Source organism: Streptomyces sp. NPDC002574, assembly GCF_042889545.1.
Lineage (GTDB): Bacteria > Actinomycetota > Actinomycetes > Streptomycetales > Streptomycetaceae > Actinacidiphila.
This window is the reverse complement of record NZ_JBIARB010000010.1, coordinates 57,260-269,017: the sequence shown is the minus strand read 5'-3', so window position 1 is coordinate 269,017 and position 211,758 is coordinate 57,260. Positions and strand designations below refer to the sequence as shown.

The window sequence follows — 211,758 nt, the reverse complement described above, 5'->3', positions numbered from 1 at the left end:
CCCCGCGGGCGGCGGGCCCGCCCGCTCAACGGGGGGTGGCCGCGGGCGGGGGGGGGCCCCCGGGGGCGGGGGGGGGGGGGGGGGGGGCCCCCCCCCCCCACCGCCGGAGAGGAGACTGCGGACTGACGAACCGTCAGTGGTCGAGCTCGGGGCGGCCGTCCTTCTTCTTGACCCGCTTGCCGCGTCGCGGCTTGGCCTCCACGCCGCCCCAGAACGCCAGGCCCTGCACCTTGATGACCGGGGCGCCGGGGTCGGGGGCCTCGTACGCCTCGACGTCGGATCCGCCCATGATGCCCACGACGCCGCCGCCGCGCAGGGTCACGTTCTCCGGCACCTTGATCTCGACGCCGCCCATGATGGCGGTGCAGTTGATGACGACCTCCGGCGCGGTGAAGGTCGCCTCCGTGAGGTCGATCACCACGCCGCCCAGGATCGCGACCGCGTTGATCTTCGAACCCACGCGCCAGCGGCCCTTGCGCTCGGCGCCGCCGAGGATGCCGACGAGGTTGGGGTTCTCCCCGGAGTGGTCCGGGACCCAGTGCCGGGCCTGGGCGGGGGCGGCCGCCGGGGCGGGGACCGGCAGGTCGCGCACGAAGGGCTCCAGCTCGCCCACGGTCTTCGCCGCGTACACGCCGTCCAGCCGCTCCGAGTGCTCCTCGGTGGTCAGACGCCCCTCCGCCAGGGCATCGCGAAGAATGTCGGCCACCCGGTCGCGGTCCGCGTCGGACGCGCGGATGTCGGCTTCGGCGACGGGGGGACTCAGGGGCTGCTGCTCACGCTTCCGGAGCGAGGACTCATCCACGGGCCTACGGTACACAAACGCGATAGATCGCGACTAGGCCCCTGCCCCCGGCAGTGAGGGTCACCTCACACACCCGGCGACCCGCTCTCGTTCTACGCTGGTCGGGCTTCGATGACGCAGCGCAGTGCAGCGCAGTGAGGATGTCCCCAAATGCCCCCCTCGTCCCCCTCGGCCCGCCCGGAGTTCTCCTACACGGACCTCCTCCCCCTCGGCGAGGACACCACCCCGTACCGCCTGGTCACCTCCGAGGGCGTCAGCACCTTCGAGGCCGATGGCCGGACCTTCCTCAAGGTGGAGCCGGAGGCGCTGCGCACGCTCGCCGCCGAGGCCATGCACGACATCTCGCACTACCTGCGCCCGGCGCACCTCGCGCAGCTGCGCCGCATCCTGGACGACCCCGAGGCGTCCCCCAACGACCGCTTCGTCGCCCTGGACCTGCTGAAGAACGCCAACATCGCCGCGGCCGGCGTGCTGCCGATGTGCCAGGACACCGGCACCGCGATCGTCATGGGCAAGCGCGGCCAGAACGTCCTGACCTCCGGCGGTGACGAGGCGGCCCTGTCGCACGGCATCTTCGACGCGTACACCAGGCTCAACCTGCGCTACTCCCAGATGGCCCCGGTGACCATGTGGGAGGAGAAGAACACCGGCTCCAACCTGCCGGCCCAGATCGAGCTGTACGCGACCGACGGCGGCGCCTACAAGTTCCTCTTCATGGCCAAGGGCGGCGGCTCGGCCAACAAGTCCTTCCTCTACCAGGAGACCAAGGCGGTCCTGAACGAGGCCTCCATGATGAAGTTCCTGGAGGAGAAGATCCGTTCGCTCGGCACGGCCGCCTGCCCGCCGTACCACCTGGCGATCGTCGTCGGCGGCACGTCCGCCGAGTTCGCGCTGAAGACCGCGAAGTACGCCTCCGCGCACTACCTGGACGAGCTGCCGGCCGAGGGCTCGCCGGCCGGCCACGGCTTCCGGGACAAGGAGCTGGAGGAGAAGGTCTTCGAGCTCACCCAGAAGATCGGCATCGGCGCGCAGTTCGGCGGCAAGTACTTCTGCCACGACGTCCGCGTGGTGCGGCTGCCCCGGCACGGCGCCTCGCTGCCGGTCGCCATCGCCGTCTCCTGCTCCGCCGACCGCCAGGCCGTCGCGAAGATCACCGCCGAGGGCGTCTTCCTGGAGCAGCTGGAGACCGACCCGGCGAAGTACCTCCCGGAGACCACCGACGACCACCTGTCGGACGAGGACGTCGTGCGCGTCGACCTCAACCGGCCGATGGACGAGGTCCTGGCGGAGCTGTCCAAGTACCCGGTCAAGACCCGGCTGTCGCTGACCGGCCCGCTGGTCGTCGCCCGCGACATCGCGCACGCGAAGATCAAGGAGCGGCTGGACGCGGGCGAGGAGATGCCGCAGTACCTGCGCGACCACCCGGTCTACTACGCGGGCCCGGCCAAGACCCCCGAGGGCTACGCCTCCGGCTCCTTCGGCCCGACCACGGCCGGCCGCATGGACTCCTACGTCGAGCAGTTCCAGGCCGCGGGCGGCTCCAAGGTCATGCTCGCCAAGGGCAACCGCTCCAAGCAGGTCACCGACGCGTGCGCCGCGCACGGCGGCTTCTACCTCGGCTCGATCGGCGGCCCGGCGGCGCGCCTGGCCCAGGACTGCATCAAGAAGGTCGAGGTCGTGGAGTACGCGGAGCTCGGCATGGAGGCGGTCTGGCGGATCGAGGTCGAGGACTTCCCGGCGTTCGTCGTCGTGGACGACAAGGGCAACGACTTCTTCACCGACCCCGCGCCGGCGCCCACCTTCACCAGCATCCCGCTGCGCCCGGGCGCCTGAGCCCGCACGCGGGCCCGTTCCGCCGTTCTCCGCCCCTCTCCGCCCCCGGTGCCCGCGCGCCGGGGGGCGGCGGTGTTCCCGGGCCGGCGCGGGAAGGCGTTCCCGAGGGCGGCGAGAGGAATGAAAACCGCCGCGCCGCTGTCCTACTGACCAGTACTTTCCCGGCGGCGGTGGGACGCTGGGAACTGTCCCGAGGGAAGGATTCCAGCGATGTCCGAGCAGGGTGCGGCCGACTACCGGATCGAGCACGACTCCATGGGCGAGGTGCGGGTTCCCGCACACGCCAAGTGGCGCGCCCAGACGCAGCGGGCGGTGGAGAACTTCCCGATAAGCGGGCAGCGGCTGGAGCGCGCCCACATCGCGGCGCTCGCCCGGATCAAGGCCGCCGCGGCGAAGGTCAACGCGGAGCTCGGCGTGCTGGACAAGGACGTCGCCGAGGCGGTCCAGGAGGCGGCCGCGGAGGTCGCCGCCGGGCGCTGGGACGAGCACTTCCCGATCGACGTGTTCCAGACCGGCTCGGGCACCTCGTCCAACATGAACACCAACGAGGTGATCGCGACCCTGGCGAGCGAGCGCCTCGGCCGGGACGTGCACCCCAACGACCACGTCAACGCCAGCCAGTCGTCCAACGACGTCTTCCCCTCCTCCATCCACATCGCCGCGACCGCCGCCGTGAACGGCGACCTGATCCCGGCGCTGGAGCACCTGGCGGCGGCGCTGGAGCGCAAGTCGGCCGAGTTCGCGGACGTGGTCAAGTCCGGCCGTACGCACCTGATGGACGCGACGCCGGTCACCCTCGGCCAGGAATTCGGCGGCTACGCCGCCCAGGTCCGCTACGGCGTCGAGCGGCTGCGCGCCTCGCTGCCGCGACTGGCGGAGCTGCCACTCGGCGGGACGGCCGTCGGCACCGGGATCAACACCCCGGCCGGCTTCTCGGCGGCGGTGATCGCGGAGGTGGCACGGGCCACCGGCCTGCCGCTCACCGAGGCCCGCGACCACTTCGAGGCGCAGGGCGCGCGCGACGGCATCGTGGAGACCTCCGGTCAGCTGCGCACGATCGCGGTCGGGTTGACCAAGATCTCCAACGACCTGCGCTGGATGGCCTCCGGGCCGCGCACCGGCCTCGCCGAGATCGCCCTGCCCGACCTCCAGCCCGGCTCGTCGATCATGCCGGGCAAGGTCAACCCGGTCATCCCGGAGGCGGTGCTGATGGTGGCCGCCCAGGTCACCGGCAACGACGCGACCATCGCGACGGCCGGCGCGGCGGGGAACTTCGAGCTCAACGTGATGCTCCCGGTGATCGCCAAGAACGTCCTGGAGTCGGTGCGGCTGCTCGCCAACGTCTCCCGGCTGCTCGCCGACCGCACCGTCGACGGCATCACCGCCAACGTCGAGCGCGCCCGCGAGTACGCCGAGTCCTCGCCCTCCGTCGTCACGCCGCTCAACCGGTACATCGGCTACGAGGAGGCCGCCAAGGTCGCCAAGCGGGCGCTGGCCGAGCGCCGCACGATCCGTCAGGTGGTGCTGGACTCCGGGTACGTCGAGCGGGGCCTGCTCACCCTGGAGCAGCTGGACGAGGCACTGGACGTGCTGCGCATGACCCGTCCGTGACGGGCAGCGTCCCCCGCGGTGACGTGGTGCGACGGCCCGTGACGAAGGCTCGGCGCAAGGGTGACGCCGTCGTGACACGTCGTCCGTAAGATCTCTTCATGACGGCGGACATCCTTCTTCATCCGGGTACCGGGCAGGACGGCGGCGAGGACCACTGGTCGCCGGGCGACCAGGTGCTGTGGCGCTACCGCGGCAACGCGACGGACCGGGTGCACATCTGCCGTCCGGTGACGGTGGTGCGCGACGACGCGGAGCTGCTGGCCGTCTGGATGGCGCCGGGCACCGAGTGCGTCCGCCCGGTGCTCGCCGACGGCACGCCGATCCACGAGGAGCCGCTGGAGACGCGCTACCTCAAGCCGCGCACCACGAGTGTCGACCGCTGGTGGGGCACCGGTGTCCTGAAGCTGGCCCGCCCCGGGGAGCCGTGGTCGGTATGGCTGTTCTGGGAGCGGGGCTGGCTCTTCAAGAACTGGTACGTGAACCTGGAGGAGCCGCGCCGCCGCTGGTCGGGCGGCGTGGACTCCGAGGACCACTTCCTGGACATCCATGTCTCCCCGGACCGCGGCTGGCACTGGCGGGACGAGGACGAGTTCGAGCAGGCGCAGGCCGCGGGGCTGATGTCCGCCGCGACGGCGGAGCGGGTGCGCGAGGCCGGGCGGCGGGCGGTGGGTGTCATCGGGGAGTGGGGCCACCCCTTCGACGAGGGCTGGCAGCACTGGCGTCCGAATCCGGCGTGGCCGGTACCGGCTCTTCCGGTTGACTGGGACCGTCCGGCAAGGTGACCGCGTGAGTCTTGCCGGGCCCCCCAGCCCCAACCGTAAGATCGTGCCTCATAGTGCTGCACAAATCACAGGCTCACACTAGAGTTTGACGCTACGTCACGCAGGTCATCACGGGAGGCCCAGGCTGTGGGAGTCGGCGGCTACGAGGACATACAGCTGGACCGCACCGGCCAGGCGGAGGCCTTCGACGCCATAGGCGACCGCTACGACGAGGCCTTCCCGCACAAGGAGGGACAGGTCGCGGCCGGCGAGTGGCTGCTGACGCGGCTGCCGGCCGGTTCCCGCGTGCTGGACCTGGGATGCGGCACCGGGCTGCCGACCTGCCGTCAGCTCTCCGACGCCGGGCACCAGGTGACCGGAATCGACCTCTCCCCGGTGATGCTGTCGCTGGCCCGCCAGTACGTGCCGCCGGCCACCTTCCACCGGGCCGACATCGCCGATCTGCGGCCCGGCGGCCCCTACGCCGCGCACGGCAGGCACGACCTGGGACGCTTCGAGGCCGTCACCGCCTTCTTCTCGCTGCTGATGCTCTCCCGCGCCGAGATTCCGCTGGCCCTGCGGGCCGTGCGCGATCTACTCGTCCCCGGGGGGCTGTTCACTCTTTCGATGGTAGAAGCCGATGTGGATGACTTTCCGATTCCGTTCCTTGGTAACACCATCCGGGTATCGGGTTATCTACGGGACGATTTGCGCCAGGTGGTGGCCGACGCAGGATTCGAGGTCCTGAGGGAGGAGTCGTACGCCTACGCGCCGCACAGCACAGAAGTGCCGCCGGAGGAGCAACTCTTCCTGCACTGCCGCCGACCCGCCTGACGCGGCCGCCCCGCCACGTGCCCCGCACGTGACGCACCCGACCGGATGGAACGACCAGCGTGAGCACGGAGCGCATTTCTGAGCAGGCCGCCGCCCAGGCGACAGCGGCCGGCCCGGCACGTCCGGGCGACCCCGAGCCGGTCCCCGATCCGCGGACCGGTTTCCGGCTGACCCCGGACGCCGCGACGGCGGCCGGCGAGGCCGCCACGGCCGCGCCCGGTGCGGAGCAGCCCGTACAGAGCCAGGCCCCTGCCCCTTCCTCCACCCCGGCCGAACCGTCCTCCGGGCGCCCCCGGCGGTCCCGGCGCGGCGGTGGCGGAGGCGCGGCCAAGCGTGCCGCCGGCACTGCCGGGAGCGATCCCGGCGCCCCGTCCCTGCAGCCCGTTCCGCCCGCCCAGCGGCCGTCGGGCGGCGAGGCCGGCGCTCCCGCCAAGGCCGGTCGGACCGGCCGCCGAGGCACCCGCGACACCCGGCCCGACCGCAGATCCGCCGAGGTGAGAGACCGTCAGGCCGCCCGCGTGGTGGCCGCGGAGAGCGCCACCGGCGTCCAGCACGCGATCGCGAGCACCACCGCCGACGCCGCCCGGGGCCGGCAGTCCGCACATCTGCGCTCCCCCGGTTCGCCCGGCGACGAGTCCGCCGGCCGGCCGTGGGACCACGCCTCCCCGCACGACCTGCGGGCGGCCACCGCCATGGCCGCGCCGGTCGAGCAGCCCGGCCGCCGGGCCTCCGCCGCCGGCGGCACCCCGGGCACGCCCGGCACCCCCGGTCCGGCGCAGCCCGAGGGCGGCGAACCGCGCACCCGTGCGCGGATGCCGGACACCGGGGTTCCCGCCGCGCGCTCGGCGGGCCGGCACGGCGGCCCCGGCGGCCACCCGGTCGACGACGACTCCACCGCCGGCCGCCCGCTGAAGAAGATCGGCCCGCAGAACCGCGGCCGTGCCGGGCAGGCCGAGGCCGAGCGACTGCGCTACGTCGGCGCGGCGACCCGCCGCATCGCCCGCGGCCTGGACCTGGACGAGATCGTGCTGGGCCTGTGCCGCTCGACGGTGCCGGCCTTCGCCGACGCGATCCTGGTCTATCTGCGCGACCCGCTGCCGGTCGGCGACGAGCGTCCTTCGGGCCCGCTCGTCCTGCGGCTGCGCCGCACCGACCGCGTGCCGGACGACACCGAGCAGCCCGTCGAGGGCCTGCTGATGCCGGTCGTGCCGTCCACCGAGGGCCAGTACGGCGCGGCCGCGGAGGTCGTGAACGTGACGCTGGACGGGGCGCTGGCGGAGGTGCTGCGCGGTGTCCGCCCGGTCTTCTCGGACAGCCCGCAGGCCACGGCCGCGCTCCACGAGCTGGTGGGCGGCTGCCCGGAGGCGGCGTCCGGCGACACGTTAGAGCTCCCGACGGGGCGCCGGGCGATCCTGGCCCCGCTGCGCGGCCGCCGCCGGGTGATCGGCGCGACGGTGCTGCTGCGCCGCCCCGAGCGGGCCGCCTTCGACCCCGACGACCTGTTGGTGGCCGCGCAGCTGGCCACCCACACCGCGCTCGGCGTGGACAAGGCGGTGCTCTACGACCGCGAGGCGTCGATCGCCGACTCCCTGCAGCGCGAGATGCTGCCGGACTCCCTGCCCGAGCCCACCGGCGTGCGGCTCGCCAGCCGCTATCTGCCGGCCGCCGAGTCCGCCCGGGTGGGCGGCGACTGGTACGACGCGATCCCGCTGCCCGGCAGCCGGGTGGCGCTGGTCGTCGGTGACGTCATGGGCCACTCCATGACGTCGGCGGCGATCATGGGCCAGCTGCGGACCACCGTGCAGACCCTGGCGGGTCTGGACCTGTCGCCGCAGGAGGTCCTCTACCACCTGGACGAGCAGGCCCAGCGGCTCGGCCAGGACCGCATGGCCACCTGCATCTACGCCGTCTACGACCCGATCGCGCACCGGGTGACCATCGCCAACGCCGGTCATCCGCCGCCGGTGCTGCTGCACGCCGACGGGCTGGCCGAGGTGCTGCGGGTGCCGCCGGGCGCGCCGATCGGCGTGGGCGGGGTGCCCTTCGAGGCGGTCGAGCTGCCGGCCCCGGCCGGGGCGACGCTGCTGCTGTACACCGACGGCCTGGTGGAGTCCCGTGCGCGCGACGTGTGGGGCGGCATCGAGATGCTGCGCGAGCGGCTGCACACGGCCTCGGCGGTGATGTGCCCGCCGCCGCTGGAGCCGCTGTGCGACGAGGTGCTGGAGATCGTCGGCCCGGGCGACCGGGACGACGACATCGCGCTGCTCGCCGCCCGTTTCGACGGCATCGCGCCGCGCGACGTGGCGTACTGGTTCCTCGAGCCGCGCGCCCAGACGGCGGGCCGGGCCCGGCGCCTGGTGCGCCAGGCGCTCAGCCGCTGGGACCTGGAGTCGCTGGCCGAGGCGACCGAGCTGCTGGTCAGCGAGGTGGTCACCAATGCGGTGCGGTACGCCGAACGGCCCATCACGCTGCGGCTGCTCCGCACCGACGTACTGCGCTGCGAAGTGGGCGACGACGCCCCGACGCTGCCGCGGATGCGCCATGCCCAGCCGCAGGACGAGGGCGGCCGCGGGCTGTACCTGGTCAACCGGATGGCCCAGCGGTGGGGAGCGACCCGGCTCAGCGCCGGAAAGGTGGTCTGGTTCGAAATGGGCATTCCGGGCGGTGTGCAGCGCTAGACGCTCCGTGTCCGTACAGGATTCATCTTTGGACATTGTCCAGAACGGTGGCCTGAAGGCATTGCCCGGCGTGCCGAGCCGGTGATTCAGTGTTTGTGTGGTCGTTAGCGACCAGGAGCCCCCGACGGACTCTTCCGAAGATCGACGGGAGGACACATTCACATGAGCACCCCCTACACCACCAACAACGCCGGGATTCCGGTGGAGAGCGATGCGCATTCGCTCACGGTGGGCTCGGACGGCCCCATCCTCCTCCATGATCACTACCTGATCGAGAAGATGGCGCAGTTCAACCGCGAGCGGGTTCCCGAGCGCGTGGTGCACGCCAAGGGTTCGGGCGCATACGGCGTCTTCGAGGTGACGAACGACGTCAGTCAGTTCACCAAGGCCGACCTCTTCCAGCCGGGACGGCGGACGGAGATGCTGGCCCGCTTCTCGACGGTGGCCGGCGAGCTGGGCAGCCCCGACACCTGGCGCGACCCGCGCGGCTTCGCGCTGAAGTTCTACACCGAGTACGGCAACTACGACATGGTCGGCAACAACACGCCGGTCTTCTTCGTGCGCGACTCGATGAAGTTCCAGGACTTCATCCGCAGCCAGAAGCGCCGCCGTGACAGCTCACTGCGCGACAACAACATGCAGTGGGACTTCTGGACGCTGTCCCCCGAGTCGGCGCACCAGGTCACGTGGCTGATGGGCGACCGCGGCGTGCCGAAGTCGTACCGCCACATGAACGGCTACAGCTCCCACACCTACATGTGGGTCAACGCCGGCGGTGAGCGGTTCTGGGTCAAGTACCACTTCAAGACCGACCAGGGGATCGACTTCCTCACCCAGGAGGAGGCCGACCACTACGCGGGCGCCGACGGCGATCTGCACCGCCGTGACCTGTACCAGGCCATCGAGCGAGGCGACCACCCCTCGTGGACGCTGTACATGCAGATCATGCCGTTCGACGACGCGGCGGACTACCGGTTCAACCCCTTCGACCTCACCAAGGTGTGGCCGCACGGCGACTACCCGCTGATCGAGGTCGGGCGGATGACCCTCAACAAGAACCCCGAGGACTACTTCATCCACATCGAGCAGGCCGCGTTCGAGCCCAGCAACATGGTGCCCGGCATCGGCCCCTCGCCGGACAAGATGCTCCTCGGCCGGCTGTTCTCGTACGCGGACACCCACCGCTACCGGATCGGCCCGAACTACGCGCAGCTGCCGCCGAACCGCCCGCACACCGAGGTGCGCTCGTACGCCAAGGACGGGCCGATGCGCTACGAGCCGTCGCGCACGGCCGCGCCGTACGCGCCGAACTCCTTCGGCGGACCCGAGGCCGACATCCAGCGGTTCGGCGAGCCGGCCGGCTGGGAGGTGGCGGGCAACATGGTGCACGAGCCCTACAAGCTGCACCGCGAGGACGACGACTTCGGGCAGGCCGGGACGATGGTCCGGCAGGTCCTGGACGACGCCGCCCGCGACCGGCTGGTCTCCAATGTCTCCGGGCATCTGAAGAACGGGGTCAGCGCCCCCGTCCTGGAGCGCGCCGTGCAGTACTGGCGCAACATCGACAAGGAGGTCGGCGACCGCATCGCCGCCGACGTCAACGGCTTGTGACCTCCTCCTGATCGCAGCCCCGGCGCACGTGATGTCCGTCCGTGCCCCGGGGCTGCATCGTGTCCGCGGCCGCGCCGGACGAGAAACTGCCTGGTCGGATGGGGTTCTGTCACACCCTCGTCACTATGAACAAGATCTATACACTGCAGGTATACGCGTCATGTAGAGTCCTCCGCATGAGCATCGGCCACACCCTGCTCGGGCTCCTGGAGTCCGGCCCCCGCCACGGCTACGACCTGAAGCGGGCCTTCGACGACAAGTTCGGTCACGACCGCCCGCTGCACTACGGCCAGGTCTACTCGACCATGGCGCGGCTGCTGAAGAACGGGCTCGTCGAGGTCGACGGCATCGAGGCCGGCGGCGGCCCCGAGCGCAAGCGGTACGCGATCACGGACGCCGGGATCACCGACGTCGCCACGTGGCTCTCGGAGCCGGAGAAGCCCGAGCCCTACCTGCAGAGCACCCTCTACACCAAGGTCGTCCTCGCGCTGCTGACCGGTCGCAGCGCCGCCGACCTGCTCGACACCCAGCGCTCGGAGCACCTGCGCCTGATGCGCGAACTGACCGCGCGCAAGCGCGACGGCGACTTCGCGGACCAGCTCGTCTGCGACCACGCCCTCTTCCACCTCGAGGCGGACCTGCGGTGGCTGGAACTCACGACTTCACGACTGGACCGACTCGCGGCGGAGGTAACCGCATGACCAGCACGGACCGTTTGCTGGAGGCCGTCGACCTGCACAAGGCGTACGGCCCCACCCCGGCCCTGGACGGCGCCGACTTCGCGATACGCGCCGGTGAGGTCGTCGCGGTGATGGGGCCGTCGGGCTCCGGCAAGTCGACGCTGCTGCACTGCCTGGCGGGCATCGTGCGGCCGGACTCCGGCCAGGTGCTGTACCGGGGGCGGGAGCTGACCGCGATGAGCGACGCCGAGCGCAGCGCGCTGCGGCGCGGCGAGTTCGGGTTCGTCTTCCAGTTCGGCCAGCTCGTGCCCGAACTGACCTGTGTGGAGAACGTGGCGCTGCCGCTGCGGCTCAACGGCGTCAAGCGCAAGGAGGCCGAGACCCGCGCCAAGGAGTGGATGGGCCGGCTGGAGGTCGACGACCTGGCCGGCAAGCGGCCCGGCGAGATCTCCGGCGGCCAGGGCCAGCGGGTCGCGGTGGCCCGTGCGCTGGTCACCGGCCCGCGCGTGGTCTTCGCCGACGAGCCGACCGGCGCCCTGGACTCGCTCAACGGCGAGCGGGTGATGCGCCTGCTGACCGACGCGGCCCGGGACACCGACGCGGCCGTCGTCCTGGTCACCCACGAGGCGCGGGTGGCCGCCTACTCCGACCGCGAGGTCGTCGTGCGGGACGGCAAGTCGCGGGACATGGAGCGGGTGGCATGAGCTCCGAGTCAACCGCGCGGGGCGGCACCCTGTCCGGCTGGTTCCGCGACGTGGGCCTGGGATTCCGCTTCGCCACCACCGGCGGCCGCGAGGGCTGGACCCGTACGCTGCTCACCGCCGTCGGCGTCGGCCTCGGCGTGGCCCTGCTGCTGGTGGCCGCCTCCGTCCCGGCCATGCTGGGCGCCCGCAGCGACCGCGGCTACGACCGCGACTACTCCTGGTTCAAGGAGCCGCCCAAGGTCACCGCGAGCACGGTGCTGTACGCCGAGGCGAACACCACCTTCCACGACGACGACATCCGGGGCCTGCTCCTCAAGGCCGACGGCGACCGCCCGGTCCTGCCGCCCGGCGTCACGTCGATGCCCGCCAATGGCGAGATGGTGATCTCCCCCGCACTGAAGCGGCTGCTCGACCGGCCCGGCAGCAAGCTGCTGCGCGACCGCCTCGACTACCGGGTCTCGGGCGTCATCGGCGACAAGGGCCTGGTCGGCCCGGCCGAACTGGCCTACTACGCGGGCAGCGACAAGCTCGTCGCCCGGGGAACCGGCCAGAACGCGAACACCGGCAACGCCACCCGTATCGCGTACTTCGGCGGCGGCTCCGTCAAGTCCGAACCGCTCGGCGGGATCCTCTCCCTGCTGGTGGTCATCATCTTCGTGGTCCTGCTGCTCCCGGTGGCGGTCTTCATCGGCAGCGCCGTCCGCTTCGGCGGCGAGCGCCGCGACCGCCGGCTGGCCGCGCTGCGGCTGGTGGGCGCGGACAGCAGGATGACCCGGCGGGTCGCGGCGGGCGAGGCCCTGTTCGGCTCACTGCTCGGACTGGCCGTCGGCGCCGCGCTGTTCCTCGGGACCCGGCAGTTCGCGAACGACGTGACGCTGTACGACATCAGCGTCTACCCCTCCGACATCACCCCGGGCGCCGGGCTCGCCCTGCTCGTGGCCCTGGCGGTGCCGGGGGCCGCGGTCGCCGTGACCCTGCTGGCCATGCGCGGCATCGCGGTCGAGCCGCTTGGCGTCGTGCGCAACGCGACGACACGCCGCCGCCGGCTGTGGTGGCGGCTGCTGATCCCGCTGGCCGGTGTCGGGCTGCTGGCCCCGCTCTTCGGCGCGATCAACAACGACAGCCACGTCAACTCGTTCCAGGTGGCCACCGGCACGATCCTGCTCCTCGTGGGGCTCACCGCCCTGCTGCCCTGGATGGTCGAGGCGGTCGTCGGCCGGCTGCGCGGCGGCCCGGTGCCCTGGCAGCTGGCCACCCGCCGGATCCAGCTCAACAGCAGCGCCTCCGCCCGCATGGTCAGCGGTGTGACCGCCGCGGTGGCCGGGGCGATCGCCCTGCAGACCCTGTTCACCGGAGTGCAGAGCGACTTCGTCACCGACAGCGGCAAGGACCCGCACCGGGCCCAGCTGGTCGCCACCACCCAGGTGCGGACCGGGGCCGAGGCCCACCGGGCCGAGCAGGCCTTCGCCGCCACGCCGGGAGTGCGCGCCGCGCTCGGCATGGTCTCCTCGTACGCCGTGCCCGCCGACGCCTCCACCCGCAAGTCCACGACCGACCTGCCCACGGCGCCGGTGCTGGTGGCCGACTGCGCCACGCTGCGCGAACTCATCACGGTCGGCGACGGCTGTGCGGACGGCGACGTGTTCCTCGCCGACGACCCGTACGACTACGGCGACGTCGACGCGGTCGCGCGGCCGGGCCGCGCGATCGACTTCAACATGCCGATGGAGGACCACTACGCCGGCACCCCGCGGCTGTGGACCGTCCCGGCGAACGCCCGCCGCGTGACGTCGCGCGTCTCCCCGGACGGCGGCCAGGAGTGGGGCGTCCTGGCCACTCCCGGCGCCCTGGACGTGGCGCTGCTGCGAGATCCGGACGTCAAGGTCCTGCTGCGGACCGACCCGCAGGCGCCGGACGCCGTGGAACAGGCCCGCAACACCGCGGTGCGCCTCGATGCCTTCGGTGACATCTACCAGCTCCAGGGCACCAACGAGGACCGGAAGTTCGCCACGATCCGGCGCGGTCTGCTCGTCGGCGCCGCCGCCACCCTGGCCCTGATCGGCGCGAGCCTGCTCGTCTCGATGCTGGAGCAACTGCGCGAGCGACGGAAGCTGCTGGCGGTCCTGGTCGCCTTCGGCACCCGGCGCTCGGTGCTCGGGCTGTCCGTGCTGTGGCAGACCGCGCTCCCGGTCGCACTGGGTCTCGTCCTGGCCGTCGCCGGCGGTGTCGGCCTCGGCTCGGCCCTGCTGAAGATGGTCGGCGCGCCACTGCACTTCGCCTGGGGCAGCGTCGCCACCATGAGCGGCATCGCCGCCGGGGTCGTCCTGCTGGTGACCCTGCTCAGCCTGCCGCCGCTGTGGCGCATGATGCGCCCGGACGGACTCCGCACGGAGTGACTCAGCAGGCGAACCGCACCGGCAACGGTGCCAGGGCATCGCGCAGCGCGGAGGCGAACGCCTCGAACTCCTCCGCGCGCGCGGTGCCCGCGCGCATCGCCAGGGCGATCCGCCGCGACGGCGCCGGGTGCGCGAAGTAGCCCGTCGCGAGGTCCGCGCTGCGTCCCGTCTCCACCGTGACCGCCGTGCGCGGCAGCAGCGTCACCCCGAGCCCGCCGGCCACCAGCTGCACCAGCGTGGACAGTCCGGCCGCGCTGGTCGTCGCGACCGCGCCCTGCGTGCGGCCGGCCTCGCGGCACACGTCGAGCGCCTGGTCGCGCAGGCAGTGACCCTCGTCCAGGAGCAGCAGATCCAGCTCGCGCAGCGTCTCGCGGGGCAGGTCCGCGCGTCCGGCCAGCCAGTGGTCGCCGGGTGTCACCAGGACGAAGTCCTCGTCGAAGAGCGGCAGTTCGACCACGCCCGGCGCGGCCAGCGGAACCGCGAGCAGCAGCAGGTCCAGCCGTCCTGCCGCCAGGCCCTCCAGCAGCGACGCGGTCTGCTCCTCGTGCACCTGCAGCTCCAGGTCCGGGTACGTGCCGTGCACCAGCCGCAGCACGTTCGGCAGGAGGTAGGGGGCGACCGTCGGGATCACCCCGAGCCGCAGCACGCCCGTGAACGGCGCCCGCGCCGCCTCCGCCTCGTCCTGCAGATCGCCCATCGCCTCCAGCACCGCCCGCGCCCGCACCGCGATCCGCTCCCCCGCCGAGGTCAGCAGCACCTTGCGGGTGGTGCGCTCGACGAGCACCACGCCGAGCACCTCCTCCAGCGCCGCCAGCGCACCCGACAGGGCGGGCTGGCTCGTGCCGATCGCGGCGGCCGCGTCCCGGAAGTGCAGGTGCTCGGCGACAGCCGCGAAAGCCCGCAACTGGGACAGACTGGGCCGGCGCCGGGTCGCGCGCTGACTACTGATAACCGCCTCCGATCAACGGCCGCACAGTCTAGCCGTGCAAACGGAGGCGGATCGTCCACCTCCTCCGCCGCGGGCGTCCGGCGCCTTCCGGACGTGGTCACTCTGCGCAGCCGCACTCCTGAACTTCAGCAGCCGATAACCAGGGCCGATCAATGCCACCCGCCGGGACGATTTCACTGATCAATGGGCTCATGACAGGCTGATCGCGACCAACCCATGGGACCGGTGCGGCCACCCCGCCGCCGGGCTCAACCCTCACAAGGAGTGCGCGTGCTCACCGTCGGTGACAAGTTCCCCGCGTTCGAACTGACCGCCTGTGTCGACCTCGACCCCGAGAAGGCCTTCGCCCAGATCGACCACAAGTCGTACGAGGGCAAGTGGAAGGTCTACTTCGCGTGGCCGAAGGACTTCACCTTCGTCTGCCCGACGGAGATCGCGGCGTTCGGCAAGCTGAACGACGAGTTCGCCGACCGCGACGCGCAGATCCTCGGCTTCTCCGTGGACTCCGAGTTCGTGCACCACGCCTGGCGCAAGGACCACGACGACCTGCGCGACCTGCCCTTCCCGATGATGTCGGACATCAAGCGCGAGCTCTGCGCCGACCTCGGCATCCTGGGCGAGGACGGTGTCGCCCAGCGCGCGACCTTCGTCGTCGACCCGAACAACGAGATCCAGTTCGTCATGGTGACCGCCGGCTCCGTCGGCCGTAACCCCAAGGAGGTCCTGCGGGTCCTCGACGCGCTGCAGACCGACGAGCTGTGCCCCTGCAACTGGAAGAAGGGCGACGAGACCCTCGACGTCGTCAAGCTGCTGGCCGGTGAGTGAGCATGGCGCTCGCTGAGCTGAAGTCCGCGCTGCCGGACTACGCCAAGGACCTCAAGCTCAACCTGGGCTCCGTGATCGGCAACGCCGAGGACACGGGTCTGCTCACGCGGCAGCAGGTCTGGGGCACGGTGCTGGCCACCGCCATCGCCTCGCGTTCGGCCATCGTGCTGCGCGCGCTGGAGCCGGAGGCCCGCGAGAACCTCACGCCCGAGGCGTACCGGGCCGCGAAGGCCGCCGCCGCCGTCATGGCCATGAACAACGTCTACTACCGGACCCGGCACCTGCTGTCGGACCCGGAGTACGGCAACCTGCGGGCCGGTCTGCGGATGAACGTCATCGGCAACCCGGGCGTCGAGAAGACCGACTTCGAGCTGTGGTCGCTGGCGGTCTCGGCGATCAACGGCTGCGGGATGTGCCTGGACTCGCACGAGCAGGTGCTCCGCTCGGCGGGCGTCGAGCGCGAGTCGGTCCAGGAGGTGTTCAAGATCGCCGCCGTCGTGCAGGCGGTCGCCACGACGCTGGACGCCGAGGCAGTTCTCGCAGACGCGTGACACGTGCCGCGCACGGCGACGGGCCCGGCCTCCCCCACGGGGAGGCCGGGCCCGTCCGCTGTCCGCCGCGGGCGGCTCAGGTGCCCTGTTCCGGTGCGGGCTCGGCGAGTCCGGGTGCGGCCGCTGGGGCGGTCCCGGCGGCGTCCTGCGGGCCGGCCTCGGCCTCGGCGGACCGCAGCGCCGCCTCACGGGAGTTGGCCCGCAGATAGACCACGACGGTGTTGGTGACCGCGACCAGGGGCACGGCCACGACCGCGCCGCCGATCCCCGCGATGAGCGATCCGGCGGCGACCGAGAGGATCACGCCCAGCGGGTGCACCCGCACGGCCCGGCCGAGGATGAACGGCTGCAGGATGTGGCCCTCGATCTGCTGCACCGCCAGCACGACGACCAGCACCATCAGCGCGGTGAACGGCCCCTGCGTCACCAGCGCGACGACCATCGCGATCGTGCCCGAGGCCACCGCGCCCACCAGCGGCACGAACGCGGCCAGGAAGATGATGACGGCGAGCGGCACCGCCATCGGCACCCTGAGGAAGTAGATGCCGATGCCGATGAATATGGCGTCGATCAGCGCCACGATCACCGTGCCGCGCACGTAGAGGGTCAGGGTGCGCCAGGCCCGCGGGCCGGCCCCGCCCAGTCCGTCGCGGGCGGCGACGGGGAAGAGCTTGAGGCACCAGTTCCAGATGTTGCGGCCGTCGTAGAGCAGGAAGAGCGTGCTGAACATCGCCAGCAGGATGCCGGTGAGCAGTTCCACGACGACGGTGACGCCCTGGAGTCCGGCGTCGGTGAGCGCCTTGGAGTTGGTACCGATCGCGTCCTGGAGATTCGCCGCGATCTGGTTGATCTGGTCCTCGGTCACATGGAACGGGCTGTTGAGCAGCCAGCGCTTCAGCTCGTTGATGCCGTCCTGGAGGCTGTTGGAGAGGTTGTCGACGTTCTCCATGACCTGCCAGACCACGAACCAGCCGACCAGGCCCATCACCACGAAGCCGCCGATGAAGACGATGGCGGTGGCCACTCCGCGCGGCACCCCCAGCCGCTTCAGCCGGCCCACGAAGGGCTGCAGCAGCGCGGTGATCAGCAGCGCGGCCACGAAGGCCAGCACCACCAGCTGGATGGTGCCGATCACCCGCATCAGCACCCAGACGGTGCCGGCCAGCACCAGCAGCCGCCAGCCGACCTCGGCGGCGACCCGCATGCTCCACGGCACCTGGGCGACCGGGTTCCCGGGGCCCGCACCACGGGGCACGTACCGGCGCGCGGCGGCGGCCTGTTCCTCCTGGCGGCGGGTCTCGGCGCGCGCCTCCGCGCGCGCCTTCTCGGCCGCGGCCCGGCGCTGTTCCTCGAGGCGGCCGGCCAGCCTGGCCAGTTCGGCCGCCAGACCGGCGCCCCACTGGCGCTTCTCCGACATCGATCTACCCCTGTCCCCCGCCCCCCGCGGCCTTTCCGACCGCACTACCGTACGCGCACAAAGCCCCTGACCCAGCACAGGGGTCAGGGGCTCGGCGTCGCTTTGCGGCAGTACGAGGGGGTACCAGGCGAATTGTCTAGTACCAGTGGTTGTTCTGCCAGAAGGACCAGGCGCCGCACGGGCTGCCGTAGCGGCTGTTCATGTAGTTGAGGCCCCACTTGATCTGGGTGCCCGGGTTGGTCTGCCAGTCGGCGCCCGCGGAGGCCATCTTCGAGCCGGGCAGGGCCTGGACGAGCCCGTACGCGCCGGACGAGGAGTTCGTCGCGGTGTAGTTCCAGCCGCTCTCGCGCGTGACGATGTTGGAGAAGCACTGGTACTGGCTGGAGTCGCCTATGATCCCCTGCGCCATCGCCTGGACCTCGGCGGTGGTGTAAGAGGCCTTCACGACGAGGGCGGCGCGCTCCGCGGCACGGGAGGCGGCTTCCTGCTTCTTCCGCTCCTCGGCCTTCTTCTCGGCCTCCTTGCGGGCGGCGGCGTCCTTGGCAGCCTGCTTGCGGGCAGTCTCCTCGGCGGCCTTCCTCGCGCTCGCGTCGGCCAAGTCCGTCTGCGCCTGCACCTGCTGCGTCAGCGAGGCCTGCTGAACCTGCTGTCCCGCGGGTATGTCCGCGAGAACGGTGGTCGCGTCGGTGGCGGCGACGGGCTGCAGGCCCGGCTGCTCGCTACCAGAGGCGACACCGACGACAGCGCCCACGGTGGTGACCGCAGTGGCCGAAGCCACCGCGAATCCCCGGACCGAGATCCGGCTCACACGGTTTCCTTCCAGCGACGCCCGCTTGGTGACCTCACGGACGCGATCGTGCCCTTCGCGCTGGCTTCTTCATGCACCGGTCACAGAAGCTACTGGCCCGGTGGGTCTCCCCCCTGGAGGCGGGAGTCCGCTGATTCAGCTCGGGCGGCCCACGGCGAACGCTGTTCAATTCTGGGGTTCCGTACGCCTGTAGGTACGGGTGTGCCATGGGCAGGGCCTGACAGAACCGACAGCCTGCCCTAGCCGCACCGTCAACGCAATTCCCTGCCGGGTGTCAAACCTCACACGGCACGTGGGTCACGGAATTTTCTCGTACCACCCGGTAGCGGCCGCAAACGCCGCTAGGCTGCTGCGCCCTCGCGGCGCAGCAGCCTAGCAGTGTTGCCCAACTGCCCTTACGGCAGGCTCGGGTCGGGTCGGGTCAGGTGCGTCCGTCCTCCAGCATCTCCGTGACGAGCGCGGCGATCGGCGAGCGCTCGGAGCGGGTCAGGGTGATGTGCGCGAAGAGCGGGTGCCCCTTGAGCTTCTCCACGACGGCCACCACGCCGTCGTACCGACCCACCCTCAAGTTGTCGCGCTGGGCGACGTCATGGGTGAGAACAACCCGGGAATTCTGCCCGATACGCGACAGAACGGTCAGAAGCACATTGCGCTCGAGGGACTGCGCCTCGTCCACGATCACGAAGGCGTCGTGCAGCGACCGTCCGCGGATGTGGGTGAGGGGCAGGACCTCCAGCATGCCGCGGGCCACGACCTCCTCGATGACGTCCTTGGACGTCACCGCGCCGAGGGTGTCGAAGACCGCCTGAGCCCAGGGGCTCATCTTCTCGGCCTCGCTGCCCGGCAGGTAGCCGAGCTCCTGCCCGCCCACGGCGTACAGCGGCCGGAAGACCATGACCTTCTGGTGCTGCTGACGCTCCAGAACCGCCTCGAGCCCCGCGCACAGCGCGAGCGCCGACTTGCCGGTGCCGGCCCGGCCGCCCATCGACACGATGCCGACGTCCGGGTCGAGCAGCAGGTCGAGCGCGATCCGCTGCTCGGCGCTGCGGCCGTGGATGCCGAACGCCTCCCGGTCGCCGCGCACCAGCCGTACGCGTCCGTCCGCCGTGACCCGGCCGAGCGCCTTGCCGCGCTCGGACTGGAGGACCAGACCCGTGTGCACGGGCAGTCCGTCCGCCTCGGGCAGGTCGACGACCTCGCTCTGGAAGAGCTCGTCCACCTGCTCGGCAGGGACCACCACCTCCTCCATACCGGTCCAGCCCGAGGTGATCGCCAGCTCGGCCCGGTACTCCTCGGCCAGCAGGCCGACGGAGGACGCCTTGACCCGCAGCGGCAGGTCCTTGGACACGACGGTCACGTCGTAGCCCTCGGCCTGCAGGTTGCGGGCCACCGCGAGGATGCGCGAGTCGTTGTCGCCGAGCCGGAAGCCGGCCGGCAGCACCCCCGGGTCCGAGTGGTTCAGTTCGACGCGCAGGGTGCCGCCCAGCTCGCCGATCGGGATGGGCGCGTCCAGCCGCCCGTACCGGACCCGGTACTCGTCGAGCAGCCGCAACGCCTGGCGGGCGAAGTAGCCGAGCTCCGGGTGGTGGCGCTTGGCCTCCAACTCGGTCACCACCACGACCGGAAGTACCACCTCGTGCTCGTCGAAGCGGAGGAGGGCATGCGGGTCGGCAAGCAGCACGCTGGTGTCGAGTACATATGTGCGCCGGTCGTGCTCACGGCGATTCTTGCTGGTCACCACGTGTGGACGAACCCCCTCGGAAGAGGTCGGGGTGCGACGGCGTCGCGCGGGACAGGGCCGGGAGCGACCACCAGGGCCGAACCACGGCCCTTCGAGTCGACGCGGTCAGTGCCGTCTGAGTCAAGTGTTGACAACGGCACGTCCGTGAGCAAAGGGCCTCCCGGGCGGACAGCCAGGTGCCGTCCGCTGCTGTCCGACATCCATGGGCCGGATGTCGGTCTGACGGATCTATTCCCTCGAAAGTGGAGGCCTATGCGACTGCATATGACAGCCGTTGGCCCAAGCCCGCACGTCTCCGCTGCTTCTCCGGCCGTTCTCCCACCCGCCCCCGCAGCGCAATCCGGCCACGTGCGCCACGGCATTCGGCCCTGCCCCGGTGTGGCGCATGTCTCACCCCGGACGGCCCTCCAGGCCCCCGACCTGCGGCCCCGGCGCCGCGCGGTGGCTTCCCGCCGGCACGCGAAGGGCGCCACGGGGGCGGTGACGAGCCTCCGGCGAGCGGCGCGCGGGGACGGGTCCGGCCTGCGGAACGCGAGCCGGCAGACCCCGCGGAGGCCCTGCGGGGCAGCACGGCAATACTCCGAACGGGTGCTCCACCACGGCGTGTCGTTTCACCGCGGGAGAACCGGCCCCCCGGGGCCGGCCGCCGTCAGGTGCCGTAGCGGCGGTGCCGGGCCGTGTAGTCGCGCAGCGCCCGCAGGAAGTCGACCTTGCGGAACGCGGGCCAGAAGACCTCGCAGAAGTAGTACTCCGAGTGGGCGCTCTGCCAGAGCATGAAGCCCGACAGCCGCTGCTCGCCGGAGGTCCGGATGACGAGGTCGGGGTCGGGCTGACCGCGGGTGTAGAGGTGCTCCGCGATGTGGTCGATGTCGAGGATCTCGGCGAGGTCCTCGATGGAGGTGCCGCGCCCGGCGTGCTCGTGGAGGAGGGAGCGAACCGCGTCGGCGATCTCCTGGCGGCCGCCGTACCCCACGGCGACGTTCACGAGTATGCCCTCGACGCCCTCGGTGGCCTGTTCGGCCTCCTTGAGGACGGACTGCGTGCGCGCGGGCAGGAGGTCCTTCGCCCCGACGTGGTGGACGCGCCAGCGGCCGGTCGCCGCGAGCCCGCGGACCGCGTCCTCGATGATCCCGAGCAGCGGGACGAGTTCCTCCGCCGGGCGGTCGAGGTTGTCGGTGGACAGCATCCAGAGCGTCACGACCTGGACGCCGGTCTCCTCGGACCAGCCGAGCATTTCGGTGATCTTGTCCGCGCCGGCCCGGTGGCCCTGCTCGGTCGTCCGCGCGGCCGCCTTGGCCCAGCGGCGGTTGCCGTCCAGGATGACGCCGATGTGCTTGGGGCTCTGGGCCGGGTCCAGGCGCCGCTCCACCCGGTGGGCGTACAGGTCGGTCAACCTGAGGCGTACCAGGTCGCGCAGATTCATTGCCGGGCCCCTCCTGCGGTCGTCCCCCGACGGCAACCCTAACGCGCCGTCCCGCGGGGCGCCGAACCGGGTGCGGGGGCCGCCGGGGGCCCTCGTGATAGGACGACTCCCGTGGACATTCGCACTCTCTACCGCGCCGCCGACGAGCGCTACGACGCCATGGAGTACCGCCGGTCCGGCCGCAGCGGCCTGAAGCTCCCGGCGATCTCGCTCGGCCTCTGGCACAACTTCGGCGACGACCGCACCCTCGACTCGCAGCGCGCCATCCTGCGCCGCGCGTTCGACCTCGGCGTCACGCACTTCGACCTCGCCAACAACTACGGCCCGCCCTACGGCTCCGCCGAGTCCAACTTCGGCACGATCTTCGCGCAGGACTTCCGTCCCTACCGCGACGAGCTGGTGATCTCGACCAAGGCCGGATACGACATGTGGCCGGGCCCGTACGGCGAGTGGGGCAGCCGCAAGTACCTGCTGGCCTCCCTCGACCAGTCGCTCGGCCGCATGGGCCTGGACCACGTCGACATCTTCTACTCGCACCGCTACGACCCCGAGACCCCGCTGGAGGAGACGATGGGCGCCCTCGCGTCCGCCGTCCGGCAGGGCAAGGCGCTCTACGTGGGCATCTCCTCGTACGGCCCGCAACGCACCCGCGAGGCGGCCCGGCTGCTGCGCGAGATGGGCGTGCCGGCGCTGATCCACCAGCCCTCCTACTCCATGATCAACCGCTGGGTCGAGGACGAGGGCCTGCTGGACGTCCTGGACGACGAGGGCATGGGCTGCATCCCCTTCGTCCCGCTGGCCCAGGGCCTGCTGACGGACAAGTACCTGAACGGCATCCCGGAGGGCTCGCGCGCCGCCCAGGGCAAGTCGCTGGACCCGACGCTGATCACCGACGAGGTCGTCCGGCGGCTGCGCGGTCTGAACGAGATCGCCGCCGGTCGCGGCCAGTCGCTGGCGCAGCTCGCGCTCAGCTGGGTGCTGCGCGACCCGCGGATCACCTCGGCGCTGATCGGCGCGAGCAGCGTCGCCCAGCTGGAGGCCAACGTGGGTGCGGTGGGCGCCCCGGCCCTCACCGATGACGAGCTCGCGCGGATCGACACACTCGCCCTGGAGTCGGGCGTCAACCTCTGGTCGCGCAGCAGCGAGGCGTAACCCGCGACCCGCACCGTCCCGGCGTCCTGGTCAGGGGAGCAGCAGCACCCCGGCCAGGGCGCCGGCCAGCATGAACGGCCCGAAGGGCAGCGGTGTCCCACGCTCCGCGCGACGGGCCGCCAGCAGCGCCAGCCCGGTCACGGCGCCCAGCAGGAAGGCCGTGAAGGTCCCGGCCAGCAGCGTGTCCCAGCCGTACCAGCCGAGCACCAGCCCCGCGGTGGGGGCGAGTTTGACGTCCCCGAAGCCCATGCCGCCCGGGTTGACCAGGTGCAGGACGAGATAGAGCAGCCCGAGCGCCAGTCCCCCGAGCAGGGCGCGCGGCCACGACCCGGCGTGGCCGGGAGCCAGCGCGGCGGCCCCGAGCAGCGCCGCCGTCCCCGCCGCGGCGGGCAGCGTCAGTACGTCCGGCAGCCTCAGCACGGCCAGGTCGACCCGGGCGAGCAGCACCGCGAGCGGTACGAGCAGCAGCCAGACCGCGAGCTCGGGCCGCGCCCCCAGCCGGCCCGCCAGCGCCGCGCACAACGCCGCCGTCAGCAGGGCGTACCAGCGGCCGGCCGCCCATTGCGTGCTCCGCACCGGACCCAGCCAGCCCGGCACCCCCGCCGGGTACGGCTCCCCCTCGGGGCCCCCGATCCGCCACGCCTCCTCCGGGCCGACCGCCAGGCGGTGGGCCGCGCGCGGCAGGACGAGCCCCGCGGCCGTTCCCCAGACGGCCGCCACGGCGATCGGATAGACATGCACCGGGCGACCGTACACGGGCCCGTGACCCGGAGGGGGACGACCGCATTGCGCATCCGCCTGCGCGACGGCGCCGCACAACTGCGCCTGCCCGGTGGCGCGGTGCCGCTGGAGGTCGCCGCCTCCTACCGGGCCCGCACCCGCGGTCTGCTCGGGCGCGACGGCGTCACCGGCGCCCTGCTGCTGACGCCCGCCGCGAGCGTCCACACCCTCGGCATGCGGTTCGCCATCGACGTCGCCTACCTCGACCGGCGGTTGCGCGTGCTGGCCGTGCGCACCATGGCCCCGGGCCGGATCGGCCGGCCGCGGCTGCGGGCCCGGCACGTGCTGGAGGCGCAGGCGGGCGCCATGGCCGGCTGGGGGCTGGTGCGCGGGGTGACGGTCGGCGTGGAGCCCGCGGACCCCGCGGAGCCCGTCAGAAGGACCCGCCCATGAACGCGTCGGCCGTGGCGGAGAAGGCGAATCCGCCCAGCACCAGGGCAAGGCCGGCCACGACGAAGACCGCCAGGATCCCCAGCAGCAGGAGTCGTCCGTACGGGACGCGGTAGCCCGGGTACAGCGCCACCGCGTGCTCGGGGCGCTCGCGCACGTACGCCACCTGGAGGTGGTCGCCCTCGATCGTCGTCGACGGCACGTCCGGGTCCTCGAAGCGCACCTCGCGCCCCTCCGCGGTCGTGAACCCGAAGACGAACCGCCGCCGCGTGTGCGGCAGTCCGTCGGTCGTACCGCTGACGATGGTGTAGGCCCGCACGCAGCGGCCCTCGGCCCGCACCCCGTCGCGGACGGCACGTCGTATCCACGGGACCCGGTGACCGGCGCGCACGGCGAGGTCCGGCGGTACCGTGAGGCACCCTGTGATCACGGTGCGTGTTCGGAATCTCCCGCCCGATCCGGAAAAGGAGACGGGCCGGTCCGCAGGGGGGAGAGCGGACCGGCCCGAGGGGGGGGTTTCCAAGGTACCGCGTATCCGCCGCAGTGCAGGACCAAGGTCATGAGGGAGATGTGAAGGTTCCCTTCAGAAAGGACCTCAGCCGGAATCCGATTCACCCTTTTGGCCCCATAAGCGGTGTCCTTCTCCCCAAAACATACCGATGGCGTGCCCATTTCGTCACTCCGCGTCACGGGCCGGGCGCCCGGCGAATTTAACGGCCCATGGGTTCCGCGTACCCCACGCGGGTGAGTCGCGCCGTTGACCCGGCACCCCGCCCCGCCCTAGGAGGGGCGGAACGTGATCTCCACGCGCCGGTTCTGCTTGCGGCCCGCCTCGGTGGAGTTGTCGGCGATCGGGTAGTCCTCGCTGTAGCCGCGGACCTGGAAGGCGTGGCTGTCGTTGCCGAGCGAGGCCAACTGACCGGAGAGGATCTTGTAGACCGCGTCGGCGCGCTTCTTGGAGAGCACCTGACCGTGTTCGTAGGAGCCGAGGTTGTCCGTGAAACCGAAGACCCGGATCGGCTGCGTCACGTTCTTGGCATCGATGTCGGACGCGATCGCCCTGATCCGCGCCGCCGCGGCGGGGTTGAGCTTCGCGCTGTCCCTCGGGAACAGCACGTCGGCCTGGAGGGCATACGTCACCGAGGAGTTGGACTCCTCGTGCCGCTCCTCACCGTCGTCGGCGGAGGCGTCCTCGGACGAGGACCCGTCCGTCACCGACACGATGTCCAGCACCTTCGGCGGCGCCAGCTTCGCGCCCTCCGGGAGTTCCAGGTCGGGGTCGTTCGCGTCGATCGCCGTCGGCGCGGACGGGGTCGGCTGCGCCGTCGGGGCGTCGTCCGCGTGCGCCGCCGGCGTCACGAGCGTCAGCGCGAGGCCCAACGCGGCCGCGGCCACGGGTCGGGGACGGGGCATGACTCACCCCTCCGACAGTGTGATCTTGGCCGGGGGCATCGTCGGCAGCTGGAACTCCACCTCGGTGGTGGCGGCCGGCGGGGCCGGGAACTGGGCGAAGATCGGCCGGGTCTCGCCCGGCTTGATCAGGGTCAAGCCCATGGTGCACAGGCACTTGCCCTCGGTGTCGCGCAGCACGTAGTAGCGCTTCTTGCCCGCCTCGTCGACCAGTACCGCTCCTGCGACGGACGGCCCGGACCGCTGAACTGCGGTCTCCTGCCCCATCCAGTAGGTCGCGCTGAAGGCCGAGGTGCCGTTGTTGGTGAGCGACCCCTTGACGGTGACGAATCCCCCGGAGTCCCGTACGGCCTCGTTCAGGGTGACGGTGATGTCCTTCTCGCCCTTCATCTGGGCCAGGATCTGTGTGGGCTCCGCAGACGGCGACGAGCCGTCCATGCCCGGACTGCTTGGTGCGGCACCTGACGTCGAGGGCGCCTTGCCCTCGGGCTTCTCCTCGCCGCCACCGCCTCCGCAACTCGTCAGGACAAGGGCCAAGCCCATGACCGCCAGTGCGGCCATGCCCCTGCGGCCCCTTACCCGCTGCCGGAATCGCATCGGTCCCCCGTTCCTCACTCGCTGAGATGGACGGAGTAGAACTCCGCCAGGTTCAGATCGAAGTCGTCGGCTGTGGGGTCCACGCTGAGGTCTCCCTCGTCGCAGGTGAACTTCACCGTGTCGCCGTCCTTTTCGTCCACCGCGCACCGGGCCTCGACCACGCCGGTGGCGGTCGCACGCGCGTGCATGTTCTCGGTGCCGTGCACGACCGACTTGCCCACAGTCCCCTCCGTGTGGAGGGAGACCTTCGCGCCGCTCGGGCCGCTGACGAGGTCACAGGTGTCGATGACCGCGCGGTTCTCGGCAGCGAAGGTGCCCGCCGCGCCGCACGCACCCGTGCCGTCCATGCCGTTCCCGGCAAGCAGGTCGGTCAGTTTGTCGAGGTCGCCTGCGTTGAGTGCGTCCAAGAAGTCGTCGCGAATGCCGTCGCGTGTCTCGCGCGCGGCCGCCAGCGCCGCCGCATCAGCCGCCGTCTGCGCGCTGTTGCGCACGGACGACGCCTGCCCGACGGCGAAGAAGGCGAAAGCGAGGAAGAACAGGGCTGCGACCGCCACGATGTAGAGGCCGACTGTCTGCCCCTGGTCGCCGCCGGCTCGTCCACTCAGCCCGCGCCGACGATGTCCCCGATCTTCGCGAGAATGCCATCGAGCACGGCTTGGCCAATGCTCGTCGTTCCGGCGAGCACCCCGATGATCACCGCGATCACGACCGCGATCCCCAGGTACTCGAAGGACGTCTGCCCCGCGTCGCCACCGGCGCGGATACGCGTTCGCAGCGCCGTCAGTCGATTCACAACCCACCTGCTCATGTTCCGTGCCCCAAACCGTAGTCACGTGTCGTACGCCGGCCGCGCCCCTTGCGTCGGCCGGGCTCTGGCTGTCGCGGCGGGACAGGGCGGCGGCGAGGTTCACGGTGCGCCGCCTCCCCTCGGGCCAACCCGCTGCGATCCGTGCTCGATTGCAGGTGCAAATGTGGTTGCGACTGCAAAGGTACACCGCAACCGCGGACTTCCGCACCCGATAAGGCGGGCTTCGGTCCATACCCACCACGGCCCCCGGCCATTCGCTCATGTCCCCCTCACCCCAGCAGATCGCCGAAGTTGATCCGGGAGCCGAGGATCGTCCCGGTCATGAGGAGGATCATCGTCGCGGGGACGAGCAGTGTCGTGATGACGCCCGTCGCGCGCGGCACCGTGCGGGCCGCGCGGCGGCGGGCGTTCTGGGCCTCGGTGCGCCGCATGTCCGTGGCGATCTGGAGCAGCGTGCGGGCGATGGGCGCGCCCAGTTCCTCGCCCTGCTGGAGCGCGGAGACGAACTGTCCGACCTGCTCGCTGCTGTTGCGCCTGCGCAACTGGTCGAAGGCGTCGCGGCGGCTGACGCCGACGTCCATCTGGCGCAGGGCGATGCGGATCTCGTCGCTCCAGGGCCCCTTGTAGACGGAGGCGACGCGTTCGAGCGCCTGGCGGAAGCCGAGTCCCGCGCTGACCACGACCGCGAGGACGTCGAGGAAGTCCGGGAGGGTGCGCTCGATCTCGTCGCGGCGTTTGCGGACGGCGAGCCAGATGCCGAGGTCGGTCCAGCCGAGGCCGTACGCGACCATGAGCAGCGCGGCGAACCAGTGGCCTGCCTGGAGGAGGACGAGGGCGGCCAGCGCGCCCAGGGCGCCGTAGACCGCGCGGCGGGCGGCGTAGCGGTCGACGGTCAGGCCGTAGGGGTGGCCCGCGTGGTCGATGCGGGCGCGGACGCGGCTGACGCGGGTGGGACCCATCAGGCGCAGCACGAGCGGCGCCCAGCGCATGCCGAGGCGGTCCACGGCGTTGCCGACCCGCGTGGTGCGGGTCCGGCCGACCTCCAGGGCGAGTTGGAGGTCGCTGGGCAGCTTGACCTCGGAGCGGTAGAGGCCGATGCCGTAGCAGAGGCCGAGGACGGCCAGCCCGGCGACGGCGGCCAGGGCGAGGGAGATCACCGGTGTCCCACCCTCCTCAGACGTCGATCCGCGACATGCGGCGGATGAGGGCGAATCCGACGACGTACAGGCCGAGGGCGATGACGACGGCGATCCGCCCGGCCCCCGAGCCGGTCATCGCGCCGAGCGAGCCCGGCATGATCCGGTCCAGGAGCAGCAGGGAGCCGATGCCGATGAACGGCACCGCGTACGCGGTGACGGTGACCTGCGACATCTGGGTGCGGATCTCACGCCGGGTCTCCTTGCGCTCCTCCAGGGTCACCGTGAGGTTCCGCAGCGACTCCACGACCGAGCCGCCGGCCCGCGAGGACAGGACGAGGGTCGACACCAGGACCACCAGTTCCCGGCTCGGGAGGCGTTCGCGCAGTTCCTCCAGGGCGTCCTCGATGGAGTGGCCGAGCGCCATCGCGTCGGCCACCTTGCGCAGTTCCTCTCCGGCCGGCGCGTCGAGTTCGTCGGCGGCCATGGAGACGGCCGTGCGCAGGGCCAGCCCCGCCTGGGTGGCGTTGGCCAGGACGCGGGCGAGGTCGGGCAGCTGGGCGATGAAGCGCTCGGTGCGCACCCGCCGCCGCCAGCCGAGGAAGGAGCTGACCGCCCAGGCCGCGAGCAGCGCGGCGATCGGGCCGAAGAAGGGGGCCAGCACCACGTCGGCCACCAGCCACGCCCCGCCGACCACGCCCACCGCGGCGGCGGTGAACTGGCCCGGGGTCAGATTGGTGCCGGTCGCGGCGAGCCGGGCCGCGAGCCGCCCGCCCCACCGGGTGGTGCGCACGCGGCGGTCCAGTCCGGAGAAGGCGACCGCGCTGCGCCGGCCGGCCGGGACCTCGGCCAGCCGGTCGACGAGGGCGGCCCGGTCGGCGCGGCCGCCGGCCCAGGCGTGCAGCCCCCACACACCGATCACCAGGGCGAGCCCGGTCACCCCCAGTACGGACAGGGCCATCGTCGCGGAACTCACTTCGCCTCCCTGGTCGACAGCTCCAGCTCGGTCTCCCCGACCCCGAACGCCGCGGGGACCGACTCCCCCGCCAGGTAAAGCCGTTCGGCCATCTCCCGGGGCACCGGCTGGTGCTGGAACCAGCCCCGTACGATCCGGTCGGCGCCCATCGGCTCGGCGCGGAAGCGGGTGGCGCTGGTGAGCCGGAAGACGTCCCGGCCGCGGGAGGAGAGCAGCGCGATCTCGGCGATCCTGCGGGTGCCGTCCACCTCGCGGCGGAGCTGGACGATCACGTCCACCGCGCTGTTGATCTGGTCCCGCAGGGCCTCGAAGGGGATCTTCACCTCGGACATCGAGGCCAGCGTCTGGAGCCGCAGCACCGCGTCCTCGGCCGAGTTGGCGTGCACGGTGGCCAGCGAGCCGTCGTGGCCGGTCGACATCGCCTGGAGCATGTCCAGGGTCTCGCCGCCGCGCACCTCACCGACGATGACCCGGTCCGGCCGCATGCGCAGCGAGTTGCGCACCAGGTCGCGGATGGTGATCCGGCCGTGGCCCTCGACGTTGGGCGGCCGGCTCTCCAGGCGGACGACGTGCTCCTGCTGGAGCTGGAGTTCCGCCGCGTCCTCGACGGTGATGATGCGCTCGCCGTCGGGGATCAGGCCCGACAGGGAGTTGAGCAGGGTGGTCTTGCCCGAGCCGGTGCCGCCGCTGACGATGATGTTGAACTTCGCCCGCACCAGCGCGGAGAGCAGCATCAGCATGTGCTCGTCGAGCGTGCCGAGGCCGATCAGTTCGTGCAGGGTGTAGGCGCGGGGGAAGCGGCGGATGGTCAGGATCGGGCCGGTCAGCGAGAGCGGCGGGATGATGACGTTGACGCGCTCGCCGGACGGCAGACGCGCGTCGACCATCGGGTTCGACTCGTCCACGCGGCGGTTGACGGTGGACACGATCCGCTCGATGGTCTGCAGCAGTTGCTCGGCGCTGCTGAACCGGGCGGCGACGGCCTCGACCCGGCCGCCGCGTTCGATGTAGATCCGGTCCGGGCCGTTGACCATGATCTCGGTGATCGACGCGTCCTCCAGCAGCGGTTCGAGGATGCCGAGGCCGAGGGCCTCGTCGACGACCCGGCGGATGATGCCCGTGCGCTCCTTCGTGGACAGCACGGGGCCCTCGCGGCTGATGATGTGGCCCAGTACGCGCTCCAGGCGCACGCGGCGCTCGGCGGCGGCGAGCGCCGACATCTCGGCGAGGTCGATCTCCTGGAGCAGCTTGGCGCGGTAGACGGCCACGAGGTGGCCCTCCTGCGTCTGCGGTGCGGTGTCGTCGTTGGCCGCGATGCGGTCGCGCAGGCTCATCCGTCCGCTCCTTCCCCGAAGTCCCCCAGGTCTCCGGAGTCCCCGGGGTCCCCGTCGTCGTCCTCCCTGGGCATGGTGGCGCTGCGGGTGACGGAGCCGGGGCTCAGGCCCGGGATCACCGAGGGGATCTCGATGGTGGCCGTGGCGTGCGTGGCGTCGCCGCCGTCGTCGGTGGTCACGTCCGTGCCGTCCCGCAGCCAGGAGCTGACGGCCTGGGTGCCGGCCGCCGAGCCGCTGAGGGGGTGGTCGTGGCGGGCCTCCATGCGGGCGGCGGCGCGGGCGGCGGTGCCGGCCTGGGCGGCGGTGTAGGCCGCGAGGCCCAACTGGACACCGGCCAGGGCGATGAGCAGCAGGATCGGCAGCATCCCCAGGAACTCCAGCGAGGCGCTGCCCCGGTCCCGCCGCCGGGTGCGGCCGCTCACGGGGCGTCCACCTCCTCGTCGACCGCCGAGGCGTGGCCGTGCACCCAGAGCGGGAAGTCGACGGCGCCGGGGAAGAGCACCGGCACCCTCAGCCCCACGGTCACGTCCACCATGCCGTCGGCCCTGCCGGAGTCCACGGTGACCTGGTCCCAGGCGCCCGGCAGGTCGTCGACCGCCGCCGCGCGCGCGTCCTTGCCGACCGCGGCGGCACGGGCGGCCTGGTCGGCGGCGTGCCCGGCGAGGGTGAAGGTGTAGCCGGCGAGCACGGCCTGCCAGACCAGGATCAGCACGACGAGGATCAACGGGGTCATGCCGAGCGTCTCCAGCACGACCTGGCCCTGGTCACCGCGCGTGCGCCGGCCCCGCCGCGGGACGAGGGCGCCGCCGGCCGCGGACAGGCCCACCTCGGCGGCGAGGGCCCACACGCCCTGCTTGACGGTGGAGCGGTTGTCGAGGTCCTGCAGCCGTCCGGCGTCGACGACGGCCTGCAGTTCCCTGAACGCCGCCGGAACCACGGCGGTGGAGACCCTGGTCCCGGTGATGCGGGCGACCAGCGAGGGCTGGATCTCGCTGCCGCGGGTGTGCCGGTTGACCGTGACGAGGACGTCCTGCGGCTTGCGGATCTGCAGCCGGTCCCACATACGCACCATGCGCTTGGCGGCGCGCACCGCGACGACGTCCGGGGTGGTCACGAGCAGCGCGGTGTCGGCCGTCTCGACGGCGACCGCGTTGGCACCGGTCATCTGGGTGCCGCAGTCCACGACGACGACCTCGTAGCGCTGCCGCAGCGCGTGCAGGACGTGCCGCGCCGAGCGGTCGGTGACCTCCTCGCCGCGCTCGCCGTCGCCGGGGGCGAGCAGCAGCGCGGGCCCGGACTCATGGACGTACATGGCGTCCTGGAGCACCCGGCTGGTCACGTCGGGGATGTCGGCGAGGTCGGCGACCGAGCGGCGGAACTGGACGTCGAGGTAGGAGGCGATGTCGCCGCCCTGGAGGTCGAGGTCGACCAGCGCGGTGGACTTGCCCGCTGCCTGCGCGGCCAGGGCCAGCTGCACGGCGATCACGGTGGTGCCGACCCCGCCCTTCGCCCCGGCGACCGCGACCATGGTTCCGCCGGGCACGGCGGGCAGCGCGGCCTGCTGCGGGCTGAGATGGCGCCGCACGCCCGCGGCCCAGCCGGCGGCCGCCTCGATGCGGGCGCCGAGTTCGTCGTACGACAGGGGCAGGGCGACGACGCCGCGCGCCCCGGCGTCCATGGCGCCGGACAGGACGGCGGGGCTGGGGTCGGCGGTGAGCAGGACGACGCCGACGGCCGGGAAGCGCAGCGCGATCTCCCGGATGACCTCCAGGGCGGGCATCGGGCTGATCCGGTCGTGGACGACGACGGCCTCGGGCAGTTCGTCGATCCCGGTGTCGGCGGCCCGCGCGAGGACGTCGAGCAGCGTGGTCGAGTCCGGGAGCGCGGGACCGGGTTCGGCGCCGGGCAGCTGGTGGAGCAGTCCGGTGAGGGCGCGGGCGGTGTCGGGGTCCGGGGTGCCGGACAGGATGCGGACGCCGTTCACGAGGCGGCCCCGTCGCGGGCGAGGGTGTAGGTGCGGTCCCGCGCCGAGGGCGCGGTGTCGTCGCCGGGGGCGACCAGGGCGAGGCGCACGTGCCGCGCGAAGGACTCGGCGAAGGCGACCCGCTGGGCGTCCTCGGCGCCGAGGGCGAAGGTGATGGGGACGCCCTTGCCGCCGGCCCGCTGACTGTCGCTGCCGGTGTCGAACGCCCTGATCTGGCCGACGTCGATGACCCGGGCGTTCGCCACGATGATCTTCGAGACCTCGGGGTCGGTGTCCTTGCGGGGCGCGAAGGTCGCGAAGATGTTGACCCGGGCCCCCGGTGTGATCTTGCCGGCGACGCCGGTCTCCGCGTCGATCATGATCGCGATCTCCATCTGCCCGGCCTGCAGGGCGGGCCGTTCGGCGACCATGTCGGTCTGCAGCAGCGATCCGCGCTCCAGCGGTACGGCGGCGATCTTGCCGTTGAGCTGTCCGACGTCGCGGACGGCCGTGGCGGGCAGCCAGCGCTTGGGTATGCGGACCGCCTCCAACTGGCCGCGGCCGATGGACTCGTACGCGGGGACGTCCTTGGCCAGCCGGTACGCGGTCACCTTGGGTCCGACCTGGGAGCGCGCGTCGCCGATGACGGTGACGACTCCCGCGAACGCGGCGAGCGCGCAGAGCGCGGAGACCACGAGAAGGACGACGCCGCGACGCTGACGTGAGTTCATAGAGGTGGGGCCCTATCGCTCAAGTGCCGAGTGCTGGTGGGGAGAGCCTTCGGGGGGAGGGGACGGGAGGGAGGGTGCGGTGCGGGACGCCAGGGTGTGCGGGCGCCGTTGCGCGTGCACGACCTGACGCGGCCGCTCGGGCGGCCGGATGCGCTGGAGTCCGTCCACCGCGGCCGAGCAGAACAGGCAGCGGTCGCCGATGACCGCGAGGCCGCACCAGCCGCAGCTGTCCCGGCGCACGGAGGTGACCAGTTGGTAGAGCACGCCGACGTCGGAGATGTACGCGGTGAACTCGACCAGCTTGCCGGTCCCCCACCAGCGCGCGGAGTCCGTGGGCAGCGGCACCTCGCGCACGTGCTGGGCGCGCCAGGCGCGGGCGAGCGGGCCGGTGACCCAGCCGGGGTCGACGCCGTGGCCCTGGGCGAGCGCGAGCTGGGTGAGGAAGGCGGGGCCGGCGGGCACCGCGGAGGGGTCGGCCTCGACGAGGTGCGGCTCGGGGTGGGCGAGGACGGCGAAGTGGCGGCCCGGCACCAGCGATTTCAGGTGCGCGCCGACGGGGACCTCCACGCGGTCGAGCTTGGCGACGGAGCCCAGCAGGGCGCCGGAGTAGAGGTAGTGCGACAGCAGGCGGGCGGCCCCCGCCAGCACCCCCGGCCCGAGGTCGGTCGCGGCGAGCTGCCGCAACTGCTCGGCGAGCAGCACGGTGGCCAGCGGCGGCAGGTCGACGGGCACGATCGCCACCCGGTCCGCCTCCAGGGCGGCCCGCACGGTGTGCGTCCGGCGGCGCACCGGGTCGGCGGGGTCGGGGGGCACGAGGAGGACGAGGTGGCCGTGGGCCTCCAGAGCGGCGACGGTGCGGCTCACGTGCTCCTCCAGGGGGAGCGCGAGGTCGTCCGTCGTGACCGCTATGACACTCGACACCCGTTGCCTCCCGGAACTCCCGCCCAGTCCCATCGCGGTGAGCCTATCGGTGTGTAGTGGGAGCAGTGCGCTAAGTCGCCGAACACTTGATGAAGTCGGTACCCAAGTGACGGGGCGAATACGCGTGCGGGCGCAGATGCTCGGCGCATATGCGCGACCGCGGCGGTGGGGCGGTGAGGTGCGCCGCGGGTATTGACCGGAGGATTGGTCTGGACCAAACTTCGACCTCACAAGAGTGGCCACTCGCGTACCCGTTGCCCAACTCCTCGCCCCCAGGAGGCAGTAGTGGAACTCGCACGCCCGCGGAGCACCGCCCTCAGAGCCGCGGCGGCCGTCGGCGCCGCCGCTCTCGCGGTGGCGGGACTCGTCGCCAACTCCGGCAGCGCGAACGCGGCCGACACCAATCTCGTGACCAACGGCGGATTCGAGAGCGGCCTGTCCGGCTGGTCGTGCACCGCCTCCAGCGGCGCGGTCGTCGGCTCCCCCGTGCACGGCGGCACCAAGGCCCTCCAGGGCACGCCGTCGTCCTCCGACAACTCCCGCTGCTCGCAGACCATCAGCGTCCGGCCCAACTCGACGTACACGCTGAGCGCCTTCGTCCAGGGCAGTTACGTCTACCTCGGCGCCACCGGCACCGGTATGACCGAGGCCTCGGTCTGGACCCCGTCCGCGTCCCCGTACCAGCAGTTGTCCACCAGCTTCACCACGGGCGCGAGCACCACCTCGGTCACCGTCTACCTGCACGGCTGGTACGCGCAGCCCGCCTACCTGGCGGACGACGTGAGCCTGCTGGGGGCGCCCGGCTCGGGCACGCCCACACCGACGCCCACCCCCACCGACCCGACGCCCACCCCCACGGACCCGACGCCGACCCCGACGCCCACCGGTGGCGGCACGCTGCCCAAGCACGTGCTCACCGGCTACTGGCAGAACTTCAACAACGGCGCCACCGTGCAGACCATCGCCCAGGTGCCGAGCCAGTACGACATCATCGCGGTCAGCTTCGCCGACGCCACTACCACGCCCGGCGCGGTCTCCTTCACCCTGGACCCGGCGCTGAACTACTCGGTCAGCCAGTTCAAGGCCGACATCGCGGCGAAGAAGGCGGCCGGCAAGAAGGTCATCGTCTCCGTCGGCGGCCAGAACGGCACGATCAGCGTCACCGACTCCGCCTCGGCGAACAACTTCGCCAACAGCGCCTTCTCGCTGATGCAGACGTACGGGTTCGACGGCGTCGACATCGACCTGGAGAACGGGATCAACGCGACCTGGATGACGCAGGCGCTGCGCTCCCTGTCGGCCAAGGCGGGCTCCGGGCTGGTCATCACCATGGCCCCGCAGACCATCGACATGCAGTCGACGTCCTTCGGCTACTTCCAGACCGCGCTCAACATCAAGGACATCCTGACCGTCGTCAACACCCAGTACTACAACAGCGGTTCCATGAACGGCTGCGACGGCAAGGTGTACTCGCAGGGCACGGTCGACTTCATCACCGCCCTGGCCTGCATCCAGCTCCAGAGCGGTCTGGCCCCCTCGCAGGTGGGTCTCGGCCTGCCGGCGTCCACCCGGGCGGCGGGCAGCGGCTACGTCTCGCCGACGGTCGTGAACAACGCCCTGGACTGCCTGGCCAAGGGCACCAACTGCGGCTCGTTCAAGCCCTCCACCACCTGGCCGGGGCTGCGCGGCGCGATGACCTGGTCCACCAACTGGGACGCGACGAACGGCAACGGATTCTCGGGCACGGTCGGCCCGCACGTGCACGCCCTGCCGTAGTACGCCGGAACCACCGCCCACCGCCGCACCGCGCCCCCGGGAGAGGTCCCGTCCCCCGGGGGCGCGGTGTCACGTTCACACCGCCAGGCTCACCGCGCCGGCGACGGCGAAGCCCGCCACCGACAGCACGGACTCCAGCACCGTCCACGTGCGCAGCGTGTCGCGCTCGCTGATGCCGAAGTACTTGGCGACCATCCAGAAACCGCCGTCGTTGACGTGCGAGGCGAAGATCGAGCCCGCCGAGATGGCGCAGATGACGAGCGCGAGGTGGGCCTGAGAGAAGTGCCCGGAGGCCAGCACCGGCTGCACGATGCCCGCCGTCGTCACGATGGCGACGGTCGCCGAACCCTGGGCCACCCGCAGCGCCACGCTCAGCAGCCAGGCCAGCAGGATCATCGGCAGTCCGGCGTCCCCGAAGGCCTTGGCGAGGGCGTCGGCGATGCCGCTGGCCTTGAGGACCGCGCCGAAGACGCCGCCCGCGCCGACCACCAGCAGGATGTTGCCGATCGGCTTGAGGGAGGCGGTGGAGACCGCCTCCAGGCTCCGCCGGCTCCAGCCGCGCCGGATGCCGAGCAGCCAGTACGCGAGGAAGAGCGCGAGGGTCAGCGCGACGAAGGGGTGCCCGAAGAAGGTGAGCAGTGAACGGGCCGTGCCCTCGTCCATCGTGACGGAGGAGAAGGTCGCCAGCAGGATCAGCACCAGGGGCGTGCCGATGATCGTCAGCACGATGCCGACGGAGACCGGCTCCTGCCGCGGTGCCCCGTCCCCTTCGGTGTGCACCGCCTCGCGCGCCTCCTCGACGGCGTCGGCCATGTCCTGCGGCACGGGGACGAAGATGCGCCGGCCGATCCACGCCGAGAACACCCAGGCCGCCAGCACCGCAGGCACCCCGCAGACCGCGCCCATCAGCACGACCCAGCCCAGGTCCACCTGGAAGACGGCGGCCGCGGCCACCGGACCGGGGTGGGGAGGCAGGAAGGCGTGCGTCATGGACAGCCCCGCGAGCAGCGGCAGGCAGTAGAGCAGAATCGATTTTCCGCTGCGCTTGGCAGCCGCGTAGACCAGCGGGGCGAGCACGAAGATCCCGACGTCGAAGAAGACCGGGATGCCGAAGACGAGCCCGGTCAGGCCCATCGCGAGCGGGGCGCGCCGCTCGCCGAAGGCGCCGAGCAGCCGGCCGGCGAGGGCCTCGGCGCCGCCGGAGATCTCCAGGATCGCGCCGAGCATGGTGCCGAGGCCGATGATGATCGCGACATGGCCGAGGATGCCGCCCATTCCGGTCTCGATGAGGCTGGTGGCGGTCGACCGCTGCACGGTGCCGAAGAGTTCGGTGACGCTCAGCCCGGCGGCGAGCGCCACCGCGATGGAGACCACCAGCAGCGCGACGAAGGGCTGCAGCCTGGCCTTGATGATGAGGAACAGCAACGAGACGATGCCGAGGACGGCGACGGTCAGCAGCCCGGCGGTGCCGGGGATCAGGGCTATGAGACCGCCCGTGTGGGGGACGGGTTCTGGGTTCACTCGGGCTCCCGGTGGGTTTTGGGCATGGGGGGACCACGGGACGGCGTACGGGTGCTGGGGGGACGGGTGACGCGGTGGGGACGGGCGTCAGTCCAGGACGGCCAGGGCATCGATCTCGACGAGCAGCCCGGCGGGCAGGCCGACGTAGACCGTCGTACGGGCGGCGGGGGCGCCCTTCAGACCGGCGAAGTACTCGTCGAAGAGGGCGTTGAACTCGGGGAAGTGGGCGGTGTCGGTGAGGTAGACGCGGATCATGACGGCGTCCTCCCAGGAGGCGCCGCCCGCCTCCAGTACCGCCTGGACGTTGGCGAGGGTCTGCAGGGTCTGCTCCCGCAGCCCCGGCCCGACCGGGGCGGGGGCCTGGCCCGGCACGGCGGGGCCGAAGCCGACCTGACCGGCGACCTGGAGGATGTTGCCCTTGCGGACGCCGTGGGAGAACTTGGCCGGCGGGGTGGTGTGGCTCGCCGGGGTGATCGCGGTCTTGTCGCTCATCAGGCTCCTTGGCTGGGTTTTCCGGAGTACTCGCGGCTGATCGCCTCCGCGGTGCGCTGGACCTGCGGGCGGAGTGCGAGCAGGCCCTCCGCGCTGACGACCACGTTGGGGGCGGACAGGGAACAGGCGGCCGCGACGCGCCCGTCGGCGCCGCGGATCGGCGCGGCGACGCAGTTGATCGACTCCTCGTGGCCGCCGAGGTCGCTCGCCCAGCCCTGCTCGCGCACGCGGGCGAGCTCGGCCAGGTGGGCGGCGGCGTCCGGGGTCGAACGGGAGGTGTAGCGCGGGTACTCCAGCCTCTGGGCGACCGCACGCCGTTCGGCCTCGGGCAGGTCGGCGAGGAGCAGTTTGGCGACGGCCGCCACGGTGATGGCGACGGGCTTGCCGATCCGCGAGTACATGCGGACCGGGTAGCGGCTCTCGACCTTGTCGATGTAGACGACCTCACCCTCCTCGTACACCGCGAGGTGCACGGTGTGGCCGGTCAGTTCGTTGAGGGCGACCAGGTGCGGGTGCGCGATGCCGCGGACGTCCAGGTTCTCCATCGCCTCCTGGGCGAGGGCGAACAGCCGGGCGCCCAGCCGGTAGCGCTGGTCGTCCTGGCGGTAGACCATGCCGTGCTCGTGCAGCGTGCGCAGCAGTCGCAGCGCGGTGGACTTGTGCACGTCCAGGCGGGTGGCGACCTGCTCGAGGTTGGCGGGCCCCTCCGCGAGCAGGGGCAGGATGCGCAGGGCGCGGTCCACGGTCTGGCTCATGCGCGCAGTCTCCCCCATGCCTCGTCCCCGAGTACGGCAAGGGAATCGCCGCGTACCCCGATCGCCGCGGCGGCCAGCGCGTGTCCGCGGGCGAGCCGGTCGGGGAGCGGCAGCGCGCGCAGGGTCGCGGACAGGAATCCGGCGGCGAAGGCGTCGCCCGCGCCGACCGGGTCGACCACCGGCGCGTCGGCCGCGGGGACGAAGACGCCTTCCCTGGTGCCCTCGTAGGCGGTTGCCCCCAGCGCGCCCTGCTTGACGACGAGCACGGCGGGCCCGGGCAGCGCCTCACGCACGGCGTCGGCGTCCGGCAGGCCCCAGGCGGCCTTCGCCTCGTCCTCGCCGACCAGGACGAGGTCGCAGCGGCGGGCGAGGGCGGCGAGCTGCACGGGGTCACGGGAACGCCAGAGCGCGGGGCGGTAGTTGACGTCGAAGGAGACCAGCGGGCGCCCGGGCCCCGGCGCGGTCAGCTCGCGCACGAGGTCGGCGCAGCCCGCCGAGAGCGCGGCCGTGATGCCGGACAGGTGCAGGACCCGGCCCGCCCAGGCCTCCTCGCGGCCGACGGTCGCCGGTGACAGGGCGGTCGCCGCGGAGCCGGCCCGGTAGTAGGCGACCTCACCGTCCCCGGTGCGGAAGTAGACGCCGGTGGGGCGGTCGGGGTCGCGGCGCACGGCGGAGACGTCGACCCCGGCCGCGGCGATCTGAGCGAGCAGGTGGTCCCCGAACGGGTCCGCGCCCACCCGGCTGATCCAGCGGGCGGTGTGGCCGAGCCGCGCGAGCGCGCAGGCCACGTTGGACTCGGCGCCGCCGGTGCCGCGCGCGAACGAGACGGCCTCGGCGAGGCGCTGCCCGGGCGCGGAGGGCACGAAGGTCACCATGGATTCGCCCACGCACACGATGTCCACGGTCACTTCGGCTCCCTTCTGGGCACCGTTGACCCGGCGCCGGCAGGGATGTTAGACACGTCCGAACACAGCACGCAATGACCATTGCGCATATTGCAACGCTCCCGGGAGGCGCGATGCGGATCGACGAGCTGCGCGAGGAACGCGTGGACCACCGCTTCAAGGGGCTTCCCCCCGACGCGGACGGACGCACCGTCGGCGAACTCGCCGCCGAGCACCGCTCCCTGTTCGACGGAGGCTTCACCACCCCGCTGCTCACGCTCTCCGGGCCCGCCCTGGAGCACAACCTCGCCCAGCTCGCCGCCTACGCCGACAAGCACGGGCTCGCCTTCGCACCGCACGGCAAGACCTCCATGGCCCCGCAGCTGTTCGCCCGGCAGATCGAGTACGGCGCCTGGGGCATCACCGCCGCCACCCCGCACCAGGTGCGGGTCTACCGGGCGTTCGGCGTGCCCCGGGTCTTCCTCGCCAACGAGATCGTCGACGCGGCGGCACTGCGCTGGCTCGCCCGCGAGCTCGCGGACGACCCCGGCTTCCGCTTCGTCTGCTACGTCGACTCCGTCCGGGGCGTCGAACTCATGGACGCGGCCCTCACCGAAGTCGTCGTCGACGTCGTGGTGGAACTCGGCGCGGCCGGCGGCCGCACGGGGGTGCGCGGACCCGTCGAGGCGGCGCGCGTCGCGGACGCGGTGACCGCGGCGCGGCACCTGCGGCTGGTCGGCGTCGCGGGCTACGAGGCGCCCGCGGCGGACCCGCGCGCCTGGCTGGACGAACTTGTCGCACTGGCCGTGGACTTCGACGCGGCGGGGCGATTCGGCGCGGCCGAGCAGATCGTGGTCAGCGCGGGCGGCAGCGAATGGTTCGACGGGGTGGCCGAGGCCTTCGGCTCACTGGGGACCCTGTCCCGCCCCGTGCTCAGGCTCCTGCGGTCCGGGGCGTACGTCACCCACGACGACGTCCACTACCGGGACGTCACGCCCTTCCGCGGCCGGATCGCCGCGGAGGGCTCACTGGAGCCGGCGTTCCGGCTGTGGACCCAGGTGCTCTCCCGGCCCGAACCGGGGCTCGCCCTCCTCAACGCGGGCAAGCGCGACGCGCCCTACGACCTCGGCCTCCCGGTGCCGCAGGTCGTGCGCCCCGCGGGCGGTGCCGCCGTCCCGGCGACCGGACTCACGGTCACGAAGCTCGCGGATCAGCACACGTTCGTGTCCGTGGCCCCGGACGGGGTCGACCTGGCGGTCGGGGACTGGGTGGGGCTGGGGGTGTCGCACCCGTGCACGGCGTTCGACAAATGGCAGCTCATTCCTGTCGTGGGCGAGACCGGGGTCGTCACGGACTTCGTCCGTACGTTCTTCTGACCGGCGGGTGAAATACCTACGGAAGAGGAGAGGGCGCCGCACGTGGATCTGGGCATACGCAACGCGACCGTCGTGGACGGCACCGGAAAGGCCCCGTACGTCGCGGACATCCGCGTTCGGGACGGCCGCGTCGCGGAGATCGGGACCGTGCGCGGCGCACGCCGGACCTTGGACGCCGACGGGCTGGCGCTCGCGCCAGGATTCATCGACATGCACGCCCACAGCGATCTCGCCCTGCTCACGGACCCCGCGCACGAGGCGAAGGCGGCGCAGGGCGTGACCCTGGAGGTGCTGGGGCAGGACGGGCTGTCGTACGCCCCCGTGGACGACCGGACGCTGGGCGAGCTGCGGCACCAGCTCGCGGGGTGGAACGGGGATCCGGACGGGCTGGACTACGACTGGCGCAGCGTCGGCGAGTACCTGGACCGCCTGGACCGGGGGGTGGCGGTGAACGCCGCGTACCTCGTGCCGCAGGGCACCGTGCGGATGCTGGCCGTGGGGTGGGAGGACCGCCCGGCGACGCCAGCGGAGCTGGACCGGATGAAGGGGCTGGTCGCGGAGGGCATGGCGCAGGGGGCGGTGGGGATGTCGTCGGGGCTGACGTACACCCCGGGGATGTACGCCTCGGGCGCGGAACTGACCGAGCTGTGCCGGGTCGTGGCCGCCCACGGGGGCTACTACTGCCCGCACCACCGCAGTTACGGCGCGGGTGCGCTGGAGGCCTACGCGGAGATGATCGCGCTGACCCGCGAGGCCGGCTGCGCCCTGCATCTGGCGCACGCGACGATGAACTTCGGGGTGAACCGGGGCCGCGCCCCGGAGCTGCTGGCGCTGCTGGACGAGGCGTTGGCGGCGGGCGCGGACATCAGTCTGGACACGTATCCGTATCTGCCGGGTTCCACCACGCTCGTGGCGACGCTGCCGAGCTGGGCCACCGAGGGCGGCCCGGAGGCGACGCTCGCGCGGTTGCGGGACGCGGTCACGGCGGAACGCATCCGGCACGTGATGGAGGTGGACGGTTCGGACGGCTGCCACGGGGTGCCCGTGGACTGGTCGACGATCGAGGTGTCCGGGGTGCGCGAGCCGGCGCTCAGGGCCCATGTGGGCCACCGGGTACCGGACTTCGGCACGGCGCGCCGGCTGCTGCTGGAGGACCGGCTGGGCACGACGATCCTGCAGCACGTGGGACACGAGGAGAACGTCCGGGCGATCATGCGGCACCGGGTGCACACCGCCGGCAGCGACGGGCTGCTCGTCGGGGACAAGCCGCATCCGCGCGCGTACGGCACCTTCCCGCACTATCTCGGCCGCTACGTGCGCGAGCTGGGCGTGCTCTCGCTGGAGGAGTGCGTCGCGCATCTGACCGGCCGCCCGGCCGCCCGGCTGGGGCTGACCGACCGCGGGCTGGTCCGCGAGGGCCACCGCGCCGACCTGGTGCTGTTCGACCCGGCGACGGTGGCGGCGGGCGCGACGTTCGAGCGGCCGCGGGCGCTGCCCACGGGCATTCCGTACGTGCTGATCGACGGGCGGTTCGTCATCGAGGACGGCCGCCGCACCGACGTGCTGGCGGGGCGTTCCGTGCGCTCGTGACGTCACCTGTTCGGCTCACACGTGGCCAAGAACACGGGGCGACCCCCATGGCGTGGCCGTAAGCTCACGACATGCAGGTGATCCAGTCCACGAAGCTCTCCAATGTCTGCTACGACATCCGCGGCCCGGTGCTGGAGGAGGCCATGCGGCTGGAAGCGGCAGGTCACCGCATCCTGAAGCTGAACACCGGCAATCCTGCGGCCTTCGGTTTCGAGTGCCCCCCGGAGATCCTCGAGGACATGCTGCGCAGCCTCGGCGGTGCGCACGGCTACGGCGACTCCAAGGGCATCCTCCCGGCCCGCCGCGCGGTCATGCAGCACTACCAGACCAAGGGCATCGACCTGGACGTCGAGGACATCTACCTCGGCAACGGGGTGTCCGAGCTGATCCAGATGGCGATGCAGGCGCTGCTGGACGACGGCGACGAGGTGCTGATCCCGGCGCCGGACTACCCGCTGTGGACGGCGGCGGTCTCGCTGTCCGGCGGCACGCCGGTGCACTACCGCTGCGACGAGCAGGCGGACTGGTTCCCGGACCTCGCCGACATCGAGCGGAAGATCACCGACCGCACCAAGGCACTGGTGATCATCAACCCGAACAACCCGACGGGCGCGGTGTACGACGACGAGCTGCTGCGGCAGCTGACCGACCTCGCCCGCCGGCACCATCTGATCGTCTGCTCGGACGAGATCTACGACAAGATCCTCTACGACGGCGTCACGCACACCCCCACCGCGGCGATCGCCCCCGATCTGCTGACGCTCACCTTCAACGGGCTGTCGAAGGCCTACCGGGTGGCGGGCTACCGCAGCGGCTGGCTCGCGGTCTGCGGCCCCAAGGAGCACGCGACCAGCTATCTGGAGGGTCTGACGATCCTGGCCAACATGCGGCTGTGCGCCAATGTGCCGGCGCAGCACGCGGTGGCCACCGCGCTGGGCGGCCGCCAGTCGATCAAGGACCTGGTGCTGCCGGGCGGCCGGCTGGCGGAGCAGCGCGACGTGGCGTACGAGCTGCTCACCCAGATCCCCGGGGTCAGCTGCGTCCGTCCCAAGGGGGCGCTGTACGCGTTCCCGCGGCTGGACCCCAAGGTCTACAAGGTCAAGGACGACCAGCAGATGGTGCTGGACCTGCTGCGCGCGGAGCGGATCCTGGTGGTCCAGGGCACCGGTTTCAACTGGCCGGAGCCGGACCACTTCCGGCTGGTCACGCTGCCCTCGAAGGAGGACCTGACGGACGCGGTCGGCCGGATCGGGCGGTTCCTGGACGGCTACGGCCAGCCGTAGTCCGGACCAATGTCTTGAATCACTCGCTCCTTAGACTGAGTCCAAGCTAGGATGTTCTCCTGAATGCAGGAGGAGTGCACCCATGTACGAGCCGATCCGCACCAAATCGGTCCATACGGCGACGGCGCCCCGCCTTCCGCGACGCAGCCGTGACGAGGAGCTGGACCTCCAGCTCGCCGGACACCTCGCCGCCCTGCTGACCGTCACCGACGAGCTGCGGGGATCGGCACCGTGCCCCGAGCTCGACCGTGCGGCGGAGCAGCTCGCCGAGGTGGTGGCACGACTGCACCACGGGCGGCCGCCGCTCCGGCTCCCCGCCGGCCGCGGGGCCGGGGACCCCGCCCGCACCGCCGCGCTCCACCGGCGGGCGCACGCGCTCGCCGGCCGGGCACTGGTCGTCGCCGAGTCACGGCAGGACACGGAGGCGGTGGCGCTCGCCGAGCGCCGTCTCGCGGTCCACGCCGCGACCGTCTGAACCACGAACGCCCGGGGCCCGGACACGACGTCGCACGCGTCATGTCCGGGCCCCGGTCCGTCGGGCACGGCGGTGGTCGTCAGCCCAGGCGCTTGACCAGGGCGCGGTACTCGTCCCACAGCTCCTTGGGCGTGTGGTCGCCGAAGGTCTCCAGGTGGGACGGGATGAGCGAGGCCTCCTCGCGCCAGGTCTCGATGTCCACCGAGAGCAGCAGGTCGAGGTCCTTCTGCTCGATGTCCAGCCCGGCGACGTCCAGCGAGCCCTCGGCCGGGAGGATGCCGATCGGGGTCTCGACGCCCTCGGCCCGGCCGTTGAGCCGCTCGACGATCCACTTCAGCACGCGGCTGTTCTCACCGAAGCCGGGCCACACGAACCGGCCGTCCGCGTCCTTGCGGAACCAGTTCACGTAGTAGATCTTCGGCAGCTTGTCGGCGTCGTGCGTCTTGCCCAGGCCGACCCAGTGCCCGAAGTAGTCGCCCATGTTGTAGCCGCAGAACGGCAGCATCGCGAAGGGGTCGCGGCGCAGCTCGCCCACCTTGCCCTCGGCGGCGGCGGTCTTCTCGGAGGCGACGTTGGCGCCGAGGAAGACACCGTGCTGCCAGTCGAAGGACTCGGTGACCAGCGGGACCGCCGAGGCGCGGCGGCCGCCGAAGAGGATGGCCGAGATCGGCACGCCCTTGGGGTCCTCCCACTCGGGCGCGATCGTCGGGCACTGGGCGGCGGGCACGGTGAAGCGGGCATTGGGGTGGGCGGCGGGGGTCCCGGACTCCGGCGTCCAGGAGTTGCCCTTCCAGTCCGTGAGGTGGGCCGGGAGCTCCTCCGTCATGCCCTCCCACCAGACGTCGTTGTCGTCGGTGAGCGCGACGTTGGTGAAGACCGAGTTGCCCCACAGGGTCTTCATCGCGTTGGCGTTGGTGTGCTCGCCGGTGCCCGGCGCGACACCGAAGAAGCCGGCCTCGGGGTTGATCGCGTAGAGGCGGCCGTCCTCGCCGAAGCGCATCCAGGCGATGTCGTCGCCGATCGTCTCCACGGTCCAGCCGGGGATGGTCGGCTCCAGCATCGCGAGGTTGGTCTTGCCGCAGGCGCTGGGGAAGGCGGCGGCCACGTACTTGGCCTCGCCCCGCGGCGGGGTGAGCTTCAGGACGAGCATGTGCTCGGCCAGCCAGCCCTCGTCACGCGCCATGACCGAGGCTATGCGCAGCGCGTAGCACTTCTTGCCGAGCAGCGCGTTGCCGCCGTAGCCGGAGCCGAAGGACCAGATCTCGCGCGCCTCGGGGAAGTGCGAGATGTACTTGGTGGAGTTGCACGGCCACGGAACGTCGTCCTGGCCGGGCTCCAGCGGGGCGCCCACGGTGTGCACGGCCTTCACGAAGAAGCCGTCCTCGCCGAGCTCGTCCAGCACGTCCTGGCCCATGCGCGTCATGGTGCGCATGGCGGTGGCGACGTACGCGGAGTCGGTGATCTCCACGCCGATCGCGGACAGCTCGGAGCCGAGCGGGCCCATGCAGAACGGGACCACGTACATGGTCCGGCCGCGCATGGCACCGCGGAACAGCCCCTGCTCACCGGTGAAGATCTCCCGCATCTCGGCGGGGTCCTTCCAGTGGTTGGTCGGGCCGGCGTCCTGCTCCTTCTCCGAGCAGATGAAGGTGCGGTCCTCGACACGAGCGACGTCGGTCGGGTCGGAGGCGGCGTAGTACGAGTTGGGGCGCTTGATCGGGTCGAGCTTCGTGAAGGTGCCCTGCTTCACGAGCCCGTCGGCCAGGCGCTGGTACTCCTCCTCCGAGCCGTCGCACCACACGATCTCGTCGGGCTGGGTCAGTTCGGCGATCTCGCCGACCCAGGCGATCAGGTCCTGATGATGGGTGGGAGCCGCATTGACGCGCGCCACGATCGCTCCGTTCCGCCCGGTGTGCACTCACCCGGCGTCAGTTTTCGAGGGTGTTTTGTTGGGACCCCTTGGGGGCTGCGACCCGGATGCTGCTTCGTGGGTTGCTCATCCGGTGCCGACCGCACTCATATGAGTATCAGGACAGGAAACGCGATCTGTCCAGGGCGCGTGAGGTGAGCATCGCCACTCCCAACGTCCGGCGACATTGCAAATTACCTACCGGTAACTTACGCGAGCGTAGGTAGCATTGACCTCATGAGCTCCGTGGACGAGACTCCCGTTGTGCCTCCCGCCCTTGATGAACTCGCCGCCGTCGCCGCCCCGCTGAAGCCCAAGCTCAGGGGGTGGTTGCACGCCGGGATGTTCCCCGCCGTCCTGGTCTCGGGCGTCGTCCTGACCGCCTTCGCCGAGAGCACCCGTGGGCGGATCGCCTGCGCCGTCTTCACCGTGACCGCCTGCGCGCTGTTCGGAGTGAGTGCGCTGTACCACCGCGGGAACTGGGGTCCCCGCGGCGAGGCCGTGCTGCGCCGCCTCGACCACGCGAACATCTTCCTGATCATCGCGGGCACCTACACGCCGTTCACCCTGCTCCTGCTGCCCACCGGCAAGCAGGAGATACTGCTCTGGCTGGTGTGGGCGGGAGCCCTGGCCGGCATCGCCTTCCGGGTCTTCTGGGTCGGCGCGCCGCGCTGGCTCTACACGCCCTGCTACATCGCGCTCGGCTGGGCGGCGGTCTTCTTCCTGCCCGACTTCATGCGGCACGGCGGTGTCGCCGTACTGGTGCTGATCGTCGTCGGCGGCCTGCTCTACAGCGCCGGCGCGATCGTCTACGGCACCAAGCGCCCCAACCCCTCACCGCGCTTCTTCGGCTTCCACGAGGTCTTCCACTCGTTCACCCTCGCCGCCTTCATCGCCCACTACGTCGGCATCTCGCTGGTGGCCTACAACCACGCGTAGCCCACCCGCAGCGGCCCCGAGAGCCCCGCGCACCGCACCGGCGGTCCGCGGGGCTTTCGCATGTCCGCATTGATAGCTACTCTTTTTTGAAAGTCACTGTCATTTGCTACCGACCACCGGAAAGAGCCCTGCCATGACGACGAACGACCCCCGCCGCTGGTGGGCCCTCGGGGCGCTGGTGGCGAGCATGCTCGTCCTCGGTTTCGACATGACGATCCTGAACGTCACCCTGCCGACCATGGCCGCCGAACTCGGCGCCGACACAGGCGACCAGCAGTGGATCGTGGACGCCTACACCGTGGTGTTCGCCGCCGCGATGCTCCCGGCGGGCCTGCTGGGCGACCGCTGGGGGCGGCGCCGGATGCTCATCGCGGGCCTGGCGGTCTTCCTCGCCGGCTCCCTGCTCGGCGTCCTCGCCGGCAGCCCCGGGCCGGTGGTAGCCGCCCGCACGGTGATGGGCCTGGGGGCCGCGCTGGTGATGCCGCTCGCGCTGTCCGTCCTGCCCTCGCTGTTCGGGCCCGAGGAGCGCTCCAAGGCGGTCGGCGCCGTCACCGCCGCCATGGCGCTGGGCCTGCCGCTCGGGCCGATCATCGGCGGCGTCCTGCTCGACCACTTCTGGTGGGGCTCGATCTTCCTGATCAACGTCCCGCTGGTCGCCGTCGGCATCACCGCCTCCCTGCTGCTGCTCCCCGAGACCCGCGACCCCGCCACCCCCCGGATCGACCTGCCGAGCACCGCGCTGGCGATGACCGGGCTCGGCGCGCTGGTCCTCGGCATCATCGAGGCCCCCCGGCGGGGCTGGGCCGATCCGCTGGTGCTGCTCGCGCTCTTCGGCGCCGTCGCCCTGCTCACCGGGCTGGTGCTGCGCGAACGCCGCCAGGAACGGCCGATGCTCGACGTGGGCCTGCTGCGGCAGCCCGGCTTCCTGTGGAACGCGGTCGCCGCGACCCTGGTGACCTTCATCCTCACCGGGCTGCTCTTCGTGCTGCCCCAGTACCTGCAGGCCGTGCTCGGCAACGACGCCCTGGGCACCGGTCTGCGACTGCTGCCCATGATGGGCGGACTGATGGTGGCGGCCCGGGGCAGCGCGCCGCTGGTCGCGCGCTTCGGGGCGCGGCCGGTGGTGACCGCCGGGCTGGTGGTGCTCGCCGGCGCCGCCGTGCTCGGCAGCCGTACCCAGGTGCACGACGGCTACGGGTTCACCGCGCTGTGGCTGTCGGTCACCGGATTCGCCTTCGGCTTCGCGATGATCCCGGCCATGGACGCCGCGCTCGGCGCCCTGCCGAAGGAGCGCGCCGGCGCCGGTTCCGGGCTGCTGATGACCCTGCGGCAGACCGGCGGCGCGATCGGCGTGGCCGTCCTGGGCAGCCTGCTCGCGGGCGCGTACACCGACCGGCTCGACACCACGGGCCTCCCCGCCGCGGCCGCCGGCACCGCCGCGGACTCCGTGGGCGCCGCGCACGCGGTGGCCGCGGCCCTGGGCGACCGGGCGCTGGCGGCCTCCGCGGACGCCGCCTATCTGCACGGCATGGACCTGGCGCTGCTCGTCTGCGGCGGCGCCTCGGTGGCGGCCGCCGTCCTGACCGCCCTCTTCCTGCCCGGCACCGGCGGGAAGGGGCAGGCGGCGGTGGCCGCCGACGTGGCCGCGCCGGCGGTCGATGCCCGACAATGACCACGTGACGGCACCGACGAGACCGACCGGACCGGCGAGCCCGACGAGCTCGGCCAGGCCCGGCCTCCGCGAGCGCAAGAAGATCCAGACCCGCCGGGCCATCCGCCGCGCGGCCTACCGGCTCTTCGAGGCGCAGGGGTACGACGGCACCACCGTCGAGCAGATCGCGGACGCGGCCGAGGTCTCCGCCAGCACGGTCTTCCGGTACTTCCCGACCAAGGAGGACATCGTCCTCACCGACGAGTACGACCCCGTCATGGTGGCAGCGCTGCGCGACCGCCCGGTGACGGAGCCCATCGTCGAGTCGGTGCGGCACGCCCTGCTGGGACCGCTGCGGGAGATGTTCACCGACCAGGCCGAACTGGACGAGATGCGGCAGCGGCTGCGGCTGGTGCGCACCGTCCCGGCCATCCGCGCCCGCATGGGCGAGAACATCCAGGAGTCCAGCCGGCTGCTGGCCTCCGTCACCGCCGAGCGCCTGGGGCGCCCCGAGGACGACTTCGAGATCCGGATCGTCGTCGGGGCGCTGATCGGCGCCTGGAGCGAGGCCATCTTCCACTGGATCGACACGGGCGGCGGCGACGACCTCGCCGGGATCCTCGACCGCGCGCTGACCCTGCTGGCGGCGAACCTGAACGACCGCTGACGGCGGTCGCCACCCGGTCCCCCGTCGTCGCCGGACCGGTTCGCTACACCGCTTCGAGGGCGGGCACCCAGCCGAAGGCGGCCACCTCCTTGGTGGCCTCCTTGAGGTCCTTCGCGTTGTCGACGCCGCGCCAGTAGCCGTTGATGCGGTAGGCGGACAGGCGGTCCTGCTCGCACAGCGCGGGGAACGTGGTGTCCTCGTGGTCGCCGAGGTCGGGCAGGAGCGCGGTGACCTCGGGCTCGAAGAGATAGACGCCGGCGTTGATCCAGTGCGGCAGCACGGGCGCCTCGACGAAGCTGCTGACGCGGTCGCCGCCGGCCAGTTCCACGATGCCGTACGGGGACTTCAGCGGGGTGACCGCCAGCGTGGCCAGCGCGGACCGCTCGACGTGGGCGCGGGCCAGGTCGCGCAGCGAGAAGCGGGTGAGGATGTCGCCGTTGAGACCGGCCCAGCGCTCACCGGGGTGCGGCAGGCCGCGTGCGGCGTACTTCAGGCCACCGCCGCGGCCGAGCGGTTCGTCCTCGACGACGATGCGCACGCGCAGCGGCAGCGGATGGGTGTCCACGTAGTCCTGGAGCGCGTCCGCGCGGTAGCCGCAGGAGATGATCACGTCCTCGATGCCCTCGGTGGCCAGCCAGTGGGCCTGGTGCTCGAAGATCGGCCGGCCCGCCACCTCCACCAGGGCCTTGGGGATCCGGTCGGTGTACGGGCGCAGCCGGCTGGCCTGCCCGCCCGCGAGGACGACGGCCTGGCGGACCATCGGGCCGCCCCATGCGGTGACGGCGGTCGGAGCGGCGTCGTGCGTGGTGGTCATGATGCCTCCAACGAGGGTTGGGGAACGGTGCGGACGGTGGGCGGGGGACAGGAGACCGGTCAGGCCCCGGACAGCGGCCCGATGTAGCGGTCGGAGACGGCGAAGGCGGCGAACTCGGCGTGCTGGGTGCGCGGCGTCGCCCAACTCGGGTCCCCGCCGCCGAAGAAGGTCGAGAAGAACACTCCCCCGATGCCGAGCCGGCCGGTCGTCCGGAACTCCAGCCCCCGGCTGAGCAGGACCCGGGCACCGTTCAGGAACACGGTGACCGATCCGTCCCTGCGCCCCGGGGTGTTGAGACGCACGGCCTGCTCCACACAGGCCCACCGGCCCAGCGGCCAGCGCCAGTCGCCGCTGCCGAGCGAGGTGCCGTGCTCGACCGAGGTCGGCAGGTAGGCGTACACCTCCGCGGTGCCGCCCCGGCGCCACATGTAGCGCGTGGACAGGCCGTCCGAGCCGTCCGGGATGTGCTTGCCACTGGTGACGGACCCGCCGTACAGGCCGGGCAGCTTGCCCCCTTTGACGAAGTCGAAGTCCGGGGGGAAGCGCACGTAGTACCGCAGGCTCAGTGCGTCGACGGGCCCGGAGCGCAGCGCGAGGTACAGCTGCGCCCCGCCCTCGGGACTGCCGAAGTCCCTGGCGACGGTCGGGCTGGCCGAGCCCGCCGGGTACCGCACCTGGAGCAGCCGGCCGAGCACCGGGTGCGGCTCGGCCGCCAGCCTGACCCGGGACAGCCCGAACGAACCGGCGGCGCGGGGCTCCAGCCGCGGCCCGAACACCCGGGCCGCGGAAGTGAGGTCCAGCGTGCTGCCCTGCCCGGCGGAGGGACCGGTGGAGCGGGCGGAGCGGTCACTGCCGTACGCGGAGCACGACACGAGGGCCGCCGCGGCGCCGGCGCCGCCCCCCGCGATGAACAACCGTCTGCGCATGGTGCCGCTCCTGTCCTGCGTGACGCGTGGTCGCTGAGCTGTCGGTCGACTGGTGACCGGCCGTCACAAGGTGCTGACGACGCGGTAGTCCACTTCCGCGGTGCCCGCGGGGGCGGTGTGCAGCGTCAGCGTGCCGTCGGCCGCCGCGCTGCCGGTGGCGACGGTGGCGCCGCCGGCCGTGAGGGCGTACCCGGCACCGGGGGTGAGCCCGGTGGCCCGGAAGGCCAGGTCCGTCCCGGCCGCGCCCACCGCCACCAGGGCCTCGTACGCCGCCGCCCCGTTCGGCACCCGGGCGGCGGCGGTGCCGGCGGCCGGCAGCACGGACAGCGGCAGCGGGGTGACGCTCACCGGCGAGGTGCCGACGCCGGCCGGGGTCAGGGTCGCGGTACCGCCGGCCGGGGTGAGGGCCGTGGTCACCCCCGGGAAGCCCGCGGCCCTGCAGACCGTGCCGGTGCCGCTGGTGAAGGACGCCGAACTGACCGCGTCCAGCTGGACCTTGGTCGTCTGCGTGGCGTTCTTGAAGACCATGCCGCCGGGCGTGGCCGCGTCGCCCTTGACGGTGTAGCCGAGCGAGCCCGGCACGGTGTTGCCGTCGAGGACGGTGCCGGAGGTGAACTGCGTGAGCACGCCGGAGTCGAAGGGACCCGTGAAGGTGTTGCCCGCGAAGGTCGTGCCGTCGGCCTGGTTGAGTTTGACCGCGTTGCTGCCGGTGGTGTCGAAGACGTTGCCGGTGAAGGTCAGGTCCGTCGGCCGGCCGGTGGTGCCCGTGTACGCCGGGAGGTCCGAGCCCTGGTAGGTGAAGACCGCGTACTGCACGCTGTCGGTGACGGTGTTGCCGGTCGTCGTGATGTCCTTCGCGCCGACGCTGTAGCGCAGTCCGTACTCGGCGCCGCTCACGGTGTTGTTCCGGATGATGTCGTCGCTGCTGTCGAAGACCGCGATGCCCGCGCCGTTGGGCTGGTCGTGGATGTCGTTGTCCTCGATCACCGTGTCGGTGACCCCGCGGTGGATCATGATGCCGTGCACCTGGTTGTCCGAGGCGTCGGTGTCGCCCGGGGGCAGGTACGGCGGGATGCCGTTGTGGTCCACCTCGTTGCGGGCGATCAGCAGGTGGTCGCAGCGCTGTGAGCAGATGATCCCGTGGTTGCCGTTGTGGTGCGAGTGGTTGTCGGTGATGGTCAGGTGGTCGGAGTCGTCGTGCGGGTCCAGTCCGTACGACTTGTTGTGGTCGTACTCGTTCCCGTCGAAGACCATGCCCTGGGCGTTGAAGGTGTAGGTGCCCATGTAGTTGTGGTGGAACCGGCTGCGGATCTCCGAGCCGTGGACGTCGAGGGCCGCGCAGCCGTCCAGGTGGGTCGCGTCGCAGCCGCGGCCCTTGTACGCCACGCCGTAGCTCTCGGCCGCGTAGTAGCCGAGGTAGCCGAGGTCGCTGTCGACGATGTCCATCCGGGACTCCCGGGCGACCCCGTCGGCGTCGAGGAACGACAGCGCCCGTATGAAGGCCCGGCCGCGCGAGCCGGAGGGCGCGTCGGCGGGGACGCCCGGGTCGGTGTCCGGGCCGCCCGCCGCGTCGTCCCAGGAGGTGACGGCGACCGAGTCGATGTCGATCGTGCCGTACTGGGCCGTGATCGAGCTGACGTTGGTCGCCGCGTTGTCGGCCAGGCTGCGCAGTCGCAGGGTGTCCACGTCACCGCCGTCGCCGGCCGAGGAGCCGTGCAGCAGCAGCGTCGCGCCGTTCTGCACGACCAGGTCCGCGCTCAGCTCCCAGGTGCGGCTGGCCGCGTCGACCAGTCGCAGCGGCGCCGACGCGCACAGCGACGCGATGGCCGACAGGCTCGCGGTGCCGGACTGCAGGTAGATGGTGTTCGTGCTCGACGCGTAGCGGACCTGCCCCGCGCAGGACGCCGCCGAGGAGGTCCCGGCGGACAGCGTGAGGGCGCCGCCGACGAGCGCGGTCGTGGTCAGCGTGGCGGTGAGCATCCGCAGCCGGCGCGGGCCGGGCGCGGGGACGGCGGTCGAAGGTGCGCAGCAGGCGGGACTCGTGGGGCGACGGCGATCTCTCATGGTGCGGCTCCTGTGGTCACCGCCGGGATGGGAGCGGCGGCAGGTGGTGGCGGGTGGTGGGACGCGCGGGTCGCCGTCCGGCGGCCCCGGCGGATCAGGCGGTGTTGCGTACGTGGGAGGCGACTTGCGGGGTCGGCGTCCTGCGGTGCCTGACCTGGTGGACGGTCTGCATCCCGGCGGCCAGGGTCAGGGCCAGCAGGGCGGCGAATCCGAGCCAGGGGAAGGGCGGCAGGGTGACCTGGGTGCGGCCGGCGCGGTGCACGGTGCCGGGCCCGAAGAGCGCGATGGGGGCGCGGACCCGGGAGTCGGTGAGGTCCATGCGGCCGTCGCGGCCGACCTCGATCCCCTTGCGTTCGGCCAGTACGTCCAGGGCGGTGCCCGTCGCGCGCACGCCGGCCGCGAGATGCAGACCGCGACGGGCGCCGCTGATCGTCAGGTGGTCCAGCCGGGCTGAGGCGCCCAGGTCGACGGCGGTGGTCGCGCCGGAGACGGAGCCGCCGGTCACCCGGAGTCCGGGCGACGCGGAGGACAGTCCCTTCCTGGTGGTGCCGCTGACCCGCACATCGGTGAGCGCCACGCCGGAGGTGGTGTCGGAGGCGGTGACCCCGACCCGTCCGCCGCGCACGGTGACGTCCCGCAGCGACACCTGGCGGGCCTGGCCGTAGACCGAGACCCCGGTGAGGGAGTCGCTGACGACGGTCCGGCGGACCGTCACGGCGGAGCCGGAGACGGCGATGCCGCGCTCGAAGCCCTGGACCGTGCCGCCGGAGACGGTGGCGCCGCTGATGCCCGCCGCGAGGCTGATCCCGGTGGTCCCGGTGCCGAACCGGGGCTCGTCGACGGCGACACGGCTGCCCGCGCCGGACACGGCCAGGGCGACCGGCGCGCCGTGCACGGTGGCGGTGTCGACAGTGCATCCGGCGCAGGACACCAGCCGGATGCCGCCGCCCTGGTCCCCCTGCGAGGTGACGCCGGTGAGCCGCAGGCCGCTCTGGGCCGTGGCCTTGATGCCGCTGCCCCGGTTGCCCGAGGTGCCGACGCCGGTCAGGGCGCGGTCGTCGGTGCCTGAAGCGGACAGGCCGTTGCGGCCGTTGTCCTGCGAGGTCAGTCCCTCGATGCTGGTGCCGGCGTCCCGGTTGAGCACCACGCCGTCCTCGAGGGAGCCCTTGACCGTCACATCGGACAACGTGACGCCGGTGGACCCGGCGAGCCTGAGGCCGGTGCGATTGCCCACGAAGGTGGAGCCGACGGCGGAGCCCGTGCTGCCCTTGCCCCAGGTCACACCGGAGAACCCGCTGAGGCCGGGGCCGGAGTCGGGAAGACCGAACCCGGTGACCGTGGTGCGGCTGAGGTCCAGCCGTCCGCCCGCCCCCATGAGGAGGTACGGGCGGCCCGCGGCGTCCTCGGCCGCGGGCTCCTCGCCGTCCTCGCCGACCGACCCGAGGCTGGTGTCCCGCACGTCGAGGGTGGCCCGGCTGCCGCGGATCCACGTCCCCGAAGCGGCCGTCCGCCCCGCGGTGAAGAGCACCTTGCCGGTGTCCGGCCCGATCCGCAGGGTGGTGCCGGGGGTGAGCAGGACGGCGCTCCTCATCCGCACCGCGGACGTGTCGCCGGAGGACCGGGCGACCCAGTCGTGCCCGGCGTTGGCCACGAGCCAGCTCAGGGGAAGGGCGCCCGTCTGCGGATACAGCCGGCGGACCACGGTGCCCCGGCTGACCAGGGCGACGGTGCCGGGCCGGATGACCATCAGCCGCTCCGGGCGGCCGGTCCGCTCCCAGGCCGCGGCGTCCGGGTCGCCGGCGGCGACGGCGGACGGAATCGCGGCGGACAGGACCGCGGCGGACAGCGCCGCGGTCACGGCGACGGCGAGGATGCGCGGCGCGGGGCTCACGCGACCACCTCCGACTGGGCGGGCTGGGCCTGAGCCGGAACCGAGGCCGTACGGACGACGACGCCGTTCTCCACCGAGACCTGCCGGGTGAGCCAGCGCTGCTTGCGGATGGTGGCCAGCGCGCACAGCTTGACCACGGCCATCACGAACGACACCACCACGAAGCCCGGGACCAGGAAGAACGACGACGGCTTGCGGACCAGGTGCGGCAGGATCTTCATGGACCGGCTGATCCACCACCAGCCGGCCAGGCAGGCGACGAAGAACCAGTCCTCACGCACGATCGCCAGCGTCATGAAGATCGGCGAGAAGAGCAGCGTGAAGCTGCTGACCCCCTTGTCGATCATGGTGAAGGCGAGGAACGGGTGCCTCCAGACCCAACGGCGCGACAGCGCCCGCAGATCCGAGCGCCAGGTGTTGCGGGCCCAGCGCAGCCGCTGCTTGAGGAAGATCCGTACCGTTCCGGGGAAGGTGGACCACACCCGGGCGGAGCGCTGCATGAAGGCCAGATGGCCGCGCTCCAGGATGAGCGTGGTCAGCCGCTTGTCGTCCCCCGACATGCAGGGCACGCCCATGAACGTCTCGGCCATGAAGTCCTCGGATATCTCCAGCAGCAGCTTCCGCCGGTAGACCGCGGTACGGCCGGACAGGCAGGAGACCGCGCGGCCCATCCGGGACTGGGCGGCGTTCTCGTCGAAGTACCGGTAGTCCAGGAACATGTCGTTCACGCGCTGCAGGAAGCCCCGGGGGTTGTAGACGTTCTGCCGGGTGCCCACGCCGCCCACCTTCGGGTCGGCGAAGGGCTTGCACGCCTCGGCGGCCACGTCGTCCGCCCAGATGGTGTCGGAGTCGACCAGCGCCACGAGTTCGGTGGTGCACGCCTCCCAGCCGCGCACCAGCGCGTCCCGTTTGCCCGGGACGTCGGTGATGACGACGGTGACGGGGTAGCGGGCGGCGATGTCCTGGCAGGCCTGGTCGGTGACGTCGATGACCAGGACCACCTCCTCGACGTCGTTCGCCAGCCAGGACTCGATCGCGAGGGCGAAGATCTCGGGGTCTTCCTGGTACACGGGGACGACGATGCTCATGGGCAGCCTGAAGTCGCCGGACACGGGCCGGTAGAGGGACGCCGGGGCCCGGCGGACCAGCCAGAACGTCCAGCGCACCAGGCCCAGGATGCCCAGCGGGAGGTAGACGAGGTAGTACCGGAAGTCGAGGACGGTGGTGTCGAAGAGTCCGCTCATGAGCCTGTTCTCGTGGTGTGCGGTGCGACAGCGGGCTGTGGGGTGGTGCGGGCGGGGCCGGGGCCCGGGAGGGGAGTGTCCGCGGTCCTGGGGGGTCGGCCGGGACCGGACGCCCGGGCCCCGGCGGCTTCCGGGGCCGGACGCCTGCCGGGGCGCGCGCCCCGCCCCGGCAGGCGCGGTCGGCCGGCTACGCGATGTCGGCCGTGAGGGCGTCCGCCTCCTGGTCGACCTTCTCCGCGAGGGTGTCGTTGACGGCGACGACGGCGCGCAGCAGCGGCATGTCCAGGCCGATGGTGTCCGCCAGGCCGAGGAAGCCCTGGGTGTCCTTGGGCAGGCACACCCCGCCGTAGGGGGCGCCGCCGCGAATGCCGTACAGCGGGTTGTAGGAGCCCTCGGCGGACCGGGCCACGGTCTGGGCGATGGGGTCGAGGTCCAGGCCGAGCGACTGGCTGACCAGCCACATCTCGTTCCAGAAGCTGATCTTCGTCGCGTTGTAGATGTTGTGCGCGCACTTGACGAACTCGGCTTCCGCCGGGTCGGAGAAGAAGCGCATCTCCCCGCCGAAGGGCAGCAGCAGTTCGGCCAGCCGCTCCCTGGTCCGCGCGCTGCGGGACGCGATCACGGTCATCCACGGGTAGCGGAAGTCCTCGACGGCCGAGGCCGCCCGCAGGAACTCCGGGTTGCTGGCGAGCATGAAGTCCTCACCCAGGGTGCCGCCCGAGTGCTTCTCCAGCAGCGGCTGGACGAGGCCCTCGGCGGTGCCCGGCGGCACGGTGGAGCGGACCACGACGATGTGCTTCTCCGCCGCGTCCGCCAGTGCCTCGCCCACCGAGGTGGACCCCGCCTCGAACGCGGACAGGTCGTAGCGGTGACCGACGTTGGGCGTCGGGAGGGTGAGGAAGAGGAAAGCGCCGGGTTCGGCGCGCAGATCGAGGGTGTCGCGTGCGTCGAGTCCTTCCGAGCGCAGCGCGTCTATGCGCTGGGGCAGGACATCGATGAATGTCACCTCGTGGCCGGCATGGAGAAAACCCTTGCCGGTGGCGGTGCCGACAACACCGGAACCAACGATGAAGATTCTGGCCATGGGACTGCCTCCTGATGGGACCTTGACGGGATACGTGTGGCGCCGACATCAGCGTGGAATTCATGTGAAGCGCGGGTGAACCAAAGAGCCGGGGTACAGGGATCCGGCGCCCCCTGCTCCGCCGGTCACGGCGGGCGGGGGTACGACGGAGCGGGAGCCGCGCGGTCGCTCCGCCGGATGCGGGGCGACGGCGCGCGGGTCGACGGCCGCACGGGTCCGGTCCGGCGGACCGCGGCGGGTCGGGACGTCCCCGACGGGCGGCCGGCGCACGCCACCGGGGCGTCCGGCGGCATGGCAGACACGCCGCCTCACCACGCCTACCAGCGGTTTTACCGAACCGCACCGGACGGGGACGTCGAGACCCACGAGGTCACCGATCGGGCCCGCCGGCTCACTCGGCCGGCGTCGGCCCCCGGCCCGGTGGGAGCCACTGACAGCGGCCGGTGCGGCCGCGCTTCCGGAGCCGGCAGTGGTTCGCCCGCTGCCTCTCCGTGTATTCCGGACGACGCGGCGCCGCACCCCAAGCGGCCCCGCCCCCGTGAATCGCGAGTGCCATGCTGCACTCACCCCCCTCCGAGTCGGAGTAAGAAAGTTATACAGGGGCCGTGGAAGCGGCCGTGTAAAAGAGTTTGTTACGGGCACATGTTGCCCAGATGACGCGACGGACTTCCCCCGTTTGCTGACGATCCGCCAGAAGTACGCCTCTGTAAGCGAGTCAAGATCGCCACCCGGTCCCATTCGGCTTCTCACGGAAAAGCGGTGCGCCCTCCGGAATGCGGCAGCCGAACGGAGAGGCATAAAGAAAAGCGGAACGCCGGGCATTGCGGGTCCTTTACGGGATCCGCACCTCGGACTTTTCACGTCTTCACATTTCCGTGCCGCATGCACCGGCGCAGTGCCGTGCCCCGCACCGCGCGACCGGCGGCCGGACGCGACGCCGCTCCACCTGCGGCCGCACTCCGCCGGGGCGGCACCCCGCCACCCGCGGCCCGGGCCGGCCGGCACCGCGGCGAATGCGGGCGTGCGCGCACGGTGACAGGACATCGAATACCAACGGGAACGCGACACTCCGCCGGAACCGGGACACGGCACTCCGTTCGGTACGTAGGGCATCCGTTCGGGGACCGAAAGCCCGCGCCCAATTCCCGGCGGGGGGACCGGGACCCGGCGGCCGGACCCCACAGCGCGTCACCGTCAGTGAACGCTGCGCAGCGCTCCGGGGGCCGCCGCGAGAGCCCGCGGCCCATGATCACCCGCCAGTACCGGTCATGTCCGGAACCGGACACTTTCCGTTCGGCGCCCCGCAACCCCACGACAAACTGGGCGATTTCCCATGAAATCGTCCTGATGGATCGTCATCAGCCGTGCCTCCGAACGCACTTGTCGACAGAGGCCCGGCCGGGGGCACCCCGGGGTCAGCGCGTGCCGAGCTGCTCCCCCAGGGACCCGGGGTCGGCCGTCGGGGCCGCGCAGACGAAGTGGCGGCAGACATAGGCGGCCGGACGGTCGCCGAGCAGCGGGCGGTCGGCCAGCAGGGCGTACTCGTCGGTGCCGGGCGCGCCGACGGCGACCACCGCGCCCGGGGCGGTGCCCAGCAGCGCGACGCGGTGCAGTGCCGCCGTCCCGGCGTCGCCCGCAGGGCCGACCACGGCGACCTCGCGGGGGCCGTCGAGCGCCGCCTCGGAGACCGCCAGTCCCCAGCCGATGAACCGCGGCACCCGGCCGGCGAGCGCGCCCACGACCCCGAGCGCCTGCTCGGCTGCCTCGCGGTGCCGGTCCGAGCCGGTGTACGCGGCGTACGACAGCAGGGCCCCGGCGGCGGCCGTCCAGCCCGAGGGGGCGGCGTTGTCGGTCGGGTCCTGGGGCCGGCGGATCAGCGCCTCCGCGTCGTCCGCGGTGTCGTAGAGCGCCCCCGCCTCCCCGGTGAAGTGCCGCAGCACGGAGTCGAGCAGCAGCCCCGCGAAGTCCAGCCACACGCCCTCGCCGGTCACCGCGGTGAGCGCGAGGAACCCCTCCGCGACGTCCGCGTAGTCCTCCAGCACACCGGCGTTGACGCCCACGACGCCGTCCCGCGAGGTCCGGGCCAGCCGGCCGTGCTCGTCCATGTGGACCCGCACCAGCAGGTCCGCGGCTTCCACGGCCGCCGCGACGAGGTCCGGCCGCCCGAAGTACGCGCCGGTCTCGGCCAGCGCGGCGATCGCCAGCCCGTTCCACGCGGCGACGACCTTGTCGTCCCGGCCGGGGCGCGGGCGGGTCTCGCGCGCGGTGAAGAGCCGTTCCCGCACGGAGGCGATGCGCTCCGCGTCGGCCGGCCCGGCGTCGGCGGGGAGTTGCAGCACCGAGGCGCCCTCCTCGAAGGTGCCCTCCTCCGTCACGCCGAAGTGCGCCGCGGCCAGGGCCGCGTCCGCCGGGCCGAGGACGTCCTCCAGTTCCTCCGGCGTCCAGACGTAGAACGCCCCCTCGCCGTGGCCGCCGCCCGGCTTGTCGCTGTCGGCGTCGAGCGCGGAGGCGAAGCCGCCCTCGTGGGTGCGCAGTTCGCGGACGAGGAAGTCGGCGGTCTCCAGGGCGACCCGGCGGGCCGGGTCGGAGCCGGTGGCGCGCCACAGGTGGGCGTAGACGCGGCAGAGCAGGGCGTTGTCGTACAGCATCTTCTCGAAGTGCGGCACCACCCACTCGCGGTCCACGGAGTAGCGGGCGAAGCCGCCCCCGAGCTGGTCGTAGATGCCGCCGCGGGCCATCGCCTCGCAGGTGTCCGCGGCCATCTGCAGCGCACCCTCGGAGCCGGTGCGCGCGTGGTGCCGCAGCAGGAACTCCAGGGCCATCGACGGCGGGAACTTGGGCGCGCCGCCGAAGCCGCCGTGCGCGGCGTCGTAGTCCCGGGTCAGCCCGAGCAGCGCCGCGGCGAGCTCCTCCTGCCCGGGCGGGGTCGTCCCGCCGAGGGCCATCGAGCGCGCGCCCAGGTCCTTCACGATGCTCGCCGCGACCTCCCCGACCTCGTCGCGGCGCTCGCGCCAGGCCGCCTCGACGCCCTGCAGCACCTGCCGGAACGAGGGCATGCCGTGCCGCGGGGCGGGCGGGAAGTAGGTGCCGAAGTAGAACGGCTCGCCCTGCGGGGTCAGGAACACCGTCATCGGCCAGCCGCCCTGCCCGGTGGCCGCCTGCACGGCCTCCATGTAGACGGCGTCGACGTCGGGCCGCTCCTCGCGGTCGACCTTCACCGACACGAAGTGCTCGTTGAGGTACGCGGCGGTCTCCTCGTCCTCGAAGGACTCCCCCGCCATGACATGGCACCAGTGGCAGCTGCTGTACCCGACGCTGAGCAGCACCGGCACCCCGCGCTCCCGGGCCCGCGCGAACGCCTCGTCGCCCCACGGCCACCAGTGCACGGGGTTGTCGGCGTGCTGGAGCAGGTACGGGGACGTGGAACCGCTCAGTCGATTGACCATGGTCCCAGCCTCACACATCGCGCCCCGCCGCCGCGCCCCTCCCGTACCGCCACGCGGTTGCCCCGGGCAACGGACGTTGTCCGCGGGCGGATGTGCTGATGAAATCGAACGCCGGACGGAACGCGTTGTTCCGAGGCGGAGCGCGGCGATCGCGCCGGGCGGTGATCGGAGGGACAGCATGCTGGAGACGGTGGGCCTCACGGCCGCCGAGGGCGAGGTGTACCGCCTGCTGCTCGGCACCGAGTCGGCGTCCGCCGAGGAGGTCTCGGGCCGCTGCGGCCTCGACGCCGCGGCGGTCCGGCGACTGCTGCTCGCGCTGGAGGCCAAGGGGCTGGCGTACCCGGTGGAGGACAGCCCCGGCTGGTTCGCTGCCATCCCGCCGGAGGTCGCCCTCGTACCGCGGCTCCAGCGCCACTCCGAGGACCTGGACCGCACCCGGGCGGCCGTGTTCGAGATGGTGCAGGCGTACCAGCGCGGCGCGCGGGCCCGGGTGAGCGGCGAGGCGATCGAGATCATCAGCGGCGCGGCCGCCCTGCGGCAGCGGCTGCGGCAGCTCCAGGACAACACCCGTCACGAGATGACGTGGTTCTGCAAGGCCAGTTACGTGGCCATGTCCCCGGAGAGCAACCAGGAGCAGTTCGCCGCGCACGCCCGGGGGGTGCTCTACCGGGTCCTGTACGAACAGGCGTACTTCGACGACCCCGGTTCGGTCGACAACGTCGTCAGAGGGGTGCACGCCGGCGAGGTCGCCCGGGCCGTGCCCCGGCTGCCCCTGCGGATGGCGGTCTCCGACCGGTCGGTGGCCGTCCTGCCACTGGCGTCCTCGGGCGCTCCCGGCAACCCCAAGGAGCTCAAGGCGGCGCTGGTGCGGGAGAGCAGCCTGCTGGAGGCGCTGATCGACCTGTTCGAGCGCTACTGGGAGGTGGGCGCCCCGCTCCGGGTGACCGAGGAGGGCCGGATCGGCGGCGCGGACCCCGAGGACGCCGCGTCACTGGCCGCCGAGGACCGGCACCTGTTGTCCCTGATGGTGGCCGGCCTGACCGACGGGGCGATCGCCGGGCAGCTCCGCGTGAGCAAGCGGACCGTCCAGCGCCGCATCCAGGGGCTGATGAGCCTCGCGGGCGTCGCCACCCGCATGCAGCTGGGATGGCACGCGGCGCGCCGCAACTGGCTCTGAGCGCCGCACAGCCGCAAGCGCGGGTCCGCGCTTGCGGCTGTGTTCACGGCTGTCCGTGCGGCCGTGCTCGCGGCTACTTGAGGAGGTAGGCCTTGATCACGGTCTCCTTGAAGGAGTTGCCCGCCGCGTCCTTGACGTAGGTGCGCAGGCTGACCGAACCGCCCGCGGAGCGGTGCGGGCTGTCCACGGTCACGGTGCGCTGCATGCCGGACCCCTTGACCGCGGCCGACTGCCACGTCCTGCCCTCGTCGTAGGAGACCTCGAAGGTGAGGGTGCGGATCGGCGACTCCACGGCGCCCGGCGTCCGCTGGACCAGGACCGGGATGCGGAGCTCACGTCCGGCCCTGGCACGGTTCCACTCGTCCAGTTCGGGCGACATGCGGACCGCGTACAGCGGCAGCGCCTGGCGGGTCGCCGTGGTCTGCGACCGGAAGCGCCATTCGGCCGACACGTGCGTGGAGACGGAGCTGGGGGCGAGGTCTCGGTCCTGCTCGGACGTCAGGCGGTAGTCGGCGGGGGTGGCGTCGGCGGGTACGTCACTCATGCTCCAGTCCTGGGAGACGAGTTCGCCGTTGCGCCGCAGCTCCACCTTGGGCATGCCGGACGTCGTGTCGGCCACCAGGTCGAGGTTTCCGTTCGCGGCCGACTGGAAGGGGCGGTAGATGGTGTCGCCCTCGCGGAAGGCCGCCATCTGGGAGGACAGGCCCACGGCCTGGATCCCGCCGTTCCAGCGCTCCTCGACCTCGGCCCCGGCCTTGTAGCTGTGCAGATCGCCGAGGTAGCTCTGTCCGCGGGTGTCCGGGTCGAAGAAGTTGTTCTGGTCGAAGGCCGTCTGCCAGCGCAGGCCGTCGGCCGACGAGAAGTAGTCGACCCGCCGGGTCGGAACCGGGAGCCCCGTCATCGAGGGTGCGCTGAAGCGGACGTTGTCGACGTACATCCAGACCAGTCGGGCGGCGGTGGTTCCCGGGGTGGTGGCGGCGAAGGTGGTGTCCACCGTGGCCAGTTCCGATGTGCGGGGGCGGTACCCCGGATCGGCCGGGATGGCGCCGTGCACCGGCCGGGTGAGGTAGTAGACCGACGAGGGGTTGCCGTCCGCGCCGGCCGGGTCACCCCAGACGGTGCTGACGAGGTAGGTGAACTTCGCGTCCTTGTCCCGCGCCGTCGGGGTCGCGTACACGCCCTCGATGTGGTCGTTGCCGACCGCGTTGTACATGGTGACGGAGAGCAGCTCGTCGCCGCGGCTGATGGTGCCGACCTCCGCCGAGAGGATGCGCGCCGAGCGGCTCGGCGCCGAGACGGTCACGGGCTTCGCCTTCCGCGCGTCGATGGCGACCTGCCGGTCGGCGGTCATCACGACCTTCGGCACACCGACGATGACGCCCTCGGTGAAGGACGCGTCGAAGAAGAAGCCGCTCACCGAGTAGGTGTCCTTCGGCAGCCGCACCACCGTGCTGCTCTTGCCGAGCGCCTCCACCTCGTACGACTTGTGGTCGGCCGACTGGACGAGCAGGTAGGCGGTGTCGGGGGCCGCGCCCGTGCGGCTCTTCATGTCGATGCGCAGGTCGTAGGACGGCTGCTCGAGGTCCAGGCCGAACGGGACGCGCACCGACACCTGGTGGTCGGCGGTGACCGCGCTCACCACGCCGCTGTAGGCGGCGTAGGCCGCGGTGGCCTCCGGGGTCGCGGTGAGGGTGACGTCCGCGGTTCCGTGCGCGGGCACGGTGACCGTGTCGGCGCCGAGCCGGAACAGGCCGTCGGGGGCGGGCTTGTCCAGCAGGCCGCTGCTCGCGTTCTGCGCCAGCCGGAGGGTGAGCGGGGCGGCGCCCGGGTTGCGGTAGGTGATCTTCCGGCTCACCGGCGGCCGACGGCCGTCGGTCCAGCGGACCAGCCCGAAGTCCACTCCGGCGACGTCGGCGGTGACCTCCTGGTCGACCGCGCGGGCCACGTCCACGCGCCCGGCGCCCTGGTAGTAGGCGCCGTGCTCCATGGCACCGGTCGCCGACTGCATCAGCTGGCGCTTGACCTGCTCGGCGGTCCAGTCCGGGTGCTCCTGGAACAGGATCGCGGCGGCGCCGACCACGTGCGGCGTGGCCATGGACGTGCCGTCCATCGCGATGTAGCCGTCGTCGGCGGTGGTGCCGCCCGCCCTGGCGGCGACGACGCCGACGCCGGGGGCGATGATGTCCGGCTTGAGGCCGGAGTCGCCCGTCCGCGGGCCCACCGAGCTGAAGACGGCGCGGTCGTCGTCGGCCTCGGCGGCGCCGACGGCCAGCGCGCGGTCCGCGGAGGCGGGCGACGAGACCCTGCTGCCGGAGCCGTTGTTGCCGGCCGCGGCCACCACCAGGACGCCGTAGTCACGGCTGACGGTGTCGACCATGGCCTCGACGGCGTCGGTCTCCGGCGTGTCCGTGTCGCCCAGGCTGAGGTTGATCACCTTGGCGCCGTGCTGGGCGGCCCAGGCCAGACCCTCGATGATGGCGGAGTTGTCGCAGTTGCCGTCCCCGGTGCACACCTTGCCGGACAGGATCTGGACACCGGGTGCCACACCCTTGTACTGACCGCCGGAGAGCGCGCCGGAACCGGCGATGGTCGAGGTGACGTGGGTGCCGTGGCCCATCAGGTCGTCGGTGTTCGGCTCGGAGGTGAAGTTCGCCGACTCGGTGACGAGGCCCTTGAGGTCCGGGTGGTTCGGGTCGTAACCGGTGTCCAGCACCGCGACCTTGACGCCGGTGCCGGTCCAGCCCTTCTCCCAGGCGTGGGGGGCGCCGATGCGGGTCGCCGTGCTCTCGGCCTGCACCTTGGAATGCCCGTCGAGCCAGACCCGGCGCACGCCCGCGCCGAAGGACGTGGCACCCGCCTGGCCGGGGGCGATGCCCTTCCAGAACGCCGCGGCGTCCTGGCGGTGTTCGGCCAGCGTCGCGAAGGGGGTCCCGGCGACGGTCTCCACGCCGTCGGCCCCGGCCGTGGTGAGCCGGCGCTCGGCGGTGCCCGCGTCACCCGCGTACTGGACGATCAGCGGCAGGCTCGACCGCTCCGCGTACTTCCCCGCGACCAGGGCCGAGACGTTGAACAGCGCCGCGTCGAGGCGGTCGGTGGCCAGCAGGGGGAGGGCGTCGACGGGTATGACGGTCCAGTCCCGGCCGCTCCGACGCTTGACGAACGTGATGTGCTCGCGCCCCTTGGCGGGCTCGACCGTGACGCTCTGCCGGCCCGAGGGGTCCGTGTCCAGCGTGACCCGGTCACCGGTGATCAACGTGACCTGGTGCCGGGTGATCCCGGCCGCCTTGCCCTGCACGCCGGACCCGCTGCCCTGGCCGGTGTCCTGGGCCGCCCCGGGCGTCGCGGTCAGACCTGCCAGCAGCGCCGCGAGAGCGGCGGCCGCCACGTACTGCGGCCGCGGGCTCCGCACCCTCGGCCGCCACCTGCTGTTCATGTGTCTCATGGCGAGACAGCATGTCCCCGCTGATGGCGGGGGTCAGCACCTCGTTGTTGTCCAGCAGGTGCCAAGTCACCTTTGCGCCACGGCACAGGGGGTACGAAGCGGCCCAAGCCGGGATCAACCACGGGAACGGCCCGGTTGCCGCCACGCGCTCCGGGCGCCGTCCGGCCGCACGGGGTGCGCCGATGCGCCATGAACCGGCCGCCACCGGGGTCGTGCCGCACGCTCCGCCTGCGCGAACAGCGCGCGGGGCGCGACACGCAACACCTGCGCGACGGGGCCGTACCGGCCGAACCGGACAAGTACGTCGAGAAGGTACCGGCGCTGACGACTGCCCCGGGCCGGGCCCGCGCGCCGTTCCGGGACCGCGATGCCGGCCGCACGAGGCGCGCGACCCGCGGCGCGCAGCGGCTGGGCGGCGGGGGCGTACCGGCCGAACCGGACGCCGGTGCGCACCCGTGCCGCGGGGTCTCGTTGCGGGCCGCCGCGCTTCGGCAGTCCCGGCCGCACCGATGGTGTCGCGATGTGGCGGGTTCGGCAGCACACTTGGGTCCTGGCTCGGCGACCGAGGGGGATCGTGTTGACGAAGCGGACCGCGGAACTGCACCCGTCCGACCGGACGGAGGTGTTACGGCTGCTGGAGCGCGCCGTGGCGGGAGAGCGACGGCGCAGACGCCCGGAGGACGCCGAGGAACTGCTGCGCAGGGGACGTGCGGCACTCGACGGCATCGCCGAGGAGGCCGCGGGCGAGTACGCCGCCTACGCGGCGGCGCGGCACGCCGAACGCGCCGGGCGGCGCACCGCGATCCGCACCCCCGCCCTGGTGACCGCCGTGTCGGCGGTCGCGGCGTGCGTGGCCGACCTCGGCTGGGGTACCGGCGCCGGTACGGCGCTGGGCACCGGCGCGGTCGTCGCCGTGGCGGGGGCGGCCACGACGGCGGCCCGTTCCGCGCGCGGGTCCGGCGCGGGCGGCGGGCGCACCGGCGAACTGCGCCGCGCCTGGCTGGAGGCGGTCGACCGGCGCGGCGTCCGCCCGTTCCTGGAACGGCAGCTCACCGCGCCCGCCCCGGCGCCCGCGCCGGGTCCGGCCCTGCCGGCGCAACGGCGCACCGACCGCAGCGCCGCGGCGCGCGGCCGCAGCGCACTGGAGCAGTCCTTCGCGCAACTTCCCGCCACCGACGGGCCGTTCACCGGCCGCCGGGACCATCTGCGGCAGATCGCGCAGTGGGTCCACCAGGCCCGGGTGTCCCCCGCCAGCGGGCCCGTGGTGGTCGTGCTGCACGGTCCGGCCGGCTCCGGGCGCACCACGCTGGCCGTCCGTGCCGCGCAGCAGCTGAAGGACCAGTTCCGCGGCGCGTGCGTGGTCGATCTGCGGGGCGCGGCCCCCGGCGAGCGGCCGCTGCCCACCCGGGACGCGCTGCTGCACCTGCTGAACCGGCTGGGGGCGCCCCGCGAGCAGTTGCTCTTCCGCGAGCGCACCTCGCAGGAGCAGCATCTGCGGCGCCTGGCCGACGAGTACCAGAAGCGGCTGACGGGTGTCCCGGTCGTCGTCGTCCTGGACGACGCGGCCGACGCCGGTCAGGTCCGGGCCCTGGTCCCCGAGCGGTCCGACAGCCTCGTGCTGGTCACCGCGGCCGGGCCGCTGGCACTGGACGTCCCGGCGGCGCGCGTCCACGACCTTGCCGTGGAGCCCCTGACGGCCGGTGCCTCGCGGAAGTTGCTGGCCGCGCTCGGCGGGGACAGCGGGGACGGCACCGACGCGGGCGCCGGCGCCGAGAAGATCCGGCGGCTGTGCGGCGGCCTCCCGCTGGCGCTGCGCATCGCCGGCAGTTCGCTGTCCGAACGCGGGGTCGAGGTCCTGGCCGCGGAGCTCGCCGCCTACGGGCCGGTCGACCCGGTCGAGCGGGCGCTGGCGCTGCGCTACCACGACCAGCCCGAGCCGGCCCGCAGGCTGCTGCGGCGCCTGGCGCTGGCCGGGCGCACCAGTCTCGGCGCGGCGGCGGCCGCGGCGCTGCTGGCGGCCGACGAGCAGGAGGCGGGACGACGGCTGGGCGAACTGGCCGCGGCCGGGCTCATCGAGCACGTGCGCGGCAGCCGCTACCGGCTGCACGACCTCGTACGCCGCTTCGCGCACGCGCGCCTGCTCGACGAGGAGGACCCGGACGAGCGGGCCGCCGCCCAGGAGCGGCTGATCCGCAGCTACGCCGAACTCGCGGACTCCGTGATCCGCCTGGTGGACGGCCGCACCTCCACCCGCGCGGACCGGTTCGGGCCGCAGGGCTTCGCCTCGCTGGACCTGGCGCTGCGCTGGCTGGACGAGGAGTCCAGCTTCATCACCGCCGCCCTGCGGCATGCCGAAGGCGTCGACCAGCGGGTCGTGCAGCACCTGTTGGGCGCGCTGTGCGACTACTGCCTGCTGCGCGGCGACCTGTACCGGCTGGGCGAGATCAGCGAGCTGGCGCAGCGGCACCAGCGGGAGGCCGACCAGAACGTGCTGGTGCGCTCCGTGCAGTGGCGCACCGGCATCGCCGCCCGGCAGCTCGGCGAGCTCGACAAGGCCCGTTCCACGCTGTCGTCCGTGGTCGACCTGTACTTCGAGGCGCAGCACCCGGCGGGCGCCGCCCGCGCGTTGTGCAGTCTCGGCATCACGCTCCAGCAGCAGGGCAGCCTGCACGAGGCGGAGGAGAAGCTCCGTGAGGCCCTGGAGCTGCAGGCGGCCGAGGAACTGCGCGCCGACCGGGCGTGGACGCAGCACGCGCTGGCGGCGGTGCTGCGCGACGCGGGCCGGCTGGCGGAGGCCCACGACCTGCTGACCGAGTCGCTGGCCCTGCACCGCGAGAGCGAGAGCGTGCACGGCCAGGCGTGGGCCCATCTCCAGCTGGGGCAGTGGCAGCTGGCGGTCGGCGACGCGGACCGCGGCGAGGCCGAACTCCGGGCCGCGGGCGAGTGCTACGCCGCCACCCGCGATCCGCGCGGCACCGCCTGGACGGCCACCCAGCTCGCCCGTGCCCGGCTGCTGCGCGGCGACGCCCCGGCCGCCCAGCGGGTCCTGGGCGACGCCCTGACGCGCCACCGGGCCAACGAGGACGCCCGCGGCGAGGCCTGGTCGCTGTACTACCTCGGCCAGGCGCTGGAGGAGGCGGGCGAACTCGACCCCGCGCTGCGGGCCCTGGAGCGTTCCCGCACGATGTTCAGCCGCATGCGGGACGTCTACGGGCTGGCCTGCGCCCGGCACCACTCGGCGCGGGTCACCCGCGACCAGCGCGCCGCCCTCACCGGCAATCTCCGCAACAGCGGCTTCGCCCGCCAGTTGCTCCAGGACGCCCGCGCCGACTTCCGCCGCATCGGCGTGCCGCACGGCGAGGCCTGGTCCTGCGTCGAACTGGCCGTGATAGACGCGGGCAACGGCCGTGTCCCGGAGGCGCTGGAGCTGCTGCGGGACGCCGAACGCCTCTTCACCGCCCTGCCGGACCGCCGCGGAGCGGACTGGTCGCGCTTCCTGCAGTGCACGCTGCTGCCGCTACTGACCGAGGATGGAGCCGCCGAGGCGCGCGAGGGGCTGTCCACGCTGCTGCGGGACACCTACCAGGGGCGCGACCTGGACCTGGAGGAGTACGCCGAGGCGTACGCGCTGCTGCTGGAGCGCGGCGTCGAGCCGGGCACGCCGTGGGAGGCCTGGCGGCTGGGCATGGTGCCCTCACGCGGGGCGCGGATGGCGATGACACCGCCACCGGCGGACCGCGCCTCCGACCGGCGCCCTGGCTGAACGCGAGGGGGGGCCGGGGCCCCGCGTCAAGGCATGCCGCAACCCCGGGCGGTCTCCGCCCGGGGTTCCGCGGCGTGGTGCGGCTGCCGGATCAGCCGGCGCGGCCGGCGCCCTTGCCGGGACCCGGCTCCGCGTCGGCGGCGGGGTCCGGCTCCTCGACGAAGTCGATCTTGTGCATCTGCTTGTTCATGTTCTTCATCAGCCACCACAGGGAGAGGCCGATGAGGGCGAAGATGATGAAGCCCAGGAGTCCGGGCGTCACCTTGTTCTCGTCGAGGTCCTTGACGGCGAGAGGAACGAGCTGGGCTGCGGCCGTGCCGAATGTCGCGTTCACGCGCTCAATTCTCCCGGATGCCCGCGAAGAGGTCGTCCTCGGGGAGGGTGGTCTCCACGCGGGACTGCGCGAGCTCGTAGTCCTCGTTCGGCCAGACCTCCTTCTGGATGTCCATCGGCACGTGGAACCAGGCGCCGTCGGGGTCGATCTGGGTGGCGTGCGCGAGCAGCGCCTTGTCCCGGATCTCGAAGAAGTCGGCGCACGGCACGTGGGTCGTCAGGGAGCGCTCGGGCCGGTCGAAGGTCTTCCACCGCTCCAGCCACTCCCCGTACGGGGACTCCAGGCCGCGGGCGAGCAGCGCCTCGTGCAGGGCGACGGTGCGCTGCCGGTTGAAGCCCTGGTTGTAGTAGAGCTTCAGCGGCGTCCAGGGCTCGCCGGCCTCGGGGTAGCGCTCCGGGTCGCCGGCGGCGTCGAAGGCGATCGCCGAGATCTTGTGGGTCATGATGTGGTCGGGGTGCGGGTACCCGCCGTTCTCGTCGTACGTGGTGATCACGTGCGGACGGAACTCGCGGATGAGCCGCACCAGCGTCCCGGCGGCCTCGTCCACGTCCTGCAGGGCGAAGCAGCCCTCGGGCAGCGGCGGCAGCGGGTCGCCCTCGGGAAGGCCGGAGTCGACGTAGCCGAGCCATGCCTGCTTGACGCCCAGGATCTCGCGGGCCTCGTCCATCTCCTTGGCCCGGACCTCGTGGATGTGCTCCTCGATGTACGCGTCGCCCTGGAGCTTGGGATTGAGTACGGAACCGCGCTCGCCTCCCGTGCAGGTGGCGACCAGGACGTCGACGCCTTCGGAGACGTACTTGGCCATGGTGGCCGCGCCCTTGCTCGACTCGTCGTCGGGGTGGGCGTGCACGGCCATCAGTCGCAGCTGATCGGTCAAGGTTGGATCCTCAGTCGGGGGGTACGAGTAGCGACTTCTATAGTGACCGAAGCAAGGGGCTGATTAATTCCAGGGCGGGATTCCCCGCCCCCGGGAGGACTGATCGATGAGCGCGGTGACCCGGCAGGTGCCCGAGGGCCGGTACGGCCGGAGCACGGACGCGGACGCCCGCGCCGACCGCAAACTCAAGGTCATCGGTGCCGTTCTGGGCGCGTTGACGCTGGTCCTGCTGGTCTGGATCGGCTGGGACAAGATCGCCGGCACGGAGGTCAGCGGCCAGGTCATCACCTTCCAGGTGGTCTCCGACCACGAGGTCCAGGTCCATCTGGAAGTGCGCAAGAACACGGACGTCACCGCGGTGTGCACCCTGCGCTCGGTCGCCGAGGACCACTCCGAGGTGGGCCGCCGGGATGTCCGCCTCAATCAGCACAGCGGTCACGTGGACACCGTGGTCACCATTCGCACCACCGGTCGCGGGACTTCCGCGGAGCTGATCGGCTGCCAGCCGACACACTGATCACGCCCCCTCGGCAGGTACCCCGCTGACCTGCGCTGATGCCTTCTTGATGATTTTCCCCTCGCCGTTTGTCGGGGGGAATTGTTAGGCTCGTGGTTTCGCCCTCCCGCGAAGACGCATCTTTCTGGGTAGGGCGTTCATTTGTAAGCAAGCGAGTACCGACGAGGAGCACCTGTGACCCAGACCAGTGAGAACGTCACCTGGCTGACCCAGGAGGCGTACGACCAGCTCAAGGCCGAGCTGGAGCATCTGTCTGGTCCGGCGCGCGCCGAGATCGTCGCCAAGATCGAGGAAGCCCGCCAGGAAGGCGATCTCAAGGAGAACGCCGGCTATCACGCGGCGCGTGAGGACCAGGGCAAGCTCGAGCTCCGGATCCGCCAGCTGACGCAGCTGCTGCAGCACGCCAAGGTGGGCGAGGCCCCGGCGGACAACGGCGTTGTCGCGCCCGGCATGGTCGTCACCATCGCCTTCGACGGCGACCCGGACGACACGCTGACCTTCCTGCTCGGCTCGCGCGAGTACGTGTCGTCGGACCTGGAGACCTACTCGCCGCAGTCCCCGCTCGGCTCGGGCGTGAACGGCAAGAAGGTCGGCGAGAGCGCGAGCTACGAGCTCCCCAACGGCAAGAAGGCCTCGGTGAAGATCATCGAGGCGAAGCCGTACAGCGGCTGACCACGGCGGGCGCCGGCACACCGGCACCCCTGCCCACGGACACAACGGAGCCCCCGGCCTCGACGGCCGGGGGCTCCTCGTGCGTCCGCGCCCTACGCGGTCGCGGAGCGGTACTTGCGCACGGCCAGGGTGCGGAAGACCACGATGATCACGACCGACCAGATCACCGAGGCCAGCGCCGGGTGCTGCATCGGCCAGACGTCCGCCGCCCGGTAGCCCTCCGGGAGGTTGCCGAACAGCTCACGGCAGGCCAGCACGGTGGAGCTGAAGGGGTTCCACTCGGCGATGTGCCGCAGCCACGGGGTCATCTGGTTGGAGTCCACGAAGGCGTTCGAGATGAACGTCAGCGGGAACAGCCAGATCAGGCCGCCGGAGGTGGCCGCCTCCGGGGTGCGGACCGACAGGCCGATCAGGGCGCCGATCCAGGAGAACGCGTAGCCGAGCAGGAGCAGCAGCGCGAACGCCGCGATCGCCTTGGGCAGGCCCTCGTGGATGCGCCAGCCGACGAGCAGCGCGACGATCGCGAGCACGACGACGGTCAGCGCCGTCTGCACCAGGTCCGCCAGGGTGCGGCCGGTGAGGACCGCGCCGCGGGCCATGGGCAGCGACCGGAAGCGGTCGATGAGGCCCTTGTGCATGTCGTCGGCGATGCCCGCGCCCGCGCCGGCGGTCGCGAAGGTGACGGTCTGGGCGAAGATGCCCGCCATCAGGAACTCGCGGTAGACGGAGGGGCTCGTGGAGCCGCCGACGTTCATCGAGCCGCCGAAGACGTAGCTGAACAGCACCACGAACATGATCGGCTGGACGAGGCCGAAGATGACGACCTCGGGGATCCGCATCATGCGGATCAGGTTGCGCTGGGCGACCACCAGCGAGTCGCGCACGGACTGCACGAACGCGTTGGTGGGGCGCGGCGTGGCGGTGGGTACCGCATCGGTCGCCGTGGTCACTGGGACTCCTCTTCCTTCTCCTCGGCGGCGTGGCCGGTGAGCGACATGAAGACATCGTCGAGCGTGGGGCGGCGCAGCCCGATGTCGTCGATCTCGATGCCGCGGGTGTCCAGTTCGCGGATGACCTCCGCGAGCAGCTTCGCGCCGCCGGTGACCGGCACGGTGATCCGGCGGGTGTGGTTGTCGAGGGACGTGTCGCCCTTGCCGAACCCCCGGAGCACCTCGGTGGCCGTGGCCAGGTGCTCGCGGTCGTGCACGACGACCTCGACGCGCTCGCCGCCGGTGCGTGCCTTGAGCTCGTCGGAGGTGCCGCGCGCGATGACCTTGCCGTGGTCGATCACGCAGATGTCGTGCGCGAGGTGGTCGGCCTCCTCCAGGTACTGCGTGGTGAGCAGCAGGGTGGTGCCGCCGGCCACGAGGTCCTGGATGACCTCCCACAGGGCGAGGCGGTTGCGCGGGTCGAGTCCGGTGGTCGGCTCGTCCATGAACATCACCGGCGGCCGGACGACCAGCGCGGCCGCCAGATCGAGGCGGCGGCGCATGCCGCCGGAGTACGTCTTGGCCGTGCGGTCGGCGGCCTCGGCGAGGTTGAAACGCTCCAGCAGCTCGGTGGCCCGCGCCTTCGCGTCGCGCGCGGACATCTGGTAGAGCCGCCCGACCATCTGCAGGTTCTCGCGGCCGGTCAGGTACTCGTCGACGGCGGCGAACTGCCCGGAGAGGCCGATCTGCCGGCGCACCTCGTTGGGGTGCTTGAGCACGTCGATCCCGGCGACGACGGCCTTGCCGCTGTCCGGCTGCAGCAAGGTGGTCAGGACGCGGACGGCGGTGGTCTTCCCGGCTCCGTTAGGGCCGAGCAGACCCAGGACGGTGCCTTCGGGGACGTCGAGGTCCACTCCGTCCAGTGCCCGTACGTCGCCGAAGGTCTTCACCAGACCTTCGGCGTGGATGGCGCCTGGCATGCGTTGTCTCCCCTTCAGGGCGTGAGTGAGATGTGGGGGATGAACGGGCGTGCGGCCGGAGCGGCGGCACACGTCGATACATCGCGAGCATCCCAGACGCGATATATCGCGTCAACCGGTTTTTCTCGCGGCACCCTCTCCCGCGTTCCACCGCGTCCGCAACACCTGCGTCCAGCCTGCCGCACACCACTGACAATCGGGCCCCGCTTCCGCCCCGTCCTGCCGGCGAGAGCACTGACGCGCAGGTCAGAGCAGCACATACCCCGCGGACCGCAGTGCGGAGCCCACCGCCTCGCGGTGCTCGGGCCCCCGCGTCTCCAGCCGCAGCTCGACCTCGGCCTCGGTCAGCCCGAGCCGGGGGTCGGTACGGACGTGCGCGATGTCCAGCACATTGGCGTCGTTCGCCGACAGGATCCCCAGCAGCGCCGCCAGGGCACCCGGCCGGTCCGTGAGCCGCAGCCGGAACGACAGGTACCGGCCGGCCGCGGACATACCGTGTCGAAGGATACGCTCCATGAGCAACGGGTCGACATTGCCGCCCGACAGCACGGCCACCACCGGCCCCTCGAACGCCTCCGGCCGGGCCAGCAGCGCCGCCACCGGGCTCGCCCCCGCCGGCTCGACGACCTGCTTGGCCCGCTCCAGGCAGAGCAGCAGCGCCCTGGACAGCTCGTCCTCGCTGACCGTGTGCACGTCGTCCAGCAGGTCCCGGATGATGCCGAACGGCACGTCCCCGGGGCTGCCCACCTTGATGCCGTCCGCCATGGTCGCCACCGAGTCCAGCACCACCGGCCGTCCGGCCCGCAGCGACGGCGGGTACGCGGCCGCGCCCTCCGCCTGCACGCCGATCACGCGGACGTCGGAGCGCACCGACTTCACCGCCAGGGCCACACCCGCGGCGAGCCCGCCGCCGCCGACTCCGACCACGATCGTGCGCACTTCCGGGCACTGGTCGAGGATCTCCAGCCCCACCGTGCCCTGGCCCGCGATGATGTCGGGGTGGTCGAAGGGATGGATGAAGACGGCACCGGTCTCCTCCGCGTACACGCGGGCGGCGTGCAGCGTCTCGTCCACCACCTGCCCCTCCATCCGCACCTGGGCCCCGTACTCGCGGGTCGCCGCGATCTTCGGCAGCGGTGCGCCGACCGGCATGAAGACGGTGGAGCGCACCCCCAGCAGCGAGGCGGCCAGCGCCACGCCCTGCGCGTGGTTGCCCGCGCTCGCCGCGACGACCCCGGCCGCCCGCTCCTCCGGCCGCAGCCCGGCGATCCGCACATAGGCGCCGCGCACCTTGAAGGAACCGGTGCGCTGCAGGTTCTCGCACTTGAGGTGCACGGGCGCGGACACCAGGCCGGACAGGTAGCGGCTGCCCTCCATCGGGGTGGTCCGCGCGACCCCGGAGAGCATCTTGTGCGCACCGCGGACGTCGTCGATCGTGACCGGGTGCGAGGGGGGCGGGCCCGCCGGACGGCGCACGGGACGTACAGGACTTGCCGGGCTTTCCATGAGCCCCAGTCTTGCAGCCGCGTGCCCGGGGAGCCGGGACGGAGCAGTTTTCCCCGGCGGGGTCCCGGGGTGACGCTCTCCGCGTACTCTTCTCCCAACCTTCGCAGGACCGACAGAACGCGAGCTTCCGGCCATGCCCATTCCCTCGGAGACAACGACCGACCTCCTGGAGCGCCTGCAGCACCAGGTGGCACTCTTCGCCCGGCGCGCGGAGCAGACCCGTCTGGGTGGCGTCGGCAAGGCCCGCAACTCCATGGACCGGGCCGCATACCTGCTGCTCAACCGCTTGGACAACGAGGGGCCGATGGGCGTCAAGGCGCTCGCCGAGGGCATGGGCATCGACTCCTCGACCGTCACCCGGCAGGTCGCGCCGCTCGTCGACAGCGGTCTGGTCAAGCGCACCTCGCACCCCGAGGACGGGCGTGCGGTCGTCCTCGCGCTCTCCCCCCGGGGGCGCACGCGCCTCGAAGAGGTGCGCACTTCGCGCCGCGAGCTCATGTCGGTCGTGACGGAGGACTGGACCGGGCAGGAACGGGAGATCTTCACCGATCTCCTCGGCCGCTTCAACTCCGCGTTGGCGGACTATCACACGGCGATGACAACCGGGGACGAGCAGAGCTCTTGACCTGAGGTCACCGTCTGCCGTCCCATGGCGCTGTGGGAGAGCGCCGGGCGGCAGCGGAACGCCTGCGCGACGCCGAGTTCGCGGCGTTCGCGGCGGGTGCGGCAGGGCGTCTTCTGCACGCCGCGACGCTGCTCACCGGCGACCGCGACGAGGGTTCCGAGTTACTGTTCGCCGCGCTGTCCCGGACGTACGCGGACTGGTTCCGGCTGCGCGGCGAGGACCCGTACGTCCACACCCGCGGTGAGATCGTCCGCCGCTTCGCGCTCCGGCCCCGGTGGCGGCGGCCGCGCGGCGGACTGCTCGGCACGCTGACCGTCCAGGAGCGGCTGGTGGTCGTCCTGCGGCTCTACGAGGGGATCGCCGAGGAACAGACCGCCGCGCAGCTCGGCATGCCGGTCGACCGGGTGCGCGCGGTGTGCCTGCGGGCCACGACCGTCCTGCGCAACCCTCGGCCCTCGGCCGGGCCCGCGCCCCGGGTGCGGGAGGCTGCCTCATGACGCCGTGGGACCGCAAGGAGGACGAGGTCCGCAGACTGCTGGACGGGCCGCACCCCGTCGTCCCGGTGGGCCTCGCCCCCCGGGCCGCCGAACAGGGCAGGCGCCTCGTGGCGCGCCGCCGCGTCCTGCACCTCGTCCTGTGGGTGCTGCTGCTGGCCGTCCTGGCCGCCGCCCTGGTGGCGGCCGCCCTGTGGTGGCCGGACCCGCAGCCGTTGCAGACGACACCCCTGGTCTACTGGTAGCGGACGCCGCGCGGGGCGCGGCGCCCGCGCCCCGCGTCACCCGAGGGCGTGCCGCAGGTCCTCCAGCAGGTCGTCGACGGACTCGATGCCCACCGACAGGCGCACCAGGTCGGCCGGCACCTCCAGCGCCGAACCGGCGGCCGAGGCGTGCGTCATCCGGCCCGGGTGCTCGATCAGCGACTCCACGCCGCCCAGCGACTCCCCGAGGGTGAACAGCCGGGCCCGGTTGCAGACCTCGACCGCCGCCTCCTCGCCGCCGGCGACCCGGAACGAGACCATGCCGCCGAAGCGCTTCATCTGCTTGGCCGCGACGTCGTGCCCCGCGTGCTCGGCCAGGCCCGGGTAGAAGACCTGGGTGACCTTCGGGTGGGTGGAGAGCAGGTCCGCGACCTTCTCCGCGTTGTCGCTGTGCCGGTCCATGCGCACCGCGAGGGTCTTGATGCCGCGCATGACCAGCCAGGCGTCGAAGGGGCCGGCCACCGCGCCCATCGCGTTCTGGTGGTACGCCAGTTCCTCGCCGAGGCCCGCCTCGGCCGCGATCAGCGCGCCGCCGACCACGTCGGAGTGGCCGCCCATGTACTTGGTCGTGGAGTGCACGACCACGTCCGCGCCCAGCGCCAGCGGCTGCTGGAGGTAGGGGCTGGCGAAGGTGTTGTCGACCACGAGCCGGGCGTCCGCGCCGCGCGCGATGTCCGCCAGCACGGCGATGTCGGTGATGCCGAGCAGCGGGTTGCTGGGCGTCTCGACCCAGATGAGCCTGGTGTTGGGGCGGATCTCGGCCCGCACCGCCGCCGGGTCCGAGGTGTCGGCGACCGACCACTGCACGCCCCAGCGCTCCACGACCTTGGCGAAGAGCCGGAAGGTGCCGCCGTAGGCGTCGTTCGGGATGACGACGTGGTCGCCGGGCTTCAGGACGGTCCGCAGCAGGCAGTCCTCGGCCGCCAGCCCCGACGCGAAGGCCAGGCCCCGCCGGCCGCCCTCCAGTGCCGCGAGGTTCTCCTCCAGCGCGGTGCGGGTGGGATTGGCGCTGCGGCTGTACTCGTAGCCGCCGCGCAGCCCGCCGACGCCGTCCTGCTTGTACGTGGAGACCTGGTAGATCGGCGTCACGACGGCCCCGGTCTGGGCGTCGGCCGCCTGACCCGCGTGGATCGCGAGGGTCTCGAAGTTCTGGTGCTGCTGCTCGCTCATAGCGCCGAGCGTAGTGCGACCGACGGCACGGGGGTGTGCCGGCCGGGCGCGCGTACGCTTGCTCATCATGGAATTCCTCTGGGTGCTGTACGGAGTGCTCCTGATCGCCGCCGTCGTGATGTGGCCCCGCCTGCGGCGCGGCCGCGCCGAGTGGGCCAGGGCGGCGGCCGACCCCGCCCTGTACGGGTTCGTGTCCCAGGACATGATCGACATCCGGCTGCCGGGGCCCGACCCCGAACTGACCCAGGCCCTCACCGCGACCCAGCGGACCCAGGACTGGCACGCGGTGTCCGCCCTGCTCAAGGGCACGCCGGTGGAGGGCGAGGCCCGCTGGCAGCGGGTCCAGACGCTGGCCGGGGCCGCCTCGGTGGAGCTGAAGCGCGCGCCCGGCAAGGGCGGGGCGTGGCTGCGCACCTGGCGGGTGGAGGAACCGAAGGACCCCGGCGGCGCCGCCGTCCAGGCCGCGTTCCTGGTGCAGCAGGCGCGGCGCGCCCCGGCGAGCTCGCCCGACGTGCCGATGATCCTGGAGGAGGCCCGAAGCGTCGCCGCGGAGGCCGCGCTGCTGGCGCCGGGCGACCCGGTCCCGTACATCGTCGACCTCGCCGCGGACGGCGACTTCACGGCCTCCTGGGAGAAGATCACCGCCCGTGCCCCGCACCACATGGGCGCGCACCTCGTCGCGCTGTCCCGGCTGCCCGAGGACGCGGCCCGCGACTTCGCCGAGCGCGCCGCCGCCTCCGGGCCCGAGGGCAGCCTGCTGCCGGCGCTGCCGCTCTTCCAGGTCTTCGCGTACCTGCCGGAGCTCATCCTGACCAGCAGCTTCTACCAGAGCGAGGTCATCTCCCGGGCCGTCGGCGGCGCCCTCTACGCCACCGAGCACGCCTCCTCCAACGACCCGGTGCTGCCCCTGGTCCGGCACCTGCTGATCTCCTTCCTGGTGCGGGCCGAGCGCTACCCCGAGGCGGTCGAACAGATCCGCCACGTCGACGGCTTCGCGGGCGCCGCCCCCTGGTCGTACGCCGACGACCCCGCAGCCGCGTACGCCCTCTACCGCGCCCAGGCCATCGCCGGCCTCCAGCGCAACTCCGCCCCGGGCCCGGCCCGTTGACGGCGACGTCCTTCCCCCACCACGGCCTGCGCCTGCCCTCCGCCGAGGAGGCGCTGCCCGGCCGCGCCGCCCCGCTGCACACCGTGCCCGCGCGGCACCTCCTGCTGGGCACCCCGCTCGCCGGCCCCTACCCAGCGGGACTGGAGGTCGCCGATCTCGCCCTCGGCTGCTTCTGGGGCGCCGAGCGCACCTTCTGGCGCCTGCCCGGCGTGTGGACCACCCTCGTCGGCTACCAGGGCGGCCACACCGAGCACCCCGCCTACGAGGAGGTCTGCAGCGGCCTCACCGGCCACGCGGAGACGGTGCGCGTGGTCTTCGACCCCGCGCTCCTCCCCTACGACGAGGTCCTGCGCACCTTCTGGGAGGCCCACGACCCCACCCAGGGCTACCGCCAGGGCCACGACCACGGCACCCAGTACCGCTCCGCCCTGCGCACCCACTCCCCGCACCGGCACGCCGCCGCCCTCGCCTCCCGCGAGCGCTACGCCGCCGCCCTCCGCGCCGCCGGCCACGGCCCCGTCACCACCGAGATCGCCCCCGCCGGCCCCTTCTACCCCGCCGAGGCCCGCCACCAGCAGTACCTCGCCCAGAACCCCGCAGGCCACTGCGGCATCGGCGGCACGGGCGTGGCCTGCCCGACCGGGGCGGCGGGTACCGGGCGATGACCTCGCCCTCGGCGGGCGGCCGGGTGCGGTGGGCTGCCCGGTAACCGTTCGGCCTTCCCCGTGGCAGTGCCCGGTTCGGGCGCGGGAAGTCACTCACGCGTGAGCGCGGGGCGGTGGGTGCCGTGGGGCCCTGGCTCACTCGATCGAGGGCCGGCGTCCGGCTTCGGCTGAGTAGGCTGACGCGAGGGACAGGAATCAGCCCATGGGAGAACCGATGACCGCCTCTACCGCCGGGCAGCCACTTATCCCTCGGCCGCCCGCCACCGTGACGGCGTTGCGCCAGGCCATCGCGCAGATCGCGCCGGCTGCTCTGCCCGCGTTCACACGCGAACTCGATGAGGCGGCGGATCAGTCCCGCCAGGGCTCGGACCTCGCCCCGTTGTGGCGATTCATCGCGCAGTGGTCCACCTACGTGCACATCCAGCGACACCCGACCCTGGCCGCGGACATGCGGCACTGGGAAGAAGTGGCGGCATCGGGCGACGCCGTCCAGGCCGGCAAAGCCGCGTCGGAGATCGGCCGCATCCTCGACGCCGCCCACGCCGCCGTCGCGGTTCACCAGCGGTGAGCGACTGGCGCTGGGACTACGATCCGGACCACGCGCATGTCACTGGCGGCCTTCCCCGTTTCGTCGTCGCCGAAGTGGAGCGGCTCGCCGGGCAGTTGACCGAACTGGCCGCCACGGGCGTCGATGTCAGTGACTTCGGCAGCGGCCCCCGACCCGGTGGTCTGCGGCACATGGACGCGGCAGGGGGCTGGTTCTACTTCCTGGTGGCCCCGCGGGCCCGGCTCCTGGTCGTGGTGAGGATCATCCCGCCCTTCGACGCCGCCTGAAGGTACCCGCACAACTCATGGAGCCGGCAACTGCACCGGCGCGGGCCCGCTGCTGTCGCGGACCGTCAGGCGGGGCTCGATGAGGTGGACCCCGGGGGAGGCCGCGGAGGGGTCCGCGCCGAGTTTGGTCATGACGAGGTCGACGGCTCGGCGGCCCATCTCCTCCGCCGGTATGGCGACGGAGGTCAGGCGGGGTGCCGACTGGTTGGCGACCTGGTCGGGGCAGACGGCGACGACGGAGACGTCCTCGGGGACGGCGCGGCCCCGTTGGCGCAGGAAGGACAGGAGGGGACCGATGGCGGCCTCGTTCTGGACGACGAGCGCGGTGGTGCCGGGCCGTTCGTCGAAGATGCGGGAGACCGTGCCGGCGGTGGACTCCCAACTGCCCTCGCAGGGGCGGTGTATGAGCCGTACGCCGCGTGCGGCGGCGCGGGTGCGCAGTCCCTGGAGGGTGCGTTCGGCGAAGCCGGTGTGCCGCTGGTAGACCGCGGCGGCCTCGCCGACGACGGCGATGTCGCGGTGCCCGAGATCCGCGAGGTGGTCGACGCAGAGCGCGCCGGTGGCCTCGAAGTCGAGGTCGACGCAGGTCAGTCCTACGCGGTCGGCGGGCAGGCCGACGAGGACGGCGGGCCGGTCGCCGGCGCGGAGCAACGGGATGCGCTCGTCGTGGAGTTCGACGTCCATGAGGATCATCGCGTCGGCCAGTCCGCTCGCGGCGACCCGGCGCACCGCGGTGGGTCCCTCCTCGCCGGTGAGCAGCAGCACGTCGTGGCCGTGCTGCCGCGCGGTGGTGGCGACGGCGATGGCGATCTCCATCATGACGGGGACGTACATGTCTGTACGCAACGGCACCATCAGGGCGATGATGTTGGACCGGCTGCTGGCCAACGCGCGGGCGCCGGCGTGGGGGTGGTAGCCGAGTTCCTGGATGCTGCCCTCGACCCGGTGCCGTGTGGCCTCGGAGATGGACCGTTTGCCGCTGAGGACGTACGACACGGTGCTGGCGGAGACTCCGGCGTGCCGGGCGACCTCGGCGAGCGTGACCATCCGGCGGCTCCCTCGGGTGTGCGGGCGGCGAGTACGGCGAGGCGCTGGTGGTGAAGCGCTTCGACAGCAGACCGTATCCATTGCCCGGATCCCTGTCCAGAGAAGTGTCGAAGCGCTTCAACGCACCCCCCACGCGCCTCGCACGGACGGGCGGAGGACACTTGGCCGAATCTGAGACGGTGTTTACCTGTGGGGCTCTGGAGACTCCAAGGACGCAGGCGGATACTGAGCAGTAAGGAGGCGGGGGGGCTCGCCGGGGGGATCGCCGCGGGGGGAACATCGCGTGCGCGTGCCCGGGAAGCGGCTCCCGCGTGTCATGACACAGACACCAGGGGAGAAGTTGCACGCACAGTGGAGCAAGGCGCGCGCGTCAGCGCTCGCAGCGGGGGTCGTCGCGGTACTGACCGCGGGCGTCGCGCTGCCGGCCGCCGCGGCGGGACCCGCGGGAACGCCGGGAGCACAGCAGTCGACCGACGCCGTCACCGCCCGGAAGGCCGGCGGGCCGACCTGGATCACCCTGATCACCGGTGACCAGGTCGCCGTGAACGCCAAGGGCACGCCCGTCGCCGTCAAGCGCGCGAAGGGCCGCGAAGGCATACCGGTGCAGACCCGCCGGCAGAACGGCCATGTCTACGTCGTCCCGCAGGACGCGACGCAGCTCATCGCGCAGGGCCGGGTGGACCGCCGGCTCTTCGACGTGACCACCCTCAGCCGCGCGGAGTACCGCAAGGCGGCGGAGCGGCACGGCCTCGGGCTGATCGTCACGTACAAGGGCGGGGCGTCGGACGCCAGGTCCGAGCTGCACGCGGCCGAGGGCACGAAGGTGACGCACACCTTCTCGCGGCTGAACGGCGAGTCCGTCACCGCCCCGGAGAAGGACGCGTCCGACGTCTGGTCGGCGCTGACCAACGACAGAAACGGTTCTCCGTACGCCTCGGCCGAGTCCGGCCTGGGCACCGTCTGGCTGAACGCGATCCAGAAGGCCGCGCTCGACAAGAGCGTGCCGCAGATCGGCGCGCCGACCGCGTGGGCCGCCGGCTACGACGGCACGGGCATCAAGATCGCCGTACTGGACACCGGAGTCGACACCCGCCACCCGGACCTGCCCGCGGGCACCAAGGTGGTGAAGGCCGAGAACTTCTCGGACGCCGCCGACGTCACCGACCACTTCGGCCACGGCACCCACGTCGCCTCCATCGCGGCCGGCACCGGCGCGAAGTCGGGCGGCAAGTACAAGGGCGTCGCCCCGGGCGCGCAGATCATCAGCGGCAAGGTGCTGGACGACGAGGGCTTCGGTGACGACGCCGGCATCATCAAGGGCCTGGAGTGGGCCGCCGCGCAGGGCGCCAGGATCGTCAACCTGAGCCTCGGCGGCACCGACACCCCGGGTGTCGACCCGATCGAGGCGACCGTCAACCGGCTGTCCGCCGGCCCCGACGCCCCCCTGTTCGTCATCGCGGCGGGCAACGAGGGCGAGGAGGCCGAGGACTCCACCATCGGCTCGCCCGGCAGTGCGGACGCGGCGCTGACCGTCGGAGCCGTCGACAAGAACGACAGCCTCGCCGACTTCTCCTCGCGCGGTCCGCGCGTGGGCGACGGCGCGATCAAGCCCGATGTCACCGCCCCCGGCGTGGACATCACCGCGGCCGCGGCCAAGGGCAGTGTCATCGACACCGACCCGGACGTCCCGCACCCCGCGGACGGCTACCTGACCATCTCCGGCACCTCCATGGCGACCCCGCACGTCGCGGGCGCCGCGGCGATCCTCGCCCAGGAGCACCCGGACTGGACGGGCCAGCAGATCAAGGCGGTGCTGATCGGGTCCGCGGAGGACGGCGGCTACACCCCCTTCCAGCAGGGTTCCGGCCGGATCGACGTGGCCCGTGCCATCGGGCAGAGCGTCGTCGCCGAGCCGGCGTCGCTGAACTTCGGCACGGCGCTGTGGCCGCACAGCGACGACCCGAGGGTGACGAAGACCGTCACCTACCGGAACTCCGGTCAGCAGGACGTCACGCTCGACCTGTCGCTCACCGGCCAGGGGCCGCGCGGCGGCGCCGCACCGGCGGGCTTCTTCGCCCTGGACAAGCAGCAGGTGACCGTCCCGGCGGGCGGCACCGCCGAGGCGACCGTGACCGTCGACTCCACCCTCGGCGGCACCGTCGACGGCGCCTACAGCGCCTACGTGGTGGCCACCGGCGGCGGCCGGACCGTCCGCACCGCGGCGGCCGTGGTCCGCGAGACCGAGGCGTACAACCTCACGATCAAGAACGTGGACCGCACCGGACACGCGGCCGCGGCCTTCGACACGCTGGTCACGAACCTGGACGGCCTCGACGCCCCCCAGGAACTGACCGCCGGCAGCACCACGCTGCGGGTACCCAAGGGCACCTTCAGCGTGGACAGCCTGATCATGAAGCTGCAGGCGGACGGCGAGACCCCGCAGAGCGCGGACTGGCTGAGCCGCCCGGTGGTGAAGATCACCGGCGACACCACGCTGACCTTCGACGCGCGTGCCGCGAAGCCCTTCGTCTTCAAGCTGCCCGACTCCGCGGCCAAGCAGACCGACCTCTCCGTCGGCTACAGCCTGGCCTACGGCGACGGCGGCGGCGGGCTGAGCTTCGACACCGGCACCATGACCGACTTCCGCACCGCGTACCTCGGCCCCCAGCTCTCCTCGTCCCAGCTGCAGGCCTCCGTCGCGGGTGTCTTCCAGCACGGCTCGAAGGTCTTCAACGTGGCCTACGGGCGCACCGCGTCCTTCTTCACGGGCTTCACCAAGACCGTGGCGAGCGGCGACCTGGCCACGATCGGCAACACGGCCGGCGCCCCGGCGGCCGGCAAGTACGGCCTGCTGTTCAACGTCCCGGCGGTCAACGAGTCCCCGGTCATGGCGAGCGGTTTCCCCGCCAAGCTGCCGTACACCAGGACCGTGTACCTCAACGCCACCGGCGTCAGCTGGACCCAGGTCTTCGCGCAGTACGGCGTCGGGGCGATGCCCGAGGCGCAGTGGTTCGTCGACGACCGCCTCTACGCCAAGGGCAAGAACTACAGCCGCGTCTGGAACGTCGGCGTCTTCGGCCCGAAGCTCGACGCCGAGTCGGGGCTGTTCCGTTCGGGGGACGAGATCTACGGCGGCGTGAACAGCTTCGCCGACGGATCGGGCCACCCGGGGTTCTCCGTCCATGACAAGGCCACCACGACCCTCTACCGGAACGGCACGAAGATCGGGACCGTCAACGACGGCCTGGACGACGGTGCCACCTTCACCGTCCCGGGCGGAAAGGCCACCTACCGGCTCACCACCACGGTGACCCGCAGCAAGCCCTCCTCCGTCAGCACGGGTGTCGCCACGTCCTGGACGTTCACCTCCCAGCACGCCTCGCCCTTCGACGAGGTGCGGCTGCCGGCTTCCGTGGTCCGCTTCACCCCGGCACTGAGCACGTCGAGCACCTCCGCGGCCGGCCTCACCAAGACCATCCCGGTCACGGTCCAGGGCTCGGCCGCCGGCTCCAACCTCAAGTCGCTGAAGGTGTACTGGTCCACCGACGGCGGCGCTCACTGGAAAGCGCTCACCGTCAAGAGCGGCAAGGTGACGCTGAAGAACCCCAAGGCCGGTACGGGCGTCTCGCTCATGGCCGTGGTGAGCGACAAGAAGGGCAACACGCTCTCCGAGTCGATCTACAACGCCTACCGCACGCAGTAGGCCGCGCGGGCCGATCGGGCCCGGGGAAGCGCGCCTCGTGGGTGGCCCGCCCGGAACGGATTCCCGTTCCGGGCGGGCCATCCGTGTTCTGTCCCCGTCCGGTCACAAACTCCCGTCCGACGTACGGGTGTTCGCGGGTCGAGTGTCAGGATGTGCTGCTCGATCCCATCCCCTCGACCCCTGGAGTTTCGTTGAGACTCGGCATCACGAGGACGCACCGGCTCGGAGCCGCGCTCCTGGCCTCCAGTGCCCTCGTCGTGGCGGCGCCAGTGGTGGCCCCCGCCCAGGCCGCCACCGCCAAGGCCCCCACGGTGACCGCCACCGGCGCCTTCCTGCTCGACAGCACGGCCGACAAGACGCTGTGGAGCAAGGCCGCCGACACCAAGCGGCAGATGGCCAGCACCACCAAGGTGATGACGGCCGCCGTCGTCCTCGGCACCCCGCACCTGGACCTGAACAAGAAGATCACCGTCAAGCAGGCCTACCGGGACTACGTCGTCCGCAACGGCGCCAGCACCGCCGACCTGAAGACGGGTGACCAGGTCACCGTCAAGCAGCTGCTCTACGCACTCATGCTGCCCTCGGGCTGCGACGCCGCCATGGCGCTGGCCGACACCTACGGCACCGGCACCACCGTCTCGGCCCGCACCAGCTCCTTCATCAAGAAGATGAACAGCACGGCCGTCGCGCTGAAGATGAAGAACACCAAGTACGACTCGTTCGACGGCATATCCTCGGCCGGCAGCAACTACACCACCCCGCGCGACGCGGCCGTCCTGGCCCGCAAGGCCATGTCGTACATCAACTTCCGCGACGTGGTGAAGACCGCCAAGTCGGTGCAGAAGGCGACCAACGGCCGCACCTACACCTGGTACAACACGAACAAGCTGCTCGGCTCCTACAGCGGCGCCGTCGGCGTCAAGACCGGCACCGGCACCTCGGCCGGCCCCTGCCTGATCTTCGCCGCCACCCGCAACGGCCGCACCGTCATCGGCGTGCTGCTCCACAGCTCCACCGGTGACAACCGCTTCGCCGACGCCACCAAGATGCTCAACTACGCCTTCGGCACGAGCAGCGGATCCGCTGCCGGCACGCTGAAGCTGCGTTCGCTCCCGGCCGGCGCGCAGCGCGACTGACCCGGAAGCCCCCAAAGCCGAGGAATCCCCGGAGCCCGTCGAAGCGGCTCCGGGGATTCCCCGTTTCCCCGCGGGACGGGCGGGGCGGGCAGGGCGGTCGGGACGCGCCGTCAGGCCGCGGGTGTGCGGTCGGAGACGGTGACCTGGCCCCGCTTGATCGTGGCGACGCGGGTCGCCCGCCGGGCGATGTGGGAGTCGTGGGTGACCAGGACGAAGGTCAGCCCGTACTCCTTCCACAGGCCCTCCAGGAGCGCCAGGATCTCGTCGCGGGTGCCCTCGTCCAGGGCTCCGGTCGGCTCGTCGGCGAGCAGCACCTTGGGCTTCTTCACCAGGGCGCGCGCGATGGCCACGCGCTGCTGCTGCCCGCCGGACAGCTCGCCCGGCAGGTGGTGGAGGCGGTCGCCGAGACCCACCGAGTCGAGTGCCTCGGCGGCGCGGGCACGGCGCTCGGCGGCCTTGACGGCGAGCGGCACCAGGGCGGTCTCGACGTTCTCCTGGGCGGTGAGCGTGGGGATCAGGTTGAAGCTCTGGAAGATGATGCCGATGCTCTCGGAACGGACCCTGGTCAGCCGGGTCTCGCTCAGCCGGGCGAGGTCGACGCCGTCGAGCTCGACCGAGCCCGAGGTCGGCTTGTCGAGACCGCCCAGCATCTGCAGCAGGGTGGACTTGCCGCCGCCGGTAGGTCCTTGGATGACGAGCTGGTCGCCGTCCTCGATGACCAGGTCCACGCCGCGCAGCGCGTCCACGACGTCCTTGCCGCGCGAGTAGCGCTTGGTCACGCCGCTCAGCTTGTACATGAGATGACTCCTGAAGCCTGGGAGGAGAAGGGGGTGGGAGCCGCGCCCCGCCAGGGGGAAGGTCCGGGGCGCGGCGCCCGTCTCGGGGGGAGCCGCGGCTACTCGACGCGGCGCAGGGCGTCGGCGGGGCGCAGCCGGGAGGCGCGCCAGCCGCCGAAGGTGCCCGCGATCAGACCGCCGGCGATCGCCAGCACCACCGCGACGACGATGGTGTTGACGCTGACCGGGGCCTCGAGGGCGACCTTGAGCACGTTGGACGCGGCCTGCCGGGCCGGCCCGCCCTGCCCGCCGCCGAAGCCACCGCCTCCGAAGCCTCCACCGCCACCGCCCGAGCCACCGCCGCGGGCGACGGACGCGTCCAGGGTCGGGCTGATGGCGGTGATCAGGTAGGCGCAGCCGAGGCCGAGAGCGATGCCGAGCACGCCGCCGATGAGGCCGTTGACCAGGGCCTCGCCCATCACCTGGCGGGTGACGCGGCTGCTCTTCCAGCCCAGTGCCTTGAGCGTGCCGAACTCACGGACCCGGCGGCTGACCGCGGAGGACGTGAGCAGTCCGGCGACCAGGAACGCGGCGATGAGCACGGCGATGGACAGCCACCTGCCCACGTTGGTCGCCAGGTTGGACGCGGTGGACAGGGAGCCGGACACCGTGGAGGCCAGGTCCGACGACGTCGTCACCGTCGTGCCGGAGATGTTCTTCTGGATGGCCGACTTGACGGAGTCGATCTTCTGCGAGTCGGCGGCCGAGACGTAGACCGTGGTGACCTTGTCCTTGGAGTCCGACAGCGTCTGCGCCTGCTGCAGCGGGATGTAGACGTTCGCGCCGGAGGAGCCGCTGTCGGCGGTCGCGATGCCGATCACCGAGAACTTCGTGCCCGAGATGGTGAGCGTCTTGCCCACCGTCAGCTTCTTCTGCTTCGCGTACGCGCTGTCCAGGACGGCGACCTTGGCGTCGGTCTGGGAGCTGGTGAAGGTCTTCCCGGAGGTGATCTTCGAGGAGGTCAGCGGACCGAGGTCCATGTGCGCCACGTCGGTGCCGTAGAGCGTGAAGTTGTCGATGCCGAAGTTGGCGCCGCCGCCGCGCACGGTGCCCTGCGGCCGCTGGCTGCCGCCCCCGCGGCCGAATCCGCCGCCGCCGCTGTTCGGGTCCTGCTGGAACGTGCCGCGCTGGAACTGACCGTTGATCTTGATGACCACCAGGCTCAGGCCGCCGACGGCCTGCTTGACGCCGCTCTGCGCCGCGACGTCGCTGACGACCGAGGACTTCAGCGTCGCGAAGCCCTGGACCATGACGCGGTCGCTGTTCTGCTCCTTGTCGTCGCCGCGCGCGTTGAACTGGAAGCGCGGACGCTCCGCGCCGGCCGAGGACGGATCGGCGGCCTTGGTGACGGTCATGTCCGTGCCCAGGCCGTAGAGCGACTGGAGCACCTTGCCCTGGGCCTGGGTCATGCCCGCCGACACCGAGTTGACGGTGATGACCAGCGCGATGCCGAGTGCGAGGCCCATCGCGATGACGAGCGCCGCTTTTCTGCGGCGACGGAGTTCGCGCCGGAGATACGTGAAGAACATGCGATTCCTCGCCGAGTTCGGAAGCCGGGGAGCGGGAGGGAGGACAGCCCCTCCCTCCCGCTGTCGTGACGGTAGGAACCAGCTGTGATGGGAGTGTGAGGCGGGGATGAGAGGGCGATGAGAAACCCGGCCGCCTCCCCCGCCGCGCTCTCCGTGCCCCGCGGGCCGTTCAGTTCCGGGCGGGTACGGCCGCCTCGTGCCCGGCGCCGCCGGCCGAACGGCGCCCGGACGCGGCGGGGTTGTCGGTGGCGGTCACCCGGCCCGCCTCGATCGTCGCCAGCCGCGGGGCGTGCCGGGCGATGTGGGAGTCGTGGGTGACCAGGACGAAGGTCAGCCCGTGCTCCTTCCACAGTCCTTCGAGCAGGGCGAGGATCTCGTCGCGGGTGCCCTCGTCCAGGGCGCCGGTCGGCTCGTCGGCGAGCAGCACCTTGGGCTTCTTCACCAGGGCCCGCGCGATGGCCACACGCTGCTGCTGGCCGCCGGACAGCTCACCCGGCAGGTGGTGCCGCCGTTCGCCGAGACCCACCGAGCCGAGCGCCTCGGCGGCCAGGCGGCGCCGCTCGGCCGGCGGGGTGCGCAGGGGGACGAGCGCGGTCTCGACGTTCTCCTGCGCGGTGAGCGTGGGGATCAGGTTGAAGCTCTGGAAGATGATGCCGATCGTCTCCGCGCGCATCCTCGTCAGGCGGGTGTCGCCCAGCCGGGCGAGGTCGACGCCGTCCAGCTCGACCGAGCCCGAGGTCGGCCGGTCCAGGCCGCCCAGCATCTGCAGCAGGGTGGACTTGCCGCCGCCGGTCGGTCCCTGGACGACGAGCCGGTCACCGTCCTCGATGACCAGGTCGATGCCGCGCAGCGCGTGCACGGTCTCCTTGCCGCGCGCGTACTGCTTGGTCACGCCGCTCAATGTGTACATGGGGAACTCCTGTTGCGGGTCGAAGGGGGAGGTGCGGCGCGGTCACTCGACGCGGCGCAGGGCGTCGGCCGGGCGCAGCCGGGAGGCGCGCCAGCCGCCGAAGCTGCCCGCGATCAGACCGCCCGCGACGGCGAGCAGGACGGCGACGGCGATGGTCGTGGCGCTCACCGGCGCGGTGAGGGCGATGTCGACGGCCTTCGCCGCCGCCTGCCGGCCCGGTCCGCCGCCCCCGCCGGGACCGCCCGCGCCCCCGCCCTGGCCGGAGCCGAGGGAGGCCTCCAGCGTGGGACTGATCGCGGTCACGGTGTACGCGCCGGCCAGGCCCAGCGCGATGCCGAGCACGCCGCCGGCGATGCCGTTGACGAAGGCTTCGCCCATCACCTGCCGGACCACCCGGCCGCTCCTCCAGCCCAGTGCCTTGAGCGTGCCGAACTCGCGCACGCGACGGCCGACGGCCGAGGACGTCAGCAGCGCGGCGACGAGGAACGCGGCGATGAGCACGGCGATGGACAGCCACGTGCCCACGTCGGTCGCCAGGCCGGACGCGGTGGACAGGGAGCCGGACACCGTGGAGGCCAGGTCCGAGGAGGTCGTGACCGTGGTGCCGGAGATGTTCTTCTGGATCGTCTTCTTGACGCTGTCGATCCGCTGGGAGTCGGCGGCGCGGACGTAGATCGTCGTGACCTTGTCCTTGGCGTCGCCGAGGGTCTGCGCCCGCTGCAGCGGGATGTAGACGTTCGCGGCGGAGGAGCCGCTGTCGGCGGTCGCGATGCCGATCACCGAGAACTTCGTGCCCGAGACGGTGAGCGTCTTGCCCACCGTCAGCTTCTTCTGCTTCGCGTACGCGCTGTCCAGGACGGCCGCCTTGGCATTGCCCTGCGCACTGGTGAAGGTCTTCCCGGAGGTGATCTTCGAGGTCGTCAGCGGGCCGAGGTCGAGGTGCGCCACGTCGACGCCCTGCACGGAGTAGTTGTCGACGCCGAAGTCCGCGCCGCCGCCCTGGACCTTCGGCCGTGCGCCGGGAGCGCTCTGACCGCCGTCCGCACCGGTGCCGGACTGCGCGGTGCCCCGGGTGAACCGGCCGCTGATCTTGACCACTTGGAGTCCGAGACCGCCGACGGCGTCGGCCACGCCCGGCTGCGCGGCGACCTGCGCTACCACCGAGGACTTCAGCGACTGGAAGCCCTGCACCCTCACGTTGTCGGAGCTCTGCTCGGCGCCGCTGTCGTCGCCGCGGGCGTCGAAGTCGAACCTCGGCCCCCCGCCCCCGGAGGAGGACGCGCTCTGCGCCTTGGTGACGGTCATGTCGGTGCCCAGGCCGTACAGGGACTGGAGTACCTTGCCCTGGGCCCGGGTCATGCCCGCCGACACCGAGGTGACGGTGATGACCAGCGCGATACCGAGGGCCAGCCCCAGCGCGACGACCAGGGCGGCCTTCCGCCGCCGGCGGAGTTCGCGCCGGAGATAGATGAGAAACATGCGTGTCCTCGCGTCGTGCCCCGTTGGGGACCGTGGATGCAGGACCCCGTGGGGTCACGGCGAGAAGCTATGGCCGGGGATTTACGGAAGGCTGAGGCGCGCATGTGGGTCGGATGAGAAGGTCGGCGCCTGGATGAGAAGCGTTTCAACGGTGGTGCGCACGAGGGTCCGCGCGGCCATGCACGATGGGGAGAACCAGAGATGACGGACGGAACGCCGTGGGGCGGGGACGGTCACGGCGGTCGCCAGGGTTTCGGCGACGGCTCCGGACCGGGACACGGCAGTGGTCACGGCAGGCCGTCCCCGCCGTCGCACGGCCGCGGGCGGAGGCCGTACCCGCGGATGCCCGCCTACGCGCCGCCGCGCTCAGCGGCACGGCCCCGGCGCGCCGCGCTGCTGCTCGCCCTCGCCGGTGTCGCCACCGCCGTCCTGGTGGCCGGCATCCTCATAGCGAGCCCCTGGAGCGACGATTCCGCGGGGACCGCCTCCGGCGGCTCGCCGACGGCGGCCGGCAAGGACCCGGCCGCGGACGCCGCGCGGATGCTGCGCGAGGCCGCGGACACCCTGGAGAAGGCCCAAGTACTGTCGTACCGAGGGGAGTTCGCCCGCGACGCGGGCTCGACCACGCCCTTCGACCTGCAGACCACACCGGGCGGATGGGGCCGCGGCTCCCTCGGCGACGAGGGCGGGACCGTACGGATGCTCACCGCCGGCGACCACCGGCTGGCCAAGGCGGACCAGGCGTACTGGAAGACCCGCGGCTACTCCGGCGACGTGCTGGACCGGATCTCCGGCCAGTGGCTCGACGCGGCCTCCGACCTCCCCGAGATCGACGACCTGACGGCCCCGCTGGCCCCCGCCAACGTCGCCGCCCTGCTCCGGGACGCGGCCGGCAGCGCGTCCTCCGCCACCGCCGCCCCGACCCGGGTGGCCGGCCGGGCCGCCACGCTGCTGTCCACCCCGGGCGGGAGCTTCTCCATCAGCGACTCCGCGCCCCGCACCCTGCTCCGCCTGGCTTCCGGCACCTCCCCCGCCGCGACCGGGCCGCTCCCGCTGGCCGACGGGACGGACGCCTCCGTCTCCGTGCTCACCGGCACCGACCGCGACGCGTTCACCACCGGGTTCGAGCAGGACCTGACGGCGCTGCGGACCGCCGTCGACCCCACGGTCACCTTCACCACCGTCGGCACGGCGCGCTTCTCCCCCTGCGGCAGCACCCGTTGCACGGCCCGCTTCACGCTCCAGAACTCCGCGTACGGGTCGGCGGGCGCCCAGGCGAGCGCCGACTCCCCGGTGCACGCGGAGATCACCATCGACATGACGCTCGACGGAAGGAAGATCAAGCGCTGTGCCTACCAGCGGACGATGCAGCCCTCCGGCTCGGTCGCGCTGACCTGCACGGCCACCTACACCGCCGCCACCAGCAGCGACCACACCGTCCGGGGCGTGCCCGACGCCTGGGCGCGGGCCGTCCCGGACGACGAACTGGCCCGGCTGCGCGAGGGCTTCGCCAAGGGCACGACCGACGGTCAGGCGGCCTGACCCGCCCGGGGCAGCCGTGCCCGGCCGCCGTCGAGGGTGACGCGCAGGCCGTCCGCGGTCACCCGCGCCGAGGTGGCCCGGAGCGCCAGCGGGTAGGCGCCGCGCGGCGCCCGCCCGGCCAGGCGCCGCTCGATGCGGGCGGTCGTCTCCGGCGGGGCGGCCCTGCCCAGGACGACGGCGCCGGTCACGGTGAGCGTCACCCGGCCGTCCACCACCCCGGGGCGCAGCGTCACCTCGCCCAGTCCGCCGCCGAGTTCGAGCCGCAGGGTGCCGGCGGCGGGATCCGGGCGCACCGCGGTCACCGGCGGGCCGCCCTGCCCGTCCTCCGTCGCCAGGGAGGCTGCGGGGAACCGGAGGTCGGCGTGCGTCGCGGCGACGGTGCGCCCGCCCGTGCCACGATCAGCGCCGCCGCCGAGTCCCCCGAGGGCGGCGCGTGCTTCACGGTCCGGCTGCCCGTTCCCCGTTGACCCCGCCGGACCCGGGTGGTCCCCAATTCCCCTTGCCGTGAGTCCACTCGAAGGCGTTGGCTGGTCTTCCATGGAGTACACGCAGCTGGGCCGCACCGGTCTGAAGGTCAGCCGCATCGTGCTGGGCACGATGAACTTCGGCGGGCAGACGGACGAGACGGACAGCCACCGGATCATGGACGCCGCGCTGGACGCGGGGGTCAACTTCTTCGACACCGCGGACATCTACGGCACGGCCGAGGAAAAGGGACTGACGGAGAAGGTCATCGGCGCGTGGTTCGCACGCGGCGGGGGCCGGCGCGACAAGGTCGTGCTGGCCACGAAGGTGTACGGCAACATGTCGGACGACGGAAAGGCGTGGCACGAGCAGTCCTGGCCCAACCACGACCGGCTCACCGCGCTGCACATCCGGCGGGCGGCCGAGGCGAGCCTGCGGCGGCTCGGCACGGACCACATCGACGTCTACCAGTTCCACCACATCGACCGCGCGACCCCCTTCGAGGAGATCTGGCAGGCGGTCGACGTGCTGATCCGCCAGGGGAAGATCCTCTACGCCGCGTCGTCGAACTTCCCCGGCTACAAGATCGCGCAGGCCAACGAGCTCGCGGCGAACCGGGGCATGGTGGGCCTGGTCAGCGAGCAGTGCCTGTACAACCTGGCGGAGCGGCGCGCCGAGGCCGACGTGATCCCGGCGGCGCGGGAGTACGGCCTCGGGGTGATCCCGTGGTCGCCGCTGCACCAGGGACTGCTGGGCGGCGCGCTGCGCAAGGAGCGCGAGAACACCGGCTCCCGCACCAAGGTCGGCCGGTCGGCCGCGGGGCTGGCCGATCCGGTGGTCAGGGCCAAGGTGCAGGCGTACGAGGACCTGCTGGACAAGCACGGTCTGGAGCCGGGCGAGGTGGCCCTGGCGTGGCTGCTGACCCGGCCCGGGGTCACGGGGCCGATCGTGGGGCCGCGCACGATGGAGCAGTTCACGTCGGCACTGCGCGCGGTGGAACTCAAGCTGGACGCGGAGGTGCTGGCCGGGCTGGACGAGATCTTCCCGGGGCCGGGCCCGGCCCCCGAGGCGTTCGCCTGGTGAGTCGCGTCACACCGGGGCCGCCGGGAGCCGCTTCGCCATGAACCGCTCCGGGCGGCCGTCGGGCATGAGGCCGCGCTCTCCGGAGTCCTCGAAGCCGTTGCGGCGGTAGAGCGCGGCGGCCGGCTCGTTGCCGTCCGCGACGGCGAGGGTGAGCACCGCGGCGCCGGTCCCCGCGGCCCAGGTCTCGACGGCCCGGATCAGCAGGTCGCCCACGCCGTGGCCGCGCGCGTCGCGCGCCACCCACATCGAGATCAGTTCGGCGGTGCCGGGGTGCTCGCCGGGGACGCCACTGGCCATGCCCGCGGGCACCCCGTCGAGCTCGGCGACCAGGTGCGTGCCGGGTGTGGCGAGCCGGTCCCGCCAGCGCTCCTCGCGGTCCCCCGCGCCCTGCCAGTCGGCGAGCCGGGAGCCGAAGGCGCCGGGCGCCTCGGCGAGGGCGGTCAGGCGCAGCCCTCGCCACAGCCGCCAGTCCTCCGGGGTGAGCGTCCTCAGTGCGGTCGTGCGCAGTTCGGTCATCCGGGCAGGTTGCCGCCGGGCGGGACCCGACGGCAACCGGTTTTCGGCCCGGAGGACGCGAAGCGGCGGACGACGCTCAGCGGGCGCCGAGCAGGTGGTTCATCGCCAGCTGGTCGAGCTGCTCGAAGGCGAACCCGCGCTCGGCGGCGGCCTCGACGTCGAAGTCCTCGAAGGCGCTGCGGTCGGCGAGGAAGCCGGCCAGGGTCTCGCCCTCGGCGAGGGTCGGCTGCGCGAGCTGGTCCAGGCGCGCGGCCTTCAGCGCCTCCTGCACGGCCGGGTCGGCGCGGAACGCGGCGGCCCGCTCCTTGAGGATGAGGTAGTTGCGCATGCAGCCCTCCGCCGAGGCCCACACACCGCTGAAGTCCTCGGTCCGCGGGGGCTTGAAGTCGAAGTGCCGCGGGCCCTCGTAGCCGGCCGTCTCCAGCAGGTCGACCAGCCAGAACGCGGAGCGCAGGTCGCCGGCGCCGAAGCGCAGGTCCTGGTCGTACTTGATGCCGGACTGGCCGTTCAGGTCGATGTGGAACAGCTTGCCGTGCCACAGCGCCTGGGCGATGCCGTGCGGGAAGTTCAGCCCGGCCATCTGCTCGTGGCCGACCTCGGGGTTCAGGCCGACGAGCTCGGGGTGCGCCAGCTCGTTGATGAACGCCAGCGCGTGGCCGACGGTCGGCAGCAGGATGTCGCCGCGCGGCTCGTTGGGCTTGGGCTCGATGGCGAAGCGAAGGTCGTAGCCCTGCTCGAGGACGTACTCGCCCAGCAGGTCGAAGGCCTCCTTGAAGCGGTCCAGGGCGACCCGCACGTCCTTGGCGGCACCGGACTCGGCACCCTCGCGACCGCCCCAGGCGACGTAGACCTTGGCGCCGAGCTCGGCGGCGAGGTCGATGTTGCGGATGGTCTTGCGGAGCGCGTAGCGGCGCACGTCACGGTCGTTGGAGGTGAAGGCACCGTCCTTGAAGACCGGGTGGGTGAAGAGGTTGGTGGTGGCCATCGGCACCTTGAGGCCGGTGGCGTCCAGCGCCTGGCGGAAGCGCTTGATGTGGCCCTCGCGGGCGGTGTCGTCCGACCCGAAGGGGATCAGGTCGTCGTCGTGGAACGTGACGCCGTACGCGCCGAGCTCCGCCAGGCGGGTCACGCTCTCGACCGGGTCGAGCGCGGGGCGGGTGGCGTCGCCGAAGGGGTCGCGGCCCTGCCAGCCGACGGTCCAGAGACCGAAGGTGAACTTGTCGTCGGGGGTGGGGGTGAAACTCATCGCGGCGGCTCCTATTCGTAAGACCGTTGAACAAATTAATATGCGAACGCCGCTTTGTGAAGGGAGCCGCAGCATGAGCCGCGACATGGGGCACGGAACGATCGCACTGGGTGTGGACAGCTCCACGCAGTCCACCAAGGTGCTGGCAGTCGAGGTGGAGACCGGAAAGGTGCTGGCCAGGGGCCAGGCACGGCATGTGGTGAGCGAGGGGGAGGGCCGCGAGACCGACCCCGAGGTGTGGTGGAGAGCACTCGGCGAGGCACTGGCCCAGCTCGGCCCGTACGCCGCCGAGGCCGGCGCGATCTCCGTCGGCGGGCAGCAGCACGGCCTGGTCGTCCTGGACGCGGACGGCAGGCCGCTGCGGCCCGCGCTGCTCTGGAACGACGTGCGCTCCGCGCCCCAGGCCGCCGCCCTGGTCGACCGGCACGGCGCCGCCTGGTGGGCGGAGCGCTTCGGCAGCGTGCCCGGCACGAGCTTCACCGTCACCAAGTGGGCCTGGCTGGCCGAGCACGAGCCGGAGGCCGCCAAGGCCGCGGCGGCCGTGCGGCTGCCCCACGACTTCCTCACCGAGCGGCTGAGCGGGGCCGCCGTCACCGACCGGGGCGACGCCTCCGGCACCGGCTGGTGGGCCACCGACACCGAGGCGTACGACGAGGCGATGCTGGCCTCGATCGGCCTGGACCCGGCCCTGCTGCCCCGCGTCCTCGGCCCCGGCGAGCGGGCCGGCGCCGTGCTGCCGGGCCTGCCGCTGAGCGAGGGCGCCCTGGTCGCCGCGGGCACCGGCGACAACGCCGCCGCCGCCCTCGGCCTCGGCCTCGCCCCCGGCCAGCCGGCGCTCAGCCTCGGCACCTCCGGCACCGTCTACACCCCCTCGGCCTCACGTCCCGCCGACCCGACGGGCATCGTGGCCGGCTTCGCCGGCGGCCACGGCGGCTGGCTCCCGCTGGCGTGCACCCTCAACTGCACGCTCGCCGTCGACAAGGTCGCGGCCCTGCTCTCCCTGGACCGGGAGGCGGTCGCCCCCGGCGGCTCCACCGTGCTGCTGCCGTTCCTCGACGGCGAGCGCACGCCCAACCTCCCGTACGCCTCCGGCCTGCTGACCGGGCTGCGGCACGACACCACTCCGGGGCAGATTCTCCAGGCCGCCTACGACGGGGCCGCGTACGCCCTGCTCAGCGCGCTCGACCAGGTCCTCGCGGTCGACGGCGCCCCCTCCGACGCCCCGCTGCTGCTGATCGGCGGCGGCGCCCGGGGCACCGCCTGGCGGGAGACCGTCCGGCGGCTCTCCGGCCGCGCGGTGCGCGTCCCGGTGGCCGACGAGCTCGTCGCGCTCGGCGCGGCGGCCCAGGCGGCGGCCCTGCTGACGGGCGAGACCCCGCAGGAGATCGCCCGCCGCTGGAACACCGCGGAGGGTCCGTCGTACGACCCGGTGCCGCGCGACGAGGAGTCCCTCGGCCGCATCGGGGCGGAGCTGTCGCGGGCCTTCGGGGTGGAGTGAGCGGTCCCCGGCGGCGACGCGGCCTTTCGGTGGGGCCCGCGCGGAGCGTCCTCCGCGCGGGCCGCGCCGCTCCGGGAGACGTTCGCCACTTCGTACGGCCTTGACAAGATCGCTTGCCGGAACGGCAAATGGAGACATGGCAGACGACGACATCCCCGGCGTGCTGTCCGCCGTCGGACCCCGGCTGCGGGCCCTGCGGCGGGAGCGCGGCGCCACGCTCGCACAGGTCGGCGAGACCACCGGGATCTCGTCGAGCACCCTGTCCCGGCTGGAGTCCGGGCAGCGCAAGCCCACGCTGGAACTGCTGCTGCCGCTGGCGAAGGCGTACGGCGTGCCGCTGGACGAGCTGGTCGGAGCGCCGCCGACCGGGGACCCGCGCGTCCATCCGCGCCCGGTCACCCGGCACGGGCAGACCTTCGTGCCGCTCACCCGCTACCTGGGCGGGCTGCACGCGTACAAGATGATCATCCAGGCGCCCCAGGACCCGGCCGTACGGCCCGAGCAGGGGCGCCACGAGGGGTACGAGTGGGTCTACGTGCTGTCCGGCCGCCTGCGGCTGGTCCTCGGCGACCACGACCTGGTGCTGACCGCGGGCGAGGCCGCCGAGTTCGACACCCGCACCCCGCACGGCTTCGCCAACGCGGGACCGCAGCCCGTGGAGTTCCTGAGCCTCTTCGGGGCGCAGGGCGAGCGGATGCACGTACGGGCCCGGCCGGCGGGCGGTTGACCGGGCCGCAGGGCGTGCGAGGGTGGGGGCATAACCGTATGAAACAGACATCGGACATCGAGCACCGGACGAGAGGGGATCGGCACGTGGCGGACGGCCCGGGATCGCAGGCGGGCGTGCGGAAGCGGAATCTTGCCCTGGTGGCCCATGCCGTGGCCGAGCACGGCGAGATGTCGCGCGCCGCGGTGGCCGCCGAGGTCGGGCTGACCCGCGCGACGGTCTCGACGCTGGTGGACGAGTTGCTGGCGGCCGGGCTGCTGGTGGAACTCGGCACGCAGCGCCCCGGCACGGTCGGCCGGCCCGGCACCGCGCTCGCCCTCAGCGACACCGGCCCGGTGGGCCTGGGCGCCGAGGTCGGGGTCGACCACCTGGCGGTCTGCGCGATCGACCTGCGCGGCACGGTCCGTGTCCGGGCCCGCGTCGAGACCGCCAACCGCGGCCGTCCCGCGCCCGAGGTGCTGCGCGAACTCGCCGCGCTCGTACGGCAGGTGACGGCGGAGGCCCGGGAGGACGGGCTCTTCCCCGCCGGGCTGACGGTCGCCGTACCGGGACTGGTCGGACGGGACCGGCGGCAGGTGACGCGCGCCCCCAACCTCGACTGGGAGGACGTGCCGGCCGCGGAGTTCTTCGACGGCCTCACCCCCACCGCGACGCTGGTCGACAACGAGGCCAACCTCGGCGCGCTGGCGGAGCTGTGGCTCGGCGGCCACGAGGGCGTCACGGACTTCGTGCACGTCTCCGCGGAGATCGGCATCGGCGCCGCGCTCGTCGTCGACGGCCGGCTGTTCCGCGGCGCCCGCGGCTTCGCCGGGGAGCTCGGCCACGTACCGGTGTTCCCCAACGGCCCCCGCTGCTCGTGCGGCTCCCGGGGCTGCCTGGAGCAGTACGCGGGCGAGGAGGCGGTACTGCGGTCCGCCGGGATCCGCCTCGACCGGTCGGACGCCCTCAAGGCCCTGCACACCGCGGCCGCCGGGGACGACCCGGCGGCACTGAAGTCGCTGGCCGCGGCCGGGCAGGCGTTCGGCATCGCGCTCAGCGGCGCGGTGAACCTGCTGGACCCGCAGGCCGTCGTGCTGGGCGGCACCCTCGCCGCACTCGCCCCCTGGCTGCGCGGGGCGCTGGTGCGGGAGCTGGACCGCCGCGTGACGGACCGCCAATGGCCCGCGGACGCCGTCCTGGTGTCCCGGCTGGGCCGCGAGGGCGTCCTGCTGGGCGCGGCCTACAGCGTCGTGCGCGACGTCCTCGACGACCCCCAGCAATTGCGAACCTCCTAGCCCCCGGGGCCCGTTACGATGCGGGCGCGCCGCACGGGGAGGCGGCGCGGATCGTTTCGTCCCAGGGGGATTCCCGTGTTCGTGCTCTGCATCCTGCTGCTGATCGCGGCCGTCGTGCTGTTCCTGGTCGGCCGCGGCCGCACCGGGGGCTGGAAGCTGGGCGCCGCGCTCAGCGCCCTCGCCGGTGTGCTGGCCGGCGTCTTCGCCTGCGTCCACGTCGTGAACGCCTACGAGGTCGGCGTGCCGGTGACCTTCGGCAAAATAGGCTCGCCGTTGACCTCCGGCGTCCACCTCACGTCGCCGTTCACCGACATCACGTCCTTCTCCACCCGCCCGGCGGACCTCGACCTCTACGACAAGGACGTCGTCGAGGTCCGTTCCTCGCAGGGCGGTGTGCTGTACGCGGACGTCACGGTGAAGTGGGCCGTCGTGCCCGCCAAGGCCGTCGCCCTCTACCGGCTGGCGGGCAACGAGGAGGCCATCCAGGAGCGCCTGGTGGTGCCGGACAGCCGCGAGATCATCCGCAACGTCTTCGCCGGGCACACCAGCGAGGAGGGCTACGCCTCCGCGCGTGAGGAGATCGGCCGGGAGATCGACGCCCTGATCAAGGAGCGCCTCGCGCCCCGCGGCATCGACATCACCGCCGTCAACCTGCGCAATGTGCGCCCCTCCGACCAGTTGCAGACGCAGATCGACAAGAAGATCCAGCAGGAGCAGGACACCGAGCGGGCGGTCGAGGCGGCGCGCACGGCCAAGGCCGAGGCCGAGCGCAAGCGCATCGAGGCGGAGGGCATCGCCCGCGCCAACCAGATCATCGCCCGTTCGCTGAACGACAAGGTGCTCTACAACCAGTGCCTGGAGGCCTTCAAGGAGGCCGCCAAGGCCAACCCGGTCTACGCGGTCCCCTGCGGCACGAACGCCGGCGGGTCCCCGGTCATCGTCGACGGCACCAAGAAGTAGCCCGCACACGCCGAGGGGCCCGGAACCGTTCGGTTCCGGGCCCCTCGCGCGCCGAGAGGGATCAGACGGCGCTGCCGGCCTTCCAGTCGGCCCAGCTCATGTTCCAGCCGTTGAGCCCGTTCGCCGGGTCGACGGTCTTGTCCTTGGAGTTCTTCACGATCACGACGTCGCCGACGATCGAGCTCTGGTAGAACCAGTACGCGTCGGTGCCGGTGTCCTTGGCGCCCTTGGTGTCGTTCAGGCCCACACAGCCGTGGCTGGTGTTGACGTGGCCGAAGACGTAGTCCGAGCCCCAGTAGTTGCCGTGGATGAAGGTGCCGGACGTGGTCAGGCGGATGGCGTGCGGCACGTCCTTGATGTCGTACTCGCCCTTGCCGTCGTCGTCGGTGAAGCCGACGGTGGCACCGTTCATCCGGGTCTCGGTGAACTTCTCGGACATCACCATCTGGCCGTTGTAGGTGGTGTGCTCGTCCGAGCCGGCCGAGATCGGGATGTTCTTGATGACCTTGCCGTCACGGACGACCTTCATCTGGTGGGTCGAGGCGTCGACCGTGGAGACCTGGCTGCGGCCGATCTTGAAGGAGACCGTCTTCTCCTGGACGCCGTAGACGCCGTCGGCACCCTGGACACCGTCCAGGTTCAGCTTGACCGTGACGGTGGAGCCGGCGGTCCAGTAGTTCTCGGGGCGGAAGTCCAGGCGGGTGCCGTTGAACCAGTGGCCGACGACCTGCTGGCCGCTGCTGGAGGACACCGTGATCCCGGACTGGACGGCCTTCTTGTCCGTGATGGCCTTGTTGAAGTTGATCGACACCGGCATGCCCACGCCGACGGTCTGGCCATCCTCGGGCGTGTAGTAGCCGATGAAGCTGTGCGCGGCCGAGACGGTGGTGAACGTCGAGTTCTCCGTCGCCTTGCGGCCCTTCGTGTCCTCCGCCTTCGCGACGATCGTGTACTGGGTGGCGCGCTCCAGCGGCGCGTTCGGCGCCCAGCTCGTGCCGTCGGCGGAGATCGTTCCCTCGACCTCCTTGCCGCCCGAGACCGCGGTCATCGTCACGGCGCTCAGCTTGCCGTCGGTCACGGCGACCTTGGAACCGGAGTTGATGCTGACGTTGTCGGCACCGGTCTTGGGGGTGATGGCTATTCGGGCGTCGGAGGCGTCCTGGGCCGCGGCCTCGTCCACCGACGCCTGGGACTTGACGGTGTTGTCGGTTCCGGCGTCCGCCTTGTCCCCCCCGCAGGCGGTCAGCGTGATCGCGCCCACGGCCAGCAGCGCTATCGCTGCCAGCCCTGCCCTGCGCTTGCGGGTGGGGCGCGGGTCGTTGGCTGTGCCGGTCTCGGCGCGCTTCACACGAATCTCCAATGTCTTCGGTACGCGATCCCCCAGCCCGCGGCTACGCGGGCCGCGGACCTCGATTCGAGCCTCGGTCGTACTGTCGGGAACTGCCAGGGTCTTAGGTCCGTTCCTCCACGCCGCAGAGTGTGGGGAACAACACCATCGCGTCGCCCACAGCAGCTCATGCGGAACCCCGGACCCGATGACGGGCCCGGGGCCTGTGAGGCACGCACATATCAAGACGCGTTCAGCGGCTACCCGGTTCCTTCCCCTCCGCATCGGCGTCGTCGGATTCGTCGGCTGTCTCGTCGTCGTAGAGGTCCCACTCATCGGAGTCGGGGTCGTACTCGGTGTGAGCGCAGGACCAGGACGCCTGGACCATCTCGATCCCCGGCACGTCCGTGACCAGGTCGAACGGATCGACCAGGTACGCCAGTGCCTCCGACTCGTCCTGGCGGACCGAGGACTCCGCGTGCTGCCGCTCGTCGTCGGGCATGTACTCGTCGCCGCCGAGCTGGTCGAGCGCGGCATCCGTCAGCTCGTCGGACCCCGTGATCTCCAGGACCAGCTCGACCTGGAGCCGCACGTATCGCGGCCCGCTCTCCCCGATGGGGATGTCAGTAGTGCTCATGTGACGGAGCGTATGCTCGCGCGGCCCGCCGCGGGGGGAGGCACCCGGATCCGGGCCGGAGGATACCCGCGGAGGCGGCGCGGAGGTTGCGGAAGGGGGCGTTCCGGGATCGAACTTCCCTCCGCCCCCCTTGTCTCACTACCATCGGGCTCCACGGTCAAGTCACCGCATCCGCTGGGGGATCCATTGACCTCGTACCGCTCTCCCGCCTACGTCGCCGTCACCGCGGCGGCCGTCCTCGGCGCGCTGTACTTCGTGCCGAACGCGTCCGCCAACCCGGAGCACACGACGACGACGGCTGCCGAGGTGTCCACGACGACCTCCACCACCGCGTCCGGCGGTGCCGGGGATCAGCAGCTCGCGGACACCGGCAGCGTCGACACCACGCCGTACCTGATCGGCGGCACCGCGTTCCTCGGCATGGGCGCGGCGCTCGTCGTCCATGCGAGCCGCCGCGCCCGCGCCTACTGACCGACCGGACTCAGGCGAGCGGCCCGGTCGCCGACTCGGCCGCCGCCACCAGGGCGCCGCTGCGCACGAACGCGTACGCGGCCGCCAGGTCCGGCGCCAGGAAGCGGTCCGGGCCCGGCCCGGTCACATCCGCCTCACGCGCGGCCTTCAGCACCGCCTGTGACGCCGGCGCGGACACCAGCACCTCGCTGCCCTGCACCCGCAGCTCGATCGCCCGGGACGCGGCGACCAGTTCGATCGCCACGATGCGGGCCAGGTTGTCCACGGCCTGCCGCAGCTTGCGCGCGGCCGACCAGCCCATCGAGACGTGGTCCTCCTGCATCGCCGAGGAGGGGATGGAGTCCACCGAGGCCGGCACCGCGAGCCGCTTGTTCTCGCTGACGAGCGCGGCCTGCGTGTACTGAGCGATCATCAGGCCCGAGTCCACGCCCGGGTCGTCGGCCAGGAACGCGGGCAGGCCGTGCGAACGGCTCTTGTCCAGCAGCCGGTCGGTGCGCCGTTCCGCTATCGAGCCGAGGTCGGCGGCGGCGATGGCCAGGAAGTCCAGCACGTACGCCACCGGGGCGCCGTGGAAGTTGCCGTTGGACTCCAGCCGCCCCTCGCCGTCCTCCCCGAACACCACCACGGGGTTGTCGACGGCCGCTGCCAGTTCGCGTTCCGCGACGGTCCGCGCGTGCGCGACGGTGTCGCGGCCCGCACCGGCCACCTGCGGCGCGCAGCGGATCGAGTACGCGTCCTGCACGCGGGGCGCGTCGTCCTGGTGGTGCCCGGTGAGTCCGGACCCGGCGAGCACCCGGCGCATGTTGTCGGCGCTGGCGGCCTGGCCCGGGTGCGGGCGGATCGCGTGCACCTCGGGGGCGAGCACCTTGTCGGTGCCGAGCAGCGCCTCCAGGGACAGCGCGGCGGTGACGTCGGCGGAGGTGAACAGCAGGCGCAGGTCGTCGAGGGCCATGACGAGCATGCCGAGCATGCCGTCGGTGCCGTTGATGAGGGCAAGGCCCTCCTTCTCGCGCAGCTGGACGGGCGTGATGCCGTGCTCGGCCAGCAGCTCGGGGACGGGGCGCACCACGCCGTCGGGGCCCTCCGCCTCGCCCTCGCCCATCAGCACCAGCGCGCAGTGCGCGAGCGGGGCCAGGTCGCCGGAGCAGCCCAGCGAGCCGAACTCGTGGACCACCGGGGTGATGCCGGCGTTGAGCAGGGCGGCCATCGTCTCGGCGACGACGGGGCGCACACCGGTCCGGCCGGAGGCGAGCGTCTTCAGCCGCAGGAACATCAGCGCGCGGACGACCTCGCGCTCCACCCGCGGGCCCATGCCGGCCGCATGCGAGCGCACGAGGCTGCGCTGCAGCTGGGCGCGCAGCTCGGGGCTGATGTGCCGCACCGCCAGCGCGCCGAAGCCGGTGGAGACTCCGTAGACGGGCTCCGGCTTGGCCGCCAGCGCGTCCACGACGTCGCGCGCCGCGGCGATCCCGGCCAGCGCCTCCGCCGACAGCTCCACGTGCGCGCCGCCCCGGGCGACCGCCAGCACATCCTCCACCGTGGCCCCGTGGGCCCCGATCACCACGTTATGCATACCCATATTCACGCACCCTACGGACTGAATCGCTAGCTGTCACGTGTCCGGTTTCCGACCCCCGTGGGGCCTCCTGACGACGTACGGCCACGGCGGCGCGGAGACCACGCCCCCCGTGACGCACCCCACGCAAGCCCACCCTCCCGCGCCCGGCGCGGCGCCAGGCCGCCGGTTCGCGGCAGCCCTGGCGGCCGCGGCCCCCATCGACCGCGCGGCCCCGCCCTGCCCACACACGCGTTCCCCAGCACACGAAGGGCGACAGGAACACGCCCCGCCTCGGCCCGCCCACCGGAACGCGGAAGCCACAGCCCCGCCACCGGCCCGTAGCCCGACGCCACAGGCACCGAACCGACCGAGCGGCCCACCCACAGCGCACGACGGGCAGCGGGAAAACGTCCCCGCCGCACCCGGCCATCGGCGCCCGAAGCAACGAACCCCGCCGACGTCGGCCCGCCCACGCCGACGACGGCACGCCGGACTCCCCCAAGCCCGCGTGCACCGCACCCTGGGCCGGCCACCAGCCCGGGCGGCACGACAGGGCATCGGCCTGCCCGCCATGCCCCCGCAGACGGGGGCTCCGTCCAGCGCACGGCGGGAGACGGAAGCACGTACCCGCCGAGCACGAAGGCCACGGCGCCCACCACACGCGGACAGGCCAGTCGGAACACCGGGAGCGCACACCCGCCGCACGCGGGGACATCGGCGCGAGCCGGGACCGCACGGGCTTCGCCCGCCTAGTCGCGGCCGCGGAAGCGGCGGCGTTCGACGTCGTGCCCGACGGGCTGGTCGGCGAGACGGACGACCGGGTCCTCCGGGGCACCGCGGCCCGCCACGACCGGCTCGATGGAGTGCAGCGCCTTGGCCCGGTACTGCGCGGCGTCCGCGAGCCGGAACAGCCGTCGCGCCGAGGTGACCGGCCCGATCTCCGCGTCCGTCGAGGCCACCCCGACCGCGACCCCGTCACCGAGTCCCAGCCACTTGGTCCGTACGCAGAGCTCCTCCGCCACCCGGACCACGTCCTCGGCCCCGTGCCCCACGGACAGCAGGCAGAACTCGTCGCCGCCGAGCCGGGCCACCAGGCTCTCCGCCAGCGCCGCGCCGCACAGCGAGAGGACCGAGCCGAAGCCGACCAGCAGGCGGTCGCCGACCGCGTGCCCGAGCTGGTCGTTGACCCGTTTGAGGCCGTTGAGGTCGCAGACCACCAGGCTGACGGGGGTGCCGTCGCCGCGGTGCCGTTCCAGGGCCTCCTCCAGGCGCTGGTCGACCGCGCGCCGGTTGGCCAGCCCCGTCAGCGGGTCGGTGAAGGCCAGCCGCCGGACCTCCGCCAGCCGCTCGGTCTGCGCGATGCCGGCGGCCGTGAGCGCCGCCAGGACGGTGGCGAACTCCGTGTCGTCCCGGTCGAAGACCGGCCGCCCCGCCGCCCGGGCGACGTACAGCTCGCCCCAGGCGAGCCCGTGCAGCAGGATCGGCGCGATCACGCAGGACGAGCGGCCGCGCCGGCGCAGCATGGCGACCCGCTGGTGGCAGTAGGCGTCCGCGCGGTCGCCCGCCGGGCCGTCCGCGGTCTCGACCCAGGCGTGCGGCTCGCCGCCCTCGGTCCACCGGCCGTGCAGGAACTCCACGATCTCGGGGAAGTCGGCGACCGAGTACACCTCCTCGGCCGGCTGCGCCTCCTCCTCCGGCGCGAGATCGCCGTCGTTGACCAGGACCCGCAGCCGCCCGCGGTCGCGCTCCCAGCGGGAGACCGCCGCCATGGTGCCGCCGAGGGCGATCCGCGCGGCGGTCGCGGCGGCGACGACCGCCTCCATCGGCGACTTCGCCGCGGCCACCGCCCGCGCCAGCTCGGCGACGGCGCGCAGTCGCACGTCCCCGCCGCCGGTGCCGTTCATGCGCCCGTCTCCTGTCGCCGCCACTTTTTACCAGTTTGCGACGTTTACCGGATCGCGCGCGCTTCAAGCCCGCCCGGCACGGCCGTTTCCCGCGCCAATCACTCCCCCGGCCACACCGGGTCGCGCTTCTCGTTGAACGCCGCGACGCCCTCCGCCCGGTCCCCGGAGAAGGCGACCGAGCGCCAGGCCGCGTCCTCCACGTCCAGGCCGGTGCGCAGGTCCGTGCCCTGGCCGAGGCGCAGCGCCCGCTTGGCGGCCCACAGCCCCACCGGGGAGTTCCGGGCCATCCGCTCGGCCAGCGCCAGCGCCTCGGCGCCGTCCTGGCCCTCCTCGGCGAGGACGTCCACCAGGCCCAGCGCGAGCGCTTCCGCGGCCGGCACCCGCCGTCCCGTGAAGATCAGCTGCGCCGCCCGGGCGGCACCCACCCGGCGCGGGAGCAGCTGCGTGCCGCCGCCGCCGGGGATCACACCGACGCTGACCTCCGGCAGGCCCACCACGGCCGTCGGGTCCGCCACGATCACGTCGCAGGCCAGCGCCAGTTCGTAGCCGCCGCCCAGCGCGTAGCCGTGCACGGCGGCCACCGAGGGCATCGGCAGCTCCAGCACTGCGGTGTAGGCGGCCCGGGTGTGCGGGCGCTGCTTCATCAGGTCGGCGTCGGAGAAGGAGTTGCGCTCCTTGAGGTCGGCGCCCACGCAGAAGGCCCGTTCGTGGGTCGAGGTCACCACGACCACGCTCACCGACCGGTCGGCGGCCAGGGCCGCGCACGCCTCGGTGATCGCCCGCGCCATCTCGGTGGAGACCGCGTTCATCGCCTTCGGCCGGTCGAGCACCAGCTCGGCGACCCGCCACGCGTCACCGTGCCGGCGGACCGCCACCCACTCACCAAACCGCAGCTCGGACATTGCCACGCACCCTTCGGGTCGGCCGTTGATGATCGTGAACCAACCCGAGCAGGGTAGGGCGCCGCCCCCGCCGGCGAAAGCTTCGCCGGGCCGTGCCCGCCCGGCGTCGGCGATCAGCCCCCGCGCCGGCTCAGCAGCCAGGGCTCCACGACGCCGAGACCACGTACCGGCCGCCGCCACATCGGCTGCAGCGCGAACCGGTACTTCTCGTCCGACCCGGGCTCGACCTCCGCCTCCGACTCGGGCGCCTCGCCGCCGGCGACCAGTGCCTGCGCGAGCTCCCCGTCCACGAGCACCGCGTCCCGGGGCGCTATCGAGGTCAGCCGGCTCGCCAGGTTCACCGTCGTGCCGAAGACGTCGCCCATGCGTGTGGTGACCGTGCCGAAGGCGATGCCGACGCGCAGCGCGGGCATCGTCTCGTCGCCGTTCATCGTCTCGATCAGCCGCATGCCGATCTCCGCGGCGGTGCCGGGGTCGTCGGCGATGAACAGCACTTCGTCACCGAGGGTCTTGACCAGCCGGCCGCCGTGGGCGGCGACCTGGTCGGCGGCCGTGGTCTCGAAGGCCTCGACGAGTTCGCCGAGTTCCTCCTCCTCCAGCCGCCGGGTCAGCCGGGTGAAGCCGACGAGGTCGGCGAAGCCGACCGCGAGCCGCCGGTCGACGGCCTCCTCGTCGTCGGAGCGCACGACCCGGCTGGTGGCGGCGGCCAACTGCCGCCGCCAGACGTAGGTCAGGAACTCCTCCAGCTCCGGCAGCAGCAGTTCGACCAGCGGGTAGGCCACCTCGGCCCGGGTCAGGCCGGGCTCGGGCGGCTCGGTCAGCTCCTCCAGGAAGGAGTCGGTCTGCCACTCGGCGAGCCGCGCGGTGGTCTGCCCCGTGGAACGGGCCACTTGGATGGCGGTGTTCTCGCTGATCAGACCGGCCTCCACCAGGCCCGCCAGGCGGCGCAGGGCGAGCACGTCGGCCTCGGTCAGGGCCCGTGCCTGGCCGATGTCGGCGAAGCCCATGGCCCGCCAGAAGCGCGCCGCGAGGTCCATGGAGACGCCGGCGCTGCGGGCTGCCTGGAAGGGTGTGTAGAGCCGCTCGGCGCCCATGATCAGCTGCTCCAGGCGGAGCGCGATGGGGTCCTCTTCCGGCCCGGACGACCCGGCCTCCGGTTCGTCCTCCGGCCCGGCGTCCGGCTCGTCGTCGGGCGCGGTGCCCTCCGGCCCGCTCTCCGGCTCCCGGTCCGGTCCGTCGTGCGACGGGAGGTCGCTCGCGTCGTCCACGGTCACCGCCCGCCCCCTCCAGGGTCCCTGCGTACTGGCCCTTCCGCACACCTGTTGTATGGCGGTTGCCGCACCCACCATACGACAGGTGTGGCCTGGCTCACTCTCCCGCCGGCCGCACATGGACGACGTCACCCGCGGCGACCGCCCGCTCGCCCGCGGCGGTGGCCACCACCAGGCGTCCGTCGTCGTCCACGGCGACCGCCCGGCCGGTCGCCTCGGTGCCGCCCGGGAGCACCGCGCGCACCGTGCGGCCCAGGGTCGTGCAGCCCGCGGCGTACGCCTGCTGCAGCCGCGAGGCGGCCGGATCACCCTCCGCGCCCAGCCACTCGCCGTACCAGTCGGCCAGCGAGCGCAGCACGGCGCGCAGCAGCGGATCACGGTCGGTGACCTTGGCGCCCGCGAGCGCCAGCGACCCGGCGGCGGGTACCGGCAGCTCCTCCTCGCGCAGGGTGACGTTGAGCCCGATGCCCAAGACGACGGCGTCGTCGCCGACCCGCTCGGCGAGGATGCCGCCCGTCTTGCGCTCCTCGCCGCCGACGGTCACCAGCACGTCGTTGGGCCACTTCAGACCGGTGTCCACACCCGCCGTGCGCGCGACGGCCGTGGCCGTGGCGACCCCGGCGAGCAGTGGCAGCCAGCCCCAGCGGTGGGCGGGGGCGGCGGACGGCCGCAGCAGCACGGAGAAGAACAGCCCGGAGCGGGCCGGCGCCTGCCACTGGCGGTCCAGCCGGCCGCGCCCGGCGGTCTGCTCCTCGGCGACCAGCACCGCGCCCTCGGGCGCGCCCTCGCGGGCGCGGGCGCCCAGGTCGCTGTTGGTGGAGCCGGTGGCCTCGACGAGGTCGAAGGAGGTCCACCGGCTGTCCGGGGTGACGATCGCCTTGCGCAGGGCCGTCACGTTCAGCGGCGGGCGGTCGAGGTCGGACCAGCGGTTCGATGTCATGTGCCCCAGCCTAGGAGCAGGGGTGTGGCCAACGCCGCACTGACCGGGCAGCATCCGCGCGGTTACGCTACGGAAACAGAATTACTCGCCAGTCACGTCACACCCTCAGATCCACCCGACGGGAACAGGAGAGCCGCTTCCCATGGCTGAGCCGGAGTACGACATCCACACGACCGCGGGGAAACTCGCGGACCTGCGCCGCCGCACCGAGGAGGCGACCCACGCAGGCTCGGCGCGCGCGGTGGAGAAGCAGCATGCGAAGGGCAAGCTGACGGCCCGTGAGCGCATCGAACTGCTGCTGGACGAGAACTCGTTCGTGGAGCTCGACGAGCTCGCGCGGCACCGCTCGACCAACTTCGGCCTGGAGAAGAACCGCCCCTACGGCGACGGCGTCGTCACCGGCTACGGCACCGTCGACGGACGCCCGGTCGCGGTGTTCTCGCAGGACTTCACGGTGTTCGGCGGGGCGCTCGGCGAGGTCTTCGGCGAGAAGATCGTGAAGGTCATGGACTGGGCGCTGAAGACCGGCTGCCCGGTCATCGGCATCAACGACTCCGGTGGCGCCCGCATCCAGGAGGGCGTGACCTCGCTCGGCCTGTACGGCGAGATCTTCCGCCGCAACACCCACGCCTCCGGCGTGATCCCGCAGATCTCGCTCATCATGGGCCCCTGCGCGGGCGGCGCGGTGTACTCCCCCGCCATCACCGACTTCGTGGTGATGGTCGACCAGACCTCGCACATGTTCATCACCGGCCCGGACGTCATCAAGACCGTCACCGGTGAGGACGTCGGCTTCGAGGAGCTCGGCGGCGCCCGCTCGCACAACTCCGTCTCCGGCAACGCGCACCACATGGCGGGCGACGAGAAGGACGCCATCGAGTACGTCAAGGCGCTGCTGTCCTACCTGCCGTCCAACAATCTCCAGGAGGCGCCCGCCTATCCCCAGGAGGCGGACCTGGAGGTGGGCGCCGAGGACCTGGAACTCGACGCGCTGATCCCGGACTCGGCGAACCAGCCGTACGACATGCACACGGTCATCGAGCATGTGCTGGACGACGGCGAGTTCCTGGAGACGCAGGCGCTGTTCGCCCCGAACATCGTCACCGGCTTCGGCCGCATCGAGGGCAGCCCGGTCGGCATCGTCGCCAACCAGCCGATGCAGTTCGCCGGCTGCCTGGACATCAACGCCGGCGAGAAGGCCGCGCGCTTCGTCCGCACCTGCGACAGCTTCAACGTCCCGGTCATCACCTTCGTGGACGTCCCCGGCTTCCTGCCGGGCACCGACCAGGAGTGGAACGGCATCATCCGGCGCGGCGCCAAGCTGATCTACGCGTACGCCGAGGCCACCGTGCCGCTGATCACCGTCATCACGCGCAAGGCGTTCGGCGGCGCCTACGACGTCATGGGCTCCAAGCACCTGGGCGCCGACCTCAACCTGGCCTGGCCGACCGCCCAGATCGCGGTCATGGGCGCCCAGGGCGCGGTCAACATCCTGCACCGCCGCACGCTCGCCGAGGCCGGTTCGCCGGAGGAGGCCGAGTCGCTGCGCGCGGAGTTGATGCGGGAGTACGAGGACACGCTGCTGAACCCGTACGTGGCCGCCGAGCGCGGCTACGTCGACGCGGTGATCATGCCCTCGGAGACCCGCATGCACCTGGTGAAGGGGCTGCGGACGCTGCGCAACAAGCGCGAGAGCCTGCCGCCGAAGAAGCACGGCAACATCCCGCTGTAAGGAGTGTGCCCACGATGATGATCAAGGTCGAACGGGGCAACCCGACCCCGGAGGAACTGGCGGCCGTCGTCGCCCTCGTCCAGGCGCGGGCCGCGGCCTCACCCGGCCCCGCCGACGGCCCGCGGCCTGCCGACGAGTGGGCCGCCCCCGCGCGCAACGTGCCGTCCCGGCCGCTCCGCCCGGCGCCGGTGGCCTGGCGCGCCACGTACTGGCCGCACTGAGCCGCGCCCGCGGGGTACCGCCCGCGCCTGAGTATCCGTACTCAGGCGCGGGCACCGCGCACGGCGCACCCTGGACGGATGCTGTGGTCCGACCCGTCCGACGAACCCCCCGAGGAGATGCGGCAGGCCCAGGCGATGCTGCGCCGGGCGATGCTCGTGATCGCCGTCGCCGTCCCCGCCATCACCGCGCTGGTGGCCTGGCGCTGCTGACTACGATGACGGCATGACCGACAGCCGCAGCGCCCGCACCCGCCCGCTCGTCCTCGCGTCCGCCTCCCCCGCGCGGCTCGGACTGCTCAAGGACGCCGGACTCGACCCGCGGGTCGTCGTCAGCGGCGTCGACGAGGAAGCGGTCAGCGCCGGCAGCCCCGCCGAACTCGCCCTGGTCCTGGCCGAGGCCAAGGCCGCCGCGGTCGCCGCCGGGCTGTCCGGCGACGAGGTGGTCATCGGCTGCGACTCCGTGCTCGAGCTGGACGGCCAGGCCCTCGGCAAGCCGTCGGACGCGGAGGACGCCACGGCCCGCTGGAAGTCCATGCGCGGCCGGTCCGGCGTGCTCCGCACCGGACACTGCGTCATCGACCTGGGCGCGGGCGGCCGCAGGGTGTCGGCCACCGGCTCGACCACGGTCCACTTCGGCACCCCGGACGACGACGAGATCGCCGCCTACGTCGCCTCCGGCGAGCCGCTGGCGGTGGCCGGCGCGTTCACGCTCGACGGACGCTCGGCCCCGTTCGTCGAGGGCATCGAGGGCGACTCCGGCAATGTCATCGGGTTGTCGCTGCCGTTGTTGCGGCGGCTGTTCGCGGACCTCGGTCTGCGCATCACCGACTTCTGGGTCTGAGACGTCCGGTCGGAGACGTCTGGGTCCGCGAGGGCCGGGGAGCCGCCGCTCAGACCGCGGCGGGCGCCACGGGGGGCGGCGGGGGCGTGCTCCCGCCCGGCTCGTCGGAGGCCGCCGCTGCCGCCGGGGCCTCACCGCCGGCGTACAGGACCAGGCTGAGCACCACCAGGCCCATGATCACCACCATCCCGACGAACGCCGCCCAGCCCACCGGCGCGGCCAGCCCGGCGGCGAGCACGCCGTGGGTCACCGCGCAGACGATCAGCAGGATGCGGCCGAAGCGCCCGGGGGCACGGTCCCGGACCGCGGTGCGGGCGAGGACGATCGCGCACCCGATGAGGAAGAGCGCCATCACCACGCCGGCCGCCCACGCACCCGCCGCCATCGCGCCGGGCTTCAGCCCGCCCAGGGACATCTGCTGGTGCTCGACGACGATGCCCATCACCCAGTTGACGACGGCGAAGCCGAACGCCTCCAGGACGAGCACCACGGCCGCTGTCGCGACGACACTCCTGCGCACTGCGCGCCCCCTGTCCCTGACCGGCTTACCGCCGGTATCACGTAGGGCGCACGCTACTAACGGGTAGGAGTTGCGGCAAGGGTTTCGTCGCCGCCACCCGTATGGGGCGGCCGCCCGGCAAAGATTTCCCCGGGCCTTCGTGGAGTTCCCACAAAAGCAACGCCCCGTCGGCCACGGTGGAGGCTGGTGACCCGGCCCACACCCCAGGGGCCCAAGCACCGGGATGAATAGGGATTTACCGTGGGAAGCCACGGCATCCGAGCCCCCCGCGGGGACTCGTGTCACCCTCCGTGTGGGCAAGCTCACCCCCAGGGGTGCCTCGGCACGAAGTGTCGCCAGTACCTAAACTCTGCTTGTTTCAAGGAGGGAGCCATCGTGCGCAAGGTCCTCATCGCCAACCGCGGTGAAATCGCAGTCCGCGTCGCCCGTGCCTGCCGGGATGCCGGGATCGCCAGTGTGGCCGTCTACGCGGAGCCGGACCGGGACGCGCTGCATGTGCGCGTGGCCGATGAGGCGTACGCGCTGGGCGGTGACACTCCGGCCACCAGTTACCTGGACATCTCCAAGGTGCTGGCGGCCGCTGCCGAAGCCGGGGCGGACGCCGTCCACCCGGGGTACGGCTTTCTGTCGGAGAACGCCGACTTCGCCCAGGCGGTCCTCGACGCGGGCCTGACCTGGATCGGCCCGCCGCCGCAGGCCATCCGCGACCTGGGTGACAAGGTCGCCGCCCGGCACATCGCGCAGCGCGCCGGTGCGCCGCTGGTGGCCGGCACCCCCGACCCGGTCTCCGGGTCCGAGGAGGTCGTCGCCTTCGCGCGCGAGAACGGCCTGCCGATCGCCATCAAGGCCGCCTTCGGCGGCGGCGGACGCGGCCTGAAGGTCGCCCGCACGCTGGAGGAGGTCCCGGAGCTCTACGACTCCGCGGTGCGCGAGGCGGTCGCCGCCTTCGGCCGCGGCGAGTGCTTCGTCGAGCGCTACCTGGACAAGCCCCGGCACGTGGAGACCCAGTGCCTGGCCGACCAGCACGGCAACGTGGTCGTCGTCTCCACCCGTGACTGCTCGCTGCAGCGCCGCCACCAGAAGCTCGTGGAGGAGGCGCCCGCGCCCTTCCTGACCCCCGAGCAGAACAAGCAGCTCTACAGCGCCTCCAAGGCCATCCTCAAGGAGGCCGGCTACGTCGGCGCGGGCACCTGCGAGTTCCTGGTCGGCACCGACGGCACGATCTCCTTCCTGGAGGTCAACACCCGTCTCCAGGTCGAGCACCCGGTCACGGAGGAGGTCACCGGCATCGACCTGGTCCGCGAGATGTTCCGGATCGCCGACGGCGAGGAGCTCGGCTACGACGACCCGCCGATGCGCGGTCACTCCTTCGAGTTCCGCATCAACGGCGAGGACCCGGGCCGCAACTTCCTGCCGGCCCCCGGCACCGTCACCCGGTTCGACGCGCCGTCCGGCCCGGGCGTGCGCCTGGACGCGGGCGTGGAGGCCGGCAGTGTCATCGGCCCCGCCTGGGACTCGCTGCTGGCCAAGCTGATCGTCACCGGCGCCACCCGGCAGCAGGCGCTGCAGCGCGCCGCCCGCGCCCTGGCGGAGTTCCAGGTCGAGGGCATGGCCACGGCCGTCCCGTTCCACCGCGCGGTGGTCGCCGACGCGGCGTTCGCGCCCGAGGTGTACGGCGGCGAGGGCCCGTTCACGGTCCACACCCGGTGGATCGAGACGGAGTTCGTCAACGAGATCCCGCCCTTCACCGCCGCTCTCGACGGTGAGGAGTCCGAGGAGCCGGGCCGCGAGACCGTCGTGGTCGAGGTCGGCGGCAAGCGCCTGGAGGTCTCCCTCCCGGCCTCGCTGGGCATGACCCTGGCCCGTACGGCGGCCGCGGGAGGCGCCCGCCCCAAGCGGCGCACGGCGAAGAAGGCCGGCTCCGCCGCCTCCGGCGACAGCCTGGCCTCGCCGATGCAGGGCACCATCGTGAAGGTGGCCGTCGAGGAGGGCCAGGAGGTCAAGGAGGGCGACCTGGTCGTCGTCCTGGAGGCGATGAAGATGGAGCAGCCGCTCAACGCGCACCGCTCCGGCACCATCAAGGGCCTGACCGCCGAGGTCGGCTCCTCCGTCTCCTCCGGCGCGCTGATCTGCGAGATCAAGGACTGATCCGAGCTCAGCACCGCACGTACGGCACCGCACGCGGGCCCCGGCCGACGATCGGCCGGGGCCCGCGGTGGTCAGCGGCGACGGGGTGCCAGGTCCGCGATCCGCGCGGCCTGCTGCTCCCCGGCCAGTTGGGCGGTGCGCAGCGGGGACATGCTCCCCGCGACGCCTCCGGCCGACTGGCCGGCGGCCCGGGCGCGCGGCTCACCGGGTGGGGCCGCGCTGCCACCGGAGTAACCCGGTTGCGGGTGCTGGTGCCGGCGGGGGCCCGGCACGGGCGGCATCTCCCGCCGCTGCCGCCCGTGGGGCATCCCGCCGTCGACTCCGTCGGTCGACGCCACCGCGACCTGCACACCGCGGTCTGCCAGCGCCTGGAGCTCGGTCGCGGCACGGTCGTCGCCCGCGGGCGGCGCGTCGGTGACCAGATGCGTGATCAGGTCCGTCGGCACCGTCTGGAACATGGTGTCCGTGCCCAGCTTGGTGTGGTCGGCCAGCACCACGACTTCCGCGGCCGCCTGGACCAGCGCCCGGTCGACGCTCGCGGAGAGCATGTTCGAGGTGGACAGGCCGCGCTCGGCGGTCAGACCGGCCCCGGACAGGAACGCCCGGGAGACCCGCAGTCCTTGCAGGGACTGCTCGGCGCCGCTGCCGACGAGCGCGTAGTTGGACCCGCGGAGCGTGCCGCCGGTCATGACGACCTCGACCCGGTTGGCATGCGCCAACGCCTGCGCCACGAGCAGGGAATTGGTCACGACGGTCAGCCCCGGCACCCGGGCGAGCCGGCGTGCCAGCTCCTGGGTGGTGGTACCGGCGCCGACGACAATGGCCTCGCCCTCCTCGACGAGACCGGCCGCGAGATCGGCGATCGCCGTCTTCTCCGCGGTCGATAGATGGGATTTCTGCGGAAAGCCGGACTCCCTGGTGAAGCCCCCCGGCAGCACCGCACCGCCGTGCCGGCGGTCGAGCAGTCCTTCTGCCTCGAGCGCCCGCACGTCACGCCGTACGGTCACTTCCGAGGTCTGGACGACGCGGGCGAGCTCACGGAGGGAAACCGCTCCGTTGGCGCGCACCATTTCGAGGATCAGTTGGCGACGTTCTGCTGCGAACACGAAACTGACAGTAACGCCAATGACCGTCTGCTATCAGCAGTTTGCACCGATTAACAGAAGTTGTTCGTGAAGTCGGACGCCTCGTGCTATACGGAAAGCTGCGGTCCCGCGCCTGGCGGTTACAGCTCCCCGGCGGCCTTCCGGGTGGCCAACTGCCGTGCCGCCTCGCCGATCGAGCCCGACAGCGACGGGTAGACCGTGAAGGTGTTCGCCATCTGCTCGACGGTCAGATTGTTGTCGACCGCGATCGAGATGGGGTGGATCAGCTCGCTCGCGCGCAGCGAGACGACCACGCCGCCGACCACGATGCCGGTGCCCGGGCGGCAGAAGAGCTTCACGAAGCCGTCCCGGATGCCCTGCATCTTCGCGCGCGGGTTGCGCAGCAGCGGCAGCTTCAGGACGCGGGCGTCGATGATGCCGGCGTCGACGTCGGACTGCGTGTAGCCGACGGTCGCGATCTCGGGGTCGGTGAAGACGTTGGAGGAGACCGCCTTGAGGTTGAGCGGGCCGACCGTCTCGCCGAGGAAGTGGTACATCGCGATCCGGCCCTGCATGGCGGCGACCGATGCGAGCGCGAAGATGCCCGTGACGTCGCCGGCCGCGTAGACGCCCGGCGCGGAGGTGCGGGAGACCTTGTCGGTCCAGATGTGGCCGGACTCCTTGACCTTGACCCCGGCGCCCTCCAGGCCCATGTCGGAGCTGTTGGGTATGGCGCCGACCGCCATGAGGCAGTGGCTGCCGGTGATGACCCGGCCGTCGGAGAGGGTGACCTCGACGCGGTCGCCCACCCGCTTGGCGGACTCGGCGCGGGAGCGGGCCATGACGTTCATGCCGCGGCGCCGGAAGACGTCCTCCAGGACGGCGGCGGCGTCCGGGTCCTCGCCGGGCAGCACGCGGTCGCGGGAGGAGACGAGCGTCACCTTGGAGCCGAGCGCCTGGTACGCGCCGGCGAACTCGGCGCCGGTCACGCCCGAGCCGACCACGATGAGCTCCTCGGGGAGCTCCTCCAGGTCGTACACCTGCGTCCAGTTGAGGATGCGCTCGCCGTCCGGCAGGGCGTCGGGGAGCTCACGGGGACGCCCGCCGGTGGCGATGAGCACGGCGTCGGCGGTGAGGGTCTCGGTCGTGCCGTCGGCGGCCGTGACGACCACCGTGCGGGAGCCGTCGATGGCCTGCATGCCCTCGAGCCGGCCGCGGCCGCGCAGGACGCGGGCGCCGGAACGGGTGACGGAGGCGGCGATGTCGTGCGACTGGGCGAGTGCGAGACGTTTCACACGGCGGTTGACCTTGCCGAGGTCGACGCCGACGACCCGGGCCGCCTGCTCGACGTGCGGCGTGTCGTCCGCCACGATGATGCCCAGTTCCTCGTACGACGAGTCGAAGGTGGTCATCACCTCGGCCGTCGCGATCAGGGTCTTCGACGGCACGCAGTCGGTGAGCACCGACGCCCCGCCCAGACCGTCGCAGTCGACGACGGTCACCTCCGCGCCCAGCTGGCTGGCCACGAGGGCCGCTTCGTATCCGCCGGGTCCGCCACCAATGATCACGATCCGAGTCACGTACCCCATTGTCCCGCACGCGCCAAGTGATCACCGACTGGGCCCCGCGGCCCGGCCGTCGTGGTCGGGTGGGCAGGGCCCCTCTGTCGTACTCTCGTCACCATGTCGCTCTACGCCGCGTACGCCGGCAACCTCGACGCGCGGCTGATGACCCGCCGCGCCCCGCACTCGCCGCTGCGCGGAACCGGCTGGCTCGACGGCTGGCGCCTGACGTTCGGCGGCGAGCAGATGGGCTGGGAGGGCGCGATCGCCACCCTGGTGGAGGACCCGCTGCACCAGGTCTTCGTCGGGCTCTACGACATCGCGCCGGTCGACGACGAGTCACTCGACCGCTGGGAGGGCGTGCCGCTCGGCATCTACCGCCGCCACCAGGTCCGCGCGCACACCCTGGACGGCGACGTGACGGCGTGGATCTACGTCCTCAACGACTACGAGGGCGGCCTCCCCTCCGCCCGCTACCTCGGCGAGCTGGCCGACGCGGCGGAGTCCGCGGGCGCGCCCCACGACTACGTCATGGAACTGCGCAAGCGCCCCTGCTGACCGCCGGGGCGCGGCACCGGGCACGGTGGGGACGAACACCTGGCGAGCGGCACGGAAAGCGCTCACCACCGGACGCCCGGGAGGTCACCATGGGAGCGTCAATCGTGGGATCCTCCGAAGTTTCGCAGACCGTGACCTGAGACGTCTACGCGCGTAGGAGATAACCGGCTACCCTCATCGGCGTGAACTCTTCCGCACATCCCAACGCAGCCCGCACTCCGCTGGGCGACCCGTACGCCGCCGCCACGGAGGCCGCCGCTCGCCTGCGCGAGCTCACCGGCGACGAGACCCACGACGTCGCCCTGGTGATGGGCTCCGGATGGGTGCCGGCCGCCGACCGGCTCGGCGAGGCCGAGTACGAGTTCGCGATCACCGAGCTGCCGGGCTTCCCGCCGCCGGCCGTCGCGGGCCACTCCGGCAAGGTGCGCTCGGTGCGGATGGGCGATCGGCGCGCGCTGGTCTTCCTGGGCCGCAACCACTTCTACGAGGGCCACGGCGTGGCCACCGTGGTGCACGGCGTGCGCACCGCCGTCGCCGCCGGCTGCAAGACCGTCGTGCTCACCAACGGCTGCGGCGGGCTGCGCCCCACCTACCGGCCCGGCCAGGCCGTGCTGATCAGCGACCACATCAACATGACGGCCACCTCGCCGATCGTGGGCGCCAACTTCGTGGACCTCACCGACCTGTACTCCCCGCGGCTGCGCGCGCTGTGCAAGGAGGTCGACCCCTCCCTGGAGGAGGGCGTCTACGTCCAGCTCCCCGGCCCGCACTACGAGACGCCGGCCGAGATCAACATGGTCCGCACCATCGGCGGCGACCTGGTCGGCATGTCCACCACGCTGGAGGCCATCGCGGCCCGCGAGGCGGGTGCCGAGGTGCTGGGCATCTCCCTGGTCACCAACCTGGCCGCGGGCATGACCGGCGAACCCCTCAACCACGAGGAGGTCCTGGAGGCCGGCCGCGACTCCGCCGCCCGCATGGGCGCCCTCCTCGCCCAGGTGCTGGAGCGGATCTGACCGCCCGCCGGGAGGCCGGACGCCGGGCGGGACCGGGGCGCGGACGCCCCGGCCGCCCCTGCACGGCCCCGGCGCCCGGTTCACCTGGTTAGGGAACCCGCGGGCGCGGGGAGGTAACCCCCTGTCCCCCCGGCCCGCGCCGCCCCCACCCCGGCCGCCGCCCGCCGGACGGGCACCGGCACGCCCGCCCGACCCGCGCGGCGGACACGCCGGTCCCGAGACCGGCCACCGCGCGGCGGAGGCGGCACCGACGACCGAGACATCGCAGGAGCATCACGTGGCAAGCGCAAGCGCAGGCGCCGGCAACACCGCAGAGCTGATCCAGCAGGCCCGTACCTGGCTGGCCGAGGACCCCGACCCGGACACCCGCGGCGAGCTGGAGGCCCTGCTCGCCTCCGCCGAGGCCGGCGACCGGGACGCGGCGGACGACCTGGCGGACCGGTTCGCGGGAACCTTGCAGTTCGGCACGGCCGGCCTGCGCGGCGAGATCGGCGCGGGCCCCATGCGGATGAACCGCTCGGTCGTCATCCGGGCTGCCGGGGGCCTGGCCGCGTACCTGAAGGAGCAGGGCCAGGGCGACGGGCTGGTCGTCGTCGGCTACGACGCCCGCCACAAGTCGTACGACTTCGCGCGCGACACCGCCGCCGTCATGGTGGGCGCGGGGCTGCGCGCCGCCCTGCTGTCCCGGCCGCTCCCCACGCCCGTGCTCGCCTTCGCCGTCCGCCACCTCGGCGCGGCCGCGGGCGTCATGGTGACCGCGAGCCACAACCCGCCCCAGGACAACGGCTACAAGGTCTACCTCGGCGACGGCTCGCAGATCGTGCCGCCCGCCGACTCCGGCATCGCCGCCGAGATCGCCGCGATCGGCCCGCTCTCCGACGTGCCCCTGGCCGACGAGGGCTGGCAGGTGTTCGGCGACGAGGTGGTCGAGGCCTACCTGGAGCGCGTCGCGTCGGTGGTGGACCGGCACTCCCCGCGGGACCTGTCCGTGGTCTACACCCCCCTGCACGGCGTCGGCCGCTCCACGCTGACCGCCGCCTTCGCGCGGGCCGGTTTCGCCGCTCCGCACGTGGTGGCCGAACAGGCCGAGCCCGACGCGGACTTCCCGACCGTCGCCTTCCCCAACCCCGAGGAGCCGGGGGCGATGGACCTGTCCTTCGCCGCTGCCCGCGAGCTGGGGCCCGACATCGTCATCGCCAACGACCCCGACGCCGACCGCTGCGCCGTCGCCGTCCCGGACCGCGCCGCCGGGGCCGGCTGGCGGATGCTGCGCGGCGACGAGGTGGGCGCGCTGCTCGCGACCCATCTGGTCCACCAGCGCGCCACGGGCACGTTCGCGGCGAGCATCGTCTCCTCCTCGCTGCTGTCCCGCATCGCCGCCCGGGCGGGCCTGGACTACGCCGACACCCTGACCGGCTTCAAGTGGATCTCCCGGGTGGAGGGCCTGCGGTACGGCTACGAGGAAGCGCTCGGCTACTGCGTGGACCCCGGGGGCGTCCGCGACAAGGACGGCATCAGCGCGGCCCTGGCCGTCGCCGAACTCGCCGCCGAGCTCAAGGCCAAGGGCCGCACGCTCTCCGACCTCCTGGACGACATCGCCCTGGAGTACGGCCTGCACGCCACCGACCAGCTCTCGGTGCGGGTCGCCGACCTCGGCCTCATCGCCGACGCCATGACCCGGCTGCGGGAACGGCCGCCGGCCTCGCTGGCGGGTCTGACCGTGACGACCGCCGAGGACCTCACCCAGGGCACCGAGGCCCTGCCCCCGACCGACGGCCTGCGCTACCACCTCGCCGGCGCCGGCCCCGTCGAGGCGGCCCGCGTCATCGTCCGTCCCAGCGGCACCGAGCCGAAGCTCAAGTGCTACCTGGAGGTCGTCCTCCCGGTCCCCGGCGGCGCCGACACCCTCGCGACCACCCGCACCCGGGCGGCGGAGGTCCTGTCCGCCCTCAAGACCGACCTCGCTGCCGCCGCGGGCATCTGAACCGCTCCGCGCCGGCGGAGCGCATCGGCCGCCGGTCGATGCGCTCCGTCCGCGACGGTCCGTGGCTCGCGGATGCCCCATGCCCGCGAAAGGGATCCAGCACGTGCCGTCGGCGGCGTCCACGAGGTACCGGACACGGCCGCCGCCAGTGACGTCGATCGGCCACTGCTCACAGGTCTGCCCGCCGTGAGTGCCGTACGCCAGGCTGCCCTTCAGCGGACGTCCCTCCGGCCCTCCGGCGCCGGAGGTGCCGCTCGGTCGCCGCGGCCGGCCGTCACTCCTCCCCCCCGTCCTCCGAACGGGTGACGCACCACTGGGGGCGGCACACCCCTTCGCTTGAATGTTCATGAGTCGCACTCTAGGGTGTGACATGAAAGTTCAAGTGAAGGCCGGACGGCACACCAGTCGGTGGGCGGCGGCCGCTTCGCGCGTCAAGGGAGAAGACATGTCCGGTTCTGTGCAGAGTGCCCCCGCGGCCGGCGGAAGGAAGGGCCGGAACATCGCCCTGTGGATCCTTCAGGCCGTCCTGGCCGTCGTGTTCGTCATGGCGGGGGCCTCGAAGATCGCCGGCGCGAAGGACATGGTCGACCTCTTCCAGGACGTCGGCGCCGGGCAGTGGCTCCGGTACGTCACCGGCTCCCTGGAACTGGTGGGGGCCGTACTGCTGCTCGTTCCCCGGCTGAGCGCCCTGGGTGGTCTGGTACTCACCGGAGTCATGACGGGCGCGGTCGTGACCTGCTTGTCCGTGGTCGACCGGAGTCCGGCGCCGCCGGCGGTGCTGCTCGTCCTGGCGGCGGTCGTCACGTGGACCCGCCGTGAGCGCGTGCTCGGCGCCGTCGGCAAAGGCGTGACGGCGCTCTGACCGGTCCGGACCCGCGTGCCGGCGGCGCCGCTCACTCGCGCGTCAGGTAGCTGAAGCCCGTGTTCGGGCCGACGCAGGACTGGAGGACCAGGTCGCCCCAGTAGAGGCCGTGGGAGGGGGTGCCGCGGCCGGGCTCGACGTGGTGGGCGTAGACGCGGTAGGTGAAGGTGCCGCGCGGGGTGGTGGCGGTGACGACCGTGCCGACCGGCAGGGTGGCGAACCGCCGGAAGCCGCAGTAGTCGTGGCCGACGACGACGGCGGTGCTCATGGCGTAGCCGTTCTCGGTGCCGAGGTCGGGCCCGTCCCACTGGACGGCGTCCCGGCACGCGTCCACGGTCTCCTGATCGCCCCGGACGACCTGGGCCGACCAGGTGCCGATGCGGAGGGTGGTGGTTCCGTCCGGCGCCGCGTCGGACGGCGCCGAGGTGGACGGCCGCGACGGCGGTTGCGGGGATGACGAGGGCTCCGAGGGCGTAGTGGGCGCGGTGCGCGAGGACACGGACGGGGCAGGCGTGTTCGAGGGCTCGGGGAGTTCCGGACTCGGTGACGCGGTGGTCGCGCGGGGGGACGGCGAGGCCGCGGGCCGGCTCCGGGCCGGTGCCCTCGGGGTGCGCCGGGGAGCGACGGTCACGACCGGCGCGGCCTGCGCGGCCGGGGGCGCGGACGCCGGCCGCCGCGCGGGCACGCCCCCGGCCGCCCTCCCGGACGCGGGGCTCGCGACGGGGACCGGCTCAGGGCCAGCGAGCGGTTCGCCGGCCGCGCCGGGGCCTCCGCAGCCCGCGAGGACCGCGGAGGCGAGCAGGACCGGGACGGCCATGGCCGTACGGGTGCCTGTCATCCCATGCCTCCGTTCGTCGTCGGTCGTACGGGACGGCACCAGGGATACAGGCTGTCTACCCGAAGCGGCCGTTGACGTAATCCGTCGTGCGCGGGTCCTGCGGGCTGTTGAACATCGCGTCCGTGGCGCCGTGTTCGACGATGACGCCCGGCGTACCCTGCTCGGCCAGGAAGAACGCGCACTGGTCGGACACGCGCGCTGCCTGCTGCATGTTGTGGGTGACGATGACGATGGTGACCTCGTGGGACAGCTCGTGGATCGTCTCCTCGATGCGCCGTGTGGAGGTCGGGTCCAGGGCGGAGCACGGCTCGTCCATCAGCAGCACCCGGGGCCGCACCGCCAGCGAGCGGGCGATGCACAGGCGCTGCTGCTGGCCGCCCGACAGGGCGCCGCCGGGCTGCCGGAGGCGGTCCCGGACCTCCTTCCACAGGCCGGCCTTGGTCAGGCACTCCTCGACGAGGGCGTCCTTGTCCTGGCGGCCGGCCTTGATGCCGCCCATCTTCAGGCCGGCGACCACGTTGTCGTAGATCGACATCGCCGGGAAGGGGTTGGGCTTCTGGAAGACCATGCCGATCTGGCGGCGGGCCTGGGTGATGCGGCGCCCGCGGTCGTAGATGTCCTCGCCGTCGAGCAGCACCCGGCCGGCCAGCGAGGCGGAGCCGACCAGCTCGTGCATGCGGTTGAGAATCCGCAGGAAGGTGGACTTGCCGCAGCCGGACGGGCCGATGAGCGCGGTGACCTGGTGGGCGGGCATGGTGAGCGACACCTCGTCCAGGACCTTGTGGTCGCCGAACCACGCGGAGATCGCGTCGGCCTCCAGGGTGGCCGGGCTGCCGGTCGCCGCCGCGGTCGGGGCGGCGGCGACCGGGGGGATGCGCAGTGTTTCGCCGACGAGCGTGTCGGTGGGATCGGACATGACGTGGCTCCCAGTCGGTCAGGGGTCGGTCAGAGCAGGTTGGGCAGCAGACGGGTGGCGGCGCCGGAAACGGCGAGGCCGAGTGCGACCAGTACGGGTACGCCGGCGATCCAGGTCTGCCAGCGACCCCACGCGCGATGGGCCCAGGTGGTGAGCAGCGCCGCGGCGAGCAGGGCGAGGGACCACAGGAACACCGAGAGCCAGACCGAGTTCTCGCGGCCCAGGGCCTGCTCGGAGCCCTCGATCCAGCCGGCGGCCGGCGGACGCGGCGGGTTGGGCTGTACGTCACTCACCAGGTCGGCGTCGACGCGCAGGACGCCGGAGGGGGTGTACGCGGGGCCCTCGGCGGTGATGAGGGTGAGCCGGCCCCGGCCCGGTTCGAGGACGGACGGCAGCGGGTCGCCCGCGCGGCGGACAGCCGTGACCTCGTAACGTGCTGTGCCCTGGCCGGTGGTCAGCTCGATCGGGGTACCGGGGGCCAGCCGGTGCAGATCGTTGAACGGGCCGCCGTACCCCCACTGGCGGCCCATGACCACGCTGGTGCCCGCCTGGCCCGGCAGCGGGGTGTCGCGGCGGTGCCCGGGGCCGGCCATGAGCACGCCGGACGTGGTGCCCTCTTCGACGACCTCGTCCAGGCCGAGTGCCGGAATGCGCAACAGGGCGATGGGGGCTCCGGGTTCGAGCACTTTGCCGTCGTAGGTCCGCTGGCCCACCGGGGCGGTGCCGAGGGCGAGTTGGCGGCGCAGCTCGTCGTACGCCGTCCGCTGGTCACGGGCGTGCTGGAGATTGCCCACGAGGGCGAGGTTGGCGGCGAAGCCGAACAACAGGGCGGCGAGCACGCACAGCGCCGCCCCGGCGAACGCAAAACCGGGGCGGGTGGGCGGTGGCCCGGCATCCGGCGGGCGCGGAGGCGCGGGCGCCACAGCGGGCGGGGGCGGGGACAGCGTGGTCACGGGGTGCGCTCCCTGTGGAGAGGTGTGGGGCGGAGAAATGGAGGCGCGGGCGGCGGGGTGGGGTCCCGCCGCCCGTGCTCCGCGTGGCGTTACGAGCGGGGTGCGCCGAAGGTCAGCAGCTTCCTGCGGCCGCCGAGCCGTACGAAGGCGAACCCGGCCCCGACCAGGACGACGGCGCCCACGCCGGAGAACAGCGCGATCTGGCTGCCGGTGGCGGCGAGGCCGCCCTGAGGGGAGTTCCCGCCGGAGCTGCCGGTGGTGCCGGCACCTCCGGTGTCACCGCTGCCGCCGGAGTCACCGGCGGTGTCGCCGCCACTGGTTCCGGAGGTCGTGCCGGACGTGTCCGTCGCGGAGTCCGTGGGCGACGGGGTGTCGGAGGGGGCGTCAGTCGGGTCGTCGGTGGGCGTCGTGGAGTCGGTGGGACTCGGGGACCCGGACGGCGGCTCGGGGACGGTGAAAGTCATCGCCCTGGACGTCACATCACAATTCGGCGTCCATTCCCACCTGTAGAGGTCGCTGGCGACGGCGTCCTCGGGAACCGTGAGAGCCCCCCAGGTCGCCACTCCGCTGGAATCTGCCTTGACGTCAGGGAACTCGGCATCAACCTTGCTGGCGGCCATGTACATGTCCAATGCATACGACGTGTCGGGCACGCATCCCCGGACGATCAGCTTGACCGTCTGACCACGCTGCAACTCTGAGCCCGGGGACAGCCGGTTCCCCGAGGTGTCGAGCATCTCGGCCCTCAGCAACTGCACGTCCAGCCGGGCGGGCTGGGATTCGGAGGCTCCCCACTCGGCAGGGTTCGTCGGAGTGAATCGGGCGGTGATCGAGTGGTTTCCGTCGGACAGCGTCGACGTCTTGAACTCGGCCTTCCCGGAGGCGACCGGGACCGGGGTCTGGTTCAACGGTGCCCCACCGTCGAGGAAAGTCACCGTGCCGACTGCCCCAGCCGGCGTGACCGTCGCCGTGAGCGTTACCTCCTGGCCCGGCTCGGGCTGGCTGGGGCTGTACTCCGGTATCGCGACACTGACGGCCGTGGCACCCTCTCCGAGCACCCAGTTGTCGCCGTTGACGGTGATTTTCTGGGTCCAGTAGGGCGAGTCCGGGTGGGTGCCCGCGAAATCGTCCATGCATTGCAGACGAAGCTCATAGGTGCCGTCACCGCTGAAGATCTGCGACAGGTCGTGGACAGCCAGATCGGGGTTGTCCGCCGCGGCCAGCGAAATCGTCTTCGGCGCATCGTAGGGCCGATCCGTGTCGTTGTAGATGCCGTCTATCGCACGTACCTCTGTGCCGTCCTTGACCACATTGAGGAAAAGGCCCCAATTGAAGGGGAAGCTGACCACGTTGCCGCTTCCGTCGTCGATGACGTAGTCAGGGCACGCAGCAGGTATTCCGATGGTGCTGCCGAGCGGCTCCGGATCGCTCAACTTGCCGCTGGACGCCATGGTGAAAGTCCCGATGGACGCCGCCCGGGCGGGCTGGGACTGGGATGCGACCAGAGTCACGAGGCCCAGGGCGAGCACGGCGCAGGCGGCCGCGATCGCGGCCACTCTTCGGAAGGAATGAAGCACTGTCATTGCGATTGCCCCCGGGGGACGGTTGATGGACGGATATGGCGGCAGCACGTGGGGCCGGGCACCTGGAAGGTGCCCGGCCGTCACGCGAGGATCAGACGAGGATCACGGATCAGCTCTTGCCCGTGAGGGTGGTAGCACCGCAGTTGGGGATGGTGGCGAAGCCGTAGGTCGTGATGGTGCCGGCGTCCTGGCAGACATCCGCCGTGTCTCCCGGGACGCTCGCCTTCACCACGAACGCCTCATCGATCGCGGCCTCGTTGAGCCGGGAGGTCTGGACGACGTTGTAGACGTCACGGGTGAAGACGAAGTTCGGGTTGAGCGCGAGCGCGCTGCCGGAGCCGGTGGTGGGTGTCACACCCCCGATGTTGCGCAGACGCGACTCGCCGCGACGGTTCGGGACGCCCGGGAGACTCTTGCCCTGGGCGATCCACTGGGCGACGGAGTACGGCATGATCTGGTTGAGGTTGGTGATCGCCGTACCGTCGTGCTCCTGAACGTTGTCGACGAGGCCGCAGCTCGCCTTGGCCGCAGTGATCTGCGCCTCGGTGACCCCGATGGACGACAGCCAGTACGTCCGGGTACCGGAGCCGGCCTGCGGCAGCAGCGGCTGCACCGTGTGCACGGCGCCCGCGGCATCCGTGTACTTGCACGTGGTGTAGATCTGCTGCAGCTGCGCCGTCGTCAGCGTCGGGACGCCCGCGGTGCCGGGCGCCTGGGACCCGATGGTGCTGCCCAGGTCGGTGGCGTAGGTGACCGCGTCCTTGGCGAACGGGATCCAGGTGAGGTCCGAGTTGGTGGTGTCGTTCGGCTGGCGCGAGGAGCGGGCGAAGTCGAGGCAGACGCTGCCCCCGTTCGCGATGTCGGCGTTCAGCAGCTTGATGCCGTTCGAGGAGCCGTTCGCTTCCGCGCGGGTGAACGTGCACCCGGGGGTCGTCGCCGGGTTCTTGGTGGTGAACGGGTCGGCGGCGCCCGTCTGGGCGACGGCGTCCCACGACGTGACGTAGTTCGCGCCGCCGGCGTTCACGACGACGGTGCCGTTGGCCAGGCCGTTCATGACGTACTGCGTGGTGTCCGAGCCGACACCCGCCAGCTGACGGATGGGGGCGTCCGCGGACGCGGGGGCGGCCAGGATGCCGACGCCGAGCGCCGCGGCGCCGATGATCGCGGCGCCGACCTTGGCGCGAGACTTGACGTTCACTTCAGAACTCCTTGTTTCGGGATTTCGAAGACTGGACGTTCAAGCTGAATCCGGATTTTCATGCTGCCGACCCGTCGGCCGACCACCGCATACGCTTCCAAGTTTTTAGTGCGGTAGCCACCAATTCCCATGGAGGAAAAGGTTACGGGCAAGCCTCCTAGGTGTCTCCTAGGGGATTCGCCGTTGCGCAAAACGAATAAACACCGGGCCTGCCAATGCTGCTGCCCCACCGAGAACGAGGACGGCGAGAAGAACCCAGCGGATCACTCCGAGGGCTTCGCCGGGGGTAATCCCGGATTCGGCGACATTCTGCTGCGGCACGGCGGAAGGTGGCGCGGATCCGGGCGGGGCGGCGGATGAATTCGACGGTCCCGCGCCGGGGTCGCCGTCGGCGCCACCGGTGTCGCCTCCCGCTCCGCCCGACGACGCTCCACCGGCGCCCGTACCGGAGGAGGTCCCTCCGGCGTCGGCCCCGGATGCGGGACCCCCGGAGTCACCGCCCCCGGGATCGCCCGGTGCCGGCCCATCGGTCGATGGGCCGTCCGCGGGCGCTCCTCGTTCCAGGGCGTCTGCGGCAGCCTCGGCCTGCTGGCGGAGCTTCGTGGACAACGGCGCGTAGCCGGGCGGAAGTTCGCCTTCCGACCGGCCCGGCGTCTGGCCCGGCCCCGCGGCGAACCTGATGAAATCCGCGTACGCCTTGCGGGCCTGCGCGTCCTGGTTGACCGAAGCGGCGGCGTAGGTCACCGCAGCCAGCGGGTACGCCTGGCCCTTGGCGCGCGCCGGATCGGGCTTGAGCACGGCAGGGTCGTCCGGCCACGGTTGCATGGCATCGACGCCTGCCCGCAGCGTGTCGACCGAGGGCCTCACGAAGTTTCCGTCCGCATTGCGCAACGCCGCTGTCGGCAGCCCGTAACGCTCCGCCGACGCGGCATCGACGACCGCCATCACGGCATGACGGCCCGGGAAGATCTCGTCGGCCTTGAGACCCCTGGGGTTGGTGGAAGAGCCCACATCCTGCTGGACGGTTCGGCCGTTGTGGCCCCGGCGAGTGCGCAGGGCGCCGTCGTGCAGGTCAGCCGCGTACGGGGCAAGGTCGATGATTCCGTAGTCGGGCGGGTTCGGCGGGAGTCCGGCCACGGCCGGGGCGCGAGTGTCATCCACCTTGGGGAAGTTGTTCAGAGCCGTATCCAGGCCCAGGTCCTTGAAATAGGGGTTCAACTTCATTCCCCAGGGATCTTCCTTTCCGGCAAGGAAGTCCCGGGCGTCCTTGTCCGCCTGGAGCCAGTGCCAGATCATGCGCGTGGTGTCGGAATTCCCCTGCGGGACAATGAGACTCATGGGCGTGATCTGATCAGGGAATTCCGGGTTCAGTTCCTCAAATTCCGGGTCCTGGGTCCAGTAATCCGGATTCCCCTTCACATGTTCCGGAACAGGGATGGCCCACGGCACGTCTCTCACATAGGAATGAGTGAGCATCTTGGCCACAAGCCGCGGTGTCAGGTTCATCTCATGCACCACACCGGAAGGGCCTTCTATGAAAAAAGCGAACGCCAGACCGGACAACGCCACCGGAGCGTGCACGACGGATGGCCCGCCTCCCGGCTGAACAACCGGGTCGACGGTGACGCCCAGCCCGGGCGTCTCCGTCGTCGTGCTCAGTACCTCGCCCCTGGCACTCTCCTCGTCCTCCCGGTTGAAGACGAACGTGCTCCCCGTGGATGAGCACAGCTTCGGTCCCCACGACGCGACCGCGTCGTCCACCAGCTCGGAACCCGATACGGGTCGCTCCTCCTGACCCACCCGGCAGAACGAGCCGATCGGCTGGAAGTCCAGGCGGAAGACCATCCGCTGGGCCCAGTTCGTCGCGGACAGCGGCGAGGTGTCGAGCCTGCCGCCCGCGCCCCTGTCACTGCCGTCCGCGTCGTGAGTGCCGCGCGGCACGACGACCAGCCAGCAGGAACGCGGAGTGACGGCACCGCCGGGCGGCGCCGTGTTCACGCCGCAGCCCAGCTGGTCGGCCTGACTCCCGTCCTGCACTTCGAATCCCACTTCACCCGTGCCGTTGGCGAAGATGCGGTTGGCTATCTGCTCGTTGGTGTCCAACGGCCCGAAGTACGTGTAGTCCGTGGAGGACGTGGTGGGCGACCCGTCGACGGGACGGAAGGGGACGAAGTTGTTCGTGCCGGTGTACTGCGTCTCTCCCGGGTCGCCGACGCCGGACCCGGTACTGGCGACCCGCCGGCTACTGGTCATGATCCCCGGAAGCGGAACTCCCGTGGCGCCGAATTCGCACTGCTCTCGCGTGGGCCCGGCCGGATCGTCGCCCCAGCACTGCATGATCTGCAGGAAGTTGACGTTGAACTGAGTATCCGGCTGCGTCGGCGCCCCACCTTCCCAGCTGATCCGCACGCCCTGGGAGCGCAGGTTCTTCGTCTGATGGACGGTCACCTTCAGATGGGAGAAGTCGTCGTACTTGCCCTTGGTCCCCGTCTTCGTCACCGCGGAGGACTCCGCGCCGGTGTCCGCCGCCGCAGCGGCAGTGGCGGCCGGCGGCAGCGGGAGCAGGGCCACCACGAGGGCGGCCAGCAGCGATCCGGTGGCCAGGAGAAGACGCGGCCGGGTCCGGTTCAGTGCGGTCCTCATGCCGCACCCCCGTTGCGCCGCGCCCGGTCGGCCATCACGCGGGCGACGAGCGGTGGTCCCACGACGACACCGAGGAGCAGCACGGCCGACAGCACCATCAGGGCGGTGCGCAGTCCGAGGGCGTCGTCCGTGCCGAGGGAGACCGGGCTGGCGACGACGGAGGTGTCGCCGGTCTGGTTGGTGCTGACCACCTGGCCGGTGTCGGGGTCGAGCACGGTCCCACCGCTCGTCCCGCCCGCGGCGGTGCCGGGGTCACCGGTGGTGCCGCCGGTGCCGCCCGTCGATCCCGTGGAGCCCGTGGAGCCGCTGCCGCCCGTGGACCCCGTCGCTCCTGTGGAGCCGCCGCCCCCCGTGGAGCCCGTGGAACCGGTGCCGCCCGTCGATCCCGTACCGCCTGACGAACCGGAGCCCCCCGTGCCGGAGGTGCCGCCGGAGCTGCCGCTCGGCACGGTGGGCTGCTGGGCGCCGGCGGTGCCGTCGGCGCACTGGTCGGGGCCCTTCTTGTCGCACGCCTTCGGGTGCGGGGCGTTGAGGATCAGGGTGTTCTTGCCACCGGAGAATGTCGGGTTGTTGCACTTGTTGATGTCGATGGTGTTCACCATGGCGCCGGGGATCTTCCGCGTCTGGGCCATGGCGGCCTCCACCAGGTTTTTCGGCAGCGGCGAGTAGCCGAGCCGGTCCGCCAACTGCTGGCCCTCACACAGGAAGTAGTTGTTGAAGGCGCTGAGCGTCCTGCCCTTGGCCTGGGTGAAGCCCATCTCCTCCTTGGTCGGGATGATCATGTAGCTGTAGCTGGACAGCGGGTAGGTCCGGTCGTCGCCGTAGCGGTACACGTTGTCCAGCTGCTGCGTCAGGTAGTTCGCGGAGCGCGGGTCGTTGTTGATCTCGGCCTTCGTGAGGGCGACGGCCACGCTGGACGCGGTCGGCTCGACGTAGTAGCCCGCCCTGTTGAGCACCTTGACCACCGGGAAGCCCGCGTTCCTGGCGTAGGAGTACTCGACGTAGGTGATGGCGCCCTCTGCCTGCGGCTGCCTCGTGTAGCCCGCGACACCGAGGGAGCCCGACTGGGAGACGAATCCGGAGCCGGGGATGTTCGGGAAGTACGACGTCAGGCCGCACGGCGGTGTCTTGCCGGCCCGGCGGCAGTAGTCGTTCCAGAGACTGGAGTGCTCCTTGGACATCCAGAGGGTGAACTGCGCGGTGGTGCCGGAACCGTCGGAGCGGACGACCGGGACGATGCGCCGGGCCGGCAGATTGAGCTTGGGATTGTCGGCCTTGATCTCCGGCGCGCTCCACATGGTGAGCTTGCCGGTGAAGATCTTGCTGAGGACGTCCCCGGACAGCCGGAGGTTGGTGACCTGCCTGCCGCCGATCTTCAGGTTGTACATGAACGAGGTCCCACCGGCCACGATCGGCATGTAGGCGTACTTGCGCGCCGGCGGGGGGTCCTGCTGGCCCAGGTCGGTGAGGCCGTAGGGGATCTCGGACACGCCGAAGTCGGATGTCCCGGACGCGAACTGGCTGCGGCCGACCGTGGAACCGACCGACGCGTAGTTCACGGTCATGCCCTGCTGGCGGACGTTGCGACGCCACTGTTCGATGGCGTTGGCGCTCCATGTCGAGCCGGATCCGCTGATCTTCGTGTAGGAAGCTGCGACGGCACCCGGCGGTCGGACCGCCAGCAGCGCGCAGACCACGGCGACCAACAGCGCCAGTGCCTGGTACGCGCGCAGGGCGCGCGTACGACGGACGGGTGCGGGTATCACGGGGTGCTCCTCGTCGGTGCGGGACGGACTGGCGACTGGGCTGCTGTTGCGGACGGCGCGAAGCGCCGGGCGTCACGGTGCGAAGCCCTGACCGCGCGGTGTTCCTGGCGTCGCGTCAACTTGCCCGGACCGCGGCCGCCAATGATGCGGGCCATGACGAAGAGGACGAGCACCAGCACCAGGAGCACCGCCGCGGTGCCGAAGCCGCGGGCGATGTAGGCGGGCTCGGGGGACTTGACGAGTTCGAAGGCGGCGAGCGGCAGCGACACCATCGGGTCGTGGAGCGGATTGGTGTTGAGCTCCGCGGTGAAACCGGCGGTCAGCAGGACCGGTGAGGTCTCGCCCACGCCGCGCGCCGTACCCAGGATGACCGCCGTGGTCAGCCCGGACCGGGAGGTGGGCAGCACCACATGCCACACGGTGCGCCACCGCGAGGTTCCGAGCGCGTAGGACGCCTCGCGCAGCGTGCCGGGGGTCAGCCGGATGACCACGTCCGAGGCGCGGATGATGATCGGCAGCATCATCACGGAGATGGCGAGCGCGGCGGCGAGACCGGACTGGTCGAAGCCCAGCCCCAGGATGAACATGGCGTAGATGAACAGACCGGCGACGATGGACGGCAGCGCGGTCATCGCCTCGACGATGGTGCGGACGAACCGGCTGAAGGCGCCCGGGATCTCGTTGAGGAAGACCGCGCACACCAGCCCTGCCGGGATGCAGATCACCAGGGCGATGCCGATCTGCCACAGCGTGCCGACGATCGCGTGCAGGATGCCGCCGACATCGAGTGGTTCGAGCGGACCGGCATCGGCCATCGACTGGGTGTAGAAGTTCAGATGCGGCAGCGCCTTGCGGCCCTCGTAAAGGGTGTAGACGACGACGAAGGCCAGGGCGGTCAGCATCACCAGACCGAGACTCTGGACGATCGCGGCGGCGACCCGGTCGCGGACCGCGGGACCGTCCTCGTCGAAGGAGACCGCCAGCGCATAGATGCCGATGAAGAGCACGTAGGCGATGACCACGAAGCCCAGCTCGCCGTTGAAGGGCAGCAGCCGGTCGTACAGCAGCCACGTGACGGCGAGGGACGCGGCGCCGGCGCCCACCATCGCGTACACGTCGGTGGCACGCAGCGTGGACAGGTTCCGGCGCGACTCGCCGAGCGTCGTGCGGTCGCCGGTCCGGCGTGCGGGCAGGTGGGTGCCCTGGCCGGCCTTCTGGCTCTGTTCAGCGGTGACGGTCATCGGGCTCGGTCTCCTCAGGAGTCGCTCGCCGCGCCGGAACGGCTGCGGGCGACGATCGACGAAGCGGCGAAGTTGACGACGAGGGTCATCAGGAAGAGCGCGAGGCCGGCGGCCATCAGCGCCGACATGCCGAACGGGGTCGCCTCGCCGTAGCGCAGGGCGATCAGGGAGGAGACCGAGTTGGCGCCGTTCTGCAGGATGTGCGGCTGGATCGCGAAGACCGGCGAAATGATCATGTACACGGCGATGGTCTCGCCGAGTGCCCGGCCCAGACCCAGCATGGTGCCGCCGATCATGCCGCCCTTGCCGAAGGGCAGGACGACGCTGCGGATCATGCCCCAGCGGTTCGCGCCGAGCGCGTACGCCCCCTCCCGCTCGCCGACCGGCGCCTGCGAGAAGACCTCGCGCATCACCGAGCAGGTGATCGGCGCGACCATCAGGGCCACGACCATGCCCGCGATGAAGGTGGAGGAGGTGTAGACCGTCGCGGTGGCGAGCGGGTCGTTCGGATCGGCGCCGTCCACCGTGAAGGCCGGGATCCAGCCGAGGTAGGTGGAGATCCAGCGCGAGACGGTGACCACGTGTCCCTGGTAGTAGAACAGACCCCACAGGCCGTAGACCACGGACGGCACGGCGGCCATCAGGTCGACGACGCTGATGAGGGTCTGCCGGATCCGCGGCGGGGCGAACTCGGAGATGTAGAGCGCGGTGCCGAGTGCGAGCGGCACCGCGAACACGATGGCGACGGCGGCGATCAGCACCGTGCCGACGAGCACCGCCGCGATGCCGAAGTTGTGGGCCTCGGGTTCCCACGCCTGGGTGGTCAGGAAGGACCACTTCGCGACCGACAACGCCTGCCACGCCCGGTAGGTCAGGAAGCCGCCGACGAGCAGCATGATCGCGAGGACCAGGCCCCCGCCGCCGCGCAGGATGCCCCTGAACACGCGGTCGGACATGCCCGGGTCCGGGTACAGGCGTCTCGGCGGTCGGGCCGCCGGAGCCACTGGCCGTTCGGATATTCGCGTCGTCACGTGCTACGACACTTCTGGGGTGCGGTGGACACCCGCGCACACGAATGTGAACGAGGCACCCCCTAGGGGCAACTTCGGGCAACAGCCGTGTGTGGATTTCACCTCAGTCCGCGTCGTCCCACAAAGCCGTCCGTCCCGACCCGAGTTCGGTCAGGACCGCACGGAAACGGTCGTATGCCGTCCGGCACGTCGAGTGCCGCTCGTAGGCGCGCGAGGCAACGGCCACGGGCCGGCCGTGAGAATCACGCATCCGCCACACCCAGCCGTTGCCTTCGGCGGAGTGGTGCAGCTCGCCGGGTAAGCCCTCGGCTTCCGCGCACAGTTGCTCGAACGCGGCACGGCACTCGCCGTAGTCGTCGTACACGGTCGCGGCCACGGCGATCACCCGGCCGTTCGACGCGGTGAGCCGCCACGAGTAGGAGCCGTCCGCCTCGATGTCTATCTGGCAGCGCGTGCCAGGTACGGCCGCGCCCCCCTTAAGTGCCGCCATGCCCACCCCTGTTGCCTGTTGTCAGGAAACGTTGCATGCGCTGTTCATGGTTGAGCGCTCATGCAGCACACGCAGGGTAATCAGACAAGAGTGCACTGTGGCCGCACCGGTTGACTGCACGAGCCATGCTTCGCGGCGAAGTTGCCCCTCGTTCACCCGGTGGACTCACAGGAATCCCACAGACAAGAGGCCCTCATCCGTGGGCCATCCCCGCACCGCAGGCCGTTCACCGGCCGACCCGCTCCGGCACCCCGCGGCGGCCCGTGGCCGCCCGTGGCCGCCGGGTCGACTGAAATTCGGATTGTGTTTCTCCTTCGGCTTCCCGGCAAATCAAGGAAAGCGATATTCCCGCAGCGATTCCCGGGGAAACAAATCGACGGATCACCTCTTTCTTTTGAAGAGAATGTTCCGAACTCTCCACACGATGAGTACGCTGCACACGTCAATTCGAGTCTGCCAGGGGGAGATTGGCAGGCCGTGGCACTCACCTTGGGGAATTCACATGCGCATGAGCTCAGTCGTCGTCGCCGCGTCCGGCATCCTGGCCCTGTCCGCTCTCGCCCTTCCGGCCGCTCACGCGGACCAGAGGTACGGCGACACCGACATCACCGACGTGGTCGTCAACGGCGGTCAGCCCGTCGTCGTCGGCACGGCGGAGAGAACCGTCAGCGTCGAGGTCACCGCTACCGACCCGTCCGGCCTCGAGCAGATCAACGCCACCCTGTACCACGGCACGTTCGCCGAGCAGGACGTCAGCGTGCCCTCGGCGGCGGCCTGCGAACCGACCACCGACACCATCAGCACCTGCACCCTGACCTTCACCCTCACGCCCGGTACCGTCCCGGCCGACGACTCGCTGGCAGGCGCCTGGAGCGTCTCGGCCTGGGCGATCGCTCCGGACAGCGACGCCGTCTTCCTGGACGCCGCCGCCACCTTCACCGTGCAGCGCGACACCCAGGTGACCGCCGACGCCACCCCCGAGCCGGTGAAGTTCGGCAAGAACCTCACCGTCAAGGGCGGCGTGCGGCACGCCGACTGGGCGGCGGGCGCGTACGCCCCCGCCGCGGCCGGCCGCCCCGTCGCGCTCCAGTTCCGTGTGGCCGACTGCGACTCCTGGATCACCGTCAAGACCGTCAGGACCGCTGCCGACGGCACCGTCTCCACCACCGTCCCGGCGCTCGTCGACGGCTCCTACCGCTTGTCATGGGCCGGCACGGCCGACACCGCGGCCGCCGTCTCCGCCGCCGACTTCGTCGACGTCCGCTGAGCCCTGAGCAACCGCCGGCGCCGGACCCCGCACGGGGCCCGGCGCCGCACTCTCTCCACTGCCGGTGAATGCGACGAGCAAGGGGGTCCCGCGGGACAAATTCGAGATGAATCCGCCGGACCGGAATTGACTTCCACACGGAAGAAAAACCGCGCGCCCGCCGTACGGAATTCGGCCCTGGCGTGCCGTTCCTGTTTTCGAGGGCGCCTATTCCCCGGGCGGAGCACGCGGGGACGGCCTATTGACGGAGGTGGCGCCCGCGGGGTGGGGTTATTCGCTCTCCCGACCGTTCCGGGCCGCGGGCGGCCGGGTGCGGCACTCCCCTGAGATCTCAGCGGACGTGCCCCGAAGCCGGGACGGCCACGGGGCACTGAGGGTGCGGGCCGTCTGCCGCCCGGGCCCGGTGGGGGGCGCGCTCATGTCCTCTGGGCGAAGCCGGCCGGAGCCGGCCCCGCGCAGGGGCCGCCGGCTCACCCCGTGGCGAGCAGGACCACCAGGGCGATCGCCCCGGCCGCCGCGGGGGCGATCACCTCGTACGCCCAGCGGACCGACACCTCGCCCTGGGCGGTGTCCCGGCCCGCGTTCTTCTCGGCGAGCTCACGCAGCTCGGCGACGACCCGGTCGGACCAGGCCCTGGTGGGGACGGGGTCCGACCCGCCGAAGCGCCTGCTCGCGGCCGCGCCCGGATCGTTCGCGGCCCCTGCCCGGGCCTGGGCCCGCACCGCGCGCTTGCGGGCACGCATCGACACCGGCACCGCCCACAGCTGGTACTTCTTGCCCCCGGCGAACAGCTCCGTGGAGTAACCGGAGCGCAACCCCTCCACTGCGGCCCACGGCGCGGTGATCGTCCGGAAGGGGTTGCGCACCCGCAGCCGCCCCTCCCCGGCGAAGACCACCGGCCGCAGGCTGAAGGCGACGATCAGCGGGACGATCAGCACCAGCAGGGCAAGCGCGACCCAGGGGGTGCGGCCGGCCCCCCGGACGATCGCGTCGATACCGAGCCAGAGGGCGATGGCGAGCATGATCACGCCGCCGGCGATACCGGCCGCCGAGCGGAAGGACCGGTCGGCGTACTTCGGCTGCCCCGGTTCGGGCTGCGGGTCGGGGGCGGGGGTCTGCGAGCTCGTCATGAGATCAGATTGTGCCCGACGGGCCGTCGCTGCCTCACCGGGCGGAGGTTGCGTTAGTGCATCGGCGTCAGGGGCTGCCCTACTCGTACCCCTTGTCCTCGGCCGAGTCGTAGACCAGCTTGCCCGCGGTGTCATAGCCCTGGATGTGCGGCAGGGCGCTCACCGCCTTGGTCAGGACGCCGGTCGCGACGAAGTACCCGTGGTCGAGCACCGCCTGCTGCGTGACACCGCCGTAGGCGACGGTGACCTTGCCGATCCCGGGCTCCACCGTGCCGATGCTGCCCCAGCGGAAGGGAAAGACGTACGGCAGGCCCGGGCCGGTGGCGGTGTCCATCTTGTAGAGCCGGAAGGCGTTGATGTCCGGCTGCACGCGTCCCCGCTCGGGGTCGGCGCCCACGCTGGCGTTGACACCCGGCTCCGCGCCCTTCTTCTCGGTGCAGATCAGCCGGGTGGGGGTGCCGCCGGACTTCTCCACCGCCACGACATTGATGCCGTCGCCGGGGGAGTTCTCGTCGCCCGTGGCGTTCATCGCCAGGATGACGCGGTAGTCCTCGGCCTTGTCGAGGTCGTTGGAGGGAAACCCCTTGTGCTCGTGAGCCTTCTGGGCTGCCAGGCACTTCTCCAGCACGCTGCCCGCCCGCTTCAGCGTGATGCCGTCCGTGAGCTGCCCGGCTGTGAGCGGCCCCTCGGGACCGCTCGGCGTCCGGCTCACCGGCGGCGACGCGGAGGAGTGCTGCGGAGCGGCACTCGCCGTCGTCGCGGCCGACGAGGCGGCGTCGCCGGGCAGGGCGGTCGTGCTGCGCCCGTCCGGCTGGAAGTGCACCGCCAGGGCCGTCCCCGGCAGCGCGGCCAGCACGGCCAGCCCCGCCCCGGCGGCGGCCATGCGGCGTCTGCGGTGCGTCCTGCCCTGCCGCACGATCGAGGCGACGGGCGCCTCACCCGCCCGGAACGCCTCCGTCTGCTCCCCCAGGAGCTCGCGCAGCACGGCCTCGAACTCCGTGTCCTTCTCCGCCGGGCCGTGCCCCGCGCCGTGTCCTGTGTCCCTCATCGGACTCCTCCGCTCTCCCCGGTCCTCTTGCGCTGCCCGCTGTCCGCTGTGCCTCATGACGTCCGCACGCCCACGCCCGCGCCGGCTTCCGCGCGCTCCACCGCGGGACCCAGCCGGACGCGGAGCTTGGCCAGCCCCTTGGCCGCCTGGCTCTTGACCGTGCCGACCGAGCAGCCCAGGGACTCGGCCACCTCGGTCTCCGACAGGTCGTCCCAGTAGCGCAGCACCACCACGGCCCGCTGCCGGCTCGGCAGCTCCCCGAGAGCCGCCAGCAGCACCTGCCGCTGTGCCACACGGGCCGTGGGATCGGCGCCGGCACCGTCAGGCGGCATGTCCACCAGCCGCTCGGGCACCCGTTTCTTGCGGAACCGGTCCTTGTTGCAGGTGATCAGGATCCGGCGCACATAGGCGTCGGGATTGTCCCTGCGCTGGATCCTGCGCCAGGACCGGTAGGCCTTGGCGAGGGCGGTCTGCGCGAGGTCCTCGGCGTGATGCCTGTCACCCGTGAGCAGATAGGCCGTCCTCACCAGCTGGGCCCATCTGGCGCGGACGTACCCTTGGAACTCCGCCTCGTGGTCTGCGTTCATCGATGACCCCCTTCACCCACCAGACCACCACTGCTCCGGATTCGGTTGCCCGGGCGACCCGGTGGGATCAGATGGATCCGTTTGTCCCCGGTGACATTCGCTACGCGCGTAGATATGCTCGTCTGGTGACCATGCCCACCACTGTTCCCGCTCACGGCCCGGACGCCGCGGCGAGGCTGGCGTCGATGTCCGACGTCACGTCCTCCGACGCCGCGCTGCGCCGCTTCCTGCACGGGCTGCCCGGCGTCGACGCGGTCGGCCTCGAGGCCCGCGCCGCAAGCCTCGGCACCCGCTCGATCAAGACCACGGCGAAGGCGTACGCCATCGACCTGGCGATCTCCATGATCGACCTGACCACGCTCGAAGGCGCGGACACCCCGGGCAAGGTCCGGGCGCTGTGCGCCAAGGGCGTCACCCCGGACCCGACCGACCGCACGGCCCCCCAGGTCGCCGCGATCTGCGTCTACCCGGACATGGCGGCGATCGCCAAGGAGTCCCTCGGCTCCTCCGGCGTCCGGGTCGCCTCCGTCGCCACCGCCTTCCCGGCCGGCCGTGCCGCGCTGCCCGTCAAGCTCGCCGACACCGCCGACGCGGTGGCCGCCGGAGCCGACGAGGTCGACATGGTCATCGACCGCGGCGCCTTCCTCTCCGGCCGCTATCTGAAGGTCTTCGAGGAGATCAAGGCGGTCAAGGAAGCCTGCCGCCGCGCCGACGGAAGCTCCGCCCGCCTCAAGGTGATCTTCGAGACCGGCGAGCTGGCGACGTACGACAACATCCGCCGCGCCTCATGGCTCGGCATGCTCGCCGGCGCCGACTTCATCAAGACCTCGACCGGCAAGGTCGCGGTCAACGCGACCCCCGCCAACACCCTGCTGATGCTGGAGGCCGTGCGCGACTTCCGCGCCGCCACCGGCGTCCAGATCGGCGTGAAGCCCGCCGGCGGCATCCGCACCTCCAAGGACGCCATCAAGTTCCTGGTGCTGGTGAACGAGACCGTGGGCGACGAGTGGCTGAGCAACGAGTGGTTCCGCTTCGGCGCGTCCAGCCTGCTCAACGACCTGCTCATGCAGCGCCAGAAGCTGAGCACCGGCCGCTACTCCGGTCCCGACTACGTGACGGTGGACTGAGAACCCATGACCAAGAACACGCAGAAGAACCACGCGCAGCAGTCCGGGCAGCCGAGGCCGGGATCCGCCTTCGCGTACGCGCCCGCGCCGGAGTCCCGTTCCGTCGTCGACATCGCCCCCTCCTACGGCCTGTTCATCGACGGCGAGTTCACCGAGGCTTCCGACGGCCGGGTCTTCAAGACCGTCAGCCCGTCCACCGAGGAAGTGCTCTCCGAGGTCGCCCGGGCCGGTGAGGCGGACGTGGACCGCGCCGTGCGGGCCGCCCGCCGCGCCTTCACCTCGTGGTCGGCGCTGCCCGGCTCCGAGCGGGCCAAGTACCTGTTCCGCATCGCGCGGATCGTCCAGGAGCGCTCGCGCGAACTGGCCGTGCTGGAGACGCTGGACAACGGCAAGCCGATCAAGGAGACCCGCGACGCCGACCTCCCGCTGGTCGCCGCGCACTTCTTCTACTACGCCGGCTGGGCGGACAAGCTCTCGCACGCCGGCTACGGCCCCGACCCCCGCCCGCTGGGCGTGGCCGGCCAGGTCATCCCGTGGAACTTCCCGCTGCTGATGCTGGCGTGGAAGATCGCCCCGGCGCTGGCCGCCGGCAACACCGTGGTCCTCAAGCCCGCCGAGACCACGCCGCTGTCCGCCCTCTTCTTCGCCGACATCTGCCGTCAGGCGGGCCTGCCCAAGGGCGTCGTCAACATCCTCCCCGGCTACGGAGACGCCGGCGCCGCGCTCGTCGCGCACGAGGACGTCGACAAGGTCGCCTTCACCGGCTCCACCGGGGTCGGCAAGCAGATCGCCCGCAGCGTCGCCGGCACGAAGAAGAAGGTCACGCTGGAGCTGGGCGGCAAGGGCGCCAACATCGTCTTCGACGACGCCCCGATCGACCAGGCCGTCGAGGGCATCGTCAACGGCATCTTCTTCAACCAGGGCCAGGTCTGCTGCGCCGGCTCCCGCCTGCTGCTGCAGGAGTCGGTGGCCGACGAGGTGCTGGACGCGCTCAAGCGCCGGCTGTCGACGCTGCGCGTCGGCGACCCGCTGGACAAGAACACCGACGTCGGCGCCATCAACTCCGCCGAGCAGCTGGCGCGGATCACCGCGCTCGCCGAGGCCGGCGAGGCCGAGGGCGCCGAGCGCTGGTCCCCCGAGTGCGAACTGCCCTCGTCCGGCTACTGGTTCGCGCCGACGCTGTTCACCGGTGTCACCCAGGCGCACCGCATCGCCCGCGAGGAGATCTTCGGCCCGGTGCTGTCCGTGCTGACCTTCCGCACCCCGGCCGAGGCTGTGGAGAAGGCCAACAACACCCCGTACGGCCTGTCGGCCGGCATCTGGACGGAGAAGGGCTCGCGCATCCTGTCGGTCGCGAACCAGCTCCGCGCGGGCGTGGTGTGGGCCAACACGTTCAACAAGTTCGACCCGACCTCGCCTTTCGGCGGCTACAAGGAGTCCGGCTTCGGCCGCGAGGGCGGCCGGCACGGTCTGGAGGGGTACCTCGATGTCTGAGAAGTCTGACAAGCCCGAGAAGTCAGAGGCGGCGCGGCTGTCCGTCTTCAAGACCTACAAGCTGTTCGTCGGGGGCAAGTTCCCCCGCAGCGAGAGCGGGCGGGTGTACGAGGTGACCGACTCCAAGGGCGACTGGCTCGCCAACGCCCCGCAGTCCTCCCGCAAGGACGCCCGCGACGCGGTCTCCGCCGCCCGCAAGGCCGTGGCCGGCTGGTCCGGCGCGACCGCGTACAACCGGGGCCAGGTCCTCTACCGCGTCGCGGAGATGCTGGAGGGCCGGCGGGACCAGTTCGTGCGCGAGGTCGCCGAGGCCGAGGGCCTGTCGAAGTCCAAGGCGGCCGCCGTGGTGGACGCCGCGATCGACCGCTGGGTCTGGTACGCGGGGTGGACGGACAAGATCGCCCAGGTCGTCGGCGGCGCCAACCCGGTGGCGGGGCCGTACTTCAACCTCTCCAGCCCCGAGCCCACCGGTGTCGTGGCGGTCCTCGCGCCGCAGGAGTCGTCCTTCCTCGGCCTGGTGTCGGTGATCGCCCCGGTGATCGCCACCGGCAACACGGCGGTCGTCGTCACGAGCGAGAAGGCCCCGCTGCCCGCGCTGTCGCTGGGTGAGGTGCTGGCCACCTCGGACGTGCCCGGCGGTGTGGTCAACCTGCTGTCCGGCCGGACCTCCGAGGTCGCGCCGACGCTCGCCGCGCACCAGGACGTCAACGCCATCGACCTCGCGGGCGCGGCGCACGACGCCGAGCTGGCCCGGGAGTTGGAGGTGGCCGCCGCGGACAACCTCAAGCGGGTGCTGCGTCCACAGGCTGTGGACTGGGCGGCCGAGCCCGGTACGGAGCGCATGACCGCGTTCCTGGAGACGAAGACCGTGTGGCACCCGGCGGGTGCGGGCGCGGGCTCCGGCTCCGCCTACTGACCCGGACTCCCCGGCGGCCCGTCCGGCCGCCGGGGAGCCTTCCCGGCGGCCGGACGGGTCGCCGGGTCCCCGGCGTCGTCCGTCGTCGTGTCCGCCAATAAGGAGACGAAGCGCTCGTACGCCGTCTGGCAGGTCGAGTAGCGCTCGTAGGCGCGGGGGGAAACCGCAAGCGTGCGCCCTCGCACGTCACGTGCGGACCAGCACCACCCGCTGCCGTCCCCGGGGGCGTGCAGCATCACGCAGGTGAGTTGCCCGAGCAGGCTCTTCAGCAGCGTGAAGTCGGCATGGCAGGCGCCGGGGTCGGGCCTGCTTTCGGCCGCCACCGCCACCACCCGTCCGTTGTGCGCCCTCATGCGCCAGTGGTGGCCCCCGTCCGAGGAACGCTCGACACTCCACCGTGCACCCGGTGCAGGTCCGCGGTCCTTGCGTGCCGCCGTCACCTGTCCCCCACCCCATTTCCCCGTTCGGCCCGGACCGCCGCTGCGGCGGATCTTGGCGAGCGGAATGTAGTGGGCGGTGCCGCGCGGGACGTCCCATCGGTCCGAATACCGAAAGGGCTTCACACCGAAGTTGTCCCTCATTCACGCGGGACGACGCGCCCCGCCTGACCGAAAGTCGCTGGTCAGAGCGGGGCGAAGCGGAAACGACGGTCAGTGGCCCTGGAGCGTGCGCACGAGGCCGCCGACCAGCGGCAGGTCGGCGACCGAGCGGCTGTCGGCGACCGGCTTGGTGAGCATGGCGGTGGAGACCGGCTTGAAGTCGCTGACCTGCGAACCCACCGCGTTGTCCAGGGGGTTGACGCTGGTGCGCGCCAGGGGGTTGACCGGCAGGTAGTTGATGGTGCCGACGACGGCCGACGCGGTCTCCTTGGCGGACTTGTCGGCGCTGCCCTGCCCGTCGGGCTGCGCCGCGCCCGCCTGCGCCGCCCCGGCCACCGCGAGGGCGGCGACGGACGACACCGCGAGGGCTGCGGTGCGGAGAAGGGTACGGGAGAGCTGCGCCATGAAGGTCCACCTGCCTGGTCACTGAACCGGTGCCGGGCCGGAGACCGGGGCCGGTCGCGGGCCGGCGGCCGTCTCCGTACGCGACGATGTCGCCACGTACGGTATTCGGTTGAACATCACGCGTCCAAAACATGTCCCCGAGGGTCACTCCAAAGGCGGAATGCCCCACACTGGTGTTCCGTGAGCCCCCACCTCGTCGCCCGCGTGATCCTGCTGACCGGCCCCTCCGGGTCCGGCAAGTCCTCGCTCGCCGCCCGTACCGGGCTGCCGATCCTCCGCCTGGACGACTTCTACAAGGAGGGCGACGACCCGACCCTCCCGGCGCTGCCCAGCGGCATCGGCACCGACTGGGACTCGCCGGTGTCCTGGAACGCCGACGCCGCCCTCGCCGCGGTCGCCGAACTCTGCGCGACCGGACGGACCGACGTCCCCGAGTACGACCTCTCGTCCAGCTCCGTCACCGGCAGCACGGCCGTGGAGCTCGACGGGGCACCGCTGTTCATCGCCGAGGGCATCTTCGCCGCCGACATCGCCGCGCGGTGCGGCGACCTGGGGCTGCTCGCCGACGCCCTGTGCCTGAGCCGGGGTGCGGTCACCACCGCCCGCCGCCGCTTCGTGCGGGACCTGCGCGAGGGCCGCAAGTCGGTGCCCTTCCTGCTGCGCCGCGGCTGGAACCTGATGCGGGCCGAACGGCACATCGTGGCCCGGCACTCGGCGCTCGGGGCCCATGTGTGCGACCGGGACGAGGCGCTGGAACGGATCACCGGTGCTCGTTACGAACCGATTCCCGTCCGGGTCTGAACGATTCGGCTCGCACTCCCGTAAGACATGGACGAGGGAGCGGTGCGCACGGACCCCCCGCCGTACGCGACCGCTCCCTCTCCCCCTCCCCCCGCTGTGGAGCCCCCGCTCCCCCGATCCCCCCGGGGCTCCGCGGCGTCAGGCCACCAGCTCGCCGAACGCCCCTTCCTCGTCGACGCCCGCGCTGAGCGTCTGGTCCTCACGCAGCCGGCGCAGCGAGCGCCAGATGCTGCTCTTCACCGTGCCGACGCTGATGCCGAGGATGCCGGCGATCTCCGGGTCGGTGCGGCCCTCGTAGTAGCGCAGCACCAGCATCGTGCGCTGGGTCTCCGGCAGCTTCGCGAGCGCCTGCCAGAGCACGGCGCGCAGCTCGGTGCCGCGCATCTCGTCGCAGTCGCCCACCGTCTCCGGCAGTTCCTCGGTCGGGTACTCGTTGAGCTTGCGGCGCCGCCAGGCGCTGATGTGCAGATTGGTCATCGTGCGGCGGAGGTAACCCCCGACCGCCGCCTTGTCGCTGATCCGGTCCCAGGCCCGGTAGGTGGAGAACAGCGCGCTCTGCAGCAGGTCCTCCGCCTCGAACCGGTCACCGGTCAGGTGGTACGCGGTCGCGTACAGAGAGGCCCGGCGCTCCTGGACGTAGGCGGTGAAGTCCGCCTCCGCCGAGGTCCGCCGCTCCTCCTCGCGGCCCGTGGCCGGGCCGGCGAGGTCCCCCGAGGCCCCCGTGGCCTCTCCGTACGCGACACCCCCGTGTCCCCCGTGACCGCCCTCGATCGCCGTGAAGTACGGCGGCCGGTTGCGGATCACCCCACGTCCGGTGCCACGAGCGCACCCCCGCCCGCCCGTGGCACCGGACTTCTCCACGCCCCGCGCCGCGGTGTGCACCGCGGCGGCCGGGCGAAGCTCCTCGTTGCAGACGTGCTGGTGGGAGACGAGCGGGAGCGGCTGAAGTACTGCCGTCGTCGTGCTGTGCAGTGCGTTCATTTCGCGCCCCCGTGGGTGGAGCCTGCCTGGTGTCTGTCTCGGTCCGGCGGGGGCTTCGCCCAGGGCTGCCCTCGCCGTGACCAATAGACTGCCGGGCCAGTTTCATGACGCTGTCCGCCGAGTGTCACAGGCCCGTCACAGACGCCACAGGTACCTTCCGCGGCCATCCTTGGTGGAGAATGCGGGCGTGCCTTTCCTGTTGCTGATCGAGGACGACGACGCCATCCGAGCGAGCCTCGAACTCGCCCTGTCACGCCAAGGCCACCGAGTGGTGGCCGCGGCGACGGGCGAGGACGGGCTGAAGCTGCTGCGCGAGCAGCGGCCGGACCTGATCGTGCTGGACGTCATGCTGCCCGGGATCGACGGTTTCGAGGTGTGCCGGCGCATCCGGCGCACCGACCAACTGCCGATCATCCTGCTGACCGCCCGGAGCGACGACATCGACGTCGTCGTGGGCCTGGAGTCCGGTGCGGACGACTACGTCCTCAAACCGATCCAGCCGCGCGTGCTGGACGCCCGTATCCGCGCGGTGCTGCGCCGCGGCGAGCGGGACAGTTCCGACTCGGCGGCCTTCGGCAGCATCGTGATCGACCGGTCCGCGATGACCGTCACGAAGAACGGCGAGGACCTGCAACTGACCCCCACCGAACTGCGCCTGCTGCTGGAGCTCAGCCGCCGGCCCGGGCAGGCGCTGTCCCGGCAGCAACTGCTGCGCCTGGTCTGGGAGCACGACTACCTCGGTGACTCCCGCCTGGTCGACGCCTGCGTGCAGCGGCTGCGCGCCAAGATCGAGGACGTGCCGTCGTCACCCACCCTGATCCGTACCGTCAGAGGCGTCGGATACCGCCTGGACGCCCCGGCGTGAATCCAGGGCATCACGAGTACGCCGCCGAGGACGACGCCGCGGACCAGCGGCTGAACGGCTGGCGATCACGATTGCTGCGGCTCACGAGCCTGCGGCTGCGCCTGGTGGTGGTCTTCGCCGCCGTGGCGCTGGCCGCCGCCGTGTCCGCCTCCGGCATCGCGTACTGGCTCAACCGCGACGCCGTACTGACCCGCGCCCAGAACGCGGCGCTGAACGACTTCCGCGCGTCGATGACGCGCAACGCGGGGTCGCTGCCGCGCCATCCGTCCTGCGACAAGCTGGCCGACGCGACGCGCAGCATCGGCTCGAGCACCCAGAACTACCAGGTGATCCTCATCGGCACCGGGCCGGACGGCGAGCACTGCGCGACCAAGTCGAGCAGCGACGGGCTCTCGCTCGACGCGGTGCCGCAGTCCCTGCGCAAGGCCGTCGAGAAGCGCAACCCCAAGCCGGGCGACCCCGCCGAGTACCACCTGTACTGGCAGCGGATCACCCGCGGCGGCCAGCCCTACCTGGTGGGCGGCGCCAAGGTGATCGGGGGCGGCCCGACCGGCTACATGTTCAAGTCGCTGGAGGCCGAGCGCAAGGACCTCAACTCGCTGGCCTGGTCGCTGGGCATCGCGACCGCGCTCGCCCTGATCGGCGCCGCGCTGCTGGCGCAGGCCGCCGCCTCCACCGTGCTGCGGCCCGTGGCCCGGCTCGGGGACGCCGCGCGGCGGCTCGGCGAGGGCAAGCTCGACACCCGGCTGCGCGTCACCGGCACCGACGAACTCGCCCAGCTGTCACGGACGTTCAACCGCACCGCCGAGCGCCTGGAGCGGCGGGTGGACGAGCTCAGCCAGCGCGAGGCGGCCAGCCGGCGGTTCGTCGCCGACATGTCGCACGAGCTGCGCACCCCGCTGACCGCGATCACCGCCGTGACCGAGGTGCTGGAGGACGAGGCCGACTCCCTCGACCCGATGATCGCCCCGGCGGTGCGGCTGGTGGTGAGCGAGACCAAGCGGCTGGGCGAGCTGGTGGAGAACCTGATGGAGGTCACCCGCTTCGACGCCGGCACCGCCCGGCTCGTCGAGGACGCGGTCGACGTCTCCGACATGGTCACCGCGTGCATGGACACCCGTGCCTGGCTGGACGCGGTCGACCTCGACGCGCCGCGCGGCATCATCGCGCGACTCGATCCGCGCCGTCTGGACGTCATCCTGGCCAACCTGATCGGCAACGCCCTCAAGCACGGCGGCTCGCCGGTCCGGGTCAAGGTGCGGCAGGACGGCGAGGAACTGGTCGTCGAGGTCGCCGACAACGGCCCCGGCATCCCCGAGGACGTCCTGCCGCACGTCTTCGACCGGTTCTTCAAGGCCGACGCCTCCCGCGCCCGTTCCGAGGGCAGCGGTCTGGGCCTGTCGATCGCCCTGGAGAACGCGCACATCCACGGCGGCGGCATCACCGCGGCCAACGCCCCCGGCGGGGGTGCGGTCTTCACGCTGCGGCTGCCGATGGGCGGCGGGGACGATCTCGCCCCGGAGCCCGAGGAAGGGAACGTGAACTCGTGACGCAGCCGCCCCGGGGCACCGCCCCGTATCCCGCGGTGCCGGGCTTCGCCCGGCGGTGGCGCGCCCCGCTCCTCGCCGTGGTGTGCGCGGCGCTGGCGGCCGGCTGCGGCATCCGCACGACCTCCGTACCGGTGGACGCGGGACCGGCGCCGTCTCGGGTGTCGTGCGCCGTACCGGACGACACCCCGGCGACGGCGACGGCGACGGCCTCTGCCTCTGCCTCTGCCACCGCGACTGCCTCCGCCCCGGCCTCGGCCTCGGCCTCCCCGACGGCGGCGCCCTCCGCCGCGCAGTCCGTCGCCACCGTGTACCTGGTGTGCAGTTCCCAGGTCGCCGATGTGCACCGCTCCGTCGCCCTCGCCGGGCTGACCCGGCTCGGCACGGCCGTGGCGCTGCTGCGCGAACTCCAGCAACGGCTCGGCATGGCCGAGGCGTCGGCCGGCTTCGGCACCGCCGTGCAGGGCGACCTCGCCGTGGAGGGACCGCGTACCGGCGATCCCCGGGGCACGCTGCGGCTGAGCGCGCCACTGTCGGAGCTGCCGCCGTTCGCACTCGCGCAGTTGGTGTGCACCTACGCGGGCAATCCCTTGCTGTCCTCCGACGGCTCGGTGATCCTGGGCGGTTCGGACAACGCACAGGTGCGTCGTTTCACCTGCACCAGCGACCTGCGTACGGACCCCGGGGCCGCCGAAACCGCTGGAACCGCCGTGAAGTGACGGACGTCCTTCCATTCGTGCGGCGCAACGGCTCTCTCCCGAAAGTGCGCGCGGTGGGCCTGATACTCGCCGCGGTTCATCTGGCCCTGGTGGGATGGCTGCTGCTACGACCGCAGTACGTCGCCTGGGTCGACGCGCCGAACCTGCGCCCCCTGGCGACGATCCGCACCGACCTCGCCCTGCCGCCCCTGGCGGCGGCCCGCGCGCTGGGTGCCGGACTGGTGCTGCTGGCCCCGCTGGGGGTGCTGCTGCCCATGGCCGGGGGGCGGGCACGGGTCTCCGGCGCGGGTTCGTTCGCGCGGACGGTGTTCGCCGGGCTGATGATCTCGCTGGCCCTCGAGTTCATGCAGACCGGTGTGCCGGGCCAGATCTTCGACGTGGACGCCCTGCTGCTCAACACCGCGGGCGTCGCGCTGACGCACCTCGCGGTCGTGCCGGCCGCGCGGGCCTGGCTGCGGCGGCGCGGTGCGCGGGTCACGGCCCCGGGCCCGGCCGGCTCTCGGGGCCGGACCCCGAGGATTTCCAGGGTCGGGGTCGCCCCGTAGAGCGATGATTCGCGGTGGTATGCGCTCGTACGGTGATGTCATCGGCCGGAGGGACCGGCCTGGAACTCCCGAAGGAGCACCCGCCATGTCGTCTCTGGTCCGCCCGCGTCACGGCCGGATGATCGCCGGGGTCTGCGCCGGGCTCGCCGACCGGTTCGGCACCTCGCACACCACGATGCGCGTGATCTTCCTGCTCTCCTGCCTGCTGCCCGGCCCGCAGTTCCTGCTCTACCTGGCGCTGTGGATCGTGCTGCCCGCCGAGGGGCGTACCTCGGCCGCGATGTAGCCGCCGGCGCCACGACGCGCGAGGGCCGCACCCCCGGTGGGGGTGCGGCCCTCGCGCACGGACGGGGTCAGCCGCCGATGGGCAGGCCCTGCAGCGGGAGCTGGCCCAGGGGGAGCTGCCCGATCGGCAGCTTGCCGATGGGCAGGCCACCGAGCAGCGTGTTGAGCGCGACGGGGGTGTTCTGCGCGCCGGGGACGACGCTGCCCGTCTTGGGCAGGTTGCCGGCGAGCGAGTCGAGCGGGACCGACTTGGCCACCTGGTTGACCGGCAGAGAGGTGGCCGGCAGGTTCGGCACCTGGGGCAGGCCCATGTCGGTCGTCGCCGGGGCGGCGGATGCGGCGCCCGCGGCGGCACCGACGAAGGCCACGCCCAGCGCGGCGGCACCGAGAGTCTTGACGGTTCCGGTCTTCATGGTTGCGATCCTCGTGATGGGGGAGATGGAGCGTCCGCCGCGCCGGCACACGGGCCGTAACCGCGGGAATCCGGAACGTAGCGAGGCGGGGCACCGCGGCGCAAGCGGACGCGCACGGCCGCGCGCCGCGCCGTCACCGCCCCGGCGCGCCCCCGCCCGCCCCGCCGGTCACTCCCCCTCGGACGCGGAACCGCTGGCCGAGGGCGGTGCGGCGGACGTCTGGCGGAACAACCACTCGGCCTTCAGTTCGGCGTATCCGGGCTTGATGACGTCATTGATCATCGCCAGCCGTTCATCGAAAGGGATGAACGCGGACTTCATCGCGTTGACCGTGAACCACTGCATGTCGTCGAGGGTGTACCCGAAGGCGCTCACCAGCTCGCCGAACTCGCGGCTCATGCTCGTACCGCTCATCAGCCGGTTGTCGGTGTTCACGGTGACGCGGAAGTGCAGCCGGCGCAGCAGACCGATGGGGTGCTCGGCGTAGGAGGCGGCGGCGCCGGTCTGCAGGTTGGAGGTCGGGCACATCTCCAGGGGGATGCGCTTGTCGCGCACGTAGTCGGCGAGCCGGCCGAGGGTGACCGTGCCGTCGTCGGCGACCTGGATGTCGTCGATGATGCGCACGCCGTGGCCGAGCCGGTCGGCGCCGCACCACTGCAGGGCCTGCCAGATGGAGGGCAGGCCGAACGCCTCGCCGGCGTGGATGGTGAAGTGGAAGTTCTCCCGCTTCAGGTACTCGAAGGCGTCCAGGTGGCGGGTGGGCGGGAAGCCCGCCTCGGCGCCCGCGATGTCGAACCCGACGACGCCGCGGTCGCGGTGGGCGTTGGCGAGTTCGGCGATCTCCTGGGAGCGGGCGGCGTGCCGCATCGCGGTGAGCAGCACGCCGACCCGGATGCGGTGGCCGGCCTCGCGGGCCCGGCGCTCGCCCTCCCGGAAGCCCTCGTTGACGGCCTCGACGACCTGCTCCAGTCCGAGCCCGCGCTCGACGTGGAGTTCGGGGGCGTACCGCACCTCGGCGTAGACGACGCCGTCGGCCGCCAGGTCCTCCGCGCACTCGGCGGCGACCCGGTGGAGCGCCTCGGGGGTCTGCATGACGCCGACGGTGTGCGAGAACGTCTCCAAGTACCGTTCCAGGGAGCCGGAGTCGGCCGCCTCGCGGAACCAGGTGCCGAGCTTGTCCGGGTCGGTCTCCGGCAGGGCGTCGTAGCCCGCCGCACGCGCCAGGTCGACGACGGTTCCGGGGCGCACGCCGCCGTCGAGATGGTCGTGCAGCAGGACCTTCGGCGCGCGCCGGATCTGCTCGGGCGTGGGGGTCGCCCCGGGCGAGGCCGGGGGCAGGGCGACCGTGCGTGGGCTCGTCATTGCCGCACGATATCCCCTACGCGCGTAGAACCCGTGGATGATGCCGAATATTGACCTCCCGGCCAGGTCGTGCACACCTTCCCGTCTGCCATGGTTACGCCATGGCTTCGCAAGCTTTACCGGTGCGTGGTGCGCGGTTGGGAAAGAGAGTCACTCCGGGGCTGACCCCGGCGGCACGGCGGGAATCGGACGAGACGGTCCGGGCCGCCGTACTCGTGCTGCCCGGGGGCAGCGCGCTGAGCACGCGCCGGCGTTCGCCGGTGGCGGCCGCCGCCGTGGTGCCCCTGGCCCGGCGGCTGGTCCGGGCGGCCGGCCGGGGCGAGGGCCTGGCCGTGCACGTCGTGCACTACCGCTTCCGCGGCTGGAATGGGGGTCACGCCCACCCCGCGGAGGACGCCCAGTGGGCCGTGGACGAGGTCGTACAGCGGTACGGCGACGTGCCGGTGGCCCTGGTCGGCATGGACATGGGCGGCCGCGCGGCACTGCGGGCGGCCGGCCACCCGGCCGTCAACTCCGTCGTGGCGATGGCCCCGTGGCTGCCCGACGCCCTGGAGCCCGATCCCGTCAAGCAGTTGATCGGCCGCCACGTGATGATCGTGCACGGCACGAACGACCACTCCACCCACCCCGACCTGTCCTACCGGCTCGCCGAGCGCGCGAAGAAGGTCAATCGGGACGTGTGCCGCTTCGAGGTGCACTCCGACGGCCATCTGCTGACCGAGCACCGTTCCGAAGTCTCCGCGCTGGCCGCCGACTTCGTCCTCGGGACCCTGCTGGGACGTTCCTTCGCCCGTCCGGTCGCCGATGCCCTCGCCGCCCCTCCCCCGCTCGGTCTGCGCATGCCGCTGGCGGCGGGTTTCGGCCGCGCTCCGCTGCACTGACGGGCCCTCGGCACCAAGAGCTGTCCCGGCGTTCGCCTGCGCGCCGCACGGCCGTACGGCCCGTGTCGGCGGGGCGGGGAAACATCGCCACAGCCGGTGGAAAGTGAGGTCCGTCATGTGTCTGCACCAGCCGCAATGCCCGTCCGCCGACGCTTCCGACCGTGAGGCGGCGCATGTGACGGCGTCCCACAGCGAGCAGGGCTGGAGTCTGCTGTGCAACGGCGTCCTGCTCTTCGAGGACACCGGGGAGATCCTGCCCGACGGCCGGGTCGTCGATCCGCGCCGTCCGACGGACGCGCAACTCACCCCGGGATGAGCCTGCCGCGCCGCCCGACCAGGAACTTCTTGAAGGCCGCCACGGGCGCCGTGTCCGGGTGACCGCCGAGCCAGGCCACCCCGATCTCGCGCACCGCGCGCGGCGCCGTCACCGACAGCTCCACCACACCGGGACGGGGCACCAGCGGCGGTGGCAGCAGCGCCACTCCCAGCCCCGCGGCGACCAGGCCGCGCAGCGTCTCCGTCTCCTCGCCCTCGAAGGCGACGCGCGGGGTGAAACCGGCCTCGGCGCAGAGGGTGTCGGCGATCCGCCGCAGCCCGTAGCCCGGTTCGAGGGTGACGAAGAGTTCACCGGCGGCCTCCGCGAGCCGGATCCTGCGCCGTCCCGCGAGCCGGTGGTCGGCGGGCACGACCAGCCGCAGCCGCTGCTCGTCCAGGCGCCGGGTGACCAGATCGGGCGCGTCGGGGACCGGTGAGGTCAGGCAGAGGTCCAGCTGACCCGCGCGCAGGCCGGCCAGCATCGCCTCGCTGTAGTTCTGCACGAGCTGGAACCGCACCCGCGGGTGGTCGGCGCGGAACTCCCGCAGCAGGGCCGGTACGGTCTCCGAGCCGAGAGTGTGCAGGAAGCCGAAGGCGACGAGCCCGGTCTCCGGGTCGGCTCCGGCGCGTGCCGACTCCGCCGACCGCTCCACCTCCGCCAGCGCGCGCTCCACGGAGCCGAGGAAGCCGCGCCCGGCGGGGGTGAGCGAGACGGTGCGCCCCTGGCGGGCGAAGAGCGTGACGCCCAGATCGGTCTCCAGCCGGACCATCGCCCGGCTGAGCGTCGACTGCGGCACGCCCAGCTCCCGCGCCGCCCGGGTCACGTGCTCGTGTCGCGCGACCGCCGCGAACTGCGCGAGCCGCGGCGCGAGGACGGCCGCCCAGGACGCGCTGTCCAGCTCCGCGCGGATGTCGCCCGCGTCACGGGACGGCGGAACCGGCGTCGTTGACCTCGCCTCATGCACCATAGGAACGATTATGGCCAGTCCGTGCATTGGACGCATGAAACGGACCGGTCCTAGCGTGGGGACATGCCTCCTGCCGATACAGGGGCGTCCGCCGTGACACGGCCGGACGCCGCCTTCGCCGACGCGCTCCGCCCGGGCGGACCCGGCTACCGCCGCGCCAATGTGGCGCTGTTCGCCGCCGGTCTCGCGACCTTCGCCCTGCTCTACTCGACACAGGCCCTGCTGCCCGCGCTCTCCGCGGGCCTCTCGCTCACCCCGGCGCAGGCCAGCCTCACCGTCTCGGCCACCACGGCCGCACTCGCGCTGGCCCTGCTGCCGGTGAGCGCGCTGAGCGAGAAGTACGGCCGTACCGCGGTGATGACGACCTCGGTGTTCAGCGCCTCGGCACTCGCCCTGGTCATCCCCTTCGCCCCGGACCTGACCACGCTCGTGGTCCTGCGCGCCATGCAGGGCGTGGCCCTGGCGGGGCTGCCCGCGACGGCCATGGCCTACCTGGCCGAGGAGATCCACCCCAAGGCGGTGGCCTCCGCGATCGGACTGTACGTGGCGGGCAACAGCATCGGCGGGATGAGCTCCCGGGTCCTGACCGGCGCCCTGGCCCAGGCCTTCGGCTGGCGCACCGCGCTGTTCGCCGCCGGCGCCATGGCGCTGCTGTGCGCCGTCGCCTTCCGCCTGCTGATCCCGCCCGCGCGCAACTTTCGTCCGGGGCCGGTCAATCCGGCGGCCCTGCTGCGCACCGTCGCGGGCCACCTGCGGACGCCGCTGCTGCGCCGCCTCTACGCGATCGGGCTGCTCTTCATGGCGGTCTTCGGCGCCGTCTACAACGTCCTGGGCTACCGGCTCGGCGAGGAGCCCTTCGGCCTCTCCCAGACCGCCATCGGCCTCATCTTCCTGGTCTACCTGGTGGGTACCGCCGCCTCGGCGGCCTCGGGCGTGCTGCACGGCCGTATAGGCCGTCGCGGCGCCCTGTACGTCGCCGCGGGGCTCGTGACCACCGGCTTGCTGCTGAGCCTCGCGAACTCCCTCGTGGCCGTGCTCACCGGCCTGGTGCTGATCACCGCCGGCTTCTTCACCGGTCACGCCATCGCCTCCGGCTCCGTCAGCCGCACCGCCACCACCGGCCGCGCCCAGGCCTCCGCCCTCTATCTGACGGCGTACTACATCGGCAACAGCCTCGGCGGCACCCTGGGGGCGTCCGCCTTCCACTCGGCGGGCTGGGACGGCACGGTCGTGCTCTGCCTCGCCGCGGTCGTGGGCGTCGCCGCGATCACCCTGCACGCCACCCGGCGCGCCCTCGCCGAGCACCGCGGCCGGGCGGTCCGCACCGCCGGCTGAGCCGCGCGCACCACGCGGAGGGGAAGCGAGCGGGGCCGGTGGACGTCCACCGGCCCCGCTCCCTGTCCCCTCACCGGGGCCCGCCCGGTCAGGCGATACGGTCCAGCACGATCGGCCGGGGCGTGAACGCCGTGCCCGCCGCGGAGATCTCGACGCCGCCGTCGAGTGCCGCCAGGGCGTAGTCGAACTTCTCCGGGGTGTCGGTGTGCAGGGTCAGCAGCGGCTGCCCCTGCGTGACCGTCGCGCCGGGCTTGGCGTGGATCTCGACACCGGCACCGGCCTGCACCGGGTCCTCCTTGCGGGCGCGGCCCGCACCGAGGCGCCAGGCGGCGACGCCGACGGCGTAGGCGTCCAGCCCGGTGAGCACGCCGGACTTCTCCGCGGTGACCACGTGCCGCTCCCGCGCGACGGGCAGCACCGCGTCCGGGTCGCCGCCCTGGGCGGCGATCATGCGGCGCCACACGTCCATGGCGGAGCCGTCGGCCAGTGCCTTGGCGGGGTCGGCGTCCTTCAGGCCGGCCGCGTCGAGCATCTCGCGGGCCAGCGCGATGGTCAGCTCCACCACGTCGGCGGGACCGCCGCCCGCCAGCACCTCGACGGACTCGCGGACCTCCAGGGCGTTGCCCGCGGTCAGGCCCAGCGGGGTCGCCATGTCGGTCAGCAGGGCGACCGTCCGCACGCCGTGGTCGGTGCCCAGGCCCACCATGGTGGAGGCCAGTTCGCGGGCCTGCTCCAGGTTCTTCATGAAGGCGCCGGAGCCGACCTTGACGTCGAGCACGAGCGAGCCCGTGCCCTCGGCGATCTTCTTCGACATGATCGAGGAGGCGATCAGCGGGATCGCCTCGACGGTGCCGGTCACGTCGCGCAGCGCGTACAGCTTCTTGTCCGCCGGGGCGAGGCCGTCGCCCGCCGCGCAGATGACCGCGCCGGCGTCGCCCAGGACCCGCAGCATCTCCTCGTTGGACAGCAGCGCCCGCCAGCCGGGGATGGACTCCAGCTTGTCCAGGGTGCCCCCGGTGTGGCCGAGGCCCCGCCCGGACAGCTGGGGCACGGCGGCGCCGCAGGCGGCCACGACGGGCGCGAGCGGCAGCGTGATCTTGTCGCCGACACCGCCGGTGGAGTGCTTGTCGGCGGTGGGCCGCGGCAGCGAGGAGAAGTCCATGCGCTCGCCGCTGTTGATCATCGCCGCGGTCCAGCGGGCGATCTCCGCCCGGTCCATGCCGTTGAGCAGGATCGCCATGGCGAGCGCGGACATCTGCTCGTCGGCGACCTCACCCTTGGTGTAGGCGTCGATGACCCAGTCGATCTGCCCGTCGTCGAGACGGCCGCCGTCGCGCTTGGTGCGGATGACGGAAATGGCGTCCATAGTTCACGTACCTTCTCAGCGGTTGGTCAGGTCGTCCGGGCCGAACGCGTCGGGCAGGACGTCCCGCATGGTGCGGATGCCGTCGGACATCTCGACCAGCAGATCGGGGCCGCCGTGCTCCCACAGCAGCTGGCGGCAGCGGCCGCAGGGCATCAGCTGGTCGCCGTTGCGGTCGACGCAGGTGAACGCGACGAGCCGGCCGCCCCCCGTCGCGTGCAGGAGCGAGACCAGTCCGCACTCTGCGCACAGGCCGAGGCCGTAGCTGGCGTTCTCCACGTTGCACGCGGCGATGACACGGCCGTCGTCCACCAGGGCGGCCGCTCCCACCGGGAAGTGGGAGTAGGGCACATAGGCCCGGGACATGGCGTCCCGGGCCTGCGCCCGCAGGCCCTCCCAGTCGACCCCGCCGGGGTCGGCCGGGCCCGCGGTGCCGGTCACTTTCCTTGACCCTTTCGGTAGCGCATACCGTCAGCCTTGGGCATGCGCAGGCGTTGCGCCGACAGGGAGAGCACCAGCAGGGTGACGACGTACGGGGTCGCGCCGACGAACTCGGCCGGGACCTCGTCGGTGAGCAGGTACCAGACCAGCACCAGCGCGCCCACGGCCAGGCTGGTCACGCCCTGCCACAGGTTGCGCTTCCACAGCTTCCAGGCGCCGAGCAGCACCAGCAGGACCACCAGGAGCAGCAGCAGCGCGTGGACGGTGGGACCGCCGTTGCGCAGCTGGAGCGCGTCGGAGTAGCCGAACAGGCCGGCGCCGGCGGCGAGACCGCCCACCCGCCAGTTGCCGAAGATCATCGCGGCGAGACCGATGTAGCCGCGGCCGCCGGTCTGGCCCTCCAGGTAGATGTGCGTGGGCACCATCGCCAGGAAGGCGCCGCCGAGGCCGGCGAGGGCACCGGAGACGATCACGGCGACGTACTTGTACAGGTACACGTTGACGCCGAGCGACTCGGCGGCCACCGGGTTCTCGCCGGCCGACCGCAGCCGCAGGCCGAAGGCCGTGCGCCACAGCAGGAAGAAGCTGCCGACGAAGAGCACGGCGGCGACGAGCGTCAGCGCCGAGACGTCGGTGACGAGTCCGCCGATGACGCCGGCGAGGTCGGAGACGAAGAACCAGCCGTGCTTCTCGATGCCGCCCAGCCAGTCGGACAGCCCGGGGATGTCGAACGACGGCAGCGAGTCGATCGGCGGGGACTGCTTGGGGTTGCCGCCCTTGGCCGCCGCCTCGCCGTTGGTGAACCACAGCTTGGCGAGGTACTGCGTCGCGCCGAGCGCCAGGATGTTGATGGCCACACCGGAGATGATGTGGTCGACGCCGAAGGTGACGGTCGCGACCGCGTGGACCAGACCGCCGACCGCGCCGCCGACGACACCGGCGAGCACGCCGATCCAGGGGTTGGTCTGCCAGCCGGCCCAGGCACCGAAGAAGGTGCCGAGGATCATCATGCCCTCGAGGCCGATGTTGACCACGCCGGAGCGCTCGGACCACAGACCGGCCAGACCGGCCAGACCGATCGGCACGGCGAGACCGAGGGCCGCGGTGATCTGGCCCTGCGCGGTGAGCTGGTCCTGGCCCGTGACGATCCGTACGACCGACACCAGCGCCAGCGCGGCGGCGACGATCAGCAGGATCATCGGGAAGGAGAGGCGGAACGTGCGGCCCTTGGTGCCGGCCGACTTGGGAGCCGCGGGCGGCGGGGTGCGGGTCGTCGTGGCGGTCACGCCGTCACCTCCTTCTTGATGCCGGCCTGGGCTGCGAGCTGCTCCCCGACCTTCTGCTGCTGGCGCTTGAGGCCGTAGCGGCGGACGAGCTCGTAGGCGATGACGACACTGAGGACGATGACGCCCTGCATGACGCCGACGATCTCCTTGTCGTAGCCGTCGAACTCCAGGCGGCCGGAGCCGCGCTCCAGGAAGCCCCACAGCAGCGCGGCCAGCGCGACGCCGATCGGGTTGTTGCGGCCGAGCAGCGCCACCGAGATGCCGGTGAAGCCGATGCCGGCCGGGAAGAGGTCGGCACCGTACGCGTGGACGTCGTTCAGCAGCAGCGGCAGACCGGTCAGGCCCGCCAGGCCGCCGGAGATCAGCATGCTGATGACGACCATGCGCTTGACGCTGACGCCGCTGGCGGTGGCCGCGCTCTCGGACAGGCCGACGCTGCGCAGGTCGAAGCCGAAGCGGGTGCGGCCGAGGACGAACCAGTAGCCGACGCCGATGATCACGGCGAGGACGACGAAGCCGTAGATCTGGCCGATGTCCTCACCCATGTCGAAGTTGAACAGGTGGCCGGACGAGGGCAGCGGCGTGGTCGACACGGACGTCTGCGCCTTGTCGAGGTGGCCGAGCCGGCCCGCCTTGAGGAAGTAGCCGACGATCGACAGCGCGATCGCGTTCAGCATGATGGTCGCGATGACCTCGCTGACGCCGCGGGTGGTCTTCAGGACGCCCGCGATGCCGGCCCACATACCGCCGACCACCATGGCCACCACGATGATCAGCGGGATCTGCAGGAAGCTCGGCAGGGTCACCGCCCCGCCGACCGCGGCGGCGAAGAAGACGCCGAGCCGGTACTGGCCCTCGACGCCGATGTTGAACAGGTTCATGCGGAAGCCGACGGCGACCGCGATACCCGCGATGTAGTAGGTGGTCGCCTTGTTGAGGATCTCGACCTGGCTGTCGCTCTTGAAGCCGTAGTCGATCATCGTGCTGAAGGCGCCGAACGGCTCCTTGCCGGTGGCCAGCAGCACGAGTGCGGTGATCACGAACGAGGCGACGATCGCCAGCACGGGCGCGGCGACCGCGAGGAGCAGCCGCTCCTTGTCGATCTTCTTCATCGGTCCTCTCCCCCGTTGGCGGCGTCGCCGTTCTCGTGCTCGAGATGACCGGCGGCGGCGCCCGTCATCGCGGAGCCCAGCTGCTCCGGGGTGATGGTGGCGGGGTCGGCGTCGGCGACCAGGCGGCCGCGGTACATGACGCGCAGGGTGTCGGACAGGCCGATCAGCTCGTCCAGGTCGGCGGAGATCAGCAGTACGGCCAGGCCGTCGCGCCGGGCCTCGCGGATCTGGTCCCAGATCTGGGCCTGGGCGCCGACGTCCACACCCCGGGTGGGGTGCGCGGCGATCAGCAGCTTCGGCTGGTGGCTCATCTCGCGGCCGACGATCAGCTTCTGCTGGTTGCCGCCGGACAGGGACGCGGCGGTGACCTCGATACCGGGGGTGCGGACGTCGTACTCGCGCACGATCCGCTCGGTGTCGCGACGGGCCGCGGCCGGGTCCAGGAGGACGCCCTTGCTGTTCGGGCGCTCGGTGACGTGGCCGAGGATGCGGTTCTCCCACAGCGGGGCCTCCAGCAGCAGCGCGTGCCGGTGGCGGTCCTCGGGGATGTAGCCGATGCCGTCCTCGCGGCGCTTGCGCGTCGGGAGGTGGGTGATGTCCGTGGTGCCGAGGGTGATCCGGCCGGCGTCGGGCGCGAGGATGCCCATGATCGCCTCGACCAGTTCCGCCTGGCCGTTGCCCTCGACGCCCGCGATGCCCAGGATCTCGCCCTTGTGGATGGTCAGCGAGATCCGGTCCAGGACGACGCGCTCGATGCCCTCCAGGTCGGTCTCCGACAGGTGCAGACCGTCGACGGTCAGCATCGGGACGTCGGTGACCGTGGACTCGCGGGTCTCCGGGGACGGCAGTTCGCTGCCGACCATGAGTTCCGCGAGCTGCTTGGGGGTCGTGGTCTTCGGGTCGGCGGAGCCGACCGTGGTGCCGCGCCGGATGACCGTGATCTCGTCCGCGACGGAGAGCACCTCGCCGAGCTTGTGCGAGATGAAGATGACGGTCAGGCCCTCGGCCTTCAGACCGCGCAGGTTGTCGAAGAGCGCGTCGACCTCCTGCGGGACCAGGACCGCCGTCGGCTCGTCGAGGATCAGCGTACGGGCGCCTCGGAAGAGGACCTTGAGGATCTCGACACGCTGACGGTCGGCGACACCGAGGTCTTCCACCAGGACGTCCGGCCGCACTCCGAGGCCGTAGGCGTCCGAGATCTCCTTGATCCGGGCACGGGCGCGGCCGCCGATGCCGTGGAGCTTCTCGCTGCCGAGCACGACGTTCTCGAGGACCGTGAGGTTGTCGGCGAGCATGAAGTGCTGGTGCACCATGCCGATGCCGCGGGCGATGGCGTCGCCCGGGTCGTGGAAGGTGACGCGCTCGCCGTCGACGGTGATGGTGCCCTCGTCCGGCTTCTGCATGCCGTAGAGGATCTTCATCAGGGTCGACTTGCCGGCGCCGTTCTCGCCCACGAGGGCGTGCACGGTGCCGCGGCGGACGGTGATGTCGATGTCGTGGTTGGCCACGACACCGGGAAATCGCTTGGTGATGCCGCGCAGTTCGACGGCATGGGGGCTAGGGGGACTGGGGGTGCTGGACGCGTTGATGACGCACTCTCCTCGCGGAAAAGAGCGGGGCGGGGCGGGTGTGGCGAACGTACCGCGAGGAGGGAACTCTATGCGCGTAGCGTTGCCAGATCCATAGTGGTGCGAGTCAGAACAGAAACCACCGGGACCGATACGGGCGGAACGCAGGCGCGAGGCCCGGTGGGGGAGAGCCTGGGCTATCCCCCACCGAGCCTCGCGACCGTGACTCAGAGGAGACCGGGCGTCACTTGACGGTCGTGTTGACCTTGATGTCGCCGCTCACGATCTTCTGCTTGGCCGCGTCCAGCTGGGACTTGATGTCGTCGATGAAGCCACCGCTGGTGGCCAGGCCGACGCCGTCCTTGGCGAGGTCGTAGCTCTGGGTGCCGGTCAGCGGGGCGCCGTCCTTGACGGACTTGACCGCGTCGTACACCGCGACGTCCACGTTCTTCAGCGCGGAGGTCAGGATCGACTTCTGGTACTTGACCAGACCGGTCTGCGCGTACTGGTCGGAGTCGACACCGATCGCCCAGGCGCCGGTCTTGCCGGCGACGGCCTCGATCGCGCCGTTGCCGGAGGAGCCGGCCGCGGCGTAGACGACGTCGACGCCCTTGTCGAGCATGCCCTGCGCGGCCGCCTTGCCCTTGGCCGGGTCGGAGAAGCCGGACAGGTCGGAGCCGCTGGTCAGGTACTGGGTGGTGACCGTGACCTTCGGGTTGGTCTCCGTGACGCCCTGGCGGAAGCCGGCCTCGAACTTGTTGATCAGCGGAATGTCCACACCGCCGATGAAGCCGACCTTGTTGTCCTTGGTCTTCAGCGCGGCGGCGACGCCGGCGAGGTAGGAGCTCTGCTCCTCGGTGAAGACGATGCTGTCGACGTTCTTGGCGTCCACGACGGAGTCGACGATCGCGAAGGTGGTCTTGGGGTACTTCGCGGCGGCGGCCTTGATCGAGTCACCGTAGGCGAAGCCGACACCGATGACCGGGTTGTAGCCCGCGTCCGCCAGGTCCTCGAGGCGCTGCTCGCGGTCGGCCTCGGTGTCCGAGGTCTTCGCGGTGAGCTCCTTGACGTCGATCCCGAAGTCCGTCTTGGCCTTGTCCAGGCCCGCGGCGGCGGAGTCGTTGAACGAGTGGTCGCCACGGCCACCCACGTCGTAGGCGACGCCGACCTTGAGCTTGCCGCCCTTGTCGCTGTCGCTGGCACTGTCCTTGGAGCTGCTGCCGCAAGCGGTCGCGGTGAGCGCGAGGGCCGCGGAGGCTATGCCCGCGGCGGCGAACTTGGTTACCCGGCGCAAGAGGGTACCCCTTCACTAGAAGCGCCCCGTCCGGCGCTGGCTTAACCGGGAGCTTAACGCGCGTAGATGTCAGGTAAAGGGGGGTTGGCGGCCCGTTATCGGATCGACGCATTTCGGCCAGGTGACCCGGCCGTGTCAGCCGGGTCACCCACCGTCATGCCAGCAGCGCAGCGGAGGTGAAGAGCTCCACCCCGACCTTGATCGCGCCCTCGTCGACGTCGAAGTCACCTTGATGCAGATCACGCTTGGAAGTGTCCCCCAGGGGACGCACCCCGAGCCGCGCGAGGGCACCCGGCACCTGCTCCAGATACCAGGAGAAGTCCTCGCCACCGAGGCTCTGCTCGGTGTCCTCGACGGTGTGCGCGCCGTAGCGGGCCGTCATGGCGTCGCGCAGCAGTTCCGTCGAGTCGTGCTCGTTGACCACCGGCGGGACGCCCCGGTGGTACGTCAGCTCCCACTTGGCGCGATACATGCCGGCGATCTGGTCGATCACCTCGTGCACCAGGTCCGGGGCCTCGTGCCAGGCGGTCAGGTCCAGGCAGCGGACCGTGCCCTCCAGTTCGGCGTGCTGCGGGATCACGTTGCAGGCGTGGCCGGCCTCGATACGGCCCCACACGACGCTCATCCCGGACCGCGGGTCGATCCGGCGGGCCAGGACGGCCGGCAGCTCGGTGGCCATCTTGGCGGTGGCCGTCACCAGGTCGGTGGTCAGGTGGGGGCGGGCGGTGTGGCCGCCCGCGCCGTCCAGGGAGAGCTCCAGGCGGTCCACCGCCGAGGTGATCGGCCCTTGCCGCAGTCCGATCCGGCCGACGTCGACCTTGGGGTCGCAGTGCACGGCCAGGATGCGGCCCACGCCGTCCAGCGCGTTCGCCTTGATGGCGTCCAGCGCCCCGCCCGGCATGACCTCCTCGGCCGGCTGGAACACCAGCCGCACCGGCCGCCGCAGCTTGCCCTCGCGCAGCAGCTCCGCCAGCACCAGGCCGGCGCCCAGCACCACCGTGGTGTGCACGTCGTGGCCGCAGGCGTGCGCCCGGCCGGGAACCGTCGAACGGTAGTCGACCCGCTTGGTGTCCGGGATCGGCAGCGCGTCCAGATCGGCGCGCAGGGCCAGCCGGGGCCGCTCCGGGTCCGTCTCCCCGATGTCGCAGATCAGGCCCGTCCCGCCCGGCATCACGCGGGGCTTGAGACCGGCCTGCTCCAGGCGGGCCTTCACCGCGGCCGTCGTGCGGAACTCCTGGCGGCCCAGTTCGGGATGCATGTGCACATCCCGCCGGAACGCCACGAGCTCCGTCCGCAGGCGCTCGGGGAGCACACCCAGAAGGGCGTCGTCCGGCGCGGCGGGAACGGTTGGGGCCACTGACACAGGGGTTCCGGAGGGTTCGGAGGGTGAGTCGTTCACCTCCGACAGGCTAGACCGCATCTGCACTCCCGATCGCTGGATCGCCGATAATTCATTCCGCGCGAGGAAGAAAAACTCCCCCTTCGGCGCGTACCCGGCTCCGTACAGGGGTATCAACACGGTTTAGCCCTCGCCACTCCATAGTGGCTCAACGATCGCCCCGTCGCGAGGCAACGCTCGGTGAGCGGCGTCACCCTGACCTGGGAAGCAACCCCGCGGAGGCGGGCTGCGTCAGCGCGGTCCGAGCAGCCGGGAGTAGAGGTCCAGGAGCGGGGCGGACTGCGTCTGCCAGGACCATTCGCGCAGGGTGTCGCCGCGGTCGTACGCCTTCCGGTAGCGCCGCGGATTGGTCAGCACGGCACCGACGGCGCGCACGAAGTCGGCGGTGTCCAGGGACCGGAACACCTCGCCGTTGCCGATCTCCAGCGTCGGCCGCGCCAGCACCCGGACGTCGCTGACGACCACCGGCAACCGGGCGTGGGCGTACTCGAAGTAGCGGGCCGGCAGGGCCACCTGCTGCGCGGGCAGGCGGTGCACGGGCAGCACGCCGATGTCCGCGGAGGCGAGGAAGCCCGGGATCTCGGCGGGCGGCACGTAGGGCAGCACGTGCAGGCGGCCCTCGACACCGAGCTCCGCGGCGCGGTCGGTGAGGACGCGTACATAGGCGTCGCCGGGGTCGGGGACGACCAGGGCGGCGTGCAGGTCGTACAGCTTGGGCAGCGCCTCGATGACCGTCAGCAGTCCGCGGGCCGGGCCGACCGCGCCGCTGTGGACCAGGAGGGGGACCTCGGGGGCCAGATGGCAGTGGTCACGCACCCCGGAACGCGACGAGGAGGCCGAGGAGGCCGAGGACGACGGAGCCTCGTACGGCGGCGCGTTGCGCGCCACGGCCGGGCGGGCGGCGAGGCCGTGGCGCTCGCGCAGCCGGTCGGCATAGGTCTCGGCGACGGTGACGACGCCGTCGATGAGCGGCACATAGGTGCGCTCGTGGGCGTCACGGGCGACGGCGGCCCGGTGGCTGGGCTCGGTCTTGGCCGTGGTGTCCCAGACGACCTCGACACGGTGCCCGGTGCCCTCCGCGCGCAGCGCGGCGCGGACGGCGGTGCCCAGGGTGCGGTGCCCCAGCGCGTGCACCAGGTGCGGGCGCAGCTCGTCCAGGACCGGCCCGTAGGCGATCTCCAGGTCGAGCAGCAGCGGGTCCAGCCGGCGCCAGCAGCGCTTGCCGAACAGCAGGCGCGTGCTGGTGGTGGACAGCCGGTCCAGCAGCCCGTCGGGCGTCGCCCTGCGGCGGACGGCGGCGCGGTACTGCGCCGAGCGCAGGGCGGTCCAGGCCCGGCGCACCGCGTGCTGCACCCGCGCGCCGCCGTGGCCGAGCCGGGCTGCGGCCTTCACCGGTAAAGGGCGGTGGATCACGTCCAGCTCGGCCTGCCGGGAGGCCACCAGGGCCGTGTGGGCGACGACGAAGGCGTTGCGGTACGCGTAGGACTCCGCGCTCCGGTAGGCCAGGGCGCGCAGCAGGCCCGGACGGGGGCGTTGCAGGCGCCTGCGGTGCAGGGTCTCGGGGACGGCGACGCGGATCATGCGCACGCCCTCGGGCGCGATGCCGCCCCCGTCGACCCGGCAGTCCTGGCGGTCCTGGCAGTCCTGGCAGCCGGGGCCCTCGGCGGCCCGGCCGATGATCGTGACCTCGTACCCCGCTTCGGCGGCGGCCGCCGCCACGCGGTGCGCCCGTGAGTCGCGCTCCAGCGCACTGTCCGCGAGAACCGCGATGCGCCGCGCGGGCCTCGGTGCCGTTGCCATGGAGCAAGGCAACCCGATTCGGGTGACTGATCGGTTACGTACGGCTTGCGCGGAGCGGAACGCCCCCGGCAGCCGGAACGCGCGCCCTCGCGCGCCCCTCACGCCTCCAAGCGCCCCGGCGCGCCTGGTTTTCGCACATCCCCTGCCTTTTCGGGACTTGTGAGGGCGCCCACACTGGTGGGAACAGGGGAAATGGGGTGGGGCGTGTGACATCGCGATACCCGGGTGCCGGGAGCCCGGGGGACACGGCCGGGATCGGCATCGGGGACGGTGCCGACGCCGGTGCCGAGGAAGGCGTCCGGGAGGGCTCCGGCGCCGCGCGGACCGCCGCGAAGCCGCCGCCCCCGCGCCCGGCGGCCGCGCCGCCGATCCCGCATCGACGCGGCGGCGGCACCGGCGAGGAGGACTGGAGCGCGTCGACCCGCTACATGTGCGCGGGCGCCCGCCTCGACGAGGGTTTCGCCCGCCGGGTGGTGCACGAACTGCGGCACGAGCGCTACCGGGCCTGCGCCCCTTCCTACGGCGTCGACCTCGACCGGGTGGGCACGCACGCCGAGCAGACCCTGGCGGACCTGCGCAAACGGGACCTGGTGGTCGGCGGCGCCTTCGTGGTGTCGCTGCTGCTGGCCCCGCCGGCCACGGTCGTGTACTGGTTCGCCACCGCCTTCCTGCCGGCCGGCACCCCGCAGGGCTCCGCCGCGCCCCGGTGGGCGCGCGGCCGGGAGCGGCCCCGCGACCCGGCCGTCCTGGCCGTGCTGCGGGCGCTGGCCGTGCAGGTCCTGGTGCTGCTCGCCGCGAGCTGGCTGACCCCGCTGGTGCCGGTGTGGCTCAACGACGTCCCGGTGGCCACCTTCCTGCTGACGCTCGTCCTGCTGGTCGTCTGCCCCTGGGTGTTCACCTGGGAGCAGCGCGGCCGGGCGTGGAAAGCGGTCCGCGAGGAGCTGACCCGGGAGGCGTTCGGCTCGGCCGCCGACGGCCCGCCCCTGGACCGGGACGCGGCCGGGCTGCCGCAGTCCTCGGTCGGCGGCGACGCCAACCTCGTCGTCTACAGCGGCTACCGCCCCTTCGTCGGCGCGGGCGACGAGGTCACCTCCTGGTCGTTCGCCATGCGGCTGACCCCCGAGGGGCACGAGCCCGGTACGGGCGCCGAGCCGCCGCCGGTGCCCTTCGACACCGCCGGCCTGGTCCGGCGGATGGCGGACGACCTGGACGCGCTGCGCGCGGACGCGGTCTCCCCCATGGACCGCGTCCCCGGGCTGGAGGTCACGGAGAAGGTCTTCGTCCACGGCACCGAACTGCGGCAGAACTCGCTGTTCGGCGAGGCCGTGTTCTGGCCGGGCGCCGCCGGGCACTGGCCGCCCGAGGGAAGGCCCGCCGATCAGCTGTCCTCGGAGCGCATCGCCACCGCCCGGGGCACCATCGACGGGCCGGTGCGGCACTGCCTGTGCGCCCAGGTGCGCAGTTGGGGCACGGACCTGGTGCTGTCGGTGTTCGTGCAGGTCGCCGTGAGCGCGTCGACCCTGTACCTGCAGGCGAACACCCTGGTGCTGACGCCCGTCAAGGAGGAGTACCGGGTGGCCGACTCGGTCGCGCGCCCCGAGGACCCCCAGGACGCCGGGAGCACCGCCCCGGGCCTGGCCGACGCGCTGCTGCACAGCCGCTCGGTGCTGCAGTCCGCGCCGGCCGCCGCCTTCTCGGAGCTGCGCGCTCTCGCCCGGCGGCAGCGCGCGCTGCAGGCACAGCGCGCGGCCATGACCGACGACCGGCGCTACGACTTCGGGGCCCGGCTCAGCCTCCGCGAGCTCGCCTCCTCGCACGCCTTCCGGGACTTCTTCCAGCGGGTGGACGTCAACCGCATCGGCAAGCAGATCGAGCTGCAGGTCCTGGGCACCGTCGCCGAGTTCCTCGCCGAACACGGCATGGACCTCGGTGATCTGACGCGGCACCGCAACGTCATCCTCAACCAGGGGATCATGATGACCGGAGGATCCATGAGCGGCAGCATCGCCGCCGGGGCCGGCGCCGCGGCCCTGTCCACCGCTCCCGCGCCGCAGCCGGCCGCATCCCCCGGCGAGGGGGGTGGCCCGCGATGACGGGGACCGGCGAACCGCGGACCAACCACGGCATCGTCATCGGCGGGAACGCCCGGGTCGGCGACTCGGCCCTGGCCGCCGGGGCGGGCGCCGTCGCCCACCGCACCGGAGCCACGTCCCCCGCCACCGACGGCGCGCTCGCCGCCCTCGATGAACTGACGCGCCGGCTGGAGGCGTTGGAGGACACCGAGGCGGCGCGCGCCGAGGCCGAGGCGCTGGCCCGGGACCTGGTCGCCGGGCAGACCGACGGCGAGCGCGTCGAGCGGCGTCTCGCCCGGCTCCGGGCGCTCATCGGCGACGCCACGGCGCTGACGGGCCTCGTCACCGCGGTGCACGCAAGTGTGCGGGCGATCACCGGTGGCTGAGCACCGGCGCCGGACGGCGGCGCTCGCCCTGCTGCTCGGCTGCGCGACCGCGGTCGTGGCCTGTTCGCCGGCCGGGCACTCCGCCACGGACAAGGGCGGCGAAGGTCCGCGTACGACGGCCGTGTTCACCCCGCGCCGGCCCTTGGGCGAGGAGCGGTTGCGGCAGACCGCCGACCTGATGCGCCGTCGCGCGGAGGGCTTCGGGCTCCGGGACGTCGAGGTGCGCACGGCCGACGGCAAGGTCACGGTCTCCGCGCGGGGCGCCGCCTCGCAGCAGCTTGCCGCCGAGCAGCTCGCCGCGCTCGGCAAGCCGGCGGTGCTGGTCCTCCGGCCGGTGGTCGCGGTCGCGCTGTCCGCCGACGCGGTGCCCTCCGCGCCGGCGGGTGCCGGGGGCGCGGACTTCGAGTCGCTCGACTGCTCGGTGGCCGCCGACCGTACGGACCATCAACGGGGCGACGGGGAGCGAACGGTGGCGTGCGCCACGGAGGTCGTGGGCGGGGTGCGGGCGAAGTACCTGCTCGACCCGGTCGCGCTCAACGGCACCGAGATCAGCAGCGCCGAGGCGGTCTTCGACCGGCAGAACGGCACCGGGTGGCGGATCCAGCTGCGGCTGACCGCCGCCGGCGCCAGGACCTTCCAGGACGTCACCGGCCGGCTGGCCACGCGGATGAGCCCCAACAACCAGTTCGCCATGGTGCTGGACGGCGCGGTGCTGTCCGCCCCCGCGGTGAACCAGGCGATCCCCGGCGGGACGGCCGTCATCACCGGCAACTTCACGCGCGCGTCGGCGGGCCTGCTGGCCGCGCAGATCAGCGGCGGCTCGTTGCCGACACCGATGGACGTGTCGTCCATGACGCGCTGAGGCGCTTCATGGACGACGACGTCCGCGGTGTCAGGGTGCGAGGGCCGCGGTCTGCCCGGAGACCACCGACGCGAGCCCGTGCAGATCGCGGGCGCTGCCGGTGATGCCGGACAGGAAGCTCTCCGCCCGGGGTGAGGCCGAGTCGGTCAGCCACTCGGGGTCGACGTCGCAGACCGTGATCTTGACGCCCGTGCCCTCCAGCGCGAGCGGGAGGGTGTGCACGACCGTGGAGGGGAAGCTGAGGATCGTGTGACCGATGGGACCCCGCCGGGCGACCAGCTCCAGGGGCAGGTCGGGCCGCACGATCTGCAGACCGGTCTCGACGGAGAGCCGGTGCAGTTTCTCGACGCTCTCACGGCGGTGCGCGAAGTAGCGGGTGGCACCGTGGCTCCTGGCCAGGATGCCGACCGCGGTCATGTACTGCTCCAGGTCGACGACGCCGGTCTCCACCAGGGAGGTGCCGACGATGTCGGTGCCGGCGCTGATGGTCGGGGGACCGAAGCGGGCCCGCGTCCAGGCGAACCGGTTGGCGCGCAGCGCCATGCCGGACGGCGGCGTGGCGGGCATCGAGCTGAACAGCTCGACCTGCCGTCCGCGGCCCGGGGTCAGACGCCGCCGGGCAGCCGAGGCGAAGACGCCGAACGCGGCGTCCGCCGGGGAGGCCCGCCGGCCGCTGCGGTGCCACCGGACCAGCCGGGCGCCCTTGGTCAGCAGCTCGGTGAACTCCATGGTCGCCGTGCCGTCGTCCACGACGATGATCTCCCGCGCCCGGGTGAGCGGCAGGAGGACCTGCACCAGCCGGGAGAAGGGGTCACCGAGGACGACCCGGCCCGCGGAACGCAGGGCCGGGGTGAGCTCGGCCGCGGTGCGCAGCAGGGAGCCCCGTGAGGAGCGTGCCTCGCACCAGCGGACCACGATGCCCTCGTCCATCGCCAGCTCCGCCATACGGCGCAGCTGCCCGCGCGTCATGGGGTCGCGCGGGGCGAGGGCCACCACGGTGAGCGGTCGGCCGGGTGCCACCGGGCCCGGGGCGGCCGAAGCCGCCCCGGGTCGCGGTGTGGGCACCGCGGGCGGGTGAACATGCGCCCACTCCAGCACGTTGAGCAGCTGAACGGGGCTCTCTACGAGTGCCAGAGTGCCGCTGTCGCCCATGGATCAGGCCGACACCGACTCGGCGTCGGCGGCGGCCGCAGCGGCAGCCTCCTGCTCGGCGATGACGCCGGGCACGCGGCGCAGCTTCTTCATCGGGCCGAGCTCGCCCTCGTAGACCTTCTTGACACCGTCGCCGAGCGCGGACTCGATGATGCGGATGTCGCGGACCAGGCGGTCCAGACCCTGCGGCTCCACCGAGGCGGCCTGGTCGGAGCCCCAGTTCGCGCGGTCCAGGGTGATGTGGCGCTCGACGAAGACGGCACCGAGGGCGACCGCCGCGAGGGTGGTCTGCAGGCCGATCTCGTGGCCGGAGTAGCCGACGGGCACGTTCGGGAACTCACGCTGCAGCGTGTTGATCATCCGCAGGTTGAGCTCCTCGTGCTTCGCCGGGTACGTCGACGTGGCGTGGCACAGGATGATGTTGTCGCTGCCGAGGACCTCCACCGCGTGGCGGATCTGCTTCGGCGTGGACATGCCCGTGGAGAGGATGACGGTCTTGCCGGTGGCGCGCAGGGCGACCAGCAGCTCGTCGTCGGTCAGCGAGGCCGAGGCGACCTTGTGGACGCGGACGTTCTCGAACTTCTCCAGGAACTCGACCGAGGGGACGTCCCACGGGGAGGCGAACCAGTCGATGCCCTTGCTGACGCAGTACTCGTCGATGGCGCGGTACTGCTCCTCACCGAACTCCACCTTGTGGCGGTACTCGATGTAGGTCATCCGGCCCCAGGGGGTGTCCCGCTCGATCTCCCACTGGTCGCGGGGGGTGCAGATCTCCGGGGTGCGCTTCTGGAACTTCACACCGTCGGCGCCGGCCTCGACGGCCGCGTCGATCAGGGCGAAGGCGTCCTCGAGGGAGCCGTTGTGGTTGATGCCGATCTCGCCGGTGACGTAGACGGGCTGGCCGGGGCCGACCAGGCGGTCGCCGATCGGACGAAGGCGGGCGGGGGTGGTGGTCACTGGGAGAGTTCCCTTCGGGAAAGAGAGGGGCCGAGGATCCACGAGGCGACCTCGCGGATCGCACCGCGCCCTCCGGGCGTTGCGGTGATGGAGCGGGCGGCGTCCTTGACCACGTCGTGCGCGTTGGCGACGGCGGTCGGCCAGCCGACGAGCGCGAAGCAGCCGAGGTCATTGACGTCGTTGCCGACGTAAAGGACCCGCTCTGGGGCGATACCTTGCTCCTCGCACCACTGCTTCAGTGCGAGGTCCTTGCGGTCGATGCCGTGGAGCACGGGGACCTTGAGCTTGCGGGCCCGTGCGGCGACGACCGGGTTGGTCTCCGTGGACAGGATCAGGACCGGAAGTCCGTTGTCGCGCAGGGCGGCGATCCCGAGCCCGTCACCACGGTGCACCGTGACGGTCTCGCGTCCCTCGGAGTCGACCAGCACCGTGTCGTCGGTCTGGGTGCCGTCGAAGTCGAGTACGACCGCGTCGATGTCGGCGCGGGTCGGCAGGGCGGCCGGTGCCGCGGACTCGTCGGTCCTGGCGGCGGAGCCGGTCGCGGGGTCGAGCAGTGGGGCCAGGGCGCGGGCGCGGGACAGGTCGTCCGGCTCGTCGATCTCCAGCACCCGGGCGGGGTCGGTGCGCACCAGCGCGGTGTGGCCGAAGAACCGGTGCTTGGCCTCGCGGAAGCCCTCGACGCGCATCGCGTAGGCGGCGCCGGTCTCCAGGAGGTCCTGCGGGCGGTCCTGGCGGCGCGGGCGGTGCGCCTTGTCGTGGTTGACACCGTACCCGCCGGTGGTGGTGGCCAGGGCCGTACGGGCCTCGCCGGTGACGGAGGCGGTGCCCACCGTACCCGGCGCGGCGGCCGCGGCGCCCATCTCGTCGGCGGCGTCGCGCCAGATGAAGCCGTGGAACGGCGCGACGGTCACGGCCGTGTCGGCGCCGTCCTCGACGACCGCCGCGGCGACCCCGTTGACGTCCTCGACGGAGATGAACGGGCTGGTGCACTGCACGAGCAGCACGACATCCGCGCTGACCCCGGACATCGCCTGGTAGGCGTCCATGGCGTGCAGGACCGCGGCCTCGCTGGTCGCGGTGTCACCGGCGATGGCCGCCGGGCGCAGCACGACCTCGGCGCCGGCGGCGCGGGCCGCGTCGGCGATCTCGGGGTCGTCGGTGGAGACGACCACGTCGGTGATCAACTCGGCCTCGCGGCAGGCGCGCACGGCGCGGGCGACCAGCGGCACGCCGCCGACGGGGGCGAGGTTCTTGCCGGGTACGCCCTTCGAGCCGCCGCGGGCGGGAATGACGGCCAACACCGTTGGCATGGGGGCTCCTTGCGATTTGAGGGGACTCACAGCTGGCCCCATCGGCGGATCACGGGCGCGACGCGCTGGACGCCCTGCCGGTACGCGGTGCGCGCGGAATTGCGCGCGAAATCGCGTACGGCGCGGCGCAGCGCGCTCGGCTCGGCGGGCTCCACGGCGGCGCCGGGCAGCGGCTCGCCCTTCGGGTCCAGGCTGTGCCGGGCGAGGACTCCGGGGAGATAACCGGGCGCGGTGGCGGTGGTGTAGTACGGCGCGAGCGGAGGCAGCTCGTCCGCGGCGGCGAGCGCGGTGACGCGCTCACGCACCGTGCGGAACGGGTCGCCGTCCGAGGCGATGCCCTGGGCACGGGCCCACGAGGGGCGCACGCGGGGCACCTGGCCCGCGTCGATGTGGTCCCAGGAGGCGTAGGCGCCGGACCCCAGGAAGTGGTGGTTGCCCAGCGACTCGCGGATGCCGAGATCGGTGAGGATCGCGGTCGGGATGCCGCGGTGCATGGACTCCAGCGCGGCCGTGGAGCTGACCGTGACCAGCAGGTCCGTGTGGTCCAGGACCTCGCCCATGTGCCCGTAGACGAGCTTGAGGTTCTTGGGCGGGTCCAGCCGGGCCACCAGCTTCTGGTACGGCTGCTCCTCGATGTGCGTGGTGTGCTCACCGGGCTTGCTGCGCAGCTTGACCAGCACCTCGCGGTCCGGGTGGAAGCGGGCGTGGTCCACCGCGCGGCGCAGCAGGTACATGCGGTCCTTGCGGCTGTCCGGGACGGACGGCTGGACCGCGAAGACGACGGTGAAGGGCCGGTCCGTCGAGGGCTCGTACGGGGTGCCCTCCAGGAACGGCAGGGCGGTCTCCACGATGGAGCCCGCGTTCGCCCCGACGCCCTCGTACACCGCGCGGAAGCGGTCGGCGTCGTGCGCGCTGTTCGCCAGGACCGCGTCGGCGCCGGAGCGCAGCAGCAGGCCGTCGGCGAGCTTCTCGTAGACGACGCCGACGTAGCCGGTGACGACCACGGGCCGGCGGGGGGTGCCTTCCCAGGCACGGGCGAGCCCGTGCAGCATGGCCTGGACGGTGCCGCCGACGCAGGACAGCACGACCACGTCCGCGGTGTCGCGGCTGGTCGTGGCCAGGAACTCGGCCGCCGTGACCTCGCGCATGGAGTCCGCGGGGATGCCGACCTCGGTGAGCTGGCGCTCGGTCGGCGTCGCACGCCCGCGGAGCAGGCGGGCGTCGAGCCGCGCCTCGGGGGCGATACGGCGGGCCGTCAGCGCACCCCATTTCCATCGGGTGTCCGAGTCGGCGAGAACGGTGACCCTGATCGGGTCGGCGGTACTTGCTGGCACGCCGCAAAGCTAGGAAGACATTCCTAGCGGGCGCCCAACGCCACGCCAACGGACGGTTAACAACACGCCGCCGGATGAAGAACCAGCACGCCAGGCTGACGCATTCACAAACCCGACACCCCACGTTCACCAAAGAGCCTGCGTCGTGTCAGCGCGCGGGGCGCCGGGGGCCATAGGGTGCGCCCCGTGAGTAAGCTTTCCGTCATCGTCCCGTTCTACAACGTGCAGGCGTTTGCTCCTGACATGTTGAGAAGTCTCCGTGCGAACGCCCGGTCGGATTTCGAATTCATCCTGGTGAACGATTGCGCCACGGATGAAACGCCGAAAATCCTCGAGCGCGCCCTGCCGGACCTCCCCGGGGCGAGACTGATCTCGCACGAGCAGAACGGCGGCCTCGCCACCGCCCGCAACACGGGCATCGACGCCGCCAAGGGCGAGTACGTGACCTTCCTCGACGGTGACGACTGGCTGGCCGAGGGCTACCTGCCCCAGCTGCTGGACGCCATCGAGACCCTGGGCACCGACTTCGTCCGCACCGACCACGTCGTCGTGCACGGCCGCAAGCGCACCGTCGCCCGTGTCCCGCACGGCCGCCGCGGGGTCTCGCTGGACCCGCGCGCGGCGATCCTGCCGGCCGACCGAACGACCTCGGTGGACTACCCGTACGCCTGGGCCGGGATCTATCACCGCCGGCTGGTCGACGCCGGGCTGCTGCACTTCCCCGACGGGCTGCGCACCGCCGAGGACCGGCCGTGGATCTGGCGGCTGCACCGCGAGGCGAAGAGCTTCGCCGTCGTCGGCCTGCTGGGGGTCTTCTACCGGCGCGGCGTGGCCACCTCGCTGACGCAGATCGGCGACGTCCGGCAGCTGGACTTCATCCGCTCCTTCGACCAGGTGCTCGCCGAGACGGCGACGGACCCGGAGGCGGACCGCTTCATGCCCAAGGCCGTGCGCACCTACTGCGCGGTGATCTCGCACCACCTCGGGGCCATGGGCCGTTACGAGCCCCAGGTGGCCCGTAAGCTGAAGGCCATGAGCGCCGCAGCCCTCCGGCAGATGCCCCAGGACCTCCTCGCCGAGGCTCTGGACTCGATGGACATGGAACGCAGTCTGCGCCTGCGCAGGCTGCTGCGCCGGCGGATCGGCGGCGGGGCGGTGGCCGCGTAATGGGCCGTACCCAGGTCTTCCTGGCGGCCGGCCTCACCGGCGTGGCCGCGCTGGCCGCCGCGCTGGACGCGGGGCTGCTGACCCCGGCCGACCGGCGCCTGCTGCTGATCAGCAACAACGCCCCGGTGCCCGAGATCTCGCCCGCCGCGGACGCCATGGCCGGCTTCGAGGCGCTGCGCGGCCGCTTCGACCGCGTGCTGTCGTGGAACGAGGCGATCGCCCCGCTGCACCCGCGCGGCTGGACGCCGCGGCTGGACGACGTGCCGATGTGGGAGCGCCATCTGCGGCGGCTGTGGGACCTCGGGGACGACGAGCTGGAGCTGGTCGTCGAGTCGCTGCACGTCGACCCGGCGCTCGCCCTGGTCAACGTCTTCACCGGCGCGCCGGTCGTGGCGTTCGCGGACGGGCTCACGGCGTACGGCCCGAGCCCCAACAAGCTGGAGCCGCTGGTCACCACGCGTGTCGGCCGGCTGCTGCACCTGGGGCTCGTGCCCGGACTGCGCCCGCTGATGCTGTCGGAGTACGGCGTGCCGGACGAGGTCGTCCCGGCCGAGGCGTTCACCAAGGTCCTCGCGGAGGTCGCCACGGCCGCGGAGCTCACCGCGGACGGCGACACCCCGCCGAAGGGCGGAGCCCTGCTGCTCGGCCAGCACCTGTCCGCGCTGGAGATCCTCAGCGACCGGCAGGAGGAGGAGCTCCACGTGCGCATGCTGCGCGGGGCCGTCGCCGCCGGGCACCGCACGATCGTCTTCAAGCCGCACCCGACGGCTCCCGCGCACCGGGCGGGGCAGCTGGAGCGAGAGGCGGCGGAGCTGGGCGCCGAACTGCATGTGGCCGATCCGGCGCAGCCGGCCGAGGTGCTCTTCCAGAGCCTCCGCCCCGAGCTGGTCGTCGGCTGCTTCTCCACGGCGCTGTTCACCGCGTACGCGCTCTACGGGCTGCCGGTCGCCCGGACCGGCACCGGGACGGTGCTGGAGCGCCTGACGGTCTACGCCGACAGCACCCGCGTCCCCGTCACCATCGCCGACCGTCTGCTGCCCGACGTGGCCGACAGCGCCGCGGTGGCCGGCTGGACCCCGCCGGTCGCCGATCGCGTCGCCTCCGAGCTCGCGCCGCTGCTGCGCGCCGTCGCCTTCTGCATGCAGCCGCAGATGTACGCGTCCCTGCGCGAGGAGACCGCCGCCTACCTGTCGAACCGCGTCAACGCCGGCAGCCTGCGCTACTTCACCCGGCGCCGGCTCTCCAGGCTCGCCCTCCCCGGTGGGGTGCCGGCCCAGCTGGCCTTCCTGCCGAACAACCCGGCCGTGCGCCGGGCGGCCCGCCGGCTGCGTCACGTGGCACGCCGCGGCTGATCCGGCGGACGGGGCGCGCTAGCGCGCCCCGTCCGGTGCGAGGGTCTCCGCGATGCCGGCGACGACGATCCGCAGGCCGGTCTCGAAACGGGCCTCGTAGTTGCCGAACATCTCCTCGCTCACCGCTCCCAGCAGGGGGTACGCGGCACCGAGCTGCTCCCTGCGCGCGTCGGGGTCGTAGCGCTCGTCGCGCTCGCCGGGGACCGGCTGCACCGCCTGTTCCTCGATCACGAAGCCGACCGTGAAGGTGTAGGCGGTGAACCACGCGTTGAGGGCGTTCTCGACGCTGAACCCCTGCGCCACGAAGGCGCCCAGGTAGCGCTCCAGCGACCCCGCGTGCGTGAGGTCGGTCAGATGGGTGCCGCTGAAGACCTTGGCGCCGTCGCGGTGGGCCAGCAGTGCCTCCCGGGTGCCCCGGCAGGCGTCCGTGATCCAGTCCCGCCAGCCCGACCCCGGGACGTCCTGCCGCACGCCGCGGTCGAGCATCCGGCGCAGCATCTCCGTCGCCATCGCGTCCAGCAGGGCCTGCTTGTTCGCGAAGTGCCAGTACAGCGCCGGGGCCTGCACGTTCAGCTCCTTGGCGAGCCGGCGCAGGGTCAGCCCCTCCAGCCCCACCTCGTCCAGCAGGAGCAGGGCGGTTTCCGCCACTTTGTTGCGATCCAGTCGTGTCGTCGCCACGTGCTCTCCCTGTCGGCCGTAGGCACCCCTTGACAATTTAACACCGTTAAGGCGACCCTCGGGACATGGAACTTAACAGCGTTAAGGAAACGGGCACGGGGACGGGAACCGCGGCGGACGTCCTGGTCGTCGGCGCGGGGCCCACCGGTCTCGCCCTCGGCATCGACCTCGCCCGCCGCGGCGTGCCCGCGCTCGTGCTGGAGCGTTCCGGCGAGCTGTTCCCCGGCTCCCGGGGCAAGGGGCTGCAGCCCCGCTCCCTGGAGGTGCTGGACGACCTCGGCGTGGTCGAACGGGTGCTGGCCTGCGGCGACCATTACAAGAACGGCCTGGTGTGGCAGGACGGGAAGCCGGTCCACGAGTGGGAGATGTTCGAACGGGTGGCCCCGACCCCGCACGCCCCCTACGGCGCGACCTGGATGGTCCCCCAGTGGCGCACCCAGGAGATCCTGCACGCACGGCTGCGCGAACTGGGCGGCTCCGTCTGCTTCGGCGCGGAGGTGACCGGCGTCGTCCAGGACACGGGGGGCGTCACCGCGCTGCTCGCGGACGGCACGACCCTGCGGGCGTCGTACCTGGTCGCCGCCGACGGCGGGCGCAGCGGCGTCCGCCGGGCCCTGGGCGTCACGATGACCGGCGAGACCGTCGACCCCGACCCGTTGCTGGTGGCCGACGTGCGCCTGACCGGCCTGGACCGCGAGCACACCCATGTGTGGCGGGGCGCGGACGGCGACAGCGCGGTGGTCTTCCCGATGGGCGGCACCGCCGACCACTTCCAGTTCGTCGCCACCTGCAAGAACGGCACCGACCGCCCCGACACCACGCCCGACGGTGTGCGCAAGGCGATCACGCTGCGCACCCACCTGTCCGCCGAGGACGTCCACGAGGTCATGTGGAGCTCGGACTTCCGGCCGCGCGCCGCGCTCGCCGACCGCTTCCGGGACGGCCGGGTCCTGCTGGCCGGCGACGCCGCGCACATCCACTCCCCGGCCGGCGGCCAGGGCCTCAACACCGGCCTCCAGGACGCCTACAACCTCGGCTGGAAGCTCGGCCAGGTGCTGCGGCACGGCGCCGACGCGTCTCTGCTGGACAGCTACGAGCAGGAGCGGCTGCCGGTTGCCGCCGACGTCCTGGGCATGAGCACCCATCTGCACCGCAGCACCATCAGCCAGGGCAACCCGATGAGCCAACGCAGCTCGGTGGTGCATCAGTTGGGCGTCGGCTACCGCGGGGGCCCGCTCACCGCCGAGACCCGCGACGGCCTGGCCGACGCGGCGCTGCGGGCCGGTGACCGCGCCCCGGACGCACCGCTCGCCGACGGCGGCCGGCTGTTCGACGTCTTCCGCGGCCCGCACTTCACCGTGCTGGCGATCGGCGCCGAGCCGCCCGCCGCCCTGCCGGAATTCGCCCGCGCGCACCGCGAGGAGTCCGGCGGCGCCGCCCACCAGGCGTACGGCGACGGCCTGTTCGTGGTCCGCCCGGACGGCTACGTGGGGCTGGCGACGGACGACCCGCGGCAGGTGGGCGCGTATCTGGCCCGCTTCCGCGGCTGACCCGGCCTCAGAGGGCGTCGGTGGGGACGTAGGTGCCCCAGACCTCGCGCAGCGCGTCGCAGACCTCGCCGACCGTGGCGCGGGCGCGCAGCGCGTCCTTCATCGGGTACAGCACACCCCCTTCGGCCGCCCCGCCCGCCCCGCCCTCCGCGGCTCTGCGCAGCGCGCCCAGCGCCGCCGTGACGGCCCGCCGGTCCCGCCGGGCGCGCAGGGCCGCGAGCCGCTCCGCCTGGGCGGCCTCGATCGCGGGGTCGACGCGCAGCGGCCGGTACGGCTCCTCCTCGTCGAGCCGGAAGCGGTTCACCCCGACGACGACCCGTTCACCGGAGTCCGTCTCCTGGGCGATCCGGTAGGCGTTCCGCTCGATCTCCGACTTCTGGAAGCCGCGCTCGATGGCACCGACCGCGCCGCCCATGTCCTCCACCCTGCGCATCAGGTCCAGCGCCGCAGCCTCGACCTCGTCGGTCATCGTCTCGACCACGTAGGAGCCGGCGAACGGGTCCACCGTCGCCGTCACGTCGGTCTCGTACGCCAGCACCTGCTGGGTGCGCAGCGCGAGCCGGGCCGACTTCTCGGTGGGCAGCGCGATGGCCTCGTCGAAGGCGTTGGTGTGCAGTGACTGCGTGCCGCCCAGCACCGCCGCCAGCCCCTGGACGGCGACCCGTACCAGGTTCACCTCCGGCTGCTGCGCGGTGAGCTGCACGCCCGCCGTCTGCGTGTGGAAGCGCAGCATCTGCGACCCGGGGTCGCGCGCGCCGAACTCCTCGCGCATCACGCGGGCCCAGATCCGGCGCGCGGCACGGAACTTGGCGACCTCCTCCAGGAGCGTCGTCCGTGACACGAAGAAGAACGACAGCCGGGGCGCGAAGTCGTCCACGTCCATGCCGGCGGCGAGGGCGGTGCGGACGTACGCGATGCCGTCCGCCAGGGTGAAGGCGATCTCCTGCGCGGGCGAGGCCCCGGCCTCGGCCATGTGGTAGCCGGAGATGGAGATCGTGTTCCAGCGCGGGACCTCGGCGCGGCAGTAGCGGAACAGGTCCGCCACCAGCCGCAGGGAGGGCGCCGGCGGGAAGATCCAGGTCCCGCGGGCGATGTACTCCTTGAGCACGTCGTTCTGGATCGTGCCGGTCAGCCGGTCGGCGGGGACCCCCTGCTCCTCGCCGACCAGCTGGTACATCAGCAGCAGCAGGGCGGCCGGAGCGTTGATGGTCATGGACGTGGAGACCTCGCCGAGCGGGATGCCGCCGAACAGCACTCCCATGTCCTCGACCGAGTCGATCGCCACCCCGACCTTCCCGACCTCGCCGTGCGCGATCGGGGCGTCGCTGTCGTGGCCCATCTGCGTGGGCAGGTCGAAGGCGACGGACAGGCCGGTCGTGCCGTGGGCGATCAGCTGCCGGTAGCGGGCGTTGGAATCCGCGGCGGTGCCGAAGCCGGCGTACTGGCGCATCGTCCAGGGGCGGGTGGTGTACATCGTCGGGTGGACGCCGCGGGTGTACGGGTACCCGCCGGGCTCGCCGAGCCTCTCCGCCGGATTCCAGCCGTCCAGTGCGGCGGGGCCGTAGACCGGCTCGATCGGCAGACCGGATTCGGACTCGCGTGCCATGCGTCATCCTCCAGGGATTCGCCCCCTGGTCCCCAGTGTGCGGCGATGTCCCGCGATGTTGGCGCAACTACATGCCGGGGAAATCAGTCCAAGGGGGTACCGGTTCTCACAGGGGGATGCAATGGGACTCATATCGATCACCCGATCACGCGCGGCCGCCGCGGCCGCCGCCCTTCTCACCGCGGCGCTGCTCGCCGGCTGCACCGCCCACGCCACCGAGCCCGCGGCCGCCCCGGGCTCGTCCGTCACCGCGGCCGGCGGGGACGGCCCGCGCCCGGCCGGCACGCCGAGCACCGGCACCTCGTCGGCCCCGACCCCGACGACCCCGGTCACCACCCCGACGACCGCCACGCCGAGTCCGTCCGGCACGCCGAAGGCGCCGCACACCGCCCGCCCGGCCGTGGTCATGGCACCCGGCAGCAACAGCGCCACGGTGCGCGAACTCCAGGCCCGTCTGCGGCAGCTCGGGCTCTTCGACCGTGCCCCCACCGGCTACTACGGCAGCGTCACCAAGGCCGCGGTCCGCACCTTCCAGGGCAAGCACGGCCTGGCCGCCTCCGGCACGGTCACCAAGTCCACCTGGACCAAGCTCCGTTCCCTGACCCGGCAGCCCACCCGCGCCGCGATGTACCCGCCGACCACCAACCCGGTGGCCGAGCTGGACCCGCGCTGCCTGCACGGCCGCGTCCTGTGCGTCAGCAAGACCAGCCGCACCCTGGCCTGGGTGATCGACGGCAAGGTCGTCTCCGCGATGGACGTCCGCTTCGGCTCCCAGTACACGCCCACCCGCGAGGGCACCTTCAGCGTGTTCGCCAAGAGCCGCCACCACGTCTCGACGATCTACCACACGTCCATGCCGTACGCGATGTTCTTCAGCGGCGGGCAAGCGGTGCACTACTCCCCCGACTTCGCGGCGCGCGGCTACGCGGGCGCGTCCCACGGCTGCGTCAACGTACGCGACCTCAACAAGGTCTCGGCGCTCTTCGACCAGGTCAGGATCGGCGACAAGGTCGTCGTCCACTGGTGACCGGCGACCGGTGACCCGCTACCGGGGCTCCCCGGCGAGCAGCGCGTCCAGCGCGCGCCCGAACACCCGTCGGCCGGCCCACGCCGTGGGCCGGCCGAACGCCTTGGGCAGCCCGCGCACCCGCAGGTCCTCGCGCCACACGATCCGCGACCCGGGCCCCGGGTCGCTCGGCCACACCTCGATCTCGGCCCAGCCCAGCACCACCGCGCCCCGCTTCTCCAGCCGGCAGCGGCCTGGTCCGCCGCCGGCGTCCGGCGGCTCCCAGCGCACGATCTCCATGGGGTCGGCGAAGGACAGCGGGCCGATGCCGGTCCGCGCGGTGAAGCCCGTGTCGCCGTCGCGGACGACCGTGGTCAGCGGGACGTGGGCGGCGTGCCGTTCCCAGTCGGTGACCCGCCGCCAGGCCTCGGCGGGCGACAGGGGCGACTCGCGTTCGACATGGAAGGTCGTGGTCACGACGGCCAATCTATGGCTCCGGCCGCCGACGGGAGGGGACGCGGGCAGGGCGGGGGGAAAGCGCCCCGCCCACGTCCCTCGTTGGGGGCCCGATACGGGGAGACCGGGCTGCCCCTCGACCGATGACCAGTCGGTCTACTGGTTAAAGCGCCCAGGGGGCCGAAAGTGTCACTCCCCCGGAGGCCGGGGCGTGCGGCGGGGTACGGCGGCCGGCAGGTGTCACTGGCCGCCGGGGCGGGCCGGTCGCCGCTCACCGGAACGATGGTGCGCGCCGGAACGGTTCTTCCCGTTCCCGTTGCCCGCGTGGTGCCGCGGGCCGGGGCCGTCGTCCTGGGAGCCGGCCTTGCCCGCCTCGCCGCCGCGCCGGACGTGCGTCGCGAGCACCGTGGCGCAGTAGCGCCGCACCGCGGGCTGGCCGCTGCCGCCCGCCGCCTTGCGGAGTTGCTTCCAGATCTGCTCGTCGGTCTTCCCGCGACGCCAGCCGGCCGCGGCGTAGGCGCGGCACAACGCCGTGGGACCGATCGCCTCGCGGCGGTGCGGCGCGGCGGCCCGCGAGGCCCCGGGAGCACCCGGGACGACGGTCCCGCCCGGCACGGTGCCGACCGGGAACCCGCGTGAGGACCGCGAGGGCACGGGCGCGCCCGGCGAGACCGCCGGGGTGGCCGGGCGGGTGCCGCCCGTCGCCTGCGGGGCCGCGCCCTGGGTGTGCACCGGCGCGGGCGCCTCGTCCCCACCGCTCAGCAGGACCGGCAGCGCGCCCGCCGCGGCGGCGAGGGCGACCCCGGCGACGGCCGCGGTGGCCAGCAGGGTGCCGCTGAAGGCCCTGGCGGTACGGCTCTTGGGCCCGCCGGGGCGCCAGTCGTCCGCGTCACGGCCGCCGCCCCTGTCCCCGTCCCCGCGCCCGGCGGCGACGGACGGCAGCTCCGGCCCGCCGTCCCGCGCGTCGCGGAAGGCGGCGAGAACCGCCTCCTCGCGCGCCGGGTCGACCGTCGCGGGCGCGGCGGCCGCGGCCAGCATCCGCGCGAGGGCGGCGGCACGCGGGTCCGTCCGCGCGGTCTCGGCGGTGTCGTTCCCCGCCGCCCCGCGCAACAGCCTTTCGGCGGTGGTGTCGTCGAGCCAGTCCAGTCCCTTGTTATCGCTCATCTCATGTCCTCAAGCGTTCGAGACGCCGAAAACGTCACACCTGACGACCCGTCGTCGGATTCCAGCAGTTCAGCGAGGCGCCGCAGGCCACGGCTGGTGGCCATGCGCATCGCCCCCGGCCGCTTGCCCACCACCGCGGCGGCGGCACGGGAGTCCAGCCCCATCACGACGCGCAGCAGGACCGCCTCCGCCTGGTCCCGGGGAAGGGCCGCGATCGCGGCCAGCGCGGCACCGGTGCCCACGGCGGCGACCGCCTCCTCGGCGGTGTCGGAACGGCCGGGCCGGTCGAGCAGTTCCTCCACCCCGGCGGCGGTCAGCGGGCGGCGGCCCACGGCCCGCAAGTGGTCCAGCGCCCGGTTGCGGGCGATCCGCGCCGCCCAGCCGCGCAGCGCGTCCCCGTCGCCGTGGAACGACGACAGGTCCCGGGCGATCTGCAGCCACGCCTCCGATGCCACGTCCTCGGCGTCCCCCACGCCGACCAGCGAGCGTACGTACTGCAGCAGTTGCGGTTGCACCGCTCGGTACACGAACCGGAAGCCGTCCTCGTCCCCTTCTTGCGCCGCGCGTACCGCGGTCGCCAAATCCACGTTCGAGCCTCCCCCTTGGAATCGCGCACCATACTGCCCCATGGCGCGCGTTCCGACAGGGCTTGGGGGGCGGCTACTCACGGGTCACTAAGCTCGCGAAAGCAGTGGGGATCGCTCCGGAGCGCCGGCCTCCCCGAGGGGTGTGACACTTTCGGCCCGCAGGACGCTGAACAAGACAGAAGCGGCCGGAGACGCTCCTGTGGGGGGAGGCGGACTTCGGCCGCTTCACCTGGGACGGTGGCCGCCGGGTCGGTCCACCCGTGAGGCCAGAGCCGCGAATTCCCGCCAGCTCCGATCCGGCCGGCCCGGATCCACAGTTTCTGCGCCAGGGCCCGCAGCGGCATGCGGATCCCCGCCGCGACCCGTGCCTGGCTCTCGGCGCCCGCGCGGTCGCACCAGACGGCCAGCCGCGCGCCGACGACGCGGTCCGGGCCGGACAGCGCCGCCGGCACCGCGTGGTCGCGGTAGACCACGGCCGGGGTCCACCGCTCGTAGATGCGCTGCCCGGTGGGGTACGGGAACGCCGCCGGGCCGCCGAGCACGTAGTACAGGTACCGGGAGTTGAGGTTGACCAGTTGCCTGCCCCGGCTCAGGTAGTGCTCGGGCAGCGGGCCGCGCCGCTTGTTGCTGGACCAGTAGGCGACGACGCGGTCGGCGTCCGGTGCGACCACCCGGCCCGCGTGCGGGCCGTCGCCGCCGGCGGGGAAGCCGTCGTTCCACGCCTCGGCGCGCTTGCCGAGGCTCCGCAGCGTGGCGGCCCGGTCGTTGAGCCAGCCGGTGGCGGCGTCGGCCACGGTGGCACGGGGGCCGTAGCGCTCCCGGGCGTACGCGGCGAGCCCGGGGAAGGACCGCTGGGGGTCGCGCACGACCAGCGCGCCGTACTCGTCGCCTCCCAGGTGCCAGGACCGCCCGGGGAAGAGCGGAGCGAACTCCCGCACCAGGTCGTCCACGAGGCGCGCCGCCCCGGGCCGGGAGATGTCGAGGGCACCGCGCACCGGGACGCCGCGCCGGTCGCGCAGCTGCAGGCCGGGGTGGGCGGCGAGCACCGCGCCCAGGTGCCCCGGGCTGTCGATCTCGGGGACGACGGAGACATGCCGCCGGGCGGCGAGGGCGACGACGGCGCGGACGTCGGCCTTGGTCAGGTGCCGCCGCGGGACGAGCTCGGGGTGGGTGCGGCTCTCGACCCGGAACCCCTGGTCGTCACTGAGGTGCAGGTGGAGCTCGTTGTACTTCAGGTCGCCGAGTTCGCGGACCCGGTCCTCCAGCCAGCCGCGGCTGAAGTACTTGCGCCCCAGGTCGACCATCAGCCCGCGCCGCGGCCGGTCGGGACGGTCCTCGACGGTGCCCGCCGGCACCCGTCCGGTGGAACGGAGCGCCTGAAGAATCGTGCGGGTGCCGTAGAAGGCGCCGGCGTCGGTGCGGGCGCGCACGATGACACGGTCGGGAGTGCTTGTCATCTCGTACGACCCGGGATCGCTGCTACTCCGTTCGAGTGAAAGTGACAGGGTGATGTCCCCGGGCCCGGACTCCCCGGTCGCGTACGGCAGTCGCAGCTCCCCCGCGAGCAGCCGCGCCTCGTCCGCCGGCCTCCCGCCCGACGTCGCGACCACACGGAACCCGGCGCGCGGGACGAAGCCCGCCGTGGCGGCGGGCACGAAGGAGCGGACGGCCGGGATCGAGGGGAAGGCGGAGGCGCCCGCGGGCGTCGCGGAAGCGGACCGCGCCGGAGGATACGGTGCGCCAGCCCGGCCGCCCGTCGTGGCGGACACCGCCGGATCCGGGTCCATGGCGAGCGCGGGTCCGACGAAGGAAGTGGCGGCGACGGCGGCCGTGACGACGCACACCGCCGCACACTTCGCCCGGATACGCCACATGATCTGACGTTATTCCCGAATGGCGCAGCCCGCCGTGCGGGGTCACCGTGGACGTGCACTTTCGTTCCCGTACGGGTGAAATTCGCGCATCCGTCGTACAGGGCCGAACATACGCCGATACGGTGGCGCTCACGCGCCGTCCACTCCCACGGACGCCCCACGCGCCACCGTCAGTTCCGTTGTCCCCGGCATTTTCCGTAGTACCGCGCAGTACCCCCGCAGCACCGCGCAGTCCCCCCACCCCGCAGTCCCCCCGCAGTTCCAGGAGAGCACCGCTGACCAGCGACACTCCGTCCGCCCAGCCGACGACACCGCCGCTGCTCCCGCCGCAGTCCCGCGGCGCAGAGCGCACGGCCCGGCCGTCCCGTCCGGCGCCTTCCCCCGGCCGCCCGCGCGGCGGCCTGGACGGCTTCAACGACGCCCCGCCCGCGGTCGCCGAGGCAGCCCTGCTGAGCTGCTGCGGCAGCCTGCGCTGGGCCCGCCGGGTCGCCGCCCACCGCCCCTACCCGGACGTGGACGCGCTGCTCGCCGCCGCCGACGAGGCCGCCTACGACCTGTCACCCACCGACCTGGCCGAAGCCCTCGCGGGCGAGGCCGCGGGCGCCCCGCCGGACATCGCGCCCACCCGCGGCAGCCTCGCCGCGCACACCGCGCTGCGGGCCGCCCAGGCGGCCTACGAGGCCCGGTTCGGGCATGTCTTCGTCGTCAGCCTGGACGGGGTCGACCCCGATGAGACCCTCGGCCTGCTGCTCGCCTCGCTGCGCCGCCGCCTGGGCCACGACCCCGACGAGGAACGCGTGGTCGCCGCCGAGGAACTGCGCCGGGTGACCCGCACCCGGCTGGCCCGCCTCGCGCGCGGGGACGATCCCGCGGGGCAGGGGGTTCCCGGTGGATACACCCACCCGTGCGGGATCGATCACACCTGACGGACCCGGCAGGACGTAGCCGACAGGCCGTCGCTACGATGGCCAGGGCCGGAGGACCGTACCCGGCCGGGCCCGACCGACCAAACGAAGCCGGCTGGCCCCTCACCGCTCCCGGAGGGTTTTTTCCGTGCCGGCTGGAACGTTGTACCGCGGCCGGGAAGGCATGTGGTCATGGGTGGCTCATCGCGTCACCGGTGTCCTCATCTTCTTCTTCCTGTTCGTCCACGTCCTCGACACCGCACTCGTGCGGGTCTCCCCCGAGGACTACGACAAGGTCGTCGACACCTACAAGCAGCCCATCGTCAGCCTTCTTGAATACGGGCTGGTCGCCGCTGTCCTCTTCCACGCTCTGAACGGCCTGCGCGTCATCGCCGTCGACTTCTGGTCCAAGGGCCCGAAGTACCAGAAGCAGATGCTGTGGTCGGTCGTCGGAATCTGGGTCGTCCTGATGATCGGGGCGATCTACCCCGTCCTCGGTCACGCCGCTCGAGTGCTGTTCGGGAGCTGAGTCCATTCATGTCCGCAACCGACCACGTGGAGCTCAGCTCCTCCAGCGCCGCCTACGGCCCTGACAACCCGGCTCCCTTCATCGAGGCGCCACGCGCCCGTTCGAAGCGCACGCCGCGCTCCACCCGGACCAACTTCGAGCTGTACGGCTGGCTGTTCATGCGCCTGTCCGGCATCGTGCTCGTGGTCCTGGTCCTCGGCCACCTGCTGATCCAGCTCGTCCTCGACGGCGGCGTGACCAAGGTCGGCTTCGCCTTCGTGGCCGGCCGCTGGGCGTCCCCCTTCTGGCAGACCTGGGACCTGATCATGCTGTGGCTGGCCATGCTGCACGGCGGCAACGGCCTGCGCACCGTGATCAACGACTACGCCGAGCGGGACAACACCCGGTTCTGGCTGAAGATGCTGCTGTACACGGCGACGGCGTTCACCATTCTCCTCGGCACGCTGGTGATCTTCACCTTCGATCCGAACATCCGCTAGCCAGGGCTGGACAGGGAAGCGACCCCCCATGCAGATCCACAAGTACGACACCGTCATCGTCGGCGCGGGTGGCGCCGGCATGCGCGCCGCCATCGAGGCGACGAAGCGCAGCCGCACCGCCGTGCTGACGAAGCTCTACCCCACCCGCTCCCACACCGGCGCGGCCCAGGGCGGCATGGCCGCCGCCCTCGCCAACGTCGAGGAGGACAACTGGGAGTGGCACACCTTCGACACGATCAAGGGCGGTGACTACCTGGTCGACCAGGACGCCGCCGAGATCCTGGCGAAGGAGGCCATCGACGCGGTCCTCGACCTCGAGAAGATGGGCCTGCCCTTCAACCGCACGCCCGAGGGCCGGATCGACCAGCGCCGCTTCGGCGGGCACTCCCGCAACCACGGCGAGGCCCCGGTCCGCCGCGCGTGCTACGCGGCCGACCGCACCGGTCACATGATCCTCCAGACGCTGTACCAGAACTGCGTCAAGGAGGGCGTGGAGTTCTTCAACGAGTTCTACGTCCTGGACCAGCTCCTGGTCGAGGAGGACGGCGTCAAGAGGTCCGCCGGTGTGGTCGCCTACGAGCTGGCCACCGGCGAGATCCACATCTTCCAGGCGAAGTCGGTCGTGTACGCCTCCGGCGGCACCGGCAAGTTCTTCAAGGTCACCTCCAACGCGCACACCCTCACCGGTGACGGCCAGGCCGCCGTCTACCGCCGCGGTCTGCCGCTGGAGGACATGGAGTTCTTCCAGTTCCACCCGACGGGCATCTGGCGCATGGGCATCCTGCTGACGGAGGGCGCCCGCGGTGAGGGCGGCATCCTCCGCAACAAGGACGGCGAGCGCTTCATGGAGAAGTACGCGCCCGTCATGAAGGACCTCGCCTCGCGCGACGTCGTCTCCCGCGCGATCTACACCGAGATCCGCGAGGGCCGCGGCTGCGGTCCCGAGGGCGACCACGTCTACCTCGACCTCACCCACCTGCCGCCGGAGCAGCTGGACGCCAAGCTCCCGGACATCACGGAGTTCGCGCGCACCTACCTCGGCATCGAGCCCTACACGGACCCGATCCCGATCCAGCCGACCGCGCACTACGCCATGGGCGGCATCCCGACCAACGTCCAGGGCGAGGTCCTCTCGGACAACACCACCGTCGTCCCGGGCCTGTACGCCGCCGGCGAGGTCGCCTGCGTCTCCGTGCACGGCGCCAACCGCCTCGGCACCAACTCACTGCTCGACATCAACGTCTTCGGGCGCCGCGCCGGCATCGCCGCCGCGGACTACTCGGCCACCGCCGACTACGTCGAGCTCCCCGAGAACCCGGCCGAGCTGGTCGTGAACCAGGTCGAGACGCTGCGCGCCTCCACCGGCAACGAGCGGGTCGCGACGCTCCGCAAGGAGCTGCAGGAGACCATGGACGCCAACGTCATGGTCTTCCGCACCGAGCAGACCATCAAGACCGCGGTCGAGAAGATCGGCGAGCTGCGCGCGCGGTACAAGAACGTCTCGATCCAGGACAAGGGCCGGCGCTTCAACACCGACCTGCTGGAGGCGATCGAGCTCGGCAACCTGCTCGACCTCGCCGAGGTCATGGCGGTCTCCGCCCTGGCCCGCAAGGAGTCCCGCGGCGGTCACTACCGCGAGGACTACCCCAACCGCGACGACGTCAACTTCATGCGGCACACGATGGCGTACCGCGAAGTGGGTGCCAACGGCACCGAAGCGATCCGTCTCGACTACAAGCCGGTCGTGCAGACCCGCTACCAGCCCATGGAGCGTAAGTACTGATGAGCACCGCGACCCTCGACAAGGTCGAGGCCGAGGCCCAGGCCTCGCCCTACATCACCGTCACCTTCCGGATCCGCCGGTTCAACCCGGAGGTCTCCGCGGAGCCCACGTGGCAGGACTTCCAGCTCGAGATCGACCCCAAAGAGCGGGTCCTCGACGGCCTCCACAAGATCAAGTGGGACCTGGACGGCACGCTGACCTTCCGTCGCTCCTGCGCCCACGGCATCTGCGGCTCCGACGCCATGCGCATCAACGGCCGCAACCGCCTGGCCTGCAAGACCCTGATCAAGGACATCAACCCGGAGAAGCCCATCACGGTCGAGCCCATCAAGGGCCTCACGGTCCTGAAGGACCTGATCGTGGACATGGACCCGTTCTTCCAGGCCTACCGGGACGTGATGCCCTTCCTGATCACCAAGGGCAACGAGCCGACCCGCGAGCGCCTGCAGTCCCCCGAGGACCGCGCGCGCTTCGACGACACCACCAAGTGCATCCTGTGCGCCGCGTGCACGTCGTCCTGCCCGGTGTTCTGGAACGACGGCCAGTACTTCGGGCCGGCGGCCATCGTCAACGCGCACCGCTTCATCTTCGACTCGCGTGACGAGGCCGGCGAGCAGCGCCTCGAGGTCCTGAACGACAAGGACGGCGTGTGGCGCTGCCGCACCACGTTCAACTGCACCGACGCCTGCCCGCGTGGCATCGAGGTCACCAAGGCCATCCAGGAGGTGAAGCGCGCGCTCATCACGCGTCGCTTCTGATCCCGCCTCCCCAGGTCCGCCCGAGGGCCCCGCACCCGCTTCACCGGGTGCGGGGCCCTCGGGCGTTCATGTCGTCAGCGCGTTCTGGATCTGCCTGCGGCTGACCGTGTGATCGACGCACCCGGCGAGCCTGCGCAGCTCGTCGTACCCGGCCCCGCCCGCCAGGCGGGCCAGGGCGCGCGCCAAGCGGCGTACGGCCACGCACGCCGGTGCGCGAACTGCCGGTCCATGCGCTCCGCCTGGGCGGACAGCATCTTCTCGATGTCCTTGGCCGTGGCCCTGAGCCGCGTCAGTTCTTCCGCGTGATCACGGCGCACGGTGGCCGGTGCGCCCTTCAGCACCTTGCCGGCCGCGTTGCGCCACGTGAGCATGGCCCGTGCGCCGTCGATCGCCAGCTCCACGGTGGTCCCGCCCAAGCGGTACGTGACACCCTGCCCTGGATCGCCGAGTCCGTACCCCGGGACGGCGAGTTCCTCGATGTCCTCTCGGCACAGCCCCCGTGCCTCCGCCTGAGCCTCGAGCGCGACCTCGATGTGCTTGAGCGTGGCCTTGTACGTCACATGAGCACCGAGCCGAGCGAGCTCGGCGAGCGTGTCCTCGCGGCCGCCGCGGGCCGGTGCGAGAACGGCGGCGTTCGCGACCTTGGGACCGCGCGGTCCGGTGCCGGGAACCCTCCGCAACGCGGTCTCCACGAGGGACCCGAGGACGCGCGCGCTGTCGGGATGCGGCGGTAGCAGGGGCACCAACCACGTCAGGCCGCGCAACGCGGTTGCGTTGTACGGGTCGTAGCCACCGTTGTGGACCGCGTCTTGGCCGGCGTACGGCTGCGTCCGCGGGCGTCCGGCGAGCGCGAGCCACGCCACGACCGCAGGCCGCACCTGCTCCGTCCCGATTCCATCGATCAGCGCCTGCGCCTCCCTCTCCCACTTCGCAGTGGGGCGGGCCGCAACCGCCGTCAGTGCGGGCAGCAACAGCCCCTCCCATTCGGGACCTACGGCGGCTGCACGGGCCAGTGCGGCGTCCGCCCATGCCTCGCCGCAGTTGAGCACGGGGAGGGTGAGCGTCGTGCAGGCATCGACGAGCGGGGAGCCCGGCCAGTACGACACCGCCGCGGTCCGCCGGACAACAGCGACAACCGCGTCCGGAATCCTGTGGCCCGCCGCCCGTTCGGCGTCGACCATCGCCACCAGCGTTTCCGGCCAGTGGGTCACGTACTGGCTGCCGTACTGCTCCAGCTTCTCGCGCCGCTCCTCGATCTCGGCGGCCTTCGCGAGCCCCCTGGTGATCAACCCCGGTAGCGTCCGGTCCGACCCGCTCCGCGTCAGGACGGCGGCCAGGCGGCTCCGCTCGCGAACCGGCATCGCGCGGAGCAGGTCGACCACGGCGCCCTCGTCGGCGTCGTCCCAGCGGTGGCGGTTCACCTCGCCGATCCCCACCAGGTGGGAGGCCAAGGCCTCCACGTCCCCCCGCGCGATCAAGTCCCGCACCTGTACGCGCCCGTTCATCGTTCCCCACAGCGTCCGCACCGGTCGCTGTCTCCCGTCGATCGTTCCAGTCCGCAGAGCCTAGAACCGGGCTCTGGCAGCTCCCCACGCGCCGCCTTCATGTCCCGTTCCGGCCTATGGCGCACTTATTGATGATCTGTCATTCTCTGAGCAAGATGCCGGAGAACTCCCGGGGGGACATCATGGTCAATTTGATGCAGCCGATACCACTCGGCTACGGGCGGGCAGCTAAAGAAGCCCAGTCCATCGCGGCTCCACTACTAACCGCGGCAGCACTTTCCTTGGCTGGGGTGGTGGCGGGGGCAGACGGCGCGGCGTTTCGCTGGCCGGGAATCACCCTCTTGGTTCTCGTCACCACCTCCGTTGCATTGGTGGCAAGTATTCAGCTGAGCTATCACGCTCGACAGTACCTGTACTCGCGACAGGACATCGACGATTGGTACCAGCCAGAATATCGAACTGACACCCCCGCCTACGACTTGCTGTGCGACTGGCAATTGAAGGACTATCGAAAGTGGGCGCGCTTCAATCGCCGTGGACTTGCGTGCTTCAACGCCGGAACCATCCTCCTGGGAGCGGGTGTAGCTCTGGCCCTTCTGCCGCCAGAGATCGGCAGGCAGGCCGAATGGCGGTGGGCGGCGGCCGCAATCGTGATCGCCGCAACCATCGCGGACATGGCTTGGACGTTCTACGTCTACAGGAGGACCCGAGAGCTCGAAGCGCAACGCAGGTCCTCGCTCACCGGAATCGTCAACAAGATGTGAGGCGATAGATGACCGTACATACGATGACCCTTCCTGGCCTGGGCCCCTTGAGCGACCTGCCGGTATGCCGCGGGGCAGTCGGCGAAAAGAACTGCAAAGGACCGATCCCCAAGCCACTCAAGGGAGATTCGAAAGAGGCGTGGGAAAGGATTATCCCGCAGGGGGGTGAAGCGATACAGGCCTATCTGAGTGCCTACAACAGCACCGCAACGCACCTCGACAAGTGTCCGTTCCAGGATCTCCCACCCTCGGTCCACGTATGGTGCGCCGACCAGGACGACTGGTATGCCAGCCTCGAGGCTGCGGCAAATCGCCTTTACGGCACAGGCTTCGGCCGCTAGGCGCCCGTCCGTGTAGGCCTGGCAAGCACCACACTACGATGACGCCCGTGGCTGAGACTGGCGAAGGGCGGGGGCGCCGATTCCGCGTGTGGGTCGGGCTCGGCGCACTCGCCCTTGGCAGCTTCGCCGTGGGCGACACCGTGGACAGGGTGCGGGCTGCGGCTGGCTGGGCCGCCGCATGGTGGCCGTGGGTGCTGCTCGCGCTCGCCGCGTTCAACCTTCTGCGATCGGCCGTCGAGGTTGGTTCGCTCATAGGCCCCGGCCTGCTGGTCGGGGCCGCGCTGATCGGGCTCGTGGCCGCACACGGCATAAAAGACCCCGCGCTGATGAATCTCGCGCTGCCCGGGGTACTCGTTCTGGCTGGTGCCGTGCTTCTCGGGCCTTCCCGTGGGTCGCGGGCCGACGTGTGGAGCCGATTCCTGGCCACGGGCCGGGTCTACGCCCCCGCCGCCATCGGTGCCCGGACACAGCACCGGCGGCTGACGGTCCGTGCCGTCGCCGGCGAGATCCGTGCGGATTTCACGGGTTCCACCCTCGATGGGAGTATGGCCGTCCACGTGACGGCGATCGCAGGTCACGTGCACCTCACCGTGCCGCGGAACTGGCCGGTTGCCGTCCGCTCGTCCGGAATGGTCCTCACCCGGGTCACCGACACGGGGCCGACGGACAGGGTCGAGGAGGAGAGGGACGGCGTGGGACTACATCTCCTGGGCGTCTGCGGAGCCGTCAGCCTCGTAAGGGCCTGAACGAGCCGGACGGCGAGCCAGCAGATCGGTAATACGCTGGAAGGCCCCCCATTCATCACCGCGTTCGGGCATCGGGTGGCGCAGCGCTTCCACGAGGTCGAAGCGGTGAAGGTCGTAGACGACGTACATCAGCCCCGCGTACGCCTGGGCCGCCGTCACGGCGCCCTTGTAGGCGAGCGCGGCCAGCGCAAGCAACAGGAGAACGAGCCACCATTGGCCCGGTTCGTCGTACAGCGCCACAGCCGAAAGCGCCACGGAAGCGAGAAAGCTGTGGCACAGATTGACGGAGGAGTCCAGGGAGTCCCGGGCGGACGACAACGCGGCACCCAGAGGAGCGGAAACCTGAGGAAGGATGCGGGGCCAGGACGTCAGGGTCGTAAGGCCGTAGCGTTCACCTGCACTCAGCTCGCCTGCTCGCAGGGCGTTGCCCAGTGCCGTGGGCAGCAGCACGTCCTGCGGAGGGAGGGCGGCAAGGCGTCGCATCGCCAGTCCGCGGATGCGCAGTTGGTGCTGTTCCTTCTCGTGGTCACGTATCTGTTCCCGCAGTGGCTTCTGGGCCGTGGAGCTGTCCGACGGCAACGGACGCGTCCCGACATCGCGCATCGCGACCCACTTGCGCCGTTGATACTCCACCAGCACCCCCGCCAGCCGCGAGGTCGGCGCCCACCGGTCCCAGTAGCCCTCCAGCACTCGGACGGCCCGTACCTGGAATGGGTGCAGCAGGAGGCCCAGCAGGGCGGCGCAGGCGGAGATCGCAAGCAGGGTGGCGGCGGCCGATGCGAGGGTGCCGGGAAGGGCATGGTGCCACCGGACGCGGCCGGAGAATGCGCCTGCTCGTATCAGCATCCAGATATACGCAACGAAAAGGGCGCTCGGCGCGAAGTGGACGGCCAGTGTGCGGCGCAACGTAGATCCGCCTTCCCCCTGCACGAGATCGAGGTCACCCAGTATGCGGGCGCCCGAGCGGCCTAGCGGTGCGTGCCCGGTTCGTTCACGGGGGCGTGAAAGTTGTAACGTCTGGGGGCATGGTCGCGACTCCCCCCACGCCATCGCGACGTTCTGTCCTCGGACTCGCGATGGCCGCTGCCCTGACCCCCGCGGGGAAGGCTGCCGCATCCCCAAGATCCGTGATCGGCGGTGAGCTGCTCGCCCGTTCCGGGGTCCAGGTGGACGGCGGGGCGCCGGACCTGCCGGAGACGAACTCGCTGTCGTGGGTCGTGGCGGATGCCGGTTCCGGCGAGGTGCTGGCGGCGTACAACGCGCATCGCAGGATGCCGCCGGCGAGCACGCTGAAGATGCTGTTCGCGGACACGGTGCTGCCGAAGTTCGACCGGTCGCTGAGGCACCGGGTCACGGCGGAGGACCTCGCGGACATAGGAGCGGGGAGCAGTCTGGTCGGGATCGAGGCGGGGATCTCGTACACGGTCGAGCAGTTGTGGCTCGGGGTGTTCCTGCGGTCGGGGAACGACGCGGTGCACGTGCTGTGCTCGATGAACGGCGGCGTGGCCAAGACCGTGCGGGAGATGCGGGCCCGGGCGCTGGAGCTGCAGGCGAACGACACGCACGTGGTGAGCCCGGACGGCTACGACACGCCGGGGCAGTTGTCGTCGGCGTACGACCTGACGCTGTTCGCGCGGGCCGGGCTGCGCGATCCGGACTTCCGGGACTACTGCCGGACCCAGGTGGCGCACTTCCCCGGGGAGCACGGGAGCACGTTCGAGATCCAGAACACCAACCGGCTGCTGGGTCGCTACCAGGGCGTGATCGGCGTGAAGAACGGCTACACGACGAATGCGGGCAACACCTTCACCGGCGCGGCGGAGCGCGACGGCAGGACGCTGCTCGTCACCGTGATGCACCCGGAGTCGGGGTACGACGAGGTCTACAAGGAGGCCGCCGCGCTGCTGGACTGGGGGTTCGGCGCGACGGGCCGGGTGACCCCCGTGGGGGTGCTGGTGCCGCCGCTCAGCGAGCTGAAGACGTCCCCTCGGCCGCGGAACGGCGGCCAGGTGAGCGCGGCGACGGCGGCGAAGGGCTCCGGCTGGTTCGGGCCGGGGGCGGAGGCGGGGCTGGTGGCGCTGGTCGCCGCCTTCATCCTGGCGATCCGCCGGCGCCCGCGGCCGAAGACCGTAGCGGAGGGCGGTCGTCGCCGGCGAGCCGCCGGCGGCGCCCAGGCCGCCGCCCCACGGACGGGCACGAGGACGGGCACGAGGACCGGCGCGCGCACCTCGGAACGGGTCCCGGAACGGCCCTCGGACGGAACGGGCGGGCGGCGGAGGCGCCCCTCCTGAGAGGCGGCGCCGGGCCCCGCGCTAGTTGCGGGCGACCCACACCCGGTTGAGCTGTTCCTGGTAGTAGAACGGCATCAGACCGAGGGCCGGCACGAGGAGGACGCCCTTGAAGCCGGAGACCGAGCCGGGGAGACCGGCGCGGCGCTGGGCGCGGGCGATGCGGCAGCCGGTGTTGTAGAGGGAGACCGCGGCGGGCACCAGCAGGAGCGCGCCGAGGGAGACCGCGAGCACGGCGAGGGCGGGACGGACCTTGATCCCGGGGTCGAAGTCGCGCAGTTCGCGGTTGGCGCGGTAGTACCAGACGAGCCAGTAGACGCCGAGGGTCGAGGCGCCCAGGAGCCAGACGCGGCCCGGGCGGCGCAGTTCGCCGGAGGGCGTGGCGAGGTACGTGCGGGTGGTGACGGGGAAAACCGGGATGACCGGACGGGTCAGGGTCCGGTAGCGGTCCTCGTTGTACAACATGCTGCCCCCGAGCGATATGCCGGCGAAGGTGGCGAGGAAGGCAAAACTACTCGGCGGTTCAGCCGAGTGTCAGGGGTCGGCGGCGACATATTCCGCACAGACTCCCGGGTCAGGATATGGCGATGGCGTGTACGACATGTACGGGGCGGTCGCTGCCGCTCACTTCGCCCCGGTACCGCCCGCCCTGTTGCCGTCCGCCCCGCCGGTGTCCGTTTCGGCACCCCCCGCCTCGGCGACCGCCATGACACGGCGCAGCAGGTCGGACAGCGTCCTGCGCTCGCCCGCGTCGAGGACACCGAGCAGCCGGTACTCCTCGTGCCCCTGCTCGTCGATGGCGCCGAGCCAGGCGGCGCGGCCGTCGTCGGTGAGCTCGACGTCGATGCGGCGGCGGTCGGTGGTGGAGTGCGTGCGGCGCACGTAGCCGCGGCGTTCGAGGCCGTCGACCCGGCCGGTGACGGAGGCGGGGGCGAGGCCGAGGTCGGCGGCGAGTTCGGAGGGCACGGCGCGGCCGCCGCGCCCGGCGAGGGCGTGCAGGGTGTGGAACTCGTGCCCCTGCAGCTCGTGGGAGGCCAGCGACTGCTCGCGGACCTTCTGCAGATGCCTGGTGACCAGCTTCATCCGGGTGACGGCGCCCTCGATGTCGGGATCGAGGTCCGGCAGGACGGGCAGCCAGCGCTCGACATGGCCGTCGGTCCAGTCCCGCTCCGTCCCGGTCGCACCCGGTGGCTCTGCTGTCATGGCCGGAATCCTACGACACCATAAATTTCGGTGGCGAATCATTCGGCGCCGAAATACATTGCGTCCCCATGACACCGACGCATCCGCCGCGCCCGGCGCATCCGCTCCGGCTCCGCGCCTTCCGCCTGTTGTTCACCGGCCGCCTGCTCTCCCTGCTCGGCGACGGGGTCGTGCCCGCCGCGCTGGTCATCGCGGTGACCCGGGTGACCGGCGACGTCTCCGCCCTCGCGCTCGTGCTGGGCTGCGCGACGGTGCCGCGACTGCTGCTCCTGCCGCTGGGCGGGGTGGTCGCGGACCGTTTCGACGCCCGCCGGGTGGCCCTCACCACCGACCTCGTGCGCTGCGTGGCCCAACTCCTGGTCGGGGCCGAACTGCTCGGCCTCCTCGGCGGCGACCCGGTCCTGCTGCACATCGCTGCCGCCGAGGCGGTCGGCGGCGCCGCCTCGGCCTTCGCCATGCCGACGCAGTCGCCCCTCGTGGCCGCGTCCGCCGACGGCGAGGCGCGCCGCAAGGCCAACGCGCTGATGGGCATGGCGAGCAGCGCCACCCGGTTGTGCGGGCCGGGGCTGGCGGCGGCGCTGATCTGGGCCGCGGGACCGGGCCTGGCCTTCATGCTGGACGCGGCGTCGTTCGCGGTGAGCGCGGCCCTGCTGACCGTCATCAGGGTCGAACGCGTCCCCCTGCCGCGGGCGTCGGTCCTCACCGACCTCAAGGAGGGCTGGCGGGAGGTCCGCTCCCGCGACTGGTACTGGACGAGCCTGGTCGCGCACGGCACCTGGAACGGTGCCGCCGCCGTGCTCACCACCCTCGGGCCGGCCGTCGTGATCACCCGGCTCGGCAGTGAGGGCGTCTGGTTCTGGGTGCTGGAGGCGGGCGCGATCGGCCTGGTCCTCGGTTCGCTGCCGGCCGCCCGGCTGCGGCCCCGCCGGCCCGTGCTGATCGCCAACCTCGGACTGGCGACGTACGCGCTGCCGCTGGCCCTGCTCGCCGCGGCCGCCCCGGCACCCCTGCTGATCGCGGCCTACGGTCTCGCGATGGCCGCGCTCGGCTTCCTCAGCCCGGTCTGGGAGACCGTCGTCCAGCAGGAGGTGCCGCCGCAGGCGCTGGCCCGGGTCACCTCGTACGACTGGCTGCTGTCGCTCGCCGCGATGCCGTTCGGCTACGCGCTCGCGCCGCCGGCCGCGGCCGCGTGGGGCAGCGCGGCGCCGCTCGCGGTGTGCGCGGTGCTGGTCGCGATCGCCTGCCTCGCGACGGCGGCGGTGCCGGGCGTCCGCGCGGTCGGCGCGCCGGCGCCCGCCGCGTCCGGACCGGAGACGTCCGCCGCGCCCGCCGTTCCCGCCGCCGCACCCACCGGAAAGCCCGGAAACCCTGACCCGCAAGCGTCTTGAACGTGTTCAAAAACAGGTCTACAGTCAGTCTCGCAACGGGTTTTGAACACGTTCAAACAAGGGTGGGACCCATGGACCTCACGGTCGTCGCATACGTCATCTACCTGCTGGTCAGCGTCGCGCTGACGGTGTGGGTGGCCCGGACGCTCAGCAAGGCGGGCAAGGTCTTCCTCGAAGACGTCCTGCACGGCAACGAGAAGCTCGCCGATGCCGTCAACCACCTTCTGGTGGTCGGCTTCTACCTCGTCAACCTGGGCTTCGTCGCCCTCTACCTGAAGAACGCGGACGCCGTCGACGACGCCCGCGGGCTCTTCGAGGCGCTGTCGGTCAAGCTGGGCGTCGTCCTGCTGGTGCTCGGTGTGCTGCACCTGGGCAACGTCTACGTCCTGAACAGGATCCGCCGCCGCGGGGTGATGGACCGCGAGCAGATCCCGCCGGTCGCGCCGCAGGGCTGGACGCCCCCGGCCGTTCCCGGGGTGTGACGGTGATGGACCGCACCCCAGTGACCGGGGCCGCCACGGCGGCCCCGGTGCCGGTCCGCCGGCTGACCGTCCTGTACGACCCCGACTGCCATCTGTGCTCGTTCGTCCGCGGCTGGCTCTCCCGCCGGCGGCAGCTCGTGCCGCTGGAGACGAGCCCGGTCGGCTCCGACGAGGCGCGGCGCCGCTTCCCGCACCTGGACCACGCCTCGACGCTGCGCGAGATCACCGTCATCGGCGACTCCGGCCAGGTCTACCGCGGCGACGCCGCCTGGCTGGTCTGCCTGTGGGCGCTGTCGGAGTACCGGCCGACCGCGCACCGGCTCAGCACCCGCGCCGGCGCGCCGCTCGCCCGAAACGCCGTGCTCCTGGCCGCCCGCTACCGCGAGTCCCAGTGGAACCGCGGGGCAGCCGGCCCCGGCTGGGGCGGCCGGGTCTACGGGACCGCCGACGGCTGGACCTACCACCCCGAGGACGGCTGGACCCACACCGGCGCCGCGGCCCGCCCGGACTCCCCCGGGGGCCCGGACTCCCCTGCCGCACCGGGCGCCTGTGCGGGCGGCTGCGCACCGCCCCGTTAGGCTCTCGACGTGGACGAAGCACCCCCCGGCAGGACCGCCGGGACCCCGCGCACCGCCAAGAGCGAGCAGACACGGGCCCTGATCCTCGAGACCGCCCTGCGGCTCTTCGAGGAGCGCGGCTACGACAAGACGACGATGCGTGCCATCGCCAACGAGGCCGGGGTCTCGGTCGGCAACGCCTACTACTACTTCGCCGGCAAGGAACACCTCGTCCAGGGCTTCTACGACCGGCTCGCCGCCGACCACGAGGCCGCGGTCCAGGGGGTACTGGCGGGGGGCGGCGACAAGGACCTGGCCGGGCGGCTGCTCACGGTCATGGACGCCTGGCTGGACGTCGCCCGCCCCTACCACCAGTTCGCGGCGCAGTTCTTCAAGAACGCCGCCGACCCGGCCAGTCCGCTCAGCCCGTTCTCGCCCGAGTCGCACCCGGCGCGCGACGCGGCGATCTCCATCCACGAACGGGTGCTCTCCGGCTCGGACATCAAGCTCGACGCCGAGCTGGCCGAGGTGCTGCCCGAGCTGATGTGGATGTACCAGATGGGCATCGTCGTCTACTGGGTCTTCGACCACTCCCCCGACTGCGAGCGCACGCGCCGGCTGGTGGCCCGCACCGCCCCGCTCGGCGCGCGCATCCTCAAGCTCTCCCGTTACCGGCTGCTGCGGCCGATCGTGCGCGAGGTGCGCGAGCTGCTCAAGGAGTTCCTCTTCGAGCGGTAGGACCCACCTCGGACCCGGCGGCGCCGTCTAGGCGGACGCCAGCACGGCCCACACCGTCTTGCCGTCCCGGCCGCGTTCGCGCACGCCCCAGTTCCGCGACAGCGCCTCCACCAGGCGAAGGCCCCGCCCCGACTCGTCGCCGTCGGCGGCCTCACGGGGCACCGGACGCACGTGCGCGGCGCCGTCGGACACCTCCACCACGCAGGAGCCGTCCGCCTCGATCGTCACCGCGACCTCGAACTCCCGCTCCAGCAGCGGACTGTGGCGTACGGCATTGGTGGCCAGCTCCGACACGACGAGCACCACGGACTCCACCGTCTCGTTCCCCCGCTCCCATCCCACCAGGTGGTCGCGGACCCGGTGCCGGGCCAGTCCTACCGACGTGGGATGTCTGGGCAGCCGGAACGTGCTCCGCCTCATCAGGTCACCCTCCCCATGAGCGAACCTCCCCCTTCACCGTTGCGGCATGCATTTCCGGATTCGGGGCCGCCGAAGCGCCGGACGCCGGAATTGCCGCTCCCGGTGGGCACTTTCCGGCCAAACTCGAACGCCGGGCACGGCGCGGGTCACGTTCGTGCTATCGGCCGTCGCGGCGGCCACCGGGAACCTGAGTATCCGTACTCATGGCCGGGGACCGCGGGCTCCCGATAATCGTGGCGTCGGGAGCAACAGCACTCAACGAGGGGCCGGCCATGCCTGATTCACCGTCAGCCGATCCGCCGTACCGTCCGCAGCCCCGCCGCGCCCGGAGGTCCCCCTGGGCCGTGGTGGGCATCGTCCTGGCGGTCGTCCTGGGCATCGCGGGGCTCGCGGTCGTCGCCGCCTTCGTCCTGTTCTCCGTCGCACTCTCGAACTGGGGGAGCAACAAATGAAGGCCCGTCTGCGTCTGTTGGTCCTGCTGAGCAGGCCCCCCGTGGCCCTGCTCCTGGCGCTGTACGCGGCGGTCGGGCTGAGCCGGGCCGGCCACGGCCAGGACCCCGTACTGCTGGCCGGATCGCTCATGGCGGTGCTCGGCTTCCTGCTGTTCTCGGTGGCCTGCAACGACCTGGCCGACGTGGCCATCGACCGCGTCAATCTCCCCGGTGCGGCCGGACGGCCGCTGGTGACGGGCAGCGCGGCGGCGCGGGACATGGTCGTGGTGGCGGTCACGTCGGGTGCCGTGGCGCTGGGGGTGAGCCTCGCCCTCGATCCGCGCGCCGCCGCCGTCACGGCGGCCGGGCTCGCGATCAGCGCCGGGTACTCCCTGCGCCCGGTACGTCTGGCGGACCGCGGCGCGGTCGCCGCGCTCGTGCTGCCCGCCTGCTACGTCGCCGTGCCCTACCTGGTGGGCGTGTTCGCCGCCCGGCACGCGGTGCGGCCGGCCGACCTGCTGCTGCTGGCGGGCCTGTACATCGGCTTCATCGGACGGATCCTGCTCAAGGACTTCCGCGACCTGCGCGGTGACGCGCTGTTCGGCAAGCGCACCTTCCTGGTGCGTCACGGACGCGGTCCGACCTGCCTCTTCAGCGCCTGCTGCTGGGTGATCGGTACGGCGGTGCTGGTCGTGGCCGCCCGTCCCGCCCCGGCGTACGCCATCAGTACCGGCCTCTGCCTGGCCGGGGCACTGTGGCTGCTGCGCGCCCTGGCGACCGAGACACGCCACCGGCGGGAGGAGGCCCTGATCTCCGCGATCGCCGTCGTCGGGCGCGGGATGATCCTGCTCCTGCTGGCGCACCTGTCGATGCTCCAGGCCCACTGGACCGCGCTCGGCGAGTCGGCCGCCCTGGCCGCCCTGCTCGCCGTGACCGCGGGCCAGGCCGCCACGATGGCCAAATACGGTCCGGTCACCCGCTCGACCGTGCCGTTCACCGCAGCGGAGGCCGCGGTCGGATCCTCGGCGCGACGCCCCGCCTAGCGACCGCTCCCGGCGCCGGGCGCTGCGCCGGGCGCGGCAGCGTCCGGCGCGGAGCGGCGGAGCGCCCGCAGCCCGCGCACGCCGATCACGCCGATCGCGGTGCCGAGGGCGAGCGACGTGATCGCGAGGGTGAGATGCACCCAGAAGTACGTGGTCGGCGAGCCGTGGTCACCGCCTTCGAACGCGAGCCCGCTCGCGTCCTTCCACAAATTCTTGATGAAGGTGGTCCAGACGATCCAGCTCCACACCCCGAAGGCGGTCAGGAACCAGGACACGGGGCGGCTGAGCTTCATACGTCCAGTATGCGGGCCCCCTCGCCGGCCCCGGCACGGGGGCCGCGACGAGCCCGCCATCTACCCGCGATGTCCAATTACGCCCCACTATGCCCCCTATGGGGTTCCTTCGCTCTCCCCCGACGCCCCGGCCGGGGCGTGCCGGGGCACCGAACGAGACGGCCGTGCACGGTGGATGGTTGCACTCCGGGCGCGTGGGAACGGTCACGGCCAGGATCCGCCCCTGCGGCTCCGTCACGTCACCCTCTCCCTGTAGCTTCTCTCCGTGCCCAACTCCTCCCGCCGGTCCGTGCGCCGCCCTGCCCTGGTCGTGTCCGCCCTCGCGCTGTCCTGCGGAGCGGTCCTGACGACCGCCCCCCTCGCGCACGCGAAGGGCCCGTCACCGACCCCCACCCCGACCCCGCCCGTGGGCATGTCGACGGTGGGTGGCGAACGGCTGGGGGCGCCGGGCACACAGGTCGACCCCCTCGGCGGCGCCCCGGCACTGCCGGCGAAGCTCACCGCCCGCTCCTGGATCGTCTCGGACGCCGAGTCGGGCGAGGTCCTCGCCTCCCACAACGCGCACTGGAAGCTGCCGCCGGCGAGCACGCTCAAGATGCTGTTCGCGGACACCGTGCTGCCGAAGTTCGACAAGACGCAGACGCACAAGGTCGCGGTCTCCGACTTCGACGGCGTCGGCGCGGGCAGCAGCCTGGTCGGCATCAAGGAGAACCTGACCTACACCGTCAAGGACCTGTGGCTGGGCGTCTTCCTCCGCTCCGGCAACGACGCGGTGCACGTGCTGTCCGCGATGAACGGCGGTGTCGACTCCACCGTCCTGGAGATGCAGGCCAAGGCCGAGGACCTGCAGGCCGACGACACCGAGGTCATATCCCCCGACGGGTACGACATGCCGGGCCAGGTCTCCTCCGCCTACGACCTCACCCTCTTCGCGCGCTCCGGCCTGCAGAACCCCGACTTCCGCGCATACTGCTCGACCGTGCGGGCCAGGTTCCCCGGCGAGTGGAAGACGACGAAGGCCAAGGGCGGCAAGAAGGCGACGAAGAAGCGCGAGACCTTCGAGATCCAGAACACCGACCGCCTGCTCACCGGCGACTACGACCTGCCGTCGTACGAGGGCATAGCCGGCGTCAAGAACGGCTACACCAGCAAGGCCGGAAACACCTTCACCGGCGTCGCCCAGCGCGGCGGCCGGACGCTGCTCGTCACGGTCATGCATCCGAGCGAGGGCCACAACATGGTCTACAAGGAAGCACGGCAGCTGTTCGACTGGGGGTTCCAGGCGGACGGCAAGGTGACCCCGGTCGGCGTTCTCGTGCCCCCGAAGTCGGCCCTCGCCACCGCCTCGCCCTCGCCCTCGCCGTCCTCCGGTGGCACCGCCCGGGCCGGCAACCCGGCCGACCCCACGTCCGCGTCCGCGGCCACCTCGTCCGGCGGTGGTCTGTGGACCGCCCTCGCCGTCACCGGGGGATCGGCCCTGGTCGTCGCCGCGGTCGCCTTCTTCGTCCTCAAGCGCTGGCCGCTCCCCAAGCGGACCACCACCGCCGAGGCCGGCACCGACCGGTCCTAGACAGCGTCACCGCCCCGCCGCCAATCCCGTCCGGCCCCCGCGCTTCCTGCGGGGGCGCTCGACGGCGCTCATGCGGCGCGTGCGCCCACCCCGCTCCGACCGCCCCCCGCCGCGCAGGTGGCACGGCCCCCCGCCCCGGACATGACCCAGGGGACAGGGACGGGGACACGGGGACACGGAGGGGAACAGGTCAATGGGCAGTCTGTCCGTCATCGGACTCGTCATGGGGCTCGCGGTCGCCGTCTACTGCGTCCGCGCCGCCTTGCGCACCAGGATTCCCGCCGCCCGCTTCGGCTGGGCGGCCGCCGCTCCCGGAGCGGTCGTCGTAGGGACGTACCTGGCGGGATTCATCCTGGTCACCGCGGTCGTCCTGGCCGTCACGTGGTTCACGGTCGCGCACTTCCTGCGCTGAACCGATGAGTCGGCGGCGGTCTGCCGGTCCACCTCCCCGTACACCCGACACCGGAGGAGACCACCATGACCGCCACCGCTCCCACGTCCGCCCCCGCCGTTACGGTCACGCGAAGGGGCCGCCGCGCGAACGCCGCCCTGTGGACGCTGCAGATCGTCCTCGCCCTGTTCTTCGCGTTCGCCAGCGCCATGCCGAAGCTCATCGCCCACCCGTCCGCCGTGGAAAGCTTCGACGTGATCGGCTACGGCACGTGGTTCATGTACCTCATCGGGGCCCTCGAACTCGCCGGCGCCATCGGCCTCGTCGTCCCACGCCTCGCCGGCATCACCGCGATCGCCTTCATCGGCCTCATGATCGGGGCAGCGCTGTTCCAGATCGCCTACTTCGACGGCGAGAACGTCGCCACACCGGTCGTCATCGGCCTGCTCATGGGCCTCATCGCCTGGCGCCGCCCGCGTCGTGCGTGACCGCGAACGCGACGAACGCGCGCCACGCGTCGGGCGTGAACGTCAACCGGGCCCCGGCCCTGTCCTTGGAGTCCCGCACGAGGACGGCACCGGGGCCGAACGCGATCTCGACGCAGTCGCCGCCGTCGTCGTTGCTGTAGCTCGACGTGAACCAGTCCAACTCGGCGATCATCGCTCCAGCTCCTCCGCCAACTCCCCTATGAAATACGCTGACCGCTCAGGGCTCAAGGCCCGCCGCGCGATCATGTCATGGCGCCGCGTGAACAGACTGACCTTCTCGGCGTCGGCGTACAGCACACCTGATGCCTGCCCTTCCTCGTAGGCGAGATGCTCGTGTTCCGCTGTCTCCAACAGAACGAACGGACCCAGGAGGCCGGGGTGGAAGCCCCCTTCGGTGGACATGACCTGCACGGTCACATTGCGTCGGGCCCGACCTCCACGAGCTGACGCAACTGCCGCAGCCGCGAGTCCACCCCACCCCACGCTCGTCGTAGAGCGCCCTCCTCGACGACGAAGCTGAAAGACCGCGTCTGCGCGTCCATCAGCGACTGCCGGTCCAGCCGCGCGGCCACGCGCTCCTCGATCGTCTCCTCGCCGAGCGGGGGCCAACGGGATGCCAGTAGAGCGCGCATGTACTCCTCCGTCTGCAACAGCCCCGGTACGTACTGGGCCTGGTACGAGCAGACGGCAATGGCCTCGGCCTCGTACCGCATGAAGTCCTGCGAATACGAAGGGAACCGCTCCGGCTTCAGGAAGGCATCCGCCGCCGTGAGTTTGCCGCCCGCGCCGCACATTTGGTCGGCGACCTGGAGGAGCCGGATCGTGGGGCGGCGCCGGCCGAGCTCCATGGAGCGCACGGTCTCGCAGCCGTAACCCGCCTCGTCGGCGAGCTGTTCGCGGGAGACGCCCGCCTGTTCGCGCCAGAGCTTGACCTGGTTGCCGCAGTAGCGCCACGCCATCGGAGGCGGGGACGTCTCGCTCGCCATGGGGTACAACCACCCTCCGTACACGCCTGGTCACTTCCGAGGCTACGCACTGACCTGCACCTTTGGAGTCATGAACGAGACAACTCCCCCCACGGAGTGGCGCTTTCCGCGCCGGGCCCGCAGTGTGCGCCTCGCGCGGACGCGGTTGCGCGAGCAGGCCGCGGTGTGGGGTCTGCCCGCGGAGACCACGGAGACCGCCGTACTGCTGCTGAGCGAGCTGATGACCAACGCCGTCCGCCATGCACGGGTGCCGCCGGACCGCCATGTGGCGGCGCGGGCCGTCCTCACCGGGGACCGGCTGCGGGTGGAGGTGTGCGACGCGAGCGAGGCCCAACCGCGTCCCCGTGCCGCGTCACCGGAGGACGAGTCGGGGCGCGGTCTGGGGTTGGTGGAGGCACTGGCCGACGCGTGGGACGTCCGTCCCCGTCCGTACGGGATCGGCAAAACGGTCTGGTTCGAACTGAGAGTGGTAAATACCTGCGCAAAGAGTAGTGACCCGTGGCCGGAAATAGACGTAGTGTTTCCGGTCATGGAGAGTGATGAGGGACTGCTGAACGTCATCGATGTCGAGGCGACCTGCTGGGACGGCGAGCCGCCGCCCGGAGCGGTGAGCGAGATCATCGAGATCGGGCTGACCGTCGTGGACCTCGATCGTGGCGAGCGCATCGCCCGGCACCGCATCCTCGTACGGCCCACGCGGTCGCAGGTGAGCGACTTCTGCACCGAGTTGACCGGACTCACGCAGGCCGAGGTCGACCAGGGCATCGACTTCGCCGACGCCTGCAAGCTCCTGGCGGCCGAGCACCACGCCGGCCCCCGCACGTGGGCCAGTTGGGGCGACTACGACCGGCACCAGTTCAACCGGCAGTGCCGGGCGACCGGGACGACGTACCCCTTCGGAAGCCGGCACATCAACGTCAAGACGCTTTTCACTCAAGCGCACGGCCTGGCCAAGCGCCCCGGCATGGTCGAGGCCCTGCAGATCGCCGGGCTGCCGCTCGAAGGCCGTCACCACTGCGGCGAGCACGACTCCTGGAACATCGCCGCCCTCGCCCTGGCGCTCACCCGTCTCGGCGCGTGGCCGGGCCTGCCGGGCCGCTGACTCCTCCCGGCTCGGCGGGGCGGGTCACGGCGCGCCGCGGTAGCTGACGTGGTCGCCGCCGCGGAAGAAGACCCGCCAGGACTCGGCGGGTTCGGAGGTGACCGGGAGGACCTCCAGGACCCAGGCGTCCTCCATCTCCACCGTGACACGCCCGCTGTCCCCGAGGGTGGAGCGCACGACGTTGAGCGGGTGGTCGCCCAGTCGCTCGCACAACTCGCGTGCCTGTACGTCGTAGAGCGTGGTGAAGTCGGCGAGGGCGGCCGCGGGGTCGGCGCCGCGGGCCTTCGGCCACCGCATGTCCTCGGAGCCGAGCACGAGGTCGCCCCCGTGCGTCATCCGGAACGGGCAGTGCGCCCGGAGGACGGCGCCGGGCGTCAGGGACTCCCGGGTCGCGAACGCGAAGACGCCGGTGAGCGCGTCCCGGTCGATCCCCGTCAACGTGTAGGGGACGAGGCAGGCGACGGCCTCGTGCAGGGCGATCTCGGTCAACTCGGCTCCTTGGTCCCGGCCGCGGCCCGCAGTTCGGCGCTGTGCGGTGTGGCCGTCCACGCCGCGCAGTACAGCAGCAGCTTTGCCGTGAAGTTCATCCACAACAGGAGCGCGATGGGCACGCCGAAGGCCCCGTACATGCTCTTCGTGGCGACGCTCTGCAGGTATCCGCTGATCAGCAGCTTCAGCACCTCGAAGCCGATGGCTCCTATCAGGCTCGCCACGATCACGTCGCGCCGGTCGGGGCTGACGCCCGGCAGAAGGGTGAGCAGGTAGGCGAGGATGCCGACGTCGATGAGGACGGCGACGCAGAAGCCCACGACGGACAGCAGGACCCGGCCGGGACCGTTCTCGTCCAGGCCGACGGCGTCGCCGAGGCGGTTGATGGCCGAGCCCGCGAGGGTCGAGCAGACCACCGAGAGCAGGGCCACCGCGCCCAGGCCGATCAGGACGCCGAGGTCCTTGAGCCGGTCCAGGAAGGGGTTGCCGTTCTCGTCGTCCTTGTGCCAGATGGCGCGTAGGCAGTCGCGCAGCGCGGCGACCCAGCTGACGCCGGTGAGGACCAGCAGGATCGCGGCGATGGCCCCGACCGTGCCGGCGTTGTCCACCAGCCCGTTGATGTTGAGCTTGTCGGCGATCCCCGGCACCTGTTCGGCGAGCTTGTCCTGGAGCTGCTTGAGCTGGGACGGGGACAGCAATGCGGCCCCGACGGCGGCGCCGACGGTGAGCAGCGGGAAGAGCGCGACGAAACTGACGAAGGTGATGGCGGCGGCGAGCCGCGTCCAGTGGACGCTCTCCAGGTGCTCGTAGGTGCGCCAGGCGTGGGTGCGCATGAGCCGCGCGATCCACGGACCGAGCACCGGGATTTTCGTCAGCCATTCCATACCGCGCGCCTACCCTCCGTCACCCCCTGCACTCTAGGTGGCGGGCGCCGTGGCGGCGGTGACCGCCTCGAAGACACGGTCCGTGTCGGCCTCGGACGTCCGCCAGTTGCTGAAGGCGGCGCGCAGGGCCGGCACCCCGGCGTGGACCGTCGGGGTGAGGAACGCCTCGCCGGAGGCGGCGACGGCGCGGGCGGCGGCGGCGACGCGCTCCCCCAGTTCCTCCGCCGGGGCGTCGCCCGCGAAGGTGAAGCAGACCACGTTGAGCCGGACGGGGGCGAGCAACCGCAGGTGCGTCGTGCCGGCGATGCGGTCCCCGAGGCGGTGGGCGAGGGCGATGTTGCGCTCGACGATGTCGCGGTGGCCCTCCCGGCCGTAGGCGGTGAGCGAGAACCAGGCGGCCAGGGCGCGCAGGCGGCGGGAGCTCTCGGGCGTCAGGTGCAGGAAGTCGGGGTCGGGCAGGGCCGGCAGGCCCAAGTAGGGCGCGGCGTTGTGGAAGACCCGGACCTGCAGGTCCTGGCGGCGGGTGAACTGCACGGCGGCGTCGTAGGGGACGTTGAGCCATTTGTGGAGGTCGACGCAGACGGAGTCGGCGGCGTCCAGCCCGGCGGTGAGATGGGCGTGACGGGGCGACAGCGCGGCGAACCCGCCGAAGGCCGCGTCGACGTGCAGCCAGAAGTCGTGACGTTCCTTCAGGGCCGCGATGGCGCGCAGGTCGTCGAAGTCCACGGTGTCCACGGTCCCGGCGTTGGCGACCACGATCGCGGGCCTGCCGTCGAGCGCCTCCAGCGCCTCCGCCAACCGGGCGACGTCCACCGCCTCGCGGCCGCCCGGCAGCAGCGGGACACGTGTCAGGCAGGCGCGGCCGAGGCCGAGGACCGACAGGGCCTTCCCGGTGCTGGAGTGCGGGGCGCCGGACAGCACCGTCACGGGGCCGAGCGCCGCGACGCCGTCCTGGGACACCGACACGCCCTGCCGTTCGCCGAGCCATTCGCGGGCGACGGCCAGGCCCACGGTGTTGGAGACCGTCGCGCCGGTGACGAACGCCCCGCTGTGCGCGGTGCCCAGTCCGAACAGCTCACGCAGCCAGGCCAGGGTCTCGCGCTCCAGGGCGCCGGCCGAGGAGCCCGTGTCCGAGCCGGCGTTCTGGTCGTACGCGGCGGTCAGCCAGTCCCCCGCGACGGCGGCGGGAGTGGCACCGCCGGTGACGAAACCCAGGTAGCGGGGACCCGCGCTGCCCGAGAACCCCGGTGCCCAGCGCCGCGCGAAGCGGTCCAGCGCGCCGTCGGCCCCGACCCCGGCGTCCGGCAGCGGCTGCGGCGCGGGGACCGGGCCGGGGTGAGCGGCCGGCCGCTCGTCGACGGCCGCCAGTTCACGGGCGGCGAAGTCCGTGACGGAGCGCAGGAGGTCGGGGAAGCGGTCGCGGTCCACGGCGAGGAAGGCATCCATGGCGGCAGCCTAGGCACGCCGTGGTCACCGGGTCCGGGGCCACCGGCGAAGAAGTGGCCCGCCGACGGCGTCACCCGGCAGGCGGCGGAACGTCGCGCGGACCGGCGTCGTCCACGGGTCCGGGCCGCCCGGCGGCGGCCGGCCCGGGGTGCTCACGCGGGCTGCGTACCCCGCGCGGCAGCCGTACCGAGTGGTTCGCAGGCCCCCGGCTGCTGGGGGAGCAGGGGGTGGGGGGCGGCGGCCCCGAAGGCGTAGTCGCGCAGGGGGCGCCAGACGCCCTCGTCGTCCTGCTCGTAGAGCGAGAAGCAACTGGCCGTCCACGCGGCGGTGAAGTCGGCGAGCTCCATCTGAGCGCGGTCCAGCGCCTCGTCCGGGATACCGTGGCCGATGGTGACGTGCGGGTGGTACGGGAACTGCAGCTCCCGGCGGACCGGGCCGGAACGCACCCGCTCCTGCAGCTCGGCGCAGTCCAGGCCGCCCTGGGCGAGCTCGACGAAGACCACCGGGGTCAGCGGCCGGAAGCTGGCCGTGCCCTCGAGGCGCATCGGGAAGGCGTGGCAGGCGTCCGCGACCTCGCCCAGGTACTCGCGGAAGGCCGGGAGGACGGCGGTGTCCACCTCGGTGGGCGGAAGCAGTGTGACGTGGGTGGGGATGCAGTAGGCCACCGGGTCCCCGAAGTCGGCGCGGCACTGCTGCAACAGGCTGCCGTATGGCTCCGGGACCGCGATGGACACGCCGATCATGCGGTTTCCCACGAGTTCACCCCTTTCCCGGTCGTACCCCGGTCGTCGCACCGTCGGTTTCCGGCCCGCTCCCGTCCGGTCCCGGGCGGGCCGGAGGCATCGTACGCACGGTGTGCGGCACAGCGCCTCCGCAGCAAGTGTGACGCGCTCGCGCCCCGGGGCGCGAGCGTCGTCCGTCACATTCACGCGGGACCAAAGGCCCGCGCCACGGGATGCCGGAATGCCCCGTTCAGTGCTTGGCGGGCAGGAAACCGACCCGGTCGTAGGCGTTCGCCAGGGTTTCGGCGGCCACGGCGCGGGCCTTCTCCGCGCCCTTGGCCAGCACGGAGTCCAGGCTCTCCGGGTCGCCGAGGTACTCCTGCGTGCGCTCGCGGAACGGGGTGACCCACTCCACGAAGACCTCCGCGAGCTCGGTCTTCAGCGCGCCGTAGCCCTTTCCCTCGTACCGCTGCTCCAGTTCGGGGATCGCGGTCCCGGTGAGGGTGGAGTAGATGGTCAGCAGGTTGCTGATGCCCGGCTTCTCCTGCTCGTCGAAGCGGATCACGGTGTCGGTGTCGGTGACCGCGCTCCTGATCTTCTTCGCCGAGGCCTTCGGTTCGTCCAGGAGGTTGATGAGGCCCTTCGGGGACGCCGCCGACTTGCTCATCTTGGCCTGCGGGTCCTGCAGGTCGTAGATCTTCGCCGTCTCCTTGACGATGTACGGGGCCGGGATGGTGAAGGTGTCGCCGAAGCGGCCGTTGAAGCGCTCCGCGAGGTCCCGGGTGAGCTCGATGTGCTGGCGCTGGTCCTCGCCGACGGGGACGGCGTTCGCCTGGTACAGCAGGATGTCCGCGACCTGCAGGATCGGGTACGTGAACAGGCCCACCGTCGAGCGGTCGGCACCCTGCTTGGCGGACTTGTCCTTGAACTGCGTCATGCGCGACGCCTCGCCGAAGCCGGTGAGGCAGTTGAACACCCAGCCGAGCTGCGCGTGTTCGGGGACGTGACTCTGGACGAAGAGCGTGCAGCGCTCCGGGTCGAGCCCGGCCGCGAGCAGCTGGGCGGCGGCCAGCCGGGTGTTGGCCCGCAGCTCCGCCGGGTCCTGCGGCACGGTGATGGCGTGCAGGTCGACGACCATGTAGAAGGCGTCGTGCGACTCCTGGAGGGCCACCCACTGGCGGACCGCGCCCAGGTAGTTGCCCAGGTGGAACGAGCCTGCGGTGGGCTGGATGCCGGAGAGCACACGGGGACGATCGAGAGCCATGCCACTCATTCTCTCAGGTCCCCGGGGATTGTCCGCCCGCAACGGGAACCCGGCCGCGGGGAGCGGTGTAGAAGGGGTGACGGGGTCGCACGGGGGCGGCCGGGGAGCGAAAGGGGGCCGCCACGGAGGGGGAGGCGGTGGTGATCGCACGCGTACGCGCCGGGGACCGGGAGGCGTACGCGGAGCTGGTGCGCGTCCACGCGGACGTCGCCCACCGCACGGCGGTGCTGCTCGGGGCCGGTGCCGACGCGGAGGACGTGGTGCAGAACTCGTTCGTCAAGGCGTACCGCGCCCTCGGCGGCTTCCGGGAGGGCGCCGCCTTCCGTCCCTGGCTGCTGCGCATCGTCGCCAACGAGGCGCGGAACGCGGCGCGGGCCGCCCGGCGGCTGCGCTCGGCCGTGGAGCGCAATGCCGCGCTGGAGGCCCTGCCCCCGCCGGACCAGGACCCGGAGACCCTGGCGGTGACCAGGGAACGGCACACGGCGCTGCTGGCCGCGGTCGGCGCGCTGAGCGAGCCGCACCGGCTGGTGGTCACCTGCCGGTATCTGCTCGACCTGGACGAGGAGGAGACGGCCGCGGTGCTGGGCTGGCCGCGCGGCACCGTCAAGTCCCGGCTGCACCGCGCGCTGGCGAGGCTGCGGACCGGGCTCGGCGAACCGGTGCTGGCCGCACGGGACGGGGGGCTGCGATGACCGACCGGCTCCCGGAGGAACTGCGCGAGGCGGGGCGGCGGCTGGACATCCCGGCGCCGTCGCCGGACTCGGTGGCCGAGCAGGTGCTGGCCCGGCTGCTCGCCGAGGCGGTGCCCGGTGAGGGACGTGTGCGGCGCGCCCGGATCGGGGTCGCGGTGCGGTGGCGGGCCCTGGTGGCGTTGCTGTGCGGGGTGCTGGTCGTGCTGGTGCTCACCCCGCCGGTGCGGGCCGCGGTCTCGGACTGGTTCGGCTTCGGCGGCGTCGCCGTGCGCCACGACCCCTCGGCGACACCGGGCGCGGGGAGCCCGCCGCCGGTCCGCGGACACGCGCCGCTGGACGGGGCGTTTGTCCCGGCCGCGCTGGGCGAGCCGGACGGGGTCGCGGTCACCGACGGCGGGCGGGTGCTGTCGATGAGCTGGCGGCGCGACGGCCGCACGATCCGGCTCGACCAGTTCCGGGCCTCCATCGACGTGCTCTTCCTCAAGACCACCGGCTCCGCGGCCGAATGGGTGGAGGTCGACGGCGAGTTCGCGGTGTGGTTCGCAGAGCCGCACTACGTCCGGCTCGTCGACCCCGACGGACGCACGCGCCGCGAGCCGCCCCGGGCCGCCGGGCCCACCCTGCTCTGGCAGCGCGGCCAGGTGACGCTGCGTCTGGAGGGCGTGCCCGACCGGGCGCGGGCGCTCGCGATCGCCGGGTCCACCCGGCTCCGGGGGTCCCCCGGCCCGTCCGCCTGACCGGGCCGGGGACGGGGCCCGGCGGGCCTCGCAACGCGGCGAGGCCGGCGCCCGCTTGGGGCGCCGGCCTCCCTCGCGGGATCAGGCCACGAGTTCCGGCTCCCGCTCCGGCGCCCCGGCGGACTCGGTCCCGCCCGTGGTGCCGCGCATGACCAGCGCGGCCAGCACGGCGGCGGCGAGGACACCGATGGCGCCGACGGTGAAGGCGGTCGACATCGACGCGATGAAGGCCTCCCGGGCGGCGCGGACCAGCCCGGCGTCCCCGTGGGCGACGGCCAGCGCCGGCGATGGAGTGCTTCGCCTGGGCGGGCGCGCCGGCGGGCACGCCCCTCTCTCCGAGTCCTACGCGGACTCCGGACCGGACGCCCGCGTCCTCGACCCGGTGGGGATCCGCGACGCCAAGTTCGCCTACGGCCTCGACGTCGTCCTCGACGGTCCGGCGATGCGGCTCCCGCGATAGGCGGCCCGTTCGGCGACGGGAACCCGGCCGGCTCGGGCGGTGTAACAGGGGCAGGACCGAGCGAGAGGGGGACCCATGCGGGTCAGAAGGTTCGTCACCTGGGCGGGAGTCACGGGCACGGCGCTCGCCGCCCTGCTCACCGCCGCGGGACCGGCCACGGCCGGGGGGCCGACCAGCGTGATGCTGGTCGCGCCGGGGAGCGGCAACGCAGCGGCGATCTACACCACGTCCGCGGACTACCAGACGCTGGACGCGTCCATCGGACGGGGGCCCGCCGCGCCCGATCCGCCCTCGCTGACGGATGTCGAGGGCGGGAAACGCCAGGTCACCGTCACCTGGCTGATCCACGACGTGTCGGTCTGGCGGGTGGACTTCGTCTACCCGGACGCCGCCG

Annotated in this window: 201 protein-coding genes and 1 pseudogene (1 of these 202 running past the window's edge); 94 read left to right on the top strand and 108 right to left on the bottom strand. The window is 72.2% G+C overall.

The window, feature by feature from the left end; translation table 11 throughout:
- Positions 1-133 precede the first annotated feature (133 nt).
- On the bottom strand, positions 134-802 hold the full coding sequence (locus ACFYXS_RS25870) for a DUF1707 domain-containing protein (protein ID WP_389252164.1): 669 nt from the start codon (positions 800-802) through the stop codon (positions 134-136).
- 150 nt (positions 803-952) lie between these two features.
- On the opposite strand from ACFYXS_RS25870, the gene ACFYXS_RS25865 reads away from it, so the two are divergent.
- The 9 genes from ACFYXS_RS25865 to ACFYXS_RS25825 all read left to right on the top strand — a co-directional run bounded on the left by ACFYXS_RS25865 (position 953) and on the right by ACFYXS_RS25825 (position 13,910).
- Complete coding sequence (locus ACFYXS_RS25865; protein ID WP_389252162.1) at positions 953-2,635, top strand: fumarate hydratase; 1,683 nt, start codon at positions 953-955, stop codon at positions 2,633-2,635.
- 210 nt (positions 2,636-2,845) lie between these two features.
- Positions 2,846-4,246, top strand: coding sequence for a class II fumarate hydratase (locus tag ACFYXS_RS25860; protein ID WP_389252160.1), 1,401 nt, complete (start codon positions 2,846-2,848; stop codon positions 4,244-4,246).
- Positions 4,247-4,344: 98 nt separating this feature from the next.
- A complete protein-coding gene (locus ACFYXS_RS25855; RefSeq protein ID WP_389252158.1) occupies positions 4,345-5,028 on the top strand; it encodes a DUF402 domain-containing protein in 684 nt (227 codons plus the stop codon).
- A 126-nt stretch (positions 5,029-5,154) separates the two neighbouring features.
- Positions 5,155-5,841 (top strand): class I SAM-dependent DNA methyltransferase, encoded by a 687-nt coding sequence (locus ACFYXS_RS25850; RefSeq protein WP_389252156.1) that lies wholly within the window; start codon positions 5,155-5,157, stop codon positions 5,839-5,841.
- Between the two features lie 692 nt (positions 5,842-6,533).
- The gene (locus ACFYXS_RS25845) at positions 6,534-8,519 is read left to right on the top strand and encodes a SpoIIE family protein phosphatase (protein ID WP_389252303.1); all 1,986 of its coding nucleotides are present in this window, start codon (positions 6,534-6,536) and stop codon (positions 8,517-8,519) included.
- Positions 8,520-8,681: 162 nt separating this feature from the next.
- On the top strand, positions 8,682-10,130 hold the full coding sequence (locus ACFYXS_RS25840; RefSeq protein WP_389252154.1) for a catalase: 1,449 nt from the start codon (positions 8,682-8,684) through the stop codon (positions 10,128-10,130).
- A gap of 176 nt (positions 10,131-10,306) precedes the next feature.
- Positions 10,307-10,831 carry a PadR family transcriptional regulator gene (locus ACFYXS_RS25835; RefSeq protein ID WP_389252152.1) on the top strand — a complete coding sequence of 175 codons (525 nt, stop codon included), beginning with the start codon at positions 10,307-10,309 and terminating at the stop codon, positions 10,829-10,831.
- Complete coding sequence (locus ACFYXS_RS25830; protein ID WP_389252150.1) at positions 10,828-11,514, top strand: ABC transporter ATP-binding protein; 687 nt, start codon at positions 10,828-10,830, stop codon at positions 11,512-11,514. Before ACFYXS_RS25835 ends, ACFYXS_RS25830 begins: the two co-directional genes overlap by 4 nt.
- Complete coding sequence (locus ACFYXS_RS25825; protein ID WP_389252148.1) at positions 11,511-13,910, top strand: ABC transporter permease; 2,400 nt, start codon at positions 11,511-11,513, stop codon at positions 13,908-13,910. The genes ACFYXS_RS25830 and ACFYXS_RS25825 overlap by 4 nt, the downstream gene beginning before the upstream one ends.
- 1 nt (position 13,911) lies before the next feature.
- On the opposite strand, the gene ACFYXS_RS25820 is transcribed toward ACFYXS_RS25825, so the two are convergent.
- Entirely contained in the window at positions 13,912-14,814 is a 903-nt protein-coding gene (locus ACFYXS_RS25820) for a LysR substrate-binding domain-containing protein (protein WP_389252146.1), read from the bottom strand.
- A 315-nt stretch (positions 14,815-15,129) separates the two neighbouring features.
- Here ACFYXS_RS25820 and ACFYXS_RS25815 point away from each other — a divergent pair, with 315 nt between their 5' ends.
- Positions 15,130-15,684, top strand: a complete 555-nt coding sequence (locus tag ACFYXS_RS25815; RefSeq protein WP_389252144.1) for a peroxiredoxin — start codon at positions 15,130-15,132, stop codon at positions 15,682-15,684.
- Positions 15,685-15,686: 2 nt separating this feature from the next.
- Positions 15,687-16,235: a carboxymuconolactone decarboxylase family protein gene (locus ACFYXS_RS25810; RefSeq protein WP_389252142.1), complete on the top strand. Its 549-nt coding sequence runs from the start codon at positions 15,687-15,689 to the stop codon at positions 16,233-16,235.
- A gap of 76 nt (positions 16,236-16,311) precedes the next feature.
- Here ACFYXS_RS25810 and ACFYXS_RS25805 read toward each other — a convergent pair whose 3' ends face one another.
- The 4 genes from ACFYXS_RS25805 to ACFYXS_RS25790 form a co-directional block, all read right to left on the bottom strand.
- On the bottom strand, positions 16,312-17,652 hold the full coding sequence (locus ACFYXS_RS25805; RefSeq protein ID WP_389252140.1) for an AI-2E family transporter: 1,341 nt from the start codon (positions 17,650-17,652) through the stop codon (positions 16,312-16,314).
- Positions 17,653-17,788: 136 nt separating this feature from the next.
- On the bottom strand, positions 17,789-18,460 hold the full coding sequence (locus ACFYXS_RS25800; RefSeq protein ID WP_389252138.1) for a transglycosylase SLT domain-containing protein: 672 nt from the start codon (positions 18,458-18,460) through the stop codon (positions 17,789-17,791).
- Between the two features lie 421 nt (positions 18,461-18,881).
- Positions 18,882-20,201 (bottom strand): PhoH family protein, encoded by a 1,320-nt coding sequence (locus ACFYXS_RS25795; protein ID WP_319658749.1) that lies wholly within the window; start codon positions 20,199-20,201, stop codon positions 18,882-18,884.
- A 649-nt stretch (positions 20,202-20,850) separates the two neighbouring features.
- A complete protein-coding gene (locus tag ACFYXS_RS25790) occupies positions 20,851-21,624 on the bottom strand; it encodes an isoprenyl transferase (RefSeq protein WP_389252135.1) in 774 nt (257 codons plus the stop codon).
- Positions 21,625-21,735: 111 nt separating this feature from the next.
- On the opposite strand from ACFYXS_RS25790, the gene mgrA reads away from it, so the two are divergent.
- Positions 21,736-22,776, top strand: a complete 1,041-nt coding sequence (mgrA, locus tag ACFYXS_RS25785; RefSeq protein WP_389252133.1) for an L-glyceraldehyde 3-phosphate reductase — start codon at positions 21,736-21,738, stop codon at positions 22,774-22,776.
- A 30-nt stretch (positions 22,777-22,806) separates the two neighbouring features.
- Here mgrA and ACFYXS_RS25780 read toward each other — a convergent pair whose 3' ends face one another.
- Complete coding sequence (locus ACFYXS_RS25780) at positions 22,807-23,517, bottom strand: prepilin peptidase (RefSeq protein WP_389252131.1); 711 nt, start codon at positions 23,515-23,517, stop codon at positions 22,807-22,809.
- Between ACFYXS_RS25780 and ACFYXS_RS25775 the strand changes: the two genes are divergently transcribed.
- A complete protein-coding gene (locus ACFYXS_RS25775) occupies positions 23,512-23,949 on the top strand; it encodes a DUF192 domain-containing protein (RefSeq protein ID WP_389252129.1) in 438 nt (145 codons plus the stop codon). The two genes, ACFYXS_RS25780 and ACFYXS_RS25775, sit on opposite strands and share 6 nt — an antisense overlap.
- Here the strand turns inward: ACFYXS_RS25775 and ACFYXS_RS25770 are convergent.
- The 12 genes from ACFYXS_RS25770 to ACFYXS_RS25715 form a co-directional block, all read right to left on the bottom strand.
- A complete protein-coding gene (locus tag ACFYXS_RS25770; RefSeq protein ID WP_389252127.1) occupies positions 23,930-24,376 on the bottom strand; it encodes a DUF3592 domain-containing protein in 447 nt (148 codons plus the stop codon). The genes ACFYXS_RS25775 and ACFYXS_RS25770 overlap by 20 nt on opposite strands.
- A gap of 350 nt (positions 24,377-24,726) precedes the next feature.
- Entirely contained in the window at positions 24,727-25,359 is a 633-nt protein-coding gene (locus ACFYXS_RS25765) for an OmpA family protein (RefSeq protein WP_389252125.1), read from the bottom strand.
- 3 nt (positions 25,360-25,362) lie between these two features.
- Positions 25,363-25,917, bottom strand: a complete 555-nt coding sequence (locus tag ACFYXS_RS25760) for a hypothetical protein (RefSeq protein WP_389252123.1) — start codon at positions 25,915-25,917, stop codon at positions 25,363-25,365.
- 50 nt (positions 25,918-25,967) lie between these two features.
- Positions 25,968-26,558, bottom strand: coding sequence for a pilus assembly protein TadG-related protein (locus ACFYXS_RS25755; RefSeq protein WP_389252301.1), 591 nt, complete (start codon positions 26,556-26,558; stop codon positions 25,968-25,970).
- Positions 26,555-26,746: a hypothetical protein gene (locus ACFYXS_RS25750; RefSeq protein ID WP_389252299.1), complete on the bottom strand. Its 192-nt coding sequence runs from the start codon at positions 26,744-26,746 to the stop codon at positions 26,555-26,557. Before ACFYXS_RS25750 ends, ACFYXS_RS25755 begins: the two co-directional genes overlap by 4 nt.
- A 284-nt stretch (positions 26,747-27,030) precedes the next feature.
- A complete protein-coding gene (locus tag ACFYXS_RS25745) occupies positions 27,031-27,915 on the bottom strand; it encodes a DUF5936 domain-containing protein (RefSeq protein ID WP_389252297.1) in 885 nt (294 codons plus the stop codon).
- 19 nt (positions 27,916-27,934) lie between these two features.
- On the bottom strand, positions 27,935-28,858 hold the full coding sequence (locus tag ACFYXS_RS25740) for a type II secretion system F family protein (protein ID WP_389252295.1): 924 nt from the start codon (positions 28,856-28,858) through the stop codon (positions 27,935-27,937).
- An 11-nt stretch (positions 28,859-28,869) separates the two neighbouring features.
- The gene (locus tag ACFYXS_RS25735; RefSeq protein WP_389252121.1) at positions 28,870-30,207 is read right to left on the bottom strand and encodes a CpaF family protein; all 1,338 of its coding nucleotides are present in this window, start codon (positions 30,205-30,207) and stop codon (positions 28,870-28,872) included.
- Positions 30,204-30,629: a TadE/TadG family type IV pilus assembly protein gene (locus ACFYXS_RS25730; protein WP_389252119.1), complete on the bottom strand. Its 426-nt coding sequence runs from the start codon at positions 30,627-30,629 to the stop codon at positions 30,204-30,206. Before ACFYXS_RS25730 ends, ACFYXS_RS25735 begins: the two co-directional genes overlap by 4 nt.
- Positions 30,626-32,191 (bottom strand): CpaE family protein, encoded by a 1,566-nt coding sequence (locus ACFYXS_RS25725; protein ID WP_389252117.1) that lies wholly within the window; start codon positions 32,189-32,191, stop codon positions 30,626-30,628. The genes ACFYXS_RS25730 and ACFYXS_RS25725 overlap by 4 nt, the downstream gene beginning before the upstream one ends.
- Positions 32,188-32,901: a Flp pilus assembly protein CpaB gene (cpaB, locus tag ACFYXS_RS25720; RefSeq protein ID WP_389252115.1), complete on the bottom strand. Its 714-nt coding sequence runs from the start codon at positions 32,899-32,901 to the stop codon at positions 32,188-32,190. Before cpaB ends, ACFYXS_RS25725 begins: the two co-directional genes overlap by 4 nt.
- Before the next feature lie 12 nt (positions 32,902-32,913).
- On the bottom strand, positions 32,914-33,822 hold the full coding sequence (locus ACFYXS_RS25715) for a hypothetical protein (protein ID WP_389252113.1): 909 nt from the start codon (positions 33,820-33,822) through the stop codon (positions 32,914-32,916).
- A 285-nt stretch (positions 33,823-34,107) separates the two neighbouring features.
- On the opposite strand from ACFYXS_RS25715, the gene ACFYXS_RS25710 reads away from it, so the two are divergent.
- Positions 34,108-35,598, top strand: a complete 1,491-nt coding sequence (locus ACFYXS_RS25710) for a chitinase (protein WP_389252111.1) — start codon at positions 34,108-34,110, stop codon at positions 35,596-35,598.
- A gap of 75 nt (positions 35,599-35,673) precedes the next feature.
- Here the strand turns inward: ACFYXS_RS25710 and ACFYXS_RS25705 are convergent, their stop codons facing one another.
- The 4 genes from ACFYXS_RS25705 to ACFYXS_RS25690 form a co-directional block, all read right to left on the bottom strand.
- Positions 35,674-37,119, bottom strand: a complete 1,446-nt coding sequence (locus ACFYXS_RS25705) for a GntP family permease (protein WP_389252109.1) — start codon at positions 37,117-37,119, stop codon at positions 35,674-35,676.
- Positions 37,120-37,206: 87 nt separating this feature from the next.
- Complete coding sequence (locus ACFYXS_RS25700; RefSeq protein WP_389252107.1) at positions 37,207-37,611, bottom strand: RidA family protein; 405 nt, start codon at positions 37,609-37,611, stop codon at positions 37,207-37,209.
- Complete coding sequence (locus tag ACFYXS_RS25695) at positions 37,611-38,366, bottom strand: IclR family transcriptional regulator (RefSeq protein ID WP_389252105.1); 756 nt, start codon at positions 38,364-38,366, stop codon at positions 37,611-37,613. Before ACFYXS_RS25695 ends, ACFYXS_RS25700 begins: the two co-directional genes overlap by 1 nt.
- On the bottom strand, positions 38,363-39,274 hold the full coding sequence (locus tag ACFYXS_RS25690; RefSeq protein ID WP_389252103.1) for a sugar kinase: 912 nt from the start codon (positions 39,272-39,274) through the stop codon (positions 38,363-38,365). The genes ACFYXS_RS25695 and ACFYXS_RS25690 overlap by 4 nt, the downstream gene beginning before the upstream one ends.
- A 71-nt stretch (positions 39,275-39,345) precedes the next feature.
- On the opposite strand from ACFYXS_RS25690, the gene ACFYXS_RS25685 reads away from it, so the two are divergent.
- From ACFYXS_RS25685 to ACFYXS_RS25670, 4 genes are all read left to right on the top strand, one after another.
- A complete protein-coding gene (locus ACFYXS_RS25685) occupies positions 39,346-40,626 on the top strand; it encodes an alanine racemase (RefSeq protein WP_389252101.1) in 1,281 nt (426 codons plus the stop codon).
- Between the two features lie 42 nt (positions 40,627-40,668).
- Positions 40,669-42,216, top strand: coding sequence for an amidohydrolase family protein (locus ACFYXS_RS25680; RefSeq protein WP_389252099.1), 1,548 nt, complete (start codon positions 40,669-40,671; stop codon positions 42,214-42,216).
- A gap of 71 nt (positions 42,217-42,287) precedes the next feature.
- Positions 42,288-43,499, top strand: a complete 1,212-nt coding sequence (locus tag ACFYXS_RS25675; RefSeq protein ID WP_389252097.1) for a pyridoxal phosphate-dependent aminotransferase — start codon at positions 42,288-42,290, stop codon at positions 43,497-43,499.
- Positions 43,500-43,581: 82 nt separating this feature from the next.
- Positions 43,582-43,974: a hypothetical protein gene (locus ACFYXS_RS25670; RefSeq protein WP_389252095.1), complete on the top strand. Its 393-nt coding sequence runs from the start codon at positions 43,582-43,584 to the stop codon at positions 43,972-43,974.
- Positions 43,975-44,053: 79 nt separating this feature from the next.
- On the opposite strand, the gene ACFYXS_RS25665 is transcribed toward ACFYXS_RS25670, so the two are convergent.
- Positions 44,054-45,865 carry a phosphoenolpyruvate carboxykinase (GTP) gene (locus ACFYXS_RS25665; RefSeq protein WP_389252093.1) on the bottom strand — a complete coding sequence of 604 codons (1,812 nt, stop codon included), beginning with the start codon at positions 45,863-45,865 and terminating at the stop codon, positions 44,054-44,056.
- Positions 45,866-46,120: 255 nt separating this feature from the next.
- Between ACFYXS_RS25665 and ACFYXS_RS25660 the strand changes: the two genes are divergently transcribed.
- The 3 genes from ACFYXS_RS25660 to ACFYXS_RS25650 all read left to right on the top strand — a co-directional run bounded on the left by ACFYXS_RS25660 (position 46,121) and on the right by ACFYXS_RS25650 (position 49,140).
- Entirely contained in the window at positions 46,121-46,822 is a 702-nt protein-coding gene (locus tag ACFYXS_RS25660; protein WP_389252091.1) for a hemolysin III family protein, read from the top strand.
- Between the two features lie 133 nt (positions 46,823-46,955).
- Positions 46,956-48,494: an MFS transporter gene (locus ACFYXS_RS25655; protein ID WP_389252089.1), complete on the top strand. Its 1,539-nt coding sequence runs from the start codon at positions 46,956-46,958 to the stop codon at positions 48,492-48,494.
- Positions 48,481-49,140 (top strand): TetR family transcriptional regulator, encoded by a 660-nt coding sequence (locus tag ACFYXS_RS25650; protein ID WP_389252087.1) that lies wholly within the window; start codon positions 48,481-48,483, stop codon positions 49,138-49,140. The genes ACFYXS_RS25655 and ACFYXS_RS25650 overlap by 14 nt, the downstream gene beginning before the upstream one ends.
- 43 nt (positions 49,141-49,183) lie before the next feature.
- On the opposite strand, the gene ACFYXS_RS25645 is transcribed toward ACFYXS_RS25650, so the two are convergent.
- The 7 genes from ACFYXS_RS25645 to ACFYXS_RS25615 all read right to left on the bottom strand — a co-directional run bounded on the left by ACFYXS_RS25645 (position 49,184) and on the right by ACFYXS_RS25615 (position 60,609).
- Positions 49,184-49,954: an NDP-sugar synthase gene (locus tag ACFYXS_RS25645; RefSeq protein ID WP_389252084.1), complete on the bottom strand. Its 771-nt coding sequence runs from the start codon at positions 49,952-49,954 to the stop codon at positions 49,184-49,186.
- A gap of 59 nt (positions 49,955-50,013) precedes the next feature.
- A complete protein-coding gene (locus ACFYXS_RS25640) occupies positions 50,014-50,880 on the bottom strand; it encodes a polysaccharide lyase (protein WP_389252082.1) in 867 nt (288 codons plus the stop codon).
- A 63-nt stretch (positions 50,881-50,943) separates the two neighbouring features.
- Positions 50,944-52,944: a right-handed parallel beta-helix repeat-containing protein gene (locus ACFYXS_RS25635; protein ID WP_389252080.1), complete on the bottom strand. Its 2,001-nt coding sequence runs from the start codon at positions 52,942-52,944 to the stop codon at positions 50,944-50,946.
- Between the two features lie 94 nt (positions 52,945-53,038).
- The gene (locus ACFYXS_RS25630) at positions 53,039-54,835 is read right to left on the bottom strand and encodes a right-handed parallel beta-helix repeat-containing protein (protein WP_389252078.1); all 1,797 of its coding nucleotides are present in this window, start codon (positions 54,833-54,835) and stop codon (positions 53,039-53,041) included.
- Positions 54,832-56,079 carry a glycosyltransferase gene (locus ACFYXS_RS25625; RefSeq protein ID WP_389252076.1) on the bottom strand — a complete coding sequence of 416 codons (1,248 nt, stop codon included), beginning with the start codon at positions 56,077-56,079 and terminating at the stop codon, positions 54,832-54,834. Before ACFYXS_RS25625 ends, ACFYXS_RS25630 begins: the two co-directional genes overlap by 4 nt.
- A gap of 187 nt (positions 56,080-56,266) precedes the next feature.
- Positions 56,267-57,163, bottom strand: a complete 897-nt coding sequence (locus ACFYXS_RS25620; RefSeq protein ID WP_389252074.1) for a 2-dehydropantoate 2-reductase N-terminal domain-containing protein — start codon at positions 57,161-57,163, stop codon at positions 56,267-56,269.
- Between the two features lie 1,415 nt (positions 57,164-58,578).
- Positions 58,579-60,609 (bottom strand): thioredoxin domain-containing protein, encoded by a 2,031-nt coding sequence (locus ACFYXS_RS25615; protein WP_389252072.1) that lies wholly within the window; start codon positions 60,607-60,609, stop codon positions 58,579-58,581.
- Between the two features lie 178 nt (positions 60,610-60,787).
- On the opposite strand from ACFYXS_RS25615, the gene ACFYXS_RS25610 reads away from it, so the two are divergent.
- On the top strand, positions 60,788-61,786 hold the full coding sequence (locus tag ACFYXS_RS25610; protein ID WP_389252070.1) for a helix-turn-helix domain-containing protein: 999 nt from the start codon (positions 60,788-60,790) through the stop codon (positions 61,784-61,786).
- Positions 61,787-61,859: 73 nt separating this feature from the next.
- Here ACFYXS_RS25610 and ACFYXS_RS25605 read toward each other — a convergent pair whose 3' ends face one another.
- Positions 61,860-65,219 carry a S8 family serine peptidase gene (locus tag ACFYXS_RS25605; protein ID WP_389252068.1) on the bottom strand — a complete coding sequence of 1,120 codons (3,360 nt, stop codon included), beginning with the start codon at positions 65,217-65,219 and terminating at the stop codon, positions 61,860-61,862.
- A gap of 607 nt (positions 65,220-65,826) precedes the next feature.
- Here ACFYXS_RS25605 and ACFYXS_RS25600 point away from each other — a divergent pair.
- The gene (locus ACFYXS_RS25600) at positions 65,827-68,991 is read left to right on the top strand and encodes a tetratricopeptide repeat protein (protein WP_389252293.1); all 3,165 of its coding nucleotides are present in this window, start codon (positions 65,827-65,829) and stop codon (positions 68,989-68,991) included.
- Positions 68,992-69,082: 91 nt separating this feature from the next.
- Here ACFYXS_RS25600 and ACFYXS_RS25595 read toward each other — a convergent pair whose 3' ends face one another.
- Both ACFYXS_RS25595 and mca read right to left on the bottom strand, forming a co-directional pair.
- Entirely contained in the window at positions 69,083-69,325 is a 243-nt protein-coding gene (locus ACFYXS_RS25595; RefSeq protein WP_389252066.1) for a hypothetical protein, read from the bottom strand.
- A gap of 4 nt (positions 69,326-69,329) precedes the next feature.
- The gene (gene mca, locus ACFYXS_RS25590) at positions 69,330-70,202 is read right to left on the bottom strand and encodes a mycothiol conjugate amidase Mca (RefSeq protein WP_389252064.1); all 873 of its coding nucleotides are present in this window, start codon (positions 70,200-70,202) and stop codon (positions 69,330-69,332) included.
- A 106-nt stretch (positions 70,203-70,308) separates the two neighbouring features.
- On the opposite strand from mca, the gene ACFYXS_RS25585 reads away from it, so the two are divergent.
- Both ACFYXS_RS25585 and greA read left to right on the top strand, forming a co-directional pair.
- On the top strand, positions 70,309-70,719 hold the full coding sequence (locus ACFYXS_RS25585; RefSeq protein ID WP_389252062.1) for a DUF4307 domain-containing protein: 411 nt from the start codon (positions 70,309-70,311) through the stop codon (positions 70,717-70,719).
- Positions 70,720-70,893: 174 nt separating this feature from the next.
- The gene (greA, locus tag ACFYXS_RS25580) at positions 70,894-71,391 is read left to right on the top strand and encodes a transcription elongation factor GreA (RefSeq protein WP_389252060.1); all 498 of its coding nucleotides are present in this window, start codon (positions 70,894-70,896) and stop codon (positions 71,389-71,391) included.
- A gap of 92 nt (positions 71,392-71,483) precedes the next feature.
- On the opposite strand, the gene ACFYXS_RS25575 is transcribed toward greA, so the two are convergent.
- The 3 genes from ACFYXS_RS25575 to ilvA all read right to left on the bottom strand — a co-directional run bounded on the left by ACFYXS_RS25575 (position 71,484) and on the right by ilvA (position 74,707).
- Positions 71,484-72,341 carry an ABC transporter permease gene (locus tag ACFYXS_RS25575; protein ID WP_389252058.1) on the bottom strand — a complete coding sequence of 286 codons (858 nt, stop codon included), beginning with the start codon at positions 72,339-72,341 and terminating at the stop codon, positions 71,484-71,486.
- Positions 72,338-73,300 carry an ATP-binding cassette domain-containing protein gene (locus tag ACFYXS_RS25570; protein WP_389252056.1) on the bottom strand — a complete coding sequence of 321 codons (963 nt, stop codon included), beginning with the start codon at positions 73,298-73,300 and terminating at the stop codon, positions 72,338-72,340. The genes ACFYXS_RS25575 and ACFYXS_RS25570 overlap by 4 nt, the downstream gene beginning before the upstream one ends.
- 246 nt (positions 73,301-73,546) lie before the next feature.
- A complete protein-coding gene (ilvA, locus tag ACFYXS_RS25565) occupies positions 73,547-74,707 on the bottom strand; it encodes a threonine ammonia-lyase (protein ID WP_389252291.1) in 1,161 nt (386 codons plus the stop codon).
- A gap of 232 nt (positions 74,708-74,939) precedes the next feature.
- Here ilvA and ACFYXS_RS25560 point away from each other — a divergent pair, with 232 nt between their 5' ends.
- Genes ACFYXS_RS25560 through ACFYXS_RS25550 form a run of 3 tightly spaced genes read left to right on the top strand, consistent with a single transcriptional unit; the run spans position 74,940 to position 76,170 of the window.
- Positions 74,940-75,431: a MarR family winged helix-turn-helix transcriptional regulator gene (locus tag ACFYXS_RS25560; protein ID WP_389252054.1), complete on the top strand. Its 492-nt coding sequence runs from the start codon at positions 74,940-74,942 to the stop codon at positions 75,429-75,431.
- A gap of 32 nt (positions 75,432-75,463) precedes the next feature.
- A complete protein-coding gene (locus ACFYXS_RS25555; RefSeq protein ID WP_389252052.1) occupies positions 75,464-75,928 on the top strand; it encodes a sigma factor-like helix-turn-helix DNA-binding protein in 465 nt (154 codons plus the stop codon).
- Positions 75,925-76,170 carry a hypothetical protein gene (locus tag ACFYXS_RS25550; RefSeq protein WP_389252050.1) on the top strand — a complete coding sequence of 82 codons (246 nt, stop codon included), beginning with the start codon at positions 75,925-75,927 and terminating at the stop codon, positions 76,168-76,170. Before ACFYXS_RS25555 ends, ACFYXS_RS25550 begins: the two co-directional genes overlap by 4 nt.
- Positions 76,171-76,206: 36 nt before the next feature.
- Here ACFYXS_RS25550 and ACFYXS_RS25545 read toward each other — a convergent pair whose 3' ends face one another.
- Positions 76,207-77,358, bottom strand: coding sequence for a cystathionine gamma-synthase (locus tag ACFYXS_RS25545; protein WP_389252048.1), 1,152 nt, complete (start codon positions 77,356-77,358; stop codon positions 76,207-76,209).
- Between the two features lie 67 nt (positions 77,359-77,425).
- On the opposite strand from ACFYXS_RS25545, the gene ACFYXS_RS25540 reads away from it, so the two are divergent.
- From ACFYXS_RS25540 to ACFYXS_RS25525, 4 genes are all read left to right on the top strand, one after another.
- Complete coding sequence (locus tag ACFYXS_RS25540; protein ID WP_389252046.1) at positions 77,426-78,466, top strand: hypothetical protein; 1,041 nt, start codon at positions 77,426-77,428, stop codon at positions 78,464-78,466.
- Positions 78,463-79,131, top strand: coding sequence for a peptide-methionine (S)-S-oxide reductase MsrA (msrA, locus tag ACFYXS_RS25535; protein ID WP_389252044.1), 669 nt, complete (start codon positions 78,463-78,465; stop codon positions 79,129-79,131). The genes ACFYXS_RS25540 and msrA overlap by 4 nt, the downstream gene beginning before the upstream one ends.
- Positions 79,132-79,345: 214 nt before the next feature.
- Positions 79,346-79,699 (top strand): DUF6247 family protein, encoded by a 354-nt coding sequence (locus ACFYXS_RS25530; RefSeq protein WP_389252289.1) that lies wholly within the window; start codon positions 79,346-79,348, stop codon positions 79,697-79,699.
- Positions 79,696-79,965, top strand: a complete 270-nt coding sequence (locus tag ACFYXS_RS25525; protein ID WP_389252042.1) for a hypothetical protein — start codon at positions 79,696-79,698, stop codon at positions 79,963-79,965. The genes ACFYXS_RS25530 and ACFYXS_RS25525 overlap by 4 nt, the downstream gene beginning before the upstream one ends.
- Positions 79,966-79,980: 15 nt before the next feature.
- Here ACFYXS_RS25525 and ACFYXS_RS25520 read toward each other — a convergent pair whose 3' ends face one another.
- The gene (locus tag ACFYXS_RS25520) at positions 79,981-81,012 is read right to left on the bottom strand and encodes a LacI family DNA-binding transcriptional regulator (RefSeq protein WP_389252040.1); all 1,032 of its coding nucleotides are present in this window, start codon (positions 81,010-81,012) and stop codon (positions 79,981-79,983) included.
- Between the two features lie 316 nt (positions 81,013-81,328).
- Between ACFYXS_RS25520 and ACFYXS_RS25515 the strand changes: the two genes are divergently transcribed.
- Together ACFYXS_RS25515 and ACFYXS_RS25510 are read left to right on the top strand one after the other, a co-directional pair.
- The gene (locus ACFYXS_RS25515) at positions 81,329-84,715 is read left to right on the top strand and encodes a S8 family serine peptidase (protein WP_389252038.1); all 3,387 of its coding nucleotides are present in this window, start codon (positions 81,329-81,331) and stop codon (positions 84,713-84,715) included.
- Between the two features lie 191 nt (positions 84,716-84,906).
- A complete protein-coding gene (locus ACFYXS_RS25510) occupies positions 84,907-85,851 on the top strand; it encodes a D-alanyl-D-alanine carboxypeptidase family protein (RefSeq protein ID WP_389252036.1) in 945 nt (314 codons plus the stop codon).
- Positions 85,852-85,961: 110 nt separating this feature from the next.
- On the opposite strand, the gene ACFYXS_RS25505 is transcribed toward ACFYXS_RS25510, so the two are convergent.
- The 4 genes from ACFYXS_RS25505 to ACFYXS_RS25490 all read right to left on the bottom strand — a co-directional run bounded on the left by ACFYXS_RS25505 (position 85,962) and on the right by ACFYXS_RS25490 (position 90,605).
- A complete protein-coding gene (locus tag ACFYXS_RS25505; RefSeq protein ID WP_389252034.1) occupies positions 85,962-86,648 on the bottom strand; it encodes an ABC transporter ATP-binding protein in 687 nt (228 codons plus the stop codon).
- Between the two features lie 98 nt (positions 86,649-86,746).
- Entirely contained in the window at positions 86,747-88,216 is a 1,470-nt protein-coding gene (locus tag ACFYXS_RS25500; RefSeq protein ID WP_389252032.1) for an ABC transporter permease, read from the bottom strand.
- Positions 88,217-88,385: 169 nt separating this feature from the next.
- Positions 88,386-89,126, bottom strand: coding sequence for an ABC transporter ATP-binding protein (locus ACFYXS_RS25495; RefSeq protein WP_389252030.1), 741 nt, complete (start codon positions 89,124-89,126; stop codon positions 88,386-88,388).
- Positions 89,127-89,168: 42 nt separating this feature from the next.
- Complete coding sequence (locus ACFYXS_RS25490; RefSeq protein WP_389252028.1) at positions 89,169-90,605, bottom strand: ABC transporter permease; 1,437 nt, start codon at positions 90,603-90,605, stop codon at positions 89,169-89,171.
- A gap of 342 nt (positions 90,606-90,947) precedes the next feature.
- Here ACFYXS_RS25490 and ACFYXS_RS25485 point away from each other — a divergent pair, with 342 nt between their 5' ends.
- Positions 90,948-92,147 (top strand): hypothetical protein, encoded by a 1,200-nt coding sequence (locus ACFYXS_RS25485; protein WP_389252026.1) that lies wholly within the window; start codon positions 90,948-90,950, stop codon positions 92,145-92,147.
- Here ACFYXS_RS25485 and ACFYXS_RS25480 read toward each other — a convergent pair.
- The gene (locus tag ACFYXS_RS25480; RefSeq protein WP_389252024.1) at positions 92,135-92,449 is read right to left on the bottom strand and encodes a hypothetical protein; all 315 of its coding nucleotides are present in this window, start codon (positions 92,447-92,449) and stop codon (positions 92,135-92,137) included. The two genes, ACFYXS_RS25485 and ACFYXS_RS25480, sit on opposite strands and share 13 nt — an antisense overlap.
- Positions 92,450-92,684: 235 nt before the next feature.
- Here ACFYXS_RS25480 and ACFYXS_RS25475 point away from each other — a divergent pair, with 235 nt between their 5' ends.
- Positions 92,685-93,695, top strand: coding sequence for an aldo/keto reductase (locus ACFYXS_RS25475; RefSeq protein WP_389252022.1), 1,011 nt, complete (start codon positions 92,685-92,687; stop codon positions 93,693-93,695).
- A gap of 6 nt (positions 93,696-93,701) precedes the next feature.
- Here ACFYXS_RS25475 and ACFYXS_RS25470 read toward each other — a convergent pair whose 3' ends face one another.
- Complete coding sequence (locus ACFYXS_RS25470; protein ID WP_389252020.1) at positions 93,702-94,211, bottom strand: GNAT family N-acetyltransferase; 510 nt, start codon at positions 94,209-94,211, stop codon at positions 93,702-93,704.
- Between the two features lie 76 nt (positions 94,212-94,287).
- On the bottom strand, positions 94,288-95,457 hold the full coding sequence (gene xylA, locus ACFYXS_RS25465) for a xylose isomerase (protein ID WP_389252018.1): 1,170 nt from the start codon (positions 95,455-95,457) through the stop codon (positions 94,288-94,290).
- Positions 95,458-95,530: 73 nt separating this feature from the next.
- Here xylA and xylB point away from each other — a divergent pair, with 73 nt between their 5' ends.
- The 4 genes from xylB to ACFYXS_RS25445 all read left to right on the top strand — a co-directional run bounded on the left by xylB (position 95,531) and on the right by ACFYXS_RS25445 (position 99,916).
- Positions 95,531-96,955, top strand: coding sequence for a xylulokinase (xylB, locus tag ACFYXS_RS25460; RefSeq protein ID WP_389252016.1), 1,425 nt, complete (start codon positions 95,531-95,533; stop codon positions 96,953-96,955).
- A 136-nt stretch (positions 96,956-97,091) separates the two neighbouring features.
- Positions 97,092-97,682 carry a helix-turn-helix domain-containing protein gene (locus ACFYXS_RS25455; protein ID WP_389252014.1) on the top strand — a complete coding sequence of 197 codons (591 nt, stop codon included), beginning with the start codon at positions 97,092-97,094 and terminating at the stop codon, positions 97,680-97,682.
- A gap of 38 nt (positions 97,683-97,720) precedes the next feature.
- Positions 97,721-98,956, top strand: coding sequence for an ROK family protein (locus ACFYXS_RS25450; protein ID WP_389252012.1), 1,236 nt, complete (start codon positions 97,721-97,723; stop codon positions 98,954-98,956).
- A 75-nt stretch (positions 98,957-99,031) separates the two neighbouring features.
- The gene (locus tag ACFYXS_RS25445) at positions 99,032-99,916 is read left to right on the top strand and encodes a prohibitin family protein (protein ID WP_389252009.1); all 885 of its coding nucleotides are present in this window, start codon (positions 99,032-99,034) and stop codon (positions 99,914-99,916) included.
- Between the two features lie 61 nt (positions 99,917-99,977).
- On the opposite strand, the gene ACFYXS_RS25440 is transcribed toward ACFYXS_RS25445, so the two are convergent.
- Together ACFYXS_RS25440 and ACFYXS_RS25435 are read right to left on the bottom strand one after the other, a co-directional pair.
- Positions 99,978-101,264 carry an Ig-like domain-containing protein gene (locus ACFYXS_RS25440; protein ID WP_389252007.1) on the bottom strand — a complete coding sequence of 429 codons (1,287 nt, stop codon included), beginning with the start codon at positions 101,262-101,264 and terminating at the stop codon, positions 99,978-99,980.
- Positions 101,265-101,496: 232 nt separating this feature from the next.
- On the bottom strand, positions 101,497-101,880 hold the full coding sequence (locus ACFYXS_RS25435; protein ID WP_389252005.1) for a hypothetical protein: 384 nt from the start codon (positions 101,878-101,880) through the stop codon (positions 101,497-101,499).
- A 186-nt stretch (positions 101,881-102,066) separates the two neighbouring features.
- Here ACFYXS_RS25435 and ACFYXS_RS25430 point away from each other — a divergent pair, with 186 nt between their 5' ends.
- A complete protein-coding gene (locus ACFYXS_RS25430) occupies positions 102,067-102,351 on the top strand; it encodes a hypothetical protein (protein WP_389252003.1) in 285 nt (94 codons plus the stop codon).
- A gap of 10 nt (positions 102,352-102,361) precedes the next feature.
- On the opposite strand, the gene hutH is transcribed toward ACFYXS_RS25430, so the two are convergent.
- The 5 genes from hutH to ACFYXS_RS25405 all read right to left on the bottom strand — a co-directional run bounded on the left by hutH (position 102,362) and on the right by ACFYXS_RS25405 (position 108,926).
- Positions 102,362-103,924: a histidine ammonia-lyase gene (gene hutH / locus ACFYXS_RS25425; protein ID WP_389252287.1), complete on the bottom strand. Its 1,563-nt coding sequence runs from the start codon at positions 103,922-103,924 to the stop codon at positions 102,362-102,364.
- Between the two features lie 734 nt (positions 103,925-104,658).
- A complete protein-coding gene (locus ACFYXS_RS25420) occupies positions 104,659-105,813 on the bottom strand; it encodes a diguanylate cyclase domain-containing protein (protein WP_389252001.1) in 1,155 nt (384 codons plus the stop codon).
- Positions 105,814-105,911: 98 nt separating this feature from the next.
- Entirely contained in the window at positions 105,912-106,715 is an 804-nt protein-coding gene (locus ACFYXS_RS25415; protein ID WP_389251999.1) for an enoyl-CoA hydratase/isomerase family protein, read from the bottom strand.
- A gap of 113 nt (positions 106,716-106,828) precedes the next feature.
- Complete coding sequence (locus ACFYXS_RS25410; protein ID WP_389251997.1) at positions 106,829-107,989, bottom strand: adenylate/guanylate cyclase domain-containing protein; 1,161 nt, start codon at positions 107,987-107,989, stop codon at positions 106,829-106,831.
- A gap of 94 nt (positions 107,990-108,083) precedes the next feature.
- Complete coding sequence (locus ACFYXS_RS25405; RefSeq protein WP_389251995.1) at positions 108,084-108,926, bottom strand: biotin--[acetyl-CoA-carboxylase] ligase; 843 nt, start codon at positions 108,924-108,926, stop codon at positions 108,084-108,086.
- A gap of 142 nt (positions 108,927-109,068) precedes the next feature.
- On the opposite strand from ACFYXS_RS25405, the gene ACFYXS_RS25400 reads away from it, so the two are divergent.
- The 4 genes from ACFYXS_RS25400 to ACFYXS_RS25385 all read left to right on the top strand — a co-directional run bounded on the left by ACFYXS_RS25400 (position 109,069) and on the right by ACFYXS_RS25385 (position 111,720).
- Positions 109,069-110,658, top strand: a complete 1,590-nt coding sequence (locus ACFYXS_RS25400) for an acyl-CoA carboxylase subunit beta (RefSeq protein WP_389251993.1) — start codon at positions 109,069-109,071, stop codon at positions 110,656-110,658.
- 14 nt (positions 110,659-110,672) lie between these two features.
- Entirely contained in the window at positions 110,673-110,879 is a 207-nt protein-coding gene (locus ACFYXS_RS25395; RefSeq protein ID WP_389251991.1) for an acyl-CoA carboxylase subunit epsilon, read from the top strand.
- A 78-nt stretch (positions 110,880-110,957) separates the two neighbouring features.
- Complete coding sequence (gene mmpB / locus ACFYXS_RS25390; protein ID WP_389251989.1) at positions 110,958-111,089, top strand: morphogenic membrane protein MmpB; 132 nt, start codon at positions 110,958-110,960, stop codon at positions 111,087-111,089.
- A gap of 13 nt (positions 111,090-111,102) precedes the next feature.
- The gene (locus ACFYXS_RS25385) at positions 111,103-111,720 is read left to right on the top strand and encodes a Maf family protein (RefSeq protein ID WP_389251987.1); all 618 of its coding nucleotides are present in this window, start codon (positions 111,103-111,105) and stop codon (positions 111,718-111,720) included.
- A gap of 49 nt (positions 111,721-111,769) precedes the next feature.
- On the opposite strand, the gene ACFYXS_RS25380 is transcribed toward ACFYXS_RS25385, so the two are convergent.
- Positions 111,770-112,240, bottom strand: a complete 471-nt coding sequence (locus tag ACFYXS_RS25380; RefSeq protein ID WP_389251985.1) for a hypothetical protein — start codon at positions 112,238-112,240, stop codon at positions 111,770-111,772.
- Positions 112,241-112,615: 375 nt separating this feature from the next.
- On the opposite strand from ACFYXS_RS25380, the gene ACFYXS_RS25375 reads away from it, so the two are divergent.
- Positions 112,616-114,388: an acetyl/propionyl/methylcrotonyl-CoA carboxylase subunit alpha gene (locus ACFYXS_RS25375; protein ID WP_389251983.1), complete on the top strand. Its 1,773-nt coding sequence runs from the start codon at positions 112,616-112,618 to the stop codon at positions 114,386-114,388.
- Positions 114,389-114,459: 71 nt separating this feature from the next.
- Here ACFYXS_RS25375 and ACFYXS_RS25370 read toward each other — a convergent pair whose 3' ends face one another.
- Both ACFYXS_RS25370 and ACFYXS_RS25365 read right to left on the bottom strand, forming a co-directional pair.
- The gene (locus ACFYXS_RS25370) at positions 114,460-115,458 is read right to left on the bottom strand and encodes a DeoR/GlpR family DNA-binding transcription regulator (RefSeq protein WP_384294279.1); all 999 of its coding nucleotides are present in this window, start codon (positions 115,456-115,458) and stop codon (positions 114,460-114,462) included.
- A 155-nt stretch (positions 115,459-115,613) separates the two neighbouring features.
- Positions 115,614-117,062: an NAD(P)H-quinone dehydrogenase gene (locus ACFYXS_RS25365; protein WP_389251981.1), complete on the bottom strand. Its 1,449-nt coding sequence runs from the start codon at positions 117,060-117,062 to the stop codon at positions 115,614-115,616.
- Between the two features lie 93 nt (positions 117,063-117,155).
- Between ACFYXS_RS25365 and ACFYXS_RS25360 the strand changes: the two genes are divergently transcribed.
- The 4 genes from ACFYXS_RS25360 (at position 117,156) to ACFYXS_RS25345 (ending at position 121,455) form a co-directional block, all read left to right on the top strand.
- Positions 117,156-117,593, top strand: a complete 438-nt coding sequence (locus ACFYXS_RS25360; RefSeq protein WP_319658674.1) for a gamma-glutamylcyclotransferase — start codon at positions 117,156-117,158, stop codon at positions 117,591-117,593.
- 182 nt (positions 117,594-117,775) lie between these two features.
- Positions 117,776-118,609, top strand: a complete 834-nt coding sequence (locus tag ACFYXS_RS25355) for a purine-nucleoside phosphorylase (RefSeq protein WP_389251979.1) — start codon at positions 117,776-117,778, stop codon at positions 118,607-118,609.
- A 277-nt stretch (positions 118,610-118,886) separates the two neighbouring features.
- The gene (locus ACFYXS_RS25350; protein ID WP_389251977.1) at positions 118,887-120,593 is read left to right on the top strand and encodes a phospho-sugar mutase; all 1,707 of its coding nucleotides are present in this window, start codon (positions 118,887-118,889) and stop codon (positions 120,591-120,593) included.
- A 445-nt stretch (positions 120,594-121,038) separates the two neighbouring features.
- Entirely contained in the window at positions 121,039-121,455 is a 417-nt protein-coding gene (locus tag ACFYXS_RS25345) for a DoxX family protein (RefSeq protein ID WP_389251975.1), read from the top strand.
- 31 nt (positions 121,456-121,486) lie between these two features.
- On the opposite strand, the gene ACFYXS_RS25340 is transcribed toward ACFYXS_RS25345, so the two are convergent.
- The 10 genes from ACFYXS_RS25340 to ACFYXS_RS25295 all read right to left on the bottom strand — a co-directional run bounded on the left by ACFYXS_RS25340 (position 121,487) and on the right by ACFYXS_RS25295 (position 134,114).
- On the bottom strand, positions 121,487-122,293 hold the full coding sequence (locus ACFYXS_RS25340) for a hypothetical protein (RefSeq protein WP_389251973.1): 807 nt from the start codon (positions 122,291-122,293) through the stop codon (positions 121,487-121,489).
- Positions 122,294-122,348: 55 nt separating this feature from the next.
- Positions 122,349-123,209 (bottom strand): phosphate ABC transporter ATP-binding protein, encoded by an 861-nt coding sequence (locus ACFYXS_RS25335; RefSeq protein ID WP_389251971.1) that lies wholly within the window; start codon positions 123,207-123,209, stop codon positions 122,349-122,351.
- A 29-nt stretch (positions 123,210-123,238) separates the two neighbouring features.
- Positions 123,239-124,162 carry a sortase gene (locus ACFYXS_RS25330; RefSeq protein ID WP_389251969.1) on the bottom strand — a complete coding sequence of 308 codons (924 nt, stop codon included), beginning with the start codon at positions 124,160-124,162 and terminating at the stop codon, positions 123,239-123,241.
- An 89-nt stretch (positions 124,163-124,251) separates the two neighbouring features.
- The gene (locus ACFYXS_RS25325) at positions 124,252-125,718 is read right to left on the bottom strand and encodes an Ig-like domain-containing protein (protein ID WP_389251967.1); all 1,467 of its coding nucleotides are present in this window, start codon (positions 125,716-125,718) and stop codon (positions 124,252-124,254) included.
- A gap of 136 nt (positions 125,719-125,854) precedes the next feature.
- The gene (locus ACFYXS_RS25320; protein WP_389251965.1) at positions 125,855-126,943 is read right to left on the bottom strand and encodes a hypothetical protein; all 1,089 of its coding nucleotides are present in this window, start codon (positions 126,941-126,943) and stop codon (positions 125,855-125,857) included.
- A gap of 168 nt (positions 126,944-127,111) precedes the next feature.
- On the bottom strand, positions 127,112-129,586 hold the full coding sequence (locus tag ACFYXS_RS25315; protein WP_389251963.1) for a hypothetical protein: 2,475 nt from the start codon (positions 129,584-129,586) through the stop codon (positions 127,112-127,114).
- Positions 129,583-131,352: a phosphate ABC transporter substrate-binding protein PstS gene (gene pstS / locus ACFYXS_RS25310; RefSeq protein ID WP_389251961.1), complete on the bottom strand. Its 1,770-nt coding sequence runs from the start codon at positions 131,350-131,352 to the stop codon at positions 129,583-129,585. The genes ACFYXS_RS25315 and pstS overlap by 4 nt, the downstream gene beginning before the upstream one ends.
- Positions 131,349-132,593, bottom strand: a complete 1,245-nt coding sequence (pstA, locus tag ACFYXS_RS25305; RefSeq protein ID WP_389251959.1) for a phosphate ABC transporter permease PstA — start codon at positions 132,591-132,593, stop codon at positions 131,349-131,351. The genes pstS and pstA overlap by 4 nt, the downstream gene beginning before the upstream one ends.
- 14 nt (positions 132,594-132,607) lie before the next feature.
- Positions 132,608-133,549 (bottom strand): phosphate ABC transporter permease subunit PstC, encoded by a 942-nt coding sequence (gene pstC, locus ACFYXS_RS25300; protein ID WP_389251956.1) that lies wholly within the window; start codon positions 133,547-133,549, stop codon positions 132,608-132,610.
- A 178-nt stretch (positions 133,550-133,727) separates the two neighbouring features.
- A complete protein-coding gene (locus ACFYXS_RS25295) occupies positions 133,728-134,114 on the bottom strand; it encodes a hypothetical protein (RefSeq protein ID WP_389251954.1) in 387 nt (128 codons plus the stop codon).
- A 502-nt stretch (positions 134,115-134,616) separates the two neighbouring features.
- Here ACFYXS_RS25295 and ACFYXS_RS25290 point away from each other — a divergent pair.
- On the top strand, positions 134,617-135,381 hold the full coding sequence (locus tag ACFYXS_RS25290; RefSeq protein ID WP_389251952.1) for a calcium-binding protein: 765 nt from the start codon (positions 134,617-134,619) through the stop codon (positions 135,379-135,381).
- A 470-nt stretch (positions 135,382-135,851) separates the two neighbouring features.
- Here the strand turns inward: ACFYXS_RS25290 and ACFYXS_RS25285 are convergent, their stop codons facing one another.
- From ACFYXS_RS25285 to ACFYXS_RS25275, 3 genes are all read right to left on the bottom strand, one after another.
- Positions 135,852-136,511 (bottom strand): PH domain-containing protein, encoded by a 660-nt coding sequence (locus tag ACFYXS_RS25285; protein WP_389251950.1) that lies wholly within the window; start codon positions 136,509-136,511, stop codon positions 135,852-135,854.
- Between the two features lie 79 nt (positions 136,512-136,590).
- Positions 136,591-137,559 carry a hypothetical protein gene (locus tag ACFYXS_RS25280; protein ID WP_389251948.1) on the bottom strand — a complete coding sequence of 323 codons (969 nt, stop codon included), beginning with the start codon at positions 137,557-137,559 and terminating at the stop codon, positions 136,591-136,593.
- A gap of 53 nt (positions 137,560-137,612) precedes the next feature.
- The gene (locus tag ACFYXS_RS25275; RefSeq protein WP_389251946.1) at positions 137,613-138,146 is read right to left on the bottom strand and encodes a SigE family RNA polymerase sigma factor; all 534 of its coding nucleotides are present in this window, start codon (positions 138,144-138,146) and stop codon (positions 137,613-137,615) included.
- A 131-nt stretch (positions 138,147-138,277) separates the two neighbouring features.
- On the opposite strand from ACFYXS_RS25275, the gene deoC reads away from it, so the two are divergent.
- From deoC to ACFYXS_RS25260, 3 genes are read left to right on the top strand one after another with little or no spacing between them, the layout of a single operon-like run.
- Positions 138,278-139,273 (top strand): deoxyribose-phosphate aldolase, encoded by a 996-nt coding sequence (deoC, locus tag ACFYXS_RS25270; protein WP_319658820.1) that lies wholly within the window; start codon positions 138,278-138,280, stop codon positions 139,271-139,273.
- A 6-nt stretch (positions 139,274-139,279) separates the two neighbouring features.
- On the top strand, positions 139,280-140,767 hold the full coding sequence (locus ACFYXS_RS25265; protein WP_389251944.1) for an aldehyde dehydrogenase family protein: 1,488 nt from the start codon (positions 139,280-139,282) through the stop codon (positions 140,765-140,767).
- A complete protein-coding gene (locus tag ACFYXS_RS25260; RefSeq protein WP_389251942.1) occupies positions 140,760-141,683 on the top strand; it encodes an aldehyde dehydrogenase family protein in 924 nt (307 codons plus the stop codon). The genes ACFYXS_RS25265 and ACFYXS_RS25260 overlap by 8 nt, the downstream gene beginning before the upstream one ends.
- On the opposite strand, the gene ACFYXS_RS25255 is transcribed toward ACFYXS_RS25260, so the two are convergent.
- Together ACFYXS_RS25255 and ACFYXS_RS25250 are read right to left on the bottom strand one after the other, a co-directional pair.
- A complete protein-coding gene (locus ACFYXS_RS25255; RefSeq protein WP_389251940.1) occupies positions 141,677-142,036 on the bottom strand; it encodes a hypothetical protein in 360 nt (119 codons plus the stop codon). The genes ACFYXS_RS25260 and ACFYXS_RS25255 overlap by 7 nt on opposite strands.
- A 297-nt stretch (positions 142,037-142,333) precedes the next feature.
- Entirely contained in the window at positions 142,334-142,687 is a 354-nt protein-coding gene (locus tag ACFYXS_RS25250; RefSeq protein ID WP_389251938.1) for a hypothetical protein, read from the bottom strand.
- A 180-nt stretch (positions 142,688-142,867) separates the two neighbouring features.
- Here ACFYXS_RS25250 and ACFYXS_RS25245 point away from each other — a divergent pair, with 180 nt between their 5' ends.
- Positions 142,868-143,488 (top strand): ATP-binding protein, encoded by a 621-nt coding sequence (locus ACFYXS_RS25245; RefSeq protein ID WP_389251936.1) that lies wholly within the window; start codon positions 142,868-142,870, stop codon positions 143,486-143,488.
- A gap of 138 nt (positions 143,489-143,626) precedes the next feature.
- Here the strand turns inward: ACFYXS_RS25245 and ACFYXS_RS25240 are convergent, their stop codons facing one another.
- The gene (locus ACFYXS_RS25240; protein ID WP_389251934.1) at positions 143,627-144,469 is read right to left on the bottom strand and encodes a SigE family RNA polymerase sigma factor; all 843 of its coding nucleotides are present in this window, start codon (positions 144,467-144,469) and stop codon (positions 143,627-143,629) included.
- 187 nt (positions 144,470-144,656) lie between these two features.
- Here ACFYXS_RS25240 and ACFYXS_RS25235 point away from each other — a divergent pair, with 187 nt between their 5' ends.
- The 5 genes from ACFYXS_RS25235 to ACFYXS_RS25215 all read left to right on the top strand — a co-directional run bounded on the left by ACFYXS_RS25235 (position 144,657) and on the right by ACFYXS_RS25215 (position 148,431).
- Positions 144,657-145,334, top strand: coding sequence for a response regulator transcription factor (locus ACFYXS_RS25235; RefSeq protein ID WP_319658662.1), 678 nt, complete (start codon positions 144,657-144,659; stop codon positions 145,332-145,334).
- On the top strand, positions 145,331-146,884 hold the full coding sequence (locus tag ACFYXS_RS25230; RefSeq protein ID WP_389251932.1) for an ATP-binding protein: 1,554 nt from the start codon (positions 145,331-145,333) through the stop codon (positions 146,882-146,884). Before ACFYXS_RS25235 ends, ACFYXS_RS25230 begins: the two co-directional genes overlap by 4 nt.
- The gene (locus ACFYXS_RS25225; protein ID WP_389251930.1) at positions 146,881-147,600 is read left to right on the top strand and encodes a hypothetical protein; all 720 of its coding nucleotides are present in this window, start codon (positions 146,881-146,883) and stop codon (positions 147,598-147,600) included. The genes ACFYXS_RS25230 and ACFYXS_RS25225 overlap by 4 nt, the downstream gene beginning before the upstream one ends.
- Positions 147,601-147,653: 53 nt before the next feature.
- Positions 147,654-148,145, top strand: a complete 492-nt coding sequence (locus tag ACFYXS_RS25220) for a VanZ family protein (RefSeq protein WP_389251928.1) — start codon at positions 147,654-147,656, stop codon at positions 148,143-148,145.
- An 85-nt stretch (positions 148,146-148,230) separates the two neighbouring features.
- A complete protein-coding gene (locus ACFYXS_RS25215; RefSeq protein WP_389251926.1) occupies positions 148,231-148,431 on the top strand; it encodes a PspC domain-containing protein in 201 nt (66 codons plus the stop codon).
- A gap of 67 nt (positions 148,432-148,498) precedes the next feature.
- Here the strand turns inward: ACFYXS_RS25215 and ACFYXS_RS25210 are convergent, their stop codons facing one another.
- Both ACFYXS_RS25210 and ACFYXS_RS25205 read right to left on the bottom strand, forming a co-directional pair.
- Complete coding sequence (locus ACFYXS_RS25210) at positions 148,499-148,843, bottom strand: hypothetical protein (protein WP_389251924.1); 345 nt, start codon at positions 148,841-148,843, stop codon at positions 148,499-148,501.
- A gap of 168 nt (positions 148,844-149,011) precedes the next feature.
- Complete coding sequence (locus tag ACFYXS_RS25205; protein ID WP_389251922.1) at positions 149,012-150,205, bottom strand: adenosine deaminase; 1,194 nt, start codon at positions 150,203-150,205, stop codon at positions 149,012-149,014.
- A gap of 101 nt (positions 150,206-150,306) precedes the next feature.
- Here ACFYXS_RS25205 and ACFYXS_RS25200 point away from each other — a divergent pair, with 101 nt between their 5' ends.
- A complete protein-coding gene (locus ACFYXS_RS25200) occupies positions 150,307-151,086 on the top strand; it encodes a dienelactone hydrolase family protein (protein WP_389251920.1) in 780 nt (259 codons plus the stop codon).
- A gap of 115 nt (positions 151,087-151,201) precedes the next feature.
- Positions 151,202-151,402, top strand: a complete 201-nt coding sequence (locus tag ACFYXS_RS25195) for a DUF5999 family protein (protein ID WP_389251918.1) — start codon at positions 151,202-151,204, stop codon at positions 151,400-151,402.
- Here the strand turns inward: ACFYXS_RS25195 and ACFYXS_RS25190 are convergent.
- Entirely contained in the window at positions 151,389-152,369 is a 981-nt protein-coding gene (locus ACFYXS_RS25190) for a LysR family transcriptional regulator (RefSeq protein WP_389251915.1), read from the bottom strand. The genes ACFYXS_RS25195 and ACFYXS_RS25190 overlap by 14 nt on opposite strands.
- A 63-nt stretch (positions 152,370-152,432) precedes the next feature.
- Here ACFYXS_RS25190 and ACFYXS_RS25185 point away from each other — a divergent pair, with 63 nt between their 5' ends.
- The gene (locus ACFYXS_RS25185; protein ID WP_389251913.1) at positions 152,433-153,704 is read left to right on the top strand and encodes an MFS transporter; all 1,272 of its coding nucleotides are present in this window, start codon (positions 152,433-152,435) and stop codon (positions 153,702-153,704) included.
- An 88-nt stretch (positions 153,705-153,792) separates the two neighbouring features.
- Here ACFYXS_RS25185 and ACFYXS_RS25180 read toward each other — a convergent pair whose 3' ends face one another.
- The 8 genes from ACFYXS_RS25180 to ACFYXS_RS25145 form a co-directional block, all read right to left on the bottom strand.
- On the bottom strand, positions 153,793-155,070 hold the full coding sequence (locus ACFYXS_RS25180) for a thymidine phosphorylase (RefSeq protein ID WP_389251911.1): 1,278 nt from the start codon (positions 155,068-155,070) through the stop codon (positions 153,793-153,795).
- Between the two features lie 15 nt (positions 155,071-155,085).
- Entirely contained in the window at positions 155,086-155,508 is a 423-nt protein-coding gene (locus ACFYXS_RS25175) for a cytidine deaminase (RefSeq protein WP_389251909.1), read from the bottom strand.
- On the bottom strand, positions 155,505-156,794 hold the full coding sequence (locus tag ACFYXS_RS25170) for an ABC transporter permease (protein ID WP_389251907.1): 1,290 nt from the start codon (positions 156,792-156,794) through the stop codon (positions 155,505-155,507). The genes ACFYXS_RS25175 and ACFYXS_RS25170 overlap by 4 nt, the downstream gene beginning before the upstream one ends.
- Positions 156,791-157,906 (bottom strand): ABC transporter permease, encoded by a 1,116-nt coding sequence (locus ACFYXS_RS25165; protein WP_389251905.1) that lies wholly within the window; start codon positions 157,904-157,906, stop codon positions 156,791-156,793. The genes ACFYXS_RS25170 and ACFYXS_RS25165 overlap by 4 nt, the downstream gene beginning before the upstream one ends.
- Positions 157,903-159,495: an ABC transporter ATP-binding protein gene (locus ACFYXS_RS25160; protein WP_389252284.1), complete on the bottom strand. Its 1,593-nt coding sequence runs from the start codon at positions 159,493-159,495 to the stop codon at positions 157,903-157,905. Before ACFYXS_RS25160 ends, ACFYXS_RS25165 begins: the two co-directional genes overlap by 4 nt.
- A gap of 223 nt (positions 159,496-159,718) precedes the next feature.
- Positions 159,719-160,768: a BMP family protein gene (locus ACFYXS_RS25155; RefSeq protein ID WP_389251903.1), complete on the bottom strand. Its 1,050-nt coding sequence runs from the start codon at positions 160,766-160,768 to the stop codon at positions 159,719-159,721.
- 154 nt (positions 160,769-160,922) lie between these two features.
- A complete protein-coding gene (locus ACFYXS_RS25150; RefSeq protein ID WP_389252282.1) occupies positions 160,923-162,125 on the bottom strand; it encodes an amidohydrolase in 1,203 nt (400 codons plus the stop codon).
- A 273-nt stretch (positions 162,126-162,398) separates the two neighbouring features.
- Positions 162,399-163,967, bottom strand: coding sequence for a glycosyltransferase (locus tag ACFYXS_RS25145; RefSeq protein ID WP_389251900.1), 1,569 nt, complete (start codon positions 163,965-163,967; stop codon positions 162,399-162,401).
- Between the two features lie 206 nt (positions 163,968-164,173).
- Between ACFYXS_RS25145 and ACFYXS_RS25140 the strand changes: the two genes are divergently transcribed.
- Genes ACFYXS_RS25140 through ACFYXS_RS25130 form a run of 3 tightly spaced genes read left to right on the top strand, consistent with a single transcriptional unit; the run spans position 164,174 to position 167,287 of the window.
- Complete coding sequence (locus tag ACFYXS_RS25140) at positions 164,174-166,060, top strand: hypothetical protein (protein ID WP_389251898.1); 1,887 nt, start codon at positions 164,174-164,176, stop codon at positions 166,058-166,060.
- Positions 166,057-166,425, top strand: a complete 369-nt coding sequence (locus ACFYXS_RS25135; protein ID WP_389251896.1) for a hypothetical protein — start codon at positions 166,057-166,059, stop codon at positions 166,423-166,425. Before ACFYXS_RS25140 ends, ACFYXS_RS25135 begins: the two co-directional genes overlap by 4 nt.
- A complete protein-coding gene (locus ACFYXS_RS25130) occupies positions 166,418-167,287 on the top strand; it encodes a hypothetical protein (protein ID WP_389251894.1) in 870 nt (289 codons plus the stop codon). Before ACFYXS_RS25135 ends, ACFYXS_RS25130 begins: the two co-directional genes overlap by 8 nt.
- Positions 167,288-167,317: 30 nt before the next feature.
- On the opposite strand, the gene ACFYXS_RS25125 is transcribed toward ACFYXS_RS25130, so the two are convergent.
- From ACFYXS_RS25125 to ACFYXS_RS25110, 4 genes are read right to left on the bottom strand one after another with little or no spacing between them, the layout of a single operon-like run.
- The gene (locus ACFYXS_RS25125) at positions 167,318-168,439 is read right to left on the bottom strand and encodes a hypothetical protein (protein WP_389251892.1); all 1,122 of its coding nucleotides are present in this window, start codon (positions 168,437-168,439) and stop codon (positions 167,318-167,320) included.
- 3 nt (positions 168,440-168,442) lie between these two features.
- On the bottom strand, positions 168,443-169,396 hold the full coding sequence (locus ACFYXS_RS25120; protein WP_389251890.1) for an N-acetylneuraminate synthase family protein: 954 nt from the start codon (positions 169,394-169,396) through the stop codon (positions 168,443-168,445).
- The gene (locus ACFYXS_RS25115; protein WP_389251887.1) at positions 169,393-170,706 is read right to left on the bottom strand and encodes a cytidylyltransferase domain-containing protein; all 1,314 of its coding nucleotides are present in this window, start codon (positions 170,704-170,706) and stop codon (positions 169,393-169,395) included. Before ACFYXS_RS25115 ends, ACFYXS_RS25120 begins: the two co-directional genes overlap by 4 nt.
- A gap of 26 nt (positions 170,707-170,732) precedes the next feature.
- The gene (locus tag ACFYXS_RS25110) at positions 170,733-172,040 is read right to left on the bottom strand and encodes a DUF6716 putative glycosyltransferase (protein ID WP_389251885.1); all 1,308 of its coding nucleotides are present in this window, start codon (positions 172,038-172,040) and stop codon (positions 170,733-170,735) included.
- Between the two features lie 186 nt (positions 172,041-172,226).
- Here ACFYXS_RS25110 and ACFYXS_RS25105 point away from each other — a divergent pair, with 186 nt between their 5' ends.
- Both ACFYXS_RS25105 and ACFYXS_RS25100 read left to right on the top strand, forming a co-directional pair.
- Positions 172,227-173,207: a glycosyltransferase family 2 protein gene (locus ACFYXS_RS25105; RefSeq protein WP_389251883.1), complete on the top strand. Its 981-nt coding sequence runs from the start codon at positions 172,227-172,229 to the stop codon at positions 173,205-173,207.
- A complete protein-coding gene (locus tag ACFYXS_RS25100) occupies positions 173,207-174,559 on the top strand; it encodes a polysialyltransferase family glycosyltransferase (RefSeq protein WP_389251881.1) in 1,353 nt (450 codons plus the stop codon). Before ACFYXS_RS25105 ends, ACFYXS_RS25100 begins: the two co-directional genes overlap by 1 nt.
- An 18-nt stretch (positions 174,560-174,577) precedes the next feature.
- Here ACFYXS_RS25100 and ACFYXS_RS25095 read toward each other — a convergent pair whose 3' ends face one another.
- Positions 174,578-175,237, bottom strand: coding sequence for a TetR/AcrR family transcriptional regulator C-terminal domain-containing protein (locus ACFYXS_RS25095; RefSeq protein WP_389251879.1), 660 nt, complete (start codon positions 175,235-175,237; stop codon positions 174,578-174,580).
- A 65-nt stretch (positions 175,238-175,302) separates the two neighbouring features.
- On the opposite strand from ACFYXS_RS25095, the gene ACFYXS_RS25090 reads away from it, so the two are divergent.
- Positions 175,303-176,787 (top strand): FAD-dependent monooxygenase, encoded by a 1,485-nt coding sequence (locus ACFYXS_RS25090; protein ID WP_389251876.1) that lies wholly within the window; start codon positions 175,303-175,305, stop codon positions 176,785-176,787.
- A gap of 7 nt (positions 176,788-176,794) precedes the next feature.
- On the opposite strand, the gene ACFYXS_RS25085 is transcribed toward ACFYXS_RS25090, so the two are convergent.
- Positions 176,795-178,393 (bottom strand): methylmalonyl-CoA mutase, encoded by a 1,599-nt coding sequence (locus ACFYXS_RS25085; protein WP_389251874.1) that lies wholly within the window; start codon positions 178,391-178,393, stop codon positions 176,795-176,797.
- Positions 178,394-178,514: 121 nt separating this feature from the next.
- On the opposite strand from ACFYXS_RS25085, the gene ACFYXS_RS25080 reads away from it, so the two are divergent.
- Complete coding sequence (locus ACFYXS_RS25080) at positions 178,515-179,420, top strand: peptidoglycan-binding protein (protein ID WP_389251872.1); 906 nt, start codon at positions 178,515-178,517, stop codon at positions 179,418-179,420.
- Positions 179,421-179,438: 18 nt separating this feature from the next.
- On the opposite strand, the gene ACFYXS_RS25075 is transcribed toward ACFYXS_RS25080, so the two are convergent.
- From ACFYXS_RS25075 to ACFYXS_RS25060, 4 genes are all read right to left on the bottom strand, one after another.
- Entirely contained in the window at positions 179,439-179,876 is a 438-nt protein-coding gene (locus ACFYXS_RS25075) for an SRPBCC family protein (RefSeq protein ID WP_389251870.1), read from the bottom strand.
- 219 nt (positions 179,877-180,095) lie between these two features.
- Positions 180,096-181,019 (bottom strand): hypothetical protein, encoded by a 924-nt coding sequence (locus tag ACFYXS_RS25070; protein WP_389251868.1) that lies wholly within the window; start codon positions 181,017-181,019, stop codon positions 180,096-180,098.
- Complete coding sequence (locus ACFYXS_RS25065; protein ID WP_389251866.1) at positions 181,016-181,648, bottom strand: RNA polymerase sigma factor; 633 nt, start codon at positions 181,646-181,648, stop codon at positions 181,016-181,018. The genes ACFYXS_RS25070 and ACFYXS_RS25065 overlap by 4 nt, the downstream gene beginning before the upstream one ends.
- A gap of 35 nt (positions 181,649-181,683) precedes the next feature.
- Positions 181,684-183,480: a glycoside hydrolase family 20 protein gene (locus ACFYXS_RS25060; protein WP_389251864.1), complete on the bottom strand. Its 1,797-nt coding sequence runs from the start codon at positions 183,478-183,480 to the stop codon at positions 181,684-181,686.
- Positions 183,481-183,659: 179 nt separating this feature from the next.
- Here ACFYXS_RS25060 and ACFYXS_RS25055 point away from each other — a divergent pair, with 179 nt between their 5' ends.
- The 5 genes from ACFYXS_RS25055 to ACFYXS_RS25035 all read left to right on the top strand — a co-directional run bounded on the left by ACFYXS_RS25055 (position 183,660) and on the right by ACFYXS_RS25035 (position 187,934).
- Positions 183,660-184,406: a 2-oxo-4-hydroxy-4-carboxy-5-ureidoimidazoline decarboxylase gene (locus tag ACFYXS_RS25055; protein ID WP_389251862.1), complete on the top strand. Its 747-nt coding sequence runs from the start codon at positions 183,660-183,662 to the stop codon at positions 184,404-184,406.
- A gap of 127 nt (positions 184,407-184,533) precedes the next feature.
- The gene (gene sdhC / locus ACFYXS_RS25050) at positions 184,534-184,914 is read left to right on the top strand and encodes a succinate dehydrogenase, cytochrome b556 subunit (RefSeq protein ID WP_319658631.1); all 381 of its coding nucleotides are present in this window, start codon (positions 184,534-184,536) and stop codon (positions 184,912-184,914) included.
- Between the two features lie 8 nt (positions 184,915-184,922).
- Positions 184,923-185,393 carry a succinate dehydrogenase hydrophobic membrane anchor subunit gene (locus tag ACFYXS_RS25045; protein ID WP_389251859.1) on the top strand — a complete coding sequence of 157 codons (471 nt, stop codon included), beginning with the start codon at positions 184,923-184,925 and terminating at the stop codon, positions 185,391-185,393.
- 28 nt (positions 185,394-185,421) lie between these two features.
- Positions 185,422-187,176: a succinate dehydrogenase flavoprotein subunit gene (gene sdhA / locus ACFYXS_RS25040; RefSeq protein ID WP_389251857.1), complete on the top strand. Its 1,755-nt coding sequence runs from the start codon at positions 185,422-185,424 to the stop codon at positions 187,174-187,176.
- Positions 187,176-187,934, top strand: coding sequence for a succinate dehydrogenase iron-sulfur subunit (locus ACFYXS_RS25035; protein WP_319658627.1), 759 nt, complete (start codon positions 187,176-187,178; stop codon positions 187,932-187,934). Before sdhA ends, ACFYXS_RS25035 begins: the two co-directional genes overlap by 1 nt.
- Positions 187,935-188,008: 74 nt before the next feature.
- Here ACFYXS_RS25035 and ACFYXS_RS25030 read toward each other — a convergent pair whose 3' ends face one another.
- Positions 188,009-189,412: a DUF4132 domain-containing protein gene (locus tag ACFYXS_RS25030; RefSeq protein ID WP_389251855.1), complete on the bottom strand. Its 1,404-nt coding sequence runs from the start codon at positions 189,410-189,412 to the stop codon at positions 188,009-188,011.
- A 182-nt stretch (positions 189,413-189,594) separates the two neighbouring features.
- On the opposite strand from ACFYXS_RS25030, the gene ACFYXS_RS25025 reads away from it, so the two are divergent.
- The 3 genes from ACFYXS_RS25025 to ACFYXS_RS25015 are packed head-to-tail and all read left to right on the top strand — an operon-like array spanning position 189,595 to position 191,290.
- Positions 189,595-190,203: a hypothetical protein gene (locus ACFYXS_RS25025; RefSeq protein WP_389251853.1), complete on the top strand. Its 609-nt coding sequence runs from the start codon at positions 189,595-189,597 to the stop codon at positions 190,201-190,203.
- A gap of 47 nt (positions 190,204-190,250) precedes the next feature.
- Entirely contained in the window at positions 190,251-190,544 is a 294-nt protein-coding gene (locus ACFYXS_RS25020) for a hypothetical protein (protein WP_389251851.1), read from the top strand.
- Positions 190,545-190,591: 47 nt separating this feature from the next.
- On the top strand, positions 190,592-191,290 hold the full coding sequence (locus ACFYXS_RS25015) for a hypothetical protein (protein WP_389251849.1): 699 nt from the start codon (positions 190,592-190,594) through the stop codon (positions 191,288-191,290).
- Here the strand turns inward: ACFYXS_RS25015 and ACFYXS_RS25010 are convergent.
- On the bottom strand, positions 191,243-192,196 hold the full coding sequence (locus tag ACFYXS_RS25010) for a hypothetical protein (protein ID WP_389251847.1): 954 nt from the start codon (positions 192,194-192,196) through the stop codon (positions 191,243-191,245). The two genes, ACFYXS_RS25015 and ACFYXS_RS25010, sit on opposite strands and share 48 nt — an antisense overlap.
- A 119-nt stretch (positions 192,197-192,315) precedes the next feature.
- Here ACFYXS_RS25010 and ACFYXS_RS25005 point away from each other — a divergent pair, with 119 nt between their 5' ends.
- A complete protein-coding gene (locus ACFYXS_RS25005; protein ID WP_389251845.1) occupies positions 192,316-193,581 on the top strand; it encodes a D-alanyl-D-alanine carboxypeptidase family protein in 1,266 nt (421 codons plus the stop codon).
- Positions 193,582-193,602: 21 nt separating this feature from the next.
- Here ACFYXS_RS25005 and ACFYXS_RS25000 read toward each other — a convergent pair whose 3' ends face one another.
- Positions 193,603-194,043, bottom strand: a complete 441-nt coding sequence (locus ACFYXS_RS25000; RefSeq protein ID WP_389251843.1) for a DUF4234 domain-containing protein — start codon at positions 194,041-194,043, stop codon at positions 193,603-193,605.
- Between the two features lie 159 nt (positions 194,044-194,202).
- Complete coding sequence (locus tag ACFYXS_RS24995; protein WP_389251841.1) at positions 194,203-194,781, bottom strand: MarR family winged helix-turn-helix transcriptional regulator; 579 nt, start codon at positions 194,779-194,781, stop codon at positions 194,203-194,205.
- 68 nt (positions 194,782-194,849) lie between these two features.
- On the opposite strand from ACFYXS_RS24995, the gene ACFYXS_RS24990 reads away from it, so the two are divergent.
- The 4 genes from ACFYXS_RS24990 (at position 194,850) to ACFYXS_RS24975 (ending at position 197,946) form a co-directional block, all read left to right on the top strand.
- Positions 194,850-196,169 (top strand): MFS transporter, encoded by a 1,320-nt coding sequence (locus tag ACFYXS_RS24990; protein WP_389251839.1) that lies wholly within the window; start codon positions 194,850-194,852, stop codon positions 196,167-196,169.
- Between the two features lie 71 nt (positions 196,170-196,240).
- Positions 196,241-196,651, top strand: coding sequence for a hypothetical protein (locus ACFYXS_RS24985; RefSeq protein ID WP_389251837.1), 411 nt, complete (start codon positions 196,241-196,243; stop codon positions 196,649-196,651).
- A 5-nt stretch (positions 196,652-196,656) separates the two neighbouring features.
- The gene (locus tag ACFYXS_RS24980) at positions 196,657-197,229 is read left to right on the top strand and encodes a thiol-disulfide oxidoreductase DCC family protein (protein ID WP_389251835.1); all 573 of its coding nucleotides are present in this window, start codon (positions 196,657-196,659) and stop codon (positions 197,227-197,229) included.
- A 9-nt stretch (positions 197,230-197,238) separates the two neighbouring features.
- Positions 197,239-197,946, top strand: a complete 708-nt coding sequence (locus ACFYXS_RS24975; protein ID WP_389251833.1) for a TetR/AcrR family transcriptional regulator — start codon at positions 197,239-197,241, stop codon at positions 197,944-197,946.
- 27 nt (positions 197,947-197,973) lie between these two features.
- Here ACFYXS_RS24975 and ACFYXS_RS24970 read toward each other — a convergent pair whose 3' ends face one another.
- Positions 197,974-198,369 carry an ATP-binding protein gene (locus ACFYXS_RS24970; protein ID WP_319658815.1) on the bottom strand — a complete coding sequence of 132 codons (396 nt, stop codon included), beginning with the start codon at positions 198,367-198,369 and terminating at the stop codon, positions 197,974-197,976.
- 269 nt (positions 198,370-198,638) lie between these two features.
- Between ACFYXS_RS24970 and ACFYXS_RS24965 the strand changes: the two genes are divergently transcribed.
- Together ACFYXS_RS24965 and ACFYXS_RS24960 are read left to right on the top strand one after the other, a co-directional pair.
- Entirely contained in the window at positions 198,639-198,818 is a 180-nt protein-coding gene (locus ACFYXS_RS24965; protein ID WP_389251831.1) for a hypothetical protein, read from the top strand.
- Positions 198,815-199,840, top strand: coding sequence for a UbiA prenyltransferase family protein (locus ACFYXS_RS24960; RefSeq protein ID WP_389251829.1), 1,026 nt, complete (start codon positions 198,815-198,817; stop codon positions 199,838-199,840). The genes ACFYXS_RS24965 and ACFYXS_RS24960 overlap by 4 nt, the downstream gene beginning before the upstream one ends.
- Here ACFYXS_RS24960 and ACFYXS_RS24955 read toward each other — a convergent pair.
- Positions 199,837-200,133: an SCO4848 family membrane protein gene (locus tag ACFYXS_RS24955; protein WP_389251827.1), complete on the bottom strand. Its 297-nt coding sequence runs from the start codon at positions 200,131-200,133 to the stop codon at positions 199,837-199,839. The genes ACFYXS_RS24960 and ACFYXS_RS24955 overlap by 4 nt on opposite strands.
- A gap of 265 nt (positions 200,134-200,398) precedes the next feature.
- Here ACFYXS_RS24955 and ACFYXS_RS24950 point away from each other — a divergent pair, with 265 nt between their 5' ends.
- From ACFYXS_RS24950 to ACFYXS_RS24940, 3 genes are all read left to right on the top strand, one after another.
- Positions 200,399-201,703 carry a D-alanyl-D-alanine carboxypeptidase family protein gene (locus ACFYXS_RS24950; protein ID WP_389251826.1) on the top strand — a complete coding sequence of 435 codons (1,305 nt, stop codon included), beginning with the start codon at positions 200,399-200,401 and terminating at the stop codon, positions 201,701-201,703.
- Positions 201,704-201,896: 193 nt separating this feature from the next.
- Entirely contained in the window at positions 201,897-202,115 is a 219-nt protein-coding gene (locus ACFYXS_RS24945; RefSeq protein ID WP_389251824.1) for a hypothetical protein, read from the top strand.
- A 65-nt stretch (positions 202,116-202,180) separates the two neighbouring features.
- Complete coding sequence (locus tag ACFYXS_RS24940; RefSeq protein WP_389251822.1) at positions 202,181-202,582, top strand: DoxX family protein; 402 nt, start codon at positions 202,181-202,183, stop codon at positions 202,580-202,582.
- Here ACFYXS_RS24940 and ACFYXS_RS24935 read toward each other — a convergent pair.
- From ACFYXS_RS24935 to ACFYXS_RS24925, 3 genes are read right to left on the bottom strand one after another with little or no spacing between them, the layout of a single operon-like run.
- Complete coding sequence (locus ACFYXS_RS24935) at positions 202,551-202,754, bottom strand: DUF397 domain-containing protein (RefSeq protein ID WP_389251820.1); 204 nt, start codon at positions 202,752-202,754, stop codon at positions 202,551-202,553. The two genes, ACFYXS_RS24940 and ACFYXS_RS24935, sit on opposite strands and share 32 nt — an antisense overlap.
- Positions 202,751-202,984: a Scr1 family TA system antitoxin-like transcriptional regulator gene (locus ACFYXS_RS24930; protein ID WP_389251818.1), complete on the bottom strand. Its 234-nt coding sequence runs from the start codon at positions 202,982-202,984 to the stop codon at positions 202,751-202,753. The genes ACFYXS_RS24935 and ACFYXS_RS24930 overlap by 4 nt, the downstream gene beginning before the upstream one ends.
- 11 nt (positions 202,985-202,995) lie before the next feature.
- Positions 202,996-203,568: a Scr1 family TA system antitoxin-like transcriptional regulator gene (locus ACFYXS_RS24925; RefSeq protein ID WP_389251816.1), complete on the bottom strand. Its 573-nt coding sequence runs from the start codon at positions 203,566-203,568 to the stop codon at positions 202,996-202,998.
- On the opposite strand from ACFYXS_RS24925, the pseudogene ACFYXS_RS24920 reads away from it, so the two are divergent.
- Both ACFYXS_RS24920 and ACFYXS_RS24915 read left to right on the top strand, forming a co-directional pair.
- A pseudogene (locus tag ACFYXS_RS24920) lies at positions 203,567-204,010 on the top strand (ATP-binding protein); the annotation flags it as partial. The gene ACFYXS_RS24925 and the pseudogene ACFYXS_RS24920 overlap by 2 nt on opposite strands.
- A gap of 87 nt (positions 204,011-204,097) precedes the next feature.
- Positions 204,098-204,670: an exonuclease domain-containing protein gene (locus ACFYXS_RS24915; RefSeq protein WP_389252279.1), complete on the top strand. Its 573-nt coding sequence runs from the start codon at positions 204,098-204,100 to the stop codon at positions 204,668-204,670.
- Between the two features lie 24 nt (positions 204,671-204,694).
- On the opposite strand, the gene ACFYXS_RS24910 is transcribed toward ACFYXS_RS24915, so the two are convergent.
- From ACFYXS_RS24910 to trpS, 5 genes are all read right to left on the bottom strand, one after another.
- Complete coding sequence (locus ACFYXS_RS24910) at positions 204,695-205,159, bottom strand: hypothetical protein (RefSeq protein ID WP_389251814.1); 465 nt, start codon at positions 205,157-205,159, stop codon at positions 204,695-204,697.
- Positions 205,156-206,043, bottom strand: coding sequence for a YihY/virulence factor BrkB family protein (locus ACFYXS_RS24905; RefSeq protein ID WP_389251812.1), 888 nt, complete (start codon positions 206,041-206,043; stop codon positions 205,156-205,158). Before ACFYXS_RS24905 ends, ACFYXS_RS24910 begins: the two co-directional genes overlap by 4 nt.
- Positions 206,044-206,076: 33 nt before the next feature.
- Positions 206,077-207,489, bottom strand: a complete 1,413-nt coding sequence (locus ACFYXS_RS24900) for a pyridoxal phosphate-dependent decarboxylase family protein (protein WP_389251810.1) — start codon at positions 207,487-207,489, stop codon at positions 206,077-206,079.
- Between the two features lie 152 nt (positions 207,490-207,641).
- A complete protein-coding gene (locus ACFYXS_RS24895; protein WP_389251808.1) occupies positions 207,642-208,244 on the bottom strand; it encodes a 2'-5' RNA ligase family protein in 603 nt (200 codons plus the stop codon).
- Between the two features lie 217 nt (positions 208,245-208,461).
- Positions 208,462-209,475, bottom strand: a complete 1,014-nt coding sequence (trpS, locus tag ACFYXS_RS24890; RefSeq protein WP_319658601.1) for a tryptophan--tRNA ligase — start codon at positions 209,473-209,475, stop codon at positions 208,462-208,464.
- A gap of 140 nt (positions 209,476-209,615) precedes the next feature.
- Here trpS and ACFYXS_RS24885 point away from each other — a divergent pair, with 140 nt between their 5' ends.
- Both ACFYXS_RS24885 and ACFYXS_RS24880 read left to right on the top strand, forming a co-directional pair.
- Complete coding sequence (locus ACFYXS_RS24885) at positions 209,616-210,167, top strand: RNA polymerase sigma factor (RefSeq protein WP_389251806.1); 552 nt, start codon at positions 209,616-209,618, stop codon at positions 210,165-210,167.
- A complete protein-coding gene (locus ACFYXS_RS24880; protein WP_389251804.1) occupies positions 210,164-210,904 on the top strand; it encodes a hypothetical protein in 741 nt (246 codons plus the stop codon). Before ACFYXS_RS24885 ends, ACFYXS_RS24880 begins: the two co-directional genes overlap by 4 nt.
- Before the next feature lie 81 nt (positions 210,905-210,985).
- Here ACFYXS_RS24880 and ACFYXS_RS24875 read toward each other — a convergent pair whose 3' ends face one another.
- Positions 210,986-211,120, bottom strand: coding sequence for a hypothetical protein (locus ACFYXS_RS24875; protein ID WP_389251802.1), 135 nt, complete (start codon positions 211,118-211,120; stop codon positions 210,986-210,988).
- Here ACFYXS_RS24875 and ACFYXS_RS24870 point away from each other — a divergent pair.
- Both ACFYXS_RS24870 and ACFYXS_RS24865 read left to right on the top strand, forming a co-directional pair.
- Entirely contained in the window at positions 211,104-211,364 is a 261-nt protein-coding gene (locus tag ACFYXS_RS24870; RefSeq protein ID WP_389251800.1) for a hypothetical protein, read from the top strand. The genes ACFYXS_RS24875 and ACFYXS_RS24870 overlap by 17 nt on opposite strands.
- 75 nt (positions 211,365-211,439) lie before the next feature.
- On the top strand, positions 211,440-211,758 hold the start of the coding sequence (locus tag ACFYXS_RS24865; RefSeq protein ID WP_389251798.1) for a hypothetical protein. Its footprint extends 374 nt past the window's final position; only the first 319 of its 693 coding nucleotides appear in the window; the start codon lies at positions 211,440-211,442; the stop codon falls past the right edge of the window.

Coding starts and splice junctions, on each gene's coding strand:
- ACFYXS_RS25865 (WP_389252162.1), top strand. CDS start 953: ATGCCCCCCTCGTCCCCCTCGGCCCGCCCGGAGTTCTCCTACACGGAC.
- ACFYXS_RS25860 (WP_389252160.1), top strand. CDS start 2,846: ATGTCCGAGCAGGGTGCGGCCGACTACCGGATCGAGCACGACTCCATG.
- ACFYXS_RS25855 (WP_389252158.1), top strand. CDS start 4,345: ATGACGGCGGACATCCTTCTTCATCCGGGTACCGGGCAGGACGGCGGC.
- ACFYXS_RS25845 (WP_389252303.1), top strand. CDS start 6,534: ATGGCCGCGCCGGTCGAGCAGCCCGGCCGCCGGGCCTCCGCCGCCGGC.
- ACFYXS_RS25840 (WP_389252154.1), top strand. CDS start 8,682: ATGAGCACCCCCTACACCACCAACAACGCCGGGATTCCGGTGGAGAGC.
- ACFYXS_RS25835 (WP_389252152.1), top strand. CDS start 10,307: ATGAGCATCGGCCACACCCTGCTCGGGCTCCTGGAGTCCGGCCCCCGC.
- ACFYXS_RS25830 (WP_389252150.1), top strand. CDS start 10,828: ATGACCAGCACGGACCGTTTGCTGGAGGCCGTCGACCTGCACAAGGCG.
- ACFYXS_RS25825 (WP_389252148.1), top strand. CDS start 11,511: ATGAGCTCCGAGTCAACCGCGCGGGGCGGCACCCTGTCCGGCTGGTTC.
- ACFYXS_RS25810 (WP_389252142.1), top strand. CDS start 15,687: ATGGCGCTCGCTGAGCTGAAGTCCGCGCTGCCGGACTACGCCAAGGAC.
- ACFYXS_RS25805 (WP_389252140.1), bottom strand. CDS start 17,652: ATGTCGGAGAAGCGCCAGTGGGGCGCCGGTCTGGCGGCCGAACTGGCC.
- ACFYXS_RS25790 (WP_389252135.1), bottom strand. CDS start 21,624: ATGAATCTGCGCGACCTGGTACGCCTCAGGTTGACCGACCTGTACGCC.
- ACFYXS_RS25775 (WP_389252129.1), top strand. CDS start 23,512: ATGCACCGGGCGACCGTACACGGGCCCGTGACCCGGAGGGGGACGACC.
- ACFYXS_RS25765 (WP_389252125.1), bottom strand. CDS start 25,359: ATGCCCCGTCCCCGACCCGTGGCCGCGGCCGCGTTGGGCCTCGCGCTG.
- ACFYXS_RS25760 (WP_389252123.1), bottom strand. CDS start 25,917: ATGGCCGCACTGGCGGTCATGGGCTTGGCCCTTGTCCTGACGAGTTGC.
- ACFYXS_RS25740 (WP_389252295.1), bottom strand. CDS start 28,858: ATGGCCCTGTCCGTACTGGGGGTGACCGGGCTCGCCCTGGTGATCGGT.
- ACFYXS_RS25735 (WP_389252121.1), bottom strand. CDS start 30,207: ATGAGCCTGCGCGACCGCATCGCGGCCAACGACGACACCGCACCGCAG.
- cpaB (WP_389252115.1), bottom strand. CDS start 32,901: ATGAACTCACGTCAGCGTCGCGGCGTCGTCCTTCTCGTGGTCTCCGCG.
- ACFYXS_RS25700 (WP_389252107.1), bottom strand. CDS start 37,611: ATGAGCGACAAGACCGCGATCACCCCGGCGAGCCACACCACCCCGCCG.
- ACFYXS_RS25695 (WP_389252105.1), bottom strand. CDS start 38,366: ATGAGCCAGACCGTGGACCGCGCCCTGCGCATCCTGCCCCTGCTCGCG.
- ACFYXS_RS25685 (WP_389252101.1), top strand. CDS start 39,346: ATGACCATTGCGCATATTGCAACGCTCCCGGGAGGCGCGATGCGGATC.
- ACFYXS_RS25675 (WP_389252097.1), top strand. CDS start 42,288: ATGCAGGTGATCCAGTCCACGAAGCTCTCCAATGTCTGCTACGACATC.
- ACFYXS_RS25670 (WP_389252095.1), top strand. CDS start 43,582: ATGTACGAGCCGATCCGCACCAAATCGGTCCATACGGCGACGGCGCCC.
- ACFYXS_RS25660 (WP_389252091.1), top strand. CDS start 46,121: ATGAGCTCCGTGGACGAGACTCCCGTTGTGCCTCCCGCCCTTGATGAA.
- ACFYXS_RS25655 (WP_389252089.1), top strand. CDS start 46,956: ATGACGACGAACGACCCCCGCCGCTGGTGGGCCCTCGGGGCGCTGGTG.
- ACFYXS_RS25650 (WP_389252087.1), top strand. CDS start 48,481: ATGCCCGACAATGACCACGTGACGGCACCGACGAGACCGACCGGACCG.
- ACFYXS_RS25645 (WP_389252084.1), bottom strand. CDS start 49,954: ATGACCACCACGCACGACGCCGCTCCGACCGCCGTCACCGCATGGGGC.
- ACFYXS_RS25640 (WP_389252082.1), bottom strand. CDS start 50,880: ATGCGCAGACGGTTGTTCATCGCGGGGGGCGGCGCCGGCGCCGCGGCG.
- ACFYXS_RS25635 (WP_389252080.1), bottom strand. CDS start 52,944: ATGAGAGATCGCCGTCGCCCCACGAGTCCCGCCTGCTGCGCACCTTCG.
- ACFYXS_RS25625 (WP_389252076.1), bottom strand. CDS start 56,079: ATGAGCGGACTCTTCGACACCACCGTCCTCGACTTCCGGTACTACCTC.
- ACFYXS_RS25620 (WP_389252074.1), bottom strand. CDS start 57,163: ATGGCCAGAATCTTCATCGTTGGTTCCGGTGTTGTCGGCACCGCCACC.
- ACFYXS_RS25615 (WP_389252072.1), bottom strand. CDS start 60,609: ATGGTCAATCGACTGAGCGGTTCCACGTCCCCGTACCTGCTCCAGCAC.
- ACFYXS_RS25610 (WP_389252070.1), top strand. CDS start 60,788: ATGCTGGAGACGGTGGGCCTCACGGCCGCCGAGGGCGAGGTGTACCGC.
- ACFYXS_RS25605 (WP_389252068.1), bottom strand. CDS start 65,219: ATGAACAGCAGGTGGCGGCCGAGGGTGCGGAGCCCGCGGCCGCAGTAC.
- ACFYXS_RS25585 (WP_389252062.1), top strand. CDS start 70,309: ATGAGCGCGGTGACCCGGCAGGTGCCCGAGGGCCGGTACGGCCGGAGC.
- ACFYXS_RS25570 (WP_389252056.1), bottom strand. CDS start 73,300: ATGCCAGGCGCCATCCACGCCGAAGGTCTGGTGAAGACCTTCGGCGAC.
- ilvA (WP_389252291.1), bottom strand. CDS start 74,707: ATGCTCTCCGGGGTCGCGCGGACCACCCCGATGGAGGGCAGCCGCTAC.
- ACFYXS_RS25560 (WP_389252054.1), top strand. CDS start 74,940: ATGCCCATTCCCTCGGAGACAACGACCGACCTCCTGGAGCGCCTGCAG.
- ACFYXS_RS25550 (WP_389252050.1), top strand. CDS start 75,925: ATGACGCCGTGGGACCGCAAGGAGGACGAGGTCCGCAGACTGCTGGAC.
- ACFYXS_RS25545 (WP_389252048.1), bottom strand. CDS start 77,358: ATGAGCGAGCAGCAGCACCAGAACTTCGAGACCCTCGCGATCCACGCG.
- ACFYXS_RS25540 (WP_389252046.1), top strand. CDS start 77,426: ATGGAATTCCTCTGGGTGCTGTACGGAGTGCTCCTGATCGCCGCCGTC.
- ACFYXS_RS25530 (WP_389252289.1), top strand. CDS start 79,346: ATGACCGCCTCTACCGCCGGGCAGCCACTTATCCCTCGGCCGCCCGCC.
- ACFYXS_RS25520 (WP_389252040.1), bottom strand. CDS start 81,012: ATGGTCACGCTCGCCGAGGTCGCCCGGCACGCCGGAGTCTCCGCCAGC.
- ACFYXS_RS25515 (WP_389252038.1), top strand. CDS start 81,329: ATGACACAGACACCAGGGGAGAAGTTGCACGCACAGTGGAGCAAGGCG.
- ACFYXS_RS25505 (WP_389252034.1), bottom strand. CDS start 86,648: ATGTACAAGCTGAGCGGCGTGACCAAGCGCTACTCGCGCGGCAAGGAC.
- ACFYXS_RS25500 (WP_389252032.1), bottom strand. CDS start 88,216: ATGTTCTTCACGTATCTCCGGCGCGAACTCCGTCGCCGCAGAAAAGCG.
- ACFYXS_RS25495 (WP_389252030.1), bottom strand. CDS start 89,126: ATGTACACATTGAGCGGCGTGACCAAGCAGTACGCGCGCGGCAAGGAG.
- ACFYXS_RS25490 (WP_389252028.1), bottom strand. CDS start 90,605: ATGTTTCTCATCTATCTCCGGCGCGAACTCCGCCGGCGGCGGAAGGCC.
- ACFYXS_RS25485 (WP_389252026.1), top strand. CDS start 90,948: ATGCCCGCCTACGCGCCGCCGCGCTCAGCGGCACGGCCCCGGCGCGCC.
- ACFYXS_RS25475 (WP_389252022.1), top strand. CDS start 92,685: ATGGAGTACACGCAGCTGGGCCGCACCGGTCTGAAGGTCAGCCGCATC.
- ACFYXS_RS25470 (WP_389252020.1), bottom strand. CDS start 94,211: ATGACCGAACTGCGCACGACCGCACTGAGGACGCTCACCCCGGAGGAC.
- xylA (WP_389252018.1), bottom strand. CDS start 95,457: ATGAGTTTCACCCCCACCCCCGACGACAAGTTCACCTTCGGTCTCTGG.
- xylB (WP_389252016.1), top strand. CDS start 95,531: ATGAGCCGCGACATGGGGCACGGAACGATCGCACTGGGTGTGGACAGC.
- ACFYXS_RS25455 (WP_389252014.1), top strand. CDS start 97,092: ATGGCAGACGACGACATCCCCGGCGTGCTGTCCGCCGTCGGACCCCGG.
- ACFYXS_RS25450 (WP_389252012.1), top strand. CDS start 97,721: ATGAAACAGACATCGGACATCGAGCACCGGACGAGAGGGGATCGGCAC.
- ACFYXS_RS25435 (WP_389252005.1), bottom strand. CDS start 101,880: ATGAGCACTACTGACATCCCCATCGGGGAGAGCGGGCCGCGATACGTG.
- hutH (WP_389252287.1), bottom strand. CDS start 103,924: ATGCATAACGTGGTGATCGGGGCCCACGGGGCCACGGTGGAGGATGTG.
- ACFYXS_RS25420 (WP_389252001.1), bottom strand. CDS start 105,813: ATGAACGGCACCGGCGGCGGGGACGTGCGACTGCGCGCCGTCGCCGAG.
- ACFYXS_RS25415 (WP_389251999.1), bottom strand. CDS start 106,715: ATGTCCGAGCTGCGGTTTGGTGAGTGGGTGGCGGTCCGCCGGCACGGT.
- ACFYXS_RS25405 (WP_389251995.1), bottom strand. CDS start 108,926: ATGACATCGAACCGCTGGTCCGACCTCGACCGCCCGCCGCTGAACGTG.
- ACFYXS_RS25400 (WP_389251993.1), top strand. CDS start 109,069: ATGGCTGAGCCGGAGTACGACATCCACACGACCGCGGGGAAACTCGCG.
- ACFYXS_RS25395 (WP_389251991.1), top strand. CDS start 110,673: ATGATGATCAAGGTCGAACGGGGCAACCCGACCCCGGAGGAACTGGCG.
- mmpB (WP_389251989.1), top strand. CDS start 110,958: ATGCTGTGGTCCGACCCGTCCGACGAACCCCCCGAGGAGATGCGGCAG.
- ACFYXS_RS25385 (WP_389251987.1), top strand. CDS start 111,103: ATGACCGACAGCCGCAGCGCCCGCACCCGCCCGCTCGTCCTCGCGTCC.
- ACFYXS_RS25370 (WP_384294279.1), bottom strand. CDS start 115,458: ATGGTGCGCGCCAACGGAGCGGTTTCCCTCCGTGAGCTCGCCCGCGTC.
- ACFYXS_RS25365 (WP_389251981.1), bottom strand. CDS start 117,062: ATGGGGTACGTGACTCGGATCGTGATCATTGGTGGCGGACCCGGCGGA.
- ACFYXS_RS25360 (WP_319658674.1), top strand. CDS start 117,156: ATGTCGCTCTACGCCGCGTACGCCGGCAACCTCGACGCGCGGCTGATG.
- ACFYXS_RS25345 (WP_389251975.1), top strand. CDS start 121,039: ATGTCCGGTTCTGTGCAGAGTGCCCCCGCGGCCGGCGGAAGGAAGGGC.
- ACFYXS_RS25340 (WP_389251973.1), bottom strand. CDS start 122,293: ATGACAGGCACCCGTACGGCCATGGCCGTCCCGGTCCTGCTCGCCTCC.
- ACFYXS_RS25335 (WP_389251971.1), bottom strand. CDS start 123,209: ATGTCCGATCCCACCGACACGCTCGTCGGCGAAACACTGCGCATCCCC.
- ACFYXS_RS25315 (WP_389251963.1), bottom strand. CDS start 129,586: ATGAGGACCGCACTGAACCGGACCCGGCCGCGTCTTCTCCTGGCCACC.
- pstA (WP_389251959.1), bottom strand. CDS start 132,593: ATGACCGTCACCGCTGAACAGAGCCAGAAGGCCGGCCAGGGCACCCAC.
- pstC (WP_389251956.1), bottom strand. CDS start 133,549: ATGTCCGACCGCGTGTTCAGGGGCATCCTGCGCGGCGGCGGGGGCCTG.
- ACFYXS_RS25295 (WP_389251954.1), bottom strand. CDS start 134,114: ATGGCGGCACTTAAGGGGGGCGCGGCCGTACCTGGCACGCGCTGCCAG.
- ACFYXS_RS25290 (WP_389251952.1), top strand. CDS start 134,617: ATGCGCATGAGCTCAGTCGTCGTCGCCGCGTCCGGCATCCTGGCCCTG.
- ACFYXS_RS25285 (WP_389251950.1), bottom strand. CDS start 136,511: ATGACGAGCTCGCAGACCCCCGCCCCCGACCCGCAGCCCGAACCGGGG.
- ACFYXS_RS25280 (WP_389251948.1), bottom strand. CDS start 137,559: ATGAGGGACACAGGACACGGCGCGGGGCACGGCCCGGCGGAGAAGGAC.
- ACFYXS_RS25275 (WP_389251946.1), bottom strand. CDS start 138,146: ATGAACGCAGACCACGAGGCGGAGTTCCAAGGGTACGTCCGCGCCAGA.
- deoC (WP_319658820.1), top strand. CDS start 138,278: ATGCCCACCACTGTTCCCGCTCACGGCCCGGACGCCGCGGCGAGGCTG.
- ACFYXS_RS25265 (WP_389251944.1), top strand. CDS start 139,280: ATGACCAAGAACACGCAGAAGAACCACGCGCAGCAGTCCGGGCAGCCG.
- ACFYXS_RS25260 (WP_389251942.1), top strand. CDS start 140,760: ATGTCTGAGAAGTCTGACAAGCCCGAGAAGTCAGAGGCGGCGCGGCTG.
- ACFYXS_RS25255 (WP_389251940.1), bottom strand. CDS start 142,036: ATGAGGGCGCACAACGGACGGGTGGTGGCGGTGGCGGCCGAAAGCAGG.
- ACFYXS_RS25250 (WP_389251938.1), bottom strand. CDS start 142,687: ATGGCGCAGCTCTCCCGTACCCTTCTCCGCACCGCAGCCCTCGCGGTG.
- ACFYXS_RS25240 (WP_389251934.1), bottom strand. CDS start 144,469: ATGAACGCACTGCACAGCACGACGACGGCAGTACTTCAGCCGCTCCCG.
- ACFYXS_RS25215 (WP_389251926.1), top strand. CDS start 148,231: ATGTCGTCTCTGGTCCGCCCGCGTCACGGCCGGATGATCGCCGGGGTC.
- ACFYXS_RS25210 (WP_389251924.1), bottom strand. CDS start 148,843: ATGAAGACCGGAACCGTCAAGACTCTCGGTGCCGCCGCGCTGGGCGTG.
- ACFYXS_RS25205 (WP_389251922.1), bottom strand. CDS start 150,205: ATGACGAGCCCACGCACGGTCGCCCTGCCCCCGGCCTCGCCCGGGGCG.
- ACFYXS_RS25200 (WP_389251920.1), top strand. CDS start 150,307: ATGGCTTCGCAAGCTTTACCGGTGCGTGGTGCGCGGTTGGGAAAGAGA.
- ACFYXS_RS25195 (WP_389251918.1), top strand. CDS start 151,202: ATGTGTCTGCACCAGCCGCAATGCCCGTCCGCCGACGCTTCCGACCGT.
- ACFYXS_RS25190 (WP_389251915.1), bottom strand. CDS start 152,369: ATGGTGCATGAGGCGAGGTCAACGACGCCGGTTCCGCCGTCCCGTGAC.
- ACFYXS_RS25185 (WP_389251913.1), top strand. CDS start 152,433: ATGCCTCCTGCCGATACAGGGGCGTCCGCCGTGACACGGCCGGACGCC.
- ACFYXS_RS25180 (WP_389251911.1), bottom strand. CDS start 155,070: ATGGACGCCATTTCCGTCATCCGCACCAAGCGCGACGGCGGCCGTCTC.
- ACFYXS_RS25165 (WP_389251905.1), bottom strand. CDS start 157,906: ATGAAGAAGATCGACAAGGAGCGGCTGCTCCTCGCGGTCGCCGCGCCC.
- ACFYXS_RS25145 (WP_389251900.1), bottom strand. CDS start 163,967: ATGGCAACGGCACCGAGGCCCGCGCGGCGCATCGCGGTTCTCGCGGAC.
- ACFYXS_RS25135 (WP_389251896.1), top strand. CDS start 166,057: ATGACGGGGACCGGCGAACCGCGGACCAACCACGGCATCGTCATCGGC.
- ACFYXS_RS25125 (WP_389251892.1), bottom strand. CDS start 168,439: ATGGGCGACAGCGGCACTCTGGCACTCGTAGAGAGCCCCGTTCAGCTG.
- ACFYXS_RS25115 (WP_389251887.1), bottom strand. CDS start 170,706: ATGCCAACGGTGTTGGCCGTCATTCCCGCCCGCGGCGGCTCGAAGGGC.
- ACFYXS_RS25100 (WP_389251881.1), top strand. CDS start 173,207: ATGGGCCGTACCCAGGTCTTCCTGGCGGCCGGCCTCACCGGCGTGGCC.
- ACFYXS_RS25090 (WP_389251876.1), top strand. CDS start 175,303: ATGGAACTTAACAGCGTTAAGGAAACGGGCACGGGGACGGGAACCGCG.
- ACFYXS_RS25085 (WP_389251874.1), bottom strand. CDS start 178,393: ATGGCACGCGAGTCCGAATCCGGTCTGCCGATCGAGCCGGTCTACGGC.
- ACFYXS_RS25080 (WP_389251872.1), top strand. CDS start 178,515: ATGGGACTCATATCGATCACCCGATCACGCGCGGCCGCCGCGGCCGCC.
- ACFYXS_RS25070 (WP_389251868.1), bottom strand. CDS start 181,019: ATGAGCGATAACAAGGGACTGGACTGGCTCGACGACACCACCGCCGAA.
- ACFYXS_RS25065 (WP_389251866.1), bottom strand. CDS start 181,648: ATGGGGCAGTATGGTGCGCGATTCCAAGGGGGAGGCTCGAACGTGGAT.
- ACFYXS_RS25060 (WP_389251864.1), bottom strand. CDS start 183,480: ATGTGGCGTATCCGGGCGAAGTGTGCGGCGGTGTGCGTCGTCACGGCC.
- ACFYXS_RS25045 (WP_389251859.1), top strand. CDS start 184,923: ATGTCCGCAACCGACCACGTGGAGCTCAGCTCCTCCAGCGCCGCCTAC.
- sdhA (WP_389251857.1), top strand. CDS start 185,422: ATGCAGATCCACAAGTACGACACCGTCATCGTCGGCGCGGGTGGCGCC.
- ACFYXS_RS25035 (WP_319658627.1), top strand. CDS start 187,176: ATGAGCACCGCGACCCTCGACAAGGTCGAGGCCGAGGCCCAGGCCTCG.
- ACFYXS_RS25025 (WP_389251853.1), top strand. CDS start 189,595: ATGCCGGAGAACTCCCGGGGGGACATCATGGTCAATTTGATGCAGCCG.
- ACFYXS_RS25005 (WP_389251845.1), top strand. CDS start 192,316: ATGGTCGCGACTCCCCCCACGCCATCGCGACGTTCTGTCCTCGGACTC.
- ACFYXS_RS25000 (WP_389251843.1), bottom strand. CDS start 194,043: ATGTTGTACAACGAGGACCGCTACCGGACCCTGACCCGTCCGGTCATC.
- ACFYXS_RS24995 (WP_389251841.1), bottom strand. CDS start 194,781: ATGACAGCAGAGCCACCGGGTGCGACCGGGACGGAGCGGGACTGGACC.
- ACFYXS_RS24990 (WP_389251839.1), top strand. CDS start 194,850: ATGACACCGACGCATCCGCCGCGCCCGGCGCATCCGCTCCGGCTCCGC.
- ACFYXS_RS24985 (WP_389251837.1), top strand. CDS start 196,241: ATGGACCTCACGGTCGTCGCATACGTCATCTACCTGCTGGTCAGCGTC.
- ACFYXS_RS24980 (WP_389251835.1), top strand. CDS start 196,657: ATGGACCGCACCCCAGTGACCGGGGCCGCCACGGCGGCCCCGGTGCCG.
- ACFYXS_RS24965 (WP_389251831.1), top strand. CDS start 198,639: ATGCCTGATTCACCGTCAGCCGATCCGCCGTACCGTCCGCAGCCCCGC.
- ACFYXS_RS24960 (WP_389251829.1), top strand. CDS start 198,815: ATGAAGGCCCGTCTGCGTCTGTTGGTCCTGCTGAGCAGGCCCCCCGTG.
- ACFYXS_RS24955 (WP_389251827.1), bottom strand. CDS start 200,133: ATGAAGCTCAGCCGCCCCGTGTCCTGGTTCCTGACCGCCTTCGGGGTG.
- ACFYXS_RS24945 (WP_389251824.1), top strand. CDS start 201,897: ATGGGCAGTCTGTCCGTCATCGGACTCGTCATGGGGCTCGCGGTCGCC.
- ACFYXS_RS24940 (WP_389251822.1), top strand. CDS start 202,181: ATGACCGCCACCGCTCCCACGTCCGCCCCCGCCGTTACGGTCACGCGA.
- ACFYXS_RS24935 (WP_389251820.1), bottom strand. CDS start 202,754: ATGATCGCCGAGTTGGACTGGTTCACGTCGAGCTACAGCAACGACGAC.
- ACFYXS_RS24930 (WP_389251818.1), bottom strand. CDS start 202,984: ATGTCCACCGAAGGGGGCTTCCACCCCGGCCTCCTGGGTCCGTTCGTT.
- ACFYXS_RS24925 (WP_389251816.1), bottom strand. CDS start 203,568: ATGGCGAGCGAGACGTCCCCGCCTCCGATGGCGTGGCGCTACTGCGGC.
- ACFYXS_RS24915 (WP_389252279.1), top strand. CDS start 204,098: ATGGAGAGTGATGAGGGACTGCTGAACGTCATCGATGTCGAGGCGACC.
- ACFYXS_RS24905 (WP_389251812.1), bottom strand. CDS start 206,043: ATGGAATGGCTGACGAAAATCCCGGTGCTCGGTCCGTGGATCGCGCGG.
- ACFYXS_RS24900 (WP_389251810.1), bottom strand. CDS start 207,489: ATGGATGCCTTCCTCGCCGTGGACCGCGACCGCTTCCCCGACCTCCTG.
- trpS (WP_319658601.1), bottom strand. CDS start 209,475: ATGGCTCTCGATCGTCCCCGTGTGCTCTCCGGCATCCAGCCCACCGCA.
- ACFYXS_RS24880 (WP_389251804.1), top strand. CDS start 210,164: ATGACCGACCGGCTCCCGGAGGAACTGCGCGAGGCGGGGCGGCGGCTG.
- ACFYXS_RS24875 (WP_389251802.1), bottom strand. CDS start 211,120: ATGTCGACCGCCTTCACCGTCGGCGCCATCGGTGTCCTCGCCGCCGCC.